Genomic DNA, 163,075 nt, shown 5'->3' with positions numbered 1-163,075 from the left:
CCCCCCTGCCGGTTACGGCCACATTCGGCCCCACCCCGCACCCGCGCTCCGACGCCGAACTCGTGCTGGACGCCTGCCACGGCGACACCGGCGCCTGGGAGGAGATCGTGGACCGCCACCTGCCCACCGTGAACCGCGTCGCCCGCTCCTACGGCCTGGCACGGCAGGATCGCGAGGACGCCGTACAGACCGTGTGGCTGAACCTCAACCGGCACCTGCCGCGCCTGCGCCACCCCCACCTGCTCGGCGCCTGGCTGCGCCGTGTGACCCGGAGCGAGTGCGGACGCCAACGCGACCGCGCCCGTGGTCAGGTGCCGGTCGATCCGCATCGGCTGGCCGGATGGGCCGACCACCTCCTCGACGTCGAGGACGCGTACCTGCGCAAGGAGCGCCATGCCGAGCTCCACCGGGCCATCGACGCGCTCGGCCCGACCGACCGACGGATCGCCCGGCAGTACCTGGACGACTCCCCCGGGGCCGCGCCGGTCTCCCACCGCACCACCGCGAACGAGCGGCGGAACCTGTTCCGCCGACTGCGCCGTTCCCTGGCGGCGCCCGACCGACAGAAAGGCGTGCCCGACCCGTGAAGGACACAGAACCCGGCAGGAGGGCGGCGCTGGCCGCCTTCGACCGTTCCCTCGACCGCGCGCGCCCGGTGCGGACCGTGCTCGACACAGCCCCGCCCGCCGCGGCCTCGCGTGACGGCGGCGACGGCGCCACGACGACGCTGTGCCTCCACCTCGACGACCTGGTGATCGACCTGCACCTGTGCGCCCGGGAGGACGGGAGCTCGCTCGCCGGTCTGGTGAGAGGCGAGTTCGACCACGTGGAGGTGTTCCTGCACCGCCCCGAGGAGCGGCTGCGCGTGTTCGTGGGCGGTGACGGCGCCTTCCACGCCGAGGACCTGCCCCGGGGCCCCCTGTCGCTGACCGTGGTGCGTTCGGGCCACCCCACCGCGGTCACCGACTGGTTCACGATCTGAATAGGACCGACCCGAAAACCGGGGCGGTCCCACGCGGACCCCGCGCGCACGCCCACCGTTTGTCGGGATAGCGCCGTTTCGGTCCCGCTTCGTTCGTCCCCAGGTTGTCCGAGGACGCTCCCGGACCGACCGACGCGCTGCTATCACTGGAGACGACCGGCCCCACTGGCGAAAGGCAGCCGGACGTGTTGTCCCCCAGCGCGACGCCCGATTCCGCCGCGATCCTGCGCGCCGCGCGGCCCCTGTTGGCCAGAGTCGCCGACGGGGTGAGGCTGGCCCGGGACGGGCGTTTCGAGGACACCGTGGCCCTGTTGGAGGAGACTCGGGGCCTGTTGCGCGGGCACCCCGCCGCCGACCTCGCACCGGTGGTGCCGGGGGTGCTCACCGACCTGGGGCTGGCCCAGGCCCTGTGCGGACGCTTCGGTCCGGCACGGGACCACCTGCAGGAGGCCCGCGCCCTGGCCGAGGACCGGGGCCTGCCGCTCCTCGGCACGGTCGCCCGGCAGAACCAGGGGTGCCTGGACCTGTACCGGGGCGACGCGCCCCGCGCGATCGGGACCTTCCTCGCGCTCATGCCGCTGGTCCCCACGGACCGCCAGGAGGCGCTGCGCGTGGACCTGGCGGAGGCCCTGCTCGCCGAGGGGCAGGTGGAGGAGGCCGGCCGCACCCTGGCGGAGGCGCCCTGGCGGGAAGGACCGAGCGACCACGTCCGCACTCTGCTGGAGGCCAAACTCCGCCTGTTGGAGGGCGACCACCGGGCCGCGCTCCTGCTGTCCCGACGCGTCCGGCGGCACATCGGTCCGGGGTCGCCCTGGCACGGCCTGGCCGGACGGCTGGAGAGGCTGGCCGCACGCACCCACCGGAGCCGCCCCCTCGAACGCGCGCGGCAGGCCTTGGAGCTGCGCTCGCCCTCCACCACCGCGCCGCACACGACCCCCGACGCCGCGCGCGCCCTGGCCACCCTCGCCGCGCACCTGCCGGCCGGGGTCGACGCGGCCCCGGTGCCCGACACCGTGGACGAGGCACCCACCGCCGGCACGGGAGCGTCCGGCCCGCGGTCACCCGCGGGCAACCCGTTCGTCCGGGGCGCCGTCCCCGTGCACGCGCCTTTCGGGCCGATCGGGTCCGCCTCGGTGACCGCCGGACCACGCCCCTCGGGCGGCGCACCCCTTCCGGGCGCGTGGCTGGGATCGGGGTGCGGTGACCCCCACGTACTCCAGGCGGGGCTGGAGGGGGCGCTGGCGGTCGGTGACCCGGCTGCGGCGCTGGAATGGGCGGAGCCGACGCGTCCGGAGATCACACGGCACACCCTGCCGGCCGTGACGGGCACGCCCCCGGAGACGGACCTGATGGTGGCCCGCCCACGGCCGCGACACGGACCGGTGCTGGACCGGCTGTTCGACACCCTGGGCGATCGGGCGTTCGTGCACTTCTCCCGGGCCTCGGACCAGGCCGTCGCTCTCGTTGCGGTGGCCGGCCGGGTCCACGCGGCGCCGTTGGGCCCGCTCCTGAGGCTGCGCCGCCTGCTGGCGGGGGCACGACACGCGTGCGCGGCGACACCGCTCGGCGACGCGCGGCGGGCTCTGGACCCCCTCGCCGAGGCCTTGGTGGCACCGATACTGCCGTTGACCGGCGAGCGCCCCCTGGTGGTCACCGGCGCCCCCTACCTGGACGACCCGCCTTGGGGACTGTTGGCGGGGCTGCGCGGGCGTCCGGTCACGGTCGTCGCCGGCGCGCGGGCCTGGATCCGGCATCGCCCCCGCCGGGGTCCGCGGGTCCTGCTGGCCGCGGCCACCGAACCGGCCGGGGCGGGTGCGGAGGTGCGGGCGTTGGCGGGCACCTACCCGGGGGCGCGGGTGTTGGAAGGGGCCCGGCGGGACCAGGTCCTGGCGGCGCTCGCCGGTGCGGACCTGGTCCACCTCGCGGGACACGGGCGCACCGACGCGCGGTCGGCCCTGCGGTCCCGGGTGGAGTTCGCCGACGGGCCCCTGTTCGCCCACGACCTGGTCCGGTCACCACCGCTGTCGGCGCTGGTCACCCTGGCCACGTGTTGGGGCGGCCGGGGCTTCCTCACGCGCGCACCGGGCGGTTTCGCGGGCACCCTGCTGGCTCTCGGCGCGCACACCGTGGTGGCCAGCCCGCTGCCCGTCTCGGACGAGCGCACCGGCGCGGCCATGCTCGTCTTCCATCGGGCGCTCGTCCGCGGCGCCGACGTGTCCGAGGCGGTCGCCGACCACCTCGGACACGTGGGTTTCTGCTGCTACGTCGGCTGACTCACCAGCCGCGCTCGCTCCACTCGGACAGGTGGGGGCGCTCGGCGCCCAGTGTGGTGTCGCCGCCGTGCCCGGGGTAGACCCAGGTGTCGTCGGCCAGGGCGCCGAAGACACGCTCGGAGACGTCACCGAACAAGGTACGGAAGTCCTCGTCGGACCAGGTCTTGCCCACCCCGCCGGGGAAGAGGCTGTCCCCGGTGAACAGGTGGGTGTGGCCTTCGGGGTCGTCGTAGCGCAGGGCGATCGACCCGGGCGTGTGACCGCGCAGGTGGATGACGGTGAGCACGCAGTCCCCGACGGGGATGGTGCCGCCGTGGTGCGCGGGTTCGTCCACCGACACCGGAAGTTCGTCGGCGTCGTCCGGGTGGGCGACCGTGCGGGCACCGGTCTGGCCGACGACCTCGGCCAGTGCCTGCCAGTGGTCCTGGTGGCGGTGGGTGGTGACCACGCGGGCCAGGCCCTCCTCGCCGATCATCTCCAGGATGCGTTCGGGGTCGGCCGCGGCGTCGATGAGGACGGCCTCTCCCGTCGCGCGGCAGCGCAGGAGGTAGGCGTTGTTGTCCATCGGGCCGACGGCCAGCTTGGTGATCGTCAGGTGCGGTAGTTGGCGCAGGTCGGCGGGGCCGCCGACCCTGGTATCTCCGGAGTAGCTCACCCGACCATTGTGGCCTGTCGTGGAGAGCGTGCGAACCGAGGTCGCACACCCGGGTCGTCGGGTGTGCGACCTCCGGTTCACCGGGCCCAGTGTGGCGGGCGTTTGTCGAAGAAGGCCGTGCGCCCCTCGGCGGCGTCCTCTCCGGCGAAGAACTCGGCGGACAGTGCGCCCATGCGCGTGAACGCCTCGATGCGCCGGTCGGGAGCGGCCTGGGCCCCGCCCTCCAGGTCGCCGATGAGCTGCTTGGTGCGGGACAGGGCGCGCGGGGCGGATCCGCGCAGTCCCTGAAGAATCGCTTCGACGGCGTGTTCCATGTCCCGGTCGGACACGGCCTGGGTGACGAGTCCGGCCTTGGCGGCGGCGGAGGCGTCGAACAGCTCGCCGGTGAGGAAGTAGCGGCTCAGCTGACGCGAGTGCATGCGGGCGGAGACCGGGATGGAGATGATCGCCGGGACGACGCCGATCCGCACCTCGGTGAAGGCGAAGGTGGCGCTCTTGGGGGCCAGGGCGATGTCCGCGGCGGCGACCAGACCGATACCGCCGGCGCGGGCGGCCCCGTTGAGCACGGCGATCACCGGTTTGGGCCCGCCCATGATCTGTTCGAAGATCTCGGGAAGTTCGGGCGCGGGTTCGACCGGTTCTCCGGCCAGGGCCGCACCGACCTCCTTGAGGTCCGCGCCGGCGCAGAAGACCGGTCCGCTTCCGGTGAGCACGACACCGCGTACCTCGTCGTCGGTCATGACGTCGGTGAGGGCCCGGGAGAGCTCGGTGCGCAACCGGGCGGAGAGGGCGTTGCGGTTACGCGGGGAGTCGAGGGTGATCGTGGCGATGGCCCGATCGACGCTCCACCGCACGAGCGGGGTGTCGGGGGTCGCGGACGGCGGGTGCTGCGTCATCGCAGACTGACCTTTCTCCGTTGAACGCGCGCGTGGACCTGGGGGCACGGCGCGGAACACGCGTGCGGCTCGTGGCCGCCGGCGTCTGTCTTGTGGCGGTAGGCACAAAATCCGATCACCACACTAGACGGCCGCATCATTGCGGCACCACGCTCCAGGACACTCCGTCGATGAAGTCCACGTGACGCACGGAGGCGCCCACGTTGACCGGAACACGCCCGCACCTCACGCGTCACACGGCCGTACCGCACGCCCACCGAAGACGGCGAGGGGCGGGGACACGACGGTCCCCGCCCCTCGCCGACGTGGCTCAGCGGCCCCGGGCCGCCCGGGACAGCGCGTCGGAGAAGTGCAGCATCGACTGCACGGCCTCCGCACCGTCGGCCGCCTCGCTGACCCTGAGGGTGAGCGGCTCGGCGGTGATGGCGCCGGTGTAGCCGTGGTCGAGTTCGCAGCTCTCGTCCGCGCAGGAGGCCGGTTCGAGGTCGATGTGGGCGACCGCGCCCCAGTTCACCGACAGGTTGACGCTGAGGACCAGCTCGCTGGGCATGCTGCCCGACGTGTACTGGGCCGGGTTGGGCACCACCCGGGTCAGGGCCACCGACTGGACGTTGCCCAACTGGATGCTGTCGGTCGTGGTGGAGGCGTGCGAGGCGCCGCCGGGCTCGGTCGGTGGGTGCTCGTCGGTGTGGCAGACCACCAGGCGGGTCGCGGTCAGCAGCATCACGGTGATGTGCCGCCGCATCTCCATGGCGGGGTCGAAGGTCGCCTCGTGGTGCACGATGAACGCCTGAGCGTCCTCGTCGCCCAGGACGTCGGCGACGGCGTCGATGACCAGCGCGGGGTAGTACCCGCTCCGCTCGATCTCCAGACGCCAGTCTGTGGGCACGGCACGTGTTTTCCTCATACCCCTATCCTGCCCCCTTCCGATGACACTTCGCGACCGTCCGGCGAAGAGCGAGGCCCACGGCCGGATCAGAACGTCACCCCGCGCAACCTGCGGGGCCCGGAGTCGGGGCGCACCTCGGGCGCCTCGCGCAGCCACATGCGGGCCCCCAGAACGTGGGCGCCGGTGGCGTTGACCAGTACCGGGTCCAGGTCCACGTAGCCGATCTCGGGGAACGCCTCCACCAGGCGCGAGACCCGGATGAGAAGTTCCTCCAGGGCCTCCACGTTGGGCTGTTCGGCCAGCGAGGTCGCCCCCGCGGGCAGACCGAACAGCAGCGGGGCGGCCCGGACCGCGTGGATGAGGTCGGCGGCGTCCATGTCGGTCAACGGCGCGAGCCGGAAGGAACGGTCGTCGAGGAGTTCGGCGGTGACGTCCGCGAGACCGAACGAGACCACGGAGCCGAAGGACTGGTTGTCCCCGGCCCGCACCACGGTGGGCACACCGGGCGCCGCCATGCGCTGCACGACCAGTTCGGCGTCGTCGCCGAAGCGGTCGTACAGGGACAGGTAGGCGCTGCGCACGTCCTCGGGGGCGCGCAGGTCGGCGCGGACGAACGTGCCGCCGGCCCGGACCCGCAGATCGGGGGCGTCGGCCTTGACGACCGCGGGGTAGCCCAGCTCTCCGGCCGCGACCACGGCCTCCTCCGCCGAGTGCACCCGGATGTCGGGGTAGGCGGCGATGCCGTAGCAGGACAGCAGGTCGCGGGCGTCCTCGCTGGAGATCGCCGTCTCCTCGTCGTAGCGGCGATCACCGCCGAACCAGGCGATGTCGCCCTTCTCGGCGTCGGCCTTGGCCAGGGCCCGGGCGATGACCGCGCGGGCGCGGGCCCCATCGATGTCGGGCAGTTCGGGGTGCCGACCGGGCTTGCGGTCGCGCCACTGGGCGTAGCGGGTGGCGTGCGCCAGGGCGCGCACGGCGTCCTCGGGGGCGGGGTAGGACGGCACCGAACCGTGCAGGGTCTGCCCCAGGTCGCCGACGTGGCGCAGTTCCTCGGGGATGCCCTGGCGGGCCAGGTAGGTGGTGACGATCGGCTTGCCCGACTCCAGGGAACGGGCTCGCAGCGCGCGGGCCACGTCGTCGCCGATCGGGTGCAGGGCCGGGACGAACACCACCACGACCGAGTGGACGTCGTCGGCGGCCAAGGCGGCCTGGAGCGCGTTGTCGAAGTCCTCGGCGGTGGCCTGCGGCCCGAGGTTCACGGGGTCGTGCGGCTTGAGCCCCTGTCGGACAGCGGCGTCCTTGACCAGCAGCTCCAGGGAGTCGGAGTTGCCGATGATGCCCACGCGCGGCCCCCCGGGCAACGGTTGGTAGGCGAACACCTGGGCGGCGTCGAACATCTGGGTGATGTCGTCCACGCGCACCACGCCGGCCTGTTGGAACAGGGAGGTGACGGCGTAGTCGGGCAGGGCCAGCCCACCGGCGGCGTGACCGGTGGGGGTGGTGTGCGCCGAACCGCCGCTGCGCACCGCCACGACCGGCTTCTGCTTGGCCAGGCGCCGCGCCAGTCGGGTGAACTTGCGCGGGTTGCCCAGGGACTCCAGGTACTGGAGGACGACCTGGGTCGCGGGGTCCTCCTGCCAGTACTGCATGAGGTCGTTGCCGGACACGTCGGCGCGGTTGCCGGCCGAGACGAACGTGGACAGTCCCATGCCCCGCTCGGCGACCCGTTGGAGGATGGCGCGGCCCAGCGCACCGGACTGGGAGAAGAACCCGATGGGGCCCGCCGGGGGCAGGTCCGGGGAGAGGGTGGCGTTGAGCGAGATCGACGCGTCGGTGTTGGCGATGCCCAGGCAGTTGGGTCCGACCACACGCATGCCGGCGGCGCGGGCGGTGCGCACCAGTTCGTCCTGGCGGACCCGGCCCTCGGGCCCGGTCTCACCGAACCCGGAGCTGACCACGACCAGGCCGTGCACACCCTTCTCGGCGCACTGTTCGACCACGTCCACGACCATGTCGGCGCGGACCGCCACCACGGCCAGGTCGACCTGGTCGGGGATGTCCAGGACCGACGGGTAGGCGCGAACGCCCACTACGGCCTTGGCCTCGGGGTGGACCGGGTAGACGGGCCCCTGGAACTCACCGCCGAGGAGGTTGCGCAGGGCGGTCTGACCGATGGTGTGCGCGGTGCGGCTGGCACCGATGACCGCGACGGACTCGGGAAAGAGCAGGCGTGCGATGGAACGCGACTCGGCGCGCTGCTCGCGGGCGCGCATGACCTCCTGGGACCCGTCGGTGGGCTGCAGGTCCAGGGTGAGCCGGATGACCCCTTCGTCGAAGGTCTGCTGCGCGGTGTACCCGGCCTCACGGAAGACGTTGATCATGCGCCGGTTCTCCGGCAGCACGTCGGCGATGAAGCGACGCACGCCGCGCTCGCGGGCGGCCGCGCCGATGTGCTCCAAGAGCACCGAGGCCAGACCGCGCCCCTGGTGGGCGTCCTCGACGACGAAGGCGACCTCGGCCTCCTCCGGGGCGACCTTGTCGTACCGCACCACCGCGACGAGCGAGTCGGAGATGGTGGCGACCAGGGCCACACGGTCCTCGTAGTCGACCGTGGTGAAGCGTTTCACGTCACGGTCGGACAGCTTGGGGTAGGGCGCGAAGAACCGGTAGTAGATCGTCTCCGGTGAGAGCCGTGCGTGGAACTCGCGCAGGAGGTCGGCGTCGTCAGGGGTGATGGGGCGCAGATGCGCGGTGCCTCCGTCGGTGAGGACGACGTCGGCTTCCCAGTGGTTCGGGTAGGACTGCACGACTGTGAGACTAGACGACAATCGGCCGAATCCGGAGAAAGTCCATGCGGTCCGACAGAAATCACCACCGGATCGGCCCCTGTCGCGAGCGTCGACGGACCAGTCCACATCCGGGTCGGCGTAACCTGTTCCGGTGGGTCGTTCGACCCCGACAACGCCTCCGTGACCGTGTGTCCGTGGTGCTGTCAGTTCGTTACCCGCCCCTGATCGTTAAGCTGTTAACGTCGTGCGGGCACAGGTTCTCAACCCTCGGTGGTGGCTGTCGAAATGACTCGAGTGGTCGTGATCGGTGATCTGATGACCGACGCCGTCGCGCGCGCGTTCCACCCGTTGGCCAGGGGCAGTGACACCCCCGCCTCGGTGGTCATGTACGGCGGCGGCTCCGGCGCGAACATCGCCGCCTGGCTGTCGGTCGAAGGAACCGAGACCACGTTCGTGGGTCGTCGAGGCTCCGACATCACCGGGCGTACGCGCGAGATGGAGCTCATGGGCTACGGCCTGGACTCGCGCATGGTCATGGACCCCGAGCGCGGCACCGGTCACTGCGTCGTCATGATCACCCACCGAGGCGACCGGACGATGCTCAGCGACCCGGGCGCCAACGCCCGCCTGCAGCCCGAGGACCTGCCCCGCGACGTGTTCGGCCCCGACGGCCACCTGCACGTGTCCGGCTACACGCTGATCAACGACGACTCGCGCCGTGCCGCCCGGGTGGCCCTGCGCATGGCGCGCGAGAGCGGCATGTCGATCTCGGTGGACGGTGGTTCGCACGCGCCGCTGGAGCGCGCGGGCGCGGAGAACTTCCTGGACTGGACCCAGGGTGCGCGGCTGCTGTTCGTCAACGTCGACCAGGCCCGGGTGCTGACCGGCCGCGACACCCCCGAGGCCGCCGCCAAGGTGCTGACCGCCTGGTTCCCCAACGTCGTCATCAAGCTCGGCGAGGAGGGCGGCCTCTGGGCGTCCAAGACGCGCGAGGACTGCGTGACCGCTCCGGCCGAGCCGGTGGAGCCCTCCCCTGGTTCGGTGGGCGCCGGTGACGCGTTCGTCGCCGGGTTCCTGCCCGCGTGGCTGGCCGGCCGCCACCCCAAAGAGGCGTTGGGGCGCGCCAGCCGCCTGGCCGCTCGCGCCCTGCACCAGCCGGGCGCCCGCCCGGACCTGGGCGAGGGGCAGCCGGTGCGCAGAGGAGCCCCCCGAGGCCAGCGCATCCGCTAGAGGAGTCCCGTGGGGCCCGTGGTGATCACCACGGGCCCCACGGCTGTTCGTGGGCGGGCCCTCGCCCCAGGGCGCCCGCGAGCACACGGAACGCGGCCCCGGGTCAGCCGCCGGTGGTGGCCAGGGTGAGGGGCAGCACCTCCGGGGCCCCGGCGCGGCGCAGCACGGCGGCGCCCACCGTCAGGCTCCAGCCGGTGTCGACCAGGTCGTCCACCAGCAACAGTGGTCCCGGGTTCTGGGCCTGGATTTGGGCCACACGCTCCTGGAGTCCGGGGTCGGCGTCCAGCACCGAGTACACCTGCTCCAGGCGCATGGCGCTGTTGTGCCGGCGGGGGCCGGGACCCCGGTCGGTCCGGTAGGACAGTGATCCCAGCGGGACCAGTCTGCCCAGCGAGGACAGCCGGTCGGCCAGGTCGGCCACCAGGGTGGGGCGGGTGAGCGAGGGCATGGCGACCACGCCCACCGGCCGGTTCTCCCAGCCCCAGCCCGCCAGGACCCGCACCACACCGTGGAGCATCCGTTCGTCGACGGGTCCGTCCGGGGCGTCCTCGGCGAGGACGCGACGCAGGTCGGTGCCCCAGCCGATGTCGGTGAGCCGCCCCAGGGCGCGCCCCTCTCCGGCCTGCAGCTCGGGGGGGATCTTCCCGGAGAGCCGCACTCCCAGGGTGGCCATCCCGGTCGGCCACTGGCGACGCGGGGCGATGGGGGTGCCGGGGCGGTCCAGGTGGTCGGCGGCGGCCTGACGGCGCCCGGAGTCCACCTCCGTGCTCCAGTACCGGCCCGTGCACACGTCGCAGCGGCCGCAGGCGGTGGCCTCGGGGTCGTCGAGCTGGCGGCGGAGGTACTCCATCCGGCAGGTGTCGGTGGCGATGTAGTCGAGCATCGCCCGCTGTTCGCGTTCGCGGGCGGCGCTCACCTGGGCGTAGCGTTCGGCGTCGTAGGTCCACTGCCGTCCGGTGGCGATCCAGCCGCCGCGCACACGGCTCACCGCGCCGTCCACGTCCAGCACCTTGAGCATCTGTTCCAGGCGCGTGCGACGCAGGTCCACCCGGGTCTCCAGGTGGGCGACGGACAGGGGTCCCTCGGCCTCGGCCAGCACCGCGAGGGTCTGACGGACCGTCTCCTCGGGTGGGAAGGACAACCCGGCGAAGTACTCCCAGATCTGGACGTCCTCGCGCCCGGGCAGCAGCACCGCCTCGGCGCGATCCACGCCACGACCGGCACGGCCGACCTGCTGGTAGTAGGAGATCGGCGACTGCGGGGCGCCCAGGTGCACCACGAAGCCCAGGTCGGGTTTGTCGAAGCCCATGCCCAGGGCACTGGTGGCGACCAGGGCCTTGACCCGGTTGTCCAAGAGCGCGTCCTCGGCGGCACGGCGCTCGTCGGGGTCGGTCTTGCCCGTGTAGGGCAGCACCTGGAGACCCTGTTCGGTGAGGAAGCGCGCGGTCTCCTCGGCCGCGCCGACCGTGAGGGTGTAGACGATGCCCGAACCGGGGATCTGCGGCAGGTGCTCGGCCAGCCAGCTCATCCGGGCGGTGGGGTCGGGCAGTTCGGCCACGGCCAGGCGCAGGCTCTCCCGTTCCAGGGTGCCGCGCAGCACGAGGGTGTCGGCCCGGTCGGCCCCGGCCTGGAGCTGTTCTGCGACGTCGTGGGTGACCCGCTCGTTGGCGGTGGCGGTGGTGGCGAGCACCGGGACACCGTCGGGCAGGTCGTGCAGCAGGGAGCGGATGCGGCGATAGTCCGGGCGGAAGTCGTGGCCCCAGTCGGAGACGCAGTGCGCCTCGTCGATCACGACCAGACCCGCCCCCGCGGCGAGTTCGGGCAGGACCCGGTCCCGGAACTCGGGGTTGTTGAGGCGTTCCGGGCTGACCAGCAGCACGTCCACCCGCCCCTGCGCGACCTCGCCGTAGGTCTCCTCCCAGGCCGTGACGTTGGCGCTGTTGATGGTGCGGGCGTGGATGCCGGCGCGCTCGGCGGCCGCGATCTGGTTGCGCATCAGTGCCAGCAGCGGCGAGACGATGACGGTGGGACCGGCGCCCTCGGCGCGGCGCAGCGCGGTGGCCACGAAGTACACGGCCGACTTGCCCCAGCCGGTGCGCTGTACCACCAGCGCGCGCCGGTGTTCGGCGACCAGGGCGTGGATGGCGGTCCACTGGTCCTCGCGCAGGCGGGCGGAGTCCCCCGCGAGGGCGCGCAGGTGTTCCTCGGCGCGCTCGCGCAGGGCGCCGGTGTCGGTGGTGAGGTCCGTGGGAGAGGCCATGTCCTCTTTGGTACCAGAGCCGGGGCCGCACCGAGCGCCCGTCCACAGGTTCGATCGCTCGGCGCGGGGAAGCCGCCGGTCGGCGGACCGCGCGACGGCGGACGGGGCACCGACGGGGACCGGGTTCCGCTTCATCCCACAAGATCCACAGGGTCACGGAAAGGAAACATTCTCGACTTGTGCCATTGCGTTCGAGCGTGGCGATACGAACACTGTCCGCCAGGGCTCATGTCCTCCCAATGGGAGCGCTCCCGCTACGTTCGCTCCCCGCCGAGAAGCACGAAAGGCACATGATGGCTCACCCCCGACACCCCGCTCACGCGCGACCGGGCCCACGCGGCCGCAGGCTGGGCCTGCTCGCCGCCGCCTCGGCGCTCGTGGTCGGCGGTTCCGCACTCGCGGTCACCGGCGCCGGAACCGGCGGCGCCGCCCACGTCTCCGCCGAGGTCGCCGAGGTCCCCGTCGGCTCCGGCGGCTACGCCGAGACCATGCCCGAGGGGTACTCCGGCCCCTCCGATCTGGACGGCAACCCGGTGTCCCCGAAGGTCACCGACGACTTCGAGGGCCCGGCCCCCACCAACGAGTGGTGGTCCTCGCTCATCTTCCAGCGCTACGCCGACAACCCCTACGGCGAGAACCTCTTCGCCCACCCGTTGAGCTTCCTGCCGCACTCCGGCGGCCTGGACATGGGCTACCCCGACACCCACCAGCTCGTGGGCGAGGACCTGAAGTACGAGTACACCGCCGTCGCGGACCTCGCGCTCGGTGTGTCCGGGCTGGACTCGCCCGACACCCGCACGGCCGGCAACGGCGACTGGACCGTCACCGCCCACTGGGAGGGCGGCGGCTCCACCCTGCGGGTCACCCTCGGTCAGGGCCTGCCCTTCGCCTACGCCGAGACCTCCGGCGGCGACGCCGAGGTGACCTTCGAGAGCGCCCCGGACATCTGGCACGAGGACGGTTCCACCGTCGGCGCCACGGTGAACGGGCGCCACTACGCGCTGTTCTCCCCCTCCGACGCCCCCTGGAACCTGTCCGGCGACACCCTGACCGCCGCCACCGGCGACGACGGGTACTACTCCGTGGCGGTCCTGCCCGACCCGGACGACCTGGACGCCTTCGCCCCCTACGCGCACTCCGTCGTCACCGACTCGGTGGTGGAGTACGACTACGACGAGTCCGCCGCCACCCTCACCAGCACCTACAGCGTGGAGACCGAGGCGCGCGAGGGCGAGGAGAGCGGCACCCTGATGGCGCTCTACCCGCACCAGTGGGAGCACGTCACCGGTGACCTCACCGACCTGACCTACGCCTCGCCCCGCGGCGAGATGCGGGTGTCCGAGGGTGCCTCCTTCACGACCGAGCTCACCACGCAGGGCATCATGCCCTCCCTGCCCACCGTGGACTCGGCCGACCACGACCGCATGGCCTCGCTCATCGACGAGGTCCTGGCGGAGGAGGAGCTCTTCCCCGAGCCCGGGGACACCTACTGGGACGGCAAGGCCATGGGTCGCCTGGCCCAGCTCGTGCCCATCGCCGACTCCATCGGTGACACCGAGGCCCGCGACGAACTCCTCGGGCTGGTCCAGGAGCGTCTGGAGGACTGGCTGACCGCGGGTGGGACCCGCCAGTTCCACCACGACGCGGACTGGGGCGCCATGCTCGGCTACCCCGACAGCTTCGGTGCCGCCACCGAGCTCAACGACCACGACTTCCACTACGGCTACTTCGTCTCCGCGGCGGCCATGGTCGCCCGTTACGACGCCGACTGGGCCGACGAGGACGCCTGGGGCGGCATGATCCGCCTCCTCATCCGCGACGTCGCCTCCACCGACGCCGATGACGCGATGTTCCCCCGTCTGCGTTCGTTCTCGCCCTACGCCGGACACGGCTGGGCCTCCGGGCACGCCGGGTTCGCCGCGGGCAACAACCAGGAGTCCTCCTCCGAGGGCATGCACTTCGCCGCCGCCACCGCGCACTTCGGCGCCCTGACCGGCGACGAGGAGCTCCGTGACCTCGGCGTGTACCTGCACACCACCCAGGCCTCCACCATCGCCCGCTACTGGCAGGACCAGGGCGGCGGCACCTTCCCCGAGGACTACCTCGAGGACGTCGTCGGCATGGTCTGGGGCGACGGCGGCGACTACCGCATCTGGTGGGACGGCGGCCACGAGGAGCACTACGGCATCAACTACCTGCCCATCACCGCCGGTTCGCTGTACCTGGGCCACGACCCGGAGCACGCCGGGATGATCTACGACTCGCTCGTCGACAAGCTCGGCGGCGAACCCGAGATCTGGCGCGACATCCACTGGGCGCACCGTGCCCTCTCCGACGGGGACGACGCCCTGCGCATGTTCGAGGAGCAGTGGGACACCTACGAGCCCGAGGCGGGCGGCTCCAAGCCGCACACCTACCAGTGGGTGTCCACGCTCGCCGAGTTCGGCACCGTGGACGTGTCCGTGACCGCCGACACCGCCCACTACGCCGTCTTCGACGACTCCGGAAGCCGTACCTACACGGCTTTCAACCCCACCTCGGAGTCCCTCACCGTCGCCTTCTCCGACGGTACGACCCTGGACGTCCCCGCGGGTGAGACCGCTGTGACCAGCGGTTAGAGGAACCCGCGCCCCACACGAAGTGCTCCGCCCCCGGCCCTGGGCCGGGGGCGGAAAACCCCTTCCACGGCGAGACGGAAACCCGCTGCAACGCGACTCACACACGCCCGACCACGCGCCTGTGTACGTTTCAGTCACCGGAGCAGGCCAGAATTACGGACATGGCCCGTACTACTTCCCGTCCCCCCGAGGATCTCGCCGAGAAGATCATCGACATCGACGTCTCCGAGGAGATGCGCGGCAGCTTCCTGGAGTACGCGTACTCGGTGATCTACCAACGCGCGCTGCCGGACGCGCGCGACGGCATGAAGCCGGTCCAGCGGCGCATCCTCTACCAGATGAACGAGATGGGTCTGCGGCCCGACCGCGGACACGTCAAGTGCGCTCGTGTGGTCGGGGAGGTGATGGGCCGGCTCCACCCCCACGGTGACTCCGCCATCTACGACGCCCTGGTCCGGCTCAGCCAGTCCTTCGCCATGCGCGTGCCCCTGGTGGACGGCCACGGCAACTTCGGCTCCCTGGGCGGCGACGACGCCCCGGCCGCCATGCGGTACACCGAGGCGCGCCTGGACAACGCCGCCGACCTGCTGGTGTCCTCCATCGACGAGGACGTCGTCGACTTCAAACCGAACTACGACGGCCAGGAGACCGAGCCCGAGGTCCTGCCCGCCGCCTTTCCCAACCTCCTGGTCAACGGCACCAGCGGCATCGCCGTGGGCATGGCCACCAACATGGCCCCGCACAACCTCGGCGAGGTCGTCGCGGCGGCGCGTCACCTCATCGCGCACCCCGACGCCACCCTGGACGAGCTCATGGAGTTCGTCCCCGGCCCGGACCTGCCCACCGGCGGCACCATCGTCGGCCTCGACGGTGTGCGCGACGCCTACCGCAAGGGCCGCGGCACGTTCAAGACACGGGCGACCGTGTCCATCGAGAAGGTGTCGGCGCGCCGCACCGGTCTGGTCATCACCGAGCTGCCCTACAGCGTCGGCCCCGAGAAGGTCATCGGCCGCATCAAGGAGCTGGTGCAGTCCAAGAAGCTCCAGGGCATCTCGGACCTCAAGGACCTCACCGACCGCAACCAGGGCCTGCGCCTGGTCATCGAGCTCAAGAACGGCTTCAACCCCGAGGCCGTCCTGGAGGAGCTGTACCGCCTCACGCCGATGGAGGAGTCCTTCGGCATCAACAACGTGGCGCTGGTCGACGGCCAGCCCCAGACGCTGGGCCTGCGCGAACTCCTCCGTGTGTACGTCGACCACCGCCTGGAGGTGGTGCGCCGACGCAGCGAGTTCCGCCGCAAGAAGCGTCGGGAGCGGCTGCACCTGGTCGCCGGTCTGCTCGTGGCGCTGCTCGACATCGACCGGGTGATCGCGCTCATCCGCGAGGCCGACGACACCGCGGCCGCCCGCGAGTCCCTCATGGGTGCCTACGACCTGTCCGAGATCCAGGCCCGCTACATCCTCGACACGCCGCTGCGCCGCCTCACCCGCTTCGACCGCCTGGAGCTGGAGACCGAGCGCGACAAGCTGAACAAGGAGATCGAGGAGCTCACCTCGATCCTGGAGTCCGACAAGAAGCTCCGCCGGGTCGTGTCCAAGGAGCTCAACGAGGTCTCCAAGAACTTCGCCACCCCGCGCCGCACGCTGTTGCGCGAGAGCGACGGCGCCGCCCGCTCCGCGGTCATCCCGCTGGAGATGGCCGACCAGCCGTGCCACGTGCTGTTCGGCGTGGACGGCCGCATCCTGCGCACCAAGGACGCCACGCTGCCCCGCCCCTACGAGGGACTGCGCGTCGCGCACGACACGATCCACGTGTCGGTGCCCACCTCCTCGCGTTCGGACATGGGTCTGGTCACCAGTCTGGGACGGATGATCCGTGTCCCGGTCGTGGAGCTGCCGGAGCTGCCCGCACCGCAGGAGGGTGCGAAGGACACCCCGCCTCCCCTGACGCACGGGATCGACGTGAGCGAGTTCGTCCAGCTCGACGAGGGCGAGACCGTGGTGTCCGTGGTGTCGATGCAGACCCGGGGCCCCGGTTTCGTGGTCGGCACACTGGGCGGTGTGGTCAAGCGGGTCGCGCCCGACTACCCGCCCAACAAGGACGACTTCGAGATCATCACGCTCAAGGAGGGCGACCGGATCATCGGCGCCACCCAGCTCTCCACCGGCGAGGAGGACCTCGCCTTCGTCACCTCCGAGGCCCAACTGCTGCGCTTCTCCGCCTCCACGGCACGGCCCCAGGGCCGAGCCGCCGGCGGTGTGGCCGGTGTCCGGCTGGCCGAGGACTCCCATGTTCTGTGGTTCGGAGCGGTGCCGAGCCCGGAGGACTCGGTCGTGGTGACGGTGTCCGGAACGGGGAGCGCTCTGGAGGGCACTCAGGCCGGATCGGCCAAGGTCACACCTTTCGAGGCCTATCCTGCCAAGGGAAGGGCCACCGGCGGTGTACGCTGCCACCGCTACCTCAAGGGCGAGGACACCCTGCTCCTCGCGTGGGTGGGACGCCTGCCCGCCCGGGCCTCGCGTGCCGACGGCAAACCGGTCCGGCTGCCCGACAGCAGCGAACGACGGGACGGTTCGGGTGAGGCGCTGACGCGTGCCATCACCACCGTGGGTAGCGGACAGACCGACTCCGGTATCACGGCGCCCGACCAGGGCGCCTGAGGCCACACGGGGAGCGGACCCCGCCCGACCGACGTCGGGTGCGGTCCGCTTCTCCGTGTGCCCATGGACGTTAGGGAGAAACACCATCATGAGCGTGAACGAAGACGCCACTCCCCCAGGGCCCTTCGACGACGTGTTCGGCGCCAACGCCGCGTACGTCGAGGACTACGCGTTGGCCGGGCTCAAGCCCCTGGCCGCACGCGGGCTGGCCCTGGTGACGTGCATGGACTCGCGCATCGAGCCGTTGCAGACGCTGGGACTGGTGCCCGGCGACGCCAAGATCCTGCGGAACGCGGGCGCCAGGGTCACCGACGACACCCTGCGCACGCTCGTGCTGGCGGTGTACCTGCTGGGTGTGGAGCGCGTCCTCGTCCTGCCGCACACCCGCTGCAAGATGGCGTCCGTGGCCAGCGACGACGACGTGCACGACCTCATCATGGCCGAGCACGGGGTGGACACCCGCAGCCTGGAGTTCCACACCGACAACGACCAGATCGGCGCGCTCGGGCACGACCTGGAGCGGATCCGGCACCACCCGCTGCTGCCCGACGGCCTGCCGGTCGCCGGTGCGATCTACGACGTGGACACGGGCAAGGTCACCGCGGTCGACCTCTGAGAGGTGTCACGGTGGTCCGGGCCGGGGATCACTCCAGTGGGCGTGGGAACCACGGCCGCCTCCCGGCACCGGACCCACGCCCGCCTCGTCCACCCCGGCGGGGAAGGCGATCACCTGGAGGGTCGTCGCGCCCTGCCGGCGGTGCGGCGCGTCGAGAGGAGCACCGTGGCAGAGAGCACCTACGACACCTTCAACCAGGCCCGCATCTTCCTGGAACTGGGCGACCCCATCTACGCGGCCCGTGTCCTGGAACCCGTGGTCGAGGACGAGCCCGGCAGCCGTTCCCTCCTGGAACTGCTGGGCCGCGCCTATTTCCATTCCGCGCAGCTGAACAAGGCGGAGTCGACCTTCCGTAAGCTCATCGAACTGGACCCGGTGGACAACTGGGCGCACATCGCGCTGGCCCGTACCTTGGAGCGGCAGAACCGCCATGAGGAGGCGGCGACCTATCGGCGGATGTACGCGGTGATGTCCGGAGGATCCCTGGACTGAGCGGCGTCTCGCGTGGGGCCGGACCGGTGTTCCGGCCCTTCACCATGTCGTGCGTCCCCGTCCGGCCGTGGAGCCGCGGCCCGCGCGCGAACGGCTAGGCTGCGCACATGGCTCCCGAACGACCCGACCCCGACGCCCCGTGGGTCGACCGATGCTCCGACGGTGTCCGTTCCTGGGCGGACGAGGCGGTGCGCCGGGTGATCGCCGACGACACCCGTTCGGCCGACACCCACCTGCACGTGTTCCCGCTGCCCCCGGAGTGGGGCATCGACCTGTACCTGAAGGACGAGTCGGTGCACCCCACCGGCAGCCTCAAGCACCGGTTGGCCCGTTCGCTGTTCCTGTACGGGTTGGCCAACGGGTGGATCACCGAGGGCACCACGATCGTGGAGGCCAGTTCGGGGTCGACCGCGGTGTCGGAGGCCTACTTCGCGCAGCTGCTGGGGCTGGACTTCGTCACGGTGGTGCCCCGCAAGACCAGCCCGGAGAAGATCGCGCTCATCGAACGCTACGGCGGGCGCTGTCACTTCGTGGACGACCCGCCGGCGATGTACACCGAGGCGGAGCGGCTGGCGGCCGAGAGCGGCGGCCACTACATGGACCAGTTCACCTACGCCGAACGCGCCACCGACTGGCGGGGCAACAACAACATCGCCGAGTCGATCTTCGAGCAGCTGTCGATGGAGCCTCACCCCTGCCCGGACTGGGTCGTGGTGGGGGCGGGCACCGGCGGTACCTCCGCCACCATCGGGCGCTACCTCCGCTACCGGCGGTTGCACACCCGCCTGGCCGTGGTGGATCCGGAGAACTCGGCGTTCTTCCCCGGTTGGGTGACCGGGGCGAGCGACTACGCCACCGGCATGCCGTCCCGGATCGAGGGGATCGGTCGGCCGCGCATGGAACCGAGCTTCGTGCCCTCGGTGATCGACCTGATGATGCCGGTGCCCGACGCGGCCAGCATCGCCGCGATGCGCCACCTCAACGACCTCACCGGCCGTTGCGCGGGCGGTTCGACCGGCACGAACCTGTGGGGTGTGTGGCACCTGGTCGCCAGGATGCTCCAAGAGGGCCGCCGCGGCAGCGTGGTCACGCTCATCTGCGACGGCGGCGAGCGTTACCAGCACAGCTACTACAACGACGCCTGGGTGTCCGAACGGGGCCTGGACCCCACGCCGTACCGGGACGCCATCGACCGTTTCCTCGCCGAGGGTGTGTGGGAGCCGCCCAGGGCACCGTGAGGAACCGCGGAAACGCCACGGGGCCCGTCGGGAGGAGTGATCCTCACTCCCGACGGGCCCCGTTCGTGCGCACGGGCCTCAGGCGTCGATGCGCTCCAGGTCCAGCTCCTGCGCGCCCTCCTGGATGAACTTGCGGCGCGGGGCCACCTCGTTGCCCATCAGCAGGTTGAACACGTTGGCGGCCTCCTCGGCCTGCTCCACCCGGATCCTGCGCAGGGTCCGGTGGCGCGGGTCCATCGTGGTCTCCGCGAGCTGGTCGGCGTCCATCTCGCCCAGACCCTTGTACCGCTGCACCGGGTCCTTCCAGGAGATCTTGCGCTTCTCCAGGTCCAGCAGGGTGCGCTGGAGCTCGGCGTCGGAGTAGGTGTAGATGTACCGGTCCTCGGGCTTGGCGCCCCGCTTGCGCCGCACGTTGGTGAGCTCGATGCGGTGCAGGGGCGGCACGGCCGCGAACACCCGACCGGCCTCCAGCATGGGCCGCATGTACCGGTAGATGAGGGTGAGCAGCAGGCACCGGATGTGCGCGCCGTCGACGTCGGCGTCGGCCATGAGGATGATCCGGCCGTAACGCGCGGCGTCGATGTCGAAGGTGCGGCCGGAGCCGGCACCCACGACCTGCAGGATCGCGGCGCACTCGGCGTTCTTGAGCATGTCCGCGACCGAGGACTTCTGCACGTTGAGGATCTTGCCCCGGATGGGCAGCAGAGCCTGGAACTCGGAGTCGCGGGCCAGCTTGGCGGTACCGAGCGCCGAGTCCCCCTCGACGATGAACAGTTCGCTGTGCTCCAGCCCCTCGCTGCGGCAGTCCACCAGCTTGGCCGGCAGGGCCGAGCTCTCCAGGGCGTTCTTGCGGCGCTGGGTCTCCCGCTGCTGGCGGGCGGCGAGGCGGGCCTTGGCGGCGCCCACCACCTTCTCCATGACGGTGCGGGCCTTGGCCTTCTCGATCTTCTTGGTCGAGGTGAGGAAGTCGCGCACGCCTTGGCCGACCACCTGGGAGACGATCCGGGAGGCCGCCGAGGTGCCGAGGATCTCCTTGGTCTGTCCCTCGAACTGGGGCTCGGGCAGACGCACGGTGACGACCGCGGTGAGCCCCTCCTGGGTGTCGTCCTTGGTGACCGGGTCGTCGTTGTTCTTCAGCAGCTTGGTGGCGCGCAGCTGGTCGTTGACCACCCGGACCAGGGCCCGCTCGAAGCCGTTGAGGTGGGTGCCGCCCTTGGGGGTGGCGATCACGTTGACGAAGGAGCGGACCGTGGTGTCGTAGCCGGTCCCCCAGCGCAGCGCCACGTCCACGTCGAGCTTGCGCTGGACGTCGGCGGGCACCATGTGACCGGACTCGTCCAGCACCGGGACGGTCTCGTTGAAGTGACCGCTGCCCTGGATGCGCAGAACGTCGCTGACCGCGTCGTCGGGCGACAGGAAGGTGCAGAACTCGCTGATCCCACCGTCGAAGCGGAACTCCTCGGTGTAGGGCTCCTCGCCCTCGGCGCGCTCGTCGCGCACCGCGATGGTGAGCCCGGGGACGAGGAAGGCGGTCTGGCGGGCCCGGTCGAGCAGGTTCTCCCGGGCGATCTCGGCGTCCTTGAGGAAGATCTGCATGTCCGGCCAGAAGCGGATTCTGGTACCGGTGATCTTCTTGGCGATCTTGCGGATCTCCTCCAGTCCGGAGACCGGGGTGAACTCGGCGTCGGGGCCGGCGCCGGCGAAACGTCCGGCGATGCCGCGTCGGAAGCTGAGGGCGTGGGTGCGGCCCTGGCGGTCGACCTCGACGTCCACCCGCGCGGAGAGCGCGTTCACCACGGAGGCGCCGACGCCGTGCAGACCACCCGAGGCGGTGTAGGAACCGGAGCCGAACTTGCCGCCCGCGTGGAGCTTGGTCATGACCAGCTCGACACCGGACAGGCCGGACTTGGGCTCGACGTCCACCGGAATGCCGCGGCCGTCGTCACTGACGGAGACGGAGCCGTCGGTGTGCAGGGTCACGTCGATGCGTCCGCAGAAGTCGCCCAGGGCCTCGTCGACGGAGTTGTCGATGATCTCCCACATGCAGTGGGTGAGGCCGCGGCTGTCGGTGGACCCGATGTACATGCCCGGCCGTTTGCGCACCGCTTCGAGGCCCTCGAGGACCGACAGGTGCCGGGCGGAGTAATCCTCTGGGTCGTGGACGGCTGCGGTCAAGGCGGTCACTCGGACATCTCCTGCGTCTTGAGGGCCATCGGGGCGCTGATGCGGCGTGTGCCCTTTGTATCGCGCCGCACCGACGGTTGAAGGGGCCAGCCTACGACGGGCCGGAGGCCGCGTCGCGGCGTGGGCCGCGTGTGGGCGGGGTCGTGTCTCGCCGGGGAGGCGTCCTCGACGTCGCCGGGAGCGCTGTGGCCGGCGCCACGGACCGACGTCGAGACGCGGTCGGGTCTGCCCCGCGCGAGACTACCACCTCTGGTGGATGCGACCTGGATACGCCTGGTTTCCGGGGATAGTCGGGCCTTACCGATGGGTACAACGAGGATCGGAGACGACTACCGGACAGAAAGGCCGCATGGTGTACCTTCCAGACACGAACCGGGCGGATTCCGCTGTCGGCGTACACGGGAGCCGGTTGGGAACGTCTGGGTCGGGTTAGATGTTGTCAGAGGTGACTAACGCCGAGTATTGAGGATGGCGAAGTGACTGGAACCCTTGCCCCCACTCAGCCGCTGACGGCTGCCGACCGTTGCGACCGCTGTGGTGCACAGGCCTATGTTCGGGTGCTGCTGAACTCCGGTGGTGAGCTTCTGTTCTGCGCACACCACATGCGTAAGCACGACGACTCGATCCGCAAGATCGCCTCGGACATCCAGGACGAGACGAGCAAGCTCACCGAGAGCAAGAACAGCGGCGAGGATGAGCGTTAGCCACAACGACCACGATTGCGATGACGGCGGTCCCCACGGGGGCCGCCGTCGTCGTTCCGGGGATAGGACGCACGGGGCCGCGCGGGGCCCCGGACCGGTGGTCAGTCCGCGAGCATCCGGTTGTGGTACCGGGAGACCTCGGTGAATCCGGCGCCCCGGTACAGGCGCAGAGCCGGTGCGTTGTCGGCCACCACGCACAGGTAGGCGTGCCGGGCGCCCCGATCGTGCGCCCAGGTGAGCAGGTCGTCCATGACGTGGCGTGCCAGGCCCCGGCCACGGGCGGCCGGCGCGGTCACCATCGCGCAGAGGGCCACCGAATCCCCGTCGACCACGGCGCAGCCGCGACCGTCCCCGCTCTCGTGCACTCCGTAGGCGGCCGAGACCGCACCCAGGATGCGCACCACCCCGTCCGCCCAGGACCGATCGACGCCCGTCGCGGCGAAGAGTTCCGTCCAGCGCTCGCCGGGGCGGTCAGCGATCCGTGTGGCCCCGGGCCCCTCCGGTCGCTCGGTCAGGTCCCGGGCCAGGACCAGGGTGGGTTCGACGAGCGCGTAGCCGTGCGCGGCCAACCGCGCGTCCACGCCCTCCTGTCCCGGCCACACCTGCACGCAGGGGCGGAGCCCGAGCGCCCGGTAGAACGCGGTGACCTCCGCGACATCGGCGTCGGGGTCCTCCACCAGTGCGCAGTTGGCCCGTTTGGTGATCCCGTCGGCCGAGCCGAAACGCCAACCGGCGCGTGACTCGGTCCGCAACGGTGGCCAGTCCCGGGTGACCCGCGCAGCCCAAGGGTGCATGTTCGTTTCCTCACTGATCGCCGCGCGGCAGATCCTATCCATCGGCCCCGGACCACGCCCTAGCATGGGTCCGGTTCCCCAGGCGTCGACCACCCGGAGAAGAGAAACACCGATGCTCATCCTGCTCCCGCCCTCCGAGGGCAAGGCCACCTCCGGCGACGGCCCGGGTCTGGACGTCGGCGCGCTCACCCTGCCGGAACTGGCCGCGGACCGGGAACGGGTCATGGCGGCGCTCACCGAACTGTGCGCGGGCCCCGAAGACACGGCCCGCGAGGTCCTGGGCCTGTCGGTCTCCCAGAACGACGCCCTCAAGCGCAACCTCGACCTCGCCGCGGCGCCCACACTGCGCGCCGCCGACCTGTACACGGGTGTGCTCTACGACCGACTGGGGCTGTCCGGGCTGCTCGACGAACACGGCGACCGCGTGCGGGAGCGGATCCTGGTGTTCTCCGGTTTGTGGGGCGTGGTGGGGCCGGCCGACCGGTTGCCCCCCTACCGCCTGTCCATGGGGGTGAAGCTGCCGCCGTTGGGCGGGCTGGGCGCCTACTGGCGCCGGGCCCTCACCGAGCCGCTCGGGGCGTCGGCCGAGGGACGCCTGCTCGTGGACTGCCGCTCGGCGTCCTACGCCGCGGCGTTCAAACCGACCGGTGAGGCCGCCGAGCGCACCGTGGCCGTGCGGGTCCTGCGCGAACGCGAGGTGGACGGCCACGTGAAGCGTTCGGTGGTCAGCCACATGGCCAAGGCGACCCGTGGGGACATCGCGCGCGTCCTGGTCACCGAGAACGTCGAGGCGCGCACCCCGGAGGAACTGGTGGCGGCGCTGCGCGACCTCGGCCACACGGTCGAACTCCCGCCCGCCGGCAGGCCCGGCACCGCACGCACGATGGACGTCGTCGTGCGGGACTAGGGTCGGCGTTGGCTCGGGAGCTCCGGTGTTCGCTCAGAGCCTCCGCTTCGCTGTGGCCCGTGCGCGGACGGCCGCACGCACGACGGAGGACCCACGTCACCGCGCCGAGCCGACCGGAAGGGCCGCCCGTCGGCGCCCGTGCGAACCCCGTGGTGAACGGAGTTCAGGGCCTCCACCGGCGTTTCGACGACCCGGCGCGACGGGGACGCGCGGGGCCCGGGTGACACGAACGGGCACGTGACGAACCCGGACCAGAGCGACTTTATGCCGCACCTACAGAACGTGCGGCAGCATGGAGCCCATCGGATGGAGATCGGACTCCGTGCGGGGGATGGAAAGCCCGGCGCTCTGCGAGGGACACGCGGGGGTCGCCACACGCCCGTGAGCAAGCCCGGGTTCGACAGAAACAACAGGCGCGCCTTCCTGAGGGAAGGCGCGCCTGCTCTGTCTCAGTCCACGGCTGTGGTCCGGTCCTGGGCCGACTGACTAGTCCAGGTAATCGCGGAGCACCTGCGAACGCGACGGGTGACGGAGCTTCGACATCGTCTTGCTCTCGATCTGCCGGATGCGCTCACGGGTGACCCCGTAGACCTTGCCGATCTCGTCTAAAGTCTTGGGCTGACCGTCGGTGAGCCCGAAGCGCATGGAGACCACGCCGGCCTCGCGCTCGGACAGGGTGTCCAGCACCGAGTGCAGCTGCTCCTGCAGCAGGGTGAAGCTGACCGCCTCGCCCGGCTGGATCGCCTCGGAGTCCTCGATGAGGTCACCGAACTCGCTGTCGCCGTCCTCGCCCAGCGGGGTGTGCAGGGAGATCGGCTCGCGGCCGTACTTCTGCACCTCGACGACCTTCTCCGGGGTCATGTCGAGTTCCTTGGCCAGCTCCTCCGGGGTGGGCTCACGGCCCAGGTCCTGGAGCATCTGGCGCTGCACGCGGGCCAGCTTGTTGATGACCTCGACCATGTGCACCGGGATACGGATGGTGCGGGCCTGGTCGGCCATGGCGCGGGTGATGGCCTGACGGATCCACCAGGTGGCGTACGTCGAGAACTTGAAGCCCTTGGTGTAGTCGAACTTCTCCACCGCGCGGATCAGACCCAGGTTGCCCTCCTGGATCAGGTCCAGGAACAGCATGCCGCGGCCGGTGTAGCGCTTGGCCAGGGACACGACCAGACGCAGGTTCGCCTCCAGCAGGTGCTTCTTGGCGCGACCCCCGTCCTCGGCGATCCACTCCAGCTCGTCACGCAGCTCGAAGGTGAGGACGTCGCGCTCCTCGGCGAGCTTCTCCTCGGCGAACAGGCCGGCCTCGATGCGCTTGGCGAGCTCGACCTCCTGCTCGGCGTTGAGCAGCGGGACCTTACCGATCTGCTTCAGGTAGTCCTTGACCGGGTCCGCGGTGGCACCGGCGGCGACCACCTGGGCGGCGGGGGCGTCGTCGTCATCGTCGTACAGGACGAAGGAGTCGTCGTCCTTGCTCGGCTTGACCGGGGCGCCGACCGTCTCCGGCTTGGCCGGCTTGGCGACCTCGGTCTCGGGGGTGTCCTCGACCAGTTCCAGCTCGGCGCCGGTGTGCTCGAGGTCGTCGTCCAGCCCCTCCTCGGGGAAGTCACCGGAGTCCGAGGCGAGTTCGAGGTCCTTCTTGGCGGTCTTCTTGGTCGCCGCCGCCTTCGTGGCCGGCTCACCGACCGCCGCGGTCTTCTTGGCGGTCGCCTTCTTGGGGGCGGCCGCCTTCTTCGCGGTGGTCTTCTTGACCGCGGCCTTCTTCTCGGTGGCGCCCTCGGCGGAGTCGACCACGGCGGTGACCGTGTCCGGCTGCTCTTGGGCGGCCGCGGCGCGCGCCGGCTTGGCGGTCGCCTTGGTCGCGGCCGAGCGGGTGGTGGTGCTGGACCGAGACGTGGTGGTCTTGCGCCGCGTGGTCTTGCGCCGCGAGGAGGCCGACTCCGGGACGAGTACGGTCACGCCCTCCTTGGCGAGGCTGCGGAGCACTGACTGCGCCTGCGACATCGGGATTTCGGCCTCTTCGAAGGCACGGCGCACGTCCTCGGGCTCAAGAAAGCCCTGGGACCGCCCACGCTCGATCAGCTGCTGAATGACGGGCTCTTGCAGTGACTCGGACTGCTTCGAGCGAGTCGAACTGGCAGATGACACAAACACCTCTCGAACGGACGTGTGGCGAGATTTGTCGGACCCGGTGGTCCGGCTGGCCGGGACCGGGCACTGCACCCTCTCCCACCTGCGGCCTGGGATCGTCCCCACTGGGCGGGGAAGCCGGGGTCACTCCCCCTTCGCGGGGCGCGGCGGCTTCTTCACTGTAGGCAAGGCAATGGACTTGTTCGTACGGTCTACCGCTCTGACACCGAATCGATCACCGGAAGCTGAACGGCGAGCAGAGTGACATCATCGTCCTGCTCATACCCTTCGAGCATGCTCTCAACAAGGTACTCCAGCATTTGCTGTGGATCGCCCACCACGTCGGGCAGGGCCTCGGACGCCTTCTGGACCAGCTCGTCGAGCCCCGCGTCGACCGATCGCTTGCGGTTCTCAACCAGTCCATCGGAGTAGAGGGCGACGGTGTTACCGGGTTGCACGAAGAATTTGTGGTGGCCCCTCGTGGAGCTGACCCCGAGTGGAGTGTCGGGTTCGGCTTCGAGCAGCGAGGGCCCGGCGTTACCGGCGACCACCAGCGGCGGCAGGTGTCCCGCGTTGCTGAGGTCGAGCTGACCGGTCACCGGGTCCAGGACGAAGTAGACCAGGGTTGTCACCTGATCCATTCCCTCCGTGGCCGAGAACATGCGGTCGAGTCCGGTCAGGACGTCCGCCGGCTCGGGCATGGAGAAGGCCAGGGCGCGCAACGCGTTGCGGATGCGACTCATTCCCGCGGCCGCCGGGATGCCCTTGCCCATGACGTCGCCGAGCACACCGGCGACACGACCGTCGGGCAGGGGGAAGGCGTCGTACCAGTCGCCGCCCACCTGCACGTGTTGGGAGCCCGACCGGTAGTAGGCGGCCAGGCGCACACCGCGCACCTCGGGTAGCTCCTCGGGCAGCAGGCTGCGCTGGAGCTCCTCGGCGGTGCCGTGTTCGCGCTCGTAGACGATGGCCCGGCCGATGGCCAGGGCGCACTGTCCGGCGAGCGCCTCCATGAAGACGCGTTCCTCGTCGGTCACCTCGCGCGGGGAGGTGAAGGAGAAGCGCAGGGCGCCGAGGGGACGGCCCGCCGCCATCATCGGCAACGCCACCCAGGCGCGCTCGCCGGTGCGCTCCATCAGCTCCTCGACCTCGGGCGCGTCGTCCAGGAGCGCGCGCAGGTCGGCGGGGCCGGAGGCCAGCCGGGGCTGACGGTCGGTCACCGCCAGGGCGGCGACGTCGGGGTGGTCCAGGCCGAACCCGTTGCGGGGCAGCCCCTCGCAGTCGTCGACGGAGAGCATCCGCAGGCGCAACCGGTCCCGGTCGAACAGGGCCAGCGAGGTGTGGTCGGCGCCCACACCGGAGCGGCCGATCTCGCACATGGCCTGGACGACCTCCTGGGCGGTGAGCGCCTCGGCCAGGTCGGAGGTGGCCTTCTGCAACCGTGCGGTGCGCATGGCCGCCTCGCTGAGCTGCTGGTTGAGCCGCTGTCGCAGCTCGTCCGCCTCGCGCTCGGTGGTCACGTCGACCAGGGTGCCGACCCACTCGGCGGTCTCGGCACCGTCCATGATCGGGTGCGCGCGGGCGCGGTAGTGGTCGTAGCCGCCGGAGCGCGTGCGCACGCGGAACATCACGTCGAAGGGTGTGACGTCCAGAACGGCGTCGTCCCAGGCGCGTTCGACACGGGGACGGTCGTCGGCGTGGACGGCGTCCAGCCAGCCCCGCCCGAGATAGGCGTCCAGGTCCTGACCGGTGAGGGTGCGCCACTGGGGGCAGTCCTCGAGGATCTCGCCGCCGGGGCCCGCCGACCAGACGATCTGGTTGCCGGCCTGGAGCAGGGCGCGCAGGCGCTGTTCGCCGCGGTGCGCCCCGTCCTCGTGGTCGCGGGCGGCGATGAGCGCGACGTGTTCGTCACCGTTGTTCGGGTCGTTGACCGGGAACCAGGTCAGGTCCCAGGTGTGGCCTTCCGAGGTGCGGTGGCGGCCGCGCACGGCCCGACCGCTCTCGCGCGCCGACGTCAGACAGGAGGACTGGGCGGTGGCACCGGCGGCGTCGCCGGCCTCCTCCAGGACCCGGCCGGGGCTCCGGCCCAGGCACCGTTCGGGCGTACTGCCGAAGACCGCGGCCATACGCGGGTTGATGGAACCGAATGTGTCATCGGGACCGAGCAGAGCGAATCCGATAGGGGCGTCGGTGAGCAGGGTTTTCACCGCGTCCGGCAGTTCCGTCACATTGATTCGGGGAGGGGGAATGGACGTCTCGGCGCTCAACTGCTCGACACCTCCGGAACCGTCGGAATCCCCAGCCGGGGCTGTTCTCTGACCGCGTGGTCCTCTACGCACCATGACCGCCGCTCGTGACCGATGGCGTTGGGGCGCGGGGCGTGCGGGTTCGATTCCGCTCGGGGGGCTCCGCGGCTCCCAGGAGTCACGCTCCATGACTCCTCTCGGCCGCTGTCACGGCTCAAGCATAAGACACAGCCGCCCACGCGCAACGGCTGCGGCGGTGGGGTACACGGTTGCGCACGGAAGGTAAATAGTAGGCCACATGTCGCCTTCCACATAGTCGACCGGGGGTTTTCCGGGCGTGTTCCTCAATAATTCCCGAAGCCGGCCGGTTTCCGGCGCACCCACCGAAACAGGAACGTTATATGTCCGAAACGCCCTTTTCGCCTCGTTGACCTGCGTCAATGAAGGGTCCAGAGTAAACGTTACCTCCCCCAGGTTTTATCAACCACGTGCCCCGAGAGGGGTTGACAGTGAGTTCAGAACAAGTGGAATGGGTGGAGGTCACCGTCCAGGACATCTTCAGCCAGGAGTGTGAGCGAGAATGCTCCAGACCTTCCCGGTCCAGGATCTCAGGCAGATCTCGGCCAGGCTTCACGACGAGTTCAGCGGTCTGTCCCACCGCTGCGTCGAGCGCTGCGTCAGCGACACCTGGAACTGCGCCGAGCACCTGGGCATCCCGGTCACGCCGCACCTGGTCGAACGGGTCGCCCGGGAGCACCTGGAGGCGATGGTGAACTCCGTGCCACCGTCCCGGAAGGCCGGTCTCCGCTCGGGTACCACACTGTTCACCGGCCACCGGGCCGTGCCCGAACCGCGCTGACCCGACGAGGGCACCTCCGGCCGCCGGCCGGCATACGCTCGGGGCGTGCCCTCCGCTACTCCCCCACCCACAGGACCCGATGTTCCCGCCGCCGCGTTCGAGGAGATGCTGCGCGCCGCCAGAGCCCTGCTCGCCATGCGCCATCCGCTCGACGCCGAACTGTCCTTCAGCGAACTCCTGGGCACCTGGTGGGGAGAGCGGGTCCCGGGAGTGGACGTGGAACGGCTCCTCGGCGAGGGACTCATCACACACGCCACGGCCTCCGGTCAACCCGCGGGGCTGGGCGTGCTCGCCGCGATCACCGCGCTGGGCACCTCGGCCTCCCAACGCGAGCTGGCCGAACAGGGGATGATCGCGCTGCGCGAGCGCGGTCTCCACACCCCGGCCTGGGCCTCCCAACTGGGCGAGGTCACCCCCGTCGCCGCCTACGTCAACGGCGACCGCTTCGGCGACACCGACGACGTGGTGTGCGTGTACGGTCGCGGTTCGACCAAGCCCGAGCACGCGCTCATCCTCGTGCTCGACCACAACAGCGGCGGACTGCTCCGCGACGCGTGGGTGACCACCAAGGTGGACCTGCTCCTGGACCAGTGCCGCGAACGCGCCCGCACCGACGACCTCGCCCGGTTCGAGGAACTCCCCCTCCCCCGGGCCCGCGTCCTTCTGCTGCGGGCACTGGAGCGCACCGAGGGTGTGGTGACCGGGGAGATCGACAACCCGATCGGGGTGTCCGCCTCCGAGCTCACGGGGGGATCGTTGGCCGCCCACTTCGCCTTGGCGGCCTCCCGTATCAAGAGACTGCCCGAGGGCGGAACGCCGCCACCGGTCTGGCGGCGCGACCGCCGCGCGGTCCTGGCGGCCCGCTTCCTCGCCTCGGACCAGGCCGCCGAACTGTCCGACTCCTATGCCGCCAGTCGGTGCGCGGACCACCTCATCACCTACGGCTGCGACGTGGACTCCGGGCGCCCCCTGCGCGTGAGCCCGCGCAAGATCGAGTCGTTCCTGCTGCACTGGCTTCCCGGACGGGTGGTGCTGTTGCCGGAGGAACAGGAGGCGATGCCGCACGTGCTCGCCGCCTGGGTGCGCTGGGCCGGCCCCCAGAACAGACTTCCCGAGGTGGCGATCGGCGCGACCCTGGACACCGTGTGGGAGACCACCGCGGAGTTCGCCCGGATCTATCGCGACCCCGCCCGGCCTCTGGGCCTGCGGCAGGAGGCGGTGCGCCGGCTGTTGCCCGACGGCGACTTCGCGTCCCTGGCCCGCCGCATGTTCGCCTTCCCGCTGTTGGCCAGTGAGCTCATCACCGACGCCCCCGACGAGTTCGACCCCTCGACCTCCCGTGGCCGCCGCGCGTTGCTGCGCCTGGACCACTTCGGCGAGTACGAGGAGGCCCCGCACAGCGGCCGCCACCACTCCACCGGACAGGACCACTGGTACCGCCCCGTCCAGGGGACCGATCCCGAGCGCGAGAGGGCACTGGACCGCCACGAGCGTCTGGCCAAACGCATCTGGGACGGCCGCCCCGCCGACCTCTGGGCGGCGGCCCGCCGCCTCCTCGATCAGGGCCTGGACCGGCCCACCGTCCTCACCCATCTCAGCGAGGCCCTGACGGGGGCCACCGGCGAGTCCGACCTCCGGCGTCGACTGAACGACCTGTAGCCGCCCAGCCCGCCCGGCACGGCCGGTCGGACCCGTGCCGGGCGCGTCGCCCCGGCGAGGAGCGTCGCGGATCAGTCGAGCATGCGGTTCCGCAGGCTCGTGATGGTCGCGTCGGAGAGCTTGAGACCGTCGACGACGTAACCGTCGAAGGAGCCGTAGTGCTCGTCGACGAGGCCGAACGCGCTGTTCAGGTAGTCCGGCTTGACGCGGGTCATCGGCTCGATGTCCGACCAGGGCAGTCCACTGTGCCGGGACAGCTTGCGCATCCAGTGGTCGGTGGCGGCCTGGCGCTCGTTGCTGGCGACGTAGTCGGTGACGACGACCTCGCGGTCCACGCCCAGGAGGGTGAGCAGCAGGGCCGCGCCCCAACCGGTGCGGTCCTTGCCGGCACTGCAGTGGAAGACCAGGGCCGTCGGCCCCTCGGCCGCGCGTTCGACCAGGTCCCGGTAGCCCTCCAGGGCCTCGGTGTCGGTGACCAGACCGCGGTACACGTCGAACATGAAGCGTTCGGCCGCGCCGTCGCCGAACATGAGGCGGGCCTGCTCGGGGTCGGCGAACAGGTCGACGAAGTTGGCGCCGGCCGCCTCGGTCTTCTGGACCCCGATCGCGGCGTACTCGGCGCCGTCGGGGATGAGGTCGGGGAGCCGGTCCCGTTCGTGCGCGCTGCGCAGGTCGATGAGCTGGCGGATACCGAACCCGTGGTAGGCGGTCAACTCGTCTTCGGTGAGCGTGTGCAGGGCGTCGGAACGGTAGAGGAGACCGGCGCGCACGGTACGGCCTTCCTTCGTGCGGTGGCCACCGAGGTCGCGGAAGTTGGGAGCACTGGGGAGGAGGAAACCGTCATTCGTCACGAGGCCGACGATACCCACCGACCCGGCACCCCGGGCGCACGGGGTGCGGCCATCGGAGGAGACCCGGAAGGGGCACGGACCCCCACACCCCCGGGAGTGTTCCGCGGACACGGAGGCCCCACGCCATGTGGCCCCGGTCCGTCCGGGGCGCTCGCCCCACGGGGGTGTGCTTTCGGGCGCCGTCGGACCGTGCTTCCCGGAATCCGGGGAGGTGCTGCCTGCGGGATCGCGAGGAACGGGCCATCACACCGAAGGTTCCCGACCACTCGGGCGCCCCGACACGGGCCGAAGCGCGGCGAAGCCCGAGGCGACACCGGCTAGCCGCGCAGGGCCTCGATCTCCGCCCCCGCCTCCTTGACGTCCTTCGCCGTGTCCACGCCGCGCCAGAACCCGTCGATCCGGTAGGCGGTGAGCCTGCCGGCCGCGGCCAGTTCCGGGAAGGTCGAGGACTCGTGGTCGCCCTTGACGGGCAACAGCGGGGTGATGCCGGGCTCGAACAGGTAGACGCCCGCGTTGATCCAGACCGGCAGCAGCGGGCTCTGGGTGAACCCCTCGACGCGGTCCTGGTCGTCGATGTCGACCACGCCCCAGGTCGTGCGGAACCGTGTGAGGGCGAGGGTGGCCAGACCGCCCCCGGCCCGGTGACGATCGGTCAGTTCGTCCAGCGGGAACCACGTGAGCACGTCGCCGTTGAGGGCGAAGTAGGGGGCCTCCGGATCGCGCAGACCACCGGCGGCGTAGCGCAGCGCGCCGCCGCGGCCGAGTGGCTCGTCCTCCACCAGAAGGGTGATCTCGGGGCCCTCCGTGCGGGATCCGAGATGCTCGCGCAGCACCTCGGCCTTGTAACCGCACGAGACGACGACCTGCTCGACCCCGTGCGAGGCCAGCCATGCCAGCTGGTGGTCGATGATGGGCCGTCCGGCCACCTCCACCATCGCCTTCGGGCGGGTGTCGGTGTAGGGCCGCAACCGGGTGGCCTGTCCGCCGGCGAGGATCAACGCCTGCGTGACGGGGGATGCACTGGATGTCGATGAGGCGGTCATGTACGGGACAGTAGCAGTCGCGGGGTCGGGGGCCGCTAGCTCTGCTGGGTGGCGTCGGCGTAGGCCCTGCGTACGTCCTCGCTGGTGATCACGGTCAGCTCGGCCGCGGTGGCCGTCTCCCCCATCTGCTGGGAGACGCGCAGGTCCCGGTGGGAGCAGGAGCGTTCGTACAGGGAGCGGGCGAAACGGCCGTTGCCCAGCTCATCGATCCAGGCGGCCTCGCACACGTGCGCGAAGATGCTGTACAGGTCATCGCGGGCGGTGTCGTCGAAGGCGTCCCCGTTACGGGCGGCCACCGTGTCGGCGATCTCGGACAGTTCCTCGGCCGTGTACGAGGGGAACCGCACCCGCACGTTGAACCGGGAGGCCAATCCGACGTTGGAGGCGAGGAACCGGTCCATCTCGCCGGTGTAGCCCGCCAGGACGACCGCGAGCCGGTCCCGGTCGTCCTCGGCCCGTTTGAGGAGGGTCTGGATCGCCTCGGCACCGAACGCGTCGCCACCGCTGTAGCCGGGGTTGACCAGGGAGTAGGCCTCGTCGATGAAGAGCACCCCGCCCAGGGCCCGGTCGATGAGCCGGTTGGTCTTGACGGCGGTGGCGCCCAGGTGTTCGCCCACCAGGTCGGCGCGTTGGGCCTCCACGACCTCCGCGCGGCCCAGCATGCCCAACGCGGCGAAGACCCGGCCCAGAACCCGCGCCACCGTGGTCTTGCCGGTACCGGGAGGGCCGGTGAAGACGAGGTGGCGCAGGGGCGGCTGGTGCGGCAGGCCCTGTTCCTCGCGCATGCGGGCCACCCGGAGTTGGGCGACCAGGGACCGTACCTGTTCCTTGACCGGTTCCAGGCCGATCATGCCGTCGAGTTCGGCCATGGCCTCGTCCAGACCGGGCGTCTCGCCGAAGCCGGGCAGACGGGAGGTGAGTTCGGTGTAGGCGGTCTCGACGTCGACCGTGCGCACGGTGACGAGGTCGTCGGCGCTGGGTCGCGAGGCCGGTTCGTCGCCCCCCGCCCCGGAGGTGACCACACGGACGTCCCGGGCCTGACAGCTCTTCTCCACCATGGAACGGGCGAACCGGCCGTTGCCGAGTTCGTCCACGGCCTGGCGTTGCACGGTCTGGTCGTAGCGACGACGCAGCGTGCGGGCGGCCTCGGGATCCAGGGAGTCGCCGCGGGCGGTGACGAGGCGCTCGGAGATACGGAACAGCTCGTCGGCGCTGTAGCCGGGGAAGGTGATGCGGGTGGCGAACCGCGAGGCCAGTCCGGGGTTGGAGGCCAGGAAGGCGTCCATCTCCTTGTCGTAGCCGGCGAGCACGATGACCAAGCGGTCACGGTCGTCCTCGGCGCGCTTGAGCAGGGTCTGGACGGCCTCGTTGCCGAACCGGTCGGACTGGCCGTCCCCCTCGTTGACCAGGGAGTAGGCCTCGTCGATGAAGAGCACCCCGCCGAGGGCGCTGTCGATGAGTTCGTTGGTCTTGATGGCGGTGGCGCCCAGGTACTCGCCGACCAGGTCGGCGCGTTGGGCCTCCACGACCCGGGAGGTCGGCAGCAGGCCGAAGGAGTGGAAGATGGTGGCGAGCGTCCGGGCGACGCTCGTCTTACCGGTACCGGGGGGACCGGAGAAGACCAGGTGGCGCAGGGGGCGTTCCACGGCCAGCCCGGCGTCGACGCGCAGTCGGGCGGCCTCGATGGAGGCGGCGAGCCCGCGTACCTGCTGTTTGACGGGGTCCAGGCCGATCATGTCCTCGAGTTCGGCCAGGGCCTGGTCGACCGGGACGGGCTCGGTGTCCTCCTCCGCGTCGCCCTTGGCCGCGGTGCGCGCGGAGGTGTCCGCCGCCCGACCCCGCAGCGGCGGGGCCTGTCCGGCGGAACGGCCCGCCTCGGTGGGCCGGGTGCGGGCGCTCCCCTCCCGCCGTTTGCGGTCGTTCTCCCGGCTCTCCTTGACGACCTGGTTGGCGGCGAGCAACCGCCACAGCAGGCAGGCGCCGGCGGCGACGTACATGGCCGCGATCCCGGCCCCGGCCGGGAAGGGGGGCACGACCATGCCGACGAGGGCCACGGAGAAGCCGACGATGAGCCCGGCGGTGAGCGACAGCAGTCCGGTGTGCCAGACCGGGAACTCACGTACCCGCCCGGCGGCGAGGGTGACGAGCAGCGGGAGTGGAAGGACGAGCAGGACGACGGGCCGGCCCACCAGGGGGATCTGGAACAGGGGCACGGCGATGGCCAGCCACACCACGCCCACCAGCACGGTGAGGAACGCGTCGAGCGAACGCATCAACGCGGCGAAGGCGATGAGCAGGAGCACGGTGCCGGTCAGGGCCGCGAGCACCGGCAGGCCCAGTACGAAGGCGACGACGGCGACCACCGTGATCAGGACCAGCGCGGCGACGAGCCGCCGGGCCAGGGGAAGACGGTGGTACGCCGCGCGCAGCCGGTCCAACCCGGAGGTGGGTGCCGTCCGCGTCGCGGCGGGGCTCGTGTCGCGCGTCATCCATGCCCCTTCCTGCGTGGGGGTCGCCTGAGCGGCCCGGGGGCGGGCCGCAGGGTGCGGGCAAGGAACAGCCTTGCCCCATCGGGGGTCGGATGTCCAGTGCGGGGCGGCGTGTCGCCCGCCCCCGACGTGGGCGGCGGCCGACCGGCCCGAGGTTCAGAACAGGGTCTGCGGGCCGTTCGGCGCGGAGCGGGTGACGCGCAGGTGGCGCCAGCGGGGCAGGGCGTCGAGGTAGGACCAGCTCATGCGGTGGTGCGGTGTGGGCCCGGACTCGGCGAGGGTGGCCCGGTGGACGGGCGAGGGATAGCCCGCGGCCTTCTCGAACCCGTAACCCGGATGTTCGTCGGCGAGCTCGGCCATGAGCGCGTCGCGCCGGACCTTGGCCAGGATGGCGGCCGCGGCCACACTGACGCAGGTCAGATCGCCCTTGACCTGGGTGCGCACCCGCCAGGGGCGGCCGATGAAATCGTGCCTGCCGTCGAGCAGGACCGCGTCGGGGCGGGGATCGAGCGCGTCGAGGGCGCGGCGGGCGGCCCGGTGGAGGGCCTCGGTCATACCGACCTCGTCGATCTCGGCCGGGGAGGACCATCCGAAGGCGTGGTCGGCGACCCAAGGTTCGATCAGGACGGCGAGTTCCCGCCGGCGTCGGGGCGTGAGCCGCTTGGAGTCGGTGAGTCCGGCGGGCGGTTCCCCCTCGCCGGGGACGGCGGCGCACACCAGGAGCGGCCCGGCCCAGGCCCCCCGTCCCACCTCGTCCACACCGGCCACCACACGGGCCCCGGCGGCGCGCAGTTCGTTCTCCACCTCGAAGGTGGGGGCGGGTGGAGGGCTGGTCTTCGGGGAAGTCGTCGGCACGTGTTCCACCCTAGAACGGTCCGGCCGCCGTCCGGACCGCTTCCCGGACGATCCGCCCTTCCCCGGCGTCCGCAGGGACCCGCAACAGGTTTCCCTCGGGTTTTGCGCGACCCACCGATGGTTACAGTCGGTTATCAAGCATGACTTTCGGTAGTTTCCGCTTGTCGTCACCGACGATCGCCCGGAAGGAATGGACATGCAACAGGGCAGGCCCCGACCCGTGCCCCCGCCCCGGGACCCGAGAGGGCGGGCCGCGCCCCGCGGCCCCCGCATCGCCCGCGGACGTCTGTACGACGTCGTCGCCGCCGGGACCCGCGTGGGCGTGGGCTGGGTGTTCGCCGAGTACGGACTGGCGTTGCGCGGTCGGGAGGGCCTGGTCGCCGAACGGCTCTCCGACGCCGGACTGGCCCCGCTCTCCTTGCTCACACCGATCGTCCCCGCCCTGCTCGTGGCCTTCTCGGTCTCCTTCGCCGTGGGTCTGCTCACATGGTTGACCGGTCCGCTGCTCGCCCTCTCGGCGGTCGTCGGCACCCTCGGAGCAGGCACCGAACACCTGTCGCCGTTCGACTCATGGGGAGCGACCGCGCTGGTCACGGCGGTCTGCGCTCTCATGGCGGTGGCGGGAGGTCGGTGGTCCTGGGACTACCTGGTGCTCGGTACCGGGGTTCCCTCGTCCCGTCGGGTCGGGGGTCGTGCGGCATCGGCGACAAGAGGGAAAGCTCCCGCTATTTCTCACCGACGCCCCGAACACGCGCCGCCACTGCTCTATCCTGTGGGACAGGCCGCGCTACGTCGGCCGTATCGACTGTGACGCGGCCCGTCCCCGACCCTGTGCCGTTACGCTCGCCGCGTCGCCATGACCCGGATTCGGTGGGGGGAACGCCATGTCCGCCTCAGCTTCCGGCCCGAACCCTGATGGGTCCGTGGCCAAGCTGATCGAGATCGCGGAACAACCGACGCTGGGGCAGCGCCTGATCTCCTGGGCCTCACGTCCACCCGGTCGCCTGTACATCCCGGCCTGCGCCGCGGTCGGTCTCGTCCTGTTGTTCGAGGACAGTGTGCCCGCGGGGCATCTGCCCACGTTCGTCGTCGGCCTCGGCGGCGGCCTGCTGCTGGCGGGTATGGGCGCCCTGCGCCTGGGGATCGCCCTGGCCGTCGCACGGCCGATGATCCGCCACTACTGGGTGCGCTGGATCAGCGCACCGCTCATCGCGTTCGTGGCGCTGGGCCTGTCCGTGGCGGACGTGCCGTTGCAGAGCCGGGTGAACGCCTCCGCCGACCAACTCCTGGAGTTGCGCGACGACACCGGGGCCGCCACCTCGGTCCCCCGCAACGGTGAGTGGACCGGCCTGTACCGCCTGCACAGCGTGTCCCAGAACGAGGACGTCACCCACTACGCCATCGAGGGCGCCGGCCTGTTCCAGCCCGCCGGTCTGGCCCACAGCGTCGAGGAGATCCCCGTCGGGGTGTTCGTCCCGGGCCAGGGCTCGCGGATCTACGAGCACGTGTCCGGCGACTGGTACGTGTGGGTCGACCACTGACCCCGCGGCCGGGCCCCCGAGTCCGGCCGCCGTCCCCCGGTCGGATCTCTTACCCTCCTCTTTGCCTGCCCCTGCCCGCCTCCAACCGAACTCTCACCCTGGACCTGTAGGGATGGTGGGGCCCCCGGGAGAACCCTTCTCCCTCGCTCCGCTCACCCGAGGAGATGTCCATGCGCGAGTTCGTCCTCACGCTGCACCTGCGGCTCCACGACTCCATCACCGCGTCGCGACGCGCCCACGCCGTCGGCGACGACGACCTGGCGACGTCGCAGGCCGGCGAGATCGAGGACCTGGTGGAGATCGCCGCCCGGCACGGTATCGACATCGCCGGATACGCGGCCCTGTCCCCCAGCGGCTGAACCGGACGCCCCCCGGGGGTGTGCCGGGACGGAACGCACCGGCACGAGGAACCACGAAGGGCCCCGCGGTCATGGCACTCGACCATGACCGCGGGGCCCTTCCACGTCCGGGGACGCGCTCGGGAGGATCAGCGGCGGCGCCCCTGATCGCCGTATCCCTCACCGCTCTCGAACTGCCGTCGCATCGCGGTGTCCTGCTGCTGCCGGTACTCCTCCGCCATCTGCTGCTGGCGACCGGCGGCCGCTGCCACCGCACCCTGCGCCGAGTCCAGCGCGTCCTGCGCACCGTTGCTCGACACGGAGCGGCCCGCCCCCGAGGCGCCGTTCATGACCTGCGGCAACAACTGGGCGGTGAGCAGCGTCGACAGCGCCGAGGAGTCCCCCGACCCGGCCTCGGTCTGGACCACCACCGGGCGCGGGGCCCGCTCGGCCAGGGCCGCGCCCACGTCCAACCGGCGTCGGGCGAGCTCGTACTCCAGCACCGCCCGGTTGTCCCGGTAGGCCGTGGCCAGACGCTCCTGCGCCTTGGCCTCGTTCTCGGCCGCGACCAGGTCGGCCCGGCCACGCGTCTCGATCTCGTACCGCACCCGCTGGGCCTCGGTCTCCTGCTCCTCCAGCATCTGCGCCACGTCCTTGCGCGCCTTGTTGAGGGAGGCGTTGACCTCGACGATCTTGGCGTCGCGGGTCTTCTTGGAGCGCTCGATGTCCATGAGCAGGGTGTCGATCCGACGCTTGCGGGTGAGCTCCCACTCCTGCTCGTAGGCGACCAGCTCCTTGGCCACCCGCTCACGGGTGGCCAGGTGCTGCTGGTACTGGCTCGGCAGCTGCACGTCGGGGATGTTGCAGCCGGTGATGACCACGCCGTACTTGCGCAGCTGCTCGTTGAGCAGACGCCGCATGTCCTCCACGTTGGAACCGCGCAGGTCGTAGGCGGACTCGGTGTTCACCATGCGGCTGCGCTGGCGGATGGCGTCCTGCACGGCGCTGGACAGCACCAGGTCGAAGTTGCTCGCGCCGATGGTGGTGACGAACGCGTACGGCTCGTCGATGCGGAACTTCAGGAAGAACTCGATGGACTTCAGCGGCACGTTCTCACGGGTGGGGCAGGCCAGCACCGGAGCGGTGTAGGGGATCTCGGTGCGGGTGTCCACCACGAAGTCCACGCGCGACCACGGGTGCCACAGGTAGTGGCGGCCCGGGCCGATGCTCTTCACGAAGGCGCCGTACTTGGTGAGGATGCCGGTGGTGCCCTCCTCGATCTCGATGATCGAGCCGCGCCACCACCACAGGACCGCGGCGGCGACGCTGAGCACGCCCACGAGGAGCGTGGGCACCGCCAACGCCCCGTAGAGGGTTCCACTGACACCGCCCGCCAAAGCGTGGATGGTCATGACCAGCGCCGACAGGAGCGCGAACAGACCGAACCACACCAGGATCATCCAGCGCAGACCGCGGTTGTCGCGGGGGATGACCACGGGGACGATGGCCCCCTGGTCACCACCGCGCAGCAGACCGGCGAGGTCGCTCCACGAGGCGAGGGACTCCTTGATGTTGGAGCCGCCACCGGGGTTGAAGGACTCACTCATCTACTGACCTCCCGGGTTCTGACCGCCCTGCGACCACGGCGGTGGCGGGGACTGCTGGTAGGGGGCGCCGGAGGGCGGCGGGGCGTCGATCGGGTGGTGCGGGGCCGCCGACTCCCGCGCGGTCTCCTGGCCGTCACCCTCACCGGCCGCCTCGGACAGACGCCCGTCGATGGAGTCGTCGCTCACCGACTGGCGGATCTCCTCGACGCGGTCCTCGCCCGGGTCCTCGGTGTCGCCGGCACGACGATCCTCGGTCTCGTCCTCGACGATCTCGTTGATCTCCTGCTCACGCTGGGCGATCCGCTCACGGATCTCGCCCAGACGCTCGCGGATCGCCGCCATGTCGTCCTCGGAGAACAGGGCGGTGTCGGCCTGGCCGATGATCTCCTGGGCGATGCGCAGGTAGTCGACGCTCGCCGCGTCACCGGAGCCGATCCGCAGCACCTGCGGCAGGCTGTCGGCGACGGACTCCAGCTTGTCCAGGAGGTTCTCGCGGAAGCGGTAGTTGAGGATCTCCGGAGCCTCGGACGCCGACACGGCGCGAATGTCCAGGGCCTGGGCCTGCAGGAGCGCGGCGTTGGCGTTGGCCTCGGACTCGGCCTCCACGAACCGCTGGCGGGCCAGGGAGCGGGCACGGTTGGTCTCGCGCTCCAGCGCGGTGTCCATCTGCGCCTGGTACTGGGCGATGTCGGCCTGGATCGCCGACAACGTCTCGTTGAGGGTGGCCAGCTCCTTGTTCAGGTCACCCTCGTTCTGCTCCTTGCGCAGCTGCAGCTCGTACTCGAAGGTGTAGGCGTCCTTGGCCACCCGCACCATCTCCGGAGCCGCCAGGTCCATCCGGTACTCCTGGCTGGAGGGTTCGGCGTGGGTGATGTTGGCGCTGGTGAGGACGACGATGCCGCCGAACTGACGGTTGAGGGAGTCCAAGAGCCCCTGGGTGCTCTCCCCGACCATGTCGTAGATCGCCGAGGCCTCCTGCTCGTAGATGAGGCTTCGGGTGGTCTCGGAGATGGCGTTGTTGAGCTTCTCCTGGAAGCCCGGCACACCGCCGAGGGTGTAGACGAAGTCGACCGCGTTCTCGATCTTGAACTGCACGAACAGGTCGACCGAGGCCTGCACGCCGCTCTTGGTGGGGGCGGAGCGGATCGGCGCGTTGAACGGGTACTCGCGCGTGGTGTTGACGATGTAGGAGACGCGCTTCCACGGGTTGAACAGGGTGACCCGACCCGGCTTGAAGAGGTTCTCCATCTTGCCGAAGCGGGTGACGATGGCCTGGCACCCCTCGGGCACCATCACCATGCCCTGGCGCCACCACATGAACCCGGCGATGCCGAGGGTGACGAGCCAGTAGTGGAAACCGAAGAACGGGTGCAGGAGCGGGTTGGCTCCGGTCATCACCGCGCTCGGCACCACGAACGCGATCGTGCCGACCACACCGAGGACGACCAGCGCGATGGCGGGCAGCATCGTGAGGAAGGTGCGCCCGCGCGGGATCACCATGGGGCAGATGACGTGGACCGGACCGCTCTGGCCGCGCTCGTAGTAGCTGCGGTTGAGCGCCTCGCCGGCGGTATTGAGGGAGGTGGTCTTCTGCTCGATGCGGGTGTCGACGGAGGCGCCCTGTTCACGGGCGGCCACGAAGTCGCGGGGGTCGAGGCCGCCCTCCGAACTCTGACCGGAACCCCGGTCACCCTGTCCTGACACCTGACCCATCGCCTGTTGGGCCGCGTCGGTGACGGCCTGTCGCGGATCGGACCCTTGGGCCACCGCGCCGGCCGCCCCGCGCACCGTCTGCGCGAACGACATAGGCAAATACTCCATTCTGGAACATCGGGAACTCACGCCTTCGACGCGACGTACGCCGCCTTGGTTCCAGCTGAGGGCAGGTTTCGCACGTGGAGAAGGGGTAGCGGTCAGTACACAAGGGTGCCACGCTGCACAACCGGAACACAGGGCCTGTGGCCAGAGCGTGATCACTCCTCCACCACCTGATGACGGGCGCGCCGCCGATGGGCCCTCGCCGAGGGGGGACTAACGTCGGAGGGACGCACCACATCCGACGGGGAGAACCGCGATGACCGCAGTACCCAGCGCCGCCCTCACCACCGCGGGCCTCATCGGTGGCTACTCGGTGGCCCGCGCCACCGGCAACCGTCCCCTGGGCGGAGCCGTCCTGGCCGTGTTCGGCGCGGCGGCCTTCGAGACCTGGCGTCGCCGTTCCGGCCTGGGCACCGCCGTGGCGCTCACCGGCGCGTACGTGGGGGCGTTCGGGCTGGCGCACCCGCTGGCCGAGAAGATCGGTTCCTGGCCGGCGGTCCTGGGGGTGACCGCCGCGACCGCGGCGCTCGCGGTCGCGGCGGGCGACCGCACCGAGGAGTGACGTCCACCGGCCGTCACCGCCCGTGGATGTAGCCCTCCAGCAGGGCGCGGTTGTCCTCCAGGTCACGGAGGCGGCTCTTGACGAGGTCGCCGATACTGACGATCCCGGCGAGACGGCCCTCCGAGGTGACCGGCACGTGCCGGAAACGGCGTCGGGTCATGTGTTCGCTGATCCCCTCCACCGTGTCCTCGGGGGTACAGGTGACCACGTCCGCGGTCATGATGTCCGAGACCGGGGCTTCGAGGAGTTCGGGTCCGCGCCGTTGAAGGTGGCGGACGATGTCGCGTTCGGAGACGATGCCGATGAGGGTTTCCTGCCGGGCGACGACGACGGCACCGATGTTGTGGCGGGCGAGTTCGGTGAGCAGTGACGCGACGGTCGCGTCGGGGGCGACGCTCACCACGTCCGCGCCCTTGGTTCGAAGGATGGCGGCTATCAGCATGGGGACCACCTTCCGCTGATGTGCGTGCCGAAGGATTACCCAGGCTCGCGTCCCCGCAACCCCGATGGGGGTCGGGTTCGGCGGAAGCGGGCGCCTCACCCGGGTGGGTCCGGCCCGGTCCACCGGCCACGGACACGGTCGGCCCCGGACCGGGATACACCCACCGGCCGCCCGGCCCGGACCCGGGCGCGGCCGACAAGGCACGTCACGCCGCAGCTCAGGATCCTTCGTCCCGGGCCACTGGACCAGGCCCCGGCCACGTGTGCGAGGCCCACCACCGGAACTCATCCACCGCCCCATGATCCAGAAGCGGGCCCTGAGGGAAGGCGGAACGGCGCGTCGTTCAGGACGCCCCTGCCGCGGCGGATGTGCGCACGGCCCGGGACGGGGCCGCCCGCACATCCGAGCACGGTCGGGGGGAGACGGAGCGGCCCGTCTCCCCCACCGCGTCAGCTGCAGCCGCTGGTGGAGCCGCATCCCTCACAGACGTAGCAGCTGCCCGAGGGCCGCATCTTCGTCCCGCAGGTGATGCACAGAGGCGCGTCCGCCACGAACCCCTCCGAGACCGGCGCCGACGGCGTCCCGGTCCGCCCCTCGGCGGGCGTGACGGGGGTCTCGGCCGAGGCGGCCGACTGGGCGTAGGACTCCACCTGGGCGGCGACCTGGGCCGGGTCCTCGCCGTGGACCTGTGCCTCGCGCTCGGAGGCGGACAGCACGCCCAGGGCGGCGCGCTCCTCGTAGGGCAGGTGGTCAAGGGCCAGGCGGCGGAAGATGTAGTCCACCACCGACTGCGCCATGCGGATGTCCGGGTCATCGGTCATACCGGCCGGGTCGAAGCGCATGTTGGTGAACTTGTCCACGTAGGTCTCCAGCGGCACCCCGTACTGCAGGGCGATGGAGATCGCGATGGAGAACGCGTCCATGACCCCGGCGAGGGTGGAACCCTGCTTGCCGAGCTTCATGAAGACCTCACCGAGGCCGTCGTCCGGGTACGAGCCGGCCGTGATGTAACCCTCGGCACCGCCGACCGAGAACGAGGTGGTCTCGCTCGGGCGCTTCTTGGGCAGTCGCCGACGCACGGGACGGGCCACCTCGACGACCTCCGGGGCCGCCTTCTCCTCGCTCTTGCCGGTGGACAGGGGCTGTCCGACCTTGCAGTTGTCGCGGTACACGGCCAGGGCCTTGAGCCCCTGGCGCCAGCCCTCGTAGTAGATGTGCTCGAAGTCGGCGACCGTGGCCTCCTCGGGCACGTTCACCGTCTTGGAGATCGCTCCGGACAGGAACGGCTGCACCGCCCCCATCATGCGCACGTGGCCCATGGGCTCGATGTAGCGGCGACCCATGGCGCAGTCGAACACCTCGTAGTGCTCGGTGCGCAGCGACGGGGCGTCCACGACGTGGCCGTTCTCGGCGACGAACTCGACGATCGCCTCGCTCTGCTCCTCCTGGTAGCCCAGGTTGTTCAGAGCCCGCGGGATGGCCTGGTTGACGATCCGCATGGAACCGCCGCCGACCAGCTTCTTGTACTTGACCAGCGAGAAGTCGGGCTCGATCCCGGTGGTGTCGCAGTCCATCATGAAGCCGATGGTGCCGGTGGGGGCCAGGAGCGAGGCCTGCGCGTTGCGCCAGCCGTGCCGCTCACCGAGCTTGAGGCACTCGGCCCACTGCGCGGTCGCCGCGACGTGCACGGGCTCCTCCAGGGAGCCGACGGTGCGCAGGTCGTCGTTGGCGGCGGCGTGCTTGCGCATGACCCGCTTGTGCGCCCGCTCGTTGCGCTTGTAGCCGTCGTAGGGACCGACCACCCCGGCCAGCTCGGCGCTGCGGCGGTAGGCGGTACCGGTCATCAACGAGGTGATCGCCGCCGCCACGGCGCGCCCGCCGTCGGAGTCGTAGGCGTGGCCGGTGGCCATGAGCAACGCGCCCAGGTTGGCGTAACCGATCCCCAGCTGCCGGTAGGCGCGGGTCGTCTCACCGATCTTGTCGGTGGGGAAGTCGGCGAAGCAGATGGAGATGTCCATCGCCGTGATGATCAGCTCGGTGAGCCGGGTGAAGTGCTCCACGTCGAAGGTGTCGTCCTCGCGCAGCAGCTTCAGCAGGTTGATCGAGGCGAGGTTGCACGAGGAGTCGTCGAGGGAGAGGTACTCGGAGCAGGGGTTGGACGCGCTGATGCGGCCGGTCTCGGGGTTGGTGTGCCAGTCCTGGATGGTGCCGTCGTACTGGATGCCCGGGTCGGCGCACTCCCAGGCGGCCTTGGCCATGCGGTGGAACAGGTCCTTGGCGTCCACGGTGGCCACGACCTCGCCCGAGGTGCGGGAGGTCAGGCCGAACTCGGCGTCGGCCTCCACGGCACGCATGAAGGCGTCGGAGACCCGCACGGAGTTGTTGGCGTTCTGGTACTGGACGCTGAACATGTCGTCGCCGCCCAGGTCCACGTCGAAGCCGGCGTCGCGCAGGGCCCGGATCTTGTGCTCCTCACGGGCCTTGGTGTCGACGAACTCCTCGATGTCGGGGTGGTCGACGTCCAGCACGACCATCTTCGCGGCACGACGGGTGGCGCCGCCGGACTTGATGGTCCCCGCCGAGGCGTCGGCGCCGCGCATGAACGAGACCGGACCCGAGGCGGTGCCGCCGGAGGACAGCAGCTCCTTGCTGGAGCGGATGCGGGACAGGTTCACACCCGCGCCGGATCCGCCCTTGAAGATGATCCCCTCCTCCTTGTACCAGTCGAGGATCGACTCCATCGTGTCGTCGACGGACAGGATGAAGCACGCGCTGACCTGCTGGGAGGAGGTGGTGCCGACGTTGAACCAGACCGGCGAGTTGAAGCTGAAGTACTGGTGGGCGAGGGCGTATTTGAGCTCGTGGTCGAAGATCTCGGCGTCCTCGTCCGAGGCGAAGTATCCGTTCGCACGGCCGGACTCGGTGTAGACGCCGACGACGCGGTCGATGAGCTGCTTGAGGCTCCACTCGCGCTCCGGGGTGCCGAGGGCCCCCCGGAAGTACTTGCTGGCCACGATCTGGGTGGCGTTCATCGTCCAGGAGGCCGGGAACTCCACGCCGCGCTGCTCGAAGTTGACGCTGCCGTCACGCCAGTTGGTCATGACGACGTCGCGACGTTCCCACCCGAGGGTGTCATAGGGGTGCGTGCCCGGGGTCGTGAAGACCCGTTCGATCTTCAGTCCCTTGGGCGCCTTCCTGCCCTTGCGCCCCGCTGAACCACTGGTGGTCTCCGTCATGACGTTCCCCTGAAATAGCTGGTGCGCGGGCCGGTCGCGTCCGCGCGGATTCTGACTGTCGCCGCGGCCCGGGCGCGTGCCGCGCGCGCCCGGACCGCTACGAGACGGTGTCGGCGGTGGGTCTGGTCGGGTCGGGGTCCTCGTCGGGACCGCCGTCGGGTTCACCGCGGTCCCGGCGCAGGCCCGCGATCTCGGCCTCGAAGTCGGCCAGGCTCTCGAAGCCCCGGTAGACGCTGGCGAAGTGGAGGTAGGCGACCTCGTCGAGTTCGCGCATCGGACCGAGGATGGCCAGCCCGATCTCGTGGGCGGGCACCTCCGCCACCCCCCGGCCTCGGATCTCCTCCTCGACCCTCTGACCGAGTTTGGCGAGCGCGTCCTCGGAGACGGGCCGCCCCTGGCAGGCACGTCGCACCCCGGCGATGATCTTGGTCCGGCTGAAGGGTTCGGTGACCCCGGAGCGCTTGGCGACCATGAGCAGGACGGTCTCCTGCGTGGTGAAGCGACGCTCACAGACAGGGCAGGATCGGCGGCGCCTGATCGCGGAACCGTCATCCGTGGACCTGCTGTCGATCACCCTGGTATCCGGATGACGACAGAACGGACAATGCATCCCGGTTCACCTGCTTCCCTCGACCCGAACCACTACTCTAGAGTCTACTAAACCACAACTTCTAGCGACAGGACTCACTGGCAACACCAGATGTTGTGGTTGAACCTAGACCTCGACGGCGCGGCCTGCAACCTTCGCGCAGGCGTGTCCGCCAGGTGGGGTCACAAGGCGCGGAGCGGGAAGGGGAGGAGGACTCCGCCCGGAGGGGCGTCGTCTCCCAGGATAGGGGGCACCAGGCTCGCGGACCCCCGCCCGCCGCGCCCTCGGCACGTGACGAATCCCTTGATGGACCGGCTTTCCCGCCCGCCGGGGACCCGCGCGAGACGTGACCCATACCCCTCCGGTCCGCGCCACGGCGCGGACCGTTCCGGCGTTCCGGCGCCGTCGACGGGAGAACACGGGTTCGCGCATGAGCCGGGGGCACCGGAAAGGCCCGCCGGGAAAGCGAAGTCGTCGCCGCGCACCGTCGAACGCTTGTTTGATATCACCGTCTGCAACGACTAATCTTGACCTTGATTTCATGTCGGTTCCGCGACCCGACCGCCGACCGGTCGACGTGGCCGGCACCGGCCACCCGAACAGGCCCTGACCGAACCGAACGCCGAGGAGGCCCGGCCGTGCCGGAGGACAACCCCGGGGTCGTCGACCCAGGAAACACCACCGTTCTTTCCCCCGTGGGTGACACGGGCGGTGCCGCGCCCGAAGCCGCCAAGCTGACCGCACGTCAGCAGAGCGTTCTCAACTGCATCCAGCGGTACGTGCGCGAGCGCGGGTTCCCGCCCTCCATCCGGGAGATCGGCGACGCCGTCGGCCTGTCCAGCCCCTCCAGCGTCGCGCACCAGCTCAAGGTGCTCCAGCGCAAGGGCTACCTGCACCGGGACCAGAACCGGCCGCGCGCCGTGGAACTGCGCGCCCCCGGCCGCGACCACGGCCGGAGCCTCACCCCCGAGGAGCTCGACGCCGACGCCACACGGGCCACGTCGGTGCCGCTGATCGGGCGGATCGCCGCCGGTGGTCCGATCCTGGCGGAGGAGGCGGTCGAGGACGTACTGGCGCTCCCCCGTCAGCTGGTGGGCGAGGGCCGCCTGTTCATGCTCACCGTGGTCGGCGACTCCATGACCGACGCCGCCATCACCGACGGCGACCTCGTGGTGGTGCGTCAGCAGCCCACTGCCGAGAACGGCGACATCGTCGCGGCCATGCTCGACGACGAGGCCACCGTCAAGGTGCTGCGTCGCGAGAACGACGGGCACGTGCGGCTCATGCCCCGCAACGACGCCTACGATCCCATCAACGGTGACGACGCCACCATCCTCGGCAAGGTCGTCGCCGTGATGCGCCGCGTCTGACCACGGCCCGCGGGCACGCGGGCACGGTCGGGGTGGTGCGGGCGGGTTCGGCCGATACGCTGAGGAGCGTGTCCACACCTGCCCGCACCCCCGCGCTCACCGGCCTCCCGCTCCACCGCGGCCACCTGCTCTCGGTGGTCGCCGCCGTCACCCTGCTCGCCACGGCCTGCGGTCCCACCGACCAGGGACCCGAGCGGCCCGGAGTGAGCGGCACCGAACGCGAGCTCAGTTTCGAGGGCGGCGGGTTCACCGTCGGCGCCACCTTCACCACTCCCCCCGACGGTGCACCGGAGGGTGTACCGGGTGCGCTCATCATCTCGGGCAGCGGACCCACCGACCGGGACGGCAACAGCCCCCCGCGACCAGAGGCCGACACCAACCTCAACCTGTCCCGGGTACTCGGCGCCGCAGGCGTGGCGACGCTGCGGTACGACAAACTCGGCAGCGGCGACCCCGAGTCCTGGGACGACAGGGTGGAGGACGCCCTGGAGGAGACGGTCGATCCCCACGTCTTCGACGCCCAGATGGCCGCCGCCTACGCCGCGCTGATCGAACAGCCCGAGGTGGACCCGGAACGGACGATCGTCGTGGGACACAGCGAGGGCGCCCTGTTCGCCCTGCGCGCGCACGAGGTCCTGGACGGCGCCGACCCCGCGTTGGTGTTGGCCGCCCCGCCCGGAACGCGCATGCTCGACGTCATCGACCGCCAACTCTCCGAACAGGTGCGCACGGCCGAGGCGCAGGACGCCTTCGAAGAGGCCGACGCCGTACGGATGCTCTCCGACACCCGGGCGGCGCGGGCCTGGATCAGGGCCGGACGGGAACTGACCGAGGACGACGCCACCGGGCCGTTCACCCCGCAGGACCAGGACTACCTCGCCTGGATCGACGCCTTCGACCCACCCGAGCTGGCCGGCGACCTGGACCCCGACACCCCGGTCCTGGTGCTCTGGGGTGACGAGGACGCGCAGATCGAACGCGAGGAGGTCGATCGCCTGATGGGCGGCCTGGAGCAGGCCGAGCGCGTGGACCTGGCCGGGGTCGACCACGTCCTGCGCGAGTACGACGACTCTCCCGGGGCCGCCGCTCTGGACGCCGACCGCGCCTTCTCCCCCGAGGTGGCCCCCGCCGTGACGGAGTTCGTCGACGGCTTGTGGTGAGGCCGGGCCTGTCCCGATGAGCCGGTTCAGTCGGTCTCGTCGGCCTCGATGGAGTCGGGAAGGTCCGTCAGGACCGCGCGGATGAGCCGCTCGGCGTCGGCGGCGGCCGCCTCCCCGTCGATGGACTCCAGCGCGTCGTAGTCGGTGGCGGCGGTGTAGCAGGATTCCAGGTAGAGGTTGGAGACCCGGGCACCGACGCATCCGACCTCGAAGGCGCCCGCCTCGACCCAGGACAGCGCCTCCTCCCCGAGGTCGTCGACCGGCTGCGGGTCGTGGCCTGCGGCGGTCGACTCCAGGTTGTCCGCGGCGATCTCCTCCCCGCCCTCGACCGGCGCGGCGACGACGACGAGCGTGGCGGCCGCGGGCACCGCCGCCCCGCCGCCCTCCGGGGTGGCCCAACGGCACTGACGTCCGGCGCCGAACGTGTCGTCGACGGAGCCGATGTCCTCCTCGATCTCGGCCTCGTGACCGGGCACGAGTTCGTCGAGGACGTCGGTCTCACCGACGGGGCAGTCGGGCGCCGCCTCGTAGTCGCCGCGTTCGGCCCCGCTGTGGAACAGGTAGCGGACCGACCAGCCGAGGACGACGAGCGCCAGCACGACCACGGTCACCAGGAGCACGACGGCGAAGACACGGCTCTGCGGCGGGGGCGCCCCGGGGTCGGTCTCGCGCGCCTCGTTCACAGGTCCGCACCGATCCGGGAGGCGATCTCCACGGCGGTGTCGCGGGCGTCGGTGAAGGTGACCGGGTCGCCCTCGGACTCTGCGGTGTAGGAGACCCGCACCAGCAGGTTGGCGGTGTGGAAGGCGAGTTCGGCGGTGCCGGGGAGTTGGCCGCGCCAGACCTCGGCGCCCACGGAACCGGGCAGGTCGACGGGTTCTCCCCGGACCGGCACCACGGCCTCGTGGGCCGCCGTGGCGGCCTGGTCACCGGTGACGACGGGATCGACGGTGGCGTCGGTGAACCGGGCGGACAGGTCCACCCGCAGCACCGCGCGGTCGCCTTCGGTCTCCCCCAGGGTGGTCCACACGCACGCGGTGTGCTCACCCCCGGCCACGGGGCCTCGGTCGTCGGTCTCCAGGACCGCGCCGGGCAGGATCTCGGCGAGCGTGTCCTCGGGGACCGACGCGCACGTGGGCGCGGCGGAGTGGTCGTCCTGACCGCCCGGTGGTTCGGGGTCGCCCCCGGCCCACCAGAGACCGCCGCCGACGGCCGCGGCGGAGACCATCACCGCGCCGGCCGCGATGATCGACGCACACACCCAGGGCCGGTGCACGGCCCGCCCGTCCCTCGAAGCGCCCACCCGGCCCTCGCCTCCCGTATGTGTGTGGACCTCACGGTAGGGGGCGGTGGTCGCGGTCGCGACCACCGCCCCCGTCCGGTGTGTCAGCCGACGACGATGTTGACGAGCTTGGGTGCGCGGACGACCACCTTGCGGACCGTCTTGTCACCGATGAAGCCCTGGGCCTTCTCCGAGGCCAGGGCCAGCCGCTCGAGCTCGGCCGGGTCGATGTCGGGGGACACCGCGAGCTTGTCGCGGACCTTGCTCTGCACCTGGACGACGCAGGTGACCGTCTCCTGGACGAGCAGCGCGGGGTCGGCCGTACGCCAGTTGCCGACGGCGACGCTGCCGGTGTGACCCAGCTTCTCCCAGCCCTCCTCGGCCACGTAGGGCGCGAACAGGGACAGGGCGATGGCGATGAACTCGGCGGCCTCGCGTACGGCCGGGTCCGCCGCGCCGGGGCCGGAGTCGATGGCCTTGCGGGCGGCCGAGACCAGTTCCATGCACCGCGCGATGGCCACGTTGAACCGCTTGTCCTCGATCAGGGCGGTGACCTGGTCGATGGCGTGGTGGGTGGCGCGGCGCACCTCGGTGTCACCGGCGGAGAAGTCCGCACCCGGGACGCTCGCCGCTCCGGCCTCGTGCATGACGCGGTAGGCGCGGTTGAGGAACTTCATCGCGGCGGTGGGCGAGACGTCGGCCCAGTCGACGTCCTCCTCGGGCGGGGAGGCGAACAGCATGGTGAGACGGACCGCGTCCACACCGTAGGCGTCGATCTCCTTGCCCAGGTCGACGCCGTTGCCCAGCGACTTGGACATCGCCCGGCCCTGGTTGATGACCTGGCCCTGGTTGGTCAGGCGGGCGAACGGCTCGGTGAAGTCCACCATGCCCATGTCGTGCAGGACCTTGGTGAAGAACCGCGCGTACATCAGGTGCAGGGTGGCGTGTTCCTTACCGCCGATGTAGTGGTCGACGGGCCCCCACTTGTTGACCGCCTCGCTGTCGAAGGGGGCGGTGTCGAGGCGCGGGGAGCAGTAGCGCAGGTAGTACCAGGACGAGTCCACGAAGGTGTCCATGGTGTCGGTGTCACGCTGGGCGGGACCGGCGCAGGTGGGGCAGTCCACGTTCACCCAGTCGGTGACGGCGGCCAGCGGGGAGATGCCCTTGGGGGCCAGCTCGGCGCCCTTGAGTTCGGGCAGGGTCACCGGCAGCTGCTCGTCGGGGACGGGGACCTCGCCGCACGAGGGGCAGTGGATGATCGGGATCGGGGTGCCCCAGTAGCGCTGGCGGGACAGCAGCCAGTCGCGTAGGCGGAAGTTGACGGTGGCCTCGCCGGTGTCGCGCTCGCCCAGCACCTCGATGATGCGCGCGATGGCCTCGGTCTTGGACAGACCGTCCAGCGGGCCGGAGTCGCGCAGGGTGCCCTCCCCCGCGGTGGCCACGCCGGTCTCGGCCGGGTCGGGCTCGCCGGTCTCGACGACGACCCGCACCGGCAGGTCGAAGGCCAGGGCGAAGTCCAGGTCGCGCTGGTCGTGGGCCGGCACCGCCATGATGGCGCCGTGACCGTAACCGGCCAAGACGTAGTCGGCCGCCCAGACGGGCATGCGCTCGCCGTTGACGGGGTTGATGGCGTGACGCCCCAGGAACACACCGGTCTTGGGACGCTCGGTGGTCTGGCGTTCGATGTCCGACAGCTTGGCGACGTCGGAGCGGTAGGCCTCGAAGGCCTCGCGCTGCTCGGGCGCGCACAGCTCCTCGGCCAGGTCGGCGTCGGCGGCCACCACGAAGAAGGTGGCGCCGTACAGGGTGTCGGGCCGGGTGGTGTAGACGGTGACCGGCGCGTCGCGGTCCTCGATCCGGAAGTGCACGTCGGCACCGGTGGAGCGACCGATCCAGTTGCGCTGCATGGCCAGGATCTCGTCCGGCCAGCGGCCGTGGTCCAGCTGGTCCATGTCGTCCAGCAGGCGCTGGGCGTACTCGGTGATCTTGAAGTACCACTGGTTGAGGGCGCGGCGCTCGACGTCGGAGCCGCAGCGCTCGCACTTGCCCTGGACGACCTGCTCGTTGGCGAGCACGGTCTGGTCCTGCGGGCACCAGTTGACCAGGCCGTCCTTGCGGTAGGCCAGCCCCCGGTCGAAGAACCGGGTGAACAGCCACTGGTTCCACTTGAAGTACTCGGGGTCGCTGGTGTGGATGCGACGGGACCAGTCCACGGCCACGCCGTAGTGCGCCATCGAGGACGCCTGCGTCTCGATGTTGGCGTAGGTCCACTTCTCCGGGTGGGAGTTGTTCTTGATCGCCGCGTTCTCGGCGGGCAGCCCGAAGGAGTCCCAGCCGACCGGGTGCAGGACGTTGTCGCCGCGCTGGAGGCGGTACCGACCGATGACGTCACCGATGGCGTAGGCCTCGGCGTGACCCATGTGCAGGTCGCCGGAGGGGTAGGCGAACATGTCCACGATGAAGGAGCGGGGCCGGTCGTCGGCGGCGTCCTCGCTCGCCTTGAACGGGAGTTCCGCGGCCCAGCGCGCCTGCCACTTGTCCTGGAGGGCGCGGGCGTCGTAGGTGTCGCCCGTCGTCTGGTCGCCGTCTACCGCTGTCATCGCTCAGTGTTCCCTTGGCCGTGTCCTGGTGTGTCGCCTTCAGGTTAGCGCTTGACGCACCCGATCGAGGACCCGTTTCCGGGTCGCCCGACGCCCTCCCGGTCGCGGAGCGCGCACCGGGGATCGGTGGTTTCACGGACCCCGACCCCCTCCACACCGACCGTCCGGTTTGTTACTCTGCCGTCAAAGTGGCGCAGGACTCGCGATCCAGGTCACATCTGCGTTCGTGGCACCTGTCCTCAACGACCGGCCGCGGGAGGCCCCATGTTCAACCTGTCCACGCTCCTGGAGGACGGTGCGCGATCCACGCCCGAGAAGGAGTGTCTGGTCTTCGGCGACACCCGTCTCGACTACGCGATCACCGACATGATCGCCAACCAGGTCGCGAACCTGCTCGTGGCCCGGGGGATCCGGCCGGGCGACAGGGTGGCCCTGGCCAGCCCCAACCTGCCCTACTTCCCGTTCGTGTACTTCGGCGCCCTCAAGGCGGGCGCCGTGGTGGTCCCGCTCAACGTCCTGCTGACCCCGCGCGAGATCGTCTATCACCTGGAGGACTCCGGGGCCAAGGCCCTGTTCGCCTTCACCGGCTCGCCCGAACTCCCGCTGGGCGAGCGGTGTCACGAGGCCTTCGCGCAGGTGTCGACGTGCGAGGTGTTCGTGGACATGCCGCCCTCGGCGGGTGCCACGGAGTCCACCATCGAGGGCGCCGAGACCCTCTGGGCCGCCCTGAACGGCATGCCGGGCACGTTCGAGACGGTGCAGGCCCAGGGCGACGACACCGCCGTCATCATCTACACCAGCGGCACGACCGGGCGGCCCAAGGGCGCCGAGTTGACCCACACCAACCTGCTGCTCAACGCCGTGGCGTCCTCCAGCCTGGTCAACCCCCACCCGGACGGTCGTGACGTCTCCCTGGTGGTGCTGCCGCTGTTCCACATCTTCGGCCAGACGGTCATGCTCAACGCCCCGCTCTACCGCCACGGCACGATGGTGCTGCTGCCCCGGTTCGACGGAGACCAGGCCCTGACGCTCATGGAGAAGGAGAACGTCACCGGCTTCGCGGGGGTGCCCACCATGTACTGGGGCCTGCTCAACGCGGCCCGGTCCGCCGAGCCCGGCCGGTACGACCTGGCGCGGATCGCGGACAACGTCGTCGACGCCGTCTCCGGCGGTTCGGCCCTGCCCGCCCAGCTGTCGGAGGACTTCACCAAACTCTTCGGTGTGGCCATCAAGGAGGGGTACGGCCTCTCCGAGACCTCTCCGGTCGCCTCCTTCAACAACCCCGCCACCGGTGCCAAGCCCGGCTCCATCGGCCGCCCGGTCTGGGGTGTGGAGATGAAACTGATCGACCCCGAGTGGAACGAGGTCGTGGCGGCGGACGGGGAGGACCCGGTCGGTGAGATCGCGGTCCGCGGCCACCTGGTCATGAAGGGGTACCACGAGCGTCCCGAGGTCAACGCCGAGGTGATCCGGGACGGCTGGTTCCGCACCGGCGACATCGCGCGGCGCGACGGCGACGGTTTCTACTTCATCATCGACCGCTCCAAGGACATGATCATCCGCGGGGGCTACAACGTGTACCCGCGTGAGGTCGAGGAGATCCTGATGACCCACGAGGCGGTGAGTCTGGCCGCCGTGGTGGGGGTCCCCCACGACACCCAGGGTGAGGAGGTCAAGGCGTTCGTGATCCTCAAGGACGGTGTGGAGACCACGCACGAGGAGCTCACCGCCTTCGCCCGGGAACGGCTGGCCGCCTACAAGTACCCGCGCCTGATCGAGTTCCGCGTCGAACTGCCGATGACCTCCACCGGCAAGATCCTCAAGCGCGAACTGCGCGACGGCTGACCCGACGCGTCGAGGGGGCGGCACCCGTTCGGATGCCGCCCCCTGCGTGCGGACGTGTGCGCGCCGGACCGGATCAGCCCTTGACCGCCCCCTGCACGAGCCCCGCCACCAGCCAACGCTGGACGAGGATGAAGAACACCATCACCGGAATGGTGATGATCGTGGACGCCGCCATGACGTGTCCCCAGTCGTTGGCGTACTGCCCGAAGAACTGACGCAGCCCGACCGCGACCGTGAAGTTCTCGCTCTGGGTCATGAAGGTCATGGCCAACACGAACTCGTTCCAGGCCACGATGAAGGAGAAGATGGCCGTGGCCACCAGACCCGGCGCCACCAGGGGGAACAGCACCTTCCAGAACATCTGCGGCCAGGAGGCGCCATCGATGTAGGCGGCCTCCTCCACCTCCTTGGGCACCGCCGCCACGAAGCCGCGCATCATCCAGATCGCCAGGGGCAGGGAGAGCGCCACGTAGGCGACGGCCAAACCCAGCACGGTGTTGAGCATCTGCAGGTCGCGCACCTGGAGGAAGAGCGGGATGACCAGCGCCTCCAACGGCACCATCTGCACGATGAGCACCATGACCAGCACCGCCGTGCGGAACCGGAAGCGGAACCGGCCCACCGCCACCGCCGCCAACATGGCGAGCACGCAGGCGATGGCCACCGTGACGGCGGCGACCGTCAGCGAGTTGCGCAGGTACAGGAGGAAGTTGGCCTCCACCAGGACGTACCTGAAGTTCTCGAAGGTGAAGGAGGTCGGCAGCAGCGCCCCCGTACCGGAGGTGGCCTGTTCGGAGAAGGCGCTGACCAACATGAAGTAGACGGGGAACAGCGTGAAGAGCAGAAGCAGGGAGACCCCCGCCGCCTTGGCCAGCACGCGCCCGACCCGCAGTGTTCCGCCGTGTCGGCGGGCGGCCCGCACCCGTGCCTCCCAGTCGGCCTCGTCCCGTTCGACGATGGCCTCGGAGTCAGACGTGACCAACGACCCTCCTCTGTCGACGGAGGCCTCGATCGCGGCGCTCACACTCGTCCGCACTCGCGTGCGATGCCCTAGAATCCCTGTCGTTACCGAGATCGCGGACGGTGAGGTGAGGCGTGTGGGCGACTCCGCCGGTCTCTCCCCCACCGAGTTGATCTCCGCGTGGATCCCGCACGACGCCCGGTTCCGTGCGAGCGCCGTCCGGCACGCGCACGACGACGCCACCGGTCGCCGCTTGCACGTGTACGTCGACGGCCTGGTGAACCGGGGCGAGGACGACGGTCGTCCCCTGGACCGGGACGAGCTGCGGACCATGACCGCGCTCCGCGAGGACCTGGAGCGACGCCCCCTGGCGTCGGTGGACTGGCGGACCGTACGGGACCGGCTGATCGACGGTCTGGGCTGACCGGGCGCCCGCCCGGTGCGGTGTCGACGTCATCGGAGTTCCTCCTCCCGGAACAACGCGCGCAGGTAGACGATGGTCACGGCCAGGAGCAGCAGCGTGAGCATGACCGCGATGGCCGAGCCCATGCCGAAGTCGTTCTGACCGAAGGAACGCACGTAGGACCACACGCCCAGGTTGAGCATCTGGGAGCCGCCGACGTCGCCACCGGGCATCAGGTAGATCTGCGCGAACACCTTGAAGTCCCAGATGGTGGACAACACCGTCACCACGGCGAACACCGGGCGCAGGGTGGGGAACGTGACGTTCCAGAAGCGCTTCCACGCGCCTGCACCGTCGATACGGGCCGCCTCGTACAGCTCCTTGGGCACGGTGAGCAGGCCGGCCAGGACGGTCACCGCCACGAACGGGAAGCCGCTGTGCACGATGTTGAGGGTGACGATGGCGTAGAACCAGAACCGGTCGGCGAACCAGTTGTACCCGCCGGGGTCGATCACCCCCAGGCTCATGAGCGTCTGGGCGACCACACCCTGGTCGACGTCGAAGATCCAGATCCACACGTAGGTGCCGCTGACCGCGGGCATCGCCCAGGCCACCATGATGCAGGAGACGACGATGATCCGGGTGACGGGTCTGAGCGTGGACAGCAACAGGGCGACCAGCGTGCCGAGCACGACCGTGGTCACCACCGCGACCAGGGCGAACGTCACCGTGTTGACCAGCACGACCTGGAGCAGGTACGGGTCGGTCAGCAGGGTGACGTAGTTGGACAGCCCGACGAAGTCGGACTCCCCCGAGACCAGGTTGCGCAGTTTGAAGTCCCGGAAGGACAACCACACGATCCGCCCGATCGGGAACAGCAACAGGATCCCGATGACCCCGAGCGGCGGTGCCAGGAGCACCCACGGCAGGAGGGCGCGCCGCCTCCGCATTCCCAGAAGCGGCGCGCGGACCGACCGTCGGTATGTCGGTGCGGGCATCAACTGCCCTCGTTGAGGATGTTCTCGATGGCCTCGGCCGCGGCGGCGGTGGCCTCCTCGACCGTGGCGTTGCCGTTGAGGATGTCCTGCTGCATCCCGACGATGATGCCCTCGGCCTCCACCTGCGACCACGCCGGGACGGCCGGGGTGCTCTTGCCCGCCTCCAGCAGCTGGATCGCGAACGGCTGCACCAGCGGGTCCTCGGAGTCGGCGTACTCCTCGATCTCCGCCACACCGGCGGGGAAGAAGCCGCTCTCCTCACCCCAGCGCTGGAAGTACTCCCCGTCGGTCAGCAGGTCGACGTACTGCCACCCGGCCTCCTCGTTGCCGGTGCCCTCGAACACCGACAGCAGCGAACCGCCGGCGAAGGACTCGGTGTAGCCGTCCTCCTGGCCGGGCAGCACGAAGACGCCGAGCTTGTCCTCCAGGTCCGGGTTGTTCTCGATGATGGCCTTGGGGTTGGAGCTGTTGGAGATCGCCATGATGGCCTGCTCGTCGGAGAGCGCCTCCATGACGTCGATCTCGTTCCAATTGACCGCGCCCGTGGTGGACAGGCCGTCCTCCAGGGCCAGGTCGGTGAAGAACTCGACCCCGGCGCGACCCTCGGGTTCGTCGAGCGTGGAACTCCACGTGCCGTCGGCCTCCTCGACGGCGACCTCGCCGCCACCGCCCCAGACCCACGGCATGACGGAGTACTGGGCGTTGCCGGGCACGGGGAAGGCGATCATCTCCTCCTCGGCCTCGGCGAGGTCGATCGCGGTCTCACGCAACTCGTCCCAGGTCGTGGGGGCCTCGTGACCGTGCTCCTCGAAGAGGTCCGCGCGGTAGATGATCGAGCGGATCGACGCGTACCAGGGCACGCCGTAGGCGGCGTCGTCGATGGTGCCCATCTCGTACATCTCCTGCTGGAAGCGGGAGGGGTCGTCGATGTAGCCGGAGAGGTCGTGCAGGGCGCCGGCGTCGGCGTACTCCGGGGTGAAGGTGGTGCCCAGCTCGATGACGTCGGGGGTGGTGCCGCCCGCGATGGCGGTGGAGATCTTGTCCTGCGCGTCCTGCCAGGGCACGAACTCCACGTCGACCTCGATGCCGGTGTCTCCGGTGAAGGTCTCGTTGACCTCGTCGAAGAAGGCCGAGGCGTCGGGGTTGGTGCCCTCCATGATCCACACCTGGAGGGTGTCGGTGTCCCCGCCCTCTCCACCACCGCCGCAGGCCGTGGCCGCGAGCGCCAGAGCCAGAGTGGCAGCGGGGAGAGGGACGTACTCGTGTACTCGTCTGCGTGCCATCGGCTCGCCTCCCGCATTTTCGTTCGAGGGTCCCCGCAGGGTTGGTAGGAAACCTACGTAATGAACGACGACTTGTGAAGTAAACCACTGCCACTTGTGTCTGACCTGTTAGGGGAGGCCGGCCGCGCCCACCGTCAGTCGCTCAGACCGGTGACCTGGCGCAGGGTGGCGACCAGTTCGGCGCGCTTGTACACGGCCAGCCCGATCGCGGCGCAGAACGCGGCGAGCATGTGGACGTAGACCATGGGGTCGCCCCTGGTGAACCGCTCGGCGGTCTCCTCCTCGCCCACCGAATGCGCCTCCCAGGCGGTGGAGACCGCGAACTCCAACTCCGGTGGGAGCATCTCGGCGACGGTGCGGGCCACGGCCTCACGGGAGTCGGCGGGTTTCCACGCCACACCGGTGGCCTGCACCCGGCGGCTGAGGAAGGCCGCGATCACCTTGAGCTCGGACAGGACCTCGTCGGAGTCGTCGGTGGCACGCGGGATGACCCGGTCCAGTTCGTCACGGTTGTGGTCCACGTACGCGCCCACCAGCGCGATCGCGGTCTCCTTGACGTGCTCGGGCGGCTCGGGGGCGGGAACGGGTTCGGGGGCGTGGTCGTCGGAGGACACTGCGGGTCCCTTCACGGCTGCTGGTACGGACGCCACCATGATGCCCCCTGGGCGCTCCCCGACGGGGCAGGCGGCGGGGGTGTCCGCGTGCGGCGAACACCCCCGTGGTCGACGTCCCCGGTCTCAGAAGTCGGGGCGCAACGGCATGCGCGACGCGGTGCCGTCCTGTTTCACCCCCAGGATCTGGTGGAGCTGCACGACGTCGCGCTCGAACCCCAGGACGCATCCGGCCATGTACAGACGCCACACACGCGCGGTGCCCGCACCGACCTCGGCGACCGCCTCGTCCCAGTGGCGTTCGAGGTTGGCCCCCCAGTGGCGCAGCGTCAGGGCGTAGTGCTCGCGCAGGTTCTCCTGGTGGCGGATCTCGAACCCGTTGTCGTTCATGGCGGTCTGGATCCGGGCCGGGCCCTCCAGCTCACCGTCGGGGAACACGTAGCGATTGATGACGCCCTTGGTCTTCATGGGTTTGAGGTCGTTGCGGGGCCGGGTGATGCAGTGGTTGAGCAACCGGCCGCCCGGCACCAGCTTGTCGTGGAGGGAGGCGAAGTAGGCGTCGAGGTTCCTCGAACCGATGTGCTCGGTCAGACCGATGGAGCTGATCCGGTCGAAACTGCCGTCGGGCACGTCCCGGTAGTCCATGTGGCGGATCTCGGCCAGCTCGGACAACCCCTCCTGGGCGATCCGCTTGGCCCCCCACTCCGCCTGTTCCTTGGAGAGGGTCACCCCGATGGCGCGCACACCGTGTTCGCGGGCGGCGTGCCGGACCATGCCGCCCCACCCGCAGCCCACGTCGAGCAGGGTCATGCCGGTCTCCAGCCCGAGCTTGCGGGACACCAGGTCGTACTTGCGGGACTGCGCGGACTCCAGTGCCCCGTCGAACGCACCCACCCGGTCCAGCCCACCGTCCGCGTCGTCGAACACCGCGCAGGTGTAGGTCATGGACGGGCCCAGGACCAGCGCGTAGAAGTCGTTGGAGACGTCGTAGTGGTGGTGGATGACCTCGGCGTCGCGCTGTTTGGAGTGGCGCGGTCCCCGTCCCAGCAGGGTCGTGCGCTGCATCTCCTGGGGCGGCGGCGCGACCCGGTTGACGAACTTGACCCAGCCGACGGAGCGGACGATGTCCACGATGTCCCGGACGGACACGTTGACGCCCTCGGCGAAGGTGAAGTCCGCCATGCGTCTGAGGACGTCGTACATGTCGCCCTCCAGTTCCAGGTGTCCGCTCACGTAGGCGCGGGTGAGGCCGAGCGCGTTGGGCGATCCGGCCAGGTGGTTGATCGCGACCGGTGTGCGCACGTGCAGGGTGACGTCGCTGTTCGGGTCGCCCGCGGAACTGCCGTCGTAGGCGGTGAACCGGATCGGCGCGTCGGGTCCCACGACACGCTCGAAGATCTCTGCAAGCCGCATGCTGCGTCCTTCCTCCTCACGGATGCGGCCCGACCCTCGGGTCGCGTTCCAGCGGGTGGTCTGCGGTGGTCTCAGCGATTGCGTACGCACTTGGCGTACAGATCCAGAAGCCGCCCCCGCGGGTCGTAGATCTCCTTGAGGTCGCGGTAGGCGTCGCCGTTGTACAGCGCCCAGAACTCGTCCTCGGTGTAGAACGCGTCCGAGTACAGGGACTTGTGCCCGCCCAGGCGCGTGACCTCCTCCTCGACCCGCCGGTTGTGGTGGGCGCGCCGTTGCCCCGGCAGCATGTCGACCAGCCCCCAGAAACCGAAGTTCACGTAGAGGTCGTCGTTCTCCAGCGGATACAACGGCCACACGTGCCCGTCCTCGGGCGTGCCCGGGCGGCGCGGTTCGCGCAGGCGCAGCGGGCACATCCACACCGGGCTCATACCGATCTCGGTGTGGAAGAAGTCGAGGAACTCCGCGCCGCGGCCCACCTCCACCTCGATGTCCTGGATGAGCGGCTCCTGGGGGCGACGACCCCGATAGTGGGCGAGCAGCCGGGAGAAACCGGTGCGCCGGTCCCAGGCGACCAGCCTCCGATAGACGTCGGAGCGCTTGAGCGCACGTGGCCACCACGGGCGCACCCACGGGTTCTGGGTACCGAACGCACGGGAGCACCAGAACCAGTCGGTGTCCCAACGCCACAGGTAGTCGTGGATGGTCAGGTAGTCGCCGGGGCCACTCCCGGCGTAGCGCGGGATCGACCTGTAGTAGACGTCGACGCCGGTGTAGTCGCTGGTCCAGGGGGCCTCGTCGGTGAGCCGGGCCAGGGTCAGGTACTGCTCGTCGGGGGCGAAGGCCACCCCGTCCACGAAGTCGACCCGCTCCCCCGCGTGTTCGGCGTCCGCGCAGATCCGCGCCAGGGCGTCCATCGCCTCTCGGGCGTCGGAGAAGCGCAGGTGGCGCAGGTGCACGTAGGGGGACACCGGTTCCAGTTCGATGCGCAGCCGCAGGGCGTAGCCGAGTGTGCCGTAGGAGTTGGGGAAACCGAAGAAGAGGTCGCTGTGGGCGTTGTCGCGGGTCGCTGTCACCACCTCCCCCGCCCCGGTGAGGATCTCCATCTCCTGGACCGACTCGTGCGGGAGCCCGTTGCGGAACGAGGAGGACTCGATGCCCAGGCCGGTGACGGCACCGCCCAGGGTGATCGTGCGCAACTGTGGCACCACGAGGGGCATGAGGCCGTGCGGCAGGGTGGCGGCGACCAGCTCCTCGTAGGTGGTCATGCCACCGACGTCGGCCAACCGTTCGACCGGGTCGATGGAGATGACGCCGTCGAACGCGGACACGTCCAGCGCCGGAGCGGAGGAGGGGGCGCGGAACCGGAAGAGGTTGGAGGTGGGTTTGGCCAGGCGCACCGGGGCGCCGTCGGGCAGGGCCCGGAAGTCCCGGCGCAGACGCTGGACCGCGGCGATGTGCTCGGCGAGCCCCGGACCGGAGCCGGTGGCCTTGTACTGCGGAGTCGTGCCGGGCTGTTCACGGGTCATACCGGGTCCCCTGACGGTTCGCGAGGCGCAGCGTGGGTCGGCCAGGACCGGTGCGTGTGGCGTGCCGGGGCAGGCCGATCACTCTGTTCTACCTAGCGGTAACGGTTCTGTGCCACCCCATTTCGGTACGTGTCTCCCCCATGCTCGGCCACATCCGGTCAGGGCCGAAGGCGACGCACAGGACACCCGAGGTCACCTGCCGTGATGTCGTGGTCACCGGGGAGGCCGCATAGGATTCCGTTCCGTGCGCATCGCTCTCGTTGACTCCGGCATCGGCATGCTGTCGACCGCGGCCGCCCTGCACGCCGCCCGTCCCGACGCCGATCTGTACCTGTCCATGGACCCGGACCACATGCCGTGGGGACCACGGACCACGGACCAGGTGATCCGGCGCGCCCTGGCCGGGGCCGACGCCGCCGCCCGCGCCGCCGCGGAGGACGGCGCCGGCCTGGACGCCGTGGTCGTGCCGTGCAACACCGCGTCCGTGCACGGGCTGGGGGCGTTGCGCGCGGAGTACGAACCTCGGATCCCGGTGATCGGCACGGTGCCCGCGATCAAGCCGGCGGCGGCGGCCGGCACGCCCATCGCGGTGTGGTCCACCGAGGCGACGACCCGCAGCACCTACCAACGTGGCCTGGTGGAGAGCTTCGCCAAGGGCGTGGCCGTGACCCCGGTCGCCTGCGTGGGCCTGGCCGAGGCCGTGGAGTCGGCCGATTCCGGGCGGATCGCCGACGCCGTGGGCTACGCGGCGTCACTGACCCCGCCGGAGGTACGCGGGGTGGTCCTGGGCTGCACGCACTACGACCTGGTGGGTCGGCGGATCTCCGAGGCGTTGGACGGACGTGCGGTCCTGTACACCGCGGCGGACGCGGTGGCCGCCCAGGCCCTGCGCCGGATCGGACCCACCGAATCGCCGACCGGGCGTGCGGGTCGTGTGCGGGTGCTGGCCAGCGGGCGCCCCGCGCGGTTGCCCGCGACGGCGCTCACTTACCCGGCGGGACGGGCCCTGCTGGCCGGGGCCCCCGCCGACCTCTGACCTCGGCCGTCGCGGCAGGGGCCGACCGCCCTGCGCACCGCTCGTGTCTCGGGGCCGGTACCGCCGCGGAACCACGGCCCCGACCCTCTCCGCGTGGCGCCGGGCGATCCCGGCCCACGCTCAGCGGGGCTCGTGACCGCCGGCGGCCTGGACCATCGGGTACTCGGCCTCGGGCGCACGGTGCGCACCCCTGGGCGGAGCCTGCACGGAGCCGCCCCCGGCTGCCGGTACCGGAGTACCGCGCGGCGGGGTGGTCGGCGCGGGACCGGACGGCGCGCCTCCGGGGTGCGAGGGCACCGGTTCCCCTTGTGTCGGGGCACGATGCTCCGGCTCCTGCTGTGCCGGGGCCTGTCGTACCGTCGCGGTCGCCACCCGCTCGGCCTGGTGCGGCAGGGCGCCGGCGGCCAGGGTCCGTACGAGGTCGCGCACCCCGGCGGTGTCGTTGTCGTGCAAGAGGGTCTCCAGCAGAGACAGGGCGGCCCGCTGGTCACCGGGGCGACCCCGGACGTGGCGCCACTGCGGTTCGGTGGCGGCGTCCGACAGCATGAGTGTGCGTCCCACCTGGCCGAGCGCGCTGAGCAGGGCCGAGTCGTGCGGCAGGTCGGCCAACGCGACGTTGACCTGTTCGGCCTGCTCCTCGGGGTTGACCTCCTCCGCGGGCTGGGCCCGCAGGAACTCCAGGATGCTCTGGGCCGGGGCCAGCGACCGGACGGGGTCCATGCCGTGCACCATCGTGCGCGCCTCGGCCAGGTCTCCGGTGATCTCCTCGGCGGCGCCGAGTTCGGAGATGAGGCGTTCGGCCCGCTGGGCGGAGCACTCTGCGACCCACCGGGCCCCCCGCCCGCCGGCCAGCCGGGTGGCGGTGAGGGCCATCTCGGCGCCACGACGCGGTGCGCCCACCCGCTCGAAGTAACGGGACCAGGTGGTCACGCGCACCCCGAGGCGCCAGTCGTTGCGCACGCTGCCCTGACAGACCAGGTTCTCCACGGCCTCGGCCCAGGCCGGACGCAGGCTCGGGCAGCCCTCCGCCTCGTCGACCGTGGGCAGCAGGGCGATGGCCTTGCGGGGGTCGCACAGTCCCAGGCGGGCCAGCCACGACAGCAGGCGCGCGCGTTCGAAACGGATGGCCCGCTGGAGGGCTGCGCGGCGCGGGTTCGGGGTACCGCGCTCCTCCCCCAGTTCGAGTTCGGCCTCCATACGGTCCAGGGTGTCCAGGGCGTCGGCGTGCTTGTCCTGGTGGCGCAACGCCCGCACCAGGGCGAACACCCCTTCGGAGCCGAGCAGGGCGGGTCCGGTGGCCGTGTGCTCGTAGCGGCGCAGTTCCGCCTCGGCGCGGTCGGGGCGCTCCTCGTCGATGAGCAGGTGCACGCGGGCCAGGGTGAACGCCGGCCAGACCGGGGTGTCCTCCCATCCGGCCAGCGTGCGGGCGGAGAGCAGTTCACGGCGGGCCTCGACGGTGCCGCGGGAATCGATGTTGGCGTGGCAGCGCACCAGAGAGGTGAGCGCGGAGACCGGCAGTGGGCCGTGCTCGTGCGGACCGGGTTCGTCCCCGACCGCGGCCCGTGCCTGTTCCAGTGCGCGGCGCCCCTCACCGAGGGCCGTCACCCGCACCGCCAAGGGCCAGTGCGCCAGGAAGAACAGTGTGGGCGGTCCGAACACCCCCGGCACCGCGGCCTCGTGGTTACCCGCCTCGGCGACCAGTCGCCTCGCCGTGCGCATCGCCGACCGGGCCAACGCCTCGACCTTGACGGCGTCCCCGGCCTCGCTGAGCTGCGGCAACAGGGTCACCGCCTCGGCCAGATCGTCCTGCCCGGCGGCCCGCAGTCGGCGCGCCGTCTCCCCCGCCCATGTCCACATCGGCATGTCTCCACTCCCCCTGACCTAGCCGTGCGTCAACAGAACGTAGCAGCGTGGTGACAGAGCTGTCCGGAAAACGCGTGAAACCGGTGCAGCTTGGGCACTCCGTGGCCGGCCCACTCGTTGTCCTGGTGGATAGACTCGCTGCCAAGCCGGCGAGAAGCGGGAACGCAGACATGCACTAAGGGGACATGGCGCCGATGGGATGGCGAGACCGATTCGGACTCCGCAAGGCCAACCGTAAAGGCAAGGCCCGCTTCGACCGGGCCGCCGAGGATTCGGACATCAAGGCGCTCATCGAGTTCGCCAAGAACAGGGTGGGTGTCGAGTTCTTCGTCGAACCCGAGACCTTCGCGACACAGACCACGGCGGTCGCGGTCGCCACCGACGGTGAGTGGATCCGTCGCCGCTGCGGTTCCCCCGACGTCATCCGCAAGGTGGCCAAGGATCTGGCCGCACCCGCCTACGACGTGCAGATCGTCGGCTACCCCCAGCGGATGCGGGACTGGACCGCGCGCAACAAGCGCGGGCTCTCCATGGACGATTGACCTCCCCCGACGGGCCGTCCGGACGTGAGTCCGGACACCCCCGGAGTCCGCCACGGCACACCCGAAACCCGTTCCCCCGTCATTTTGGGCATTGATGACGACTCCTTGCCGCGACTTCCTCGCCGAACGGGTTCCCTAACGGGCTCCATCCGTCGCATACTCACCTGGGAGGGGGGACTCTGATGAAGCAGGATCTCACTGCCTTGTGTTGCGAATGCGGCATGGTTCGCGAGGTGAGCGACTACCAGAGTGTCGGCGAGGCCCAGTCCGCCTACGGGCTGGCCCGCTGCGTGGTCTGGCGCAAGTGCCGTTCGTGCGGCTACCGCACCTACCACGCCTACCTGCGTTCGGACGAGGAACGCGACGAGTTGGAGGACGCCCTGCGCCTGGACGGCGCGCTGGCGGCCGAGGCGCTCGACGAAGAGGTGGAGCAGCTCCGTCTGTGCGGGGTGGAGGTCGGACACGCTCCGGTCCCGGCCATCTGGGACGGCCAGTCGGTGGGCATGGTGACCCAGCGCCTCACCGACCAGGCCTACTCGATCGTCCTCGACCCGGAGGCCTCCGTGGTCTCCAGACTCAAGCTCATCGACATGATGTGGAACGAGCTCCTGGTCGGCGAACACGACGACCGCTGGCACATCCAGGAGCCCGAGGACGATTCCCCCGGTTACGCGGTCCGGTTGTTCGGTTACCGTACGCGCGGCTGAACGGGCCGTGAAGGCGATGGCCGGGCACCCGTGGGTGCCCGGCCTCCTTCATGTCCGTGGTCGGGTGGGACCGGTGCGGTGGACCGATCCACCGCACCGCACCCCGGCGCGGCCGAGGGTCCGTGTCGGACCGACGGGGGCGCGGGACGCGCCCTGACGGGACCGCTGGGGACGTGAGGGTTCAGGCCGCGGGTTCGGGCTCGGCCGCCCCGGCCTTCTCCGCCAGTCGGCGCAGCGCCGCCCGGGCCACCTCGGGGTCGGCGGTCCCCCAGTACGGAGGCAGGGAGGAACGCAGGAAACCGCCGTAGCCCGCCGTGGCCAGGCGCGGGTCCAGGACGGCGATCACCCCCCGGTCGTCGGTGGAACGCAGGAGCCGGCCGGTGCCCTGGGCCAGCAACAGCGCCGCGTGGGTGGCCGACACCGCCAGGAACCCGTTGCCGCCGTGCGCCGAGATCGCCCGTTGGCGGGCCGAGGCGAGCGGGTCGTCGGGCCGGGGGAAGGGGATCCGGTCCACGATCACCAGCTGCAACGACGGCCCGGGAACGTCGACGCCCTGCCAGAGCGACAGGGTGCCGAACAGGCAGGAACGCTCGTCCTCGGAGAAGCGGCGCACCAGCTGGCCGGTGGAGTCCTCACCCTGGCACAGGATGGGCTGATCCAGGCGTTCACGGAGTTCGTCGGTGGCCTGCTGGGCGGCGCGCATGGACGAGAACAGGCCGAGGGCACGTCCGTCGGAGGCCTCGATGAGCGCGGCGATCTCGTCCAGGTACTCCTGGGAGAGCCCGTCCCGACCGGGTTTGGGCAGGTGGCGGGCGACGTAGAGGATGCCGGTGCGGGCGTGCTCGAAGGGTGACCCCACGTCCAACGCCCGCCAGCGGGGCTCCCCCGCGGCCCGGTGCGGACCGTCCTCACCGGCGTCGCCCGCGCTGTCGGGCCCCTCGGTCGCGGTGTCCTCGGCGGCGACGTCCGCGGCGGTGCGCGGAGCGGCCTCGACCGGCGGAACCGGAGCGGGGGTCCGCCCCGCGGCGAGGTCGGCGGCCTCCTGGACCACCTCGCGCCCCAACCCCCACTGACGGGCCAGCGCGGTGAAGTCGCCGCCCAGGGTGAGGGTGGCGGAGGTGAGAACGACGGTGCGGTCACCGAAGAGCTTCTCGCGCAGCAGGCCGCCCACCCCGAGGGGGGCGACGCTGAGCGACGGCGGCTTGGAGGGGGCCTTGGTCAGCCAGACCACCTCGGTGCGGTCGCGCAACGGAGGCTCGTAGGACTCCAGGATCCGCACCGCCGTCTCGCGCACCTCCTCCAGCGCGGCCAGGGCCAACCGGCGGTCGGAGGCGGCGTCGGGTTCGATTTCGCCCGGGTTGGGGCCGATGGCGGTGACACAGGCGGCCGCGGCGTCGCGGAGGGCGGCGACCGCACCGGCCAGTCCCTCGTCGATGTGGTCCAGGCGCCCCTCTCCGACCTCGGTGAACATCAGGGCCAGTCCGTCGGCGCACTCGCCGAGCCGTTCGCTGATGCCCGGCTCGACCAGGCGCGCGGCGCGCTTGGCGGCCACGGACACGGTCCGCTCGCTCAGCGCGCCGGTGGCCACCGAGGTGGCGCGATCGACGAGCTCGTGCGCCTCGTCGATCATGATCGTGTCGTGTTCGGGCATGATGTGGTAGCCCTGCGACATGTCGATCGACAGCATGGCGTGGTTGGTGACCACGACGTCGACGCCGGTGGTGGCCTCGCGGGCGAACTCGGCGAAGCACTCCTGACCGAAGGCGCACACACGCGCGCCCATGCACTCGTTGCCGCCCACGGACACCTGGCGCCAGGCCAGGTCGCCGACCCCGGGCACCAGTTCGTCACGGTCACCGGAGACGGTCTCCTCCGCCCACTCGTGCAGACGCGCCACCTGACGGCCCACGGAGGACAGTTGTCGGGGGTCGAAGAGCTCGGCGCCCTCGGCCTCCTCGTCCGTCCCCGCGTGGAGCCGATGCCGGCACAGGTAGTTGCGACGCCCCTTGAGCACGGCGAACGTGGGCTCACGAGGCAGGAGCGGAGCGAGGGCGTTGGCCAGGCGCGGCAGGTCCCGGTCGATGAGCTGGTTCTGGAGAGCGATGGTGGCCGTGGAGATCATCACGGGCTTCTTGCTCTCCATGGCACGCCGGATCGCGGGCACCAGGTACGCCAGGGACTTGCCGGTGCCCGTGCCGGCCTGGACCACCAGGTGTTCGCGTTGCTCGACGGCCGTCGCTACGGCCTCGGCCATGGTCTGTTGTCCCTCGCGGCGACTGCCGCCCAAGGCCTTGACGGCGGCGTCGAGCAGGGTGGGGACGTCGGGGAGATCTGCCACCCGTCGACAGTACCCGTCCGGGACGACAGCTTCGGCGTCGTCCACAGGCCCGGCCCCGCACCGATGGGGATCGGTGCGGGGCCGGCCGGGGCGGCTCAACGCAGGGAGCGCGCCACCCTCTCCAGGCTGTCCAGGGACTGGGCCATGCCGGACTCCATGCCGGAGGCGATCATGCCGTCGCGGTCCTCCACCGACGGGAACAGGGTCACGACCCGGTACCCGGTCCGGCCGTCCTCCTCGGTCAGGGTGAGGGTCTCCAGGGACACGTGTCCGGGCACGCCCTCGAACTCGAAGGTGCGCACGATCCGTTCGGGCTCCAGCACGTCGTGGTGGACGCCGTGGAACGCGTAGCTCTCGCCGTTCTCCGCCTTCTCCACCAACCGCCACGGGGTACCGGTGCGCACCTCGGTGTCACCGACGTCGGTGCTGGTGGAGTCCAGGCCGAACCAGCGGCCGATGAGTTCGGGTTCGGTGAGGGCCCGCCAGACCAGGTCCCGCGGGGCGTCGAAGGTGCGGGTGATGAGGATGTCCTGGCGTCCGGGCTCTGCGACGACCTTGAGGTCACTCATGGTGGTTCTCTCCCTCTGTACTGGTCTGCATTCTGCGTAGTTCCTCGTCCAGACGGGTGAATCGGCCCTCCCACCGGTCCCGGTAGCGGGCCACCCAGCGGTCGATCTCCTCCAGAGGAGCGGGCTCCAGACGGCAGGGGCGCCACTGCGCGTCCCTGCCCCGGGTGATGAGGCCGGCGTGTTCCAGGACCTTCAGGTGTTTGGAGACCGCCTGGAGGCTCATGTCGAACGGTCGCGCCAGATCGTTGACGGTCGCTTCGCCCTCGGCCAGCCGGGCGAGAATCTCCCGTCGGGTCGGATCCGCCAGTGCGGCGAACGTGAGGCTGAGCGGGTCATCCGCCATCTGCCTATTCAACCTTTCAGTTGATCAACCAATAGGTTGATTATGCGCTTCGGGGGCACGCGGTGTCAACGGTGTGTCCGGGCCCGACGGCGGACGGGCCGCCTCTTGTGCGCACCGCGTGCCCCGACGTGCCCGCGTCGGGCGGCCTCGTCTGGGCGCCCACCACCTGCGACCGCGCCGCGTTCCCCGTGGCCACCGGCGTCGACCGGCGACCACGGACGACCGGGGTCAGGCCCCGCGCACGCCCCGCGGGTCCCGCACGGTGGCGTCCACCCCGGCCTCGGCCAGTTCGTGCAGTTCGGCGGCGAGCAGCGCACGCGCGGCGTCACTGAAACCGGAGACCCGCTCCAACTCCACCGTCACCGTCCGCACCCGGGTGTCGTCGATCGTCTCCGCCAACCGCGACACCACCTGTTCCGCGGCCAGGAAGTCGATCTCCCCGCGCAGGCGCACGTCGAGCGTGTCGCCCGAACGGGTCACGCTGTGGACGGGCGACGGGGGTTCCGCGGGGGTCCGCAACATGTGCAGGTCGTAGTCGTCGGAGAGCCGTCCCAGAGCGGCCACCCCACGCACACTGTTCCCGGCCTCGTCCAACGGCGGGCTGAACACCCCCACGCCGAACGCACCGGGGGCCGATGCCAGGATGCCTCCGCTCACCCCGCTCTTGGCCGGGATGCCCACGCGCAACCCCCACTCCCCGGCACGGTCGTACATACCGCAACTCGACATGATCGACAGGGTGTGGCGTGCCGTGCGCTGGGAGACCACCCGCTCCCCCGTGAGCGGGTTGACCCCGCCCACGGCCAGGGTGGCGGCCATGACGGCCAGGTCCACCACGGTCACGCTCAGGGCGCACTGACGGAAGTAGTCCTGGACGGCCGCCTCCACCGGCCCGACCAGCACACCTCCGGCGAGGCTGAGATAGCCGAGGGCCCGGTTGCGGTGCCCCGTCTCGGCCTCGGAGCGGTACACCGCCTCGTCCACCACCAGCTCGCGGCCGGCGAACGCCGACAGCACCGAGCGGAGGTGCTCGAACCGCACACCGCGTTCCCCGGGACCCACCAGGGACGTCGTCACGATCGCACCGGCGTTGATCATGGGGTTCTCCGGCCGGCCCCGCTCGTCGAGGCTGATCGCGTTGAACGGCTCCCCGCTGGGTTCGGCGCCCACGTGCGCGTGGACGTCGTCCAACCCGCGTTCCTCCACCGCCAGCGCGTAGACGAACGGCTTGGAGATCGACTGGATCGTGAAGGGCCGGTCCGTCTCGCCCACCGCGTAGGCCCGCCCGTGCGGGCTGACCACCGCGATCCCGAAGGCCTCGGGGTCCGCGTGGGCCAACTCGGGGATGTAGTCGGCGACCACCCCGCCGGCCAGGTCGGCGACCTCCTCCCGGATCCCCTCCAGGACCCGGATGACCGGGTGCCCCTCCTCGGTGGCCGGGTGGCCGTCGGCGGGGGTCGTCCGGGGGTGTCCGTGCGCGAGGTGATCCATCCGGCCAGTCTAGGAAGGGAGGGACGCTCGGCCGTGGCCGACCACGCCCCGCGGACGGGCGGTTCTCGGCGAAGATCCCGGGTCGCGGCCGGGCACCGACACGTCCCGGGCGACGGGATCCGTCGCGCCGTGCGGACGTGCGCGCCGCGGTCTACTCTGAGCGCATGAGCGAACGCGTGGATCGAGCAGAACGTCGGATCGCGGCCCCTCGCCCCGAGGTCTACCGGGCCCTGGTGACCCCGGAGAGTCTTCTGGCGTGGTTGCCGCCCGAAGGCATGACCGCCCGTTTCGAGCGGTTCGACGCCTCCGGATATCGGATGGTGCTGACCTACGGGGAATCCGGGCACGGCAAGTCGTCGGAGGACACCGACGTCGTCGAGACGGAGTTCGTGAAGTTGGTCCCCGATGAGCGCGTGGTGCAGCGGATCGTCTTCGCCGCGGAGGATCCCGCGTTCGCCGGTGTGATGACGATGCGCTGGTCGCTCTCGGACGTCGCCGAGGGCACCCTGGTCACCATCGAGGCCAGGGACGTCCCACCGGGCATCTCCCCCGACGACCACCGGACCGGCCTGACGTCCTCCCTGGCCAACCTGGCGACCCACCTGGGACGGCCGACAGCCCCCTGACCGCCCCGGAGATCCGTGTCTCGGCGGGCGCCTCCGGCGGGGGTACGGGCCCACATCGGAATCGTCCCGGAAACGACGAAACGACCCCGCTCGTGTGAGCGGAGTCGTCTCGTGTTCGCGTGGAGCTATGGGGATTCGAACCCCAGACCTCCTCCATGCCATGGAGGCGCGCTACCAACTGCGCCATAGCCCCGTGCAGCCGTGTTCACCATCCTAACCGACGTGGGAGGGTGGATCGGACGTGTTCCCGCGCACGCCGGGCGTGCCGGACCACCGGGAAGGCCCGTCGCCCGCTCGTCGATGGCGAGCGCGGCCCCAGAGCGCTACCGGGAGCGGGACACCGTGGGCCCGACGGTCAGCGCCACCGCCGCACCCCGAACCACCGTCCCGCACCCCTCAGCCGTCCGGGGCCGGCGGTGGCTCCGGCTTCCGTGGGTGCGAGGGTGCGCGGACTCGGCCCGGGCCTCGGGTCCGCCCCGGCCCGGTCGGAACCCCCACGCCGTGTACCGCCCACAGTGACCGGGCCCGGGAGGAGCGACGCCTCTCCTGGACGAGAGGTGGTGTGATGCCCGAGAACCCCAGGTGAGCGCGCTCCTGCGGTGGGAGGAGCACGGGGCGCCGTGGCGCCTGGTGGAGCGGACCCCCACCCGCGCGGTCGTGTCCCTGGTGACCTGTGACGACGGCACCGAGGTGGACCGCCTGGTCTCCGATGACCCCGCCTTCCTCGACCTCGTCACGCGCCGCACGGAGGCACCCGGGCCGGGTCCGGCCTGAGGCCACGCGGAGGCACCGCCCTCCTGCCCCGCCCGTGATCGACCCGCACCGGCGGCCCCCGTTGGACCACCCACACGCGCCCCGGACGCCGCGGCCTGACTCAGGGATCCGACCGGGCGTCCGCCGGCGGGAGCGGGTCCGAGGACTCCGCGATCCGCTTGATGCGGGCCAGCCTGCGGTCCCAGGCGGCGGCCAGGACGCTCAGGTCGCGCCCGACCTCCTCCAGACGGGCGCCGTCGGCCTCGTAGACCACCGCGCGGCCGCGTCTTTGGGCCCGCACCAGCGCCACTCCGCGCAGGACGTCCAGGTGTTTGACGATGGCCTGTCGGGAAACCGGCAATTCCCGCGCCAGGTCCGACGCCGACGCCGGCTCACGACCGAGCCGGACCAGCACCTCCCACCGGGTGTCGTCCCCCAGCACCGCGAACAGCCGTGGCAGTTCGGTGGTGGTCACCGTGGCTCCTCTCCCAGGTACGCGAGCAGCGCGGTCAGGCCGCCGTCCCAGCCCTCTCGCTCAATGGCGGCGAGAGCCGTGGGCTCCCCGAACCGGCTGTCCACGGTAACGAAGCCGACCTGGGCGACGGTGAGCAGGGAGCCGTTCCCCGAGGGGCGGACCCGGAAGGTCACCAGGGTGCTGTTCCCCTCCCCCGGTTCGGTGCCCGGCTCCAGGGCGATCCGATAGGCGAAGACCCGTGGTGCGTCGACCGTGACGATCCTGCCGTGGAAGTCACCGTGCTCGTCCCAGCGCAGCCGCAGGGAAGCGCCCTCACGCGGCTCGAAATCCGCCCCGTCGAAGGCGTACCAGGCCGCGAAGTGGCGCGGCTCGGTCAGTACGGACCAGAGCCGTTCGGGGGTGACGGCCACGTGGACCGAACGCTCGACGCTTTCCGGGTCCAGGGTTCTCCGGGCCGCGGCGAGCTCGATCCCCCAGCCCTCGGTGTTCTCGGCCACCCGCTCGCGCCGCCGCTCCTCGGTGAGCCCCAACCGGGAGAACCCGCTCTCCACGACCGTGAGCGTCACCCCGCCGGGCGCCTCCTCGATGCGGAACTCGACCAGGGTGGACGTCTCCTCGGCGTGCCCGCCCGTCTCCCTACTGATCCAACGGAACGCCGCGTAGTGCGGGGCGTCGAGTTTCTCCGTGCGGATACGGAACTCCCCGTGGGTGGGGTCGTGCACCAGGTGGAGCCCGTCTCCGAGGTCCTCGATCCGGTGGTCGACCAAGGTGCCCTCGTTGAGGAACCATCCGGGTTCGGACACCAACGCCCAGACCCGCTCAGCCGTGGCCGCGATGTCGATACGCCGTTCGATCCGGTCCATGTCGTCCTCCTCGCTCGGCATGCAACCCCATGGTTGCACCTCGCCTCGCCCGCCGCAACCCCACGGTTGCACTTCACGATCCGCCCGGCGGACGACCGACGCGTTCGGTCACACCCATGCGCCCCGACCCGGGCGCGCGCACGAGCGAGAGGATCGGCGCCCCGACGGGCGCGGAGGCCGACCGGCGAGCACGGGTCCGGGACGATCCCGGAAACGACGCGACGCCCCCGCCCGGACGGGCGGGGGCGTGGCGGGGTCGAGGGGCACCGGACGACGGGACCGCCCCGCGCCGGCCAGACACGAGACCCTCGGCGCACCGGGGCCGTCGGCGGGCGGAGACCACGCGACGCTCCGGCGAACGTGGTCACGCGCGAGCCGGGCCGTTCCCGGGTGCGGCGGACCCCGGACGAACCGACGACGACCCGCGGGACGGAGCCCCACACCAGGGACCCGGGGGGTCGCACCCCGGAAACGACGAAACGGCCCGGTTCGAGGGATCTCGTCCCCCGAACCGGGCCGTTCTCGCGTACTGTGGAGCTATGGGGATTCGAACCCCAGACCTCCTCCATGCCATGGAGGCGCGCTACCAACTGCGCCATAGCCCCTGGTCTGCCGGACGGTTCCCCCGCTCGGCATGTGAATACTGTACCGGATTCCGAGGGCCGGTCGAACCCGGGCCGAACGCGGGTGGTCGCCCCGGTGACGCGATGGGTGGGGATGACCCGGTGCGGGGGTGAATATCCTGGGGGTGTGCCCGAATCCAAGCTTGAGATCCAGATGCTCCACGACCGCCTCCTGGTGAAGACGGTCCCGGACAAGAGTGAGCGGCGCAGCAGCGGAGGTCTGGTCATCCCGGACACGGTGAAGCTGGCGACCCGCCTGGCCTGGGGCGAGGTCCGCGGCGCGGGAACCGGCGCGCGCCACGTGAAGACCGGTGACCGCGTGCTCTTCGACCCCGAGGAGCAGGGCGAGGTCGAGCTGAACGGCGAGCGGTACGTGATCCTGCGCGAGCGGGACGTGCACGCGATCGCGAACGAGGCCCCCGAGCGGGGCACCGGCCTGTACCTCTGAGCGCCCTCGCGGGACCGGTGCCGCCGCGGGCCGCCGGCCCCCTCCGTCATGGGCGCGCCTGGCGACCGATCGCCTTGACGAGGGACAACAGGCACATGTTGTGCGCCTCGAAGACGGGGACCCTGGCGACACCGCTGTAGCTCCAGCCCGAGTAGAGCGTGGACCACAGGAGTTGCTGGGCCCACAGGGGCGTGATGCGGGGGTCGATGGTGCCGTCCTCGTGGCCCCGTTCGATGAGTTCGAAGAGGGCCAGGTCGCTGGGCCCGCACGCGTCCTCGTCGTACTCGGTCCTGGAGTCCTCACCGCCCAGGGTGAGCATGATGACCTCGCTCAGCCCGAAGTACTCCGAGACCAGACGGGAGAAGGCCTCGATGGCGGGCCCCTCGGTCGTGCGGGCACGCTCGGTGGCCTCGTCGGCGAGTTCGTTGCCGTAGACCTCCAGGGCGGCGACGAGGTCGGCGCGTTCGGGGAAGTAGCGCTGCAGCGTGCTGCGGGCGACACCGGCCTTGGCCGCCACCTGTGACAGGGGCGCGGACCTGTTCTCCACCAGCACCTCGACCGCGGCGGCCAGGATCGTGCGGCGGGTGCGCGCGCGGGTCCTGGTCTCTTCCTCTGAGGGAACGCTCTTCACCATGCCTTCATCCTAGGTGGATCGGTAATTGGTTGACAATAATCGGTCACTCATGACCTAATCTAGGGCATGACCGCTTCTTCCTCCAGATCCGACTCCGGACCCACCGCACCGCAGGAGCCCCGTTTCGCGCAGTTACGGGTGCTGTGGTCCTTCGTCCGACCGCACCGGCGCAAGCTTCTGCTCGGCCTGGTCCTGGCCCTCCTCGGTTCCGCCCTGGAGCTGGCCAACCCCATGGTGATCAAGCTCGTCCTGGACACCGTGTCCGACGCCGGCAGCCTGGCGATGCCGGTGGCGATCCTGTTGTGCCTGTTCGTCAGCGGCATGTTCTTCGGCCTGTGGCACTGGATCGTGCTCGGCACCGTCGCCGAGAAGGTCGTCCTGGACGCCCGTGTCTCCCTGGTGCGCCGTTATTTCCGGGCCGCCATGCAGCCGCTGTCCCAGCGCCCCTCCGGCGAGCTCGTCACCCGCGCGACCTCCGACACCGTGCTGCTGCGCGAGGCCGCGTCCAGCAGCGTGATCAGCCTGGTCAACGGCAGTGTCCTGATGGTCGGCACGCTGATCATGATGGGCGTCCTGGACCTGGTGCTGCTCGGGGTCACCGCGACGGCGGTCGTCATCGTGACGATCCTGTTCCTGACCCTGATGCCCGCCATCGCCAAGGCCCAGGAACGGGCGCAGAACTCGCTCGGTCTGATGGGCGGGGTCCTCGACGGTTCCCTCCGGGCGATCCGGACCGTCAAGGTGAGCCGCGCCGAGGAACGCCTGGGCGACCAGATCCTCGACCACGCCCGGGACGCCGCCACGCACGGCATCCGCTCGGTGCGCCGGGAGGCCGTGGCCTGGACGATCGCCTTCGGCGGTGTCCAGCTGGCGATCATCGCCATTCTGGGCCTGGGCGCACTGCGGGTGGCCTCCGGCGAGATCGCCGTGTCCACGCTGGTGGCGTTCCTGCTCTACGCGTTCACCCTGATGAACCCGGTCATGGAGCTCTCCCAGAGCGTGACCACCCTGCAGTCGGGTATCGCCGCGGCCAAGCGCATCCGCGAGGTGGAGGCCATTCCGCTCGAACCCACCGCCGAGGAGGCCGTCGCGCGCCCCACCGACCCGGGCTCGCACCCCTCCGCGGCCTCCGGCAACGGCCACGGGGGGCCTTTGGTGGAGCTGCGCGGGGTCACCGCGCGGTACGCCCCGGGGGCCGAGGCCGCTCTCGACGGTGTCGACATCGCCGTCCCCCGTCACGGTCACACCGCCATCGTCGGTCCGTCGGGGGCGGGCAAGACGACGGTGCTGTCCCTGCTGCTGCGCTTCCTCGAACCGGAACACGGGGACCTGCTTCTGGACGGCACGCCCTACCGGGAACTGTCCCCGCAACAGGTACGGGGACGCTTCGCCTACGTGGAGCAGGACACCCCGGTGGTGCCGGGCACCATTCGGGACAACCTCCTGTTCACACGCCCGGAGGCCGGAGAGGAGGCCCTGCGGCGGGTCTTGGAGGAGGTGCGACTGACCGAGAAGGTCGCCTCGCTGGAGCAGGGGCTGGACACCCCGTTGGACTCGAACTCGCTCTCGGGCGGGCAGCGCCAACGGATCGCCCTGGCCCGGGCGCTGCTGGGCTCCCCGGAGGTGCTGCTGTTGGACGAGGCCACCTCCCAGGTGGACGCGATCACCGAGGCCGCCATCACCGAGAGCGTCCGTCGCCAGGCCGACCGGGGCGCCGTGGTGACCATCGCGCACCGCCTGTCCACGGTCATCCACGCCGACCGCATCCTGCTCATGGAGGAGGGCCGGATCCGGGCCCAGGGCACGCACCATGAGCTGTTGGAGCAGGACACCCTGTACCAGGAGCTGGTCGCGGCCCTGCACATCGCCGAGACCGAGGAGCGCGGGCGCGCGGATCGTGAGGAGGACGCGGAGGCGGTCTCCACGGCGCCGACGCACTGAGTCCGTCGGCGCGGGCGCTCCGCCCCGGTGGCGCACCCACCGCGCCGCCGGGCCCTGGGGTCAGGGGGCGGAGACGGGCCGCCGGGCACGGAGGGGCCCTGCGGTGACGCTGAGGCGGTTGAGGGCGCGTGAGGCGGCCACGATCCTGCGGGTGGGTCCACGGCGGGCGCGATCGTAGCGGTGCAGCGCCCGCCGCACGGTGGACTCCTCCGCCAGGGCCTCGGTGAGGACGACGGCGTCGATCAGGGACTCGCAGGCCCCGCGACCGAGGTTGGGCGCCATGGCGTGCGCGGCGTCGCCGATGAGCGCGTGGCGTCCGCGCACGTAGGAACCGAAGGCCGGCAGGTCGTACAGGGCCCGGCGGTCCACACCGTGGGTCGGCGCCCCGGCCAGGACCCGGGCCACGTCGGGGTACCACCCGCCGTATTCACGGCGCAGGACGGAGGTGTGCACCGCGGGGTCGCGGGAGGCGCGTTCCTCCTCCGAGAGCAGGCGCAGGTCCAGGGCCGCGTACCAGTTGGTGGTGTGCGCGTCGAGCGGAGTGAGGCCGAAGATACGGTGCCCGCCCCAGATCTCGGTCACCCGTTCCACCCTGCCGGGCAGGGCTCCGCGGTAGGCGACCGCGCCGAGCGGTCGGGCCGGAGCGGCGTGCGCGAAGGCGGTGCGGCGGACCAGGCTGTGGATGCCGTCGGCTCCGATCACCACGTCGTGGGCGCGACGGGGGGCCAGGTCGGCGACGGTGACGGGGGTGTTCCAACGCACGACGTCGTCGGGCAGGGCCGCCACCAGAAGGTCGAGCAGCGCCGACCGGGACACCAGGTGCGCTCCGCCCCGGCTGTGCGCGCCGAAGAGTACACGCCCGTCGGGGCGGCGCAGGCACGCCCCGGAACGGTACTCGGCGCGGTCCCGGACCCCCGCTCCGAGACCGAGACGGTCGAGCGAGGCCATGCCGACCGGCCATACGCCGAGAGCGCCGCCGATGTCGGGAGGCCCGGACAGGCGTTCGCGCACCTCCACCTCCCATCCCACGTCGAGCAACCCGCGGGCCACCGCGAGTCCGGCGATCCCTCCGCCCACCACCAGAGCCGTTCCTCGCATCGGTGTCTCCTCGTTCTCTCGCGCCGCGTGGTTACTATGATCGTAGTACCCCGATACTACGAATGTAGTATGCGTCTATGTCCCAGACCAGAGCCCGCGCCCTCGACGCCGCCATCGACCTGGTGGGGACCCGTGGCCTGCACGCGCTGACCCACGGCAAGGTGGACACCGCGGCCGGCCTGCCCCGCGGGTCGACCTCTAACCACTTCCGTACCCGGGCCGCTCTCGTGCGCGGGGTCGTGGAACGTCTGGAGGAGCTCGATCACCGTGACTGGGCCGGACTCGAGGGCTCCGAGGCGACCTCGCTGGACGGCCTGGTGGACACGGTGGCGCTGTTCGTCTCGGAGACGACCACGACCCACCGGGTACGGACGGTGGCGCGCTACACCTTGACGATGGAGGCCGCCCACAGCCTGGAGGTGCGCGCCTCGCTCAACCGCGGCCACGACCTCATCCGGGGCTGGGTCACCGAGATCCTCACCGACCTGGGCGCGGCCGACCCGCACGCCGCCGCACGGACCCTGCTCGCCTACGCCGACGGGCTCATCATGCACGCGCTGGTCCGGCCCGAGGTGGTGGAGCCGCGCGGGCAGCTCCTTCGGGTGGCCCGCGCCTGCCTCACCCCCTGAGTCGGGCTCACGGACGCTCGGCGATCGACCCGCACCGGCCCCGGACACGCCGGTGCCCCGGCGACCCGTGCGGGTCGCCGGGGCACGGTACGACGGTCAGCCCTTCACGGCCCCCGAGGTCAACCCCGCCACGATCCTGCGCTGCAGGACGAGCGCGAAGATGATGAGCGGGATGGACACCAGCACCGAGGCGGCCATGATCTGGCCGATCGGGTTCTCGTAACCGACCCTCTCGAACGTGCCCACGAAGACCGGGACGGTCTGCACGTCGAGGTCGCGCGGGGCGAACGAGAAGGCGAGCAGGAACTCGTTGGTGGCGTACACGAACGTCAGGATGGCGGCCGCGCCCACGCCCGGCGCGGCCAGCGGCGCCACCACCCTCAGGAACGCCTGGAACGGGGTGGCCCCGTCGACCTTGGCGGACTCCTCGATCTCCTTGGGGATGCCCGCGAAGAACGTCGCCAGGATGAAGATGGCGAGCGGCAGGGTCAGCGCCACGTAGGGGATGATCATTCCCGCGTAGCTGTTGAGCAGGTTGATCCCGGTCCACTCGTTGAGCTTCAGGTACATCTGGTAGAGCGGGTTGACCAACGCCACCGGCGGGAACAGCGTCGCCACCAGCGTGGCGGCCAGCAGCGCGAACTTGCCCGCCAGCGGAAGCCGCGCCAACGCGTAGCCGGCCAACGCCGCGACCGGGATGCAGATCAACGTCGTCACCGACGCCACGATCAGCGAGTTGCGCAGCGGGAACAGGAACCCCTGGTCCACGACCTCCTGATAGTTACCGAGACTGAACGGCCCCTGGAGGATGTTCGGGTTGGTCAGCGCCACCGAACCCGTCCGCAGGCTGGTCATCCCCATCCACAGGAACGGGAACAGGCACCAGACCACGACCACCAGCAGACCCAGCAGTTTGAGGGCGTTGGCCACGGCCGGCGGGACACCGCCCCGCGACCGTTGGGCCCTGCGGACGGCGTCCCGTCCCCCCTCGGTGCTCCGGACGCTCATCGCTTCTCCTTCCGCCCCACGTCACCGACCATGTGGCGGCCCATCCGACTGATGAATCCCAGGCCGACGATCATGACGATGACGAACGTGACCGTGGACAGCGCGTTGGCGTAGCCCAGCTGGGGTTCGGCGACCAGGTAACGCTGCGCGTAGACCGACAGGGTCGCCAGCGAGTTCGAGTACCCGGAGAACACGTAGGCGAAGTCGAACATCCGCAACGCGTCCACCGTGCGGAACAGCAGCGCCACGACGATCGCCGGACGCAACAGCGGCAACGTGATCAGCCAGAACCGCTGGAACACGTTGGCGCCGTCCACCTTGGCGGCCTCGTAGTAGTCCTTGGGAATGGTCTGGAGCCCGGCCAGCAGCAGCAGCGCCACGAACGGTGCGGTCTTCCACACGTCGGCGCTGATGATGCCGACCATGGACCAGGCCGGATCCCGGAGCCAGTTGATGTCGGTCCCGAGGACCGCGTTCACGAACCCGGGGTTGTGGTCGAACATGTACCGCCACACCTGGGCGGCCACGGCGGTCGGGATCACCCACGGCACCAGGATGACCGCGCGGGTCAGCCCACGGCCGACGAAGGCCTGGTGCATGATCAGCGCGAACGCCATCCCGACGACGAACTCCAGGGACACCGACGCCACGGTGAAGATCAGCGTGTTCTTGACGGCGTTCCAGAAGCTGGGGTCGGTCAGGGCGCGGACGTAGTTCTCCACGCCCACGAAGTCCTGGTTGAACCCCCGGATGTTGTAGAGGCTCATCCCGACCGCGTAGATCACCGGGAAGAGCGCGATCAGTGCCATGAAGCCGAGCGACGGGGCGAGGAAGATCCGCCCCATCGCCTTCTCCCCCAGGCTTCGGGCCCGCTTGCGCGCGGCTACGACGACGTCGGAGGCGACATCCGTGGAATCGGACATCGCGCCCCTACTCCCCTTCGAGGGCATCGTTCGCCGCGTTGTTCACGGCCTCGAGCGCACTGTCGGCGTCCTGCTGGCCGAGGAAGGCCGGGTGCAGGTTGTCCTGCATCACCAGGGACAGCGAGTTGTAACCGGGCACCGGGGGACGGGCGTCGGCCTCGGCGAGGATCTCGCCGAGCAGCTCGAAGTTGGGGTCGTCGGCCTCGTCGTAGGTGCTGAGCATGGTCGGCGGGAGGCTGTGCCCGGCCAGGATGTTCTGGGCCTCGGCGTCGGTGGCGGCCCACAGCACGAACTCGCGCGCCAGGTCCTTGTTCTCGCTCAGGCTGCTGACGGCGTTGTTGAGGCCGCCCAGGGCGCTGGTGGAGCCCTCCCCGGTGAAGGTCGGCAACGGTGCCACGGCGAAGTCGCCGGCGACCGCGCTCTCCTCGCCGTCCTCACCCTCCAGGAGCGGAACCGCGTAGGGCCAGTTGCGCATGTAGACGGCCTCGCCCGCCTGGAACAGGGCGCGGGCGTCGTCCTCGACCATGGAGTCGTAGCCCTCGGCGAAGAAGCCGTTCTCCTGGCCCTCGATCAGGAAGTCCATCGCGGTCTCGGCGGCGTCGCCCTCCAGGAACGTGGAGTTCTCCTGCGCCTCGTCGAACAGCTCGCCGTCGGCCGACCAGAACATTTCGAGGAAGCTGACCACGAAGCCCTCGTACTGGTCGCCCTGACCGACGAACGGGGCGATCCCCTCCTCCTCGGCGGCCTCCATCCCGGTCTCGTAGAGCTCCTCCCAGGTCGTGGGCGGCTCGTCGACGAGGTCGGTGCGGTAGTAGAGGAAGGCACCGTTGGAGGAGTAGGGCAGGGCGAAGAGCTCCTGCTGCCACTGGGAGCTGTCGATCGCGCCGGGCAGGCTGACGCCGTCGATGTCGCCGCGCATGTCCTCCAGGCTCTCGATGTAACCGAACTCGGCGAACTCGCCGGTCCAGATGACGTCGAGGCCGAGCACGTCGAACTCACCGGCCTGGCTCTGCAGGTCCTGGAACATGGCCTGGCGCTGCTCATCGGCGGTGGGCGCCAGGAAGAACACGTCGACCTGCTGGTCCGGGTTGTTCTCGTTCCACAGCCGGGCGACGTCCTCGTGGATCTGCCGGTCGGCGCCGGTGACCGCCCAGACGAACTGGGGGTCGTCCGCGAGTCCGGCGCTCTCACCCTCGGCGTCCGGCTCGTCGCCGGGGGGTTCGCCACAGGCCGTGGCCAGGGTGAGGACCAGGGCCGCGAGGGTGGCGCCACCGGCCCTCCATGAGTGCCTCCGGTGCCAGGGAAGTGCGGACATGACTCTCCTTTCGAGCCCCCGGGAGAGTGGGAGGCACGGCGTCGAGATAGCGGGGCAACGCCCGGTCGGATGGTGTGAAAACGATGCCATCGTCTATGTGACGTAGTCAACACACATCCCTGACACGTCTGCATAACACAGTGGAATCGGGGTGACATCGCCCGCACATGGGATGAAAACGTTGCCAGATTCGGGTCATCGCTCTTACCGTGAGGAACATGACAACTCGTCCCTCGAGCATGCGGGACGTCGCCCGTCGCGCCGGGGTCTCACTGTCCACCGTGTCGCGTGTGATGCGCGGGGTGCCGGGGGTCTCCCCCGCCGTGCGGGAACGCGTGCAGAACGCGGCCGACGCGCTGTCCTACGTGGTCTCGCGCAACGCCTCCGGCCTGGTCACAGGACGCACCTGCAGGGTCGCGGTGGTCGTGCCGTTCCTCCAGCCCTGGTTCTTCGGATCGGTTCTCGCCGGAATCAGCGACGGCCTGCGCGAGGCCGACCTGGACATGCTGCTCTACCAGGTGGGCGACCTGCGCGGGCAGCGCGGTTGGTCCCGCACCCTGCCCCTGCGCCGCAACAGTGACGCGGTCATCACGGTCTCCATGGACCTGTCGGCCCAGGAGTGCGACCGCCTGGACGACGTCGACGTGCCCCTGGTGCTCACCGGACAGCACGTCCCGGGACGGGCCGGCGTGTCCATCGACGACGTCGAGGGGGCGGCCAAGGCCACCCGACACCTGCTCAACCTGGGCCACACCCGTGTGGCCTACATCGGTTCCCGGGGCGGCGCGTGGCTCAGTCTGAGCTCCCGGAGCCGTCTGGCGGGCTACCGCGCCGCGATGGCCGAGGCGGGCCTCCCGGAGTGGAGCGTGCTGTGCTCACCCGGGGACGAGGGCGGTGAACTCGCCATGGGAGAACTCCTCTCCGGCCATCACCCGCCCACCGCCGTCCTCGCCGAGTTCGACGCCATCGCCGTGAGCGCCCACCGCACACTGCGTCGCTCCGGCATCCCGGTCCCGGGCGCCATCTCGCTCATGGGCTTCGACAACCACGAGACCGCCGCGGCACTCGACCTGACGACGGTCGACCAGTCGCCCCGCGCGATCGGGGCGGCGGCGGCCGCACTCACGGTGGAGATCCTCCACGGCGCCGCCCCACCGGACCGGTACGTGGAGATGCCCACCCAGCTGATTCTCCGGCAATCGACCTCGGCTCCGCGCAGGACCGAGGGGCTGTCCTGACCGACCGTCCCGCATCCCCAGAAGGAGAGCACATGCGACCGTGGTGGCGCGACGCCGTCCTCTACCAGGTCTACCCGCGCAGCCTCGCCGACTCCGATGGTGACGGCGTGGGCGACCTGCGAGGGATCACCGACCGACTCGACCACGTGGCGGGGCTGGGCGCCGACGGGATCTGGCTGTCGCCCTTCTACCCCTCTCCGTGGGCCGACGGCGGTTACGACGTGTCCGACTTCCGAGGGGTCGATCCCCTGCTGGGCACACTCGACGACTTCGACGCCATGGTGGCGGCGGCGCACGGTCGTGGTCTGCGCGTGATGATCGACATCGTGCCCAACCACACCTCCGAGGAGCACCCGTGGTTCCGGGCCGCGCTCGCCTCGCCGAACGCCCCGGAACGGGACCTGTACGTGTTCCGGGACGGGCGCGGACCCGACGGTTCCGCGCCGCCCACCAACTGGCGCTCCACCTTCGGTGGTCCGGCGTGGACCCGGGTGCCGGACGGACAGTGGTACCTGCACATGTTCGCGCCCGAACAACCGGACCTGAACTGGGACGACGAGCGGGTCCGAGCGGAGTTCCGCGACATCCTGCGGTTCTGGAGCGACCGGGGCGTGGACGGGTTCCGGATCGACGTGGCCTACGCGCTGGTCAAGGACCTGGACCCCCTGCGTGACCTGGTGCTGGTGGACGGTGGGCGGTTCGAGGACATCGCCGCCAACCCCGACCACCCCTTCCTGGACCGGCCCGAGGTGCACGAGGTGTACCGGGACTGGAACCGGGTGCTGGCGTCCTACGACCCGCCCCGTGCCAGCGTCGCCGAGGTGTGGCTCCCCGGCGAACGCAGGGTGCGCTACACCAGGCCCGACGAGCTGGACCAGGCGTTCAACTTCGAGTACCTGCTGACGCCGTGGGACGCGGACGCGTACCGGAAGGTGATCACCTCCTCGATCGAGGACGCCACCCGGGTCGGCACCGTCCCCACCTGGGTGACCGGCAACCACGACGTGGTGCGCAAACCCTCCCTGCTGGGGTTGCCGCCGGGGACCGACCCGCGCCGGTGGTTGTTGTCGAACGGCCACGATCCCGCACCCGACCACGCACTGGGGCGGGCCCGTGCCCGCGCGTTGACGCTGCTCACCCTGGCCCTGCCGGGGTCGGCGTACGTCTACCAGGGCGAGGAGTTGGGGTTGCCGGAGGTCGCCGACCTCCCGGCCGACGCCCTGGAGGATCCCCGGTGGCGGGGCAGCGGCCACACCGACAAGGGCCGCGACGGTTGTCGGGTGCCGTTGCCCTGGACCCGCGAGGGCTCCTCCCACGGGTTCGGGCCGGGGGGCTCCTGGCTCCCCCAGCCCGCGTGGTGGGGCGAGTACTCGGCCCAGGCCCAGGAGGCGGATCCGACCTCGACGCTGTGGCTGTACCGGAACGCGCTCCGGCTGCGCCGGTCCTTCTCCGACGATGAGTCCCTGGTCTGGGACGACGCCCTGAACCAGGGGCCGGTGGTGGCCTTCCGTCGGGGTGACGTGCTGGTGTTGGTGAACACCGGCCCGGAGCCGGTGCGGCTGCCCCAGGGCGAGGTGCTGGCGGCCAGTACCGACGTCACGGAGCTCCTGCCCGGTGACGCCGCCGTGTGGATGCGGGCCTGAGACCGCGCGGGGGTTCGGGCGGGGTGGTACGCGCCCGGACCCCCGGCGGAGGCGACCTACGGTTCCACGGCGGCGGCACAGCGGGCGGCCTGCGCCCGGAAGGCGTCGGCCAGCCCGTCCGGCCCCTCGACCAGGGTGAAGTCGGTGTGCACCGAGGTGATCATCCAGACCAGGTCCTGGACGGTCTCGGCGCCCAAATGCAGCAGGCAGGAGCGGGGGTCGACGGCCTCCAGAACACCCATGCCCGGCCACAACCGCCCGGACACACTGTCCGCGGGCTCGTGGAGGCGGACCACCGCACGGTGGGGCCAGGTCTGGGCGGACAGTCGGTGGGAGAGGAACCGGGCCGGGTCGCCGTGCGGCGGCTCGCGTGGGGTGAACCGGGGCCCGCCCGAGGTGCGCGGGGTGAGACGGTCCACCCGGAAGGCGCGCCAGTCGTCCCGGTCCGGGTCGAAGGCGACCAGGTACCAACGGTTCCCGAAGCTGACCAGGCTGTGCGGCTCCACCCGCCGCTCCGTCGTCCCGCCGAGCGCTCCGGTGTGGTCCATGCGCAGCACCTCCCGGCGACGGCAGGCCTCGGCGATGATCATGAGCGTGTCCGCGGACACCGTCGGGCCCGGTTCGACACCGGCGCGCACGGTGGCCCCGTGCAGGGTCCGCACCCGATGCCGTAGTCGTGCGGGCAGCACCTGTTTCACCTTGGCCAACGCCCGCTGCGACGCCTCCTCGATCCCGCTCACCGAGGCGGCCGTGCGCAGGCCCACCACCATGGCGACGGCCTCCTCGTCGTCGAGCAGTAGGGGCGGCATCGCCGCACCGGAACCCAACCGGTACCCGGCGGTGCCGCGTTCCGCGAGAACGGGGTAGCCGAGCTCGCGGAGTCGGTCCACGTCGCGACGCACCGTCCGGACCGTGACGCCGAGACGGTCGGCCAGTTCGGCACCGGACCGTTCCGGGTGGCTCTGCAAGTGGGCCAGGAGCGCGAGCAGTCGCGGAGAGTTCATGTGCGTCATACCTCGATCGTCCCCTCCACTTAGGAACGATCCTGACCTAAGTGGTTCCTACCGTGGCCCCATGACGACGTCACCAGAGCAGATCATCCCCTTTCGCATCGAGGTCCCGGAGGAACGGCTGACCGACCTGAAGGCCCGACTGGCCGACACCCGTTGGCCCTCGGAGCTGCCCGGGGTGGGCTGGGACCGCGGGGTCCCGGTCGGCTATCTCCGGGAACTCGCCGAGTACTGGCGCACCACCCACGACTGGCGGGCCGCCGAGGCGGAGCTCAACGCGCACCCGCAGTTCACCACCGAGATCGACGGACAGAACGTCCACTTCCTGCACGTGCGCTCGGCCGAACCGGAGGCCGTCCCGCTGCTGCTGTTGCACGGCTGGCCCGGCGGTGTGACCGACTTCCTGGACGTCATCGGTCCGCTCACCGGCCCCGGTGCCCATGGCGGCGATCCCAGGGACGCCTTCCACCTGGTGATCCCGTCGCTGCCGGGTTTCGGCTTCTCCACCCCGTTGGCCGGACCGGGGATGAACGCCTCTCGGATGGGCGCGGTCTTCCTGGAACTGATGACCCGCCTGGGGTACGCGCGCTTCGCGGTGCAGGGCTACGACACCGGCGGCTGGGTCGGGCCGGCGATCGGCGCACTGTCCCCCGATCGGGTCCTGGGCGTGCACCTCAACGCCATGATCACCTTCCCCTACGGGGACGAGGACACCCTGGACCTGTCCGAGGCGGACCAGCGCCGGTGGGACCGGATGCAGTCCTTCAACGACGGCTACCTCCAGTGCAACGGCAAACGACCGCAGACCGTGGCGTACGGGCTCACCGACTCGCCCGTGGGCCAGTTGGCGTGGATGGTGGAGAAGTTCCAGGAGTACAGCATGCCCGAGGAGGGGTTGCCGGAGGAGGCCCTGGACCGCGACCGGATGCTGACCTGTGTGTCGCTGTACTGGCTGACCGGGACCGCCGCCTCGGCGGCGCAGATCTACTACGAGGAGATGTCGGCGAGCACCTGGGGCGACGACCCGACCGACCAGGACCCGGCGACCGGGTCCTGGGAGGGGCCCGACGGCGCGTGGCCCTCCGGGGGGCGGGGCGTACCGACCGGTGTCCTCCTGTCCGCCCACGACGTGACCGTGCGGCGCTGGGCCGAGCGGGACCACGACATCGTCCGGTGGACCGACGCGGGCGAGGGAGGGCACTTCCTGTCCATGGAAAGGCCGGACCTGCTGGTGGGAGACGTTCGCGCCTTCTTCCGCGACCTGAGGTGACCCGACCCCGACCCACCACGGGGCACGGCTCCGGGGAGGGTCCGTGAGGAACCCGGGAACCGAGGTGGGCCCCCGCTCGTGGGAGCGGGGGCCTCACGGGGTCGCCGGGTCCCGGGCGAGGGGAACGAGCCCCGCACCGGGGGGCCGAGGCCGCAAACGACGGAACGGCCCGGCGAGCGCCTGACAGCGCCCATCGGACCGTTCCGGAGTGTTGTGGAGCTATGGGGATTCGAACCCCAGACCTCCTCCATGCCATGGAGGCGCGCTACCAACTGCGCCATAGCCCCGTGTGGGAGTCGTGCGGGATCAGGACCCCGTCGACTCCCTGAACCCTAGCGGATGATCGGCTGTTCGTCGAAACGGAATCAGGCGTCGTCGCTGAGGACCACCGGTTCGGGCAGGCTGGCGGCGTTGTGCTCCATGAGCCGCCAGTGACGGCCGCGGGCCTGGAGGACGGACCAGCAACAGTTGCTGAGCGGACCGAGGATCTCCCGACGTTCGTCGGGCACCTCCAGCAGGCGGGCGATGCCCACGCGCAGCGCGGCCCCATGACTCACGACGACGAGCAGCCCACCCGGGGGCGTTCGAGCGAGCCCACGCTCGACGGAGGCGCACATGCGGTCGCCGACCTCGGCGATGGGTTCACCGTCGGGGATGTTCATGGTGGGGTGCTCGGCGGGCCAGCGCTCGGCCAGTTCGGAGGCGGTGTACCCCTCCCAGGACCCACCGTGACGTTCGCGCAGCCCCTTGTCGAGTTCCACCGGCACCCCGGACGCGCGACCCAGGTACCCGGCCGTGTCCACGGCGCGTTTGAGGTCGGACGCCACGATCACGTCGGGGTCGAGGGTGGCGAGTAGCCGACCGGCCCGTTCGGCCTGGGCGTGGCCGACCGGGTCGAGGTCGATGTCGGTCTGTCCCTGGAAGCGCTTCTCGACGTTCCAGGCGGTGCGTCCGTGCCGCCAGAACAGCACACGAGGGGTCTCACTCACGTGGTGTGTCTCTCTTGTCCGGCGACCGGAACGGCCGCATGGGCTTACTGCTCGTCCAGCGGGGTGCGCTCGGCGCCGCGGGAGCTCTCGGGGAGCTCGATCTCGGGGCAGTCCTTCCACAGGCGTTCGAGGCCGTAGAAGCCGCGCTCCTCCTCGTGCTGGATGTGGACGACGATGTCGGCGAAGTCCAGCAGGACCCAACGGCCGTCGCGTTCGCCCTCACGGCGGACCGGCTTGACGCCGGACTGGAGGCGCAGCTGGTCCTCGACCTCGTCGACGATGGCGCGGACCTGGCGGTCGTTGGGCGCCGAGCACAGCACGAAGGCCTCGGTGATGACGAGCTGTTCGCTGACGTCGTAGGCGATGATCTCCTGGGCGAGCTTGTCGGAGGCGGCCTCTGCGGCGACCCGGACGAGTTCCAGAGCCCTGTCGGTGGCTGTCACGTTGTGCTTGCTGCCTTACTAGATCGGGTGTCGACCGGCGGCGGCTTCACGCCACCGCTTCAGGGCTCCAGGTAGAGCCCGGTCTTGTGGATGTAGCGGACGATGCCGTCGGGCACCAGGTACCAGATGGGTTCGCCCTTGCGGACGCGTTCGCGGCACTCGGTGGAGGAGATGGCGAGCGCGGGGACCTCCACCAGGGAGACCTTGCCCTCGGGCAGGCCGGTATCGCTGAGGTGGTGTCCGGGCCGGTTACAGCCTACGAAATGTGCGAGGTCGAAGAGTTCGTCGACGTTCTGCCAACTGAGAATCGCGCCGAGCGCGTCGGCGCCGGTGATGAAGTAGAGCTCCACGTCGGGGCCGTAGGAGGCCCGCATCTGGCGGAGCGTGTCGATGGTGTAGGTGGGGCCGGATCGGTCGATCTCGACGCGGTCGACCCGGAACTGGGGGTTCTCGGCGGTGGCGATGACCGTCATGAGGTACCGGTCCTCGGGCGGGGTGACCTTGGAGGGGTCCTTCTGCCAGGGCTGCCCGGTGGGGACGAACACCACCTCGTCGAGGCCGAAGAGGTGGGCGACCTCACTGGCGGCCACGAGGTGGCCGTGGTGGATGGGGTCGAAGGTACCGCCCATGATGCCCACCTTGGTCGGGGCCGACCCCCTTCTTCGACCGGGGGTGGGTCCGCCGTCGTGGGATGCGCCGGTGGCCTGATCCGTCACTGTGCGCTCCGTTTCGCCGTGGTCGCTGCCATGTCGCCGGTTTCGGCCAACCGAGGGTAGCCGACCCGGGGCACCGTAAGTCAGGGCCGTGTCGTGTCATCCGCCTCGGAATGCACGAACAAGGCGTGTGTCCGCTTCCTTCCCCGCAGGTCGTGAAGGATGTACGCGAACGCGTCATATCTCGTTCGCCGCAAACCGTGGCCAAGCCGCATCGTGCCGCATAGCATGCCGATATGGCCAACTCACCAGACCGCGTCCGTGTCCGGCTCACCGATATCTCCGCGCGTGCCTACGAGCACCCCGCCGACCGTGGCGCCCTGGTCGCGCTCCGGTCGTTGACGGGCTTCGACACGCTCGTCCGGTCCGTCTTCGGGCGGATCAACGAGCGGAGCCTGCGCCTGATGTTCCTGTCGAGCGCCGTGCGGGTCAGCCCGACCCAGTTCCCCGAACTGCACGACTACCTGCGCGACGCCGCCTACGTCCTGGACCTGGACGAGGTGCCCGAGCTCTACGTCAAGATGGACCCCCAGCCCAACGCCATGGCGATCGGCCGCAAGAAGCCGTTCATCGTCATGACGACCGGGCTGTTCGACCTGTTCGACGCCGAGGAGAAGCGGTTCGTCATCGGCCACGAGGTCGGACACGTCCTCAGTGGCCACGCCGTCTACCGCACCCTGCTCCTGCTGCTGGTGTGGCTGTCCACCAAGATCATGTGGATCCCGTTGGGCGCCATCGCCATCCAGGCCATCCTGGCGGCCCTGCGGGAGTGGCAGCGCAAGTCCGAGCTCTCCAGTGACCGGGCCGGGCTGCTCGCCTGCCAGAACCCCGACGCCGCCAAGCGCGCCCTGATGAAGCTGGCCGGCGGTTCCAATCTGTCCCAGATGAACCCCGACGCGTTCATGGAGCAGGCCCGGGAGTACGAGGGCGGCGGCGACGCCGTGGACAGCGTGCTCAAGCTCATGACCACCGTCCCGGCGACGCACCCGTTCGCGGTGGTCCGGGTCGCCGAACTGCACCGGTGGGTGGAGAGCGGCGAGTACCAGCGGATCGTCGACGGTGAGTACCCGCGCCGGACCTCCGACCGCGACGCCAGTGTCTCCGAGGAGGCGGGCAACGCCGCCCGGTCCTACCGCCAGGAGTGGAACCGCACCTCCGACCCGCTGGTCAGCACCCTGCGCGGGGTGGCCGACGGTGCCGGACGCGCCGGCGGACGCCTCTTCGACACGGTGGCGGACCGGTGGCGCGGCGGCGCCGGTCGCCTCCCACGGCGGGGGTGGAGGGGGCGTCGCGGCCCGCTCCGTCCCCGCCGTTCGTCGTGCGGGGGACGACGGTCACCCGGTACGGTCGGGCACCCGTTCCCCGTGCGGCAGCGTGGCCCGGGAGGCGGGCACCACCAACACGGCGATGGCCCCGAGGAGCGCGGGCAGGGCGAACGCGTAGAAGTTCACCGCCAGGCCCAGCCCGGAGGCCATCACCAGGCCGCCGTAGATGGGGCCGATGATGGCACCGATCCGGCCGACGGCCAGCGCCCAGCCGAGCCCGGTGGCGCGCAGGGACGCAGGGTAGAAGTTGCCGGTGTAGGAGTTGACCAGGATCGTGGTGCCGATCGTGCAGGCGCCCGCCAGGGCCACCAACACGTACAGCAGTGCGGTGGGCGGTTCCAGACTCATCAGCAGGATGCAGGTCATCGCGATGAGGAACATGGCGGTGACCACCGGCCGCGAGCCGAACCGGTCGGCGAGCGCCCCGCCGGTGGGGGCTCCGAGGATCGCCCCGGCGTTGAGCACCAACAGGAAGCTCAACGAGGAACCCAGCGGGAAGCCGGCGGAGAACATGATCCCGGCCAGCCAGGTGTTGAGCCCGTAGACCAGCAGCAGACCCATGCCGTTGGCCACCCAGAACAGCAGCGTTCCGGCGAGGAGGCGGCGCCCCACGAGGGCGCCGACGTTGCTCATGGCCCCGGGCCTCTTCCCCGCGGGCCCGGTGGTCTCGAGTGCCTCCAGGGTGACGCCGTAGCGGGCGGCCAGGGAACGGGCCTCCTCCTCGCGTCCGCGGGCGCGGAGGTAGTTCGGCGACTCGGGCAGCGCGTAGTAGGCCAGCGGTACCAGGATCAGGGCGGGCAGGGACCCGATCCAGAACATGGTCTGCCACTCGAAGCGGGCCAGGATCGGGATGGCCACCAGAGCCGCGCAGATACCGCCGATGGCGTATCCGCTGAACATGAACGCGTTGGTCATGTTGCGCCGGTGCGGTTCGGCGTACTCCATGGTCAGGGCGATCGCCGTGGGGATGACCCCGCCCAGGCCCAGGCCGGTGAGGAAACGCAGCAGCCCGAAGACCTCCGGGCTCGGCGCGAACGCGGTGAGGGCCATGCCGACGGAGAACCAGACGACGCATCCGATGATGATGCGGCGCCGCCCGACGAGGTCGGTGATGGTGCCGATGAGCAGCGCGCCCAGCAACATGCCGACGAGCGCGTAGGAGCCGAGGGTGCCGGCCTGGGTCTCGCTCAGGTCCCACGGCTCGTATTCGAGGAGGCTGGGGACGACGGCGCCGTAGACGGTGAGGTCGTAGCCGTCGAGGATGATCGCGAACGCGCAGATGGCCACGACGATCAGCCGTTTGTGCCGGCTCACCGGCGGTCCGTCCGCTCCGGGCGTTCCGGGTGCGGGCGGTCTCGGGGGTCGGGAGCTCATGGGCAGGCCCGCCTTCCGGGGGTGGGATGGATCGGCACGCCCTTGTGCCGCGGGTGGACCGTCGGTCCGGCGGGTCAGAACCGGCCGGTGCCGAGGGCGTCGCGCACGGTGCGCCAGGCGGCGTGCGCGGGGTCGACGACGGCGAAGTGGTCGGCGCCGGCGATCTCGCGGTGGTCCACGTCGTCGCCCGCCGAGCGCGCCGCCGCGATGTAGTCGCGGCTCTGCTCCACCGGGACGCGCTGGTCGGCGTCACCGTGCACGACGAGTTGGGGGACACCGATCGGCAGCCGGTGCAGGGGCGAGGCCTCGGCGTACAGCGCGGCGGTCGGGTCGGGGCCGAGGAAGGGCCCCACGGCCCCCTCCCCCAGACCGGCCTCGGCGCAGCGGCGCAGGTCGGTGATGGGGGCGAGGGCGACCACCGCGGTGACGAGGGAGTCGGCGGCGGTCATGAGGGCGAGGTGACCCCCCGCGGAGTGCCCGATGGCCACCACACGGGAGGCGTCGAGCCCGTCCTCGCGGTCGGCGGTGACGGCGAGCAGGTCCAGGGCGCGGGCGACGTCGTCGACCGTCTGCGGCCAGCCCCCGCCGTCGACGCCGGTGCGACGGTACTCGACGTTCCACACCGCCCACCCGGCGGCGGTCAGGTCCTCGGCCAGGGGGTCCATGAGGTGGGCGTCGTGGAGGTCGCGCCACCAGCCGCCGTGCAGCAGGACCGCGACCGGGGCGGGACCGTCCGACCGCCGTGGTGGGTGGCGGTGGACGATCTGGCTGGGGTGGTCACCGTAGGCGGTCGACACCGTGGTCTCCCTCGGGCTGGCGCGGGGTGGCGCTGTGGGGCCGCCACCGCTGGTGCCCGGTGGCGTCGTCGCTGGACCGTAGCAGGTCCAGGCGGGGCCGGGGACCGTCGGTACGGCCGGTGCCGGTGGGAGGCGGCCGCCCGCCGGCCTGGTACGGGACCGGCCAGGTGGCCCCGGGGCCGGAGTAGCCCTGGTCGGCGGCGGCGTGCAGGGTCCAGTGCGGGTCGTAGAGGTGGGGGCGGGCCAGGGCGCACAGGTCGGCGCGGCCGGCCAGGATGGTGGAGTTCACGTCGTCGTGGGAGGAGATGGCGCCCACGGCGATGACGGGGACGCCGAGCTCGCGGCGGATGCGTTCGGCGTAGGGCACCTGGTAGCTGCGACCGAACGCGGGTTCCTCGTCGGGGGTGACCTGACCCGTGGAGACGTCGACGGCGTCGGCCCCGGCCGCGACGAGGGCGCGGGCGATCTCCACGGCGTCCTCGGCCGTGGTGCCGTCGGCGACCCAGTCGGTGGCGGAGATGCGCACGGTGAGGGGTTTGTGGTCGGGCCAGGCCGCGCGGACGGCGCTGAGGACCTCCACGGGGTAGCGGAGCCGGCGGGCGAGGTCACCGCCGTAGCCGTCGGTGCGGTGGTTGGTCACCGGGGAGAGGAAGGACGAGAGCAGGTATCCGTGCGCGCAGTGGAGTTCGAGGAGGTCGAAGCCGGCGCGGTCGGCGGCGTGGGCGGCGGCGACGAAGTCGTCGCGGACGCCGTCCATGCCGGCCCGGTCCAACTCTCGGGGCACCTGGTTGACACCCTCCCGGTAGGGCAGGGGCGAGGCGGAGACCAGGGGCCAGTCGCCCTCGGGCAGGGGCAGGTCGATGCCCTCCCACATCAGCCGGGTGGAACCCTTGCGTCCGGCGTGGCCGAGTTGGACGCCCACGCGGGCGCGGCTGTGCGTGTGCACGAAGTCGGTGACACGGCGCCAGGCGGTCTCGTGTTCGACGGCGTAGAGTCCGGCGCACCCGGGGGTGATGCGGGCGTCGGCGGAGACGCACACCATCTCGGTCATGACGAGTCCGGCGCCGCCGAGGGCCTTGCCGCCGAGATGGACGAGGTGGAAGTCGCCGATGGTGCCGTCGGTGGACGAGTACATGTCCATGGCCGAGACCACCACCCGGTTGTCCAGGTCCATCCCGCCCAGTCGGAAGGGGTGGAACATGGGCGGGCGGGGTACGGGCCCGTCCTTGCTCTCCGTGGCGTTCCGTGTGCCGGCTCCGGTTCCGGAGCGGGTGGGGTCGCCCTCTTCTCCCCCGATCCCGGAGCCCACCGACCCCGGGGTCCCGGCCGCCGCGCGGGTGCGGGGGGAGGTCGACCCGGCCGGCACGGACGCCGCCTCCGTGCGCCCCTGCCGGTCGAGTTCGTCGGCGACCCGGCGCGCGAACCAGGCGTCGACACCGGCCACGAACTCCGGGTCGCGCAGGCGCAGGTTGTCGTAGGTGACGCGGCGGCTGCGGGTGAGCAGGTCGAAGGCGAACGGCAGGGGGTCGGCGTCCACATGGCGATGGATGTCCTCGAACCACTCCAGGCTGGCCTGGGCCGCGCGTTGGGTGCTGGACACCACGGGGCGGCGTTCTTCCTCGTAGGTGGCCAGGGCGGTCCGGACGTCGGGCTGTTCGTGCAGGCAGGCGGCGAGCGCCAGGGCGTCCTCCATGGCGAGTTTGGTACCCGAGCCGATGGAGAAGTGCGCCGTGTGGGCGGCGTCGCCGAGCAGGACGATGTTGCCGTGCCGCCAGGTGCGGTTGCGGACGGTGGTGAACCGCTGCCACCGGGAGTTGTTGGGCGACAGTCGGTGCGGCCCCAAGGCGTCGGCGAACAGCTTCTCGCAGCGGGCGATGGCCTCGTGGTCGCTCTCCCCGGGGGCGAGGTCGGGGTCGGTGAACCCGGCGGCCCGCCAGACCTCCTCGGCCATCTCTACGATGAACGTGCTGCGGTCCGCGGAGTAGGGGTAGCCGTGCGACTGCATGATCCCGTACGGGGTGCGCAGGACATGGAAGTCGAACGCGTCGAAGACCAGGTCGGTGCCGAGCCACATGAACCGGTTGCGCCGTTGGTCGAGGGTGGTGCCGAACACGTCGGCGTGGGTGGTGCGCGTGAGGCTGTTGGCGCCGTCGGCGGCCACCACGAGGTCGTGGTCGGCGGCGAGCACGGCGGCGGGCGGCGCCTCGGTGCGGGTGAGGACGCGGACCCCGAGTTCGGCGCAGCGGGCGCGCAGGATCTGCAGGAGCCGCCGTCGGCCGACGGCGGCGAACCCGTGCCCGCCGGAGGTGGTGACCGTGCCGTCGTGGTGGACGTCGATGTCGTCCCAGCGGGCGAACTCCGCGGCCAGCCGCTCGTAGACGCGCGGGTCCGCGTGTTCGATGCCGCCGAGGGTCTCGTCGGAGAGCACCACCCCGAACCCGAAGGTGTCGTCGGGGGCGTTGCGTTCGTAGACGGTGATGTCGTGGGTGGCGTCCAGCCCTCGGACCAGGGCCGCGAAGTACAGTCCCGCGGGTCCCGCCCCGATACACGCGATGCGCATCGTGCCGCCTTCCTGTTCGTTGACCTCCTGCCGGGCCGGCGAGGGCACCGCGCGCGTCCGTGGCGGTGGCGCTCCGGGGCCGGATCCGCGAGGTGACGCTTCTTCCGTTCCCCGGAGCACGTCACCGCCCGCCCGGGATCACCCGGCCCCCTCCCGGAGACGGAAACGCTGGAGCTTGCCGGTGGGGGTGCGCGGCAACGCGTTCACGAAGACCACCGAGCGCGGCGTCTTGTAGGGGGAGATCCGGGAGCGCACATGTGCGCGTAAACGCTCGGCCAGGTCCGCGTCGGCGGCCGAGCCGGGTCTGGGCACCACGAAGGCGCGCACGGACAGACCCCGTTCGGGGTCCTCCACCCCCACCACGGCGGCCTCCTCGACGTCGGGCGAGGTGAGCAGGGCCTCCTCCACCTCGGCGGGGGCGATGTTGTACCCGGCGGAGACGATCATGTCGTCGCTGCGCGCCCGGAACCAGAAGTACCCGTCCTCGTCGCGCACGTAGGTGTCACCGGTGTGGTTCCAGCCGTGACGGACGTACTCGGCCTGGCGGGGGTCGTCCAGGTAGCGGCAGCCGACGGGGCCGCGGACCGCCAGGTGTCCCGGTTCACCGTCGGGCACGGGGTCGCCCCGATCGTCCAGGATCGCGGCGGTGAACCCGGGGACGGGCCTGCCGGTGGAACCGGGGCGCATGTGTTCGTCGGTGGAGGAGAGGAAAATGTGCAGCATCTCGGTGGCGCCGATCCCGTCGAGCAGCGGCAGACCGGTGGCCTCGTACCAGTCCCGCCAGGTGGCGGCGGGCAGGTGTTCCCCGGCGGACACGCAGCGGCGCAGGGTGGACAGGTCGTGGTCGCCTCGGCCCGCCGCCATCGCACGGTAGGCGGTCGGCGCGGTGAACAGGACCGTGACGCCGTGACGTGTGACGGCGTCCAGCAGCGCCTCGGGGCGAGGACGCTCCAGCAGGACGGTAGCGGCGCCGGCGCGCAGCGGAAAGATGAGCAGGCCACCGAGACCGAAGGTGAACGCGAACGGTGGACTGCCGGCGAAGAGGTCGTCCGGACGGGGTTCGAGCACCCGGGCGGAGTAGGTGTCGGCGATGGCGAGCACGTCGCGGTGGAAGTGCACGCACCCCTTGGGGTCGCCGGTGGTACCGGAGGTGTAGGCGATCAGGCACGCGTCGTCGGCGGCGGTGGGCACCGCGCTGAAGGGCGTGGTGCGGGCGTCCACGCGGGCCGTGAGGTCGTCGGGCCCCGCTCCCCCGTAGACGAGGGTCGCGGGGGCCGCCTCCCCCAGCGTCCCGGACGCCTCGTCGAGGTCGTCCAGGAAGCGGGCCTCGCACACCGCGTGGGCCACACGGGCGGACCGCACGATGGTGGCGAGCTCACCGGCGCGCAGCACCGGCAGGACGGTGACGACCACGCCGCCGGCCTTGATCACCGCCAGCCAGCAGGCGGCCAGCCAGGGGGAGTTGGGTCCGCGCAGCAGCACCCGTTCGCCCGGGCGCAGTCCCTGTTCCTCCACCAGGACGTGGGCGATGCCGTCCACCCGTTCGCGGAGGCGCCCGTAGGTGAGGGTCTCGACCTCCCCCACGACGCAGCGACGGTCGGCGCCGTGTCGGGTGATGGTGCCGTCCAGGAGTTCCTCGGCGCAGTTGATCCGCTCCGGTGAGGCCAGGGGTGCGATGAGCGGCCACTGTTCGGGGGGAGGCAGGTGGTCGCGGGTGAAGGTGTCCTCGTGTGCGCTCGGGGTGAGCGGCCGCGCGAGGGGGCGGTCGGGCGACGGGGTGTGCGACATGGCTGGACCTCCGGATGCGGGGTGCGACAGCGGACGACGGGCCGCGCGGCTACAGGTGCCGGGCGATGATCTGGCGCTGGACCTCCGAGGCGCCCTCGTAGATACGCGGGGCCCGGACCTCCCGGTAGAGGTGTTCGAGCAGGTGTCCCCGGCGTAGGGCCCGGGCGCCGTGCAGTTGGACGGCGGTGTCGACCACGTACTGGGCGGTCTCGGTGGCGAAGAGTTTGGCCATGGCGGCCTTGAGCGTGACGGCGGGTCCGCCGTCGTCGTACTCGGCCGCGGCCGCGTAGACGAGCAGGCGGGCGGCCTCGGTGCGGGTGGCCATCTCCGCCAGGGTGTGGGCGACGGTCTGGAGACCGTTGAGCGGACCGCCGAACGCCCGCCGGCGGCCGGTGTGCTCCTTGGCTGCTTCGAGGGCCGCTCCGGCCATGCCCACGGCGAACGCGCCGACACTGGGCCGGAACAGGTCCAGTGTGCGCATGGCCACGGCGAACCCGTGGTCGGGCACACCGACCAGGTCGTCGGGGCCGACCTCGACCCCGTCGAAGACCAGGTGCCCCAGGGCGTGCGGGGACAACATCTCCAGGGGATCTCCGGACAGGCCGGGGCGGTCGGCGGGCACGCAGAAGGCGGTGACACCCCGGGAGCGCGTGCCGGGGGTGGTCCGGGCGAAGACGGTGTAGAAATCGGCGTCGGGCGCGTTGGAGATCCACGTCTTCTCGCCGTGCAGACGCCACCCCCGCCCGAACGGTTCGGCGCGCAGCTCCAGGGCGGCGGCGTCGGACCCGGCGTCGGGTTCGGTGAGGGCGAAGGCGGCCACCGCCCGACCGGCGGCGGCCTCGGGGACCCACCGTGCGCGCTGGCGGTCGGTCCCGGACTGCAGGAGGGGGTAGGTGCCCAGTCCCTGGAGCGCCAGGGCGGTCTCGGCGTGGGTGTCGAGACGGGCCAGGTGCTCGCGGAGCAGGCACAGTCGGGTCGCGGGCGCCTCACACGCGAGTCCGCCGTCGGTGGTGCCGGGGAAGAGCGCGGGGAGCAGCCCCGTGTCACCGAGGCCGCGGAGCAGTCCCCGGTCGACGCGTCCCGGTTCGACGGGAGCGGCGGTGTCGAGTGCGGTGGCCCGGTCGGTGACCCAGCGGGCGAACTCGTGGTCGTTGGCGTTCGGCGGGAGCCCCATGGGCGACCTCGACTCTCTCGGATACGTGATCCGCCTCACTCCGACGATGCACCCATAACGTGACGGTCGTCAAGAGAGTGTTATGAAGTATCGGCGACACCCCCTGTTCGTGGACACGAAAGCCGAGCTCCACAGGGGGTTCGGGTCCACGGCCGCTATCGTGTGCCCATGATTCCCCACAGCGAACGGGCAGCCCCGGAACCGCACGCCGACGCCGATCGCGTCCTGCGCCGCCCCCGGGCCCTGATCGTGTCGTTCTTCGGCACCTACGCCCGCGACGTGGGCGGGTGGATCGGTGTGGCCGACCTGATCGCCCTGATGGCCGGACTCGACGTCGACGGCCCCTCCGTGCGCTCGGCCGTCTCGCGGCTCAAGCGACGCGGACTCCTGGTGTCCGAACGTCTGGGCGGCGCCGCCGGATACCGGCTCTCCGACGAGGGACGCCGCATCCTCGGCGAGGGCGACCAGCGCATCTTCGGTCACCGCGTGGCCCGCGCCGAGGACGGGTGGGTCCTGGTCGTGTTCTCCGTCCCCGAGAGCGAACGCCGCCGCCGACACGCGCTGCGCGCCCAACTCACCCGGCTGGGGTTCGGAACGACCGCCGCCGGGGTCTGGATCGCCCCCGCCCACCTCACCGACCAGGCCCGCGCCACCCTGCGCGAACTGGACCTGGAACGGCACGCGGAACTGTTCCACGCCACCCACCTGGACTTTCGCGACCCCGCCGCGTCCGTGGCGCGTTGGTGGGACCTGCCCGCGCTCCAGGCCATGTACCGGGGCTTCCTCGACGAGCACGAGCCGGTGCTGACCGCCTGGCGTCGCCGGGGCACCCGGCCGGGCGGGGACCCGCGACAGCGGGCGGACGCCTTCGCCGATCACCTGCGGGCCGTGGACTCCTGGCGGCGGCTGCCCTTCCTCGACCCCGGGCTTCCGCCGGAACTGCTGCCCGACCGTTGGGCGGGCAGCCGGGCGGCGCGGGTCTTCTTCGATCTGCACGCCCTGCTGCGCGCACCCGCGCTGGAGCACGTGCGGGCGACCCTCGCCCCGGGTGCGATCACCCCACCGGAGCGGGGATGACGGCCTCGCCGACGAGTTCCACCAGGGCACCCGGTTCGAACAGCTCGACCACGCCGAACAGGGCCATGGCCGGGTAGTGACGGCCCATGTGGGCGCGGTAGGCGCGCCCGAGCTCACGGCCGAAGGCCCGGTACCCGGCGACATCGGTGGTGTAGACGCACAGACGCACCAGGTGTTCGGGGGCACCCCCGCAGGCGCCCAGGGCGACGACGACGTTGGTCAGGGCCCGCTCGAACTGGTCGACCAGGGGCCCGGCGACCAGTCCGCCGTCGGGCCCGGACGCGATCTGCCCGGCCAGGTGCACGAGGCGCCCGGGTGCGGGCACCACCGCGTGCGAGAACCCCGGGTGGGGACCGAGTTCGGGCGGGTTGACCAGGGTGTGCGGTGTGGGCGACGGGTATGCGGGTTCCACTCAGCGTCCCTTCCACTCGGGGGCACGACGACCGGTGAAGGCGGCGTGGAACTCGGCGTAGTCCTCACCGCGCATGAGCAGCGCCTGGGTCATGGCCTCCAGTTCGATGGCGCCCGACAGGCTCATGTCGAGCTCCCGGGACAGCAGGGCCTTGGTCTGGGCGTGGGCGAAGGCGGGCCCCTGGGCCAGACGTCCGGCGAGCCGCTCCACCGCGGCGTCGAGCCCGTCGTCCTCGACCAGTTCGCTGACCAGGCCGATCCGTTCCGCCTCGGCGGAGTCGAGGGTGTCACCGAGCATGAGGACGCGGGTGGCGTTGCCCAGACCCACCATGCGGGGCAGCAGGTAGGCGGCGCCCATGTCGGCGCCGGCCAGCCCCACCTTGGTGAACAGGAAGGCGAAGCGGGCCGAGCGGGCCACCACCCGGAAGTCCGCGGCCAACGCCAGGACGGCGCCCGCCCCCGCGGCCATGCCGTGGATCCCGGCGATCACGGGGATCGGGCACTCGCGCATCGCCCGAACGACCTCACCCGTCATACGGGTGAAGGCGAGGAGTTCGTCGGGGGCCATCTCCAGGGTGCGGCCGATGATCGCGTCGACGTCGCCGCCGGAACAGAACGCCCGGCCGCCGCCGCGCAGGACGAGCGCTCGGGTGTCGTCCCGGTGCGGCAGTTCCAGGAGGAGGTCGCGCAGGTCGGCGTAGGTCTCGAAGGTGAGGGCGTTGAGTCGGTCCGGGCGGTCGAGGGTCACGGTGGTGACCCCGTCGGCCCACTGCAGGTCGAAGTGGTCCCACCGGTCGGTGAACGGCGCGGAACCGCGGAAGGCGCTCATCGTTGGGTGTCTCCTCCATCGAGGGTGAGGGACTGGCCGTTGACCGCCCCGGCCAGGGGGCTCGCCAGGTAGGCGACGGCGGCGGCCACCTCCTCCGGTTCGATGAGCCGCCCCAGGGGCGTGGACTCGGCGAGGGCGCGTTCGGCCTGGCGCGGGTCGCGCCCGGTGCGCTCGGCGACGCGGGCCACCGAGCGTTCGGTCATCGGGGTACGGACGAAGGCCGGACACACGGCGTTGCTGGTGACGCCGGTCCCGGCGACCTCGTCGGCCACGGATCGGGCCAGCCCCAGAACGGCGTGTTTGGCGGCGGCGTAGGCGACGGTGTAGCGGGTGCCGACGTGCGCCGCGGTGGAGGCCACGAAGACCACGCGACCGTGGTCGCGTTCGCGCATGCCGGGCAGTACGGCGCGGGTGAGCAGGAACGCGGAGGTGGCGTTGGCGTCCAGGTGGTGGTGCCACAGGTCGACGTCGGTGTCGCGCAGACGGGCGCTGCGCGCCGCCCCGGCGTTGTTGACCAGGATCGAGACGGGGCCGAGCGCGCCGGCCAGGTCGGCCACGGCGGAGTCGTCGGTGAGGTCACAGACGCGGGTGGTGACACGGTGGCCCCGTGTCCGGGCGTCGTCGGTGAGCGCGGCCAGACGGTCCGCGGCGCGGCCGAGCGCGACCACCTCGTACCCGGCCTCGGCGAGGGCGAACACGACGGCCCGTCCGATGCCACCGGAGCCACCGGAGACCACGGCCCGCCGTTCGGAGTCAGCCATGGCGCGAAGATATCACCCGAACATGACCACCGTCACGAGTACGACATAAATTGGGTCATGAGGGAGGAGCGGACCCGTCGGGCGCACGGTCGGGGTCACGACGACGGCAGCGCCGACGGCCGGTGGCCGTCGACGCTGCCGTGAAGGTGTCCTTCGTCCGGGCGCCGACCGGGTTCCGCAGGGAACGGGACCCGGTCGACCAGGGTCCCCGTGGGCGTCGCGACGCCCGGACCCCTGCGTTCCCGTCATGGCCGACACCCGGACACGGGCCGGGGCCCGGTGAAGGACCGAGGTGGGGTGAGTGCGCCTAGAAGGCGGGACCGGCCTCGAGAGCCGTCTCGACGGTCTCGGCGCGGGCCTCCTCGACCTGCTCCTCCAGGTCGGCCTCGTGGGCCTCGAACTCGGCGGTCACCTCGGCGGCCAGCGCGCGCATGGCGACCTCCTCGGTGATGACGCCGCCGCGGACCCGGTTGGCGTCACCGATCTGGGCGGTCGGGCTGTTGCCGTTGGCGACCAGGTCGCCACCGACGATGTTGTTGTCGATGTAGGCGCCACCGGAGATGCCGGTGACCGACAGGTCGCCGTCGATGTAGTTGACGGAGGAGCAGTAGCCCTCGGTCTCGCCGGCGCCGACCGCGACCGGGCCGGAGCTCGCGCTGTAGGTGGCGTCGCCGAGCACCTCGCTGTCGCAGAGGATGCCACCGGAGGCGGCGCCGTTGACGGTGAGGGCGCCGCGGACGACGCTGTCGTAGATGTCGGCGTAGACGACGCCGTCGGCGCTGACGTCCCCGCTGATGCGGCCGCCGTTGACGTAGATCTCACCGATGGTGGCGTCCACGGAGGTGGCGGAGGAGCCGACCACGTAGACGAAACCGTCGTTGGCGGAGCCCTCGGCGGCCTGGGCCTTCAGGGTGGCGACCGAGGTGCCGTCCTCAAGGTAGGTGCCATAGGAGCCGGAGTTGACGACGTCACCGTCGACCGTGGTGTCGGCCGCGTCGAAGTAGGCGTCGCTGTCGACCGACACCTCGCCGGTGATGGATCCGCTGATGATGTGGAGGTTCGCACCCTCCTCCACAGTGACGTCGCCCTGGATCACGGTGCCGTCCAGGAAGCAGCTTTTACCCGCCTCGACCTTGAGGTTCGTGGGCAGAGTGATCGCGCCACCGTGGCCGGAGCAGAGGGTGACCAGGTCGGCCTGGGCCGGGGCGGACATGAGGGTGACGCCGCCGATCGCCAGAGCCGCGGTGGCGGTGGACGCGGCGATCTTACTCCCGAGCTTCATGCGGGGGATTTCCTTTCGTCGTGACCGGTGGGGGTCCGACGCTCCTGAATCGGGTGCGGGAAGAGCGTCGTGGACACCACAGTGAAAGTACCGAGCGACGCCCGCTTTGGGAATACTTGTCCGGGGAAGTTTCGCTTCTGTCCAGGTTTCGACGAGGAGAACGAGGGTGGTGAACCGAGTGACCACCGCGCCGTGCGTTTCCCCTGGGCACCGGAGGCCGGTACACCACGGAATCGCCCACGGAGAAGGGCCGCCCGGTCACCCGAACGGCCCTTCCGTCTCGTTTCACGACCTCCGTCGCACGGTCACTTCAGGTGACCGTCTCCGGTGACCACGTACTTGGTCGACGTCATTTCAGTGAGCCCCATCGGCCCCCTGGCGTGCAGTTTCTGGGTGGAAATGCCGATTTCCGCACCGAACCCGAACTCGCCACCGTCCGTGAAACGGGTGGAGGCGTTGATCATCACCGCGGCCGAGTCCACCCGGGCGACGAAGTACCGGGACGTGGCGAGCGAGTCGGTGACGATGGCCTCGGTGTGCCGGGTGGAGTAGGTCCGGATGTGCTCCAGTGCCGCGTCGACGTCGGGCACCACGCGCACGGAGAGGTCCATGGACAGGTATTCGGTGGCCCAGTCCTCCTCGGTGGCCTCGACCACCGTGGCACCGGTCGCGTGGGAGGCGGCGACCGCCATGACCCGAGGGTCGCCGTGCACGGTCACGCCGGCCTCGGCCATGGAGGCCAGCACCCGCGGCAGGTAGGCCTCCGCGATCGCCTCGTGTACCAGGAGCGTCTCGGCGGAGTTGCACACCGAACAGCGCTGGGCCTTGGCGTTGGTGGCGATGGCCACCGCCTTGTCCAGGTCGGCGCCGGCGTCGACGTAGACGTGGCACAGGCCCTCACCGGTCTCGATGACCGGGACGGTCGAGTCGCGCACCACGGCCTGGATGAGGGAACCGCCGCCACGGGGGATCAGCACGTCGACCAGACCGCGGGCCCGCATCAGCGCTGTGGAGGACTCCCGGGTGCGCCCGGGCACCATCTGGATCGCGTCGACCGGTACCTCGGTGCCCTCCAGCGCCTCGCGCAGGACCTTCACGATGGCGGTGTTGGAGTGGTATGCGGAGGAGGAACCCCGCAGCAGGGCGGCGTTACCGCTCTTGAGGCACAGGGCGGCGGCGTCCACGGTGACGTTGGGCCTGCCCTCGTAGATGATCCCGATGACGCCCAGTGGCACGCGGATCTGTCGTAGGTCCAGACCGTTGGGGAGCACCCCGCCGCGCACCGACTCCCCCACCGGGTCGGGGAGCTCGACGATCTCGCGCACGGCGTCGGCGACGGCCTCGATCCGCTGCGGGGTGAGGGTGAGCCGGTCGATCATGGCCGGGCTCGTGCCCTCGGCGCGGGCGCGCGCGACGTCCTCGGCGTTGGCCGCGGTGATCTCGTCGGCCCGCTTGACCAGGGCGTCGGCGATCGCGCCCAGGGCCGCGTCCTTCACCGACCTGCTGAGCGTGGCGAGGTCGACCGCTGCGGCCCCGGCCCGCTCGGCCACGGCGTGGACCTGGCGCTCGATGTCACTGTTGACTGTCATCTTCGGGCTTCCTTGTGTGGGAGGCCGCCCCGGCCGGTGACGTCCGCATCGTCGAGAGGCGCCACTGCCGGGGGGAACGTTCCCAGCGTATAGCGCGCGGTCGACCACCGCGGGAGTCGTCCACAGACCGGAGGGCCCGGTTCCGCGCGCCGGGGGCCGAAGCGTCAGCTCCAGCCGTAGCGGTCGCGCAGCACCGCGGCGACCTTCCAGAAGACGCGTTCGTCCATCACGGCGGCCTCCCGACGGATGGCGGCCTCGTCGAACTCGAAGAGGCGGTCCACGCGCAGGAAGGAGTCGCGACCCTCGCGGTCCCAGGGGCCGGAGCCGATCGGCAACCAGTCCTGGCGCTCGTGCTCCTCGGGGCGCTGGGAGGAGAGCATCAGGCCGTGCAGGCGGCGGCCCTTGCGGCCGACCACGAGCAGGGGACGGTCCTTGCCCTGGGTGGCGTCCTCCTCGAAGGGCACCCAGGTCCACACGATCTCGCCGGCGTCGGCGAGCCCGTCCTTCTCCGGGGCGTACACGAGCGTGGTGGCGTTGCGCCCGGTGGGGACCTCGCGGACGGCGCCCTCGTGCGGGTGGGAGTCGCTGTTCTGTGTCGTCTGTTGGCTCACGCCCGCATCCTAGAGGCACCCGGGCGCCGACGGTACGCCGCGGTGATCCTTCCTCGCACGTCGGGCCGGGGAGAGAGGACAGGGTGGCCGCCCGTGTGCGGCCCGCGCCTCGGGCACACGCTCGGCGTCGCGGGACGACGCCGTAGTGTCGACGCCATGAACGTCGCACCCTCCACCCACGCGTCCGACCCCCTCGATCGGCTCCGTCCCCGCGCCGACTGCACCCTGAAAGCGCGGTCCCACCGGACCGGCCCCGCGGGGCGGCGGACCGGAGGCGGCCCCTGCGGGTCCTCCCTCGCCCGCTCGCGGCACGGAGTGCGCGGATGAGCGCCCCCGGCGGCACCGGCCGCCGGGTCCTGGTCACCGGCGCCGCCTCCGGGCTGGGCGCGGCGCTCGTCGCCGCCCTCGCCGCGCGCGGGGACCGGGTGCTCGCCGGCGACCTGGCCGAGACGGCCCCCGAAGGGCTCCCCGCGGGCGTCGCCTACCTGCGGCTGGACGTGACCTCCGACGAGGACTGGGAGGGCGCCCTCACCCACGTCGAACACACGTGGGGCGGGCTGGACCTGCTCGTCAACAACGCCGGTGTGGCCGCGGGCGGACGCATCGACATGCTCACCATGGACGACTGGCGGTGGATCACCGAGATCAACCTGTTCGGTGTGGTCCGGGGATGTCGCACCTTCACGCCGATGTGGAAACGGCAGGGCTCGGGGCACATCGTCAACATCGCCTCGATGGCCGGGCTCGTGCATCCGCCGACCATGAGCTCCTACAACGCGGTCAAGGCCGCGATCGTGGCGCTCAGCGAGACCCTCCACCACGAACTCGCCCCCTACGGTGTGACCACCTCGGTCGCGTGCCCGTCGTTCTTCCGCACCGGGCTGGCCTCTTCCCTGAGGAGCGGCGACCCGGACGTCGAGGTCGCGGCCCACCAGCTGATCGAGGGCTCCACGGTGACCGCGGACGTCATCGCCGCCCGCGTCCTCAAGGGGGTCGACCGGCGCCGTCACCTCATCCTCACCGAACCGGCGGGACGGACCGCCCTGCTCGCCAAACGGCTCCTGCGTCCTCTGTACGACCGCACGATGCGCCGGGTGGCCGAGGGCGTCCGGCGACGCGTCGACCCCGACCGCACCCGACCCAGGGAGCACCGCGCATGAGCAAGGGGACCATCATCATCACGGGTGCGTCGGCGGGGCTCGGAGCCGAGATGGCGCGCCGGTTCGCGGCTCTCGGCTACGACCTGGGACTGGGCGCGCGACGCGGCGAGCGGTTGGCGGCGCTGCGCGAGGAGATCACCGCCGCGCACCCCGATCGACGGGTGGTGCTCAGGGTCCTGGACGTCACCGACGGCGAGGCCGTCTCCACCGCCTTCACGGAGATCGCCGCCGAGCTCGGAACCGTGGACCGGGTGATCGTCAACGCGGGTCTGGGCCGGGGCGCCGCGATCGGCACGGGTCGCCCTGACGTCAACCGCCGGACCGCCCTGACCAACTTCGTGGGAGCGTTGGCGCAGACGGAGGCGGCCATGGAGATCTTCCGCGCACAGGGTCACGGACACCTGGTGATGATCTCGTCGATGTCGGCGCTGCGCGGCATGCGCAGGGCCATGACCGTCTACGCCGCCACCAAGGCGGGGGTGTCCGCCCTCGCCGAGGGGTTGCGCTCGGAGAACGTGCCGGGCGTGGACGTGTCCGTGATCCACCCGGGCTACATCCGCACGGAGATGAACGAGCACGTGGCGCACCGGACCCGGTTCATGGTGGACCTCGACGTGGGGGTCCGGTCGATGGTGACGGCCATCGAGAAACGCAGGGTCAAGGCCTACGTACCGGCCTGGCCCTGGGTGCCGATCGGGTTCCTGCTCGAACGCCTGCCCTTGTCGGTGGTCCGACGGCTGACGTGAGCGGTTCCCGCGGTGCGCTCGGTGCCCTCACAACTCCTCGACGGTCCGCATGATGCGCGCCCGGGCGTCGCCGCCCTCGGGGACCGGGACCAGCGGGTGGATGTGGAAGGCGCCCTCCTCCTCGAAGAGGTGCGCCTCTCCCCCGGCCTCGGTCACCTGGTCGTGCAGGCGACGGGTGTCGGGGAGCAGGAGGTCACGGGTACCGATGTACAGGTCCATCGGCGGCAGTCCCGCCATCCGTCCGTAGACGGGGCTCAGCCGGGGTTCGGTCAGGTCGTCGCCGCCCGCCCAGGAGTGCGCGGCCTCCAGCAGACCCACCGGACTGAGCCAGGGGTCCTCCTCCTCGACCTCGGCGATGTCGGGGTTGGACATCGTCAGGTCCGCCCACGGTGAGATGAGCGCCAGGCGAGCCGGCTCGGGCAGCCCCACCTCCGGCAGGGTCTGGGCCAGGGCCAGGGCGAGCCCGCCACCGGCGGAGTCCCCGGCCAGCAGCGTGCGCTCGGGTGCCACGTCCTCCAGCAGGTCCTCGTACATCCGGTGCAGGAGACCGAACGCCTCCCGGTAGGTGTGTTCGGGGGCCAGGCCGTAGATGGGGACCTCCACCCGGCACCCCGCGTCGGCCATACGGGAGATGAGGACCCAGTGCCAGGCGGAGATCTCGCTGACGTAGGTGCCGCCGTGCACGTACAACACGGCCTTGCTCGGCTGCTCGACCTCCCGTGGAAGCACGGTGTAGCCGGAGAAGCCGCCGATCTCCCGGTGGGTGATCCAGTGGCGTTGGGTGAGCCACAGGGGCGGGTCCGGGTCGTCCTTCGGTTCGTGCATCCACTCCTGGGAGTCCTCCACCGACTCCAGGGTCCGCTTGCGCACCACGCGCAACGCCAACGACAGCAGGTGTGTCATCAGACTCGACATGGGGGCGGCACCCTCCTCAGGAAGCTCTGTGCTGCACCCTTTCACGGATGGGCGGGGACGTGTCGAGGAGGGCCGGCGTGGCGCGCGGTTCTCGGATGCCCGCAGGGGTGACGGCGCAGGTGGCGACCCTGCCGAGCGGCGGTGATCTTCGCACGCGGGGTTCCCCGGGACGCCGCTCCCCCCACCCCCCGGTTCCCGGCGGGCCGGCCTCCTAGAGCACCACGAGGTCGTCGCGGTGGACCAGCTCGCGTTCGTAGGAGGGGCCCAGTTCCCGGGCCAGCCAGCGGGTGGAACGGCCCATGAGGTCGGGGACCTCGGCGGCGTCGTAGTTCACCAGACCGCGGGCGACCACCGTCCCCGACTCGTCCCGCAGGTCCACCGGATCACCGGCGCTGAACTCACCGTGCACCTTCACCACCCCCGCGGGCAGCAGGGACGCCTTCTCGCGGACCACGGCCCTGACCGCACCGGGGTCCAGCACCAGACTCCCCCGACCGGCGGTGGCGTGCGCCAACCACAGCTGGCGCGCGGAGGGACGGCGACCGTCGGCGGGGGCGAAGAACGTGCCCACCCGATCCCCCGCCAGCGCCGCACGGGCGTTGGCCGCCGAGGTGAGCACGGTGTGCACCCCGGCCTCGGTGGCGATGCGCGCGGAGTCCACCTTGGTGACCATGCCGCCGGTGCCGACGCCGCGCTTGCCGCTGCTGCCGATGTCGATGCCGTCGAGGTCGGCCCGGCCGCGCACCAGGTGCACGATCGAGGTGCCCTCGTCGGCGGGGTTGCCGTCGTACAGGGCGTCGACGTCGGAGAGCAGCACGAGGGCGTCGGCGCGCATCAGGTGGGCCACCAGGGCGGCGAGACGGTCGTTGTCACCGAACCGGATCTCGTGGGTGGCCACGGTGTCGTTCTCGTTGACGATCGGCACGGCCCCGATGTCGAGGAGGCGCCGCAGGGTGCGCTGCGCGTTACGGTGCTGCACCCGCCGCATCATGTCCTCGACGGTGAGCAGGACCTGCGCGGCCGTCAGCCCGTGCCCGACCAGCTCGGCGGTGTAGGAGGCCACCAACAGACCCTGACCGACGCTGGCGGCAGCCTGCTGCGAGGCCAGGTCGCGCGGGCGTCGGGTCATGCCCAACGGGGTCATCCCGGCCGCCACGGCACCGGAGGAGACGAGGATCACCTCCTGGCCGAGGGCCCGGCGGGCCGCCAACACCTCGACCAGGTCCCGGATGCGACCGGCGTCGATGAGCCCGTCGGACGTGGTCAGTGAGGAGGACCCCACCTTGATCACGACTCTGCGGGCCTGGGCCACGGCACGGCGACCGGCCGCCTCCAGGGGGTCGACGTCGTGCTGTCGGGTGTCTGCGCTGTGGACCACGGTGGGCTTTCCATCCGTGGCACGGCGCCCCTCGGGGACGCCGTGCCCTGACCTGTACGGGTTCGGCTGGTGTGGAGCGGTCGGTCCCCGCGCGGGTCAGCCCAGCCGGGCGTCGGTTCCGCGCGGGCCCGACGGGACGGCCTCGGCGTCGAGGGAGTTGTCCCAGTCGAAGACCACCGAGTCCTCCTCGGTGCCGATGTGCACCTCGGCGCCCTGGGTGGCGCCCGCCTTGGCCAGAGCCTCCTCGATGCCGAGCCGGTTGAGACGTTCGGCCAGGTAGCCGACGGCCTCGTCGTTGGAGAAGTCGGTCTGGCGCACCCAGCGGGCGGTCTTGTCCCCGCGCACCTGGAAGGCGTTGCCGCCCAGCGGCACCACCTCGAAGGGGATGTCGCCGATGAGCTTGGGTCGGAGCACGATCCGGGTGGGCTCGGCCACCGGGGCGCTGCTGCGCGCGGCGGCGACCTGCTCGCCGAGCGCGTAGGAGAGTTCGCGCAGGCCCTCGCGGGAGGCCGCGGAGACCTCCATGACCTTGTAGCCGCGCTCCTCCAGAACGGGCCGGACCAGGTCGGCGAGGTCGCGGGCGTCGGGGACGTCCACCTTGTTCAGGGCGACCACGCGCGGCCGGTCGGACAGGTCCACGCCGGTCTGCTCGCCGTAGGCGGCCAGTTCGGCCTCCAGGGCCTCCAGGTCGCTCACCGGGTCGCGGTTCGGCTCGTAGGTGGCGCAGTCCAGGACGTGCAGCAGGGTGGAGCAGCGCTCGATGTGGCGCAGGAACTCCAGACCCAGGCCCTTGCCGTCACTGGCGCCGGGGATGAGACCCGGCACGTCGGCGACGACGTACTGGGTGGCACCGGCCTCCACCACACCCAGGTTCGGGATGAGGGTGGTGAACGGGTAGTCGGCGATCTTGGGCCGGGCGGCGGACATGGAGGCGATCAGCGAGGACTTGCCGGCGCTGGGGAAGCCCACCAGGCCCACGTCCGCGATCGTCTTCATCTCCAGGCGCACGTCGACCGCTTCGCCCTCCTCGCCCTTGAGGGCGAAGCCGGGGGCCTTGCGCTTCTTGGAGGCCAGTGCCGCGTTGCCGAGACCGCCGCTGCCGCCCTGGGACAGCACCAGGCGGGTGCCGTGGCCCACCAGGTCGGCGATGACCTCACCGTCCATTCTGGTGACCACGGTGCCGTCGGGAACGGTCAGGACGAGGTCCTCGCCGTTGGCCCCGGCCCGGTGGCCGCCCTGGCCCGGCGTCCCGTTGCGGGCGGCGCGGTGCGGCCTGCGCTGGTACTCCAGCAGCGTCGCGGACTGGGCGTCGACCTCCAGGACGACGTCGCCGCCCCGGCCTCCGTTGCCGCCGTCCGGACCGCCCAGGGGCTTGAACTTCTCACGGTGCACGGAGGCGCAGCCATGCCCGCCGTTCCCGGCCTTGACGTGCAAGACCGCCTCGTCGACGAAGTCAGGCATTGCTCTCCCCGTTGCTCGTGGGCCTCCGCCTCCTGGCGGGGCTGGAAAGTCGCGTGTCACCCCCGCGATGGGCACGGGCCCGCGAAAGGACTCGTCTAGTGACAACGCGAAGGGCGGGCCAGTGTTCCCTGGCCCGCCCCGAAAACCGTCGTCGCGACGCAGCCTACTCGGCGGCGACCGGAACGATGTTGACGGCCTTGCGGCCGCGGAAGCTGCCGAACTTGACCTCACCCTCGACGAGCGCGAACAGCGTGTCGTCGCCACCACGGCCGACGTTGGCGCCGGGGTGGAACTTGGTGCCGCGCTGACGGATCAGGATCTCACCGGCCGAAACGGACTGGCCACCGAAACGCTTGACGCCGAGGCGCTTGGCGTTCGAGTCACGACCGTTACGGCTGGACGAAGCGCCCTTCTTATGTGCCATTTCTCCAGGCCTCCTACTTCGCCGAGATGCCGGTGACGCGCACCTGGGTGTGCTTCTGGCGGTGCCCCTGGCGCTTCTTGTAACCGGTCTTGTTCTTGTACTTCAGGATGTTGATCTTGGGGCCCTTGGTCTCGCCGAGGACCTCGGCGGTGACCGTGTAGCCACTCAGCTTGTCGACCTCGCTGATGACGTTGTCACCGTCGACGACAAGGATGGGCTGCCACGTGACGGTGGCACCGGTCTCGTCGGAGACCCTGTCGATGTTCAGGACGTCATCGACAGACACCTTCTCCTGTCGGCCGCCCGCTCGCACGATCGCGTACACCGGGTAACTCTCTTCCTGCTCGCTCAACGAATAATGCGCTCACTCATGACCGTGATGCCACGATCCACGAATCGCCTGTAGCGGGGCGCGGGGATCTGAGGGAAACAAACCCACCTTGGTGGAGAGCACTTCGGTCTCGGGGCGCGCGAACATTTGGGGCGCGCCGACGCACCGTCCATCAGATTACCACCGACCCGACACAGGCCCGCACAGTAGGCCTGGTCCGGACCCGTGCGTTACCGGATCCGGACCAGGATGTCGTCCCGCCGGGAACTCAGCCCGCGTCGACCGAGGAACCACCGGTCGGTGAGGCCACCGCCGTCTTGGTCCGCCGTGTGCGGCGACGCTTGGGCCGTTCGGTGGCGCCGTCGGCGTCACCTTCGGCGGGGGTCGGGGTGGCGGTGGCCGAGTCCGACTCGTCACCTTCCGCCGTCGCCCGCTCACCCTCACCGTTGTCGGCCTTGGCGGCCTTGCGGGTGGTGGTGCGCCGGCGGGTCCTCTTAGCCGGGGCCTCGGACGCCTCAGGGGCCTCGACGCCCCCGGGTGCCTCCGGGGTCGACTCCTGCGCCGCGGGGGCGGCCTCGACGCCCTCGGGAGCCTCCGGAGCGGTCTCGGCGGCCTTCTTGGCCCGCGAGGCCCGCTTGCGGGTCTTCTTGGCGGGCGCGGCCTCGGCCGACTCGCCCGAAGTCGCACCGGCGTCCTCGGCCGGGACGGCCTCGGTGCCCTCCGTCGCCTCGACCTTGTCGGCCTTGTCCGCGCTCTTGCGGCTCCGGCTGCGCTTGGCGGGCTTGTCGGTCTGCTCCACGGTCTCCTCCGCGGCCTTCTCGACCGTTTCGGAGGTCTCCGGGGAACGGTCCGTCCGCTCGCCCTGCTCGTCCCTGCCGGAGGGCTGTTCGGCCTTCTCCACGGCCTTCTCGGCCGCGGGTTCGGCGTCGCCCTTGCCCTTCTTCTTCTTGCGACCGCCGCCGTTGCCGCCGCCGCCCTTGTTCTCCACCGGATCGGCGGAGAGCAGCAGGCCACGACCGTTGCAGTGGTCACAGGAGTGCGAGAAGGCCTCCAGGAGCCCCTGGCCGACCCGCTTACGGGTCATCTGGACCAGGCCCAGCGAGGTGACCTCGGCCACCTGGTGCTTGGTGCGGTCCCGGGACAGGCACTCCAACATCCGGCGCAGCACCAGGTCGCGGTTGGACTCCAACACCATGTCGATGTAGTCGATGACGATGATGCCGCCGATGTCGCGCAGGCGCAGCTGGCGGACGATCTCCTCGGCCGCCTCCAGGTTGTTCTTGGTGACCGTCTCCTCGAGGTTTCCGCCCTGGCCGGTGAACTTTCCGGTGTTGACGTCGACCACGGTCATGGCCTCGGTGCGATCGATGATGAGCGAGCCACCGCTGGGCAGCCACACCTTGCGCTCGAGCGCCTTGTTGATCTGCTCGTCGATCCGGTAGGCGGAGAAGACGTCCCGGTCCTCGTTCCAGTGCGACAGCCGCTCGGCGAGGTTGGGCGCCACGTAGTCGACGTACTCGTGGACGGTGGTCCATGCCTCGTCACCGGACACGACCAGGCTGGAGAAGTCCTCGTTGAACACGTCCCGGACGACCCGCACCGTCAGGTCCGGCTCACTGTTGAGCAGGGACGGGGCGTTCGCCGACTTCGACTTGCGCTTGATGGACTCCCACTGCTTGGCCAGACGCGTGATGTCGCGCTCCAGCTCCTCCTCGCTGGCACCCTCGGCGGCCGTGCGGACGATCACGCCGGCGCCGGAGGGCATCACCTTCTTGAGGATCTGCTTGAGGCGGGCACGCTCCTTGTCGGGGAGCTTGCGGCTGATGCCGGTCATGGAACCGCCGGGGACGTACACCAGGTAACGGCCGGGCAGGCTGATCTGGCTGGTGAGGCGGGCGCCCTTGTGACCGATCGGGTCCTTGGTGACCTGCACCAGGACGGACTGACCGGACTTGAGCACCGACTCGATGCGCTTGGGCTGCCCCTCCAGACCGAAGGAGTCCCAGTTGACCTCGCCCGCGTACAGCACGGCGTTGCGGCCCTTGCCGATGTCGACGAAGGCGGCCTCCATCGACGGCAGGACGTTCTGCACCCGGCCCAGGTACACGTTGCCCACGTAGGAGCGGTGGGTGGCCCGGTCCACGTAGTGCTCGACGAGGATGTCGTCCTCGAGGACGGCGATCTGGGTACGGTCACCGGTCCGACGGATCACCAGGTCGCGCTTGACCGCCTCACGGCGGGCCAGGAACTCCGACTCGGTGACGATCGGGGCGCGGCGACGTCCCTGCTCGCGCCCCTCGCGGCGGCGCTGCTTCTTGGCCTCCAGACGCGTGGAGCCACGGACCGCCTGGACCTCGTCCTCGATGGGACGCTCTTGGCGGGGCTCGCGCACCTTGACCACGGTGTTGGGCGGGTCGTCGGTGACGGCCTCACCCGAGGTGCCGGAGCCGCTCCCGGAACGCCGCCGACGGCGACGGCGGCGACGGCTGCTGCGCTCGCCCTCGTCGCCGAACTCACCGTCGTCGGACTCCTCGGCGGAGTCCTCGTCACGGTCCTGGGATCCGCCCTCGGAGCGCTTGGCGTCCTTGGCCCGTTCCCTGGTCGGGGTCTCCGCGGCCTCGGTGGTGTCGGTGTCCTCGCCGTCGGTGTCCTCCGCACCGCGGGAACGACCGCGACCACGACCACCGCGACGGCGACGCCGACGGCCGGGGCGCTCGTCGCCACCGGTCTCCTCCGCGGGGGCCTCCGCCTCCTCGGTGGAGTCCTCGGTGTCGTCGGCCTCCGGCTCGACGACCTCGTCCCGGTCCTTCTTCCGCGTCTTGGCGGGGGCGCTCTGCTGGGCGACCGGAGGCTGGAAGAGCATGCCGCCGGGCGGCGTGAAGACGGCGCCCGTCGGCTCGGCCGCGGTCTCCTCCGTCTCCTCGTCCTCCTCGACGACGGCGGGGACCGAGGCCTCGACGGCCTTGGTCGCACGCGTACGGCTCCGGGAGCGCGTGCGCCCGCGGGCGGAGCCCTCCTTGGTACCGGCCTCCTCGGTGCCCGCGTCCCTTCCGGACGAGGTGTCCTCGGCCCGCGCGACGCTCTTGTCGTCCTCGGTGACGGGGGCCTCGGCCGGCGACTCCTTCACCGCGGCGCGCGTGCGCCGAGCGCGAGTGGTGGCGGCCGGGACGTCGTCGGGACGACCGGCGGCGCGTACCGTCCGCTTGCGCACCGTGGTGCGCACGGAGGTCGTGACCGTGCCGCCCTCACCGGAACCGGCCAGGGTGGTGGTCGGCTTGGACGGCGGTGTGAAGACGTCGTCGGGTTCGGGGGGTGGTCCCGCGGCGCGGCGAGCGCCCTTGGCCGGCGCGGATGAGGTCACCCGAACGCCGCCGTCCCCCGCTGGGGGCGTCGCCGCCGTGTTCTCGGTTGTTTCAGTTGTACCCGCGGTGCCTTCGGCACCGTTCTTGGGCTCGTTGTCGAGCATCCGGGCGGTCTCCCGTCAAAGCCCTCGGGCGCTCCGCCGGCCGCGTACGGTCGACGGCGCGGCTCACGAGAGCTGTCGTCGCTGTGTCAGCGCCGGTGGCACCGGAGTGCCACCGGGGCAAAGTCCTGTGGTTGCGCCCATGTTCCCCGCCTTGAGACCGCTCATCGGGGCGGTCCCGTCATGGGCGATGACGGCTGTGGTGCGCGGGTGCGTCGATCGTTCGTCTCATCGTTCGCGGACCCGGGGCTCTCAGTGGTGGGAGCTTCGATTCGGTCCGCGTCGAACGGGTCGGCGATCGCACCTGTCACCTCGTCCAGTGGCCCCTGCGCCAGCCGGGTCATCATGGGTGATGACGGCGGCGCGAGGTCGGCCACGTGACGAAGGCCGGTCAGCACGTCGTCCGGTCGAACGGCAGGTGTCGTGTGCCGTACGACCATTCGAAGTATGGCATATGTCGCGTGTCGCTCCCCGGGGACGCGCCCGTGGGGTGCACGACACACATCGATATCGATACCGAGTACAGCCGGGCGGGTGTCGAAGCGGCGTCGGCCCTTCTTCGTCACCCGTTCCACCTCGACACTGTCGGCGGCCAGGTAGTCGGCCACCGCCCTGGCGACGTCATCGGGGTCGACGCCGTCCATCTCCACGCGCCATTCGGAGGCCTGAAGCCGGTCGGCCAGACCCGGAGTGCGGGCCTCGACGACGTCGAGCACGTCGATCCCGTCGGGCATGGCCGCGTCGATCGCGTCCCTGACCTGTTCGGGTCGGCGTTCCTCGGCCATGGTCAGCTCGAAGTACTCCGCCTCGCTCGCGACCCCCGTGGGAGCCGCTCCCGTGTAGGAGATCTTGGGATGCGGTGAGAAGCCGGCGGAGAACGCCACGGGTACGGAGGCCCTGCGTAGAGCTCTCTCCAGTGCCCGGGCGATGTCACGGTGGCTTGCGAAACGCATGCGTCCGCGCTTGGCGTAGCGGACACGGAGCCGTGGGCCGGGTTTGGCGGTGGAGGGTGAGGTGGTGCCCTCGTGTGCGGGGGGCAGCTCAGCTCCTTTCCTCATGCCCCCTGTGAACGGGCCGTCGATGGCGGCCCGAAGGGGCTGTTCCTCGTCCTGCTCAGCGTACGGTGCGCCGCGGTGCACATGCGCCAACAGGACTTCGCATACCGGTTCTTGCCCCACTGACCTGGGATCGAAAAGTCCCGGATGGCCCCGAAGCGGATCTCGGACCGGCATTCACCCCCTGAACACGGGTGCCCGGAAAAAAAATCCAAAGAAAATCCGCGATCGGTGGCAACCCCCGACGACCCCCGCGAGTCTTACTTCACGTACGGCCCGGCGCGAGCGGGGCGCCGGGCCGTACACCTTCCTCTCCCGGAAACTCCGGCCCACGGAACGCACAGCGGACACAGCGACGCGAGCACACCGTAGGGCGAAGACACCCGGAGCGCGCATTTTACTCTTCTGCCCCAGGCCACACCAGTGTCCTGGGGCCTTTCGTATGCACGACCGACCCGCCTCCCGAGCCCTTCGGGGACCGCCGGTCCGGAACGACGACACGGGTGCGCGGCGGTCCCCCACCACGCACCCGTGCGCACTCTCTTCTCGGGCGGTCCCGGTCAGACGACGGACAGGGGCAGCATCGGCCGCCCTTCGGCCGGGTCGTTGATCTGGATCTCGGTGCCCATGCTGGGGCACACGCCGCAGTCGTAGCAGGGGTTCCAGCGGCAGTCGTCGATCTCCAGCGACTCCTCGCCGTGCAGGGAGTCCTGCCAGTCCTGCCAGAGCCAGGAACGGTCCAGCCCGGCGTCGAGGTGGTCCCAGGGCAGGACCTCGTCCTCATCGCGATCACGGGTGGTGTACCAGTCCAGGTCGACCCCGGTCTCGGCCAGGCCGACCTCGGTCGCCTTCGCCCACCGGTCGTAGGAGAAGTGCTCGCTCCACCCGTCGAAGCGTCCGCCGTCCTCCCAGACCTGCTCCACGATCCGGCCCACGCGCCGGTCACCGCGGGACAGGAGTCCCTCGATGATCGACGGGCGTCCCTCGTGGTAGCGCAGGCCGATCGACTTGCCGTACTTGCGGTCGCCGCGCAGCCGGTCCCGGAGCTTGCGCAGTCGGGCGTCCACGTCCTTGTGGGAGGTCTGTCCGGCCCACTGGAAGGGCGTCTGGGGCTTGGGCACGAAGCCGCCGATGGAGACCGTGCAGCGGATGTCCTTGCGCCCGGTCACCTCACGGCCGGTCCGGATGACCTCGGTGGCCAGGTCCGCGATGGCCAGGACGTCCTCGTCCTCCTCGGTCGGCAGCCCGCACATGAAGTACAGCTTCACCTGTCGCCACCCCGCCGCGTAGGCGGCGGTGACGGTACGGATGAGGTCCTCCTCGGTCACCATCTTGTTGATGACCCGGCGCATCCGCTCGCTGCCGCCCTCGGGTGCGAAGGTCAGCCCGGAGCGGCGACCGTTGCGGGTGAGTTCGTTGGCCAGGTCGATGTTGAAGGCGTCGACCCGGGTGGAGGGCAGCGACAGACCCGTGTTGGTGCCCTCGTAGTCGTCGGCGAGGTTCTTGGCGATGTCACCGATCTCGCTGTGGTCCGCACTGGACAGGGAGAGCAGACCGACCTCCTGGAAGCCGGAGTTCTTCACCCCCTCCTTGACCATCTTCTGGACGGTCTCCTGGTTGCGCTCGCGCACCGGGCGCGTGATCATCCCGGCCTGGCAGAAGCGACACCCTCGGGTGCAGCCGCGGAAGATCTCCACGCTGTAGCGTTCGTGGACCGACTCGGCCGTGGGCACGATGGGCTTCTTCGGGTAGGGCCAGCGGTCCAGGTCCATCACGGTGTGCTTCTGGACCGTGCTCGGAACACCCGCCCGGTTGGGCGTGTAGGCGGCGATGCGACCATCGTCGTGATAGGTGACGTCGAAGAAGCGCGGCACGTACACGCCGCCGGTGGAGGCCAGACGCAGCAGCAGACCGTCGCGCCCGCCCGGTTCGCCCTCCTCCTTGAACTCCCGGATGATCTCGGTGACGGCCAGGGCGATCTCCTCGCCGTCGCCGAGCACCACCGCGTCCAGGAAGTCGGCGATGGGTTCCGGGTTGAAGGCCGAGTGCCCCCCGGCCAGCACGATCGGGTCCGCCTCGGTGCGGTCGGCGGAGCGGCGCGGGATGCCGGCCAGGTCCAGCGCCGTGAGCATGTTCGTGTAGCCCATCTCGCTGGCGAAGCTCAGCCCGAGCACGTCGAAGGCGCGGACCGGGCGGTGCGCGTCGATCGTGAAGTGCGGGATGCCGTGCTCCCGCATCAACGACTCCAGGTCCGGCCACACGGCGTACGTGCGCTCGGCCAGGACCCCCTCGCGCTCGTTGAGGATCTCGTACAGGATCTGGACGCCCTGGTTGGGCACGCCCACTTCGTAGGCGTCCGGATACATGAGCGCCCAACGGACCTGGGAGTCGTCCCACTCCTTGACGACGGAGTTGAGCTCGCCGCCCACGTACTGGATCGGCTTGCTCACCCGGCTCAGCAGGGGCTCTAGACGCGGGAAGAGGTTTTCGACGGACATGGTGTGGGCCTTCGATCGGCGGACAACGTGTCAGGCCGGCTCCTGGCCGGGTACCCGCGGTACCGGTGTTGCTCACGCGCGGTTCCGCACCAGGCTACCGGCGTCACGGGCCCACCACCCGTTTTCCACAGGGACGACGGCGTCGGGGACCCTGCGGAACCCCCGCCGGGGCGGGGCGGGTCGGCGATGAGATCCGGAGCCGCTCCCGGGCCGTGCCGGCGTACGGCGCGGGCGCGGCGTGCGGCGGACCGGGCGGACGGACCACGCGACCACGGACCCGCCCGGGCGTTCGGATCGACCGACGGGCACCACGGAGCGCGAGGGAACGTGCGGTGGGCGTGAGGTCACGCGACCGTGGGTCGCGGCGGGGCGCCTACCGGCCCCTGTCGGGCCGCCGGCGGGCCGCGAGGGGTCGGCGCAGGGCGCCGGTGGCACGGGGCGCCTGCCGGTCCGGGACGGGCGCCCGGGACCGGCACGCGTCAGAACTCGAAACCCCGGTCGCGGGAGTTGACCCCGAGCACCAGCCCCAGGGCGAGCATGTTGGCCATGATCGCGGTACCGCCGTAGGACACGAACGGCAGGGGCAGCCCGGTGACCGGCAGGACCCCCAGGCACATGCCGATGTTGATCAGGCCCTGGAAGCCGAACCAGGCGGCCACCCCCACGCACAGCAACCGCGGATAGGGCAGGTCGCAGCCCAGGGCGACGCGCAGGACGCGCCAGATGACCACGCCCATCAGGACGATGATCATCGCGGCCCCGACGAACCCGAGCTCCTCTCCCGCCACCGTGAAGATGAAGTCGGTGTGCTGTTCGGGCACGAACCGGCCGTGGGTCTGTTCGCCCTGGAACAGACCCGTGCCGTCGAAGCCGCCCGAACCCACGGCGATGAGCGCCTGGGCGGAGTTGTACCCGGCGCCCTGCGGATCGGCGGCGGGGTCCATCAGGGTGGCGATGCGGTCGACCTGGTAGGGCTCCAGCAGGTCGAACCACCAGACCGCGATGGCCCCGACGGCACCGGCGGCGAGCATGCCGCCCACCCACACCACGGGCGCCCCGGACAGCGTGAGCATGCCGAGGAAGATCGAGCACAGCACCAGCGTGGTGCCCAGGTCGGGTTGGAGCATGACCAGGGCGAGCGGGATCGCCACGACCAGCAGACAGAACAGCACGTCGCGGGTCATCGGTCGGGTCTCGCCGTCGCGGGGTTCGCCCAGCAGGGTGGCCAGGACCAGGATCAGTCCGACCTTGGCGAGCTCACTCGGCTGGAACTGGAACCCGGCGATGACGATCCAGCCCCGCGAACCGTTGATGACCGCGCCCAACGGGGTCAGCACCAACACCAGGGCGATGATCGTGACCGCGTAGACGATGGGCGCGTAGGCGCGGACCGTCCGGTAGTCGACGGCGGCCACGGCCAGGCACACCACCCACGCCACCCCCAGGTGCGCCAGGTGGCGCAGGAGCGCGTCGATGGAGTCGCTCGGATCGCCGCCGTCGCCGGGCAGCGTCGCCGACCACACCAGGAGCGAACCGATGGCGCCCAGGGCCACCACGGAGGCGATCAGGAGCCAGTCCAGGCGCCGCGCGTTCCCCGCCGCGGTCGCGGCGGTACGCCCGAGGTTGCCGGACCGGGGCGATCCCATGTGCGTGTCCATCACCGCTCCAGGGGGTCGATGGAACCGTCCGTGCGCACGGTCGGCAGGTCGGAGTAGGGCTCGCCGCCCGGGAGCAGTTCCTTGCCGTCCCCGAGGCCGTAGATGGCCTCGTAGATCTTGCGGGCGATCGGCGCCGCCGTCTCACCACCGGTACCGCCCTGGGAGACCAGGACGACCACCGCGTACTGCGGGTCGTCCGCCGGGGCGTAGGAGGCGAACCAGGACGACACCTGGCGCTGCTCGGCGTCGGCGCTACCGGTCTTGCCCGCCACGGCCACCTGGTCCTGCGGGAAGTCGCCGAAGGCCCCGCCACCGGTACCGGAGGTGGTGACCTCGGTCAGTGCCTCCTGCAGGTAGCGGATGGTCTCGTCGCTGACGGGCACCTCGCCCTTGATGGTCGGCTCGATGGGCTCCACCTCGGAGCCGTCGGCGGCGACCATCGCCTTGGCCACGCGAGGCTCGTACAACGTCCCGCCGTTGGCGATGGCGGCGTAGGCGGAGGCCAGCTGGAGCGGACTGACCAGGACGTCGCCCTGGCCGATCGCGAAGTTGATGGCCTCGTTGGCGCGCCACTCGAAACCCTCGACACAGTGCTCGTGGGCGAGCTGCTTGAGGTAGGCGGCGTGCGCCGGGTTGGTCTCGGCGATGTCCGGGTAGCCGTTCTCGGCGCGGTCGCAGTTGACCTCCCGGGTCTCCTCCCAGAAGGTGCGCTTCCACTCGCGGTCGGGGATACGGCCACCGGTCTCGTAGGGCAGGTCCACCCCGGTGGGCGAACCGAACCCGTAGCCCCGGGCCATCTCCGCCATGTCCTCGGCTGGGTCGCCGTCCGGGTGCAGTCCGCCGTCCTTGAGCCACATCTGGTAGCCGAAGTTGTAGAAGACGGTGTTGCAGGAGGCGATGATGGCCTGTTTCAGGGTGATGCTGCCCTGACCGGCGCCGGCGTAGTTCTCGTAGCTCTGCCCGGCGAGAGTGACCGAACCGGGGCAGGCGTAGGTGCTGCGCAACGCGTAGCCGTTCTCGACCGCGGCCGACATCGACGACACCTTGAAGGTCGAGCCGGGCGGGTAGGTGCCCTGGACGGCGCGGGAGAGCAGCGGTTCCCCGGCCTCCTCGCTGAGCATCTCGTCGAAGGTCTTCTGGTCGATGCCGCCCTGCCAGATACCCGGGTCGTAGGTGGGCAGGCTGGCCATGGCGACCACACCGCCGTTGGTGACGTCCAGGACGACGGCGGCGCCGGAGTCGGCCCGGTACTTGGGCCGGGCCGCGGCCATGCCCTCGGCGAGCGCCTTCTCGGCGGCCTTCTGCACCCCGATGTCCATGTGGGTCACGAGGTGGCGACCGGCCACGGGCAGCTCGTCGGAGATCACGTCCATGACCTCGCCGTGGTTGTTGACGCCCAGGGTGCGCAGGCCCGCCGTGCCCCGCAGTTCGGAGTCATAGACCGCCTCCAGGCCGTCACGGCCCACCTGGTCGATGCCGGTGAAGCGGGTGCGCAGCTCCTCGCGCGCGTCCAGCTCCTCCTGGGTCACGGGCTGGAGATAGCCGAGCATCTGGCCCGCGTGCTCGCCCTGCGGGTACTCGCGCACGGCCTGGGCCTGCGCGGTGATCCCGGGGAAGTCGTCGGCGCTCTCCATGATCTGGAGGGCCACGGGCCCCTCGACCCCCTCGGCGAGGGTGACGGGCTGGTACGGCGAACCGGGCCAGCAGGGGCGTTCCACCTCGGGACCGCACAGGCGCATGCGCTGGCGCAGTTCCTCCAGGGGGACGTCGAGGACCTCCCCCAGGTCCGACAGGACCTTCTCGCCGCCGTCCTCCATCGCCTGGATCTCGTGGTAGTCCGCCGAGACGACGAGTTCGGTGCGGTTGTTGACCAGGGGTCGCCCCGCGGAGTCCAGGATCTGGCCCCGGGTGGCGGGCACGACCAGTTGCTGGTGGTGGTTGGCCACGGCCAGTTCGCGGTAGTGCTCGGCCATGGGCACCTGGAGGTACCACAGGCGGCCGACGAGGGCCGCGAACAGGACCAGCACCAGGAACTGGGCCAGGAGCAGACCGGCCCGACCGAGACGGCGGCCGGGAACTGTGGGGTCGACGGGCGGCTTGCGCACGACGTCACCACCCTCCCACGGAGGTCGGCCCCTGGATGGTGGCGAAGTCGTCCTCGGTGAGCAGGGACCGCACCCCCAGGACGGGCAGGGTGACGAGCGGCGCGACCAGCGTGGTCAGCAGCGTGCCGATCCCCACGTTGGCGGCCACCGCGGCCAGGGTGACGTGGCCGTCCCCCATGACCAGTCCGATGAACGCGTAGCCGAGCCCGACCCCCACGGAGACGCCCGCCACCACCCCGAGGGCGGCCCAGCGCGACACCCGGGCCCCACTGCCGCCCAGGCCGGTGTTGGCGCGCAACAGCGCCACCAGGTACGCGGCCACGCACAACACCAGGGCGTAGCGGCCCATGGGGTGTTCGGCGGGCGGCATGACGTCCATGGCCAGGCCCGCCGCGAAACCGCAGCCTGCGGCCGCGGCGGGACTCGTGGTCAGGGCGACCGCCACGACGGCGGCCAGGACCAGGTCGGGCCCGGGACCCCAGTCGAAGGGAAGCCGGTTGACGATGGTGGCCTGGGCGAGCACCGCCGCGGCCACCATGAGCAGGGTTGCGACGGCCCTCACTGGTCCCCCTCGGGGTCGGGCTTGGGCGGCAGGACGGAGTCGCGCGGGTCCGTGCCCGGACCCTCGACGACCACGCCCACCACGTCCAGGGCGGCGAAGTCCACCGCCGGGGTGATCCGGGCGATCCGACTGAGCGCGCCGGGAGCGACCTGCACCTCGTCGACGGTGCCGATGGGCACGCCGGGTACGAAGGGCGCACCCTCGTGGGAGCCGAGCGTGACCACCCGGTCCCCCTGGTCGATGGGCGCCTCCATGTCGAACAGTTCCAGGGTCATGTCGGCCTCGGGCCCGCCGGGGACGCTGCCGCCGGTGATCGCGCCGATCTTGCGGGTCTGCTCCAGGCGGGCGCCCACCGAGGAGTTGACGTCGGTGGCGAGCTTGACGGTGGCGGTGCGCGGCCCCGCCTCGATGACCCGGCCCACGAGGCCCTCGCCGTTGACCACGGTCATGTTCGGTTCGATCCCGGAGGCGGTGCCGGCGTCCAGGGTGGCGGTGTGCGCGTAGCCCCGCGCGGTGGTGCGGGTGACGGCCTGGGCCGGGACGACCTCGTAGCCGCCCAGACCGGACAGGTGCAGCAGCGCGTCGAGCTCGTCGGCGCGCTGGTCGTCGATGCGCGCGGCCTGGAGTTCGGACTCCAGTTCGGCGTTGGTCTCCTCCAGCTCGGCGATGCGGTCGGCGGCCTCGGGTCCCTGGCTCAACCCGTCGTAGACCCGGGTGAAGGGGCCTGAGGCCGCGCCGACGGCGGCGGCGGTGGGCGCGAAGACCAGTTCGCCGCCGGCGCGGGCGGCCGAGGTGACCGGGTCGGAACCGGGACGGGCGTCGACGACCAGCAGGACCAGGGCGGCCGCGACCAGGACGGCGAGCAGCAAGCGGGACCGCGAGGAGTCGCGCAGCATGTCAACGCCGCCGTTCCGGAACGAGGACCTGGTGGAGGCGTTCGTAGTTCTCCACGCAGGTGCCGGAGCCGATGGCGACCGAGTCGAGCGCGTTCTCGGCGACGTGGATCGGCATGCCCGTCTCGTGGAGCAGGCGCTCGTCCAGGCCGCGCAGCAGCGCGCCGCCGCCGGTGACCGCGACACCGCGGTCCATGATGTCGCCGGACAGTTCGGGCGGGCACTTGTCGAGGCTGGTGCGGACGGCGTCGATGATGGCGGTGACCGGCTCCTCGATCGCCTGACGCACGTCGGACTCGGACATGACGATGGTCTTGGGCAGTCCGCTGATGAGGTCGCGGCCGCGCACCTCGGCGTGCATCTCCTCCGTCCCGGTGGGGTAGGCGGAGCCGATCGCCATCTTGAGCTCTTCGGCGGTGCGCTCCCCGATCATCAGGGAGTACTCCTTCTTGACGAAGGTCGTGATCGCGTGGTCGAGTTCGTCGCCGCCCACCCGGATGGACTGGGAGGTGACGATGCCGCCCATGGAGATGACGGCGACCTCGGTGGTGCCACCCCCGATGTCGACGACCATGTTGCCGGTGGGCTCGTGGACGGGCAGCCCGGCGCCGATCGCGGCGGCCATGGGCTCCTCGATGATGTAGACGCGGCGGGCCCCGGCCTGGTAGCCGGCCTCCTTGACGGCGCGGTGCTCGACGGAGGTGATGCCGCTGGGCACGGCCACGATGATGCGAGGCTTGGCGAAGTGGCGGCGGCGGTGGATCTTCTGGATGAAGTAGCGCAACATCCGCTCGGTGACCTCGAAGTCGGCGATGACGCCGTCCTTGAGGGGCCTGATGGCGGTGATGTTGGTGGGCGTGCGCCCGATCATCTGCTTGGCCTCGATACCGACAGCCACGATCTTGCCGGTCGAGGTGTTGAGCGCGACCACCGAAGGCTCGTTCAGGACGATACCGCGGCCGCGCACGTACACGAGTGTGTTGGCGGTACCCAGGTCGACGGCCATGTCCCGGCCCAGAAATGCAAGGTTGTTCGGCATGTAACGTCCTCAGAGGCGCCGTTCGGGCGTGGTCGTGCCCGACGACCATAGGTAGTCGTTCCGGCACGTTAGGTATGCAGTCCCCCGTATCGTAACGGTCAGCACTTAGTCCGTTACGCAAACACACCGAATCGTTGCCTCGTCACCCTCCGAGCACCCAGGAGAACGGCACCGTTCACCTGGGAAAACGACGAACGCGCCCCCGAAGGGACGCGTCACGCCATCGCTCGTCGCACCCCGGCCGACCGGGGCCGGAACCTACAGGTCCGGGAAGAAGAGCTTGATCTCGCGCTCGGCCGAGTAGGTGGAGTCCGAACCGTGCACGATGTTCTTCTGCACCTCCAGGGCGAAGTCACCGCGGATGGTGCCCGGGGCCGCGGTCACCGGGTCGGTGGCGCCGGCCAGCGAGCGGAAGGCCTCGATGGCACGCTCGCCCTCGACCACCATGGCGACCAGCGGGCCACCGGTGATGAAGTCCACCAGCGACTCGAAGAACGGACGCGCGGCGTGCTCCTCGTAGTGGGTCTTGGCGGTGCCGGTGTCGAGCGTGCGCAGCTCCATCGCGACCAGCTTCAGGCCCTTGCGCTCGATGCGCGAGATGACCTCGCCGACGATGTTGCGGCGGACACCGTCCGGCTTGATGAGAACGAGAGTGCGCTCCACGTGCGTTTCAACTCCTCACTGGACCCCCGCGCGGCACGGACCGGACCGAAGGGCCCTCGGCGTGACGGCGCGCGGCGGGGTGTACGGGTGTGCGTCCGGGGCGGGGAGGGCGAGGGGCGGTCCGCCGACCGCGGAACCGGTACCCACCCGGACGTGCGTCACACTATCGCGTTTGCGGTCCCGACGCGGTGGTCACGTCGTCACCGTCGGCACCGCCCCCGTCCTCGGCTTCGCCCTCGTGAGCGGCGTGGGCCGCCTTCACCTCGTCGACCCGGCGGCCGAGGATCACGGCGGTCACCCACAGGGACACGAACACGATCGCGACCAGGAGCGCGCCGCTGACCGTGAACGAGGTGAACAGGAAGGCGGCCTGCAGGACCCAGGCGGCGTAGTACGCCCAGGTGTGCTTCTGTAGACCGGAGAGCAGCAGCGCGGCCACGGCCATGCCGCCCCACACCAGACCGGCCACGGTCGGGTCCATCCCCTCCAACTGGATGGCGATGGGGATGGCCAGCCCGATCACGATGGCCTCGAACACGAGCACTACGGCGCAGACTGTGCGCACGGCGTTTCCCTTCGTCGGAGGTTGCCCGCCGCCCGCTACTCGCCGCCGCCGCGCAGCAGGTGCACGGCATCGCCTGAGGTGACCACCGAACCGGTGACCAGCACGCCGACCCCACCGAACTCGCCGCCGTCCTCCGCCAGGCCCACGGCCCGGTCGATGGCGTCGTCGAGTCGGGGAGCCACGTGCACCCGGTCCTCGCCGAAGACCTCCACGGCGAGTGCGGCCAACCTCTCGGGTTCGAGGGAACGCGGTGATGAGTTGCGGGTGACGACGATCTCGTCGAGCAGTGGTTCCAGGGGATCCAGGATCCCCTCGACGTCCTTGTCGGCCATGACGGCCACCACACCGATGAGCCGGGAGAAGGTGAAGGCCTCCTCGACGGCGGCGGCGGTGGCGATCATTCCGGCCGGGTTGTGCGCGGCGTCGGCGATGACGGTCGGGCTGCTGCGCACGACTTCCATACGCCCGGGTGCCTCCAGCCCCGCCAGAGCCTCACCGACGAGCACGGGATCGAGCCCGGCCGCGTCCTCCGCGGCGGAGAAGGCCTCGGCGGCGGCGATGGCGACGGCGGCGTTGCCGGCCTGGTACTCGCCGAACAGCGGGAGGAAGAGGTTGTCGTAGGTACCGGTGAGACCCTTGACGGCGATCTGCTGACCGCCGACGGCCACCTCACGGGAGGTCACCCCGAACTCCAGCCCCTCACGGGCGACGGTCGCGCCGACCTCGGCGGAGTGCCTGAGGAGGACCTCCGCGGCCGGCAGCGGCTGCTGCGCCAGCACCACGACGGAGCCGGGCTTGATGATGCCGGACTTCTCCTCGGCGATGCCGTCGAGGGTGTCGGGCAGGTACTCGGTGTGGTCGATGCCGATGGGCGTCACCACGGCGACGTCCCCGTCGACGACGTTGGTGGCGTCCCAGGTGCCGCCCAGGCCGACCTCCACCACGGCGACGTCCACGGGGGCGTCGGCGAACACGGCGTAGGCCATGACGGTGAGGATCTCGAAGAACGACAACGGGGCGTCGTTCATCGCGTCGGCCATCTCGATGTAGGGCCGGATGTCGTCGTAGGCCTCGACGAACCGTTCCTGGGAGATGGGCTCACCGTCGACGACGATGCGTTCGCGCACGGTCCGCAGGTGCGGGCTGGTGTAACGGCCCACGCGCAGGCCACGTCCGCGCACCAGCGCGTCGATCATCCGCGCCGTGGACGTCTTGCCGTTGGTCCCGGTGATGTGGACGACCCGGAAGGTGCGCTGCGGGTCGCCCAACAGGTCCAGGAGGGTACGGACCCGGTCCAGACGCGGATCGATGTCGGTCTCTGGGGCGCGGGAGAGGATCTGCGCCGTGACCTCGGCGTAGCGCTCATGGGCGCCGTCGCCGCTCACGGGATCTCGATGATCGGGGTGTACACCCGCGCCAGTGTACGCGCCCTCACCTGGTCTCGGACTCGGGGTCGGCCGTGCGAAGCCCGATGTCACCGAGACCATACTTGGACCATGCCGAGCCTTGACCCCTTCTTCTCCGAGTGGGCCGCACGGACGCCGGGACGGACCCGGAGCCTGGACCGTGCCGCCTCCCTGCTGACGACCCTGGGCCTGTCCGACGCGCACACGCCCGTGCTGGGGGTGGTGGGTTCCAAGGGCAAGGGGAGCACGGCGACCGTGGCCGCGGCGACGCTGTCCGCGGCGGGTCTGCGCACGGTCCTGGTGACGGGACCGAGCTTCCGGGGGTACCGCGAACGCGTGCGGGTCGACGGGACCTCGATCACCGACGCCGCGTTGGACGCCCTCGGAGCGGAGATCGACGCCGCCCGAGCACACCTGCCCGAGAGTGACGGCTACCTGGCTCCGAGCGGGCTGTTCCTGGTCGCCGGGCTGCTCAAGGCGCGCGAGATCGACGCGGACGTGTGCGTCCTGGAGGCGGGCATGGGGGGCCACCGGGACGAACTGCGCCTGGTGGACCCCGAGGTCGTGGCGCTCGGCATGGTCTTCGCCGAGCACGTGGGGGTCCTCGGCGACACCGTGGCCGAGATCGCCCGGGAGAAGACCCGCGTGGCGGGTGAACGCACCCGCGCCCTGGTCAGCCTGCCGCAGAGCCCGGAGGTCGCCCCCGTCGTGGAGCGGACCCTGTCCGAGGTCACCTCCGGCCGGGTGACCCCCGAGGTGGTGGACCCGGACGCGCCCGACACCGCGCCGCCCGTCGCTCTACGGCCACCGGGGCTGTCCGCCGCCTCGGGCGTGCTGGGCGTGGCAGCCGCCACCCGCATGCTCGAACTCCACGGTCACGGGCCCGCGCCGGTCGACCGCCTGCACCGGGTCCTGGGCACCCTGCACCTGCCGGCCCGGTTGTCCGAACACCCCGTACCGGGCGGCTCCACCGCTCGCGTGCTGGTGGACTCGGCCATCGATCGTGTGGGGGTGGCGACCGCCCTGGAACAGGCACGCGCCCGCTGGGGCGGGGTGGACCACGTGTTGCTGTGCCTGCCCGACCACAAGGACGTCTCCGGTGCCGTGGCCGCGCTGGAGGGACAGGCCGTGTCGGCGGTCCGTCTGCCCGAGGCGCACCTGCGCTTCGAGCACGACCTGCCCGCGCACTGGGAGCGGGTGGACGCCGAGAGTCTCACGCCCGACGCGGTCGCCGCCCTGGGCGACCGCGTGCTGGCCCTGGGCACGGTGTACTTCACCGGTCGTATGACGGAGATCCTGGACGTGCCCACCGACCGGCTGTTCGACCCCCGCTGATCCGCGGTTCCGGTCGCACACATACTCGGCGCATCCTCGAAAACGCCCACGGATCGGTGGAGAACAGGGCACTCTCGTTCCCGGCCGCCCCTCGCCGGTCGAGGCCCCGTTCGGGGTGCGCTCGACCGCGCCCGTATCCCAGGAAGCCCGATGCCGACACGAGAACACGAGATTCCCCTGCGCCTGGTGCAGAACCAGCCCGCCCTGGCCCCGGTCCTGCTGGAGTCCCTGGGCCTCGAGGTACCCACTCACACCGAGGCGCTCAACACCAGTTCGGTGTTGACCAACTGCGACCCCAAGGAGTTCAACGGCGACGGCGCCGTGGTGCTGCGCGACGGCACTGAGAACGTCATGGCGGTGGTGGTCGAACGCCAACACGGTCATGACCAGGCCAAACGGCGAAGTTGGCCCGCCTATCTGGTCACCCTGCACGTTCGCCTGAAGTGCCCGACCATGCTGCTGGTCCTGTGTCCGACCGACACCGTGGCGGCATGGTGCGCGCGTCCGATCCGCACCGGACACCCGGGCTTCGATCTGGAACCTCTCACCATCGGGCCGGGTCGGATGCCCAGGATCACCGGGGAGGACCAGGCCCGCGCACTGCCCGAACTGGCCGTGCTGTCCGCCAGGGCACACGGCGACGACGACCCCGAGACGCTGAGGACCGTGGTGGAGGCACTGAACTCCACGGCCCCCGAGAACCGAACGTTCTATTATGACTACCTGCTCGCCGGTCTCAACGAGGCCGCTCGGAAGGAGATGGAGACCTTGATGGCCGTGGAAACCTACGAGTGGCAGAGCGACTTCGCCCGCAAGTACGTCGGGATCGGGCGCGAGGAGGGCCGGACGCTCGAGGCCGCCAAGAACGTCATCTCCGTCTTGGAGGCCCGCGGGTTCGACCTGTCGGCCACGACCCGCGAGCGCATCACCTCCTGCGCCGACCTGGCGACCCTCGAGCGGTGGATCCCCGGGGCTGTGCGGGTGGAGCGCCCCGAGGACCTCTTCGACTGACGGCTCAGAGCCAGCCCATGTCCTGGGCGACACGGACGGCGCCGATGTGATTCTCGGCGCGGGTCTTGGCGATGGCCGCGGACACGTGGTTACGGACGGTGCCCTCGGCGATGTCGAGGGCGCGCGCGACCTCCGTGAAACCGACCCCCCGGGACAGGGCGCGCAGGACCTCGGTCTCGCGCCGGGTCAACGGGCTCACCCCCGCGGTCATCGCCGCCGTGGCCAGCTCCGGGTCGATGCTCTGCCCGCCCGCGTGCACGACGCGCACGGCCTGGGCCAGCTCGGTCACGGGCGCGTCCTTGTGCAGGAACCCCCGCACCCCCGCCCGGACGGCGCGGCGCAGGTAGCCGGGGCGTCCGAACCCGGTGAGCACCACGACGGCGCAGTCGGGGGCGGTCTCCGCCAGGAGTTCCGCGACGCTCAGCCCGTCGGTGCCGGGCATCTCGACGTCGAGCACCGCCACGTCGGGTCGGTGCCGTGCGACCAGGTCGGCCACCGCGTCGCCCCGGCCGGTCTGGCCCACCACCTCCAGATCGGGTTCCAGGTCCAACAGGGCGGCGATGGCCCCGCGCACCAGGTGCGCGTCCTCCGCCAGGAGGATCCGGATCACCGTGCCACCTCCGCTCGGGGAACGACCACGCTCAGACGGAAGCGCCCGCCGTCCTCAGCGCCGGCCTCCAGTGTGCCGCCCTCCGCCGCGACCCGTTGGGTCAGGCCGAGCAGACCACTACCGCTCCCCCGGTGTGCGGGGGCTCCGTCGTTGACGACCTGGAGGGTGAACGCACCGTCGGCGTCCAGGGTGATCTCACAGTGGCGGGCCTCGCTGTGGCGGACGACGTTGGTCACCGCCTCGCGGACGACCCAGGCCGCTGTGGTGCGCAGGGGCGCGGGGATGTCCCGGGGATCACCGGTGACGGTGAGGTGGACCCCGGCGGCGGCGAGCACCTCACGGGCGCCCTCCAGTTCCTCGGCGGGGTCGACGTCGCGGTAGCCGCTCACGGTGGAGCGCACCTCGCGCAACGCGCGGCGGGCCTCGTCCTGGACGATCCGCATCTCGTGGGCGGCCCGCTCCGGGGTGGCCTCGGCCAGTCGCGCGGCGAGTTCGCTGCGGACCGCGATCCCGGACAGACGATGTCCGAGCAGGTCGTGGATGTCGCGTGCGATGCGCAGGCGCTCCTCACTGGCCGCGAGCCGTTCGCGGACGTGGCGGCCGGCCACCACCTCCCGCGACAGTTCCCACATCCGCAGGTTCATCCGGTGCCCGGTGAGCATCACCCCGGCGAGGACGAGCATGACCGGGAACCAGAGCGGGGAGGGCGTCGGTGCACCGGCGAGCGCGGCGTGCGCCCAGGGCAGCGCCAACAGCACCACGCCGGTGGGCGCGCTCCACCGACGGGGCACGGCCGGGGTCGTCATCCCCCACCAGACCGTCGGCACCACCAGCGCCGCCGCCCCCGGCAACAGGATCCACACCGCGGCGACCGACGCCACGAAGGAGGACGCGTACAGGGGCAGGGGCCGTTCCCCGAGGGCCAGCGCGTGGCGCAGCGTCAGCCAGAGCGCGAGCGCGCCCGCCGCCGTGGCCGGCAGGAGTGCGGTGACCAGTCCCGCCGGGCCCGGGGTGCCGCTCAGGTACCACTGGAGCAGCACCATGAGCGGCAGTCCCGAGGCCATGCCGGCGAGCGTGCGCACCACCACCCATCGGGTGCGGCGCAGACGCTCGTCGTCGGTGGAGGCGTTCACCGCGTGCCTCGCGGGTCCCACCGCACGAAACGCACGAGGAAGGCGGAGAGCACCAGCCAGGCGAGGATCACCAGCAGCCCCGGCACGGCGGCGGCCCACAGTTCCGCACCGGCGAGCACCCGGGTGCCGTCGCCCGCGCCGGTGAAGTCGCGACCGAAGTAGGCGCTGGTGACGATGTCGACACCGGGGGCGCCCGGGAGGAAGCGGGCCAGATCGGCCAGGCGGTCCGGAAGCGAGGCCAGGGGGAACGCCATCCCGCTCAGCAGGTAGAAGAGCATCAGAGGAACCATACAGATCATCTGGGCGCTCTCGGCGTTGCGGCACAGCCGGGTGAAGGCGATCGAGAACAGGGAGACCGCCACCGTCACCAGGACGATCGGCAGCACCACCAGGAGCGGATCGGCCGGTGCCAGGTCGTACCGGCGCAGCAGGACCACCCCGATGACCAGCGAGATGACCGCCGTGACCACCAGCACCGAGACGATCAACGCCCCGAACACCACCGTGGCCGGGGTGCCGGACACCCTCAGGCGTTTGAGGACGAACTGTTCGCGCCGGGAGGTGACCACGTTGGTCAGGTGCATGATGGACAGGAACAGCGGGGGCAGCATCAGCGAGCCCGCGGTGAAGTAGGCGCCCGCGTCGACCCCGGGGGCGATCTCCGTCCCCGCCTGCAACAGCCCCATCATGGCCAGGGCCAGAGGGAACAGGGCGAAGTAGACGGCGGTGCGGTAGCGCCAGAACAGGGTGAGCTCGGCTCGCGAGTACACCTGGATCTGGCGGGCCGGACCGACCCGGACCGGTGCGTCCGTGGTGCTCATCGGCTCACTCCCGTCGGGGTGGGGATCTCGTGTCCGTCCGCGACGCGGAGGAAGACGTCCTCCAGTGAGGCACGGTGCAGGGCCAGGTCGAGCAGGTCCAGGCGGTGCCGGTCCGCCCAGGTGCCCAGGGCCGCCATCGCCCGGTGCGCCCGACGTGCGTGGTCGGCTCCGTCGACCGTGTAGGTCACGCGCTCCCCCTCGACGACGGCCTCGGCGCCGGGCAGGACCGGTGGATCCTCCGGCGGGCTCCCCTCCAGCCGGAAGGAGATCCGGTCGCCGTGCCCGGCCAGGACCTGGTCCAGGGTCCCGGCCACCTCGATCCGACCGTGGTGCATCACCGCGATCCGGTCGGCGAGGCGCTCGGCCTCCTCCAGGTAGTGGGTGGTCAACAGGATGGCGGTGCCCTCACGGATCAGTTCGGCGATGAGGGCCCAGACGGTGCGGCGCGCCTCGGGGTCCATGCCGGTGGTGGGCTCGTCCAGCAGCAGCACCTCGGGACGGGTGACGACGGCCAGGGCCAGGTCCAGACGGCGCTTTTGGCCCCCGGACAAGTGGCCGACCCGGGCGCCGGCCCGACCGGTGAGGTCGACGGCCGACAGGACCTCGTCCAGGTCGCGGCGGCGTCCGGATGTACGCCGGACCAGCTCGATGGTCTCGATGACGGTGAGGTCGGCGAAGGTGCCGCTCTCCTGCAGGACGGCGTTCACCCGCCCCTGGAGCGCGCGGCGGCGCCGGCGGGGGTCCAGCCCCAGGACGCGGACGGTGCCGGCGGTGGGGTTCCGGAATCCCTCCAGCGCCTCGATGGTCGTGGTCTTGCCTGCCCCGTTGGTGCCGAGGAGGGCGAAGAGCTCTCCGGGGACGATGTCGAAGGAGACTCCGCGCACGGCGCGGACGTCCCCGTAGGAGCACGCGAGGTCGCGCACCCGGACGGCGGACGCGGTCGGGGGGTCGGGGGCCGATGTTCTCGTCGTCGTGAGCATGTCCCCAGCCTGGTCCGATCAGGTGCCGAGGACCATGCGCACTAGTCACCGGCCCGATGTGACCGGGGCGGAGGACCACCCATGACGGATCTCATGGGTGCGGGGTGGGGACGGTTCCCCCACCCCGCTCGGTCCCCGCCGGATCAGCGGCCGGGACGGTAGACCGGTTGGGTCTGCGGGTTGAACTCGTCGTAGGTGACGCGCTCGGCCGCGCGCAGACGCGGGTCGGTCAGCTTGATCACGTCGAGGCCCCGCTCGATGTCGGAGGAGTAGACGTAACCGTTGTAGTAGTACGCCGACCAGGTGTGTTCTTCGGGTCGTTGAAGTCGATCACCGACACACCGCCCTGGTACCAGGACTGCACGAAGAAGTCCTGACCCGGAACCGGGATGAGCGAGCCGTTGTGCGAGACACAGACCTGGTCGCCCTGGTGGCGGTCGATCTTGAAGTAGCTCTGGAATTCGAGGGTGGTGTCGTCCCCCTCACCGGACAGCGCGTAGATGGCGTTGGCGCCGCGCTCGGGTCCGATCTCCTCGGTGCAGGTGGGGGCGCCACCGCCGCCGAGCTCATCGGTGAACAGGACGTTCCGGCCCTCGTTGGTGAAGGTCGCCGAGTGCCAGAAGTCGAAGTTCGGGTCCTGGACGACCTCGGTCACGACCGGTTCCAGCGGGTCGGAGATGTCGAGCATCACGCCGTCGCCCATGCAGGCCGCGGCGGCGATGTCCTCGCTGGGGAAGGCGGTGATGTCGTGGCAGCCGCTGGTCGAGCGGTGTCCCCCGTCGGGGAACAGCACGGGCTCGGCCGCCAGGGCCGCCGAGGCGGGGTCGTCGAGCGGGATCTCGACGATGGAGATCTTGTCGTGCGGGGGCTGACAGTTCGGGAAGTTCACGTGGGGCGAGTACGAGGACGCGTACACGTACTCGTGGGCGCCGTCCTTGCCGGGGACGAGCGTGAGGGTGTGGGCGCCGCAGTCGGTGGGCACGGCGGCGACGTACTCGGGGGCCGCCTTGTCGGAGATGTCGAAGACCCGGATGCCCTCGAACCCGTTCGGGTCCGTGGTGGGCACCGACGGGGCACCGCACTCGTCGCTCGCACGCGGGTAGTCCACGGCGAAGTAGAGCAGGTCGCCGCTGACCGCGACGTCGCCCTGACCACCCGGGCAGACGACCTCGGAGACGATCCGCGGGTCCTCGGGCGTGGAGATGTCGTAGACGACGAACCCGTCGTAGTTGCCGCCGATGGCGTAGTCGCCGCTGAACGCCAGGTCCGAGTTGACGTTGCTCACGGCCTCGGGCTTGGCGACGTTGGCCACGAGTTCGACGTGGTCACTGCTGATGTCGTCGGAGGGAGGGGTGTCCGCGTGGGCGGCCGCCGGGCCGAGCAGCCCGGTCAGCAGCGCCGTGGCCGCGGCCGCGGCGAACGCCGCCACACGACGCGTGGGAGTGCGCATGGTCCTCTTTTCGGTTGTGGAGGGGAGCGATCGAGGCCCGGTCCGTCGCGACGGGCCGGGCCGGGGGTGCACCGCGGGGCGCCGCGCGCGATGCACGCGCGGCGCCCCGTCCGGTGAGCGGGTGCTACCTGCCGGGGCGGTAGACCGGTTGGGTCTGCGGGTTGAACTCGTCGTAGGTGACGCGTTCGGCCGGGCGCAGACGCGGGTCGTTCAGTTCCAGGACGTCCAGGCCCCGGCGCATGTCCGAGGAGTAGACGTGGCCGTTGTAGTAGTAGGCCGACCAGGAGCTGCCGTTCTCGATGTCGGGGTCGATGCGGTCATCGGGGTCCCAGAAGCCGATCTCCTTGGGGTTCTTCGGGTCGTTGAAGTCGATGATCGCGACGCCGCCCTGGTACCAGGACTGCACGAAGTAGTTCTTGCCGGGCACCGGGATCAGGGAGCCGTTGTGCGCCACGCACACCTGGTCGCCCTGGTGGCGCTCCAGCTTGTAGTAGGAGGCGAACTCCAGGGTGCTGTCGGCGCCCTCGCCCTCCAGCGTGTAGATGGCGTTGGCGCCGCGCTCGGGTCCGATCTCCTCGGTGCAGGTGGCCGCGCCACCGCCACCGAGCTCATCGGTGAAGATCACCGTTCCGGCGTCGTTGGTGAAGGTCGCCGAGTGCCAGAACGCGAAGTTCTCGTCCTGCACGATTTCGGTCACGACCGGCTCGACCGGGTCGGAGATGTCCATGAGGATGCCGTCGCCCATGCACGCCCCGGCGGCGATGCCCTTCTCCGGGTAGGCGGTGATGTCGTGGCAGCCCTCGGTGGGTCGCAGGAGACCGTCCTGGTCGTGGTTGCCGCCGTCGGGGAACAGCACGGGTTCGTTGACCACCGCGGCCGAGGCCGGGTCGTCGAGCGGCACCTCGATGATGGAGATCTTGTCGTGCGGAGGCTGACAGTTCGGGAACTCCGCCGCCGGGGCGTAGGAGGACACGTACACGTACTCGCGCTCGTCGTCGCCCGGCACCAGGGTGAGGGTGTGCGAGCCGCAGTCGGTGCGCACGGCCGCGACGTACTCGGGCTGGGTCTTGTCCGAGATGTCGAAGACCCGGACGCCCTCGAACCCGTTCGGGTCGGTCACCGGGACCGCGGGGGCCCCGCACTCCTCGTTCGCCGCCGGGTAGTCCACGGCGAAGTACAACAGGTCGCCGCTGACCGACACGTCACCCTGCCCGCCCGGGCACAGGACCTCGGAGACGATCCGCGGGTCGGCGGGGTCGGCGACGTCGTAGATGACGAACCCGTCGTAGTTGCCGCCGATCACGTAGTCACCGCTGAACGCCAGGTCCGAGTTGGTGTTGCTGACCGCCTCGGGCTTGGGCACGTTGGCGATGTGCTCGACGTTGTCGCTGGTCACGCTGTCGGACGGCGGGATGTCGGCATGAGCGGTCGCCGGGCCGAGGAGTCCGGTCAGCAGGGTGGCCGCCGCGGTGAGTGCGACGGCCGCCGAGCGCCGGATTCCTCCGCGCCCGGAGGAAGCTGCGGGCATGCTTTCTCCTGTGGATCGCGGGGAGGGCGGGGGTGGTCTGCGGTGGGGCCGCGGCGAACGCCGCGGCCCCTGGTCCTCCCGTTTGCCCTGACTCCCCAGGAGGAGCCACCGGGAGGGATTCGTGGGGTCGGTCAGCGGCCGGGACGGTAGCTCGGCTGCGACTGGGGGTTGAACTCGTCGTAGGTGACGCGCTCGGCGGCGCGCACACGCGGGTCCTCGATCTTCAGGACGTCGAGTCCACGGGTGATGTCGTTCTTCGGGTCGTTGAAGTCGATCACCGACACACCGCCCTGGTACCAGGACTGCACGAAGAAGTCCTGACCCGGAACCGGGATGAGCGAGCCGTTGTGGGCGACGCAGTTCTCGGTGGCGGTCTGCACGCGCGGGATCTTGTAGTAGCTCTCGAAGCCCAGTTCGGGGTCGTCGTCGGTGCCGCCGATGGTGTAGATGGCGTTGGCGCCGCGCTCGACACCGTAGGCCTCGGTACAGATGGCGCCGCCGCCACCGCCGAGCTCGTCGGTGAAGATCACCGTGCCGGCGTCGTTGGTGAAGGTCGCCGAGTGCCAGAAGGCGAAGTTCGGGTCCCGGACGACGTCGGTCACCACGGGGTGGGCCGGGTCGGAGATGTCCATGAGGATGCCGTCGCCCATGCAGGCACCGGCGGCCAGGTCGATCTCCGGGTAGGCGGTGATGTCGTGGCACCCGCTGGTGTTGGTGTTACCGCCGTCGGGGAACAGCACCGGCTCGGTGACCAGGGCGGCCTCCGAGGGGTCGTCGAGCGGGATCTCGACGATGGAGATCTTGTCGTGCGGAGGCTGACAGTTCGGGAAGTTCGCGTTGGGCGAGTACGAGGACACGTACACGTAGTCGTGCGCGCCGTCCTTGCCGGGCACCAGGGTGTGGGTGTGCGAACCGCAGTCGGTGGCCACGGCGGCGACGTACTCGGGGGCCGCCTTGTCGGAGATGTCGAAGACCCGGATGCCCTCGAACCCGTTCGGGTCCGTGGTGGGCACCGACGGGGCGCCGCACTCGTCGCTCGCACGCGGGTAGTCGACCGAGAAGTACACCAGGTCACCGCTGACCGACACGTCGCCCTGACCACCCGGGCACAGGACCTCGGAGACGACCTCGGGGGACTCCGGCTCGGAGATGTCGTAGATGACGAAGCCGTTGTAGTTGCCACCGATGGCGTAGTCCCCGGTGAACGCCAGGTCCGAGTTGAAGTCGTCCATGGCCTCGGACTTGGGGAGGTTGGCCACGTGGGAGACGTTGGAGCTGGTCTCCGCGTCGCTTTCGAAGGCGGTGACGTCGGCGGACGCGGCCGCGGGGCCCAGGAGTCCCGCGGTCAGGAGGGCTGCCGCACCGAGGGAGACCCCGGTGAGGGCTCGGCGGTGAAGCGGGCGCCTTGCGGGGGGGTGGGTGGGGGATGACGCCATGTGTACTCCTGGTTCTGAATGGAGCGAAACAGGAAGAACGTACACAGCTCAACATCATTATGTATAGAGGGAAACAAAAGAAACATGTTCGTTCACACGCCGCCGACCTGACCCGATTCGGCTACACACCGTGCCTGGAACGGCGGGACGACACCCGCGGTTGGGACTGCGGGTTGAACTCGTCGAGGACCACGTTCTCGGCCCCGTCGAATCGGGGATCGGTGAGCGCGAGGACGTCCAGACCGCGTTCGATGTCGGACGAGTAGACGTGGCCGTTGTAGTAGTAGGCCGACCACGAGCCCGCGGTGCGCAGTACCTCCGGGTCCGCAGGCCCACGGTCGAAGTACCCGACCTCGACGGGCCGCTCGGGGTCGTCGAGGTCGATGACCGACACACCGCCCTGGTACCAGGACTGCACGAAGAGATCCGCGCCGGCGACGGGGATCAGCGATCCATTGTGCGCCACACAGTTCTCAGTTTCGGACTGATGACGCGGCAATTTGTAGTAGCTCCGGAACACGAGTTCCGGGTCGTCCCCCGCGTCGTCGATCGCGTAGATCGCGTTCGCGCCCCGTTCGGGACCGACGTCCTCATTGCACGTGGCACCACTTCCACCGCCGAGTTCGTCGGTGAAGATCACCTGGGAGGCGTCGTCGGTGAAGGTCGCCGAGTGCCAGAACGCGAAGTTCGGATCCTGGACCCGCGTGGTGACCCGCGGGCTCACGGGGTCGGTGATGTCGAGCAGCAGACCGTCGCCCAGGCAGGCCGCGGCGGCCAGCCCTCGGGACGGGTAGGCGGTGATGTCGTGGCAGCCGGTGGTGCTGTCGTGGCCCCCGTCGGGGAACAGGACGGGCTCGGCGACCACGGAGGCCGCGGCAGGGTCCTCCAGCGGGACCTCGACGATCGTGATCTTGTCGTGCGGCGGCCGACAGTGGGGGAAGTTCGCGTCGGGCGAGTACGAGGACACGTACACGTACTCGCGCCCCTCGGCCTCCCCCGGGACGAGCGTGTGGGTGTGCGAGCCGCAGTCCGTGCGCACGGACGTCACGTACTCGGGCCGGGTCTTGTCCGCGATGTCGAAGATCCGCAGACCCTCGAACCCGTCCGGGTCGGTGGCGGGGGTCGCGGGGGCGCCGCACTCCTCACCGGCACGGGGGTAGTCGACGGAGAAGTAGAGCAGGTCGCCGCTGACGGTGACGTCCCCCTGGCCGCCGGGACACACCACCGTGGCCACCACGACCGGATCGGCGGGGTCGGAGATGTCGTGGACGGTGAATCCCCCGTAGTTGCCGACGATCACGTGGTCTCCGGTGAAGGCCAGGTCGGTGTTGTAGGACTCCCCCAGCGCCGCGGGTTTGGGGACGTTGGCCAGGTGCTCGACTCCCCCACCGGTACTCACGTCGTCGGGGGCGTCGGCGGCACCGGCGGCGGGAGCGGCGGAGACCGCCGCCACGATCAGCGCCAGGACGGCGACGCCGCCGCGACGGGTGTGCCGCCGAACCGTTCCCGAGGCCATGCGCCCACCTTCCGACCGTCACACGGAGAAGTCATTCGACTACTTCGGGTTCTATCCCGCCCGGTCGCCACCGACCAGACGAAACGCCGAGACCGGGCATCACGTCCCGAAACACCACGGACCCACCACCCCGGCCTCCGCCGCACGGGGAGCGTGACACGACCCCTCCGACTTGGGCCCGCACTGGACAAAGCACCCATGGAGTGAGTAGAAAACCCGCAGGATGTCGCGTTCGATCGACATCGGCGGTCCACCCGGCCCGTCCACCCCCGTCCCCTGGAGGAGACCTCGTGCGTCGCCTGGCACTCGCCGCCGGAACCGCCCTCGTCCTGCTCGCCGCCCCGGCCTGTGGCGCGGACGACGACGGACAGGAGTCCGCCAACGTCATCGCCCCCGGAGCCCCCGGAGAGTCCTCCACCCCGGCCACCGCCGAACAGATCGCCGCCCTCGCCGAGGAGCAGGGCCACAACGAGGCCGACGTCACCTACCTGGTGAAGATGATCGAACACCACTCCCAGGCACTGGAGATGACCGACCTGGTCGAGGAGCGCTACGAGCGCGACGGCATCGAACGCATCGCCGACCGCATCTCCGCCGCGCAGGGGCCGGAGATCTCCGCCATGGAGAGCTGGTTGGAGGAGCACGTCTTCGCGCCGGCCCGCGAGAACCCCGCCCACCAGAACTTCTGCGGGCTGGAGGGCGAGGGCGGCCACCACTCCGAGGACGAGGACGTCCCCCGCTGCGACCTGGAGGTCGACCACGACGACATGCAGGGGATGGTCTCCGACGAGGACATGGAGCGGCTCGCCGACGCCGAGGGCGACGCGTTCGACCACCTCTTCGTGGAGCTGATGAGCGCCCACCACGAGGGCGCCGTCGCCATGGCCGTGGAGGTCCTCTCCGAGGGCCGGGACCAGACGGTCATGAAGATGGCCAACGACCTCATCGCCGAGCAGAACACCGAGATCGCCCGCATGGAGTCGGTCCTCGAGGACGGGTAGAGCGTCTCCCGCCTCCGGGCCGCGCGGGGACCCCGGGCCTCGGCAGGGGCCCTGAGGGCCGTGGACACGGCGGGGCGCCCCCACTTCGAGCGGAGGCGCCCCGTTGCCCGTGTGTGCGGCTCAGGCCCGCACGGAGGTGATCAGGCCGACTTCTCCTGACGGTCCTCGTCCAGCTGGGCGCGCGGCACGATCGTCGGGTTCACGTGCTGCTCGACCGCTTCCCGGGTGATGATCACCTGGCCCACGTCCTCGCGGCTGGGCACCTCGTACATCACCGAGAGCAGGACCTCCTCGATGATGGCCCGCAGGCCACGGGCCCCGGTGCCGCGAATGATGCCCTGTTCGGCGATGGCCTCCAACGCGTCCTGGGTGAACTCCAGCTCCACGTTGTCCAGCTCGAACAGCCGCTGGTACTGCTTGACCAGGGCGTTGCGCGGCTCGGTGAGGATCTGGATCAGCGCGGCCTTGTCCAGGTTGTGCACGCTGGTGATCACCGGCAGCCGGCCGATGAACTCGGGGATCATCCCGAACTTGAGCAGGTCCTCCGGCATGACGTCGCCGAACAGCGCGGTCCCCGACGTCTCGCCCTTGGGCCGCAGCACGGCGTTGAAGCCCATGCCCTGCTGCCCGGTACGGGACTCGATGATCTGCTCCAGCCCCGCGAAGGCGCCACCACAGATGAACAGCACGTTGGTGGTGTCGATCTGGATGAACTCCTGGTGCGGGTGCTTGCGACCGCCCTGCGGCGGCACACTCGCGGTGGTGCCCTCCAGGATCTTCAGCAGTGCCTGCTGCACGCCCTCGCCGGACACGTCCCGGGTGATCGACGGGTTCTCGCTCTTGCGGGCGACCTTGTCGACCTCGTCGATGTAGATGATCCCGGTCTCGGCCTTCTTGACGTCGTAGTCCGCGGCCTGGATCAGCTTGAGCAGGATGTTCTCGACGTCCTCGCCGACGTACCCCGCCTCGGTCAACGCCGTGGCGTCGGCGATGGCGAAGGGGACGTTCAGGATCTTGGCGAGGGTCTGCGCCAGCAGGGTCTTGCCCGAGCCGGTCGGTCCCAGCAGGAGGATGTTGGACTTGGCGATCTCGACGTCCTCGTCACCGGGACGGTCGCTCTCCGAACGCACCCTCTTGTAGTGGTTGTACACCGCCACCGACAGGGCCTTCTTCGCCTGCTCCTGACCGATCACGTAGGAGTCCAGGAAGTCGAAGATCTCCCGCGGTTTGGGGAGGGAATCCCACGTGAGCTCGGTGGCGTCGGCGAGTTCCTCTTCGATGATCTCGTTGCACAGATCGATGCACTCATCGCAGATGTACACGCCAGGGCCCGCGATGAGCTTCTTCACCTGCTTTTGGCTCTTACCGCAGAATGAGCACTTCAGCAGGTCCCCGCCGTCGCCGATGCGTGCCACCCAGCCACTCCTCAAAACTAAGGCCGCCCCGCTCCCGACGCGCCTCGCGCGAACGGCACGGAAGGGAACTTCCGTGGAACTCCGTCCACGACCGACCGGTCACGAACGGGGCGATCTGTGTGTCGCTCTCCGCCAGACTAAGCGAAAAACCGGACCGGCTTCACCACCGGGCTGTCCCTGGCGGGTCCCAAACCGGTCCGGTGCGCCCTTTCAGAGGCCGAAGATCCCCCGAACCGGACACCCGAGCGAGAGCGCGGGGTCCGGTTCGGTACGGGGATCGCTTCGGCGGGTGCCCTACTTCAGGGAGGCCTTGCGGTAGGGCAGCACGAAGTCGATGAGACCGTACTCGACGGCCTCCTCCGCGGTGAGGATCTTGTCGCGCTCGATGTCCTTGGACACCTGCTCGGCGGAACGACCCGTGTGCTTGGCCAGGGTCGTCTCCAGCTGCTGCCGGATCCGGGTGATCTCGTTGGCCTGGATCTCGATGTCGCTGGCCTGGCCGTGCATGCCCTCGGTGGCGGGCTGGTGGATCATCATGCGGGCGTTGGGCAGCGCGCCGCGCTTGCCCTTCGTGCCGCCCGCGAGCAGGATCGCGGCGGCCGAGGCGGCCTGTCCGATGCACACCGTCTGGATGTCGGGGCGCACGAACTGCATGGTGTCGTAGATCGCCATGAGGGAGGTGAAGGAACCACCCGGCGAGTTGATGTACATCTGGATGTCCCGCTCGGAGTCGAGCTGCTCAAGCGTGATGAGCTGGGCCATCAGGTCGTTGGCGGACGTGTCGTCGATCTGGACGCCGACGAAGATGATCCGCTCCTCGAAGAGCTTGTTGTACGGATTCATCTCCTTGACGCCGTACGACGTGCGCTCCACGTAGGACGGCAGCACGTAGCGACTCTGAGGAGCCATCGAGGCCGCGCCGCCGATGAGACTGGGGTTGAACTCGGTCATTTCACGCCTTCCACGCACAACGTCGATCCATGGACCAGGTCAGGTCAGCTCTGGCTACGGTCACTGGTCACGTCGAGGGTGCCTTCCAGCACCTCGTCGATGAAGCCGTACTCCAGCGACTCCTGAGCCGTGAACCAACGGTCCCGGTCGGCGTCCTTCTCGATCTGCTCGACCGTCTGCCCGGTGTGCTCGGAGATCTTCTCGATGAACATCTTCTTCACATAGAGCAGCTGGTCCGCCAGGATCCGGATGTCGGAGGCGGTGCCCCCGATGCCACCGGACGGCTGGTGCATCATGACGCGGGTGTGCGGCAGTGCGTAGCGCTTGCCCGCCGCACCGGCGCACAGAAGCATCTGGCCCATGGAAGCGGCCATACCGATACCCACGGTACGCACGTCGTTGGGGATGTACTGCATGACGTCGTAGATCGCCATGCCCGCCGTGACGGAACCACCCGGCGAGTTGATGTACATGGTGATGTCCCGCTGCCGGTCCTCCGCGGACAGCAACAGAAGCTCACCGACGAGTCGGTTGGCGATGTCGTCGTCGACCTGTTGGCCGAGGAATACGATTCGCTGGCGCAGCAGGCGCTGAGGCGTCTGCTCGATAAAAGGGGAAAGCTGCGGGTCCGACGTACGAGCGTCGAATCGCGGGGACTCATCAAAGGTCTGAGGCACTCTCGTCACCTGCTCCGGAATCGAAACGGTCGCGATACAGCGACACTAACGCCGACGGACGCCGGGCTCGTCCGGATCGCGTCCCTGTTCGCTTTGAGCGCAGGTGCGCCGGGGTCGTGGCGCACCTTTTCTTCTGCCGGCGAACGCACGCGACGGGCCCCGGACCGACCCGGAGAGGGCCGGCCCGGGGCCCGCGCGAACGCTGAGGCGCCGGGACTACTTGGTGTCGTCCTTGGCGGTGTCCTCGTCGGCGGTCTCGGCCACGTCGGCGTCACCGGCCTCCTCGGCCACGGCGGCGGCGGCCTTGGCGGCCTCCTCCACGGCGTCCGCGTCGGTCTTCGGCGTCTCGATGGCGTTGCCGTCCTCGTCGGTCACCTTGGCGTCGGCCAGGACCAGGTCCATGGCCTTACCGCGGACGACCTCGGTGAAGGCGACCCGGATCTGGTTCGACTCGACCAGGTGCTGGGCCAGCTGGTCCGGGCTGACGCCCATGCGCTGGGCCTGCTCGAACACGTACTGGCTGAGCTCGCCCTGGTCGGCGCTCAGGTCCTCCTGGAGGGCCAGCTGGTCGAGGATGAAGCCCGCCTTGACCGCCGAGTTGGCGCCGGTCTTGAGCTCCTCCTCGAACTCCTCCTCGGTCTTCTCCTGCGACTCGAGGTAGGCCTCCTTGGTCAGACCGCTCTGACCGAGCTGCTGCTCCAGGCTCTGACGACGACGGGTGATCTCCTCGTCGACGACCGCGTCGGGCAGCGGGACCTCGACGGACTCGATGAGCTTCTCCAGCGCCTTGTCACGGGCGGCGGACAGCTGCTGCATACGACGCATGTCGGCCATGCGCGTACGCACGTCCTCACGCAGCTCGTCGATGGTGTCGAACTCCGAGGCCAGCTGGGCGAACTCGTCGTCCAGCTCCGGCAGCTCCTTCACCTTCACCGAGTGCACGGTGACGGTGACGTCGGCCTCACGGCCCTCGTGCTCGCCACCCACCAGGGTGGTCTTGAAGGTGGCCTCGCCACCGGACTCCATGCCGCGCAGGGTCTCGTCGAGGCCCTCCAGCATGGTGTTGGTGCCGACCTCGTAGGAGTAGCCGCTCACGGCCACGTCCTCGAGCTTCTCACCATCGATGGCGGCGGACAGGTCGATGGACAGGTGGTCGCCGTCCTCGACGGGGCGGTCGGCGCCCACGAGCGTGGAGAAACGCTCGCGCAGGGTGCCGATCTGCTCATCGATCTGCTCGTCGGTGACGGCCGCGTTGTCGACGGTCACCTCGATGCCCTTGTAGTCCTTCACCTCGAACTTGGGTCGGATGTCGACCTCGGCGGTGAAGGCGAGCTCGTCGTTGTCCTCCAGCTTGGTGACCTCCACGTCGGGCTGACCGAGCGCGAAGATCTCCTCCTTCTGGATGGCTTCGTTGTAGAGCTCCGGAACGGCGTGGTTGACCGCTTCGCTGATCACCGCACCTCGGCCGACGTAGCGGTCGATCAGCCGCGCCGGTGCCTTGCCCGGGCGGAAGCCCTTGATCCGAACCTGCTTCGCGAGCGACTTGTAGGTCTCGTCGAAAGCGTGCTCGAGCTCCTCGAAGGGCACCTCGATGGTCAGCTTGACCCGGGTCGGGCTGAGCTCCTCGACATCGGTCTTCACGGGGCGGTACTCCTAGGTTTGCCGGCTGGTGTCCACGTCGGCCCGCAGGCGCACCACACGAACGGCGAATGCACGCGCGCACCCCGGTCGGTCATGACCACGTTCTACTGGGGTGCCCTGCGACGGGCTGGGACTTACGGTTTCCTGCTGATCGCACCAAGTCTAGGGCAGATACGCAGGGGGCCACGGCCCCCGGCCTGGAGGCCGGACGACCGAGGAGGGTTTCGTCGGGGTGGCGGGATTCGAACCCGCGGCCTCATGCTCCCAAAGCATGCGCGCTAACCAAGCTGCGCTACACCCCGTGACCCGGCGAGGACACACGAACCCGACATCGGGTGTGCGACCACCGCCCCGGAGACTGTACTCTTGTCTCCGTCGGCTCCACGAGTCTAGAGGAAACTCAAAGTCCCTGGCGCCACGCGGGCGTAGTTCAATGGTAGAACCCCAGCCTTCCAAGCTGGTTGTGCGAGTTCGATTCTCGTCGCCCGCTCCTCTCGAAGCGAGTCGTGTGCCTGAAGGCACCGGCTCGCTTCGCCGTTACACCCAGGGGACGACCCCCGAACCCCCGCTCCACTCGAAGCGAACCGTGCACCTCAAGCCACCGGCTCACTTCACCGGCACCCCCAGGGGACGACCCCCGAACCCCCGCTCCTCTCGAAGCGAACCGTGCACCTCAAGCCACCGGCTCACTTCACCGGCACCCCCAGGGGACGACCTCGCACCACCGGAAAACGGAGTACGCACCGAGCGGCCACGGCCCGCGCTCCGTCCTCCGTGCGACGGCTCCCCCGGCCCGCGCCCTCATTCGACGCGTTCGGCCACACTCACCCGGAAGTGGAACGAGGACGTGGCCCCCTGGACGTTGACGAGATGCACGTCCTCCGACAGCCGGTAGATCCGTCGCCCCTCCTGCGACCACGGATGCCTGGGCTCGTACTCCCTCGCCAGTCGCAGTCCCTCCTCCCGGGCCCGCTCCGGTTCCTCGTAGGTCCCTTGGACCCGGCCCACACCCCAGCGGATGTTCTGCCCGGACCCCACCGACTCCTCGACGACGAGCACCCAACCCATGTTCCGACCACCTTTCTCCACGCCCGTACAGCATGTGTGACGCATCACATCGGTCGACGGTTCGGGTGGGGCGGCTCACAACGAGGTGTCACGAATCGGACGGTTCCACCTGAACGTTGTTCGGTCACGCGTCCCCGAGACGGAATACCCCTGCCCGCGGGGTACGTTGACCTTTCGGGCGGACCCGTCGGCACGATCGAGTGCGGGCGCCCCTCACTCGCACGGAGGGAACGGGGACCACATGCGGGAATCGGATACCGGTGAGGCGCACCAGGCGCCGGCGCCGCTCAGTGTCCGTTGGTTCGAACGGCCGGAGGTCCTCGACCGTCCGGTCGTGGTCACCGGCGTCTTCGACGTCCTGCACGTGGGACACATCCGCTTCCTGCGATCCATCGCCGAGCGCGGCCTGCCCCTGGTGGTCGGCCTCGAGTCCGACGGGCGCGTACACGCCTGGAAGGGCCCTGGACGGCCGGTGAACCCCGACGCGGAGCGGGCCGAGACCATCGCCGCCCTGTCCTGCGTGGCGGGTTCCTTCATCATCGACGGCCCCCCGGCGGTCGCCGACTGGTCGGCCTACGCGGAGCTCCTGCGTCCGCTGGCCCCCGCGGCCCTGGCCTTCACCGCGGGCGACCGCTTCACCCAGGCCAAGATCCGCGGCGCGGAGGCGCTCGGTGCCCAGGCGTGGGAGCTGCCCTTCACACCGGGGCGCTCCACCACGGCGGCGCTCGGCCGCCTCGCACACTCCCTCTGACCCTCGGCCCTCGCACGGGTCCCTCACCCGTGCCCGCCTCACCTGGGAAGCGGCGCGTTCCTATCGGTGTTGACCCATGCGTGGCGAACCGATGTACGAAACGAGGCTGCCGATGATGTCAGGGAGGCCCTCCTACAGGGCACTCGTCAACGACGGGAGCGCCCGGGGCCAACGGCTGCCCCCGGGGATCATCCGACGCATCCTGTCCTACGCGCGGCCGCACTGGCGGTCCATTCTGCTGTTCCTGCTGGTGACCTCGATCGGCGCCGGTGTCGTGGTGGCCAACCCCCTGCTGCTGCGGGCCATCATCGACCAGGGCATCATCCCCGGAGACACCTCGGTGGTGGTGTGGCTGGCCGTCGCCGCGGGCGGCCTGGCGGTGCTGGAGGGTGTCATCACCATGGCCGGGCGGTGGTTGTCCTCCCGGATCGGTGAGGGTGTCATCTACCTCCTGCGCACCCAGGTGTTCGGCCACGTGCAGCGGATGTCGATCTCCTTCTTCACCCGTACCCAGACCGGCTCGCTCATCAGCCGGCTGAACACGGACGTGATCGGCGCGCAGCGGGCCATCACCTCGGTTCTGCAGTCGGTGGTGTCCAACCTCATCAGCGTGGTGGCCGTGCTCATCACCATGCTGGCCCTGTCGTGGGAGGTGACGCTGCTCGCGTTGGTGCTGGTGCCGCTGTTCATCGTCCCGGCGAAGCTGCTCGGCCGGAAGCTCGCGAACATCTCTCGCGAGGCCATGGACAACAACGCGTCGATGAGCTCGCTCATGACCGAGCGGTTCAACGTCGGCGGCGCCATGCTGGTGAAGCTGTACGGCCGGCCGGACGAGGAGAACCGCGCGTTCTCCGGCAAGGCCGCCCGCGTCCGTGACCTGGGGGTCCGCCAGTCGGTGTACGGCGGTCTGCTGTTCACGATGCTCGCGACCATCACGGCGCTGGCCATCGCGATGGTCTACGGCGTCGGTGGTGTGCTGGCGGTGGACGGTGCCTTCGAGGTCGGCACCCTGGTCGCGCTCACCACCCTGCTGGCCCGGCTGTACGGGCCGGTCACCACCCTGTCCAACGTCCACGTGGAGATCATGACCGCGCTGGTCTCCTTCGACCGTGTCTTCGAGGTGTTGGACCTGGAGCCGCAGATCGAGGAGAGCCCGAACGCCCGTCCCCTGCCCGAGGGCCCGCTGAGCGTGGAGTTCGACCAGGTGTCGTTCCGCTACCCGGGTGCCTCGGAGTCGTCGGTGGCGTCCCTGGAACTCACCCCCCAGGCGGAGGACGGCGAGGACACCCAGGTGCTGAGCGGGGTGTCCTTCCGCGCCGAGCCGGGGCGGATGGTCGCTCTGGTGGGACCCTCCGGTGCGGGCAAGACCACACTCACGCACCTGGTGTCACGCCTGTACGACCCGACCGAGGGCGGGGTGCGGGTCGGCGGCCTGGACCTGCGCGAGGCGACCGGAGACTCCCTGCGCTCCTCGGTGGGCGTGGTGACCCAGGACGCGCAGCTGTTCCACGACACCGTGGGCGCCAACCTGCGCTACGCACGCCCCGAGGCGACCGACGCCGAACTGTTCGAGGCACTTCGGATGGCGCGTCTGGGGTCGCTGCTGGAGCGACTCCCCCAGGGCCTGGAGACCATGGTGGGCGACCGGGGTTACCGGCTCTCGGGTGGTGAGAAGCAGCGACTGGCCATCGCGCGACTGCTTCTGAAGGCACCGTCGGTGGTGATCCTCGACGAGGCCACCGCGCACCTGGACTCGGAGTCCGAGGCCGCGGTCCAAGAGGCCTTGGCGGTGGCGTTGGAGGGCCGCACCTCGCTGGTCATCGCCCACCGGTTGGCGACCGTCCGGGAGGCCGACCAGATCCTGGTGCTGGAGGACGGTCGGATCCTGGAGCGCGGTTCGCACGACGAACTCCTGACCGCGGGCGGGCTGTACACGGCGCTGTACCGAACGCAGTTCGCCTCGCAGAGCGGCTGACACCGGGCCGGTCCGGGACCTCGCCCGGGCCGGCCTAGTTCTCCTCGCCGCGCCTCTCGGACTTCTTGCCCTTCTTGGACTTCTCGTCCTTCTTGGACTTCTTGCCCTTCTTCGCCTTCTCGGCCTTCTTCGTCTTCTCGGACGTGCCCGCCTTCTCCGGCTTCGCGGGCTTCGGCTTCTCGGGTCTGCCGTCCGCGTCGGCCCCTCCGGCCTTCTTCTCGGCCTTCTTCTCGGCCTTCTTCGCCTTCTTCCCGGCCTTCTTGCGTTCCTTCTTCGCGGCCTTGGAACGTTCGGACTTCTTGCGCTTCTTCGGCTTCTTGGCGTCCTTGGAGGTGACGTGCTCCTCCAGGACGGCCGGCAGCGGTGCCACGCCGGGACCGCCCTCGAAGATCCAGTCGTCGACGGCGTCCAGGAGCTTGTCCTCGGTGATCGCGCCGAGCCAGACGGGGCGGCCACCGGCGGCGCGTCCTTCGGCGGAGGGTTGGACCACGACGACGTTGGCCTGGAAACAGATGCCCAGGCACTTACTGGTCCGGACCGGGACACGGCGCGCGGCGTGATCGTCGATGGCGCTCAGCCTCGCCAGCTGCGCCTTGTGGTCGACGCCCGGCACCTTCTTCTTGGTGCCGCAGCAACACCCGCGGCAGACCGTGAGCTTGCAGGGGGCGCTCTCGACCGCGCTCATCGTCCACCACCTCACCCTGTGGTCGGGTACACCACCCCGTGGTCAGGTACGCCTTACCTGATCAGGGTAATCTTCCCTCGCGCCGCCCCGGCCGGCGGGGACCTCCTCCGGACCCATCACCATCACCGGACGCCAGGTCTCGGGAAGGCCGACCGCCTCTGGGTCGGCCCGGTTCCAACCGCTCCCCCAGACGAACGGCAGCCCGGCCGCGATCAGAGGCCGTGGCACGTCCATGAGCTGCATCCGGACCTGGGGTTCGGTGCAGGCGCCCGAGTTCCCACAGCGCGCGATCGGCCGACCGACCTCGACCCGGTCGCCCGGGGCCACGAGGATCGATCCCCGGCGCAGGTGACCCAGGAGCACGTACGCACCGCCCACGTCGATGATCACGTGGTTGCCGAGCAGACCCGAGGGGCCCCTGACCTCGCGCAGGGTGTTCTCCAGGACCGAGCCCAGGAGCCAGGGCCAGGAGTTGCGACTGCGGTGGTCCCGACGCCGGTCGTGGACCCGCACGACGCGCCCGTCGGCCGGGGCGTACACGGGGGCGTCGAAGGCGGGGAAGTCCTCGGGCGGGCGGCTCAGGGGCCGCCAGGCGATGTCGGGGCGCGTCCCGTCCTCGGCGACCAGGCCCAGAGCGTGTGTCTGTCCGTAGGCGTGGGTGCCCTGGCTGGGCACGTGGTCCACGGGGCTGGTCAGGGCCATCCACCGGCCGCGGACCGGGGGCGCGAGGACCCGCGGGGCGCAGCGCGGCGTGCCCAGACGCAGGTGGACGGCGAGCGCGAGGACCAGCAGCGCCCCTCCCACCCACCAGGACAGGCCGAGGTAGCCGGCGAGGAGGGCCGCCATGGCGACCCACATGAGGGGCATGCGCACGCGGGCGAGGAGGAGGGCGAACGGACGCGGAGCGGATGAGGGCATCCACCATTGTGGACCCGCTCCATCCGCTCCGCGATCTCCGACCGACCACGCCGTCAGGACTTCTTGTTCTCCTGAGCGCGCTTGCGCAGGTAGTCGGTGGCGGCTCCGGCCCCCTTGTCGATCTTGTCGTCGTGGGCACCTCCGGTGGCCTTCTTGGCGGCGTCGGCGGCCTTGCCGACGACCCCTTCGACCTTGTCCGCGTTGTCGCCGACGGCCTTCTTCAACCGGTCGAACGCTTCTCCGCTACCGGACATGGATTCCCCCCTAGGTCCGTTGCCTTCTGACGCGATACCCGGTCGACCGGGGGTTCATGCCGCGCGGACCCCACAGGAAACGCCCACTGAAAGACGAATCGCCCGAACCGCATCCGCCCTGCTCGACGGCGCACGAGAGAAGGGGGCGAGAGCCCCTCAGATCCCCAGGACCATACGGGCGATGGAGAAGTAGATGAGCAGGCCCGTGGCGTCGACGAGCGTCGCGACCATCGGGGAGGAGACGACCGCCGGGTCGACACCGACCTTCCTGGCCAGCAGCGGCATGGAGGAGCCGATGATCGCCGCCCAGGTACAGATGGCGATGACCGACAGCGCGACCGCCACGGCGACCTGGAAGCCCACGAGCAGGGAACCGATGACCAGAGCGACCCCGGCGAGCATGAAACCCAGGAGCAGGCCGACCCTGCTCTCCTTCCAGATCACCGACGGCAGGTCGCGCACCCGCACCTCGCCGACGGCCAGGGCGCGCACGATCGCCGTCGCCGACTGGGCGCCGACGTTACCGCCGGTGCCGATGAGCATCGGCACGAACATCGCCAGCGCCGTGACCTCCTCCAGGGTGGCCTCGTACACCTGCATGACGTTGACGGTGAGCGTGGCCGCGACGATGAGGAGGAGCAACCACACGGACCGGGCCCCCACCAGGCGGAGCACCCCGACGGACACGTAGTGGTCGTCGATGGGACTGGCACCGGACTGGCGGGCCATGTCCTCGGTGTCGGCCGCCTCGATGACCTCGAGGGCGTCGTCGAAGGTGAGCAGACCGACGAACCGGTCCTCGGAGTCCACCACGGGCAGGGAGACCAGATTGGCCTCCTGCATGAGTCGGGCGGCGTCCTCGGCGGGCTCGCTGGCGCGCGCCCGGGGCGAGAACACGTCCACCAGGTCCTTGAGGAGCCGGTCGTCGTCGCTGACCACCAGATCGCTCAGGGTGATGGTGCCGACCAGTCGGCGACCGTCGCTGACCACCGGCAACGTGTAGATGGTCTCCGCGTCGGCCCCCTTGGCCCGGACCACCTCCAGGGCGCGACCGACGGTGAGGTCCCGGTGCAGGATCACCGTCTCGGGGGTCATGTACCGACCGACCGAGTCCTCCGGGTATCCCAGGAGGGCGGCGGTCATGCGCCGTTCGGCGGGGCTCAGTCCGGCCAGGGCGCGGGTCGCGATCTTGGCGGGCGCCTCACCGATGAGTCGGGCACGGTCGTCGGGGTCCATCTCCTCGAGGAGGTCGTGGAAATCGGTTCCGCGCAGGCCCAGGAGGATGTTCTGTTGCTGGCCGGAGTCGAGTTCCTCGAACACCTCCAGTTCCCGGTCCTTGTCCAGGAGCCGGAAGGGGATGATCGCCTCACTGCCGGACATGCGGGCGAATTCGTCCGCGATCTCGTGGGGCCTGTGTTCGGCCAACCAGAGCCTGATCCCGGTCAGGTCGTTGTTCTCGACCAGATCGATGAGTTCTTCAGCGCGCTCGCCGTCCATGCGAAGCACCCCCTTGCGTCGCCGGGGCCCGGTGCACGCGTCTGCCGGGCCGGTGGATTCCGGGAAGGCCCGGCCCCGCATCGCCGGCGTGGTGGGCCGTGCGGCGTCGGCGCCCGGGGGCGGAGAGGGCGGACACGGCGATCCGGGGACGTGTACGAAGAACCTCGTACCGGGGTCGGGGAACATGTCGACCCTACCGCCGGTGGCGGCCCCTTGGGCTCACCCGGAGCGCGTCGGCGCGGAGATCGGTCAGGTGCGCCAGAGCACGACGAGGGCGCAGTCGTCGTTCTTGTCCTTGCTGAGGGAGTCCACGATCTCGCCGGCCCCGGTGGCGAACCCCTGGGTGACCAAGGTGTCGGCGGCGCCGAGCAGACGGTCTATGCCGGCGTCCAGGTCCTCGCCCGGGGTCTCGATGAGCCCGTCGGTGCAGAGCATGATGGCGTCGCCAGGGCGGAGCTTTCCCTCGACGAAGGTGTAGGTCAGCTCGGGGATGACGCCGAGGACCACGCCCTTGGCGTCGGTGGTGCTCCACACTCCGCTGCCGCCGTCGAAGTGCAGGGCGGGCGGGTGTCCGGCGGAGGCGACCTGGAAGGCGCCGGTGTCGGTGTCCACGCTCAGGTGGACGGCGGTCACGAACCCCTCGCCGCCGCTGTTGCGCATGAGGTAGTCGTTGCAGTGGGCGAGGAAGTCGCGCGCGGGTACGGCGCCGATGAGTCCGCTGAAGGCACCCGACAGCATCAGGGCGCGGGTACCGGCGTCCACCCCCTTGCCGGACACGTCCACCACGGCGATGTCGAGCCGGTTCTCCCGGAGGATGGACACCACGAAGTCGCCGCCGAAGGAGGACCCGCCGGCCTGGCGCAGCACGGCGGTGCGCCCCCACCCCTGCGGGAGTTCGGGCATTCTGCCCTGGTGGCGTAGGCGGTCGCGCAGGTCCAACAGCATCATCTCGCCGCTGAGCCCCTGCACGCCGAGGCGTTCGCGCACACCGGACAGCAGGTAGGAGAGCACACCGGTGACCCCGATGGTGACCAGCAGCCCCGGGCCCACCTGGCCGAAGTCGAGCATGGACGCCACGAACAGCAGGACCGCGGCGACGACGCCGAGCAGGAACGCCAGACTCTTGCGCTTGAGCAGCAGACCACCGGCGAGCACGGTGAGGATGGTGGAACTGGGCGGGAACCAGCCGGTGGGGCCCCACACGGCCCCCACGCCGATCCCCACGGCCAGGACGACCAGGGTGATGAGGACGAGCCGGTAGCGGAACAGCACCTTGCGCCGGAGCACCGCGACGAGCCGCTGCGTGGTGGATCGCAGCAGACGGGTGGCCTTGGCGGTCGGTGTGGAGTTCATTGGTCCTCTGGCTCGGCGCGCCCGCATCACCCGCGGGGGTCACTCCTGGTCGTCGTACGGCGCACCGCCGCGGCCGGGGACGCGTCGGGGCGGGTGTCGCGTCGGCGGGCCGGATGGTGTGGAGGAACACCCGACAGAGTGGTGGGAGCCCGAGAGGCGCCACCGCTGCACCGCGGATGGCTGTGGCCCGCCGCTGTGCACGAACTGTAGCGCTTGGGGTGCCGGACTGGCACGTGTCTCCGGCGTCGTTCTACCCCATAATCCGGGGTTTGGGCTGGGCCTAAACCCCGGGGATCGGATCATCCACAGGCCCGCGACGCGCCTGGTCACGCGTCAGGATGCCACATCCGCACACGGAACCGCCAGGGACCCCCGCCGGGGCGTCGCGGCGCGGCGACGTGACCGCGGGACCCGTCCCCTGACACGCCGAAGGCCCTCGTGCGCGGTGCGCCCGAGGGCCGTGGGCGGGGTCCGCCGCCCCTCCGTTCGGGAAGGGCACGGCCGCGCAGTGTTACGGAAGCGGGGGGAGCTCGCCGGTCCGCTCGTAGTCACCGAGCATGGCGATGCGGCGGGTGTGCCGCTCCTCGTCGCTGTAGGGGGTCGACAGGAAGAGTTCGACGAAGCGGGTGGCCTCCTCCTGGGAGTGCATCCGCCCACCGATGCCGAGCACGTTGGCGTCGTTGTGCTCGCGCGCCAGGGTGGCGGTCTGCTCGCTCCAGGCCAGGGCGGCCCGGATGCCCTCGACCTTGTTGGCGGCGATCTGCTCGCCGTTGCCGGAGCCACCGATGACGATGCCCAGGGAGCCCGGGTCCTTCGCCACGCCCTCGGCGGCGCGCAGGACGAACGGCGGGTAGTCGTCCACCGCGTCGTAGACGGCCGGTCCGGCGTCCACGACCTCGTGTCCGCGCTCCGTCAGCCAGGAGACGAGGTGTTCTTTGAGCTCGAAGCCCGCATGATCTGATCCAAGGTAAACACGCACGTCACCAGTGTGACACCTCCCCGGCGCACAAAGCGCCGCGCCCCACCCGGGTCGTTCCGGGAGGGACGCGGCGAAGCATGCGGGCGCGGTGCGCCTCGTCGGCGGGCCGGATCAGGCCCCGGCCGCGGCGGCGGCCACACCCAGACCGAGGACGGCGAAGCCCGCCATCGACAGGATGGCGATCAGGTTGTACACGAAGATCGACTTGAGGTCCTTGCTCAGAGGACCTGCCTTGGAGACCGCGGGCTTGTTGCTCAACTCACACCTCGTTTGATGTCGACCGGGGATGACCAGTCGGAATTTTTCCACACCGCACAACGCGCGCGTCACCGGGGCGGATTCCCCGGACCCGTGATAGAGCGGGGTGACGCCGGGCACAGGCGCACCGGGGCCGCCCCGGTGGCCACGGTCCCACCGGTACCGGTGCTACATCTGCACGGCCTTGACCTCGCAGAACTCCTCCAGGCCCGGCAGTCCCCACTCGCGACCGTTGCCGGAGCGCTTGTAGCCGCCGAAGGGCGCGCGCGGGTTGAGGTCGCCGCCGTTGAGCTCGACCTGACCGGCGCGCAGCCGACGGGCCACCGCCAGTCCTTCGTCGGTGTCACCCGACCACACGGCCGCGCTGAGGCCGTAGACGGTGTCGTTGGCGATGGCGACGGCCTCCTCCACCGTGTCGTAGGGGATGAGCGCCAGCACCGGGCCGAAGATCTCCTCCTGAGCGATGCGCATGTCGTTGCGCACGTCCGCGAAGATCGTCGGCTGGACGTAGAAGCCCCGGTCACGGCCTTCCACCGGGGCGGAGCCGCCGGTGACCAGGCGTGCGCCCTCCTCCACGCCGAGATCGACGTAGGAGCGGACCTTCTCGCGTTGGGCCTCGGACACCAGCGGACCCATGCGGGTGCCCTCGTCGGTCGGGTCGCCGGGCGCGTGCTTGGCGGCGGCGGCCGCGGCCAACCCCACGGCCTCCTCGTAGGAGTCGCGGTGCACGAGCATGCGGGTGAGCGCGTTGCAACTCTGCCCGGTGTTGCGCATGACGTCGGCGACCCCGCGTTTGACCGCCAGGGGCAGGTCCGCGTCGGGGAGGATGACGTTGGGCGATTTGCCGCCCAACTCCAGGGCGACCCGCTTCACCGTCTCGGCCGCCACCTGGGACACCCGGGTGCCGGCGCGGGTGGAACCGGTGAAGGACACCATGTCGACCTTCGGGTGCGCGGCGATCGCCTCGCCCACCACCGGGCCGACGCCGCTGACCAGGTTGAACACACCGGCGGGCAGGTCGGCCTCGTCGAACACCTCGGCCAGGGCGTAGGCGCTGAGCGGTGCGATCTCGCTGGGCTTGAGAACGACGGTGTTCCCGGCGAGCAGCGCCGGGACGACCTTGAGCACTATCTGGTGCAGCGGGTAGTTCCACGGGGTGATGGCGCCGACCACACCGACGGGTTCGTGCACCACCAGCGAGTTGCCGACCTCCTCGCCCGTGAAGTAGCGCTCGCCGTACTCCTCGACCAGGTCGATGTAGGTGCGGAACATCCGGGCGGGCAGCCCCGCCTGCACCTTGGTGGCGAACTTGACGGGTGCGCCCATGTCGGCCGTCAGGATCGCGGCGATGTCGTCGAGGCGGGCGTCGAACAGCTCCAGTGCCTTGGCCATGTGGGTGACGCGCTGCCCCGCAGTGAGAGCCGACCAGGCGGGGAAGGCGGCGACCGCGGCCTGGACCGCGACGTCGACGTCGGTGGTGGAACCGGCCGGAACGGCGTCGATGACCTGCTCGGTCGCCGGGTTGACCACGTCCAGGGCCTCATCGGAGGTGGAGTCGTGCCAGGCGCCGTCGATGTAGAGGGATCGCATGGCCCCACTGTCGCAGAATCCGATTCGGGTTGGCCAGAGTGCGCGGGCCGACCGGCCCCCGACCCGTGGTTCCACGGGTCCCCGAGCGGCACCGATGGCACCGGTCGCGAGCGGTGCGGGTCCCCCACGCCGTCGGCCCGGCCCCGCCGGTGCGGCGGAACCGGGCCGAGGGGTCAGTCCCAGTGCGGGGGTCGGTCGGCGATCAGCCGCGCGGTGGAGTCCTCGTCGGAGTCGCCCCACCCCTCGGAGCGCTCGTCACCCGTGATGTCGGGCAGGATCTCCAGGTCGTCGAAGAAGTCGACGCGGCGGTCGTCGTCGGGCCCGGGCATGGGGTCCTCCAGGTGGATCAGTCGAAGACGGGTTCGCGCGTGCGGGTGCGCTTGAGCTCGAAGAACCCATCGGTCCCGGCGACCAGGCGCACACCGTCCCACAGCTTCCCGGCGTCCTCGCCCCGCGGGATCGGGGACACGACCGGGCCGAAGAACGCGATGCCCTCGACCTGGATGACGGGGGTGCCGACGTCCGTACCGACCAGCTTCATGGCCTCGGCGTGCGAGGCGCGCAGGGCCTCATCGTAGTCGGTGGAGGCGAAGGCGTCGGCCAGGTCCACGGGCAGGTCGGCGTCGGTCAGGGCCGCGCGGACCGTGTCGACGGTGCGGGGTTCGGCCTTGTCGTGGAAACGGGTGCCCAGGGCCGTGTACAGGGCGCCCAACACCTCGGCTCCGAACCGCTGCTCGGCGGCGATGCACACGCGCACCGGCCCCCAGGTGCGGGCGATGGACTCCTTGTAGGCCGGGTCGAGGTCACGGCCCTCGTTGAGGACGCCCAGGCTCATCACGTGCCAGCGCACCCGCACCGGCCGCACCTTCTCCACCTCCAAGAGCCAGCGGGAGGTGATCCAGGCCCAAGGACACGCCGGGTCGAACCACATGTCGGCCCAGGCGATACCGTCGCCCGGGTGCTCGGGGGTCTGCGTCATCAGGTGCTCCTCGTCCGATGGGTCGAAAACTTCGCCGCGTAGGTCCCCAACCACGCGCATCGGTTGCGCATTCCACGCGCGCGCGTGGCAGGATCGAAGCCGATAGACGACCTTCGGCCCGACGTGGCCCGCCCCCGGATCATCCGCTGGTCGGCGGGCCCGCCGTGGTCGGCAACGAACTCCGGCCGGCGATGACGGCGGCCGCGAAGGGAGCTTTGCGTGGCAGGGAACCTCACACGGGACGAGGCCCGGGAGCGGGCGCGGATCCTCAGCGTCGACTCCTACGCCGTGGAGCTGGACCTGACCACCGGGGACGAGACCTTCCGGTCCACCACCGCGGTGCGTTTCTCCTCCTCCGAGCCGGGCACCCGGACCTTCATCGAGCTGGCCGCGCCCACGATGCGCAGCGCCACCCTGAACGGCGTGGAGCTCGACGTCGCCGCGTTGTTCGACGGCGAACGGCTCACCCTGCCCGACGTGGCCGCAGACAACGAGCTGACCGTGGTCGCCGACGCCGCCTACATGCGCACCGGCGAGGGCCTGCACCGATTCGTCGACCCGGTCGACGAGTCGGTCTACCTGTACACCCAGTTCGAGACGGCCGACGCGCACCGTATGTTCACGTGCTTCGACCAGCCCGACCTCAAGGCCACGTTCGAACTGACCGTGTACGCGCCCCCGTCCTGGGAGGTCGTGTCCAACAGCGCCCCTGACGTGGAGCGCGAGGCGGCCGGCGACACGCGGGTGCGCTGGCACTTCCCGGCCACCCCGGTCATGTCCACCTACATCACCGCGCTCATCGCCGGCCCCTACCACGTGGTCCGCGACGAGCACGACGGCATCCCGCTGGGCCTGTACTGCCGTACGTCCCTGGCCGAGCACCTGGACTCCGACGCTCTGTTCGAGGTCACCAAGCAGGGCTTCGACTTCTTCCACGGCCTGTTCGACCTGCGCTACCCGTTCGGCAAGTACGACCAGCTGTTCGTGCCCGAGTTCAACGCCGGGGCCATGGAGAACGCCGGCGCGGTCACCTTCCTGGAGGACTACGTCTTCCGGTCCCGCGTCACCGACGCCCGCTACGAGCGCCGGGCCGAGACCATCCTGCACGAGATGGCGCACATGTGGTTCGGTGACCTGGTCACCATGCGCTGGTGGGACGACCTGTGGCTGAACGAGTCGTTCGCCACCTACGCCAGCGTCTACTGCCAGGCCAACGCCACCAAGTGGACCGACGCCTGGACCACCTTCGCCAACGTCGAGAAGGCGTGGGCGCTGCGTCAGGACCAGCTGCCCTCGACGCACCCGATCGCCGCCGACATGGTCGACATCCAGGCGGTGGAGGTCAACTTCGACGGCATCACCTACGCCAAGGGCGCCTCGGTGCTCAAGCAGCTCGCGGCGTACGTGGGCGTGGACGCGTTCTTCGCGGGCGTGCGCGCCTACTTCAAGGAGAACGCCTTCGGCAATACCGAACTGAAGGACCTCCTCAAGCACCTGGAGGCCGCCTCCGGCCGGGACCTGTCCGACTGGTCGCGCGAGTGGTTGGAGACCACGGGCGTCAACACCATGCGCCCGGAGTTCGAGGTGGACGCCGACGGGAACTTCACCTCCTTCGCGATCCTGCAGGAGGCCGCCCCCGAGCACCCGACTCTGCGCTCGCACCGTCTGGCCGTGGGCCTGTACGACCGCACCGCCGAAGGCGTCGTGCGCCGCGACCGCGTGGAACTGGACGTCAGCGGCGCGCGCACCGAGGTGGCCGAACTCGTGGGCAGGGCCCGCCCCGACCTGGTGCTCATCAACGACGACGACCTGACCTTCACCAAGATCCGTCTCGACGAGCGCTCCCTGCGCACCGTCGTGGAGGGTGTGGGCGAGATCCGCGCGTCCCTGCCGCGCGCCCTGGCCTTCGGTTCCGCCTGGGACATGACGCGCGACGGCGAGATGGCCGCCCGCGACTACGTGGAACTGGTGATCTCGGGGATCAGCGGCGTCGACGACGTGATGGTCGCCCAGACCCTGCTGCGTCAGGCCGCCGGCGCCATCGTCAACTACGCCGACCCGGCCTGGCGCCCGATCGGCTTCGAGAAGCTGGGCTCCCGCCTGCGTGAGCTGCTGTCCACCGCCGAGCCCGGTAGCGACCTGCAGCTGGCCTACGTCAACGCCCTCGCGTCGGTGGCCGTCACCGAGGCCGATCTGTCCCTGCTGCGCGGGCTGCTGGACGGCGCGCTCACCGTGGACGGTCTGACCGTCGACACCGACCTGCGCTGGACCCTGCTGCACCGGCTGGTCGCCGCCGGTGAGGCGGGTGAGGCCGAGATCGCCGCCGAGCTGAAGGCCGACCCCACCGCCGCCGGGCAGCGCAACGCCGCCGGTGCCCGGGCCGCGGTCCCCACCACGGAGGCCAAGGAGGCCGCCTGGGCGCGCATCATCGGTGGTGACCTGGCCAACGCCGAGTTCCGCGCGGTGCTGTTGGGCTTCACCGACCCGCTGCAGTCCGAGCTGTACCGGCACTTCCTGGACCGGTACTTCGAGCAGCTGGCCCCGGCCTGGGACCAGTGGACCGGTGAGTTCGCGCAGACCTTCGCCGAGGCCGCCTACCCGAGCCACCTGGTCGAGCGGGCGACGCTGGAGCGCACGGACGCCTACATCGCCGAGCACGCCCCGGCGCCCGCGCTGCGCCGCCTGCTGATCGAGGGACGGGCCGGGGTGGAGCGCGCCCTGCGCGCCCGCGCCACGGACATCGCCGCCGGTCAGAAGGGCTGATGGCGAGCGCGGCACACAGCCCCGGCGACCGCCTCGGATCCTCCGTTGCCTCGTGACGGCGCGTTCCCACGGTCCTCGAAGCACGTGATGCCGAGTGCGCCGAGAGCGTAGCGGAACGCTCGGTCGGGTCGTCCCGGCCGAGCGTTCCGTCGTCGGGGCGACCCCGGATCGGTTCCGGATCGTCCGGCCCACGTGCCTGCGCCCCGGACCACGGGCGGTGTGCTGTACAGGCGCGGCTCCCCACGCCCGGGGCGGGTGGTGCGTTCGCGCCCCGGCGGACAGCGCTTATCTGCGCCCGAGGAGCCGTCGAACGTTCCCGACGCTCCGGGAGCACGCGGACGTGGGCCGAAGCGCGGCGCGGCCCCGGAACGAACTCTCCTAGAGTCCGCGTCCGAAGCCCCGCCCGGGGCCGGCCAGAGGGCCCAGGGACCGGCGGATCCGCCCGACCATGCGCGGGTCGGCCAGCAGTTCGTCCACCAGGACCGGTTCACCCTCGCTGCTGGTGAGCGGGATCCTCCAGTTGGGGTACTCGGTGCTGGTGCCCGGTTGGTTCTGCATGCGCCGCTCCCCCACCACGTCGGCGAGCGCCACCCCCAGCATGCGGGAGGGCGTGGCCTCCAGGTAGGCGTGCATGGCGGCCACGACCGCCGCCGGATCCGTCACCGGGTCCACGTCGACGTCGAGGAAGCCCAGTTCCACGAGCACATCGCGCCACAGACCCACACGATGTTCGGAGTCCGCCCGTTCCTCGTCGACGGGCCGGTCGAGCAGCCCCAGACGGTCGCGCAGCTCCACGTGTTCGGCGGACAGGAACGACGCCACCGGCGGCAGGTCGTGGGTGGCCACGGTGGCCAGGCAGTCGGTGCGCCACTGGTCGGGCGTGCGCGGTCGACCCTCCCGGTCGTTCTCGAACCACAGCACGGAGGTGCCGAGGACACCACGGTCGGACAGGTGCTCGCGCACCCACGGTTCCACGGTGCCCAGGTCCTCGCCGATGATGACGGCGTCCGCCCTGCGCGCAGCCAGGGCCAGGACGCCCACCATGCCCTCGTGGTCGTATCGGAGGTAGGTGCCCTGGTCGGCGGAGGCGCCTTCGGGGACGCACCACAGGCGGAACAGGCCCATGACGTGGTCCATCCGTAGTCCGCCCGCGTGACGCAGGCTGTGCGTCAGGATCTGGTGGAGCGGACCGTAGCCCTGGCGGGCCAGCACGGTGGGATGCCACGGCGGCTGTCCCCAGTCCTGCCCGCGCCGGTTGAACTCGTCCGGTGGCGCCCCCACGTGCAGGCCCTGCACCAGCGCGTCCCGGTACATCCACGCGTCGGCGCCGCCCGCCTGGACGCCGATGGCCAGGTCGTGGACGATCCCCACGTTCATCCCGCCGTTGCGGGCGCCCTCCTGGGCGTGGGCGAGCTGTTCGTCGAGGATCCACTGGAGCCAGCGGTGGAACTCCACCCGGGGCCAGCGCCGGAGCGCCTCCTGGCCCACCGCGAGCGCATCGACGTCGCGCAGGTGCGCGGGCCAGGTGCGGTGGTCGGGGCCGTACTCCTCGGCCAGGGCGGACCAGGTGGCGAACTCGACCAGCGGCTGTCCCTCGCTCTCCAGGTACCGGCGCAGGGCCATCTCACGGCCCGGGGCGCGCGCCACCTGGAAGAGCACCTCCAGGGCGGCCCTCTTGGCCTCCCAAACGGCATCACGGTCGAGCAGGTCGGCGGTGCGTCCGCGCTCGCGCAGGGGCCGGGCCAGGCGCTGGATGGTCTCGCGTTGGGCGGGATCGAGCCGTGCGTACTCGGGCACGTCCTCGATCCTGACGTAGAGCGGGCTCGCGTAGCGCCGGCTCACCGGCAGGTAGGGCGAGGGTTCGACCGGGGCCACGGGTTCGGTGGCGTGGACCGGGTTGATCAGGGTGAACTCGGCGCCCAGGTCGCGGGCGCTCCAGTCCGCGAGTTCGGCGAGGTCGCGCAGGTCTCCGGTGCCCCAGGAGGCGCGCGATCGCACGCTGTACACCTGCGTCATCAGGCCCCACAGACGGTGGTGCTCGCGCAGCGCCGTGGGTTCGATCCGGTCGGGGACCACGAGCAGCGGGGCGACGTGTTCGTCGCCGTTCTCGGTGACCCGCAGGGTGTGCACGCCCAGCGGCAGGCCGGGGTCGAAGGGCAGCAGGGCGCCATCGGCCGTCTCCACCGTGCTGTGGGAGCCGCGGGGCAGCGCCAGGTCCGGCGCCTTGCCCTCACGAACCACCACGGCCGGCGGCAGCGGACCCCGCCTCGGGCCGGGCTCGGGGTCGGACGGATCCACCCCCAGCGCCGCCAGGACATGGCGGATCGTGTCGAGGCCGACGGGCACCCGTCGTCCCCGCCAGTCCTCGTACGTGGTCGCGATCCCGTACTGCTCGGCCACCCGGGCCAGCTGAACGTCCCTCACAGACACCGATCATGCCCCACCCGGGCGCGCGTACACGGGAGGTGACCTCGGCGTGGGGTCGAATCGTCGCGCGGGTCTGTCCGATCGGCCCCCGCGCACCCCGGTCGCGGCGAGGACGTTTCGGCACGAAAAGCGGCCGTGGTCGTACGTTCTGGATATTCCGTCGCGGCCCGACCGCACCGAATGCATAATCGAGGGCGTGCTCGCGAACTACCGGCGGCTCTTCGCCGTGCCCCACGTCATGTCCCTGCTGGTGTGGTCGCTGACCGCGCGCTTCTACACGCCGGGGCTGATGATCGCGGTCACCTTCCTGGTGCAGGGGTGGACCGGTTCCTACACCTTCGCCGGCCTGGTCGCGGGCGCGTTCACCTTGGGGATGGCCCTGGTCGGACCCCTGCGCGGACGGATGGCGGACCGGGGCGGCAGCGACCGTCTGGTGCTGGTGTGCGGCGTGGTGTTCACCATCGGGTTGTCGGCCCTGGCCCTGCTGCCGGCGTCGCTGTGGTGGCTGTCCGTGCCGTTGGCCCTGGGCACCGGGCTGTTCGGCACCCCGGCCAACCAGATCGTGCGCGCCCTGTGGCCGCGGTTGACGCACGGGCCGGCACGGCAGGCCATCTACGCCGCCGAGGCCACCACCCAGGAACTGCTGTTCGTCTTCTCCCCGATCCTGACCGCCGGTGTCGTGGCCTTGGCCGGACCCAGGTACGCCCTGTTGATGTTGGGGGTGCTGGGGCTCCTGGGGGC

135 protein-coding genes, 5 tRNA genes and 2 pseudogenes are annotated in these 163,075 nt (G+C 70.7%); 44 read left to right on the top strand and 98 right to left on the bottom strand.

From position 1 onward, the window contains the following. From DSY14_RS01200 to DSY14_RS01190, 3 genes are all read left to right on the top strand, one after another. A partial coding sequence (locus DSY14_RS01200; RefSeq protein WP_374223965.1) for an RNA polymerase sigma factor occupies positions 1 to 587 on the top strand: 587 nt, incomplete at its 5' end. Further along, complete coding sequence (locus tag DSY14_RS01195; protein ID WP_211714500.1) at positions 584 to 982, top strand: carboxypeptidase regulatory-like domain-containing protein; 399 nt, start codon at positions 584 to 586, stop codon at positions 980 to 982. The genes DSY14_RS01200 and DSY14_RS01195, both read left to right, overlap by 4 nt. 185 nt (positions 983 to 1,167) lie before the next feature. After that, a complete protein-coding gene (locus DSY14_RS01190; RefSeq protein WP_307851095.1) occupies positions 1,168 to 3,255 on the top strand; it encodes a CHAT domain-containing protein in 2,088 nt (695 codons plus the stop codon). 1 nt (position 3,256) lies between these two features. Here the strand turns inward: DSY14_RS01190 and DSY14_RS01185 are convergent, their stop codons facing one another. The 4 genes from DSY14_RS01185 to DSY14_RS01170 form a co-directional block, all read right to left on the bottom strand. Continuing rightward, positions 3,257 to 3,910 carry an MBL fold metallo-hydrolase gene (locus DSY14_RS01185; RefSeq protein ID WP_211714499.1) on the bottom strand — a complete coding sequence of 218 codons (654 nt, stop codon included), beginning with the start codon at positions 3,908 to 3,910 and terminating at the stop codon, positions 3,257 to 3,259. A 77-nt stretch (positions 3,911 to 3,987) separates the two neighbouring features. After that, positions 3,988 to 4,806 carry an enoyl-CoA hydratase-related protein gene (locus DSY14_RS01180; protein ID WP_211714498.1) on the bottom strand — a complete coding sequence of 273 codons (819 nt, stop codon included), beginning with the start codon at positions 4,804 to 4,806 and terminating at the stop codon, positions 3,988 to 3,990. 310 nt (positions 4,807 to 5,116) lie between these two features. Continuing rightward, positions 5,117 to 5,713 (bottom strand): DUF5998 family protein, encoded by a 597-nt coding sequence (locus tag DSY14_RS01175; RefSeq protein WP_249187114.1) that lies wholly within the window; start codon positions 5,711 to 5,713, stop codon positions 5,117 to 5,119. A gap of 68 nt (positions 5,714 to 5,781) precedes the next feature. Then, positions 5,782 to 8,502 (bottom strand): bifunctional GNAT family N-acetyltransferase/acetate--CoA ligase family protein, encoded by a 2,721-nt coding sequence (locus DSY14_RS01170; protein ID WP_211714497.1) that lies wholly within the window; start codon positions 8,500 to 8,502, stop codon positions 5,782 to 5,784. 276 nt (positions 8,503 to 8,778) lie between these two features. Here DSY14_RS01170 and DSY14_RS01165 point away from each other — a divergent pair, with 276 nt between their 5' ends. Beyond that, positions 8,779 to 9,714, top strand: a complete 936-nt coding sequence (locus DSY14_RS01165) for a carbohydrate kinase family protein (protein ID WP_211714517.1) — start codon at positions 8,779 to 8,781, stop codon at positions 9,712 to 9,714. Positions 9,715 to 9,817: 103 nt separating this feature from the next. Here the strand turns inward: DSY14_RS01165 and DSY14_RS01160 are convergent, their stop codons facing one another. Next, entirely contained in the window at positions 9,818 to 11,974 is a 2,157-nt protein-coding gene (locus DSY14_RS01160; RefSeq protein WP_211714496.1) for an ATP-dependent DNA helicase RecQ, read from the bottom strand. 293 nt (positions 11,975 to 12,267) lie between these two features. Between DSY14_RS01160 and DSY14_RS01155 the strand changes: the two genes are divergently transcribed. The 5 genes from DSY14_RS01155 (at position 12,268) to DSY14_RS01135 (ending at position 19,598) form a co-directional block, all read left to right on the top strand. Next, the gene (locus tag DSY14_RS01155) at positions 12,268 to 14,592 is read left to right on the top strand and encodes a glycosyl hydrolase (protein ID WP_211714516.1); all 2,325 of its coding nucleotides are present in this window, start codon (positions 12,268 to 12,270) and stop codon (positions 14,590 to 14,592) included. A 161-nt stretch (positions 14,593 to 14,753) separates the two neighbouring features. After that, positions 14,754 to 17,252, top strand: coding sequence for a DNA topoisomerase (ATP-hydrolyzing) subunit A (locus DSY14_RS01150; RefSeq protein WP_211714495.1), 2,499 nt, complete (start codon positions 14,754 to 14,756; stop codon positions 17,250 to 17,252). A gap of 88 nt (positions 17,253 to 17,340) precedes the next feature. Next, positions 17,341 to 17,868 (top strand): carbonic anhydrase, encoded by a 528-nt coding sequence (locus tag DSY14_RS01145; protein ID WP_211714494.1) that lies wholly within the window; start codon positions 17,341 to 17,343, stop codon positions 17,866 to 17,868. Positions 17,869 to 18,033: 165 nt separating this feature from the next. After that, complete coding sequence (locus DSY14_RS01140) at positions 18,034 to 18,360, top strand: tetratricopeptide repeat protein (protein ID WP_211714493.1); 327 nt, start codon at positions 18,034 to 18,036, stop codon at positions 18,358 to 18,360. 107 nt (positions 18,361 to 18,467) lie between these two features. Then, positions 18,468 to 19,598, top strand: coding sequence for a PLP-dependent cysteine synthase family protein (locus DSY14_RS01135; RefSeq protein ID WP_211714492.1), 1,131 nt, complete (start codon positions 18,468 to 18,470; stop codon positions 19,596 to 19,598). Between the two features lie 78 nt (positions 19,599 to 19,676). On the opposite strand, the gene DSY14_RS01130 is transcribed toward DSY14_RS01135, so the two are convergent. Beyond that, positions 19,677 to 21,782 (bottom strand): type IIA DNA topoisomerase subunit B, encoded by a 2,106-nt coding sequence (locus DSY14_RS01130; protein ID WP_211714491.1) that lies wholly within the window; start codon positions 21,780 to 21,782, stop codon positions 19,677 to 19,679. Positions 21,783 to 22,258: 476 nt separating this feature from the next. Here DSY14_RS01130 and DSY14_RS01125 point away from each other — a divergent pair, with 476 nt between their 5' ends. Further along, positions 22,259 to 22,486, top strand: coding sequence for a hypothetical protein (locus tag DSY14_RS01125; RefSeq protein ID WP_026117866.1), 228 nt, complete (start codon positions 22,259 to 22,261; stop codon positions 22,484 to 22,486). A gap of 101 nt (positions 22,487 to 22,587) precedes the next feature. Here DSY14_RS01125 and DSY14_RS01120 read toward each other — a convergent pair whose 3' ends face one another. After that, complete coding sequence (locus DSY14_RS01120) at positions 22,588 to 23,280, bottom strand: GNAT family N-acetyltransferase (protein ID WP_211714490.1); 693 nt, start codon at positions 23,278 to 23,280, stop codon at positions 22,588 to 22,590. Between the two features lie 112 nt (positions 23,281 to 23,392). Here DSY14_RS01120 and yaaA point away from each other — a divergent pair, with 112 nt between their 5' ends. Further along, positions 23,393 to 24,187 carry a peroxide stress protein YaaA gene (gene yaaA / locus DSY14_RS01115; RefSeq protein WP_211714489.1) on the top strand — a complete coding sequence of 265 codons (795 nt, stop codon included), beginning with the start codon at positions 23,393 to 23,395 and terminating at the stop codon, positions 24,185 to 24,187. Positions 24,188 to 24,673: 486 nt separating this feature from the next. On the opposite strand, the gene DSY14_RS01110 is transcribed toward yaaA, so the two are convergent. Both DSY14_RS01110 and DSY14_RS01105 read right to left on the bottom strand, forming a co-directional pair. After that, on the bottom strand, positions 24,674 to 26,332 hold the full coding sequence (locus DSY14_RS01110; protein ID WP_211714488.1) for an RNA polymerase sigma factor: 1,659 nt from the start codon (positions 26,330 to 26,332) through the stop codon (positions 24,674 to 24,676). Positions 26,333 to 26,526: 194 nt separating this feature from the next. Continuing rightward, entirely contained in the window at positions 26,527 to 28,581 is a 2,055-nt protein-coding gene (locus tag DSY14_RS01105) for a SpoIIE family protein phosphatase (protein WP_211714487.1), read from the bottom strand. 559 nt (positions 28,582 to 29,140) lie between these two features. Between DSY14_RS01105 and DSY14_RS01100 the strand changes: the two genes are divergently transcribed. Next, positions 29,141 to 29,419: a hypothetical protein gene (locus tag DSY14_RS01100; RefSeq protein ID WP_211714486.1), complete on the top strand. Its 279-nt coding sequence runs from the start codon at positions 29,141 to 29,143 to the stop codon at positions 29,417 to 29,419. A 105-nt stretch (positions 29,420 to 29,524) separates the two neighbouring features. Then, positions 29,525 to 31,078 (top strand): hypothetical protein, encoded by a 1,554-nt coding sequence (locus DSY14_RS01095; RefSeq protein WP_211714515.1) that lies wholly within the window; start codon positions 29,525 to 29,527, stop codon positions 31,076 to 31,078. Positions 31,079 to 31,149: 71 nt separating this feature from the next. On the opposite strand, the gene DSY14_RS01090 is transcribed toward DSY14_RS01095, so the two are convergent. The 4 genes from DSY14_RS01090 to DSY14_RS01075 form a co-directional block, all read right to left on the bottom strand. After that, positions 31,150 to 31,947, bottom strand: coding sequence for a tyrosine-protein phosphatase (locus tag DSY14_RS01090; RefSeq protein ID WP_211714485.1), 798 nt, complete (start codon positions 31,945 to 31,947; stop codon positions 31,150 to 31,152). 299 nt (positions 31,948 to 32,246) lie between these two features. Continuing rightward, positions 32,247 to 32,972, bottom strand: a complete 726-nt coding sequence (locus DSY14_RS01085) for a nucleotidyltransferase family protein (RefSeq protein ID WP_211714484.1) — start codon at positions 32,970 to 32,972, stop codon at positions 32,247 to 32,249. A 35-nt stretch (positions 32,973 to 33,007) separates the two neighbouring features. Then, positions 33,008 to 35,461 (bottom strand): AAA family ATPase, encoded by a 2,454-nt coding sequence (locus DSY14_RS01080; protein ID WP_211714483.1) that lies wholly within the window; start codon positions 35,459 to 35,461, stop codon positions 33,008 to 33,010. Positions 35,462 to 35,617: 156 nt separating this feature from the next. Continuing rightward, positions 35,618 to 36,316 carry a ribonuclease HII gene (locus DSY14_RS01075; protein ID WP_211714482.1) on the bottom strand — a complete coding sequence of 233 codons (699 nt, stop codon included), beginning with the start codon at positions 36,314 to 36,316 and terminating at the stop codon, positions 35,618 to 35,620. Positions 36,317 to 36,512: 196 nt separating this feature from the next. Between DSY14_RS01075 and DSY14_RS01070 the strand changes: the two genes are divergently transcribed. The 3 genes from DSY14_RS01070 to DSY14_RS01060 all read left to right on the top strand — a co-directional run bounded on the left by DSY14_RS01070 (position 36,513) and on the right by DSY14_RS01060 (position 38,216). After that, positions 36,513 to 37,127, top strand: coding sequence for a DoxX family protein (locus DSY14_RS01070; RefSeq protein ID WP_211714481.1), 615 nt, complete (start codon positions 36,513 to 36,515; stop codon positions 37,125 to 37,127). 73 nt (positions 37,128 to 37,200) lie between these two features. Further along, complete coding sequence (locus DSY14_RS01065) at positions 37,201 to 37,857, top strand: hypothetical protein (protein ID WP_211714480.1); 657 nt, start codon at positions 37,201 to 37,203, stop codon at positions 37,855 to 37,857. Between the two features lie 170 nt (positions 37,858 to 38,027). Further along, the gene (locus DSY14_RS01060) at positions 38,028 to 38,216 is read left to right on the top strand and encodes a hypothetical protein (RefSeq protein WP_211714479.1); all 189 of its coding nucleotides are present in this window, start codon (positions 38,028 to 38,030) and stop codon (positions 38,214 to 38,216) included. Between the two features lie 128 nt (positions 38,217 to 38,344). Here DSY14_RS01060 and DSY14_RS01055 read toward each other — a convergent pair whose 3' ends face one another. Both DSY14_RS01055 and DSY14_RS01050 read right to left on the bottom strand, forming a co-directional pair. Further along, entirely contained in the window at positions 38,345 to 39,802 is a 1,458-nt protein-coding gene (locus DSY14_RS01055) for an SPFH domain-containing protein (protein ID WP_211714478.1), read from the bottom strand. Continuing rightward, positions 39,803 to 41,608, bottom strand: a complete 1,806-nt coding sequence (locus tag DSY14_RS01050) for an SPFH domain-containing protein (RefSeq protein WP_211714477.1) — start codon at positions 41,606 to 41,608, stop codon at positions 39,803 to 39,805. A gap of 268 nt (positions 41,609 to 41,876) precedes the next feature. Here DSY14_RS01050 and DSY14_RS01045 point away from each other — a divergent pair, with 268 nt between their 5' ends. Further along, on the top strand, positions 41,877 to 42,182 hold the full coding sequence (locus tag DSY14_RS01045; RefSeq protein ID WP_211714476.1) for a hypothetical protein: 306 nt from the start codon (positions 41,877 to 41,879) through the stop codon (positions 42,180 to 42,182). 13 nt (positions 42,183 to 42,195) lie between these two features. Here the strand turns inward: DSY14_RS01045 and DSY14_RS01040 are convergent, their stop codons facing one another. The 3 genes from DSY14_RS01040 to nrdR form a co-directional block, all read right to left on the bottom strand. Next, positions 42,196 to 42,624 carry a CBS domain-containing protein gene (locus DSY14_RS01040; protein WP_211714475.1) on the bottom strand — a complete coding sequence of 143 codons (429 nt, stop codon included), beginning with the start codon at positions 42,622 to 42,624 and terminating at the stop codon, positions 42,196 to 42,198. 449 nt (positions 42,625 to 43,073) lie between these two features. After that, the gene (locus DSY14_RS01035) at positions 43,074 to 45,860 is read right to left on the bottom strand and encodes a vitamin B12-dependent ribonucleotide reductase (RefSeq protein ID WP_211714474.1); all 2,787 of its coding nucleotides are present in this window, start codon (positions 45,858 to 45,860) and stop codon (positions 43,074 to 43,076) included. Between the two features lie 97 nt (positions 45,861 to 45,957). Further along, positions 45,958 to 46,470, bottom strand: coding sequence for a transcriptional regulator NrdR (nrdR, locus tag DSY14_RS01030; protein ID WP_211714473.1), 513 nt, complete (start codon positions 46,468 to 46,470; stop codon positions 45,958 to 45,960). A gap of 617 nt (positions 46,471 to 47,087) precedes the next feature. Here nrdR and lexA point away from each other — a divergent pair. Both lexA and DSY14_RS01020 read left to right on the top strand, forming a co-directional pair. Then, on the top strand, positions 47,088 to 47,819 hold the full coding sequence (gene lexA / locus DSY14_RS01025; RefSeq protein ID WP_211714472.1) for a transcriptional repressor LexA: 732 nt from the start codon (positions 47,088 to 47,090) through the stop codon (positions 47,817 to 47,819). Between the two features lie 68 nt (positions 47,820 to 47,887). Further along, positions 47,888 to 48,979: an alpha/beta hydrolase gene (locus DSY14_RS01020; RefSeq protein ID WP_307851094.1), complete on the top strand. Its 1,092-nt coding sequence runs from the start codon at positions 47,888 to 47,890 to the stop codon at positions 48,977 to 48,979. A 26-nt stretch (positions 48,980 to 49,005) separates the two neighbouring features. On the opposite strand, the gene DSY14_RS01015 is transcribed toward DSY14_RS01020, so the two are convergent. From DSY14_RS01015 to leuS, 3 genes are all read right to left on the bottom strand, one after another. Beyond that, positions 49,006 to 49,662: a hypothetical protein gene (locus tag DSY14_RS01015; RefSeq protein ID WP_211714471.1), complete on the bottom strand. Its 657-nt coding sequence runs from the start codon at positions 49,660 to 49,662 to the stop codon at positions 49,006 to 49,008. After that, entirely contained in the window at positions 49,659 to 50,240 is a 582-nt protein-coding gene (locus tag DSY14_RS01010) for a hypothetical protein (RefSeq protein ID WP_374223964.1), read from the bottom strand. The genes DSY14_RS01015 and DSY14_RS01010 overlap by 4 nt, the downstream gene beginning before the upstream one ends. A gap of 125 nt (positions 50,241 to 50,365) precedes the next feature. Further along, positions 50,366 to 52,861 (bottom strand): leucine--tRNA ligase, encoded by a 2,496-nt coding sequence (gene leuS / locus DSY14_RS01005; RefSeq protein WP_211714470.1) that lies wholly within the window; start codon positions 52,859 to 52,861, stop codon positions 50,366 to 50,368. 264 nt (positions 52,862 to 53,125) lie between these two features. On the opposite strand from leuS, the gene DSY14_RS01000 reads away from it, so the two are divergent. Continuing rightward, positions 53,126 to 54,706, top strand: coding sequence for a long-chain fatty acid--CoA ligase (locus DSY14_RS01000; protein ID WP_211714469.1), 1,581 nt, complete (start codon positions 53,126 to 53,128; stop codon positions 54,704 to 54,706). 73 nt (positions 54,707 to 54,779) lie between these two features. Here the strand turns inward: DSY14_RS01000 and DSY14_RS00995 are convergent, their stop codons facing one another. Next, positions 54,780 to 55,664, bottom strand: a complete 885-nt coding sequence (locus tag DSY14_RS00995; RefSeq protein WP_374223966.1) for a carbohydrate ABC transporter permease — start codon at positions 55,662 to 55,664, stop codon at positions 54,780 to 54,782. A gap of 139 nt (positions 55,665 to 55,803) precedes the next feature. Here DSY14_RS00995 and DSY14_RS00990 point away from each other — a divergent pair, with 139 nt between their 5' ends. After that, entirely contained in the window at positions 55,804 to 56,091 is a 288-nt protein-coding gene (locus DSY14_RS00990) for a hypothetical protein (RefSeq protein ID WP_211714468.1), read from the top strand. Positions 56,092 to 56,120: 29 nt separating this feature from the next. On the opposite strand, the gene DSY14_RS00985 is transcribed toward DSY14_RS00990, so the two are convergent. From DSY14_RS00985 to DSY14_RS00965, 5 genes are all read right to left on the bottom strand, one after another. Next, positions 56,121 to 57,068 carry a carbohydrate ABC transporter permease gene (locus tag DSY14_RS00985; RefSeq protein WP_374223963.1) on the bottom strand — a complete coding sequence of 316 codons (948 nt, stop codon included), beginning with the start codon at positions 57,066 to 57,068 and terminating at the stop codon, positions 56,121 to 56,123. Continuing rightward, complete coding sequence (locus tag DSY14_RS00980; RefSeq protein ID WP_211714467.1) at positions 57,068 to 58,351, bottom strand: sugar ABC transporter substrate-binding protein; 1,284 nt, start codon at positions 58,349 to 58,351, stop codon at positions 57,068 to 57,070. The genes DSY14_RS00985 and DSY14_RS00980 overlap by 1 nt, the downstream gene beginning before the upstream one ends. 134 nt (positions 58,352 to 58,485) lie before the next feature. After that, positions 58,486 to 58,965: a hypothetical protein gene (locus tag DSY14_RS00975; RefSeq protein ID WP_211714466.1), complete on the bottom strand. Its 480-nt coding sequence runs from the start codon at positions 58,963 to 58,965 to the stop codon at positions 58,486 to 58,488. A 123-nt stretch (positions 58,966 to 59,088) separates the two neighbouring features. Continuing rightward, complete coding sequence (locus tag DSY14_RS00970; protein ID WP_211714465.1) at positions 59,089 to 60,375, bottom strand: class I SAM-dependent methyltransferase; 1,287 nt, start codon at positions 60,373 to 60,375, stop codon at positions 59,089 to 59,091. Between the two features lie 71 nt (positions 60,376 to 60,446). Further along, positions 60,447 to 61,901, bottom strand: a complete 1,455-nt coding sequence (locus tag DSY14_RS00965) for an FAD-binding oxidoreductase (protein WP_211714464.1) — start codon at positions 61,899 to 61,901, stop codon at positions 60,447 to 60,449. A 244-nt stretch (positions 61,902 to 62,145) separates the two neighbouring features. On the opposite strand from DSY14_RS00965, the gene DSY14_RS00960 reads away from it, so the two are divergent. Then, a complete protein-coding gene (locus DSY14_RS00960) occupies positions 62,146 to 62,937 on the top strand; it encodes an aspartate/glutamate racemase family protein (protein ID WP_307851093.1) in 792 nt (263 codons plus the stop codon). A 120-nt stretch (positions 62,938 to 63,057) separates the two neighbouring features. Here DSY14_RS00960 and DSY14_RS00955 read toward each other — a convergent pair whose 3' ends face one another. After that, entirely contained in the window at positions 63,058 to 64,800 is a 1,743-nt protein-coding gene (locus tag DSY14_RS00955; RefSeq protein ID WP_249187110.1) for a hypothetical protein, read from the bottom strand. A gap of 194 nt (positions 64,801 to 64,994) precedes the next feature. Between DSY14_RS00955 and DSY14_RS00950 the strand changes: the two genes are divergently transcribed. Continuing rightward, entirely contained in the window at positions 64,995 to 65,342 is a 348-nt protein-coding gene (locus tag DSY14_RS00950) for a hypothetical protein (RefSeq protein WP_211714463.1), read from the top strand. 182 nt (positions 65,343 to 65,524) lie between these two features. Next, positions 65,525 to 66,049: a DUF6315 family protein gene (locus tag DSY14_RS00945; RefSeq protein WP_211714462.1), complete on the top strand. Its 525-nt coding sequence runs from the start codon at positions 65,525 to 65,527 to the stop codon at positions 66,047 to 66,049. Between the two features lie 181 nt (positions 66,050 to 66,230). Here DSY14_RS00945 and DSY14_RS00940 read toward each other — a convergent pair whose 3' ends face one another. The 4 genes from DSY14_RS00940 to glsA all read right to left on the bottom strand — a co-directional run bounded on the left by DSY14_RS00940 (position 66,231) and on the right by glsA (position 70,790). Next, positions 66,231 to 68,387: an ATP-dependent DNA helicase gene (locus DSY14_RS00940; protein ID WP_211714461.1), complete on the bottom strand. Its 2,157-nt coding sequence runs from the start codon at positions 68,385 to 68,387 to the stop codon at positions 66,231 to 66,233. Between the two features lie 95 nt (positions 68,388 to 68,482). Next, positions 68,483 to 68,956: an SRPBCC family protein gene (locus DSY14_RS00935; protein ID WP_211714460.1), complete on the bottom strand. Its 474-nt coding sequence runs from the start codon at positions 68,954 to 68,956 to the stop codon at positions 68,483 to 68,485. Beyond that, complete coding sequence (locus DSY14_RS00930; RefSeq protein WP_211714459.1) at positions 68,949 to 69,299, bottom strand: helix-turn-helix transcriptional regulator; 351 nt, start codon at positions 69,297 to 69,299, stop codon at positions 68,949 to 68,951. The genes DSY14_RS00935 and DSY14_RS00930 overlap by 8 nt, the downstream gene beginning before the upstream one ends. 228 nt (positions 69,300 to 69,527) lie before the next feature. After that, complete coding sequence (gene glsA, locus DSY14_RS00925; RefSeq protein WP_211714458.1) at positions 69,528 to 70,790, bottom strand: glutaminase A; 1,263 nt, start codon at positions 70,788 to 70,790, stop codon at positions 69,528 to 69,530. A 164-nt stretch (positions 70,791 to 70,954) separates the two neighbouring features. Here glsA and DSY14_RS00920 point away from each other — a divergent pair, with 164 nt between their 5' ends. Beyond that, positions 70,955 to 71,416, top strand: coding sequence for an SRPBCC domain-containing protein (locus DSY14_RS00920; protein ID WP_211714457.1), 462 nt, complete (start codon positions 70,955 to 70,957; stop codon positions 71,414 to 71,416). Between the two features lie 120 nt (positions 71,417 to 71,536). On the opposite strand, the gene DSY14_RS00915 is transcribed toward DSY14_RS00920, so the two are convergent. Beyond that, positions 71,537 to 71,609 (bottom strand) — tRNA-Ala (locus DSY14_RS00915). Positions 71,610 to 71,998: 389 nt separating this feature from the next. On the opposite strand from DSY14_RS00915, the gene DSY14_RS00910 reads away from it, so the two are divergent. Further along, entirely contained in the window at positions 71,999 to 72,190 is a 192-nt protein-coding gene (locus DSY14_RS00910) for a hypothetical protein (RefSeq protein WP_307851092.1), read from the top strand. A 100-nt stretch (positions 72,191 to 72,290) separates the two neighbouring features. Here DSY14_RS00910 and DSY14_RS00905 read toward each other — a convergent pair whose 3' ends face one another. The 3 genes from DSY14_RS00905 to DSY14_RS00895 form a co-directional block, all read right to left on the bottom strand. After that, positions 72,291 to 72,644 carry a metalloregulator ArsR/SmtB family transcription factor gene (locus tag DSY14_RS00905; protein WP_211714456.1) on the bottom strand — a complete coding sequence of 118 codons (354 nt, stop codon included), beginning with the start codon at positions 72,642 to 72,644 and terminating at the stop codon, positions 72,291 to 72,293. Further along, a complete protein-coding gene (locus DSY14_RS00900; protein WP_249187109.1) occupies positions 72,641 to 73,528 on the bottom strand; it encodes an SRPBCC domain-containing protein in 888 nt (295 codons plus the stop codon). Before DSY14_RS00900 ends, DSY14_RS00905 begins: the two co-directional genes overlap by 4 nt. Before the next feature lie 511 nt (positions 73,529 to 74,039). After that, positions 74,040 to 74,112, bottom strand: a tRNA-Ala gene (locus tag DSY14_RS00895). Between the two features lie 172 nt (positions 74,113 to 74,284). Between DSY14_RS00895 and DSY14_RS00890 the strand changes: the two genes are divergently transcribed. Continuing rightward, on the top strand, positions 74,285 to 74,578 hold the full coding sequence (locus DSY14_RS00890; protein WP_211714507.1) for a co-chaperone GroES: 294 nt from the start codon (positions 74,285 to 74,287) through the stop codon (positions 74,576 to 74,578). 46 nt (positions 74,579 to 74,624) lie between these two features. On the opposite strand, the gene DSY14_RS00885 is transcribed toward DSY14_RS00890, so the two are convergent. Continuing rightward, on the bottom strand, positions 74,625 to 75,212 hold the full coding sequence (locus DSY14_RS00885; RefSeq protein WP_211714455.1) for a TetR/AcrR family transcriptional regulator: 588 nt from the start codon (positions 75,210 to 75,212) through the stop codon (positions 74,625 to 74,627). 138 nt (positions 75,213 to 75,350) lie between these two features. Here DSY14_RS00885 and DSY14_RS00880 point away from each other — a divergent pair, with 138 nt between their 5' ends. Next, positions 75,351 to 77,153 (top strand): ABC transporter ATP-binding protein, encoded by a 1,803-nt coding sequence (locus DSY14_RS00880; RefSeq protein WP_211714506.1) that lies wholly within the window; start codon positions 75,351 to 75,353, stop codon positions 77,151 to 77,153. Between the two features lie 60 nt (positions 77,154 to 77,213). On the opposite strand, the gene DSY14_RS00875 is transcribed toward DSY14_RS00880, so the two are convergent. After that, a complete protein-coding gene (locus DSY14_RS00875) occupies positions 77,214 to 78,251 on the bottom strand; it encodes an FAD-dependent monooxygenase (RefSeq protein WP_211714454.1) in 1,038 nt (345 codons plus the stop codon). A gap of 77 nt (positions 78,252 to 78,328) precedes the next feature. Here DSY14_RS00875 and DSY14_RS00870 point away from each other — a divergent pair, with 77 nt between their 5' ends. Then, on the top strand, positions 78,329 to 78,880 hold the full coding sequence (locus DSY14_RS00870; protein WP_211714453.1) for a TetR/AcrR family transcriptional regulator: 552 nt from the start codon (positions 78,329 to 78,331) through the stop codon (positions 78,878 to 78,880). Between the two features lie 96 nt (positions 78,881 to 78,976). Here the strand turns inward: DSY14_RS00870 and DSY14_RS00865 are convergent, their stop codons facing one another. The 3 genes from DSY14_RS00865 to DSY14_RS00855 form a co-directional block, all read right to left on the bottom strand. Then, entirely contained in the window at positions 78,977 to 79,888 is a 912-nt protein-coding gene (locus DSY14_RS00865) for a carbohydrate ABC transporter permease (protein WP_211714452.1), read from the bottom strand. Then, positions 79,885 to 80,733, bottom strand: coding sequence for a carbohydrate ABC transporter permease (locus DSY14_RS00860; protein ID WP_211714505.1), 849 nt, complete (start codon positions 80,731 to 80,733; stop codon positions 79,885 to 79,887). The genes DSY14_RS00865 and DSY14_RS00860 overlap by 4 nt, the downstream gene beginning before the upstream one ends. Before the next feature lie 85 nt (positions 80,734 to 80,818). Further along, positions 80,819 to 82,126 carry an ABC transporter substrate-binding protein gene (locus tag DSY14_RS00855; protein ID WP_211714451.1) on the bottom strand — a complete coding sequence of 436 codons (1,308 nt, stop codon included), beginning with the start codon at positions 82,124 to 82,126 and terminating at the stop codon, positions 80,819 to 80,821. Between the two features lie 218 nt (positions 82,127 to 82,344). On the opposite strand from DSY14_RS00855, the gene DSY14_RS00850 reads away from it, so the two are divergent. Next, complete coding sequence (locus DSY14_RS00850) at positions 82,345 to 83,364, top strand: LacI family DNA-binding transcriptional regulator (RefSeq protein ID WP_211714450.1); 1,020 nt, start codon at positions 82,345 to 82,347, stop codon at positions 83,362 to 83,364. Positions 83,365 to 83,396: 32 nt separating this feature from the next. Further along, positions 83,397 to 85,007, top strand: a complete 1,611-nt coding sequence (locus DSY14_RS00845; protein WP_211714449.1) for a glycoside hydrolase family 13 protein — start codon at positions 83,397 to 83,399, stop codon at positions 85,005 to 85,007. A gap of 56 nt (positions 85,008 to 85,063) precedes the next feature. Here the strand turns inward: DSY14_RS00845 and DSY14_RS00840 are convergent, their stop codons facing one another. After that, a complete protein-coding gene (locus tag DSY14_RS00840; protein ID WP_374223962.1) occupies positions 85,064 to 86,020 on the bottom strand; it encodes a helix-turn-helix transcriptional regulator in 957 nt (318 codons plus the stop codon). A gap of 61 nt (positions 86,021 to 86,081) precedes the next feature. Here DSY14_RS00840 and DSY14_RS00835 point away from each other — a divergent pair, with 61 nt between their 5' ends. After that, entirely contained in the window at positions 86,082 to 87,287 is a 1,206-nt protein-coding gene (locus DSY14_RS00835) for an epoxide hydrolase family protein (RefSeq protein ID WP_211714447.1), read from the top strand. 214 nt (positions 87,288 to 87,501) lie between these two features. Here DSY14_RS00835 and DSY14_RS00830 read toward each other — a convergent pair. From DSY14_RS00830 to nadD, 4 genes are all read right to left on the bottom strand, one after another. After that, a tRNA-Ala gene (locus DSY14_RS00830) sits at positions 87,502 to 87,574 on the bottom strand. A 78-nt stretch (positions 87,575 to 87,652) separates the two neighbouring features. Further along, the gene (locus DSY14_RS00825) at positions 87,653 to 88,276 is read right to left on the bottom strand and encodes a histidine phosphatase family protein (protein WP_211714446.1); all 624 of its coding nucleotides are present in this window, start codon (positions 88,274 to 88,276) and stop codon (positions 87,653 to 87,655) included. 44 nt (positions 88,277 to 88,320) lie between these two features. Next, positions 88,321 to 88,719, bottom strand: coding sequence for a ribosome silencing factor (rsfS, locus tag DSY14_RS00820; protein ID WP_211714445.1), 399 nt, complete (start codon positions 88,717 to 88,719; stop codon positions 88,321 to 88,323). A 59-nt stretch (positions 88,720 to 88,778) separates the two neighbouring features. Further along, positions 88,779 to 89,435 carry a nicotinate-nucleotide adenylyltransferase gene (gene nadD / locus DSY14_RS00815; RefSeq protein WP_307851091.1) on the bottom strand — a complete coding sequence of 219 codons (657 nt, stop codon included), beginning with the start codon at positions 89,433 to 89,435 and terminating at the stop codon, positions 88,779 to 88,781. 233 nt (positions 89,436 to 89,668) lie between these two features. On the opposite strand from nadD, the pseudogene DSY14_RS00810 reads away from it, so the two are divergent. Beyond that, positions 89,669 to 90,694 (top strand): annotated as a pseudogene (locus DSY14_RS00810) (M48 family metallopeptidase); the annotation flags it as partial. A 72-nt stretch (positions 90,695 to 90,766) separates the two neighbouring features. Here DSY14_RS00810 and DSY14_RS00805 read toward each other — a convergent pair. The 5 genes from DSY14_RS00805 to DSY14_RS00785 form a co-directional block, all read right to left on the bottom strand. Further along, on the bottom strand, positions 90,767 to 92,071 hold the full coding sequence (locus tag DSY14_RS00805) for an aromatic acid/H+ symport family MFS transporter (RefSeq protein WP_307851090.1): 1,305 nt from the start codon (positions 92,069 to 92,071) through the stop codon (positions 90,767 to 90,769). A gap of 134 nt (positions 92,072 to 92,205) precedes the next feature. Then, a complete protein-coding gene (locus DSY14_RS00800; protein WP_211714443.1) occupies positions 92,206 to 92,928 on the bottom strand; it encodes a S9 family peptidase in 723 nt (240 codons plus the stop codon). After that, the gene (locus DSY14_RS00795; RefSeq protein ID WP_211714442.1) at positions 92,909 to 95,488 is read right to left on the bottom strand and encodes a bifunctional salicylyl-CoA 5-hydroxylase/oxidoreductase; all 2,580 of its coding nucleotides are present in this window, start codon (positions 95,486 to 95,488) and stop codon (positions 92,909 to 92,911) included. The genes DSY14_RS00800 and DSY14_RS00795 overlap by 20 nt, the downstream gene beginning before the upstream one ends. Positions 95,489 to 95,626: 138 nt before the next feature. Then, positions 95,627 to 97,276 (bottom strand): benzoate-CoA ligase family protein, encoded by a 1,650-nt coding sequence (locus DSY14_RS00790; RefSeq protein WP_211714441.1) that lies wholly within the window; start codon positions 97,274 to 97,276, stop codon positions 95,627 to 95,629. Between the two features lie 49 nt (positions 97,277 to 97,325). Next, a complete protein-coding gene (locus DSY14_RS00785; RefSeq protein ID WP_211714440.1) occupies positions 97,326 to 98,450 on the bottom strand; it encodes an acyl-CoA dehydrogenase family protein in 1,125 nt (374 codons plus the stop codon). A 168-nt stretch (positions 98,451 to 98,618) separates the two neighbouring features. On the opposite strand from DSY14_RS00785, the gene DSY14_RS00780 reads away from it, so the two are divergent. After that, positions 98,619 to 99,527: a PaaX family transcriptional regulator C-terminal domain-containing protein gene (locus tag DSY14_RS00780; RefSeq protein ID WP_211714439.1), complete on the top strand. Its 909-nt coding sequence runs from the start codon at positions 98,619 to 98,621 to the stop codon at positions 99,525 to 99,527. Here DSY14_RS00780 and DSY14_RS00775 read toward each other — a convergent pair. The 6 genes from DSY14_RS00775 to DSY14_RS00750 all read right to left on the bottom strand — a co-directional run bounded on the left by DSY14_RS00775 (position 99,505) and on the right by DSY14_RS00750 (position 105,010). Next, complete coding sequence (locus DSY14_RS00775; RefSeq protein ID WP_211714438.1) at positions 99,505 to 99,939, bottom strand: RidA family protein; 435 nt, start codon at positions 99,937 to 99,939, stop codon at positions 99,505 to 99,507. The genes DSY14_RS00780 and DSY14_RS00775 overlap by 23 nt on opposite strands. Beyond that, the gene (locus DSY14_RS00770) at positions 99,940 to 100,767 is read right to left on the bottom strand and encodes an enoyl-CoA hydratase family protein (RefSeq protein WP_211714437.1); all 828 of its coding nucleotides are present in this window, start codon (positions 100,765 to 100,767) and stop codon (positions 99,940 to 99,942) included. It abuts the gene before it with no gap. Further along, positions 100,764 to 101,528, bottom strand: coding sequence for an SDR family NAD(P)-dependent oxidoreductase (locus tag DSY14_RS00765; RefSeq protein WP_211714436.1), 765 nt, complete (start codon positions 101,526 to 101,528; stop codon positions 100,764 to 100,766). Before DSY14_RS00765 ends, DSY14_RS00770 begins: the two co-directional genes overlap by 4 nt. A gap of 307 nt (positions 101,529 to 101,835) precedes the next feature. Beyond that, entirely contained in the window at positions 101,836 to 102,810 is a 975-nt protein-coding gene (locus DSY14_RS00760; RefSeq protein ID WP_211714435.1) for a hypothetical protein, read from the bottom strand. 305 nt (positions 102,811 to 103,115) lie between these two features. Then, a complete protein-coding gene (locus tag DSY14_RS00755; RefSeq protein WP_307851089.1) occupies positions 103,116 to 104,507 on the bottom strand; it encodes a glutamate-5-semialdehyde dehydrogenase in 1,392 nt (463 codons plus the stop codon). Positions 104,508 to 104,563: 56 nt separating this feature from the next. Continuing rightward, positions 104,564 to 105,010 (bottom strand): type II toxin-antitoxin system PemK/MazF family toxin, encoded by a 447-nt coding sequence (locus DSY14_RS00750; protein ID WP_211714433.1) that lies wholly within the window; start codon positions 105,008 to 105,010, stop codon positions 104,564 to 104,566. Between the two features lie 323 nt (positions 105,011 to 105,333). Here DSY14_RS00750 and DSY14_RS00745 point away from each other — a divergent pair, with 323 nt between their 5' ends. Together DSY14_RS00745 and DSY14_RS00740 are read left to right on the top strand one after the other, a co-directional pair. Further along, on the top strand, positions 105,334 to 106,170 hold the full coding sequence (locus DSY14_RS00745; RefSeq protein WP_211714432.1) for an SDR family NAD(P)-dependent oxidoreductase: 837 nt from the start codon (positions 105,334 to 105,336) through the stop codon (positions 106,168 to 106,170). Continuing rightward, entirely contained in the window at positions 106,167 to 106,916 is a 750-nt protein-coding gene (locus DSY14_RS00740; protein ID WP_211714431.1) for an SDR family oxidoreductase, read from the top strand. Before DSY14_RS00745 ends, DSY14_RS00740 begins: the two co-directional genes overlap by 4 nt. A gap of 27 nt (positions 106,917 to 106,943) precedes the next feature. Here the strand turns inward: DSY14_RS00740 and DSY14_RS00735 are convergent, their stop codons facing one another. The 16 genes from DSY14_RS00735 to DSY14_RS00660 all read right to left on the bottom strand — a co-directional run bounded on the left by DSY14_RS00735 (position 106,944) and on the right by DSY14_RS00660 (position 127,311). Next, the gene (locus DSY14_RS00735) at positions 106,944 to 107,831 is read right to left on the bottom strand and encodes an alpha/beta hydrolase fold domain-containing protein (protein WP_211714430.1); all 888 of its coding nucleotides are present in this window, start codon (positions 107,829 to 107,831) and stop codon (positions 106,944 to 106,946) included. Positions 107,832 to 108,042: 211 nt separating this feature from the next. After that, the gene (gene proB / locus DSY14_RS00730; protein WP_211714429.1) at positions 108,043 to 109,209 is read right to left on the bottom strand and encodes a glutamate 5-kinase; all 1,167 of its coding nucleotides are present in this window, start codon (positions 109,207 to 109,209) and stop codon (positions 108,043 to 108,045) included. Between the two features lie 96 nt (positions 109,210 to 109,305). Continuing rightward, entirely contained in the window at positions 109,306 to 110,670 is a 1,365-nt protein-coding gene (obgE, locus tag DSY14_RS00725) for a GTPase ObgE (protein ID WP_211714428.1), read from the bottom strand. A gap of 163 nt (positions 110,671 to 110,833) precedes the next feature. After that, positions 110,834 to 111,094, bottom strand: a complete 261-nt coding sequence (rpmA, locus tag DSY14_RS00720) for a 50S ribosomal protein L27 (RefSeq protein WP_191272926.1) — start codon at positions 111,092 to 111,094, stop codon at positions 110,834 to 110,836. A gap of 13 nt (positions 111,095 to 111,107) precedes the next feature. Next, positions 111,108 to 111,419: a 50S ribosomal protein L21 gene (gene rplU / locus DSY14_RS00715; protein ID WP_211714503.1), complete on the bottom strand. Its 312-nt coding sequence runs from the start codon at positions 111,417 to 111,419 to the stop codon at positions 111,108 to 111,110. A gap of 274 nt (positions 111,420 to 111,693) precedes the next feature. Continuing rightward, positions 111,694 to 114,891, bottom strand: a complete 3,198-nt coding sequence (locus DSY14_RS00710) for an Rne/Rng family ribonuclease (RefSeq protein ID WP_211714427.1) — start codon at positions 114,889 to 114,891, stop codon at positions 111,694 to 111,696. 161 nt (positions 114,892 to 115,052) lie between these two features. Further along, positions 115,053 to 116,027: a TIGR03936 family radical SAM-associated protein gene (locus DSY14_RS00705; RefSeq protein ID WP_307851096.1), complete on the bottom strand. Its 975-nt coding sequence runs from the start codon at positions 116,025 to 116,027 to the stop codon at positions 115,053 to 115,055. A 476-nt stretch (positions 116,028 to 116,503) separates the two neighbouring features. Further along, on the bottom strand, positions 116,504 to 118,441 hold the full coding sequence (locus DSY14_RS00700; protein WP_211714425.1) for a TIGR03960 family B12-binding radical SAM protein: 1,938 nt from the start codon (positions 118,439 to 118,441) through the stop codon (positions 116,504 to 116,506). A 479-nt stretch (positions 118,442 to 118,920) separates the two neighbouring features. Then, complete coding sequence (gene rodA / locus DSY14_RS00695; protein ID WP_211714424.1) at positions 118,921 to 120,099, bottom strand: rod shape-determining protein RodA; 1,179 nt, start codon at positions 120,097 to 120,099, stop codon at positions 118,921 to 118,923. Then, positions 120,099 to 122,204, bottom strand: a complete 2,106-nt coding sequence (mrdA, locus tag DSY14_RS00690; protein ID WP_211714423.1) for a penicillin-binding protein 2 — start codon at positions 122,202 to 122,204, stop codon at positions 120,099 to 120,101. Before mrdA ends, rodA begins: the two co-directional genes overlap by 1 nt. A gap of 4 nt (positions 122,205 to 122,208) precedes the next feature. Continuing rightward, the gene (gene mreD / locus DSY14_RS00685) at positions 122,209 to 122,766 is read right to left on the bottom strand and encodes a rod shape-determining protein MreD (RefSeq protein WP_211714422.1); all 558 of its coding nucleotides are present in this window, start codon (positions 122,764 to 122,766) and stop codon (positions 122,209 to 122,211) included. Continuing rightward, entirely contained in the window at positions 122,763 to 123,662 is a 900-nt protein-coding gene (gene mreC, locus DSY14_RS00680) for a rod shape-determining protein MreC (protein ID WP_211714421.1), read from the bottom strand. Before mreC ends, mreD begins: the two co-directional genes overlap by 4 nt. Position 123,663: 1 nt before the next feature. Next, the gene (locus DSY14_RS00675; RefSeq protein WP_211714420.1) at positions 123,664 to 124,698 is read right to left on the bottom strand and encodes a rod shape-determining protein; all 1,035 of its coding nucleotides are present in this window, start codon (positions 124,696 to 124,698) and stop codon (positions 123,664 to 123,666) included. A gap of 258 nt (positions 124,699 to 124,956) precedes the next feature. Then, positions 124,957 to 125,361 (bottom strand): nucleoside-diphosphate kinase, encoded by a 405-nt coding sequence (ndk, locus tag DSY14_RS00670; RefSeq protein WP_211714419.1) that lies wholly within the window; start codon positions 125,359 to 125,361, stop codon positions 124,957 to 124,959. Between the two features lie 163 nt (positions 125,362 to 125,524). Then, positions 125,525 to 125,926, bottom strand: coding sequence for a DUF4233 domain-containing protein (locus DSY14_RS00665; protein WP_211714418.1), 402 nt, complete (start codon positions 125,924 to 125,926; stop codon positions 125,525 to 125,527). A 35-nt stretch (positions 125,927 to 125,961) separates the two neighbouring features. Then, positions 125,962 to 127,311 carry a folylpolyglutamate synthase/dihydrofolate synthase family protein gene (locus tag DSY14_RS00660; protein WP_211714417.1) on the bottom strand — a complete coding sequence of 450 codons (1,350 nt, stop codon included), beginning with the start codon at positions 127,309 to 127,311 and terminating at the stop codon, positions 125,962 to 125,964. Between the two features lie 111 nt (positions 127,312 to 127,422). Here DSY14_RS00660 and DSY14_RS00655 point away from each other — a divergent pair, with 111 nt between their 5' ends. Both DSY14_RS00655 and DSY14_RS00650 read left to right on the top strand, forming a co-directional pair. Further along, positions 127,423 to 128,667 carry a hypothetical protein gene (locus tag DSY14_RS00655; protein WP_211714416.1) on the top strand — a complete coding sequence of 415 codons (1,245 nt, stop codon included), beginning with the start codon at positions 127,423 to 127,425 and terminating at the stop codon, positions 128,665 to 128,667. A gap of 150 nt (positions 128,668 to 128,817) precedes the next feature. Next, the gene (locus tag DSY14_RS00650; RefSeq protein WP_211714415.1) at positions 128,818 to 129,678 is read left to right on the top strand and encodes a hypothetical protein; all 861 of its coding nucleotides are present in this window, start codon (positions 128,818 to 128,820) and stop codon (positions 129,676 to 129,678) included. 4 nt (positions 129,679 to 129,682) lie between these two features. On the opposite strand, the gene DSY14_RS00645 is transcribed toward DSY14_RS00650, so the two are convergent. The 8 genes and pseudogenes from DSY14_RS00645 to DSY14_RS00610 all read right to left on the bottom strand — a co-directional run bounded on the left by DSY14_RS00645 (position 129,683) and on the right by DSY14_RS00610 (position 139,152). Further along, positions 129,683 to 130,288: a response regulator transcription factor gene (locus tag DSY14_RS00645; protein WP_211714414.1), complete on the bottom strand. Its 606-nt coding sequence runs from the start codon at positions 130,286 to 130,288 to the stop codon at positions 129,683 to 129,685. Then, entirely contained in the window at positions 130,285 to 131,421 is a 1,137-nt protein-coding gene (locus DSY14_RS00640; protein WP_307851088.1) for a sensor histidine kinase, read from the bottom strand. The genes DSY14_RS00645 and DSY14_RS00640 overlap by 4 nt, the downstream gene beginning before the upstream one ends. After that, on the bottom strand, positions 131,418 to 132,242 hold the full coding sequence (locus DSY14_RS00635; protein WP_211714413.1) for an ABC transporter permease: 825 nt from the start codon (positions 132,240 to 132,242) through the stop codon (positions 131,418 to 131,420). The genes DSY14_RS00640 and DSY14_RS00635 overlap by 4 nt, the downstream gene beginning before the upstream one ends. Continuing rightward, positions 132,239 to 133,222: an ABC transporter ATP-binding protein gene (locus DSY14_RS00630; RefSeq protein ID WP_211714412.1), complete on the bottom strand. Its 984-nt coding sequence runs from the start codon at positions 133,220 to 133,222 to the stop codon at positions 132,239 to 132,241. The genes DSY14_RS00635 and DSY14_RS00630 overlap by 4 nt, the downstream gene beginning before the upstream one ends. A 143-nt stretch (positions 133,223 to 133,365) precedes the next feature. Further along, positions 133,366 to 134,672: pseudogene (locus DSY14_RS00625) on the bottom strand (LVIVD repeat-containing protein). Between the two features lie 124 nt (positions 134,673 to 134,796). Further along, on the bottom strand, positions 134,797 to 136,200 hold the full coding sequence (locus tag DSY14_RS00620; RefSeq protein ID WP_211714411.1) for an LVIVD repeat-containing protein: 1,404 nt from the start codon (positions 136,198 to 136,200) through the stop codon (positions 134,797 to 134,799). A 131-nt stretch (positions 136,201 to 136,331) separates the two neighbouring features. Continuing rightward, complete coding sequence (locus DSY14_RS00615) at positions 136,332 to 137,636, bottom strand: LVIVD repeat-containing protein (RefSeq protein ID WP_211714410.1); 1,305 nt, start codon at positions 137,634 to 137,636, stop codon at positions 136,332 to 136,334. Between the two features lie 121 nt (positions 137,637 to 137,757). Next, on the bottom strand, positions 137,758 to 139,152 hold the full coding sequence (locus DSY14_RS00610; protein ID WP_211714409.1) for an LVIVD repeat-containing protein: 1,395 nt from the start codon (positions 139,150 to 139,152) through the stop codon (positions 137,758 to 137,760). Positions 139,153 to 139,442: 290 nt separating this feature from the next. On the opposite strand from DSY14_RS00610, the gene DSY14_RS00605 reads away from it, so the two are divergent. Next, the gene (locus DSY14_RS00605; protein ID WP_211714408.1) at positions 139,443 to 140,153 is read left to right on the top strand and encodes a DUF305 domain-containing protein; all 711 of its coding nucleotides are present in this window, start codon (positions 139,443 to 139,445) and stop codon (positions 140,151 to 140,153) included. Positions 140,154 to 140,293: 140 nt separating this feature from the next. Here DSY14_RS00605 and clpX read toward each other — a convergent pair whose 3' ends face one another. The 5 genes from clpX to DSY14_RS00580 all read right to left on the bottom strand — a co-directional run bounded on the left by clpX (position 140,294) and on the right by DSY14_RS00580 (position 145,139). After that, positions 140,294 to 141,568 (bottom strand): ATP-dependent Clp protease ATP-binding subunit ClpX, encoded by a 1,275-nt coding sequence (clpX, locus tag DSY14_RS00600; RefSeq protein ID WP_211714407.1) that lies wholly within the window; start codon positions 141,566 to 141,568, stop codon positions 140,294 to 140,296. A 294-nt stretch (positions 141,569 to 141,862) separates the two neighbouring features. Further along, positions 141,863 to 142,519 carry an ATP-dependent Clp protease proteolytic subunit gene (locus tag DSY14_RS00595; RefSeq protein WP_211714406.1) on the bottom strand — a complete coding sequence of 219 codons (657 nt, stop codon included), beginning with the start codon at positions 142,517 to 142,519 and terminating at the stop codon, positions 141,863 to 141,865. 44 nt (positions 142,520 to 142,563) lie between these two features. After that, a complete protein-coding gene (locus DSY14_RS00590) occupies positions 142,564 to 143,127 on the bottom strand; it encodes a ClpP family protease (RefSeq protein ID WP_211714501.1) in 564 nt (187 codons plus the stop codon). A 285-nt stretch (positions 143,128 to 143,412) separates the two neighbouring features. Next, on the bottom strand, positions 143,413 to 144,837 hold the full coding sequence (gene tig, locus DSY14_RS00585; RefSeq protein WP_211714405.1) for a trigger factor: 1,425 nt from the start codon (positions 144,835 to 144,837) through the stop codon (positions 143,413 to 143,415). A gap of 227 nt (positions 144,838 to 145,064) precedes the next feature. After that, positions 145,065 to 145,139: transfer RNA gene (locus DSY14_RS00580), tRNA-Pro, on the bottom strand. A 117-nt stretch (positions 145,140 to 145,256) separates the two neighbouring features. Between DSY14_RS00580 and DSY14_RS00575 the strand changes: the two genes are divergently transcribed. Then, a tRNA-Gly gene (locus DSY14_RS00575) sits at positions 145,257 to 145,327 on the top strand. Between the two features lie 311 nt (positions 145,328 to 145,638). On the opposite strand, the gene DSY14_RS00570 is transcribed toward DSY14_RS00575, so the two are convergent. Next, entirely contained in the window at positions 145,639 to 145,905 is a 267-nt protein-coding gene (locus tag DSY14_RS00570; RefSeq protein WP_211714404.1) for a hypothetical protein, read from the bottom strand. Between the two features lie 241 nt (positions 145,906 to 146,146). Here DSY14_RS00570 and DSY14_RS00565 point away from each other — a divergent pair, with 241 nt between their 5' ends. Next, a complete protein-coding gene (locus DSY14_RS00565) occupies positions 146,147 to 146,656 on the top strand; it encodes an adenylyltransferase/cytidyltransferase family protein (RefSeq protein ID WP_211714403.1) in 510 nt (169 codons plus the stop codon). Positions 146,657 to 146,768: 112 nt separating this feature from the next. Further along, on the top strand, positions 146,769 to 148,631 hold the full coding sequence (locus tag DSY14_RS00560; protein WP_211714402.1) for an ABC transporter ATP-binding protein: 1,863 nt from the start codon (positions 146,769 to 146,771) through the stop codon (positions 148,629 to 148,631). 34 nt (positions 148,632 to 148,665) lie between these two features. Here the strand turns inward: DSY14_RS00560 and DSY14_RS00555 are convergent, their stop codons facing one another. From DSY14_RS00555 to DSY14_RS00510, 10 genes are all read right to left on the bottom strand, one after another. Next, positions 148,666 to 149,316, bottom strand: a complete 651-nt coding sequence (locus DSY14_RS00555; RefSeq protein WP_211714401.1) for a (2Fe-2S) ferredoxin domain-containing protein — start codon at positions 149,314 to 149,316, stop codon at positions 148,666 to 148,668. A gap of 42 nt (positions 149,317 to 149,358) precedes the next feature. Next, positions 149,359 to 150,234: a M23 family metallopeptidase gene (locus tag DSY14_RS00550; protein ID WP_211714400.1), complete on the bottom strand. Its 876-nt coding sequence runs from the start codon at positions 150,232 to 150,234 to the stop codon at positions 149,359 to 149,361. A gap of 53 nt (positions 150,235 to 150,287) precedes the next feature. After that, positions 150,288 to 150,488, bottom strand: a complete 201-nt coding sequence (locus DSY14_RS00545; protein ID WP_211714399.1) for an antitoxin — start codon at positions 150,486 to 150,488, stop codon at positions 150,288 to 150,290. A 156-nt stretch (positions 150,489 to 150,644) separates the two neighbouring features. Then, a complete protein-coding gene (gene mgtE, locus DSY14_RS00540) occupies positions 150,645 to 151,985 on the bottom strand; it encodes a magnesium transporter (RefSeq protein ID WP_211714398.1) in 1,341 nt (446 codons plus the stop codon). Between the two features lie 249 nt (positions 151,986 to 152,234). After that, the gene (locus DSY14_RS00535) at positions 152,235 to 153,338 is read right to left on the bottom strand and encodes a PP2C family protein-serine/threonine phosphatase (protein WP_211714397.1); all 1,104 of its coding nucleotides are present in this window, start codon (positions 153,336 to 153,338) and stop codon (positions 152,235 to 152,237) included. Positions 153,339 to 153,849: 511 nt separating this feature from the next. Next, complete coding sequence (locus DSY14_RS00530; protein WP_211714396.1) at positions 153,850 to 154,317, bottom strand: ribose-5-phosphate isomerase; 468 nt, start codon at positions 154,315 to 154,317, stop codon at positions 153,850 to 153,852. Positions 154,318 to 154,428: 111 nt separating this feature from the next. After that, positions 154,429 to 154,575: a hypothetical protein gene (locus DSY14_RS00525; protein WP_211714395.1), complete on the bottom strand. Its 147-nt coding sequence runs from the start codon at positions 154,573 to 154,575 to the stop codon at positions 154,429 to 154,431. A 168-nt stretch (positions 154,576 to 154,743) separates the two neighbouring features. Next, the gene (locus DSY14_RS00520) at positions 154,744 to 156,165 is read right to left on the bottom strand and encodes an aldehyde dehydrogenase family protein (RefSeq protein WP_211714394.1); all 1,422 of its coding nucleotides are present in this window, start codon (positions 156,163 to 156,165) and stop codon (positions 154,744 to 154,746) included. 173 nt (positions 156,166 to 156,338) lie between these two features. Then, a complete protein-coding gene (locus DSY14_RS00515; protein WP_211714393.1) occupies positions 156,339 to 156,494 on the bottom strand; it encodes a hypothetical protein in 156 nt (51 codons plus the stop codon). Positions 156,495 to 156,511: 17 nt separating this feature from the next. Further along, positions 156,512 to 157,144: a DsbA family protein gene (locus DSY14_RS00510; protein ID WP_211714392.1), complete on the bottom strand. Its 633-nt coding sequence runs from the start codon at positions 157,142 to 157,144 to the stop codon at positions 156,512 to 156,514. Between the two features lie 219 nt (positions 157,145 to 157,363). Between DSY14_RS00510 and pepN the strand changes: the two genes are divergently transcribed. Beyond that, positions 157,364 to 159,907, top strand: a complete 2,544-nt coding sequence (gene pepN, locus DSY14_RS00505) for an aminopeptidase N (protein ID WP_211714391.1) — start codon at positions 157,364 to 157,366, stop codon at positions 159,905 to 159,907. Positions 159,908 to 160,285: 378 nt separating this feature from the next. Here the strand turns inward: pepN and malQ are convergent, their stop codons facing one another. Then, positions 160,286 to 162,331 (bottom strand): 4-alpha-glucanotransferase, encoded by a 2,046-nt coding sequence (gene malQ / locus DSY14_RS00500; protein WP_211714390.1) that lies wholly within the window; start codon positions 162,329 to 162,331, stop codon positions 160,286 to 160,288. Positions 162,332 to 162,530: 199 nt separating this feature from the next. Here malQ and DSY14_RS00495 point away from each other — a divergent pair. Next, a partial coding sequence (locus DSY14_RS00495; RefSeq protein WP_211714389.1) for an MFS transporter occupies positions 162,531 to 163,075 on the top strand: 545 nt, incomplete at its 3' end.

Source organism: Nocardiopsis sp. MG754419 (assembly GCF_018207095.1).
In the GTDB taxonomy this organism is placed as follows: Bacteria; Actinomycetota; Actinomycetes; order Streptosporangiales; family Streptosporangiaceae; genus Nocardiopsis.
Note: the sequence above shows the minus strand (reverse complement) of the source record. Positions and strands in the feature narration are given on the sequence as shown.

Excerpts from the sequence above, each read along its gene's own strand:
- DSY14_RS01180 (WP_211714498.1), bottom strand. The coding sequence starts at position 4,806 with ATGACGCAGCACCCGCCGTCCGCGACCCCCGACACCCCGCTCGTGCGG.
- DSY14_RS01175 (WP_249187114.1), bottom strand. The coding sequence starts at position 5,713 with ATGAGGAAAACACGTGCCGTGCCCACAGACTGGCGTCTGGAGATCGAG.
- DSY14_RS01160 (WP_211714496.1), bottom strand. The coding sequence starts at position 11,974 with ATGGCCTCTCCCACGGACCTCACCACCGACACCGGCGCCCTGCGCGAG.
- DSY14_RS01155 (WP_211714516.1), top strand. The coding sequence starts at position 12,268 with ATGGCTCACCCCCGACACCCCGCTCACGCGCGACCGGGCCCACGCGGC.
- DSY14_RS01150 (WP_211714495.1), top strand. The coding sequence starts at position 14,754 with ATGGCCCGTACTACTTCCCGTCCCCCCGAGGATCTCGCCGAGAAGATC.
- DSY14_RS01145 (WP_211714494.1), top strand. The coding sequence starts at position 17,341 with ATGAGCGTGAACGAAGACGCCACTCCCCCAGGGCCCTTCGACGACGTG.
- DSY14_RS01135 (WP_211714492.1), top strand. The coding sequence starts at position 18,468 with ATGGCTCCCGAACGACCCGACCCCGACGCCCCGTGGGTCGACCGATGC.
- DSY14_RS01120 (WP_211714490.1), bottom strand. The coding sequence starts at position 23,280 with ATGCACCCTTGGGCTGCGCGGGTCACCCGGGACTGGCCACCGTTGCGG.
- yaaA (WP_211714489.1), top strand. The coding sequence starts at position 23,393 with ATGCTCATCCTGCTCCCGCCCTCCGAGGGCAAGGCCACCTCCGGCGAC.
- DSY14_RS01100 (WP_211714486.1), top strand. The coding sequence starts at position 29,141 with ATGCTCCAGACCTTCCCGGTCCAGGATCTCAGGCAGATCTCGGCCAGG.
- DSY14_RS01095 (WP_211714515.1), top strand. The coding sequence starts at position 29,525 with ATGCTGCGCGCCGCCAGAGCCCTGCTCGCCATGCGCCATCCGCTCGAC.
- DSY14_RS01085 (WP_211714484.1), bottom strand. The coding sequence starts at position 32,972 with ATGACCGCCTCATCGACATCCAGTGCATCCCCCGTCACGCAGGCGTTG.
- DSY14_RS01080 (WP_211714483.1), bottom strand. The coding sequence starts at position 35,461 with ATGACGCGCGACACGAGCCCCGCCGCGACGCGGACGGCACCCACCTCC.
- DSY14_RS01070 (WP_211714481.1), top strand. The coding sequence starts at position 36,513 with ATGCAACAGGGCAGGCCCCGACCCGTGCCCCCGCCCCGGGACCCGAGA.
- DSY14_RS01065 (WP_211714480.1), top strand. The coding sequence starts at position 37,201 with ATGTCCGCCTCAGCTTCCGGCCCGAACCCTGATGGGTCCGTGGCCAAG.
- DSY14_RS01060 (WP_211714479.1), top strand. The coding sequence starts at position 38,028 with ATGCGCGAGTTCGTCCTCACGCTGCACCTGCGGCTCCACGACTCCATC.
- DSY14_RS01055 (WP_211714478.1), bottom strand. The coding sequence starts at position 39,802 with ATGAGTGAGTCCTTCAACCCCGGTGGCGGCTCCAACATCAAGGAGTCC.
- DSY14_RS01050 (WP_211714477.1), bottom strand. The coding sequence starts at position 41,608 with ATGTCGTTCGCGCAGACGGTGCGCGGGGCGGCCGGCGCGGTGGCCCAA.
- DSY14_RS01045 (WP_211714476.1), top strand. The coding sequence starts at position 41,877 with ATGACCGCAGTACCCAGCGCCGCCCTCACCACCGCGGGCCTCATCGGT.
- DSY14_RS01040 (WP_211714475.1), bottom strand. The coding sequence starts at position 42,624 with ATGCTGATAGCCGCCATCCTTCGAACCAAGGGCGCGGACGTGGTGAGC.
- DSY14_RS01035 (WP_211714474.1), bottom strand. The coding sequence starts at position 45,860 with ATGACGGAGACCACCAGTGGTTCAGCGGGGCGCAAGGGCAGGAAGGCG.
- nrdR (WP_211714473.1), bottom strand. The coding sequence starts at position 46,470 with ATGCATTGTCCGTTCTGTCGTCATCCGGATACCAGGGTGATCGACAGC.
- leuS (WP_211714470.1), bottom strand. The coding sequence starts at position 52,861 with ATGACAGCGGTAGACGGCGACCAGACGACGGGCGACACCTACGACGCC.
- DSY14_RS01000 (WP_211714469.1), top strand. The coding sequence starts at position 53,126 with ATGTTCAACCTGTCCACGCTCCTGGAGGACGGTGCGCGATCCACGCCC.
- DSY14_RS00985 (WP_374223963.1), bottom strand. The coding sequence starts at position 57,068 with ATGCCCGCACCGACATACCGACGGTCGGTCCGCGCGCCGCTTCTGGGA.
- DSY14_RS00980 (WP_211714467.1), bottom strand. The coding sequence starts at position 58,351 with ATGGCACGCAGACGAGTACACGAGTACGTCCCTCTCCCCGCTGCCACT.
- DSY14_RS00970 (WP_211714465.1), bottom strand. The coding sequence starts at position 60,375 with ATGCGGCTTGCAGAGATCTTCGAGCGTGTCGTGGGACCCGACGCGCCG.
- DSY14_RS00965 (WP_211714464.1), bottom strand. The coding sequence starts at position 61,901 with ATGACCCGTGAACAGCCCGGCACGACTCCGCAGTACAAGGCCACCGGC.
- DSY14_RS00955 (WP_249187110.1), bottom strand. The coding sequence starts at position 64,800 with ATGCCGATGTGGACATGGGCGGGGGAGACGGCGCGCCGACTGCGGGCC.
- DSY14_RS00950 (WP_211714463.1), top strand. The coding sequence starts at position 64,995 with ATGGGATGGCGAGACCGATTCGGACTCCGCAAGGCCAACCGTAAAGGC.
- DSY14_RS00945 (WP_211714462.1), top strand. The coding sequence starts at position 65,525 with ATGAAGCAGGATCTCACTGCCTTGTGTTGCGAATGCGGCATGGTTCGC.
- DSY14_RS00935 (WP_211714460.1), bottom strand. The coding sequence starts at position 68,956 with ATGAGTGACCTCAAGGTCGTCGCAGAGCCCGGACGCCAGGACATCCTC.
- DSY14_RS00930 (WP_211714459.1), bottom strand. The coding sequence starts at position 69,299 with ATGGCGGATGACCCGCTCAGCCTCACGTTCGCCGCACTGGCGGATCCG.
- glsA (WP_211714458.1), bottom strand. The coding sequence starts at position 70,790 with ATGGATCACCTCGCGCACGGACACCCCCGGACGACCCCCGCCGACGGC.
- DSY14_RS00920 (WP_211714457.1), top strand. The coding sequence starts at position 70,955 with ATGAGCGAACGCGTGGATCGAGCAGAACGTCGGATCGCGGCCCCTCGC.
- DSY14_RS00900 (WP_249187109.1), bottom strand. The coding sequence starts at position 73,528 with ATGCCGAGCGAGGAGGACGACATGGACCGGATCGAACGGCGTATCGAC.
- DSY14_RS00890 (WP_211714507.1), top strand. The coding sequence starts at position 74,285 with ATGCTCCACGACCGCCTCCTGGTGAAGACGGTCCCGGACAAGAGTGAG.
- DSY14_RS00885 (WP_211714455.1), bottom strand. The coding sequence starts at position 75,212 with ATGGTGAAGAGCGTTCCCTCAGAGGAAGAGACCAGGACCCGCGCGCGC.
- DSY14_RS00875 (WP_211714454.1), bottom strand. The coding sequence starts at position 78,251 with ATGCGAGGAACGGCTCTGGTGGTGGGCGGAGGGATCGCCGGACTCGCG.
- DSY14_RS00870 (WP_211714453.1), top strand. The coding sequence starts at position 78,329 with ATGTCCCAGACCAGAGCCCGCGCCCTCGACGCCGCCATCGACCTGGTG.
- DSY14_RS00865 (WP_211714452.1), bottom strand. The coding sequence starts at position 79,888 with ATGAGCGTCCGGAGCACCGAGGGGGGACGGGACGCCGTCCGCAGGGCC.
- DSY14_RS00860 (WP_211714505.1), bottom strand. The coding sequence starts at position 80,733 with ATGGGGCGGATCTTCCTCGCCCCGTCGCTCGGCTTCATGGCACTGATC.
- DSY14_RS00855 (WP_211714451.1), bottom strand. The coding sequence starts at position 82,126 with ATGTCCGCACTTCCCTGGCACCGGAGGCACTCATGGAGGGCCGGTGGC.
- DSY14_RS00850 (WP_211714450.1), top strand. The coding sequence starts at position 82,345 with ATGACAACTCGTCCCTCGAGCATGCGGGACGTCGCCCGTCGCGCCGGG.
- DSY14_RS00845 (WP_211714449.1), top strand. The coding sequence starts at position 83,397 with ATGCGACCGTGGTGGCGCGACGCCGTCCTCTACCAGGTCTACCCGCGC.
- DSY14_RS00840 (WP_374223962.1), bottom strand. The coding sequence starts at position 86,020 with ATGACGCACATGAACTCTCCGCGACTGCTCGCGCTCCTGGCCCACTTG.
- DSY14_RS00835 (WP_211714447.1), top strand. The coding sequence starts at position 86,082 with ATGACGACGTCACCAGAGCAGATCATCCCCTTTCGCATCGAGGTCCCG.
- DSY14_RS00795 (WP_211714442.1), bottom strand. The coding sequence starts at position 95,488 with ATGCGCATCGCGTGTATCGGGGCGGGACCCGCGGGACTGTACTTCGCG.
- DSY14_RS00790 (WP_211714441.1), bottom strand. The coding sequence starts at position 97,276 with ATGTCGCACACCCCGTCGCCCGACCGCCCCCTCGCGCGGCCGCTCACC.
- DSY14_RS00785 (WP_211714440.1), bottom strand. The coding sequence starts at position 98,450 with ATGGGGCTCCCGCCGAACGCCAACGACCACGAGTTCGCCCGCTGGGTC.
- DSY14_RS00780 (WP_211714439.1), top strand. The coding sequence starts at position 98,619 with ATGATTCCCCACAGCGAACGGGCAGCCCCGGAACCGCACGCCGACGCC.
- DSY14_RS00770 (WP_211714437.1), bottom strand. The coding sequence starts at position 100,767 with ATGAGCGCCTTCCGCGGTTCCGCGCCGTTCACCGACCGGTGGGACCAC.
- DSY14_RS00765 (WP_211714436.1), bottom strand. The coding sequence starts at position 101,528 with ATGGCTGACTCCGAACGGCGGGCCGTGGTCTCCGGTGGCTCCGGTGGC.
- DSY14_RS00760 (WP_211714435.1), bottom strand. The coding sequence starts at position 102,810 with ATGAAGCTCGGGAGTAAGATCGCCGCGTCCACCGCCACCGCGGCTCTG.
- DSY14_RS00745 (WP_211714432.1), top strand. The coding sequence starts at position 105,334 with ATGAGCGCCCCCGGCGGCACCGGCCGCCGGGTCCTGGTCACCGGCGCC.
- DSY14_RS00740 (WP_211714431.1), top strand. The coding sequence starts at position 106,167 with ATGAGCAAGGGGACCATCATCATCACGGGTGCGTCGGCGGGGCTCGGA.
- DSY14_RS00735 (WP_211714430.1), bottom strand. The coding sequence starts at position 107,831 with ATGTCGAGTCTGATGACACACCTGCTGTCGTTGGCGTTGCGCGTGGTG.
- obgE (WP_211714428.1), bottom strand. The coding sequence starts at position 110,670 with ATGCCTGACTTCGTCGACGAGGCGGTCTTGCACGTCAAGGCCGGGAAC.
- rpmA (WP_191272926.1), bottom strand. The coding sequence starts at position 111,094 with ATGGCACATAAGAAGGGCGCTTCGTCCAGCCGTAACGGTCGTGACTCG.
- DSY14_RS00710 (WP_211714427.1), bottom strand. The coding sequence starts at position 114,891 with ATGCTCGACAACGAGCCCAAGAACGGTGCCGAAGGCACCGCGGGTACA.
- DSY14_RS00700 (WP_211714425.1), bottom strand. The coding sequence starts at position 118,441 with ATGTCCGTCGAAAACCTCTTCCCGCGTCTAGAGCCCCTGCTGAGCCGG.
- rodA (WP_211714424.1), bottom strand. The coding sequence starts at position 120,099 with ATGGACACGCACATGGGATCGCCCCGGTCCGGCAACCTCGGGCGTACC.
- mreC (WP_211714421.1), bottom strand. The coding sequence starts at position 123,662 with ATGCTGCGCGACTCCTCGCGGTCCCGCTTGCTGCTCGCCGTCCTGGTC.
- DSY14_RS00675 (WP_211714420.1), bottom strand. The coding sequence starts at position 124,698 with ATGCCGAACAACCTTGCATTTCTGGGCCGGGACATGGCCGTCGACCTG.
- DSY14_RS00655 (WP_211714416.1), top strand. The coding sequence starts at position 127,423 with ATGCCGAGCCTTGACCCCTTCTTCTCCGAGTGGGCCGCACGGACGCCG.
- DSY14_RS00650 (WP_211714415.1), top strand. The coding sequence starts at position 128,818 with ATGCCGACACGAGAACACGAGATTCCCCTGCGCCTGGTGCAGAACCAG.
- DSY14_RS00635 (WP_211714413.1), bottom strand. The coding sequence starts at position 132,242 with ATGAGCACCACGGACGCACCGGTCCGGGTCGGTCCGGCCCGCCAGATC.
- DSY14_RS00630 (WP_211714412.1), bottom strand. The coding sequence starts at position 133,222 with ATGCTCACGACGACGAGAACATCGGCCCCCGACCCCCCGACCGCGTCC.
- DSY14_RS00620 (WP_211714411.1), bottom strand. The coding sequence starts at position 136,200 with ATGCCCGCAGCTTCCTCCGGGCGCGGAGGAATCCGGCGCTCGGCGGCC.
- DSY14_RS00615 (WP_211714410.1), bottom strand. The coding sequence starts at position 137,636 with ATGGCGTCATCCCCCACCCACCCCCCCGCAAGGCGCCCGCTTCACCGC.
- DSY14_RS00610 (WP_211714409.1), bottom strand. The coding sequence starts at position 139,152 with ATGGCCTCGGGAACGGTTCGGCGGCACACCCGTCGCGGCGGCGTCGCC.
- DSY14_RS00595 (WP_211714406.1), bottom strand. The coding sequence starts at position 142,519 with ATGACCGAGTTCAACCCCAGTCTCATCGGCGGCGCGGCCTCGATGGCT.
- DSY14_RS00570 (WP_211714404.1), bottom strand. The coding sequence starts at position 145,905 with ATGGGTTGGGTGCTCGTCGTCGAGGAGTCGGTGGGGTCCGGGCAGAAC.
- DSY14_RS00565 (WP_211714403.1), top strand. The coding sequence starts at position 146,147 with ATGCGGGAATCGGATACCGGTGAGGCGCACCAGGCGCCGGCGCCGCTC.
- DSY14_RS00560 (WP_211714402.1), top strand. The coding sequence starts at position 146,769 with ATGATGTCAGGGAGGCCCTCCTACAGGGCACTCGTCAACGACGGGAGC.
- DSY14_RS00555 (WP_211714401.1), bottom strand. The coding sequence starts at position 149,316 with ATGAGCGCGGTCGAGAGCGCCCCCTGCAAGCTCACGGTCTGCCGCGGG.
- DSY14_RS00550 (WP_211714400.1), bottom strand. The coding sequence starts at position 150,234 with ATGCCCTCATCCGCTCCGCGTCCGTTCGCCCTCCTCCTCGCCCGCGTG.
- DSY14_RS00545 (WP_211714399.1), bottom strand. The coding sequence starts at position 150,488 with ATGTCCGGTAGCGGAGAAGCGTTCGACCGGTTGAAGAAGGCCGTCGGC.
- mgtE (WP_211714398.1), bottom strand. The coding sequence starts at position 151,985 with ATGGACGGCGAGCGCGCTGAAGAACTCATCGATCTGGTCGAGAACAAC.
- DSY14_RS00535 (WP_211714397.1), bottom strand. The coding sequence starts at position 153,338 with ATGAACTCCACACCGACCGCCAAGGCCACCCGTCTGCTGCGATCCACC.
- DSY14_RS00520 (WP_211714394.1), bottom strand. The coding sequence starts at position 156,165 with ATGCGATCCCTCTACATCGACGGCGCCTGGCACGACTCCACCTCCGAT.
- DSY14_RS00515 (WP_211714393.1), bottom strand. The coding sequence starts at position 156,494 with ATGCCCGGGCCCGACGACGACCGCCGCGTCGACTTCTTCGACGACCTG.
- DSY14_RS00510 (WP_211714392.1), bottom strand. The coding sequence starts at position 157,144 with ATGACGCAGACCCCCGAGCACCCGGGCGACGGTATCGCCTGGGCCGAC.